General features: G+C 55.1%; 218 protein-coding genes, 4 tRNA genes, 3 pseudogenes and 1 other annotated feature (2 of these 226 only partly in view). Of the genes and pseudogenes, 121 read left to right on the forward strand and 104 right to left on the reverse strand.

Translation table 11 applies throughout. The annotated features are described in order from the left end of the window. The 3 genes in view from pyrI to DBR02_RS13090 are tightly spaced (at most 34 nt apart) and all read right to left on the reverse strand, a layout consistent with a single transcriptional unit that may run on beyond the window. Positions 1–343: the 5' portion of an aspartate carbamoyltransferase regulatory subunit gene (gene pyrI / locus DBR02_RS13080; RefSeq protein ID WP_010427352.1), read on the reverse strand. It extends 119 nt beyond the left edge of the window; the window shows 343 of its 462 coding nt (coding positions 1–343); its start codon is at positions 341–343; the stop codon falls past the left edge of the window. A gap of 12 nt (positions 344–355) precedes the next feature. After that, the gene (gene pyrB / locus DBR02_RS13085) at positions 356–1,288 is read right to left on the reverse strand and encodes an aspartate carbamoyltransferase (protein WP_063867237.1); all 933 of its coding nucleotides are present in this window, start codon (positions 1,286–1,288) and stop codon (positions 356–358) included. Positions 1,289–1,322: 34 nt separating this feature from the next. Then, a complete protein-coding gene (locus tag DBR02_RS13090; protein ID WP_173937195.1) occupies positions 1,323–1,427 on the reverse strand; it encodes a pyrBI operon leader peptide in 105 nt (34 codons plus the stop codon). Here DBR02_RS13090 and DBR02_RS13095 point away from each other — a divergent pair. After that, a pseudogene (locus tag DBR02_RS13095) lies at positions 1,407–1,524 on the forward strand (hypothetical protein). The gene DBR02_RS13090 and the pseudogene DBR02_RS13095 sit on opposite strands and share 21 nt — an antisense overlap. A gap of 3 nt (positions 1,525–1,527) precedes the next feature. Here DBR02_RS13095 and DBR02_RS13100 read toward each other — a convergent pair. The 5 genes from DBR02_RS13100 to arcA (DBR02_RS13120) form a co-directional block, all read right to left on the reverse strand. Then, positions 1,528–2,007 carry an arginine repressor gene (locus tag DBR02_RS13100; protein WP_028015317.1) on the reverse strand — a complete coding sequence of 160 codons (480 nt, stop codon included), beginning with the start codon at positions 2,005–2,007 and terminating at the stop codon, positions 1,528–1,530. Between the two features lie 80 nt (positions 2,008–2,087). Then, a complete protein-coding gene (locus tag DBR02_RS13105) occupies positions 2,088–3,491 on the reverse strand; it encodes a YfcC family protein (protein ID WP_107534549.1) in 1,404 nt (467 codons plus the stop codon). Between the two features lie 47 nt (positions 3,492–3,538). After that, positions 3,539–4,543 carry an ornithine carbamoyltransferase gene (argF, locus tag DBR02_RS13110; RefSeq protein ID WP_107534550.1) on the reverse strand — a complete coding sequence of 335 codons (1,005 nt, stop codon included), beginning with the start codon at positions 4,541–4,543 and terminating at the stop codon, positions 3,539–3,541. Between the two features lie 25 nt (positions 4,544–4,568). Beyond that, positions 4,569–5,480: a carbamate kinase gene (locus DBR02_RS13115; protein ID WP_107534551.1), complete on the reverse strand. Its 912-nt coding sequence runs from the start codon at positions 5,478–5,480 to the stop codon at positions 4,569–4,571. 9 nt (positions 5,481–5,489) lie between these two features. Further along, on the reverse strand, positions 5,490–6,710 hold the full coding sequence (gene arcA / locus DBR02_RS13120) for an arginine deiminase (RefSeq protein WP_107534552.1): 1,221 nt from the start codon (positions 6,708–6,710) through the stop codon (positions 5,490–5,492). 675 nt (positions 6,711–7,385) lie between these two features. Here arcA (DBR02_RS13120) and DBR02_RS13125 point away from each other — a divergent pair. From DBR02_RS13125 to DBR02_RS13145, 5 genes are all read left to right on the forward strand, one after another. Then, positions 7,386–7,838, forward strand: coding sequence for a YhcH/YjgK/YiaL family protein (locus DBR02_RS13125; protein WP_107534553.1), 453 nt, complete (start codon positions 7,386–7,388; stop codon positions 7,836–7,838). A 204-nt stretch (positions 7,839–8,042) separates the two neighbouring features. Further along, positions 8,043–8,951 carry a 2-keto-3-deoxygluconate aldolase gene (gene yagE, locus DBR02_RS13130; RefSeq protein WP_107534554.1) on the forward strand — a complete coding sequence of 303 codons (909 nt, stop codon included), beginning with the start codon at positions 8,043–8,045 and terminating at the stop codon, positions 8,949–8,951. Positions 8,952–8,965: 14 nt separating this feature from the next. Then, positions 8,966–10,933 (forward strand): xylonate dehydratase YagF, encoded by a 1,968-nt coding sequence (gene yagF, locus DBR02_RS13135; protein ID WP_107534555.1) that lies wholly within the window; start codon positions 8,966–8,968, stop codon positions 10,931–10,933. A 226-nt stretch (positions 10,934–11,159) separates the two neighbouring features. Then, on the forward strand, positions 11,160–12,542 hold the full coding sequence (locus DBR02_RS13140) for an MFS transporter (RefSeq protein WP_107534556.1): 1,383 nt from the start codon (positions 11,160–11,162) through the stop codon (positions 12,540–12,542). 11 nt (positions 12,543–12,553) lie between these two features. Then, the gene (locus DBR02_RS13145; protein ID WP_107534557.1) at positions 12,554–14,164 is read left to right on the forward strand and encodes a glycoside hydrolase family 43 protein; all 1,611 of its coding nucleotides are present in this window, start codon (positions 12,554–12,556) and stop codon (positions 14,162–14,164) included. Here the strand turns inward: DBR02_RS13145 and xynR are convergent. The 3 genes from xynR to argL form a co-directional block, all read right to left on the reverse strand. Then, positions 14,149–14,910, reverse strand: coding sequence for a DNA-binding transcriptional repressor XynR (gene xynR, locus DBR02_RS13150; protein WP_107534558.1), 762 nt, complete (start codon positions 14,908–14,910; stop codon positions 14,149–14,151). The two genes, DBR02_RS13145 and xynR, sit on opposite strands and share 16 nt — an antisense overlap. 186 nt (positions 14,911–15,096) lie before the next feature. Beyond that, positions 15,097–16,101, reverse strand: coding sequence for an ornithine carbamoyltransferase (gene argF / locus DBR02_RS13155; RefSeq protein WP_107534559.1), 1,005 nt, complete (start codon positions 16,099–16,101; stop codon positions 15,097–15,099). Then, positions 16,071–16,166 carry a putative translational regulatory protein ArgL gene (gene argL / locus DBR02_RS26895; RefSeq protein ID WP_216858841.1) on the reverse strand — a complete coding sequence of 32 codons (96 nt, stop codon included), beginning with the start codon at positions 16,164–16,166 and terminating at the stop codon, positions 16,071–16,073. Before argL ends, argF (DBR02_RS13155) begins: the two co-directional genes overlap by 31 nt. A 99-nt stretch (positions 16,167–16,265) precedes the next feature. Between argL and rraB the strand changes: the two genes are divergently transcribed. The 5 genes from rraB to DBR02_RS13180 all read left to right on the forward strand — a co-directional run bounded on the left by rraB (position 16,266) and on the right by DBR02_RS13180 (position 19,886). Next, on the forward strand, positions 16,266–16,691 hold the full coding sequence (gene rraB / locus DBR02_RS13160) for a ribonuclease E inhibitor RraB (protein WP_107534560.1): 426 nt from the start codon (positions 16,266–16,268) through the stop codon (positions 16,689–16,691). A gap of 46 nt (positions 16,692–16,737) precedes the next feature. Beyond that, the gene (gene miaE, locus DBR02_RS13165; protein ID WP_107534561.1) at positions 16,738–17,496 is read left to right on the forward strand and encodes a tRNA isopentenyl-2-thiomethyl-A-37 hydroxylase MiaE; all 759 of its coding nucleotides are present in this window, start codon (positions 16,738–16,740) and stop codon (positions 17,494–17,496) included. A 30-nt stretch (positions 17,497–17,526) separates the two neighbouring features. Further along, positions 17,527–18,249 carry a hypothetical protein gene (locus DBR02_RS13170; protein ID WP_063867263.1) on the forward strand — a complete coding sequence of 241 codons (723 nt, stop codon included), beginning with the start codon at positions 17,527–17,529 and terminating at the stop codon, positions 18,247–18,249. Positions 18,250–18,355: 106 nt separating this feature from the next. Next, a tRNA-Leu gene (locus DBR02_RS13175) sits at positions 18,356–18,440 on the forward strand. A 198-nt stretch (positions 18,441–18,638) separates the two neighbouring features. Continuing rightward, the gene (locus DBR02_RS13180) at positions 18,639–19,886 is read left to right on the forward strand and encodes a tyrosine-type recombinase/integrase (protein ID WP_107534562.1); all 1,248 of its coding nucleotides are present in this window, start codon (positions 18,639–18,641) and stop codon (positions 19,884–19,886) included. 288 nt (positions 19,887–20,174) lie between these two features. Here the strand turns inward: DBR02_RS13180 and DBR02_RS26985 are convergent, their stop codons facing one another. The 12 genes from DBR02_RS26985 to DBR02_RS26990 all read right to left on the reverse strand — a co-directional run bounded on the left by DBR02_RS26985 (position 20,175) and on the right by DBR02_RS26990 (position 39,058). Beyond that, complete coding sequence (locus tag DBR02_RS26985; protein ID WP_233157715.1) at positions 20,175–23,309, reverse strand: AAA family ATPase; 3,135 nt, start codon at positions 23,307–23,309, stop codon at positions 20,175–20,177. Continuing rightward, complete coding sequence (locus tag DBR02_RS13190; RefSeq protein WP_107534563.1) at positions 23,290–23,841, reverse strand: ABC-three component system middle component 1; 552 nt, start codon at positions 23,839–23,841, stop codon at positions 23,290–23,292. The genes DBR02_RS26985 and DBR02_RS13190 overlap by 20 nt, the downstream gene beginning before the upstream one ends. Further along, positions 23,825–25,135 carry an ABC-three component system protein gene (locus DBR02_RS13195; protein WP_107534564.1) on the reverse strand — a complete coding sequence of 437 codons (1,311 nt, stop codon included), beginning with the start codon at positions 25,133–25,135 and terminating at the stop codon, positions 23,825–23,827. Before DBR02_RS13195 ends, DBR02_RS13190 begins: the two co-directional genes overlap by 17 nt. Position 25,136: 1 nt before the next feature. After that, positions 25,137–26,189: a ComEC/Rec2 family competence protein gene (locus DBR02_RS13200; RefSeq protein ID WP_107534565.1), complete on the reverse strand. Its 1,053-nt coding sequence runs from the start codon at positions 26,187–26,189 to the stop codon at positions 25,137–25,139. Positions 26,190–26,381: 192 nt separating this feature from the next. Then, positions 26,382–27,095, reverse strand: a complete 714-nt coding sequence (locus DBR02_RS13205) for a M48 family metallopeptidase (protein WP_107534566.1) — start codon at positions 27,093–27,095, stop codon at positions 26,382–26,384. Further along, positions 27,095–30,190 (reverse strand): type I restriction endonuclease subunit R, encoded by a 3,096-nt coding sequence (locus DBR02_RS13210; RefSeq protein ID WP_107534567.1) that lies wholly within the window; start codon positions 30,188–30,190, stop codon positions 27,095–27,097. Before DBR02_RS13210 ends, DBR02_RS13205 begins: the two co-directional genes overlap by 1 nt. Further along, positions 30,187–32,211, reverse strand: coding sequence for a DUF262 domain-containing protein (locus tag DBR02_RS13215; RefSeq protein WP_107534568.1), 2,025 nt, complete (start codon positions 32,209–32,211; stop codon positions 30,187–30,189). The genes DBR02_RS13210 and DBR02_RS13215 overlap by 4 nt, the downstream gene beginning before the upstream one ends. Then, positions 32,204–33,637, reverse strand: a complete 1,434-nt coding sequence (locus DBR02_RS13220; protein WP_107534569.1) for a DUF262 domain-containing protein — start codon at positions 33,635–33,637, stop codon at positions 32,204–32,206. The genes DBR02_RS13215 and DBR02_RS13220 overlap by 8 nt, the downstream gene beginning before the upstream one ends. Further along, positions 33,634–34,953 (reverse strand): restriction endonuclease subunit S, encoded by a 1,320-nt coding sequence (locus DBR02_RS13225; protein ID WP_107535643.1) that lies wholly within the window; start codon positions 34,951–34,953, stop codon positions 33,634–33,636. Before DBR02_RS13225 ends, DBR02_RS13220 begins: the two co-directional genes overlap by 4 nt. Before the next feature lie 5 nt (positions 34,954–34,958). Further along, complete coding sequence (locus DBR02_RS13230) at positions 34,959–37,415, reverse strand: type I restriction-modification system subunit M (RefSeq protein WP_107534570.1); 2,457 nt, start codon at positions 37,413–37,415, stop codon at positions 34,959–34,961. Between the two features lie 723 nt (positions 37,416–38,138). Further along, positions 38,139–38,786, reverse strand: coding sequence for a COG2958 family protein (locus DBR02_RS13235; RefSeq protein ID WP_233157769.1), 648 nt, complete (start codon positions 38,784–38,786; stop codon positions 38,139–38,141). Next, positions 38,699–39,058: a hypothetical protein gene (locus tag DBR02_RS26990; RefSeq protein ID WP_233157770.1), complete on the reverse strand. Its 360-nt coding sequence runs from the start codon at positions 39,056–39,058 to the stop codon at positions 38,699–38,701. The genes DBR02_RS13235 and DBR02_RS26990 overlap by 88 nt, the downstream gene beginning before the upstream one ends. Before the next feature lie 198 nt (positions 39,059–39,256). Here DBR02_RS26990 and DBR02_RS13240 point away from each other — a divergent pair, with 198 nt between their 5' ends. Then, positions 39,257–39,958: a hypothetical protein gene (locus DBR02_RS13240; protein WP_107534571.1), complete on the forward strand. Its 702-nt coding sequence runs from the start codon at positions 39,257–39,259 to the stop codon at positions 39,956–39,958. After that, a complete protein-coding gene (locus DBR02_RS13245) occupies positions 39,955–40,389 on the forward strand; it encodes a hypothetical protein (RefSeq protein ID WP_107534572.1) in 435 nt (144 codons plus the stop codon). Before DBR02_RS13240 ends, DBR02_RS13245 begins: the two co-directional genes overlap by 4 nt. A gap of 37 nt (positions 40,390–40,426) precedes the next feature. Here DBR02_RS13245 and DBR02_RS13250 read toward each other — a convergent pair whose 3' ends face one another. Together DBR02_RS13250 and DBR02_RS13255 are read right to left on the reverse strand one after the other, a co-directional pair. Next, a complete protein-coding gene (locus tag DBR02_RS13250; RefSeq protein ID WP_107534573.1) occupies positions 40,427–41,011 on the reverse strand; it encodes a class I SAM-dependent methyltransferase in 585 nt (194 codons plus the stop codon). Next, positions 41,011–42,024: an HNH endonuclease domain-containing protein gene (locus DBR02_RS13255; RefSeq protein ID WP_107534574.1), complete on the reverse strand. Its 1,014-nt coding sequence runs from the start codon at positions 42,022–42,024 to the stop codon at positions 41,011–41,013. Before DBR02_RS13255 ends, DBR02_RS13250 begins: the two co-directional genes overlap by 1 nt. A gap of 459 nt (positions 42,025–42,483) precedes the next feature. On the opposite strand from DBR02_RS13255, the gene DBR02_RS13260 reads away from it, so the two are divergent. Further along, positions 42,484–42,939, forward strand: coding sequence for a SymE family type I addiction module toxin (locus tag DBR02_RS13260; protein ID WP_107534575.1), 456 nt, complete (start codon positions 42,484–42,486; stop codon positions 42,937–42,939). A gap of 43 nt (positions 42,940–42,982) precedes the next feature. Here DBR02_RS13260 and trpS read toward each other — a convergent pair whose 3' ends face one another. Continuing rightward, positions 42,983–43,984, reverse strand: a complete 1,002-nt coding sequence (trpS, locus tag DBR02_RS13265; protein WP_107534576.1) for a tryptophan--tRNA ligase — start codon at positions 43,982–43,984, stop codon at positions 42,983–42,985. A 198-nt stretch (positions 43,985–44,182) separates the two neighbouring features. On the opposite strand from trpS, the gene fosA reads away from it, so the two are divergent. Together fosA and DBR02_RS13275 are read left to right on the forward strand one after the other, a co-directional pair. Next, positions 44,183–44,614: a FosA/FosA2 family fosfomycin resistance glutathione transferase gene (gene fosA / locus DBR02_RS13270; protein WP_107534577.1), complete on the forward strand. Its 432-nt coding sequence runs from the start codon at positions 44,183–44,185 to the stop codon at positions 44,612–44,614. A gap of 270 nt (positions 44,615–44,884) precedes the next feature. After that, positions 44,885–45,829: a hypothetical protein gene (locus DBR02_RS13275; protein ID WP_233158379.1), complete on the forward strand. Its 945-nt coding sequence runs from the start codon at positions 44,885–44,887 to the stop codon at positions 45,827–45,829. A 35-nt stretch (positions 45,830–45,864) separates the two neighbouring features. Here DBR02_RS13275 and DBR02_RS13280 read toward each other — a convergent pair whose 3' ends face one another. The 7 genes from DBR02_RS13280 to DBR02_RS13310 are packed head-to-tail and all read right to left on the reverse strand — an operon-like array spanning position 45,865 to position 52,160. Continuing rightward, complete coding sequence (locus DBR02_RS13280; RefSeq protein WP_107534579.1) at positions 45,865–47,961, reverse strand: flagellar biosynthesis protein FlhA; 2,097 nt, start codon at positions 47,959–47,961, stop codon at positions 45,865–45,867. Beyond that, a complete protein-coding gene (gene flhB / locus DBR02_RS13285; RefSeq protein WP_107534580.1) occupies positions 47,948–49,084 on the reverse strand; it encodes a flagellar biosynthesis protein FlhB in 1,137 nt (378 codons plus the stop codon). Before flhB ends, DBR02_RS13280 begins: the two co-directional genes overlap by 14 nt. After that, positions 49,081–49,854 (reverse strand): flagellar biosynthetic protein FliR, encoded by a 774-nt coding sequence (fliR, locus tag DBR02_RS13290; protein WP_063450836.1) that lies wholly within the window; start codon positions 49,852–49,854, stop codon positions 49,081–49,083. The genes flhB and fliR overlap by 4 nt, the downstream gene beginning before the upstream one ends. A 6-nt stretch (positions 49,855–49,860) precedes the next feature. Continuing rightward, positions 49,861–50,133 carry a flagellar biosynthesis protein FliQ gene (gene fliQ, locus DBR02_RS13295; protein ID WP_063450835.1) on the reverse strand — a complete coding sequence of 91 codons (273 nt, stop codon included), beginning with the start codon at positions 50,131–50,133 and terminating at the stop codon, positions 49,861–49,863. A gap of 2 nt (positions 50,134–50,135) precedes the next feature. Further along, positions 50,136–50,861 carry a flagellar type III secretion system pore protein FliP gene (gene fliP / locus DBR02_RS13300; RefSeq protein WP_226848244.1) on the reverse strand — a complete coding sequence of 242 codons (726 nt, stop codon included), beginning with the start codon at positions 50,859–50,861 and terminating at the stop codon, positions 50,136–50,138. Positions 50,862–50,884: 23 nt separating this feature from the next. Next, positions 50,885–51,283, reverse strand: a complete 399-nt coding sequence (gene fliN, locus DBR02_RS13305; protein WP_063450833.1) for a flagellar motor switch protein FliN — start codon at positions 51,281–51,283, stop codon at positions 50,885–50,887. Continuing rightward, the gene (locus DBR02_RS13310) at positions 51,276–52,160 is read right to left on the reverse strand and encodes a FliM/FliN family flagellar motor switch protein (protein WP_063450832.1); all 885 of its coding nucleotides are present in this window, start codon (positions 52,158–52,160) and stop codon (positions 51,276–51,278) included. Before DBR02_RS13310 ends, fliN begins: the two co-directional genes overlap by 8 nt. Before the next feature lie 537 nt (positions 52,161–52,697). On the opposite strand from DBR02_RS13310, the gene DBR02_RS13315 reads away from it, so the two are divergent. The 11 genes from DBR02_RS13315 (at position 52,698) to DBR02_RS13365 (ending at position 65,224) form a co-directional block, all read left to right on the forward strand. After that, positions 52,698–53,729: a sigma-54 interaction domain-containing protein gene (locus tag DBR02_RS13315; RefSeq protein ID WP_107534582.1), complete on the forward strand. Its 1,032-nt coding sequence runs from the start codon at positions 52,698–52,700 to the stop codon at positions 53,727–53,729. Positions 53,730–53,747: 18 nt separating this feature from the next. Next, positions 53,748–54,116, forward strand: coding sequence for a flagellar hook-basal body complex protein FliE (gene fliE / locus DBR02_RS13320; RefSeq protein WP_107534583.1), 369 nt, complete (start codon positions 53,748–53,750; stop codon positions 54,114–54,116). Between the two features lie 10 nt (positions 54,117–54,126). Further along, complete coding sequence (gene fliF, locus DBR02_RS13325; RefSeq protein ID WP_107534584.1) at positions 54,127–55,818, forward strand: flagellar basal-body MS-ring/collar protein FliF; 1,692 nt, start codon at positions 54,127–54,129, stop codon at positions 55,816–55,818. After that, a complete protein-coding gene (locus tag DBR02_RS13330) occupies positions 55,787–56,812 on the forward strand; it encodes a flagellar motor switch protein FliG (protein WP_107534585.1) in 1,026 nt (341 codons plus the stop codon). The genes fliF and DBR02_RS13330 overlap by 32 nt, the downstream gene beginning before the upstream one ends. 3 nt (positions 56,813–56,815) lie before the next feature. Beyond that, positions 56,816–57,574 carry a flagellar assembly protein FliH gene (fliH, locus tag DBR02_RS13335; protein WP_063450827.1) on the forward strand — a complete coding sequence of 253 codons (759 nt, stop codon included), beginning with the start codon at positions 56,816–56,818 and terminating at the stop codon, positions 57,572–57,574. Then, the gene (gene fliI / locus DBR02_RS13340; protein ID WP_107534586.1) at positions 57,561–58,880 is read left to right on the forward strand and encodes a flagellar protein export ATPase FliI; all 1,320 of its coding nucleotides are present in this window, start codon (positions 57,561–57,563) and stop codon (positions 58,878–58,880) included. Before fliH ends, fliI begins: the two co-directional genes overlap by 14 nt. Positions 58,881–58,883: 3 nt before the next feature. Beyond that, the gene (gene fliJ / locus DBR02_RS13345; protein ID WP_226848238.1) at positions 58,884–59,333 is read left to right on the forward strand and encodes a flagellar export protein FliJ; all 450 of its coding nucleotides are present in this window, start codon (positions 58,884–58,886) and stop codon (positions 59,331–59,333) included. Between the two features lie 5 nt (positions 59,334–59,338). Then, positions 59,339–60,760 (forward strand): glycosyltransferase family 2 protein, encoded by a 1,422-nt coding sequence (locus tag DBR02_RS13350; RefSeq protein WP_107534587.1) that lies wholly within the window; start codon positions 59,339–59,341, stop codon positions 60,758–60,760. A gap of 26 nt (positions 60,761–60,786) precedes the next feature. Then, positions 60,787–61,725, forward strand: coding sequence for a hypothetical protein (locus DBR02_RS13355; protein WP_107534588.1), 939 nt, complete (start codon positions 60,787–60,789; stop codon positions 61,723–61,725). Between the two features lie 77 nt (positions 61,726–61,802). After that, positions 61,803–63,053, forward strand: a complete 1,251-nt coding sequence (locus DBR02_RS13360) for a methyltransferase domain-containing protein (RefSeq protein WP_107534589.1) — start codon at positions 61,803–61,805, stop codon at positions 63,051–63,053. A gap of 92 nt (positions 63,054–63,145) precedes the next feature. Beyond that, positions 63,146–65,224, forward strand: a complete 2,079-nt coding sequence (locus tag DBR02_RS13365) for a glycosyltransferase family 9 protein (RefSeq protein WP_254058671.1) — start codon at positions 63,146–63,148, stop codon at positions 65,222–65,224. 63 nt (positions 65,225–65,287) lie between these two features. On the opposite strand, the gene DBR02_RS13370 is transcribed toward DBR02_RS13365, so the two are convergent. From DBR02_RS13370 to DBR02_RS27000, 6 genes are all read right to left on the reverse strand, one after another. Further along, positions 65,288–65,944 (reverse strand): glycosyltransferase family 32 protein, encoded by a 657-nt coding sequence (locus tag DBR02_RS13370; protein ID WP_197711249.1) that lies wholly within the window; start codon positions 65,942–65,944, stop codon positions 65,288–65,290. Next, the gene (locus DBR02_RS13375; RefSeq protein ID WP_107534591.1) at positions 65,941–66,603 is read right to left on the reverse strand and encodes a glycosyl hydrolase family 25; all 663 of its coding nucleotides are present in this window, start codon (positions 66,601–66,603) and stop codon (positions 65,941–65,943) included. The genes DBR02_RS13370 and DBR02_RS13375 overlap by 4 nt, the downstream gene beginning before the upstream one ends. Before the next feature lie 115 nt (positions 66,604–66,718). After that, positions 66,719–67,156: a flagellar protein FlgN gene (locus tag DBR02_RS13380; protein ID WP_107534592.1), complete on the reverse strand. Its 438-nt coding sequence runs from the start codon at positions 67,154–67,156 to the stop codon at positions 66,719–66,721. Between the two features lie 2 nt (positions 67,157–67,158). Then, positions 67,159–67,431, reverse strand: coding sequence for a flagellar biosynthesis anti-sigma factor FlgM (flgM, locus tag DBR02_RS13385; protein WP_107534593.1), 273 nt, complete (start codon positions 67,429–67,431; stop codon positions 67,159–67,161). 131 nt (positions 67,432–67,562) lie between these two features. Continuing rightward, complete coding sequence (gene flgA, locus DBR02_RS26995) at positions 67,563–67,880, reverse strand: flagellar basal body P-ring formation chaperone FlgA (protein ID WP_320653578.1); 318 nt, start codon at positions 67,878–67,880, stop codon at positions 67,563–67,565. After that, the gene (locus DBR02_RS27000; protein ID WP_233157772.1) at positions 67,847–68,353 is read right to left on the reverse strand and encodes a hypothetical protein; all 507 of its coding nucleotides are present in this window, start codon (positions 68,351–68,353) and stop codon (positions 67,847–67,849) included. Before DBR02_RS27000 ends, flgA begins: the two co-directional genes overlap by 34 nt. A 75-nt stretch (positions 68,354–68,428) precedes the next feature. On the opposite strand from DBR02_RS27000, the gene flgB reads away from it, so the two are divergent. Genes flgB through DBR02_RS13450 form a run of 12 tightly spaced genes read left to right on the forward strand, consistent with a single transcriptional unit; the run spans position 68,429 to position 78,214 of the window. Then, a complete protein-coding gene (gene flgB, locus DBR02_RS13395; protein ID WP_063450817.1) occupies positions 68,429–68,779 on the forward strand; it encodes a flagellar basal body rod protein FlgB in 351 nt (116 codons plus the stop codon). A 23-nt stretch (positions 68,780–68,802) separates the two neighbouring features. Continuing rightward, positions 68,803–69,228: a flagellar basal body rod protein FlgC gene (flgC, locus tag DBR02_RS13400; RefSeq protein ID WP_107534594.1), complete on the forward strand. Its 426-nt coding sequence runs from the start codon at positions 68,803–68,805 to the stop codon at positions 69,226–69,228. A gap of 2 nt (positions 69,229–69,230) precedes the next feature. Continuing rightward, the gene (gene flgD / locus DBR02_RS13405) at positions 69,231–69,920 is read left to right on the forward strand and encodes a flagellar hook assembly protein FlgD (protein WP_107534595.1); all 690 of its coding nucleotides are present in this window, start codon (positions 69,231–69,233) and stop codon (positions 69,918–69,920) included. A 34-nt stretch (positions 69,921–69,954) separates the two neighbouring features. Continuing rightward, positions 69,955–71,160 carry a flagellar hook protein FlgE gene (flgE, locus tag DBR02_RS13410; RefSeq protein ID WP_107534596.1) on the forward strand — a complete coding sequence of 402 codons (1,206 nt, stop codon included), beginning with the start codon at positions 69,955–69,957 and terminating at the stop codon, positions 71,158–71,160. A 3-nt stretch (positions 71,161–71,163) separates the two neighbouring features. After that, positions 71,164–71,895 carry a flagellar basal body rod protein FlgF gene (locus DBR02_RS13415; protein ID WP_063450813.1) on the forward strand — a complete coding sequence of 244 codons (732 nt, stop codon included), beginning with the start codon at positions 71,164–71,166 and terminating at the stop codon, positions 71,893–71,895. 21 nt (positions 71,896–71,916) lie between these two features. Beyond that, the gene (flgG, locus tag DBR02_RS13420; protein ID WP_107534597.1) at positions 71,917–72,702 is read left to right on the forward strand and encodes a flagellar basal-body rod protein FlgG; all 786 of its coding nucleotides are present in this window, start codon (positions 71,917–71,919) and stop codon (positions 72,700–72,702) included. A 25-nt stretch (positions 72,703–72,727) separates the two neighbouring features. Next, positions 72,728–73,393: a flagellar basal body L-ring protein FlgH gene (gene flgH, locus DBR02_RS13425; protein WP_063450811.1), complete on the forward strand. Its 666-nt coding sequence runs from the start codon at positions 72,728–72,730 to the stop codon at positions 73,391–73,393. An 11-nt stretch (positions 73,394–73,404) separates the two neighbouring features. Continuing rightward, complete coding sequence (locus tag DBR02_RS13430; protein WP_063450810.1) at positions 73,405–74,496, forward strand: flagellar basal body P-ring protein FlgI; 1,092 nt, start codon at positions 73,405–73,407, stop codon at positions 74,494–74,496. Further along, positions 74,496–74,903 carry a rod-binding protein gene (locus DBR02_RS13435; RefSeq protein ID WP_063450809.1) on the forward strand — a complete coding sequence of 136 codons (408 nt, stop codon included), beginning with the start codon at positions 74,496–74,498 and terminating at the stop codon, positions 74,901–74,903. Before DBR02_RS13430 ends, DBR02_RS13435 begins: the two co-directional genes overlap by 1 nt. After that, positions 74,890–76,257 (forward strand): flagellar hook-associated protein FlgK, encoded by a 1,368-nt coding sequence (flgK, locus tag DBR02_RS13440; RefSeq protein WP_107534598.1) that lies wholly within the window; start codon positions 74,890–74,892, stop codon positions 76,255–76,257. Before DBR02_RS13435 ends, flgK begins: the two co-directional genes overlap by 14 nt. 22 nt (positions 76,258–76,279) lie before the next feature. Next, on the forward strand, positions 76,280–77,197 hold the full coding sequence (flgL, locus tag DBR02_RS13445; RefSeq protein WP_107534599.1) for a flagellar hook-associated protein FlgL: 918 nt from the start codon (positions 76,280–76,282) through the stop codon (positions 77,195–77,197). A gap of 6 nt (positions 77,198–77,203) precedes the next feature. Continuing rightward, positions 77,204–78,214, forward strand: coding sequence for a hypothetical protein (locus DBR02_RS13450; RefSeq protein ID WP_107534600.1), 1,011 nt, complete (start codon positions 77,204–77,206; stop codon positions 78,212–78,214). A 12-nt stretch (positions 78,215–78,226) separates the two neighbouring features. On the opposite strand, the gene DBR02_RS13455 is transcribed toward DBR02_RS13450, so the two are convergent. Together DBR02_RS13455 and DBR02_RS13460 are read right to left on the reverse strand one after the other, a co-directional pair. Next, a complete protein-coding gene (locus DBR02_RS13455; RefSeq protein ID WP_063450806.1) occupies positions 78,227–78,700 on the reverse strand; it encodes a hypothetical protein in 474 nt (157 codons plus the stop codon). Next, entirely contained in the window at positions 78,672–79,601 is a 930-nt protein-coding gene (locus DBR02_RS13460) for a transcriptional regulator (protein ID WP_107534601.1), read from the reverse strand. The genes DBR02_RS13455 and DBR02_RS13460 overlap by 29 nt, the downstream gene beginning before the upstream one ends. Positions 79,602–80,440: 839 nt before the next feature. On the opposite strand from DBR02_RS13460, the gene DBR02_RS13465 reads away from it, so the two are divergent. The 14 genes from DBR02_RS13465 (at position 80,441) to DBR02_RS13530 (ending at position 92,771) form a co-directional block, all read left to right on the forward strand. Next, on the forward strand, positions 80,441–81,379 hold the full coding sequence (locus DBR02_RS13465; protein WP_107534602.1) for a flagellin N-terminal helical domain-containing protein: 939 nt from the start codon (positions 80,441–80,443) through the stop codon (positions 81,377–81,379). 200 nt (positions 81,380–81,579) lie between these two features. After that, positions 81,580–82,902, forward strand: coding sequence for a flagellar filament capping protein FliD (fliD, locus tag DBR02_RS13470; protein ID WP_107534603.1), 1,323 nt, complete (start codon positions 81,580–81,582; stop codon positions 82,900–82,902). A gap of 21 nt (positions 82,903–82,923) precedes the next feature. Further along, entirely contained in the window at positions 82,924–83,316 is a 393-nt protein-coding gene (fliS, locus tag DBR02_RS13475) for a flagellar export chaperone FliS (RefSeq protein WP_063450802.1), read from the forward strand. Then, positions 83,313–83,615, forward strand: coding sequence for a hypothetical protein (locus DBR02_RS13480; RefSeq protein ID WP_107534604.1), 303 nt, complete (start codon positions 83,313–83,315; stop codon positions 83,613–83,615). Before fliS ends, DBR02_RS13480 begins: the two co-directional genes overlap by 4 nt. Continuing rightward, positions 83,615–84,724 (forward strand): flagellar hook-length control protein FliK, encoded by a 1,110-nt coding sequence (locus DBR02_RS13485; protein ID WP_107534605.1) that lies wholly within the window; start codon positions 83,615–83,617, stop codon positions 84,722–84,724. The genes DBR02_RS13480 and DBR02_RS13485 overlap by 1 nt, the downstream gene beginning before the upstream one ends. A 13-nt stretch (positions 84,725–84,737) precedes the next feature. Continuing rightward, positions 84,738–85,208 carry a flagellar basal body-associated FliL family protein gene (locus DBR02_RS13490; protein ID WP_107534606.1) on the forward strand — a complete coding sequence of 157 codons (471 nt, stop codon included), beginning with the start codon at positions 84,738–84,740 and terminating at the stop codon, positions 85,206–85,208. 13 nt (positions 85,209–85,221) lie between these two features. Then, complete coding sequence (locus tag DBR02_RS13495) at positions 85,222–85,923, forward strand: FliA/WhiG family RNA polymerase sigma factor (protein WP_173937196.1); 702 nt, start codon at positions 85,222–85,224, stop codon at positions 85,921–85,923. Positions 85,924–85,930: 7 nt separating this feature from the next. Then, on the forward strand, positions 85,931–86,794 hold the full coding sequence (gene motA, locus DBR02_RS13500) for a flagellar motor stator protein MotA (RefSeq protein WP_063450798.1): 864 nt from the start codon (positions 85,931–85,933) through the stop codon (positions 86,792–86,794). Next, entirely contained in the window at positions 86,794–87,762 is a 969-nt protein-coding gene (lafU, locus tag DBR02_RS13505; protein ID WP_107534607.1) for a putative lateral flagellar export/assembly protein LafU, read from the forward strand. The genes motA and lafU overlap by 1 nt, the downstream gene beginning before the upstream one ends. 16 nt (positions 87,763–87,778) lie before the next feature. Continuing rightward, a complete protein-coding gene (locus DBR02_RS13510) occupies positions 87,779–88,552 on the forward strand; it encodes a C40 family peptidase (protein WP_254058668.1) in 774 nt (257 codons plus the stop codon). Between the two features lie 46 nt (positions 88,553–88,598). Then, positions 88,599–89,648 carry a plasmid segregation protein ParM domain-containing protein gene (parM, locus tag DBR02_RS13515; protein ID WP_369750617.1) on the forward strand — a complete coding sequence of 350 codons (1,050 nt, stop codon included), beginning with the start codon at positions 88,599–88,601 and terminating at the stop codon, positions 89,646–89,648. A 70-nt stretch (positions 89,649–89,718) separates the two neighbouring features. Beyond that, entirely contained in the window at positions 89,719–90,297 is a 579-nt protein-coding gene (locus tag DBR02_RS13520; RefSeq protein ID WP_112792155.1) for a hypothetical protein, read from the forward strand. A gap of 112 nt (positions 90,298–90,409) precedes the next feature. Continuing rightward, complete coding sequence (locus tag DBR02_RS13525) at positions 90,410–91,195, forward strand: EAL domain-containing protein (RefSeq protein ID WP_107534609.1); 786 nt, start codon at positions 90,410–90,412, stop codon at positions 91,193–91,195. A 31-nt stretch (positions 91,196–91,226) separates the two neighbouring features. Further along, positions 91,227–92,771, forward strand: a complete 1,545-nt coding sequence (locus DBR02_RS13530) for an EAL domain-containing protein (protein ID WP_107534610.1) — start codon at positions 91,227–91,229, stop codon at positions 92,769–92,771. 73 nt (positions 92,772–92,844) lie between these two features. Here the strand turns inward: DBR02_RS13530 and DBR02_RS13535 are convergent, their stop codons facing one another. The 6 genes from DBR02_RS13535 to DBR02_RS13560 form a co-directional block, all read right to left on the reverse strand. Continuing rightward, a complete protein-coding gene (locus tag DBR02_RS13535; RefSeq protein WP_107534611.1) occupies positions 92,845–94,341 on the reverse strand; it encodes a sensor domain-containing diguanylate cyclase in 1,497 nt (498 codons plus the stop codon). Then, entirely contained in the window at positions 94,338–95,873 is a 1,536-nt protein-coding gene (locus DBR02_RS13540) for a GGDEF domain-containing protein (RefSeq protein WP_162301180.1), read from the reverse strand. Before DBR02_RS13540 ends, DBR02_RS13535 begins: the two co-directional genes overlap by 4 nt. 552 nt (positions 95,874–96,425) lie before the next feature. Beyond that, positions 96,426–97,247, reverse strand: coding sequence for an alpha/beta fold hydrolase (locus tag DBR02_RS13545; protein WP_107534613.1), 822 nt, complete (start codon positions 97,245–97,247; stop codon positions 96,426–96,428). A gap of 30 nt (positions 97,248–97,277) precedes the next feature. After that, positions 97,278–98,897 carry an MFS transporter gene (locus DBR02_RS13550; RefSeq protein ID WP_063867319.1) on the reverse strand — a complete coding sequence of 540 codons (1,620 nt, stop codon included), beginning with the start codon at positions 98,895–98,897 and terminating at the stop codon, positions 97,278–97,280. Next, positions 98,894–99,301, reverse strand: a complete 408-nt coding sequence (locus DBR02_RS13555) for a DoxX family protein (protein ID WP_063450788.1) — start codon at positions 99,299–99,301, stop codon at positions 98,894–98,896. The genes DBR02_RS13550 and DBR02_RS13555 overlap by 4 nt, the downstream gene beginning before the upstream one ends. After that, the gene (locus DBR02_RS13560) at positions 99,301–101,172 is read right to left on the reverse strand and encodes an amidohydrolase (protein WP_107534614.1); all 1,872 of its coding nucleotides are present in this window, start codon (positions 101,170–101,172) and stop codon (positions 99,301–99,303) included. Before DBR02_RS13560 ends, DBR02_RS13555 begins: the two co-directional genes overlap by 1 nt. A 220-nt stretch (positions 101,173–101,392) precedes the next feature. On the opposite strand from DBR02_RS13560, the gene DBR02_RS13565 reads away from it, so the two are divergent. Genes DBR02_RS13565 through DBR02_RS13585 form a run of 5 tightly spaced genes read left to right on the forward strand, consistent with a single transcriptional unit; the run spans position 101,393 to position 108,617 of the window. After that, on the forward strand, positions 101,393–102,079 hold the full coding sequence (locus DBR02_RS13565; protein WP_107534615.1) for a hydrolase: 687 nt from the start codon (positions 101,393–101,395) through the stop codon (positions 102,077–102,079). A 60-nt stretch (positions 102,080–102,139) separates the two neighbouring features. Then, a complete protein-coding gene (locus tag DBR02_RS13570; protein WP_003863054.1) occupies positions 102,140–102,361 on the forward strand; it encodes a DUF1427 family protein in 222 nt (73 codons plus the stop codon). Next, on the forward strand, positions 102,358–102,618 hold the full coding sequence (locus DBR02_RS13575) for a XapX domain-containing protein (protein WP_107534616.1): 261 nt from the start codon (positions 102,358–102,360) through the stop codon (positions 102,616–102,618). Before DBR02_RS13570 ends, DBR02_RS13575 begins: the two co-directional genes overlap by 4 nt. Positions 102,619–102,641: 23 nt before the next feature. Continuing rightward, on the forward strand, positions 102,642–103,022 hold the full coding sequence (locus DBR02_RS13580) for a response regulator transcription factor (protein WP_107534617.1): 381 nt from the start codon (positions 102,642–102,644) through the stop codon (positions 103,020–103,022). Between the two features lie 9 nt (positions 103,023–103,031). After that, a complete protein-coding gene (locus tag DBR02_RS13585; RefSeq protein ID WP_107534618.1) occupies positions 103,032–108,617 on the forward strand; it encodes a trifunctional serine/threonine-protein kinase/ATP-binding protein/sensor histidine kinase in 5,586 nt (1,861 codons plus the stop codon). 3 nt (positions 108,618–108,620) lie between these two features. Here DBR02_RS13585 and DBR02_RS13590 read toward each other — a convergent pair whose 3' ends face one another. After that, complete coding sequence (locus DBR02_RS13590) at positions 108,621–109,238, reverse strand: response regulator transcription factor (protein WP_063867328.1); 618 nt, start codon at positions 109,236–109,238, stop codon at positions 108,621–108,623. Positions 109,239–109,560: 322 nt separating this feature from the next. On the opposite strand from DBR02_RS13590, the gene DBR02_RS13595 reads away from it, so the two are divergent. Further along, positions 109,561–110,166 (forward strand): ATP-dependent Clp protease proteolytic subunit, encoded by a 606-nt coding sequence (locus tag DBR02_RS13595; RefSeq protein ID WP_063450782.1) that lies wholly within the window; start codon positions 109,561–109,563, stop codon positions 110,164–110,166. A 134-nt stretch (positions 110,167–110,300) separates the two neighbouring features. After that, complete coding sequence (locus DBR02_RS13600) at positions 110,301–111,422, forward strand: ribosomal protein uL16 3-hydroxylase (RefSeq protein ID WP_107534619.1); 1,122 nt, start codon at positions 110,301–110,303, stop codon at positions 111,420–111,422. Positions 111,423–111,460: 38 nt separating this feature from the next. Here the strand turns inward: DBR02_RS13600 and DBR02_RS13605 are convergent, their stop codons facing one another. Beyond that, positions 111,461–111,649, reverse strand: coding sequence for a hypothetical protein (locus DBR02_RS13605; RefSeq protein WP_047363975.1), 189 nt, complete (start codon positions 111,647–111,649; stop codon positions 111,461–111,463). Positions 111,650–111,868: 219 nt separating this feature from the next. Between DBR02_RS13605 and DBR02_RS13610 the strand changes: the two genes are divergently transcribed. The 3 genes from DBR02_RS13610 to foxA all read left to right on the forward strand — a co-directional run bounded on the left by DBR02_RS13610 (position 111,869) and on the right by foxA (position 115,425). After that, positions 111,869–112,102: a DUF2171 domain-containing protein gene (locus DBR02_RS13610; RefSeq protein WP_003863067.1), complete on the forward strand. Its 234-nt coding sequence runs from the start codon at positions 111,869–111,871 to the stop codon at positions 112,100–112,102. A gap of 139 nt (positions 112,103–112,241) precedes the next feature. Then, entirely contained in the window at positions 112,242–113,195 is a 954-nt protein-coding gene (locus tag DBR02_RS13615; RefSeq protein WP_107534620.1) for an AraC family transcriptional regulator, read from the forward strand. 121 nt (positions 113,196–113,316) lie between these two features. Beyond that, the gene (gene foxA, locus DBR02_RS13620) at positions 113,317–115,425 is read left to right on the forward strand and encodes a ferrioxamine B receptor FoxA (RefSeq protein WP_107534621.1); all 2,109 of its coding nucleotides are present in this window, start codon (positions 113,317–113,319) and stop codon (positions 115,423–115,425) included. A gap of 93 nt (positions 115,426–115,518) precedes the next feature. On the opposite strand, the gene DBR02_RS13625 is transcribed toward foxA, so the two are convergent. After that, on the reverse strand, positions 115,519–116,934 hold the full coding sequence (locus DBR02_RS13625) for an aminotransferase-like domain-containing protein (RefSeq protein ID WP_107534622.1): 1,416 nt from the start codon (positions 116,932–116,934) through the stop codon (positions 115,519–115,521). A gap of 176 nt (positions 116,935–117,110) precedes the next feature. Here DBR02_RS13625 and DBR02_RS13630 point away from each other — a divergent pair, with 176 nt between their 5' ends. Further along, positions 117,111–117,272, forward strand: a complete 162-nt coding sequence (locus tag DBR02_RS13630; protein ID WP_107534623.1) for a DUF1127 domain-containing protein — start codon at positions 117,111–117,113, stop codon at positions 117,270–117,272. A 45-nt stretch (positions 117,273–117,317) separates the two neighbouring features. Here DBR02_RS13630 and pdxR read toward each other — a convergent pair whose 3' ends face one another. Beyond that, complete coding sequence (gene pdxR / locus DBR02_RS13635; RefSeq protein WP_107534624.1) at positions 117,318–118,706, reverse strand: MocR-like pyridoxine biosynthesis transcription factor PdxR; 1,389 nt, start codon at positions 118,704–118,706, stop codon at positions 117,318–117,320. Positions 118,707–118,807: 101 nt separating this feature from the next. On the opposite strand from pdxR, the gene DBR02_RS13640 reads away from it, so the two are divergent. The 4 genes from DBR02_RS13640 (at position 118,808) to DBR02_RS13655 (ending at position 122,103) form a co-directional block, all read left to right on the forward strand. Further along, on the forward strand, positions 118,808–119,287 hold the full coding sequence (locus DBR02_RS13640; RefSeq protein ID WP_010427243.1) for a carboxymuconolactone decarboxylase family protein: 480 nt from the start codon (positions 118,808–118,810) through the stop codon (positions 119,285–119,287). A gap of 215 nt (positions 119,288–119,502) precedes the next feature. Further along, positions 119,503–119,973: a MarR family winged helix-turn-helix transcriptional regulator gene (locus DBR02_RS13645; RefSeq protein WP_063867344.1), complete on the forward strand. Its 471-nt coding sequence runs from the start codon at positions 119,503–119,505 to the stop codon at positions 119,971–119,973. Beyond that, complete coding sequence (locus tag DBR02_RS13650) at positions 119,970–121,037, forward strand: HlyD family secretion protein (RefSeq protein WP_107534625.1); 1,068 nt, start codon at positions 119,970–119,972, stop codon at positions 121,035–121,037. Before DBR02_RS13645 ends, DBR02_RS13650 begins: the two co-directional genes overlap by 4 nt. Continuing rightward, on the forward strand, positions 121,027–122,103 hold the full coding sequence (locus DBR02_RS13655; protein ID WP_063867348.1) for a DUF2955 domain-containing protein: 1,077 nt from the start codon (positions 121,027–121,029) through the stop codon (positions 122,101–122,103). The genes DBR02_RS13650 and DBR02_RS13655 overlap by 11 nt, the downstream gene beginning before the upstream one ends. Here DBR02_RS13655 and DBR02_RS13660 read toward each other — a convergent pair. The 3 genes from DBR02_RS13660 to DBR02_RS13670 are packed head-to-tail and all read right to left on the reverse strand — an operon-like array spanning position 122,100 to position 124,819. Beyond that, positions 122,100–123,371, reverse strand: coding sequence for a DUF445 domain-containing protein (locus tag DBR02_RS13660; protein ID WP_107534626.1), 1,272 nt, complete (start codon positions 123,369–123,371; stop codon positions 122,100–122,102). The two genes, DBR02_RS13655 and DBR02_RS13660, sit on opposite strands and share 4 nt — an antisense overlap. 3 nt (positions 123,372–123,374) lie before the next feature. Continuing rightward, entirely contained in the window at positions 123,375–124,028 is a 654-nt protein-coding gene (locus tag DBR02_RS13665; protein WP_063867352.1) for a LysE family translocator, read from the reverse strand. 47 nt (positions 124,029–124,075) lie between these two features. After that, positions 124,076–124,819 (reverse strand): helix-turn-helix transcriptional regulator, encoded by a 744-nt coding sequence (locus DBR02_RS13670; protein WP_107534627.1) that lies wholly within the window; start codon positions 124,817–124,819, stop codon positions 124,076–124,078. A 153-nt stretch (positions 124,820–124,972) separates the two neighbouring features. Between DBR02_RS13670 and DBR02_RS13675 the strand changes: the two genes are divergently transcribed. Continuing rightward, on the forward strand, positions 124,973–126,343 hold the full coding sequence (locus DBR02_RS13675; protein WP_107534628.1) for an NAD-dependent succinate-semialdehyde dehydrogenase: 1,371 nt from the start codon (positions 124,973–124,975) through the stop codon (positions 126,341–126,343). Between the two features lie 179 nt (positions 126,344–126,522). Here the strand turns inward: DBR02_RS13675 and DBR02_RS13680 are convergent, their stop codons facing one another. Beyond that, positions 126,523–127,068, reverse strand: coding sequence for a YfaZ family outer membrane protein (locus DBR02_RS13680; protein WP_063450766.1), 546 nt, complete (start codon positions 127,066–127,068; stop codon positions 126,523–126,525). 411 nt (positions 127,069–127,479) lie between these two features. Between DBR02_RS13680 and DBR02_RS13685 the strand changes: the two genes are divergently transcribed. From DBR02_RS13685 to DBR02_RS13695, 3 genes are all read left to right on the forward strand, one after another. Continuing rightward, positions 127,480–128,838: an esterase-like activity of phytase family protein gene (locus DBR02_RS13685; protein ID WP_129741577.1), complete on the forward strand. Its 1,359-nt coding sequence runs from the start codon at positions 127,480–127,482 to the stop codon at positions 128,836–128,838. A gap of 226 nt (positions 128,839–129,064) precedes the next feature. Then, complete coding sequence (locus tag DBR02_RS13690) at positions 129,065–130,087, forward strand: glycosyltransferase family 8 protein (RefSeq protein WP_107534630.1); 1,023 nt, start codon at positions 129,065–129,067, stop codon at positions 130,085–130,087. Then, entirely contained in the window at positions 130,074–131,342 is a 1,269-nt protein-coding gene (locus DBR02_RS13695; RefSeq protein ID WP_107534631.1) for an O-antigen ligase family protein, read from the forward strand. Before DBR02_RS13690 ends, DBR02_RS13695 begins: the two co-directional genes overlap by 14 nt. Before the next feature lie 36 nt (positions 131,343–131,378). On the opposite strand, the pseudogene yjiA reads toward DBR02_RS13695, so the two are convergent. The 13 genes and pseudogenes from yjiA to hpaG all read right to left on the reverse strand — a co-directional run bounded on the left by yjiA (position 131,379) and on the right by hpaG (position 145,288). Further along, positions 131,379–132,330, reverse strand: a pseudogene (gene yjiA, locus DBR02_RS13700) (GTPase). Positions 132,331–132,340: 10 nt separating this feature from the next. Continuing rightward, entirely contained in the window at positions 132,341–132,544 is a 204-nt protein-coding gene (locus DBR02_RS13705; RefSeq protein WP_003856610.1) for a YbdD/YjiX family protein, read from the reverse strand. A 96-nt stretch (positions 132,545–132,640) separates the two neighbouring features. Further along, positions 132,641–134,794, reverse strand: coding sequence for a carbon starvation CstA family protein (locus DBR02_RS13710; RefSeq protein ID WP_063867366.1), 2,154 nt, complete (start codon positions 134,792–134,794; stop codon positions 132,641–132,643). A 282-nt stretch (positions 134,795–135,076) separates the two neighbouring features. After that, the gene (locus DBR02_RS13715; protein ID WP_003856606.1) at positions 135,077–135,586 is read right to left on the reverse strand and encodes a 4-hydroxyphenylacetate 3-monooxygenase reductase subunit; all 510 of its coding nucleotides are present in this window, start codon (positions 135,584–135,586) and stop codon (positions 135,077–135,079) included. Positions 135,587–135,603: 17 nt separating this feature from the next. Then, positions 135,604–137,166: a 4-hydroxyphenylacetate 3-monooxygenase, oxygenase component gene (gene hpaB, locus DBR02_RS13720; RefSeq protein ID WP_102750121.1), complete on the reverse strand. Its 1,563-nt coding sequence runs from the start codon at positions 137,164–137,166 to the stop codon at positions 135,604–135,606. Between the two features lie 195 nt (positions 137,167–137,361). After that, positions 137,362–138,252: a 4-hydroxyphenylacetate catabolism regulatory protein HpaA gene (gene hpaA, locus DBR02_RS13725; protein WP_063867369.1), complete on the reverse strand. Its 891-nt coding sequence runs from the start codon at positions 138,250–138,252 to the stop codon at positions 137,362–137,364. Next, positions 138,224–139,567, reverse strand: coding sequence for a 4-hydroxyphenylacetate permease (gene hpaX / locus DBR02_RS13730; RefSeq protein WP_107534632.1), 1,344 nt, complete (start codon positions 139,565–139,567; stop codon positions 138,224–138,226). Before hpaX ends, hpaA begins: the two co-directional genes overlap by 29 nt. A 21-nt stretch (positions 139,568–139,588) precedes the next feature. Then, a complete protein-coding gene (gene hpaI, locus DBR02_RS13735; protein WP_107534633.1) occupies positions 139,589–140,383 on the reverse strand; it encodes a 4-hydroxy-2-oxoheptanedioate aldolase in 795 nt (264 codons plus the stop codon). Between the two features lie 10 nt (positions 140,384–140,393). Continuing rightward, positions 140,394–141,197, reverse strand: a complete 804-nt coding sequence (gene hpaH, locus DBR02_RS13740) for a 2-oxo-hept-4-ene-1,7-dioate hydratase (RefSeq protein ID WP_045259529.1) — start codon at positions 141,195–141,197, stop codon at positions 140,394–140,396. A 106-nt stretch (positions 141,198–141,303) separates the two neighbouring features. Beyond that, positions 141,304–141,684: a 5-carboxymethyl-2-hydroxymuconate Delta-isomerase gene (locus DBR02_RS13745; protein ID WP_107534634.1), complete on the reverse strand. Its 381-nt coding sequence runs from the start codon at positions 141,682–141,684 to the stop codon at positions 141,304–141,306. Positions 141,685–141,693: 9 nt separating this feature from the next. Further along, on the reverse strand, positions 141,694–142,545 hold the full coding sequence (gene hpaD / locus DBR02_RS13750) for a 3,4-dihydroxyphenylacetate 2,3-dioxygenase (RefSeq protein ID WP_107534635.1): 852 nt from the start codon (positions 142,543–142,545) through the stop codon (positions 141,694–141,696). 2 nt (positions 142,546–142,547) lie between these two features. Continuing rightward, the gene (gene hpaE / locus DBR02_RS13755) at positions 142,548–144,014 is read right to left on the reverse strand and encodes a 5-carboxymethyl-2-hydroxymuconate semialdehyde dehydrogenase (protein ID WP_107534636.1); all 1,467 of its coding nucleotides are present in this window, start codon (positions 144,012–144,014) and stop codon (positions 142,548–142,550) included. After that, positions 144,011–145,288 carry a 4-hydroxyphenylacetate degradation bifunctional isomerase/decarboxylase gene (hpaG, locus tag DBR02_RS13760; RefSeq protein ID WP_129741578.1) on the reverse strand — a complete coding sequence of 426 codons (1,278 nt, stop codon included), beginning with the start codon at positions 145,286–145,288 and terminating at the stop codon, positions 144,011–144,013. Before hpaG ends, hpaE begins: the two co-directional genes overlap by 4 nt. 268 nt (positions 145,289–145,556) lie before the next feature. Here hpaG and hpaR point away from each other — a divergent pair, with 268 nt between their 5' ends. The 3 genes from hpaR (at position 145,557) to DBR02_RS26590 (ending at position 147,872) form a co-directional block, all read left to right on the forward strand. Then, positions 145,557–145,997, forward strand: coding sequence for a homoprotocatechuate degradation operon regulator HpaR (gene hpaR, locus DBR02_RS13765; protein WP_063867379.1), 441 nt, complete (start codon positions 145,557–145,559; stop codon positions 145,995–145,997). An 83-nt stretch (positions 145,998–146,080) separates the two neighbouring features. Further along, on the forward strand, positions 146,081–147,745 hold the full coding sequence (gene tsr / locus DBR02_RS13770; protein WP_107534638.1) for a methyl-accepting chemotaxis protein: 1,665 nt from the start codon (positions 146,081–146,083) through the stop codon (positions 147,743–147,745). Further along, a complete protein-coding gene (locus DBR02_RS26590) occupies positions 147,717–147,872 on the forward strand; it encodes a hypothetical protein (RefSeq protein ID WP_157959555.1) in 156 nt (51 codons plus the stop codon). The genes tsr and DBR02_RS26590 overlap by 29 nt, the downstream gene beginning before the upstream one ends. Before the next feature lie 63 nt (positions 147,873–147,935). On the opposite strand, the gene DBR02_RS13775 is transcribed toward DBR02_RS26590, so the two are convergent. From DBR02_RS13775 to DBR02_RS13855, 17 genes are all read right to left on the reverse strand, one after another. Further along, a complete protein-coding gene (locus DBR02_RS13775; protein WP_107534639.1) occupies positions 147,936–148,442 on the reverse strand; it encodes a GNAT family N-acetyltransferase in 507 nt (168 codons plus the stop codon). Positions 148,443–148,471: 29 nt separating this feature from the next. Next, on the reverse strand, positions 148,472–148,945 hold the full coding sequence (locus DBR02_RS13780; protein WP_107534640.1) for a hypothetical protein: 474 nt from the start codon (positions 148,943–148,945) through the stop codon (positions 148,472–148,474). A 1-nt stretch (position 148,946) separates the two neighbouring features. Continuing rightward, complete coding sequence (locus DBR02_RS13785) at positions 148,947–149,687, reverse strand: transcriptional regulator (protein ID WP_107534641.1); 741 nt, start codon at positions 149,685–149,687, stop codon at positions 148,947–148,949. Positions 149,688–149,816: 129 nt separating this feature from the next. Continuing rightward, positions 149,817–150,773, reverse strand: coding sequence for a Csu type fimbrial protein (locus DBR02_RS13790; RefSeq protein ID WP_107534642.1), 957 nt, complete (start codon positions 150,771–150,773; stop codon positions 149,817–149,819). Beyond that, positions 150,764–153,058 carry a fimbria/pilus outer membrane usher protein gene (locus DBR02_RS13795; RefSeq protein ID WP_233157683.1) on the reverse strand — a complete coding sequence of 765 codons (2,295 nt, stop codon included), beginning with the start codon at positions 153,056–153,058 and terminating at the stop codon, positions 150,764–150,766. Before DBR02_RS13795 ends, DBR02_RS13790 begins: the two co-directional genes overlap by 10 nt. Then, positions 152,976–153,755: a fimbrial biogenesis chaperone gene (locus DBR02_RS13800; protein ID WP_107534643.1), complete on the reverse strand. Its 780-nt coding sequence runs from the start codon at positions 153,753–153,755 to the stop codon at positions 152,976–152,978. Before DBR02_RS13800 ends, DBR02_RS13795 begins: the two co-directional genes overlap by 83 nt. A gap of 2 nt (positions 153,756–153,757) precedes the next feature. Next, a complete protein-coding gene (locus tag DBR02_RS13805; RefSeq protein ID WP_063450747.1) occupies positions 153,758–154,258 on the reverse strand; it encodes a Csu type fimbrial protein in 501 nt (166 codons plus the stop codon). Positions 154,259–154,278: 20 nt separating this feature from the next. Continuing rightward, positions 154,279–154,833, reverse strand: a complete 555-nt coding sequence (locus tag DBR02_RS13810; RefSeq protein ID WP_107535650.1) for a helix-turn-helix transcriptional regulator — start codon at positions 154,831–154,833, stop codon at positions 154,279–154,281. Next, positions 154,830–155,468 carry an EAL domain-containing protein gene (locus tag DBR02_RS13815; RefSeq protein ID WP_107534644.1) on the reverse strand — a complete coding sequence of 213 codons (639 nt, stop codon included), beginning with the start codon at positions 155,466–155,468 and terminating at the stop codon, positions 154,830–154,832. The genes DBR02_RS13810 and DBR02_RS13815 overlap by 4 nt, the downstream gene beginning before the upstream one ends. 180 nt (positions 155,469–155,648) lie before the next feature. Further along, the gene (gene opgB, locus DBR02_RS13820) at positions 155,649–157,940 is read right to left on the reverse strand and encodes a phosphatidylglycerol--membrane-oligosaccharide glycerophosphotransferase (RefSeq protein ID WP_107534645.1); all 2,292 of its coding nucleotides are present in this window, start codon (positions 157,938–157,940) and stop codon (positions 155,649–155,651) included. A 268-nt stretch (positions 157,941–158,208) separates the two neighbouring features. Next, a complete protein-coding gene (locus tag DBR02_RS13825) occupies positions 158,209–158,691 on the reverse strand; it encodes a DUF2501 domain-containing protein (protein WP_107534646.1) in 483 nt (160 codons plus the stop codon). 73 nt (positions 158,692–158,764) lie between these two features. Next, positions 158,765–159,502, reverse strand: coding sequence for a DNA replication protein DnaC (dnaC, locus tag DBR02_RS13830; protein ID WP_063450743.1), 738 nt, complete (start codon positions 159,500–159,502; stop codon positions 158,765–158,767). Next, on the reverse strand, positions 159,499–160,044 hold the full coding sequence (gene dnaT / locus DBR02_RS13835; protein ID WP_063450742.1) for a primosomal protein DnaT: 546 nt from the start codon (positions 160,042–160,044) through the stop codon (positions 159,499–159,501). The genes dnaC and dnaT overlap by 4 nt, the downstream gene beginning before the upstream one ends. Positions 160,045–160,167: 123 nt before the next feature. Further along, positions 160,168–160,596 carry an organic hydroperoxide resistance protein gene (locus DBR02_RS13840; RefSeq protein ID WP_003856578.1) on the reverse strand — a complete coding sequence of 143 codons (429 nt, stop codon included), beginning with the start codon at positions 160,594–160,596 and terminating at the stop codon, positions 160,168–160,170. An 84-nt stretch (positions 160,597–160,680) separates the two neighbouring features. Next, the gene (locus DBR02_RS13845; protein WP_107534647.1) at positions 160,681–161,133 is read right to left on the reverse strand and encodes a MarR family winged helix-turn-helix transcriptional regulator; all 453 of its coding nucleotides are present in this window, start codon (positions 161,131–161,133) and stop codon (positions 160,681–160,683) included. A gap of 44 nt (positions 161,134–161,177) precedes the next feature. Beyond that, complete coding sequence (locus DBR02_RS13850) at positions 161,178–161,651, reverse strand: threonine/serine exporter (RefSeq protein WP_107534648.1); 474 nt, start codon at positions 161,649–161,651, stop codon at positions 161,178–161,180. After that, positions 161,642–162,418 carry a threonine/serine ThrE exporter family protein gene (locus DBR02_RS13855; protein WP_107534649.1) on the reverse strand — a complete coding sequence of 259 codons (777 nt, stop codon included), beginning with the start codon at positions 162,416–162,418 and terminating at the stop codon, positions 161,642–161,644. The genes DBR02_RS13850 and DBR02_RS13855 overlap by 10 nt, the downstream gene beginning before the upstream one ends. Before the next feature lie 392 nt (positions 162,419–162,810). Here DBR02_RS13855 and DBR02_RS13860 point away from each other — a divergent pair, with 392 nt between their 5' ends. Together DBR02_RS13860 and bglJ are read left to right on the forward strand one after the other, a co-directional pair. After that, a complete protein-coding gene (locus tag DBR02_RS13860) occupies positions 162,811–163,548 on the forward strand; it encodes a helix-turn-helix transcriptional regulator (protein ID WP_102750110.1) in 738 nt (245 codons plus the stop codon). Further along, a complete protein-coding gene (bglJ, locus tag DBR02_RS13865) occupies positions 163,545–164,180 on the forward strand; it encodes a DNA-binding transcriptional activator BglJ (protein ID WP_107534650.1) in 636 nt (211 codons plus the stop codon). The genes DBR02_RS13860 and bglJ overlap by 4 nt, the downstream gene beginning before the upstream one ends. A gap of 37 nt (positions 164,181–164,217) precedes the next feature. Here the strand turns inward: bglJ and DBR02_RS13870 are convergent, their stop codons facing one another. Further along, complete coding sequence (locus DBR02_RS13870; protein ID WP_003856572.1) at positions 164,218–164,676, reverse strand: YbaK/EbsC family protein; 459 nt, start codon at positions 164,674–164,676, stop codon at positions 164,218–164,220. 328 nt (positions 164,677–165,004) lie between these two features. Here DBR02_RS13870 and DBR02_RS13875 point away from each other — a divergent pair, with 328 nt between their 5' ends. Continuing rightward, positions 165,005–166,351 carry a PTS sugar transporter subunit IIC gene (locus DBR02_RS13875; protein WP_063450736.1) on the forward strand — a complete coding sequence of 449 codons (1,347 nt, stop codon included), beginning with the start codon at positions 165,005–165,007 and terminating at the stop codon, positions 166,349–166,351. Positions 166,352–166,435: 84 nt separating this feature from the next. Here the strand turns inward: DBR02_RS13875 and fhuF are convergent, their stop codons facing one another. Together fhuF and DBR02_RS13885 are read right to left on the reverse strand one after the other, a co-directional pair. Next, positions 166,436–167,224 carry a siderophore-iron reductase FhuF gene (gene fhuF / locus DBR02_RS13880; RefSeq protein ID WP_107534651.1) on the reverse strand — a complete coding sequence of 263 codons (789 nt, stop codon included), beginning with the start codon at positions 167,222–167,224 and terminating at the stop codon, positions 166,436–166,438. A 93-nt stretch (positions 167,225–167,317) separates the two neighbouring features. After that, the gene (locus DBR02_RS13885) at positions 167,318–168,382 is read right to left on the reverse strand and encodes a GGDEF domain-containing protein (protein WP_063867396.1); all 1,065 of its coding nucleotides are present in this window, start codon (positions 168,380–168,382) and stop codon (positions 167,318–167,320) included. A 255-nt stretch (positions 168,383–168,637) separates the two neighbouring features. Here DBR02_RS13885 and DBR02_RS13890 point away from each other — a divergent pair, with 255 nt between their 5' ends. Next, positions 168,638–168,868, forward strand: coding sequence for a DUF1435 domain-containing protein (locus DBR02_RS13890; protein WP_063867397.1), 231 nt, complete (start codon positions 168,638–168,640; stop codon positions 168,866–168,868). 41 nt (positions 168,869–168,909) lie between these two features. Here the strand turns inward: DBR02_RS13890 and DBR02_RS13895 are convergent. From DBR02_RS13895 to rsmC, 4 genes are all read right to left on the reverse strand, one after another. Then, positions 168,910–168,996, reverse strand: a tRNA-Leu gene (locus tag DBR02_RS13895). A 32-nt stretch (positions 168,997–169,028) separates the two neighbouring features. Then, a tRNA-Leu gene (locus DBR02_RS13900) sits at positions 169,029–169,114 on the reverse strand. Positions 169,115–169,142: 28 nt separating this feature from the next. After that, positions 169,143–169,229: transfer RNA gene (locus DBR02_RS13905), tRNA-Leu, on the reverse strand. Positions 169,230–169,377: 148 nt separating this feature from the next. Beyond that, complete coding sequence (rsmC, locus tag DBR02_RS13910) at positions 169,378–170,406, reverse strand: 16S rRNA (guanine(1207)-N(2))-methyltransferase RsmC (RefSeq protein ID WP_107534652.1); 1,029 nt, start codon at positions 170,404–170,406, stop codon at positions 169,378–169,380. 102 nt (positions 170,407–170,508) lie between these two features. Here rsmC and DBR02_RS13915 point away from each other — a divergent pair, with 102 nt between their 5' ends. The 8 genes from DBR02_RS13915 to DBR02_RS13950 all read left to right on the forward strand — a co-directional run bounded on the left by DBR02_RS13915 (position 170,509) and on the right by DBR02_RS13950 (position 176,878). Next, complete coding sequence (locus DBR02_RS13915) at positions 170,509–170,922, forward strand: DNA polymerase III subunit psi (RefSeq protein WP_063867399.1); 414 nt, start codon at positions 170,509–170,511, stop codon at positions 170,920–170,922. Continuing rightward, on the forward strand, positions 170,891–171,334 hold the full coding sequence (gene rimI / locus DBR02_RS13920) for a ribosomal protein S18-alanine N-acetyltransferase (RefSeq protein WP_063450730.1): 444 nt from the start codon (positions 170,891–170,893) through the stop codon (positions 171,332–171,334). Before DBR02_RS13915 ends, rimI begins: the two co-directional genes overlap by 32 nt. 19 nt (positions 171,335–171,353) lie before the next feature. Continuing rightward, the gene (gene yjjG, locus DBR02_RS13925) at positions 171,354–172,031 is read left to right on the forward strand and encodes a pyrimidine 5'-nucleotidase (protein WP_107534653.1); all 678 of its coding nucleotides are present in this window, start codon (positions 171,354–171,356) and stop codon (positions 172,029–172,031) included. A gap of 92 nt (positions 172,032–172,123) precedes the next feature. Next, entirely contained in the window at positions 172,124–173,713 is a 1,590-nt protein-coding gene (gene prfC, locus DBR02_RS13930; protein WP_063450728.1) for a peptide chain release factor 3, read from the forward strand. Positions 173,714–174,017: 304 nt separating this feature from the next. Beyond that, positions 174,018–174,635, forward strand: coding sequence for a molecular chaperone OsmY (gene osmY, locus DBR02_RS13935; protein ID WP_063450727.1), 618 nt, complete (start codon positions 174,018–174,020; stop codon positions 174,633–174,635). A gap of 127 nt (positions 174,636–174,762) precedes the next feature. Then, positions 174,763–174,924, forward strand: a complete 162-nt coding sequence (locus DBR02_RS13940) for a DUF1328 domain-containing protein (RefSeq protein ID WP_003856556.1) — start codon at positions 174,763–174,765, stop codon at positions 174,922–174,924. 122 nt (positions 174,925–175,046) lie between these two features. Continuing rightward, positions 175,047–176,099, forward strand: a complete 1,053-nt coding sequence (locus DBR02_RS13945; RefSeq protein WP_107534654.1) for a patatin-like phospholipase family protein — start codon at positions 175,047–175,049, stop codon at positions 176,097–176,099. Further along, entirely contained in the window at positions 176,096–176,878 is a 783-nt protein-coding gene (locus tag DBR02_RS13950) for a TatD family hydrolase (RefSeq protein ID WP_107534655.1), read from the forward strand. Before DBR02_RS13945 ends, DBR02_RS13950 begins: the two co-directional genes overlap by 4 nt. Here the strand turns inward: DBR02_RS13950 and DBR02_RS13955 are convergent. Continuing rightward, positions 176,873–177,733 (reverse strand): YjjW family glycine radical enzyme activase, encoded by an 861-nt coding sequence (locus tag DBR02_RS13955; protein ID WP_107534656.1) that lies wholly within the window; start codon positions 177,731–177,733, stop codon positions 176,873–176,875. The two genes, DBR02_RS13950 and DBR02_RS13955, sit on opposite strands and share 6 nt — an antisense overlap. Continuing rightward, positions 177,708–179,243 (reverse strand): YjjI family glycine radical enzyme, encoded by a 1,536-nt coding sequence (locus DBR02_RS13960; RefSeq protein ID WP_107534657.1) that lies wholly within the window; start codon positions 179,241–179,243, stop codon positions 177,708–177,710. The genes DBR02_RS13955 and DBR02_RS13960 overlap by 26 nt, the downstream gene beginning before the upstream one ends. Before the next feature lie 263 nt (positions 179,244–179,506). Here DBR02_RS13960 and deoC point away from each other — a divergent pair, with 263 nt between their 5' ends. The 4 genes from deoC (at position 179,507) to deoD (ending at position 183,811) form a co-directional block, all read left to right on the forward strand. After that, on the forward strand, positions 179,507–180,286 hold the full coding sequence (gene deoC, locus DBR02_RS13965; RefSeq protein ID WP_063867406.1) for a deoxyribose-phosphate aldolase: 780 nt from the start codon (positions 179,507–179,509) through the stop codon (positions 180,284–180,286). 103 nt (positions 180,287–180,389) lie between these two features. After that, the gene (gene deoA / locus DBR02_RS13970) at positions 180,390–181,712 is read left to right on the forward strand and encodes a thymidine phosphorylase (RefSeq protein ID WP_063867522.1); all 1,323 of its coding nucleotides are present in this window, start codon (positions 180,390–180,392) and stop codon (positions 181,710–181,712) included. A gap of 53 nt (positions 181,713–181,765) precedes the next feature. Further along, the gene (gene deoB, locus DBR02_RS13975) at positions 181,766–182,989 is read left to right on the forward strand and encodes a phosphopentomutase (RefSeq protein ID WP_063867407.1); all 1,224 of its coding nucleotides are present in this window, start codon (positions 181,766–181,768) and stop codon (positions 182,987–182,989) included. A 102-nt stretch (positions 182,990–183,091) separates the two neighbouring features. Further along, entirely contained in the window at positions 183,092–183,811 is a 720-nt protein-coding gene (gene deoD, locus DBR02_RS13980; protein ID WP_003856538.1) for a purine-nucleoside phosphorylase, read from the forward strand. 85 nt (positions 183,812–183,896) lie between these two features. Here deoD and lplA read toward each other — a convergent pair whose 3' ends face one another. Beyond that, positions 183,897–184,913 carry a lipoate--protein ligase LplA gene (gene lplA / locus DBR02_RS26595; RefSeq protein WP_139158015.1) on the reverse strand — a complete coding sequence of 339 codons (1,017 nt, stop codon included), beginning with the start codon at positions 184,911–184,913 and terminating at the stop codon, positions 183,897–183,899. Positions 184,914–184,952: 39 nt separating this feature from the next. After that, positions 184,953–185,597 carry a YtjB family periplasmic protein gene (locus DBR02_RS26600; RefSeq protein WP_064910148.1) on the reverse strand — a complete coding sequence of 215 codons (645 nt, stop codon included), beginning with the start codon at positions 185,595–185,597 and terminating at the stop codon, positions 184,953–184,955. 117 nt (positions 185,598–185,714) lie between these two features. On the opposite strand from DBR02_RS26600, the gene serB reads away from it, so the two are divergent. The 4 genes from serB to DBR02_RS14005 all read left to right on the forward strand — a co-directional run bounded on the left by serB (position 185,715) and on the right by DBR02_RS14005 (position 190,497). Beyond that, complete coding sequence (gene serB / locus DBR02_RS13990) at positions 185,715–186,683, forward strand: phosphoserine phosphatase (RefSeq protein WP_107534658.1); 969 nt, start codon at positions 185,715–185,717, stop codon at positions 186,681–186,683. Positions 186,684–186,757: 74 nt separating this feature from the next. Then, a complete protein-coding gene (gene radA / locus DBR02_RS13995) occupies positions 186,758–188,143 on the forward strand; it encodes a DNA repair protein RadA (protein ID WP_003856523.1) in 1,386 nt (461 codons plus the stop codon). 35 nt (positions 188,144–188,178) lie between these two features. Next, the gene (gene nadR / locus DBR02_RS14000) at positions 188,179–189,411 is read left to right on the forward strand and encodes a multifunctional transcriptional regulator/nicotinamide-nucleotide adenylyltransferase/ribosylnicotinamide kinase NadR (protein WP_063867411.1); all 1,233 of its coding nucleotides are present in this window, start codon (positions 188,179–188,181) and stop codon (positions 189,409–189,411) included. Positions 189,412–189,597: 186 nt separating this feature from the next. After that, a complete protein-coding gene (locus DBR02_RS14005; protein WP_063867412.1) occupies positions 189,598–190,497 on the forward strand; it encodes a LysR family transcriptional regulator in 900 nt (299 codons plus the stop codon). A 94-nt stretch (positions 190,498–190,591) separates the two neighbouring features. Here the strand turns inward: DBR02_RS14005 and ettA are convergent, their stop codons facing one another. Continuing rightward, positions 190,592–192,259 carry an energy-dependent translational throttle protein EttA gene (gene ettA / locus DBR02_RS14010; RefSeq protein WP_006810191.1) on the reverse strand — a complete coding sequence of 556 codons (1,668 nt, stop codon included), beginning with the start codon at positions 192,257–192,259 and terminating at the stop codon, positions 190,592–190,594. A 226-nt stretch (positions 192,260–192,485) separates the two neighbouring features. On the opposite strand from ettA, the gene sltY reads away from it, so the two are divergent. After that, the gene (gene sltY / locus DBR02_RS14020) at positions 192,486–194,423 is read left to right on the forward strand and encodes a murein transglycosylase (protein ID WP_107534659.1); all 1,938 of its coding nucleotides are present in this window, start codon (positions 192,486–192,488) and stop codon (positions 194,421–194,423) included. Positions 194,424–194,478: 55 nt separating this feature from the next. Continuing rightward, positions 194,479–194,808 (forward strand): trp operon repressor, encoded by a 330-nt coding sequence (gene trpR / locus DBR02_RS14025; RefSeq protein WP_010427104.1) that lies wholly within the window; start codon positions 194,479–194,481, stop codon positions 194,806–194,808. A 27-nt stretch (positions 194,809–194,835) separates the two neighbouring features. On the opposite strand, the gene yjjX is transcribed toward trpR, so the two are convergent. Continuing rightward, entirely contained in the window at positions 194,836–195,351 is a 516-nt protein-coding gene (gene yjjX / locus DBR02_RS14030) for an inosine/xanthosine triphosphatase (RefSeq protein ID WP_107534660.1), read from the reverse strand. Between the two features lie 47 nt (positions 195,352–195,398). On the opposite strand from yjjX, the gene gpmB reads away from it, so the two are divergent. Further along, positions 195,399–196,046: a 2,3-diphosphoglycerate-dependent phosphoglycerate mutase GpmB gene (gpmB, locus tag DBR02_RS14035; protein ID WP_063867415.1), complete on the forward strand. Its 648-nt coding sequence runs from the start codon at positions 195,399–195,401 to the stop codon at positions 196,044–196,046. On the opposite strand, the gene robA is transcribed toward gpmB, so the two are convergent. Next, positions 196,043–196,912 carry an MDR efflux pump AcrAB transcriptional activator RobA gene (robA, locus tag DBR02_RS14040; protein ID WP_063450712.1) on the reverse strand — a complete coding sequence of 290 codons (870 nt, stop codon included), beginning with the start codon at positions 196,910–196,912 and terminating at the stop codon, positions 196,043–196,045. The genes gpmB and robA overlap by 4 nt on opposite strands. A 215-nt stretch (positions 196,913–197,127) precedes the next feature. On the opposite strand from robA, the gene creA reads away from it, so the two are divergent. Next, positions 197,128–197,598 carry a protein CreA gene (creA, locus tag DBR02_RS14045; protein ID WP_063450711.1) on the forward strand — a complete coding sequence of 157 codons (471 nt, stop codon included), beginning with the start codon at positions 197,128–197,130 and terminating at the stop codon, positions 197,596–197,598. 49 nt (positions 197,599–197,647) lie between these two features. On the opposite strand, the gene arcA (DBR02_RS14050) is transcribed toward creA, so the two are convergent. After that, positions 197,648–198,364, reverse strand: a complete 717-nt coding sequence (gene arcA, locus DBR02_RS14050; protein WP_003856501.1) for a two-component system response regulator ArcA — start codon at positions 198,362–198,364, stop codon at positions 197,648–197,650. Positions 198,365–198,459: 95 nt separating this feature from the next. Here arcA (DBR02_RS14050) and yjjY point away from each other — a divergent pair, with 95 nt between their 5' ends. From yjjY to DBR02_RS14085, 7 genes are all read left to right on the forward strand, one after another. After that, the gene (gene yjjY / locus DBR02_RS14055) at positions 198,460–198,600 is read left to right on the forward strand and encodes a protein YjjY (protein ID WP_001541509.1); all 141 of its coding nucleotides are present in this window, start codon (positions 198,460–198,462) and stop codon (positions 198,598–198,600) included. Between the two features lie 399 nt (positions 198,601–198,999). Next, positions 199,000–199,686 carry a tRNA/rRNA methyltransferase gene (locus DBR02_RS14060; RefSeq protein WP_107534661.1) on the forward strand — a complete coding sequence of 229 codons (687 nt, stop codon included), beginning with the start codon at positions 199,000–199,002 and terminating at the stop codon, positions 199,684–199,686. A gap of 211 nt (positions 199,687–199,897) precedes the next feature. Beyond that, positions 199,898–199,966 carry a thr operon leader peptide gene (gene thrL / locus DBR02_RS14065; protein ID WP_072039575.1) on the forward strand — a complete coding sequence of 23 codons (69 nt, stop codon included), beginning with the start codon at positions 199,898–199,900 and terminating at the stop codon, positions 199,964–199,966. Next, positions 199,905–200,022, forward strand: a sequence feature (Thr leader region). It overlaps the preceding gene by 62 nt. A gap of 24 nt (positions 200,023–200,046) precedes the next feature. After that, complete coding sequence (gene thrA / locus DBR02_RS14070) at positions 200,047–202,509, forward strand: bifunctional aspartate kinase/homoserine dehydrogenase I (protein ID WP_107534662.1); 2,463 nt, start codon at positions 200,047–200,049, stop codon at positions 202,507–202,509. Position 202,510: 1 nt separating this feature from the next. Next, on the forward strand, positions 202,511–203,440 hold the full coding sequence (gene thrB / locus DBR02_RS14075) for a homoserine kinase (protein ID WP_023299286.1): 930 nt from the start codon (positions 202,511–202,513) through the stop codon (positions 203,438–203,440). Positions 203,441–203,443: 3 nt separating this feature from the next. Then, positions 203,444–204,730 (forward strand): threonine synthase, encoded by a 1,287-nt coding sequence (gene thrC, locus DBR02_RS14080; RefSeq protein ID WP_063450707.1) that lies wholly within the window; start codon positions 203,444–203,446, stop codon positions 204,728–204,730. A gap of 313 nt (positions 204,731–205,043) precedes the next feature. Then, positions 205,044–205,331, forward strand: coding sequence for a DUF2502 domain-containing protein (locus tag DBR02_RS14085; RefSeq protein ID WP_107534663.1), 288 nt, complete (start codon positions 205,044–205,046; stop codon positions 205,329–205,331). A 31-nt stretch (positions 205,332–205,362) separates the two neighbouring features. Here DBR02_RS14085 and yaaA read toward each other — a convergent pair whose 3' ends face one another. Next, positions 205,363–206,136, reverse strand: coding sequence for a peroxide stress protein YaaA (gene yaaA / locus DBR02_RS14090; protein WP_107534664.1), 774 nt, complete (start codon positions 206,134–206,136; stop codon positions 205,363–205,365). A gap of 66 nt (positions 206,137–206,202) precedes the next feature. Continuing rightward, positions 206,203–207,636: an alanine/glycine:cation symporter family protein gene (locus tag DBR02_RS14095; RefSeq protein ID WP_107534665.1), complete on the reverse strand. Its 1,434-nt coding sequence runs from the start codon at positions 207,634–207,636 to the stop codon at positions 206,203–206,205. 262 nt (positions 207,637–207,898) lie between these two features. Between DBR02_RS14095 and tal the strand changes: the two genes are divergently transcribed. The 3 genes from tal (at position 207,899) to DBR02_RS14110 (ending at position 210,995) form a co-directional block, all read left to right on the forward strand. Then, complete coding sequence (gene tal, locus DBR02_RS14100) at positions 207,899–208,852, forward strand: transaldolase (RefSeq protein WP_003856481.1); 954 nt, start codon at positions 207,899–207,901, stop codon at positions 208,850–208,852. A gap of 110 nt (positions 208,853–208,962) precedes the next feature. Further along, positions 208,963–209,550: a molybdopterin adenylyltransferase gene (gene mog, locus DBR02_RS14105; RefSeq protein WP_063867421.1), complete on the forward strand. Its 588-nt coding sequence runs from the start codon at positions 208,963–208,965 to the stop codon at positions 209,548–209,550. A 122-nt stretch (positions 209,551–209,672) separates the two neighbouring features. Next, on the forward strand, positions 209,673–210,995 hold the full coding sequence (locus DBR02_RS14110) for an MFS transporter (RefSeq protein WP_107534666.1): 1,323 nt from the start codon (positions 209,673–209,675) through the stop codon (positions 210,993–210,995). On the opposite strand, the gene satP is transcribed toward DBR02_RS14110, so the two are convergent. Further along, a complete protein-coding gene (gene satP / locus DBR02_RS14115; protein WP_063450701.1) occupies positions 210,972–211,538 on the reverse strand; it encodes an acetate uptake transporter in 567 nt (188 codons plus the stop codon). The genes DBR02_RS14110 and satP overlap by 24 nt on opposite strands. 296 nt (positions 211,539–211,834) lie before the next feature. Between satP and dnaK the strand changes: the two genes are divergently transcribed. The 4 genes from dnaK to nhaR all read left to right on the forward strand — a co-directional run bounded on the left by dnaK (position 211,835) and on the right by nhaR (position 217,287). Next, positions 211,835–213,748 (forward strand): molecular chaperone DnaK, encoded by a 1,914-nt coding sequence (gene dnaK, locus DBR02_RS14120; protein WP_063450699.1) that lies wholly within the window; start codon positions 211,835–211,837, stop codon positions 213,746–213,748. Positions 213,749–213,835: 87 nt separating this feature from the next. Next, positions 213,836–214,981, forward strand: coding sequence for a molecular chaperone DnaJ (gene dnaJ, locus DBR02_RS14125; protein ID WP_063450698.1), 1,146 nt, complete (start codon positions 213,836–213,838; stop codon positions 214,979–214,981). Between the two features lie 172 nt (positions 214,982–215,153). Then, entirely contained in the window at positions 215,154–216,329 is a 1,176-nt protein-coding gene (gene nhaA, locus DBR02_RS14130; RefSeq protein WP_107534667.1) for a Na+/H+ antiporter NhaA, read from the forward strand. Between the two features lie 58 nt (positions 216,330–216,387). Then, entirely contained in the window at positions 216,388–217,287 is a 900-nt protein-coding gene (gene nhaR / locus DBR02_RS14135) for a transcriptional activator NhaR (protein WP_063450696.1), read from the forward strand. A gap of 58 nt (positions 217,288–217,345) precedes the next feature. On the opposite strand, the gene rpsT is transcribed toward nhaR, so the two are convergent. Beyond that, on the reverse strand, positions 217,346–217,609 hold the full coding sequence (rpsT, locus tag DBR02_RS14140; RefSeq protein ID WP_003856458.1) for a 30S ribosomal protein S20: 264 nt from the start codon (positions 217,607–217,609) through the stop codon (positions 217,346–217,348). Between the two features lie 115 nt (positions 217,610–217,724). On the opposite strand from rpsT, the pseudogene DBR02_RS27155 reads away from it, so the two are divergent. The 8 genes and pseudogenes from DBR02_RS27155 to carA form a co-directional block, all read left to right on the forward strand. Further along, positions 217,725–217,930, forward strand: a pseudogene (locus DBR02_RS27155) (DUF2575 domain-containing protein); the annotation flags it as partial. A 7-nt stretch (positions 217,931–217,937) separates the two neighbouring features. Continuing rightward, on the forward strand, positions 217,938–218,864 hold the full coding sequence (ribF, locus tag DBR02_RS14155; protein ID WP_063450695.1) for a bifunctional riboflavin kinase/FAD synthetase: 927 nt from the start codon (positions 217,938–217,940) through the stop codon (positions 218,862–218,864). Between the two features lie 45 nt (positions 218,865–218,909). Then, a complete protein-coding gene (ileS, locus tag DBR02_RS14160) occupies positions 218,910–221,726 on the forward strand; it encodes an isoleucine--tRNA ligase (protein WP_107534669.1) in 2,817 nt (938 codons plus the stop codon). After that, positions 221,726–222,226 carry a signal peptidase II gene (lspA, locus tag DBR02_RS14165; protein WP_063867426.1) on the forward strand — a complete coding sequence of 167 codons (501 nt, stop codon included), beginning with the start codon at positions 221,726–221,728 and terminating at the stop codon, positions 222,224–222,226. Before ileS ends, lspA begins: the two co-directional genes overlap by 1 nt. 95 nt (positions 222,227–222,321) lie before the next feature. Further along, positions 222,322–222,771, forward strand: coding sequence for an FKBP-type peptidyl-prolyl cis-trans isomerase (gene fkpB / locus DBR02_RS14170; protein WP_063867427.1), 450 nt, complete (start codon positions 222,322–222,324; stop codon positions 222,769–222,771). A gap of 1 nt (position 222,772) precedes the next feature. Beyond that, the gene (gene ispH, locus DBR02_RS14175; protein ID WP_028015471.1) at positions 222,773–223,723 is read left to right on the forward strand and encodes a 4-hydroxy-3-methylbut-2-enyl diphosphate reductase; all 951 of its coding nucleotides are present in this window, start codon (positions 222,773–222,775) and stop codon (positions 223,721–223,723) included. 205 nt (positions 223,724–223,928) lie between these two features. Then, entirely contained in the window at positions 223,929–224,750 is an 822-nt protein-coding gene (gene dapB / locus DBR02_RS14180; protein ID WP_064910144.1) for a 4-hydroxy-tetrahydrodipicolinate reductase, read from the forward strand. 454 nt (positions 224,751–225,204) lie between these two features. Then, positions 225,205–226,248, forward strand: the 5' portion of a protein-coding gene (gene carA / locus DBR02_RS14185; protein ID WP_107534670.1) for a glutamine-hydrolyzing carbamoyl-phosphate synthase small subunit. The gene runs 105 nt beyond the window's last position; the window shows 1,044 of its 1,149 coding nt (coding positions 1–1,044); its start codon is at positions 225,205–225,207; the stop codon falls past the right edge of the window.

A 226,248-nucleotide genomic window follows, 5' to 3' on the forward strand; every position in this document is an offset into this window, starting at 1 on the left:
TGCAATTGCTGTTCGGGCAGACCAGCACGCTTTCGATACGCTCCGGCAGGCTCGGGCGGGATTTGCCCACCACGTCGTAATCGTCGATGCGGTTAACCGTGGCGTCCGGCGCGTACAGCGACAGCTGGTTGACCTGCTCGTCGGTCAGGAAGGTGTTTTCGATTTTGATCAGATCTTTACGGCCCATTTCGCCGGACGGCAGGTTCAGGCCGATGGTGATGCGCTGGTCGGTTTCGGTCAGTTTGAACAGCGTCAGCAGCTTAAAGCCCACCTGCGCAGGGATGTGGTCAATCACGGTGCCACGCTTGATGGCTTCAACCTGGAGTTTGTTATCGTGTGTCATGGTCGTCTCCCCTTACAGAGCTAATTCGCGATTCAGAACCAGTGCCAGTAACGCCTGGCGAGCGAAGATGCCGTTCCCGGCCTGCTGGAAGTACCAGGCGTGCGGCGTTTTATCCACGTCGGTGGCAATTTCATCGATGCGCGGCAGCGGGTGCAGCACCTTCATGTTGTCGCGCGCGCCGTCGAGGTCGCTGGCGCGCAGTACGAACTGCGCCTTCACGTTGGCGTATTCGGACGGATCCAGACGCTCTTTCTGCACGCGGGTCATATAGAGAATATCCACGTTGCCCACCACCTCTTCGATGCTGGCGTGCAGGCTCCACGCAATGCCTTTCTCGTCCAGCATGTCGAGGATGTACTGCGGCATCGCCAGCGCGTCCGGGGCGATGAAGAAGAAGCGGTTGCCGCTAAATTTCGCCAGCGCCTGGGTCAGGGAGTGGACGGTGCGACCGTACTTCAGGTCGCCGACCATGGCGATGTTCAGGTTCTCAAGCGTGCCCTGCGTCTCCTGAATGGTGAACAGGTCCAGCAGGGTCTGCGTCGGATGCTGGTTGGCGCCGTCACCGGCGTTCAGCACCGGAATGCCGCCGGAAAACTCGGTTGCCAGGCGCGCCGCACCCTCCTGCGGGTGGCGCATCACAATCGCGTCCACGTAGGTGCTGATCACTGAAATGGTATCCGCCAGGGTTTCGCCTTTTTTGCCCAGCGACGTGTTGCTGCTGTCCGAGAAGCCCACCACGCTCGCGCCCAGGCGGTGCATGGAGGTTTCAAAGGAAAGGCGGGTGCGCGTCGACGCTTCAAAGAAACAGCTCGCGATCACCTTGTGCTTCAGCAGCTCCGGCTGCGGATTGGCCTTCAGTTTTGCCGCGGTTTCCAGAACCAGTTCCAGCTCTTCGCGGCTGAGGTCGTTTATGGAAATGATGTGTTTTTGATAAAGCGGATTCATGTTTATCTCCTGACGCCGGGCAAAAAAAAGCCCCTCAAATGAGGGGCTCTGGGAATAGGTCTAGCAACGGGAAGAAAAACGGCAGGCCAGCGTCTGATTTCAGACGCGGTAAGACGTTATGTCGTACACGCTTGACCATGCTTCCTCCCGGCAAATTGTCGGGCATTATACGCAGCTCGTTTTTGGGATCAAGCGATTTAATGCACGCTTTACTCAATGCAAACGGTTCTTTATGAATATTAATGCATTCTGAGTAAATAATTAATTTGCTTATGCACTAGCGCGGTACGCTTCACCACCCGGGGCGCGACCCAGACGATACTGCTTCCCGCCACCACGCCTAAAATTTCCGGTAACTGGTGATAATCCAGAATACGCGCCACCGCGCGGCCATATCCGGCGACGGTATGAATAAGGATAAATTCGCTATTGTGCTCCACGCTGACCACCATTTCGGAGACGGTGCGCGCGGCGTCGGGGGCAGGGCGCAGCTGGGGATTCAGCGAATAAATCTTTAGCCCTTTGGCATTGCGAATTTTTATGACGCCGAGCAGCTTGAGCAGACGTGAAACGGTGGACTGGCTGATGGTCTCAAAACCCCGCTCCTGCAAGTCGCGGCGGATCTCTTCCTGAGAGAGATAGCTCTTTTCCGCGATCAGACGCTGGCAGACCGTTAGCTGTAGTTGCTCTTTGGGAGAGTACTCTTCGTAATCCATCATAGTTCCCATATCAGTTCCCGAAATAACCGGTGGCACCGCACCGATCCGTAGGCCGGATGAGCGCAGCGCCATCCGGCAAATCACAACAACGCGCCCAGGCTTAACGCCACCATAATCACCACCGTCAAAATCCCCAGCAGCGGCGCGACCCATTTCAGATAGCGCACGTAGGGCACGCGGGCGATAGCCAGCCCGCCCATCACGACGGCAGAGGTGGGGGTGACAAGGTTAACGAGGCCGGACGCCGACTGGTAAGCCGTAACCACCAGGTCGCGGTTGACGTTAGCGAAATCGGCAAGGGGTGCCATGATCGGCATCGTCAGAACGGCCAGGCCGGACGAAGAAGGCACAAGAAACGACAGCACCACCTCCAGCCAGTACATCACGTTAATGAACGCCACCGTCGATAATCCGGTAACCATCCCCTCGGCGCTGTGCAAAATGGTGTGTGTAATCATGCCCTTATCCATCATTACTACGATACCGCGCGCGATGCCGATAATCAGCGCGACGCCCAGCAAATCTCGCGCGCCGTTGATAAACGTCGACGTCAGCTCCTCTTCGCTCATGCGGGCGATAAGCCCAACGATAATGGCGCTGGCGAGGAACACCGCCGAGATCTCTGCCATCCACCAGCCCCGCACCGCCACGCCGTAGATCATCACCGCGAAGGCGAGGGCGAAGATCGCCAGGATGAGTTTGCGCACCGGGGTAAATTCCAGCGACTGCTCGCCCTTGTTGCCGAGAAAATGGGCGCGGTTCTCTTCCTGTTTATCCGCCACGATCGACAGCGACGGATCTTTGCGCACCTTGCGGGCATAACGCATCACCCACGCCACGCAGATGATCCAACCGATGACCAGCAGCGCGATGCGCAGCATGATCCCGTTGGTGAAGGGGATCCCGGCGGCGTTGGCGGCGATCACCGTGGCGAACGGGTTTATAGTAGAGCCGAGCGTGCCGATCCCGGCCCCGAGCAGCACGGTGGACGCGGCAACCACCGGATCGAACCGCGCCGCCAGCATCACCGGCACCAGTAAGGTATAGAAGGGCAGCGACTCTTCGGCCATGCCGTAAATGGTGCCGCCTGCGGCAAACAGCGCCATCAGGATCGGGATCATCCACTCTTCGCGCCCGCGCAGCTTAGTGGTGACGCGCTCGATCCCGGCGTCAATCGCTCCGGTTTTGGTGACGATCCCGAGAAATCCCCCGATGATCAGAATAAACAGCGCGACGTCGATCGCTCCGGCCTGGCCGGATTCCGGATCGTACAGCCCGGCTATCGGGGCCATCAGCACCGACACCAGCCCCTGCGGGTGCGATGCCACGTGCGCATAGGTGCCGGCAACCGGCACCTCTTTGCCGAGCGCCTCGTTCATCGCCATGTGGTACTGCCCGGCCGGAACAATCCACGTCAGCACGGCCACCACGGCAATCAGAAAAAAGAGAATGGTGTAAGCGGAGGGAAACTTGAACTTGCCCATGATGTTCTCCTGAAACCCGGCGCACCTCGCGGCGCGCCGGGCGGTGATTAGTCGCCGAGTGTCGCCACCATGACCGCCTTAATGGTGTGCATGCGGTTTTCTGCTTCGTCGAAGACGATGGAGTTCGGTGATTCAAAGACCTCTTCCGTCACTTCCAGCCCCTTCAGGCCGTACGCCACCTCGATTTCGCGCCCCACTTTGGTGTGCTCGTTGTGGAACGCGGGCAGGCAGTGCATGAACTTGACGTTCGGGTTGCCGGTGGCCTTCATCACGTCCGCGTTGATTTGATACGGCTTCATCAGGCTGACGCGCTCGGCCCAGGCCTCCTTCGGTTCGCCCATGGAGACCCACACGTCGGTGTAGAGGAAATCGGTGCCGTGCACGCCTTCTTCCACGTCGTCGGTGAGGGTGATGCGCGCGCCCGTCTCTTTGGCGATGGCGCGGCACTGCTCAACCAGCCCGGCTTCCGGCCAGAAGGATTTCGGCGCCACAAGACGGATATCCATCCCCATCTTGGCCGCGCCGACCATCAGGGAGTTGCCCATGTTATTCCGCGCGTCGCCCAGGTAGGCAAAGCTCAGCTCCGGCAGGGTTTTGCCCGGGGAGTGCTCCAGCATGGTCATCAGATCCGCCAGAATTTGCGTTGGGTGAAACTCGTCGGTCAGGCCGTTCCACACCGGCACGCCCGCGTACTCGCCCAGCTCCTCGACGATGGCCTGGCCGTAGCCGCGGTACTCGATGCCGTCATACATGCGGCCCAGCACGCGGGCGGTGTCTTTCATCGACTCTTTGTGACCGATCTGCGACCCGCTTGGGCCGAGGTAGGTGACCTGCGCGCCCTGGTCAAACGCGCCCACTTCGAAGGCGCAGCGGGTGCGGGTGGAGGTTTTTTCAAAGATCAGGGCGATGTTTTTTCCGACCAGCGTCTGCTTTTCGCGCCCGGCTTTTTTGGCCGCCTTCAGCTCGATGGCGAGGTCGATCAGGTACTGAATTTCCGCCGGGGTGTAGTCCAGCAGTTTAAGGAAGTTGCGGTTTTTCAGGTTGATGGTCATGGGTAAATCCTTTTTAAATGAGTGCTCAGTTACGAATCAGCGTGCCTTTCTCGCCCGCCAGGATCTCCGCGCCGTCGGCCAGCGCGCCGATCCCGGCAATCCCGCCGCAGGCCTCAACAAATTCGCGGCAGGCGGCGACCTTCGGCCCCATCGATCCGGCGTCGAACGTCATGTCTTTAAGCAGTTCCGGCGTCACCTGCGCCAGCGGGCGCTGGGTCGGCTTGCCCCAGTCGAGGTACACCGCGTCGGCATCGGTGAGGATCAGCAGGGCATCGGCCTCGATCTGGCGCGCCAGCAGGGCGGCGGAGAGGTCTTTGTCGATCACCGCCTCAACGCCGCGATAGCCGTTGGCGTTTTCCACTACCGGCACGCCACCGCCGCCGTTGCAGATGACCAGGTGGTCACGCTGGATCAGCGCCGTAATGGCGTCGCTCTCGACGATGCGCTTCGGCTGTGGAGAGGGCACAACGCGGCGGAAATAGGCGCCGTCGGCCCTGAACGTCCAGCCTTTTTCTGCGGCCAGCGCTTTCGCCTGGGCTTCGCTGTACACCGGGCCGATGTATTTGGTCGGGTTGCTGAAGGCCGGATCGGCGGCGTCCACCTCTACCTGGGTGAGCAGGACGCTCACCTCACGCTGCGGCAGATTGTTTTTCAGCGCCTGCTGGAGCATGTAGCCGATCATCCCCTGGCTTTCCGCGCCGAGAACGTCCAGCGGGTAGGGCGTCACTTTGTCGTAGGCGCTGTTCTGCAATGCCAGCAGCCCGACCTGCGGCCCGTTGCCGTGCACCAGCACCACGCGCCACTGTTCTGTTAATCCGGCGATGGTGCGGGCGGCCTGCTCGATGTTCTGACGCTGAATATCCGCTTCCAGCGGCTCGCCGCGCTTGAGCAGCGCGTTGCCGCCCAGGGCCACAACCAGAGTGGGTTTTCGTTCCATGATGGCTCCTTAAATTCCGTCGCGTTCCAGTGGGCAGCTCATGCAGCGCGCACCGCCGCGACCGCGTCCCAGCTCGTCGCCGGGGATCGGCAGCACGGTGATGCCCGCTTTGTCGTACTTCTCGTTGGTCCAGACGTTACGCTCGTAGCCGATCACCACGCCCGGGCGGATGGTCAGAACGTTGTTGGCGTCGTTCCACTGCTCGCGTTCGGCTTCAAAGGCGTCGCCGCCGGTAGTGATCAGGCGGACCTGGTTAATGCCGAGGGCTTTCTCGATGGCGTGCAGCAGGTCGGTTTCCTGCGTGCGCAGCAGGCCGCCGCGTCCGTCCGGGGTGAGCGTCCAGCACTGGGCGTCTTTACGCACCACTTCCGGATAGACGGAGAAAGTGTCCACGTCGATATGGGTCATCACCGTATCGAGGTGCATGCAGGAGCGGTGTTTTGGCAGCTCAACGGCAATCACGCGCTCGGCCTGGCGGTGTTTGAACAGGCTGTTGGCGAGGAACTCAACGCCCTGCGGCGTCGTGCGCTCGGACATGCCGATCAGCACCGCCCCGCGGCCAATCACCAGTACGTCGCCGCCTTCTAAGGTGGCGTGGTCGTAATTAATATTCTCGTCGCCGAAATACTTAATAAAATCGCCGTCGGCAAATGCCGGATGCCAGCGATATATCGCGCGCAGATTATTGGTTTCACGCTGGCGGGCGGGTTTCGCCATCGGGTTAATGGACACGCCGTTATAAATCCAGCAGGAGGTATCGCGGGTAAATAAGTGGTTCGGCAGCGGCTTCATAATAAAATCATTCGCCGTGTGGGTATCCACCACCATATTTTTAATGGCTGCCGGAATTTCGCCGTAGGTTAATCCCCCGCTTAATCGCCGCGCCAGTTCGCGGTGCGGCATATCCGCCAGCCAGCCGCGCACGTCGCCGGCAAAGGTTGGCCCGAGGCGATAGTCGGAAATTTGCGTTTCAAGAAGCCAGGCTTTCGCATCTGCAATATCAAGCGTTTGCGTGAGCAGGTCGGTCAACAGCAGGACTTCCACACCCTGCTCGCGCAGCGTGTTTGCGAAGATGTCATGCTCTTCACCCGCCCGTTCAACCGACAGTACATCATCAAACAACAGCTCCTGACAGTTTGAGGGGGTTAACCGCTTCAGGCTTAAATTAGGGCGGTGCAGCATAACGCTACGCAATTGACCAATTTCAGAACCGACGTAATGCTTTTCCATAATTATTCCTTTAACTGTTTTTCAGAATAAAAAGGGCATGCGCCATGTGATGTGTTTAATTACATGGCGGCTAAGCTCAATTGATTTCGTGATTTATAGTAGGCGCTTAAATAACGGTTATTGTGACATTGCTCACGCGAAAACCGATATTAAGGCGTTTGTTTTCATTTGCATGATTCGCATCAGATAATGATTAAATTGTTATTACTGGAGGATGAATAGCTAAGCGGAAACGGGTGGCATTATTTGAGGTTGTTATTATTTTGTAGAATTAAATATTTGGACATATTTATTTATACTGTTGATTTTAAACGATAAAATATCAAGGTGAGAATGGCTATGCAATTAATGCAATTAACTATTTTGGACTTAAGAAAAATCAATAAATAATTATGGTGTTATAAAGGAAATAACCAGAGTGGTAAAGTGTGACGTGGCCGCAGGTTTTGTGTTTTAGGCTGTAATTTCAATTGGTTATATTGATTCAGTGGCGCGAGCCGGGTGAGGTTATGCATAACCACTGCATAAATGCCTGACTGCTATTAACAGCAAATTAACACATTTCCCGATAAACATGCGCTTGCGCAAAAGTTGCCTAAAAAGGGCTGGCGGGGGGAGAACAATTTTCGTATAAAAGATGGAAATGAAACAGTGTTTTAATTTGAGGGCTATACCATGATCGTGGGCAACATTCATCATCTCCAGTCCTGGCTACCAGAAGAACTGCGCCAGGCCATTGAGCACGTTAAGGCGCACGTTACCGACGCGACGCCGACCGGCAAGCACGACATCAACGGCGTCCGCCTGTTTTATCTGGTGTCAGAAGACATGACCCAGCCTTTCGCCGAGCGCCGCGCCGAGTACCATGCGCGCTATCTGGATATCCAGATCGTGCTGAAGGGTCAGGAAGGGATGACGTTCAGCACCCTGCCGCACGGTACGCCGGACACCGACTGGCTGGCGGACAAAGACATCGCGTTCCTGCCGAAAGGCGAGCAGGAGAAAACCGTGGTGCTGAGCGAAGGGGATTTCGTGGTGTTTTACCCGGGCGAAGTGCATAAGCCGCTGTGCGCGGTGGGGGAGCCTGCTAAGGTCAGAAAAGTGGTTGTTAAAATGCTGGTGGAGTAATTCTTTACCCCTCACCCTAACCCTCGCCCCTTTGGGGAGAGGGCCGGATGAGGGGCGAGCGGGCAATATGTGATCCAGCTTAAACTTCCTACACTCCTTCTTCCCTTCTCATTTACCTCTCCTTTTTCTGCGTCATAGTATGATCGTTAAATTAATGAACACTGTTCTATAATGTAGAACAAAATGATTCAACAAGGAGATCTCATGCCGCAGTCCGCGTTGTTCACGGGAATCATTCCCCCTGTCTCCACCATATTTACCGCCGACGGCCAGCTTGATGAGCAGGGCACCGCCGCGCTGATCGACGACCTCATCGCTGCGGGCGTTGACGGCCTGTTCTTCCTGGGCAGCGGCGGCGAATTCTCCCAGCTCGGCGCCGAAGAGCGTAAAACCATTGCCCGCTTTGCTATCGATCATGTCGATCGCCGGGTGCCGGTGCTGATCGGCACCGGCGGCACCAACGCCCGGGAAACCATTGAACTCAGCCAGCACGCGCAGCAGGCGGGCGCGGACGGCATCGTGGTGATCAACCCCTACTACTGGAAGGTGTCGGAAGCGAACCTGATCCGCTACTTCGAGCAGGTGGCGGACAGCGTCACGCTGCCGGTGATGCTCTATAACTTCCCGGCGCTGACCGGGCAGGATCTGACTCCGGCGCTGGTCAAAACCCTCGCCGACTCGCGCAGCAATATTATTGGCATTAAAGACACCATCGACTCCGTCGCCCACCTGCGCAGCATGATCCTCACCGTTAAAGCCGCTCATCCGCACTTCACCGTGCTGTGCGGTTACGACGATCATCTGTTTAATACCCTGCTGCTCGGCGGCGACGGGGCGATTTCGGCCAGCGGCAACTTTGCCCCGCAGGTGTCGGTGAATCTTCTGAAAGCCTGGCGGGATAAAGACGTGGCGAAAGCGGCTGAGTATCATCAGACCCTGCTGCAAATACCGCAGATGTATCAGCTGGATACGCCGTTTGTGAACGTCATTAAAGAGGCGATTGTGCTCTGCGGCCGCCCGATTTCCACGCACGTGCTACCGCCCGCGTCAGCGCTGGACGAGCCGCGTAAGGCGCAGCTGAAAACCCTGTTACAACAGCTCAAGCTCTGCTGAGCCGGACGATACCGATGACCATTGAGAAAATTTTCACCCCACAGGACGATGCGTTTTATGCGGTGATCACCCACGCGGCGGGGCCGCAGGGCGCGCTGCCGCTGACCCCGCAGATGCTGATGGAATCCCCCAGCGGCAACCTGTTCGGCATGACGCAGAACGCCGGGATGGGCTGGGACGCCAATAAGCTGACCGGCAAAGAGGTGCTGATTATCGGTACCCAGGGCGGTATTCGTGCCGGGGACGGGCGCCCGGTTGCGCTGGGCTACCACACCGGACACTGGGAGATCGGCATGCAGATGCAGGCGGCGGCGAAGGAGATCACGCGCAACGGCGGGATCCCGTTTGCGGCCTTCGTCAGCGATCCGTGTGACGGGCGCTCGCAGGGCACGCATGGCATGTTTGATTCCCTACCGTACCGCAACGACGCGGCGATCGTCTTTCGCCGCCTGATCCGCTCCCTGCCGACGCGCCGGGCGGTGATCGGCGTGGCCACCTGCGATAAAGGGCTGCCCGCTACCATGATCGCCCTGGCTTCGATGCACGACCTGCCGACTATTCTGGTGCCGGGCGGGGCGACGCTGCCGCCGACCGTGGGGGAAGATGCGGGCAAGGTGCAGACCATCGGCGCGCGCTTTGCCAACCACGAGCTCTCCTTGCAGGAGGCCGCCGAGCTGGGCTGTCGCGCCTGCGCGTCGCCGGGCGGCGGGTGTCAGTTCCTCGGCACGGCGGGCACCTCGCAGGTGGTGGCGGAGGCGCTGGGACTGGCGCTGCCGCACTCCGCGCTGGCGCCGTCCGGGCAGGCGGTGTGGCTGGAGATCGCCCGCCAGTCGGCGCGTGCGGTGAGCGAGCTGGATAACCGCGGCATCACCACGCGCGATATCCTCACCGATAAAGCCATCGAAAATGCCATGGTGATCCACGCGGCATTCGGCGGTTCCACGAACTTACTGCTGCACATTCCGGCCATCGCCCACGCGGCGGGCTGTACGATCCCGGACGTAGAGCACTGGACGCGCGTCAACCGCAGGGTACCGCGTCTGGTGAGCGTGCTGCCCAACGGCCCGGACTACCACCCGACCGTGCGGGCGTATCTCGCGGGCGGCGTGCCGGAGGTGATGCTCCACCTGCGCGATCTCGGCCTGCTGCACCTGGATGCCATGACCGTCACCGGCCAGACGGTGGGCGAGAACCTCGACTGGTGGCAGACGTCCGAGCGCCGTAAGCGCTTCCGCCAGTGCCTGCGCGAGCAGGACGGCGTGGAGCCGGATAACGTGATCCTGCCGCCGGAGAAAGCTAAAGCGAAAGGGCTGACCTCGACGGTCTGCTTCCCGACGGGCAACATCGCGCCGGAAGGATCGGTGATCAAGGCCACGGCGATCGACCCGTCGGTGGTGGATGACGATGGCGTTTACCGCCACACCGGCCGGGTGCGGGTGTTCGTCTCGGAAGCGCAGGCGATCAAGGCCATCAAGCGGGAAGAGATTAAGCAGGGGGATATCATGGTGGTGATCGGCGGCGGGCCGTCCGGCACCGGCATGGAAGAGACCTACCAGCTCACCTCCGCGCTGAAGCATATCTCCTGGGGAAAAACGGTGTCGTTAATCACCGATGCGCGCTTCTCGGGCGTGTCGACGGGCGCCTGCTTCGGGCACGTGTCGCCAGAGGCGCTGGCGGGCGGGCCGATTGGCAAGCTGCGCGACAACGACATCATCGAGATTGCCGTTGACCGCCTGACATTATCAGGCAGCGTGAACTTTATCGGCACGGCGGATAACCCGCTGACGCCAGAGGAGGGCGCGCGCGAGCTGGCAGGGCGGCAGACGCACCCGGACCTGCACGCCCACGACTTTTTGCCGGACGATACCCGGCTGTGGGCGGCATTGCAGTCGGTGAGCGGCGGCACCTGGAAAGGCTGTATTTATGACACCGATAAAATCATCGAGGTAATTAACGCCGGTAAAAAAGCGCTCGGACTTTAATTATTTTGTGAGATAAAACCGTCTGCGGAAAATAATCCGCGGACGGCTTTTTCACATCTGTAATTTACCATTTAAAACAATGGTTTGAGATATATCGTTGGCGTCACAAAAGCAAAATAACGTAATTCAGAAATAAGATATGACCATTGCTGGTTAATTGAACAGCTCATTACACTCCATTAACACGATGTTGTAATTCAGCACACTACCAAAGGGTGTAATTCTGATGACGCAATTAACCATGAAAGACAAAATTGGCTACGGGCTGGGTGACACCGCCTGCGGCTTCGTCTGGCAGGCCACGATGTTCCTGCTGGCCTATTTCTACACCGACGTGTTTGGACTCTCCGCGGGCATAATGGGCACGCTGTTTTTAGTCTCCCGCGTGCTCGACGCCGTGACCGACCCGCTGATGGGGCTGCTGGTAGACCGCACCCGCACGCGGCACGGCCAGTTCCGCCCGTTCCTGCTGTGGGGCGCCATCCCGTTTGGCATCGTCTGCATGCTGACCTTCTACACGCCGGACTTCTCCGCGCAGGGCAAAATCATCTACGCCTGCGCGACCTACATTCTCCTGACTCTGGTTTACACCTTCGTTAACGTCCCGTATTGCGCCATGCCGGGGGTGATCACTGCCGACCCGAAAGAGCGCCACGCCCTTCAGTCCTGGCGTTTCTTCCTCGCCGCGGCGGGCTCGCTCGCCATCAGCGGCATCGCGCTGCCGCTGGTCAGCATCATCGGCAAGGGGGACGAGCAGGTGGGCTATTTTGGCGCCATGTGCGTGCTGGGGCTGACCGGCGTGGTGCTGCTCTACGTCTGCTTCTTCACTACCAAAGAGCGCTACACCTTTGAGGTGCAGCCGGGCTCGTCGGTGGCGAAAGATCTCAAGCTGCTGCTCGGCAACGGCCAGTGGCGCATCATGTGCGCGTTCAAGATGATGGCGACCTGCTCCAACGTGGTGCGCGGCGGGGCGACGCTCTACTTCGTGAAATACGTGATGGATCACCCGGAGATGGCGACCCAGTTTTTACTCTACGGCAGCCTCGCCACCATGTTCGGCTCGCTCTGCTCGTCCCGCCTGCTGGGCCGCTTTGACCGGGTCACCGCCTTCAGGTGGATCATCGTCGCCTACTCGCTCATCAGCCTGCTGATTTTCTTCACCCCGGCCGAGCACATCGCGCTGATTTTCGCCCTTAACATCCTGTTCCTGTTCGTCTTTAACACCACCACGCCGCTACAGTGGCTGATGGCCTCTGACGTGGTGGATTACGAGGAGAGCCGCAGCGGGCGTCGCCTCGACGGGCTGGTGTTCTCGACCTATCTGTTCAGCCTGAAGATTGGCCTGGCGATTGGCGGGGCGGTGGTGGGCTGGATCCTGGCCTGGGTGAACTACTCCGCCAGCAGCAGCGTGCAGCCGGTTGAGGTGCTCACCACCATCAAAATTCTGTTCTGCGTGGTGCCGGTGGTGCTCTACGCGGGCATGTTCATCATGCTGTCGTTCTACAAGCTCACCGACGACCGCGTGGAGGCCATCAGCCAGCAGCTGATCAAACACCGCGCGGCGCAGGGCGAGGCCGTACCCGACGCCGCGACAGCCGCATCCCATTAACCGGAGGCAACATGGAAATTACTAACCCGATCCTGACCGGCTTCAACCCGGACCCGTCCCTGTGCCGTCAGGGCGAGGACTACTACATCGCCACCTCGACCTTCGAGTGGTTCCCGGGCGTGCGCATCTACCACTCCCGCGACCTGAAAAACTGGTCGCTGGTCAGCACCCCGCTGGATCGCGTGTCGATGCTGGACATGAAGGGTAACCCGGACTCCGGCGGCATCTGGGCGCCGTGCCTGAGCTACGCCGACGGCAAATTCTGGCTGCTCTATACCGACGTGAAGATTGTCGACTCGCCGTGGAAAAATGGCCGCAACTTCCTCGTCACCGCGCCGTCCATCGAAGGGCCATGGAGCGAGCCGATCCCGATGGGCAACGGCGGGTTTGACCCGTCCCTGTTCCACGACGACGATGGCCGCAAGTACTACCTCTACCGTCCGTGGGGGCCGCGCCACCACAGCAACCCGCACAACACCATCGTGATGCAGGAGTTTGACCCGCAGACCGGCACGCTCTCGCCCGAGCGCAAAACCCTGTTTACCGGCACGCCACTCTGCTACACCGAAGGGGCGCATCTTTATCGCCACGCGGGCTGGTACTACCTGATGGTTGCCGAGGGCGGCACCAGCTACGAACACGCCGTCGTGGTGCTGCGTTCCAAAAATATCGACGGGCCCTACGAGCTGCACCCGGACGTGACGATGATGACCAGCTGGCACCTGCCGGAGAACCCGCTGCAAAAGAGCGGCCACGGCTCGCTGCTGCAAACCCATACGGGAGAATGGTATATGGCCTACCTCACCAGCCGCCCGCTGCGCCTGCCCGGCGTGCCGCTACTGTCCTCCGGCGGGCGCGGCTACTGCCCGCTGGGGCGCGAGACCGGCATCGCCCGCATTGCGTGGCGCGACGGCTGGCCGTATGTGGAAGGCGGCAAACACGCGCAGCCGACCGTGCCCGGCCCGCAGGTGGCGGAGCAGCCCACAGCCGATCAGGGTAACTGGCGGGATGACTTCGACGACAGCACGCTTGACCCGCAGCTACAGACCCTGCGCATTCCGTTCGACGACACCCTCGGCTCGCTCACCGCGCGCCCAGGCTACTTACGGCTCTACGGCAACGACTCGCTCAACTCGACCTTCACCCAGTCGACCGTGGCGCGCCGCTGGCAGCACTTCACCTTCCGGGCCGAGACGCGGATGCAGTTCTCGCCGGTTCACTTCCAGCAGAGCGCGGGGCTGACCTGCTACTACAACAGCAAAAACTGGAGCTACTGCTTTGTGGACTACGAGGAGGGGCAGGGGAGAACCATCAAGGTGATCCAGCTCGACCACAACGTACCGTCGTGGCCGCTGCACGAGCAGCCCATTCCGGTGCCGGAACATGCGGAGAGCGTCTGGCTGCGCGTGGACGTGGATACGCTGGTCTACCGCTACAGCTACTCGTTCGACGGCGAGACGTGGCACGCCGTGCCGGTGACGTATGAGGCGTGGAAGCTGTCGGACGACTACATCGGCGGGCGCGGCTTCTTTACCGGCGCGTTTGTGGGGCTGCACTGCGAGGACATCAGCGGCGACGGCTGTCACGCGGACTTCAACTACTTCACCTACGAGCCGGCATAGCCCAGCGCGCGTGAGAGCTCGAGCCCGGCCTGCTGAAGCTGCTCGCGGAAGCGGGCCAGCTCGGCGTCGTCCACGCGGGAGGTGAGCGTCGACAGGCTCAGGGCGGCAATCACGCGGGATTCGTGGTTCCACACCGGCACCGCCACGCAGCGCACGCCCTGCTCGTTCTCTTCGCTGTCCAGGGCATAGCCCCGCTCGCGGGTCTGCGCCAGGGCGGCCATTAAGGCTTCACGAGAGGCGAGGGTGGAAGGCGTAAAGGTGGTGTACTGATAGCCCTCCAGCAGGGCGTTCAGCTCGGCCTCGCCCAGCCAGGCAATCAACACCTTGCCGATGGCGGTGGCGTGAACCGGCAGGCGGCGGCCGATGCGCGAATAGGCGATGGCGGCCAGCTTGCCTTCAATTTTCTCGATATAGACCCCTTCACGCCCGTCCAGGATCCCCAGATGGGTGGTCTGCCCGGTCCGCTGTGACAGCTCCGTCAGCCAGCCTTTCGCCTTCTGGCGGATATCGATGGAGCCCACGACAAAATGACCGCGCTCGACCAGCTTCATGCCGAGGCGATATTTCCCGTTCTCCGGATTCTGATCGATATAGCCGTGAAGCTGGAGGGTTTTCAGCAGCGAGTGGAGGGTGCTCTTGCTCAGCCCCATCAGTTTGCTGATGTCGGTGATCTTAAGCTCGGTGGCCTGCTCGTTGAACAGGTCGAGGATCTGCAACGCACGTTCAACAGACTGAATAATCGGCATAATGCTGGCATGTCCACGCTGGAATGAAGGCGAAAACGTACCTTTTTCGGGGTGAAAAATCAATGAAGGGGAGCCGGTTTGCCCGGCGGCGCTTCGCTTGCACGGGCCTACGGGACTTGTAGGCCGGGTAAGCGCAGCGTCACCCGGCAAGAAGAGCGCACCGAATCAATAACGTGGGAGAGGGGATCACTCCCCAAGCGTCGCCACCATCACCGCCTTAATCGTATGCATCCGGTTTTCCGCCTGGTCAAACACGATGCTCGCCGCCGACTCAAACACCTCGTCCGTCACCTCCATCCCGCCGTGCAGGTCGAACTCCTTCGCCATCTGCTTGCCGAGCGTGGTCTGGTCGTCATGGAACGCGGGCAGACAGTGCAGGAACTTCACGTTCGGATTGCCGGTCAGCGCCATCATCTGCGCGTTCACCTGATACCCCCGCAGCAGCGCAATCCGCTCCGCCCACTTCTCTTTGGCTTCGCCCATCGACACCCAGACGTCGGTATAGATAAAGTCCGCGCCCTTCACGCCCGCCGCCACGTCTTCCGTCAGGGTGATTTTGCCGCCGTGCTTCTCCGCCAGCGCGCTGCACTCCGCCACCAGGCTCTCTTCCGGCCAGCAGGCCTTCGGGGCCACCAGGCGCAGATCCAGCCCGGTCAGCGCCGCCGCTTCCAGCATCGAGTTGCCCATGTTGTTGCGCGCGTCGCCCGCGTAGACCAGCGTCATCTCGTTAAACGCCTTGCCCGGCAGGTGCTCCTGCATGGTCAGCAGGTCCGCCAGCAGCTGCGTCGGGTGGAACTCGTTGGTCAGCCCGTTCCACACCGGCACGCCCGCATACTGCGCCAGCGTTTCGACGACGTCCTGGCCGTGACCACGATACTGAATGCCGTCGTACATCCGCCCGAGTACGCGCGCGGTGTCCTTAATTGACTCTTTATGCCCAATCTGGCTGCCGCTCGGCCCTAAATACGTAACGCGAGCGCCCTGGTCAAATGCGGCAACTTCGAAAGAGCATCGTGTACGGGTCGAGTCTTTTTCGAAGATGAGCGCGATGTTTTTACCGGTAAGCTTCTGTACTTCCTTGCCCTTTTTTTTATCGGCCTTGAGCTGTGCGGCAAGGGTCAGCAGAGAAGTGAACTGTGCAGGGGTAAAGTCGAGCAATTTCAGAAAGTGTTTCTTGTACAAATCGGCCATTTTATCCTCGCATGGCAAACGCCAATTATTGAATTAAAATTCACTTTATATGTGTAATTATTCATTTGCAACCCCGTTTCATAAATCTTTCCAACAAAGGTGGAGGCAAACCCGTCCGTGTGTGAAAATAGAAGTATCTGCCGCACTTTAAAGAGGATTGAGCCATGGCAAACCCGGAATTACTGGAAGAGCAACGCGAAGAGACGCGTCTGATTATTGAAGAACTGCTGGAAGACGGTAGCGATCCGGACGCGCTGTACACCATCGAACACCATTTCTCTGCGGACGACTTTGAAGCGCTGGAAAAAATGGCCGTGGAAGCCTTCAAGCTGGGTTACGAAGTGACCGAGCCTGAAGAGCTGGAAGTGGAAGAGGGCGACACCATCATCTGCTGCGACATCCTGAGCGAAGGCGCGCTGAAGGCGGAGCTGATCGACGCGCAGGTCGAACAGCTGATGAACCTGGCCGAGAAGTTTGAAGTGGAATACGACGGCTGGGGAACCTACTTCGAAGATCCGAACGGTGAAGACGGCGAAGAAGGCGACGACGAAGATTACGTCGACGAAGACGACGACGGTGTGCGTCACTAAGTGATTCAGGCGGTGGCGCGCGCCACCGCTTTTTCAAGGCAGAACCATGGATTACCCGCAGATACTCGCCCCCGTACTCAACTTCCTCCAGTGCCCGACCCCGCAAGCATGGATTGATAAAGCCCGAGACCCGGCGAACCTGCCGCTGCTGCTCACCGACCACATGGTGTGCGAGCTCAAGGCCGCCCAGACCGCGCTGCTGCTGGTGCGTAAATACGTCGCCGATGAAAGCGGTGCCGACGCGCTGCTCGACTGGCTCAAGCCCTACGAACAGTTCACCTTCCGCGACGGTCCGGAGCCGGACTTCATCGCCCTGCACAGGCAGATTGGCAAAAGCGTGATGCCCAAAACCGACGACCCGTGGGGCCAGGCGCTCATCGACAGCATGGTGCTGCTGATTAAAGAGGAGCTGCACCACTTCTGGCAGGTGCGCGAGGTGATGCTGGCGCGCGACATTCCGTACGTCAAAATCACTGCCAGCCGCTACGCCAAAGGGATGCTGAAGGAAGTGCGCACTCACGAACCGCTGACGCTGATCGACAAGCTCATCTGCGGCGCCTACATCGAAGCCCGCTCCTGCGAACGCTTCGCCGCGCTGGCCCCGTTCCTCGACGACGATTTGCAGAAGTTCTATCTCTCGCTGCTGCGCTCGGAAGCGCGCCACTATCAGGATTACCTGACGCTGGCCCGGCAGGTAAGCGACGACGATATCTCACCGCGCATACAGCATTTTGGCGAAATTGAAGCCACACTTATCTCGACACCGGACCACGAGTTTCGCTTCCACAGCGGCGTGCCGGTGTAAAACGGCATAACGCAAGGATAAGGATGCGAGATGAAAAAAACGTGGATCAGTACGGTCATTGTTGTTGTCGCGGCTGCCGCCGTGGCGTTCTGGGTCTTCTTCGACAGGCAGCGCGCTCCGGAAGCGCAAATTGATACCGCCCTTAACGCGATGCCCGCCTGGCAGGTGATTAAGGAGCAGGAGCCTGTGCTGCATCAGCGCATCCTCGACCAGATGGCCGCCCTGCAAAAGGCCGGCGAGCCGGAGCAGCACATTATCGACACCATCCAGCCGCAGATCCTGCATTTGCAGATGACGCGCCTGCAAAATGCCCCGGACGCCAACGTGGTGAACTACATGACCATCAACATGGAGCAGACCGCCGCCATCCAGAAGGTGAGCGACGACGCCTGCTTCCGCTTCCTCTACCCGATGGTGAAGGGCGGCATCAACCCGATGCGCATGCTGGATAAAGACCTGATGACCCGGCGCATGCAGGCCGATGCCGACATGATGCGCGCGGCCTACGGCAAAAACCGCCACACCGTGACCCAGGCCGAACGCGAGGCGGCTGTCGAGGATGTCCGACCGATTATGAAGGCGCTTGCCGATAAGTACGGCGAGGACATCCAGCTGTTGCAGATGCCGGAGAAGGCGGAAGGCAAGGAAAAGCTCTCCTGCGATATGGTGCAGGCGATGTGGGCAAAGGTGCTGGCGCTGCCGGAGCAGAAGGCGGCAGGGGTGATTCGGCTGGCAGTGTCTGAGCTGGAGTGACGAAGGTAGCTGGTTTTTTGGGCACTTAGCGCGGGTTTCGCGCGTCGTCGCTTGCATGGCGGCGCGCGACAGGTATAATCCACAACGTTTCCGCATCCCCTTCAGTGCCGAAGTGGCGAAATCGGTAGACGCAGTTGATTCAAAATCAACCGTAGAAATACGTGCCGGTTCGAGTCCGGCCTTCGGCACCATCGGAACATCAATAGACGTCAACGGACGTCTTTTTTTGTGCCTGAAATCCAGTATCCGCAAGGCTTTCCTCGCTTTTTCACTCAACCTAAGTCAACCTGATTCAATCTACATCAACTTACTGATGCGGGTACAACTGCGGGTATTTCCCGGTTCGATAATGTTTGTACCCACACAGAACCCTTGAAAGGATACTCATTATGGCTCTGAGTGATGTGAAGGTTCGTTCGGCAAAGCCTGAAGCAAAAGCCTACAAACTGACTGACGGTGATGGCATGGTTTTGCTGGTTCACCCTAACGGCTCCAAATACTGGCGGCTTCGTTATCGCTTCGGTGGTAAAGAGAAGATGCTGGCGCTTGGGAAATACCCTGAGGTTTCGCTGGCGGATGCCAGGGCACGCAGGGATGAGGCCCGTAAGCTGTTAGCTAATGGCGTTGATCCCAGTGAAAACAAGAAAGCCGTTAAGGTAGAGCAGGAGCAAGAGGCGATAACTTTTGAAGTGGTTGCCAGAGACTGGCACGCCAGTAATCAGAAGTGGTCGGCATCGCATAGTGCTCGTGTATTGAAAAGCCTCGAAGACAATTTATTTGCTTCAGTTGGGAAGCGAAATATCAAAGATATTGGTACTCGTGACTTACTGGTTCCAATTAAAGCAGTGGAAAAGTCAGGACGCCTTGAAGTGGCTGCGCGTCTTCAACAGCGAACAACGGCAATAATGCGCTTTGCGGTACAGAACGGCTTAATTGATTACAATCCTGCACAAGAGATTGCTGGTGCGATCGCAACAGCTAAACGAAAGCATCGCGCTGCGCTAGATCTCAACCGCATTCCTGAGTTACTCCATCGTATTGATAACTACACCGGCAGACCATTAACGCGGTTAGCTGTGGATTTGACGTTACTGGTTTTCATCCGTTCGAGCGAGCTACGTTTTGCTCGCTGGACAGAAGTGGATTTTGAAACGGCTATGTGGACGATTCCCGGAGAGCGTGAACAGCTGGAAGGTGTTAAACATTCTCAGCGTGGTTCAAAGATGCGGACACCTCATCTTGTTCCCTTATCGCGTCAGGCCTTAGCTATTCTGGAAAAGATCAAATGCATGAACGGGAATCGAGAGCTGATTTTCGTGGGCGATCACGACCCTCGTAAGCCTATGAGTGAGAACACGGTGAACAAGGCTCTTCGAGTGATGGGCTATGACACAAAAACGGAAGTCTGTGGGCATGGTTTCAGGACAATGGCCTGTAGCTCATTGATTGAATCGGGTCTATGGTCGAGGGATGCCGTAGAGCGGCAGATGAGCCATCAGGAGCGTAGCTCTGTTAGGGCTGCCTACATCCATAAAGCGGAACATCTGGGGGAGCGCAGATTGATGCTGCAGTGGTGGGCAGATTTTCTTGACGCTAATCGTGATAAGGGGATTAGTCCGTTTGATTTTGCGAAGTAGGGCAGCAGGGCTGGTCGATTAATGAAAACAGAAGACATGTTAAGAATATGCTTTCCGTTATTCCTAAATAAAAATCATGACCGATAGACACGGCTACTCACTATCAGTGAGCAGTAAATCATTAGTTTTTATAAAATAATCAATTTTATTGTGAACATAATAATTTCACAATCTTTACCCCCAAGAAGGGGGATGGTCTAAAGGGGCTACGTAGGATTAATTCAGACCATTTTGTCCCATATACTGGTCCGGGACGGGCCCAGTATATGGTCATATTTTTATTAGCTATTAATTACTCAATGATTCGACAGGAACTACAACACCAAATTTTTCCAGCTTAAGGAATTTTGAACCCATTACTTGTGAAGGGATCTTGCGCTGAAGCAATTTAAAGAAGTTATCATCATGTGTTGAGATTATAATCTGCTTATTAAAACGAACAGAAATGCTTCGTAGGAGATCAATTGTGGCTAAGACATTAATTGAGTCCATTGACTGTATCGGGTCATCAATCATAATGACATCTATTGGATCACCATTATCATCCTTGGCATGAAGTGCACTAGCCAAAAATACGCTTAAACTGAGAATATTCAGCTGAGCAGCGCTGAAAAAAAGAATTGGCGACACGGTTTTCCCTTCCTTATCGCTGAGAACAATATTTAATCCAGGACGATCTGATGTCTCAAAATCTGGGCGGAACTCAACTTTTTTGAGGGATGGATGTGGATCGATTTTTCTGTAAATAGAATCAATAAGATCTTCATAGAAGAACTCTCTTATGAGCTTTCTAAGTTCATCAATAACCTTTTCTCTCTCAGCCAGCAGCACTTTATCAACTTGATTTCTCTGAGTTAAGCGTTTCTCCACGGTGGTAAGGTTTTCACGGAGCACTTGATTTGTTAAATACAACTCTGTTGCTTTCAATAGTTCTGATAACAGTTCAAATTTTTTCAGTTTGCTATCAATTCTTCGATATTGCAGTATCTGGAGATTAATGGTTTCGGTTATAGTATTTCCTATCTCATCGGCAGTCTTGCCATCCTGCGGGCCAATCATTTGATTTAAAGACGCAACGAAAGACTGTATAAATGATTCATACTCAGCGATATGACTTTCTGCCTGCTTTTTCTCTGCGGATAATACCTCAATATCAGTCACAGTTTCGTTAGCAATCATAGTCTCTTTCAGGGATTTTGACTGCTCAGCAATTTTTTTTGCATTAGATAAATGTTCCTTTCTGCATTTTTCAATTGCCGTTCGCTTTTCGACATAATATGTTTTAAATTCATGTGGCTGCAAGCTATTTTCAGTAAGGTAAACATTTACCTTTTGATAAGCTGATTTAGAGGAAGTGGTTTGGATTTGTAAATTAAGCATTTTAATCGATGACTCAATCTGCGTTATGAGTAATTTTTTTTCATCAATATTTTGGCTTAACACTGTTTTACTATTAAGCAATTCTTCTTTCTTTAAAGTAAGATCTTTGAGTTCGGCTTCTGTCCGAGATATGAGTTCTTCTTTAGTAAGTTCCCAGACAGAAAGTTGAAGGGATTTGATTTGCAACTGTAGAGAGTTGACCTCTGCCTGAAGTAATGATTTTTGCTCTTCTAGCTTAGATACTTGCAAACCTAGGTCGTTAAGTTTAGTTCTTAGATCAGAAAGGCGATCCATCTGAATCCTAACGGCCTCTTGGACGATTGCATCCATCTTGGCTTTGAGTAAGCTTTGTCGTTTAGTGGAAGCATTGAGTTTTTCTGCATTCTCCTTACTTAGAATTGACAATAGTTCTGTATTCTTTACTTCTTTTTGGAGAGCCGACTCAGAATCATGCGGCTTGTTACATAAAGGGCAAATATTAGTGGGCCATATACTCAGATACTCTAGACCAGAGGTAACCAGACGTTCATGAAGCCCCATTTGTTCGGCTAAAGAAATTTGAGTTTTCTTAATAGATTGATCGTGCAGTAGTAACGCATTCAGTTCTTCAGAAATGTGCCCTAATTCATCTAGTTTAAGCTTATCAAAATTAATTGAGCTTAAATCAGAATTAAGCAATGATTCCGAATTAACCGTGAGGGAAGATATCGTTGTTAACTCAACCTGAATATTATCTCGAAGATTCTTATTTAGAGTTAATGACAAATTTGTATTTGCAACTTGAGCACTAAGTTTTTTTAGTCGTTCTTGTTGTACATTTATTTCAGAATAAATAGAGGAGCAATTATCTAACGCCGTACGTAGAAGCAATGAGCGATTATCAGCCTCGGTTAAGTCTGAATCAAGTTTGCTGAGTGAATGTTGAAGATCAACAAGTATGGTTGCTTCATAAGTATGTTGCCTAGAAAGCGAGGAGCGTTTTTCAGTGGCATTTGTTATTTCTGATTGAGTATCTAGAAAAACTTTTAAGTTTTCAGCTACTTCATTAAGAGTTAGCAATTGCTGGCTTGCGTACTGGTATTCGTTCTGAATAGTCGAGTATGAAGTTAACAATGACTGATATCGTTCAGCCTCCTGCAATCCTTTACTAAATTTAAGCAGCTTGTGTTGTTGCTCCTTGATTAGGCTAAGATTAAGTTTTAATTCTGGCAATTTAGAAAAATATTTAGTTAGTGATTCTCGCAAATTGATATTAGCAGAAGCTTGTTTTTTTAATTCTTGAGTACGGGTTATGATGGCTGAAACCATGTCATGTTGAGTATTTAATGAGAATTGATCATCCACCAAGATCAAATTTTCATCGTCTTTATTCAATTCAGACACAATTTTATTAAATTGTTCGAACATATATACATCAACTGGTTCATGTAGTTGATCTAGAAGTTTGTTTCTCTCTTTTTCCAGATCAGCTAGTACAACCTTGTTATCATTAATTAAAACTGTTAACTCCTGACGGGCAATCTCGGCATCACACCCAAAACTTTCCATGAAACGATTATATCGATCCTGCGGTTTAGCCTCCCTTAAAAATCGATCAATTTCATCTTGGCTTAGGATAATTTTTCTGAAGTATTCATTTTCTTTATTCTTATTTACACCGATTCTGATATCACTTGAATTTGAACGTGGCGCTCTAAGGTTTCGGTTGAACGGTTTTGGGAGGGTGGTGGTAACTGTAACGCGTGTTGGTATACTGCTATCAACATCCTTATTGCGTAGGATTTTTTGAGCTATGCCCTTTTCTTTAGTACTTTTAGCTGCGAGTTCATGATTTGAACGATTATAGTCACCACCAAGCCTTTCCAAATGATTCGTAATCGCCCATTCAACTGCATCATAAAAGGAGCTTTTTCCAAAACCATTAGGAGCATAAATTGCAACAAAGTTAGAAGGCATTTCATCATCGTTCGTAAAATCGAAAATTCCATCCTCCTTATATTTGTAGGCACGGAAACCTTCGATCTCAACTTTTTTTATTTTCATTTTTGCTCAGAAATTCAATTATGTTATCGATTCTTCGGGCTCGAGTCTCTCTTGATTCAAAAGTTGAATCTAAAGGAGTACCTCGAACATAATCACCCAAAGATAAGGAAAACTCATCCTCTGTACCCTTGTTTCGTTCGGTAAGCTCCAGATCAGCACCTAACAAGTGGTTGTTTAGAAGAGTCAGGGATTCAGCATTAGGAAGAATGGTTCCAGTTCCATCGAGTACCAACTTTCTGACAGCATACTTATCATTTTCAATTTTATATTTCTCCCATATTGGAAGCGTTTCTGTACAAAAAAATGCTAGGTAAATATTCCATAACGCTATATCCCCCGGGGGCTGATAATAAACAGATAAATAGTTCTGGATGGCACTCCAGTTGTCAACAACTTGGGAAGCACTTTCACACCAGCATGCCACACAAGAGATATATGAACCTTCATCATTTGAAACAAAAAGCTGAAAACTCATCTCTTTGAATTTTGTATGCAGGAAATTTAAGTCGTGTTCTTTATTTAATAAATGCATTGAAGTGCTCCTTAAACGCACGCAACTGAGCAACACCAGGTTCGGTATTTGCAAAAAGTCTTTCATTACGTACGACGCATTGTTTACGAAGTCCCTCGAGGTGTGTCAATACAAAACTTTTGTACATCGCCCGTTCAACCTGATCGATAGGGGCAAGAGGTCCGGCTCCCGGAACCAGTGCGATATTTTGTATAACTCTGTCCACTTCAAATCCATCTGGCAATAAATCAGCTCCCTGTTCTGGAGACGCAACAATCACAGTTCCGTCTTTATCAAGAAATTTTCTAGCGGCTTTTAGAATTATGTCTAGCTTACCAACCCAGTTAGAACCATCATTTGTATATAGGATTCTTCGGCGTCGCTCTAATTCTTTAATATAGCAATAGTCAGTGGTGCTTACATTATCCAGAATTGCGCAAATTATCAAAAATTCGAAATAAGCAATCCATAACCTTTTATCTTTTATATCAGCAGGCTGAAAAGGTCCGATTATTAAATCGTTTTTATATTTTGTCATGAGCTCGAACGGAGGCGGTATCCCTTGAGCGACAAGGCTATCAGCAAAGTTAAGTAACTCAGTCTTTAAATTAATAATAGTATTTTTATTAATAACATTAAAACTGAATATCTGTTCTCTCAGACGCGAAAAACATTCCAAATAGGCTGGTATAATGGGGGCTTTATTATTTGCCTCGATGATTTCTTCAAATCTCACTAGCCCTTGGCATTGAACACGACCATATTGTTGATGCTTGTTGATACTATCCATACCAAATTCAACCCCCACCAAATAGGGACGTTCATTGGCTACATGATAAATACCACCACCAGACATACCATCAATTGCATCTTTCCCTGGTGTGCCACTGACTGTGAAGACAATCAAATGGTCCCTTACGCTTGTCATATGTCCGTCTTGGACTTTCATTGGGTCTGTACTTCCTCTCTCTGTTCCCGGAAAACCGACAAGCTTAAGAGGTGCCATATCAGGCAATGATGAGGCTGGGAATGATTGTTGTGCAACTGTTGGAATATACTCAACCTGTATCACGGCACAGTCATATGTGTCTGAATGACTTTGATCGGTGTGATTCAGAACTGATAAAACCTTGAGCTCTCTACCTTGAACGTCTGTGACGACAGGTTTAGCGTTGGCCTCTGTTAACACATGCCTTGCCGTAAGAACGTAAGAATAATCCTGAGACATGGCATTGACCAGAACGCCGCTGCCCTTATTTACAACGACGCAATAGGAAGCCATTAATTCTGATGCGGTCATTTCTGATGCGGTCATTTTATAGCCTGATTTTTCCGTCAAGTGCTACGAGTCGTGAGGAATAGGTTTCGGTCTCATCTTCATGCAGTAATGGCGAAATAATTTCAGAGTAATTAAAATATATATTCCCACTACCAGAGGCCAAAATTCGGGCGATAGTTCTTTTATTAGGTAGTCCGTGCATAGCTCCATTGGTAGATATAATGAACCGGTGTGTATTTAGCAATGAAAGAAATTCTGAACTGGTATTGTACTGACTGCCATGATGAGAAATCTTTACAAAATCAAGCGGCAGTTTTCTCGTCTCACTATATCCAAGTGCCCGGAGACTACGCACAATAATTTTGTCATGAGCATCGCCGAGAAAAAGCATTCTTTTCCCCTCAGCTTCAAGAATGAAAGCAATAGAACTGCCATTGTAATCAGAAGGATCATTTTCAAATATATCATCAGCCCAAATGTCATCAAGGCTCAAGTCGTAATCAGTAGCATGCCCTGAGGTAGTAGTTGGATCAGGGTCATCAGGCCACTTATGAAGAAGTCTCCTGAGCTTGTCTTCATCGGGAGATAATATAGTAAATGTGAAAGGACCTTTTATGATTTTTTGAGAAGCCATTACGACAGGTTGCCGCGTGCAACTGATTTCATTCAACAGTGTTTCCAGGTTTTTACCTTGCCTGACGCTCGTCAGGGGCGAATCGTCCCGGAGATGAATATCGTTGTCTGAAATTTCGGCAACATTGAAGTAGTCAGTAATGAACCGCGATGAATTGAACCAGATTGACGACACCATTTCACTCAGATAGCCCGGTGTCTCAAATGCTCTTAACAGGCCGCCAATGTGGTCATCATCGATGTGAGTTAAAATCGCTAAATCAATTTTTTGCCCTTTCTCCTTGAGTTCATCAAGCACACAGCGAAGAGCACCGCTATAACGACCTCTTTGGCCGAACTGAAAGGTAGCAGCGTTGCCTCCATCAATTAGTAGGTTCCATACGCCATTCAGACTTTCATGTGTTACCAGGATGCAGTCACCATGATTGGCTTGTAGAACTTGTACACTGATACCCATTTGAACTCCTTGTGTAATATCCAGATATCCCCGAATGACCACATTTTCACAATGACTTTAACATACCAGTTGTGCTGTTTATATTCCAAACTCTTGATTGTTAGACTATAGAGAAATTTACGGAGCCAATAGTAAATAATTCATCTGGATCTTACATTTAGAGAGCTCTGTCACTGCTCTGCTCCCCGTTGATCAATACCCCCAATGATTATAAGCCAAGGGCATCTTATTCAACTTTGCTCTGTGTTCGCGCCAGTTCGGGAGGTACATGTTCATCAGGCCGATAAAACGCTCATTGTGCTTGCGTTCGTGTAGATGAACTAGCTCGTGAACCACAATGAATTCAAGGCATTCAGGAGGTTTTTTCACCAGTTCGAGATTGATCCAGATACGTGCGGTTTGGGGGTTACAGCTACCCCATTTAGTCTTCATTCGCTTGATGCCAACAAAACTGGCTTCAGCCTTTACCTCTTGCTGCCATTTTGCCATTAACTTAGGCAGTCTTTGTTTTAAAATACCGCGATACCACTGGTTGAGAACTGCTTCCCGCTGGGCCGTATCATAATGTGGAGGTACTTTCATTCGTATCCAGCCACCCTGTAGTTTCACTTCAGCGGGCTTATCCACTAAAACTACATCCAGGCGATATCCTCTTCCCCAAAGATAGTGTGTTTCGCCACTACACATTTCTCGTTCACTCTGGCGCGGCTGAGCCTGAAATTGTGCTTGCTGCTGTCGGATCCATACCAGCCTTCTGACAACAGCCATCCTGATAGCTGTGTCTGACAGTGAGACGGGGGCCGATACTCTCACTCGGCCATCCGGAGGCAGTACGCTGATATGCAGGTTTTTGATTGGCTTACGTTGCAAATCGAGAGTGAGCTCACCAAAGGTAACCAATGACATCAGCGGTACTCCTTCTGAGCCTTCACCAGGGCCATTACATCAGCGACCGTCACTGAATAACCTATGAGTTCTTCCGCAATAGCGAAACTAATCTCGCGTTCTTTAAAACGATCCCCATACCAGTCAGCCTTTTTGGTGTGACGCACTGCAGTATCTATCTTTATTACCAAGACTTCATCCTGCCCCAGGTTGTCATACAACGCTTTCTTAGCGAGAGTATCAATGCTTACTGGATAAGAACTTTTACTTCCAGATTGCGGATGTTTTACCTGCTTTGCAAGTTCGCGTACCTGTTCCAGGTACTCCTGATAGGAGATAGCCTGTTGGCGACGAAGGGCGATCAGTTCATCAAGCAATACCGACATTTTTTCGTAGTATTTCGGGTTGACGGGGTTTTCATCAACAATAGTTCTGCGAACGTTATTTTCAATCGCTTCAGCCATGGCCTCCTGGTTGTCACGCATGTCGGCTGGAAGTCCATCCAGTGCTTTTTCTCCACGTTCAATAATTAACTCAAGCAGTCCTAGTTCCTCAAAATCCATAAGGGTTTCACTAGGATCGGCATCCACCCAAAGATCCAGCATCTGCCGCATACCTGGCTCAAATTGCTTCATGTCCACGAAATCGCCACTGGCTATTTTGATTTCATCGCGGACTTTTGTATAAAACTCAACATCGATGCGGATATGATTTGCCTGCTGCTCGCTATAACCAGCATCTGTTAGCTCACCTGCCAGATTGGTAAAAGCACGGATAAGCTTCGCCACGGATTGATACAATGTCAGACGTAAAGCTTCTTTCTCAGATAACTGCTCTATCGATGCTCCTGTATCCCCACAGAAATAATGCTGATAATCAAGTTGATTGCGTGGCATTTTTACTGGTTCGCAGAGGGTGCGAACGGCATCCAGAGCACCATCAAGATCGATTTTTGCCTGTTGCAATCGATCCTTCAGTAAACCGGCTACATCTTCTTTGTCGTAGCCGTCAAAGGCTTCTGCGGTGTAGTCCTGTACGGTTTTTTCCAATGAGCGGAAAAGGTCTTTATAGTCGACAATATAGCCGTATTCTTTATCTTCACCATCCAACCGGTTAACGCGACATATCGCCTGGAAAAGGTTGTGATCGGCCATTTTCTTGTCGATATAGAGGTATGTGGCTGACGGAGCATCAAAGCCAGTCAATAGCTTATCAACGACTATCAGAAGCCGCATCTGGCCTGGTTCTTTGATGAAGCGTTGTTTGACCTCTTTTTCGAAATCACTCACACGTTTGGCTGCTTCAGCCTCAGGCTGTTCAAAATACTCCGCAAGCATTTTGCGATAGATGTTGTACTTGGCCAGTTTCTCAGTCAGTCCTTCACCGCTCTCCTCGCCTTTAATCTCACTGGCATTTGGCTGGTAGCTCGTCACAATCGCACATTTACCGGCAAAACCAGCTTCACTAAACATCTCATAGCATTTGCAGGCCTGATAGACGCTGGAACAAACCAGCATAGCGTTACCGCGGCCGTCGGCGAGTCGTGGCTTTTGTTCAAAATCGAGAAGGATGTCCGCGACAATCTGTTCTAGTCGCGAGCGGCTCGACAATAGCTTCTGCATTGATGCCCATTTCTGCTTGAGCTGCTGCTGGCCAAGGCGAGAAAGTTTAGATGTCTTAGCATCAAACCACTGGTCGACTTTTTTCTGAGATTTGACCCGCTGATCGATGTCACGAGCTTCGTAGCGCAGGTCCAGTACAACCCCATCATTGACTGCTTCATCAAATTTATAAGTGTGGATATAAGGCCCGAAGACCTCCACTGACTTCTTCTTATCTTTCTTCATCAGCGGGGTACCGGTGAAACCGATAAATTGTGCATCTGGCAAAATGCTTGTCATTGCCGAATGCAATTTGCCGGATTGGGTTCGGTGGCACTCATCCACAAACACGAATAATTTTCCCTTCGGGCTAAAATCGGCAGGGATATTTCGTTTTATTTGTTCGATGAAATCGTCAGTGTCGGCCTCTATGTCATCCTCTTCGTGGCGGCCGAATTTATGCACTAGCGAACATATAAGCCAGGGTTTGGTTTGATTAAGGCGAGTTACCAAATCTGCTCCGCTTCGGGTGCGAAGGATTTCCTCTTCCACGCCGTTGAAGACTTTTTCGATTTGTTCATCTAGCTCTGTGCGGTCGGTTATGATCAGCACTCTACTATCGGTGATATTTTCTCTGATCCATTTTGCCAGCCAAACCATAGTCAGACTTTTACCGCTGCCCTGGGTATGCCAGATGATGCCGCCTTCATTGCGCTGAATAAAAGGTTTCGTTGCAGCGACGCCAAAATACTGGTTATGGCGGCAGGTTTTTTTCACCCCAGCATCAAAGACGATAAAGTCATGGATCAATTCCAGCAGGCGCTGTTTATTACATATCTGGGCCAGATGGCGATCGAGCATGTTGGAATGGGGGGACTCAGCGGCTTCTTTCCATTGGAGATAATATTTCTCCGGTGTTTCGATTACACCATAGCGAAGCCCTTCTAAATCATTACCGGCCATCACCAATTGGATGGTAGTGAAGAAGTTGCGGATGAAGGCTTTTTGCTGATTATCGAGGTTTTGGCGGATACCCTCTGAGACTGACACTGTAGAACGTTTAAGCTCAATGACGCCAAGCGCAATACCGTTAACATATAACACCAAATCCGGGCGCTTTTTATTTTCGCCGTTGTAGGTCACTTCTTCAGCTATAGCAAAATCATTGGCGTCAGGATTTTTCCAGTCGACCAACCACACGGTTTGATTCTGCTCACCTGCACCTTCTTTATCCTTTACGCCGTAGCGTAGCAGGCGATACACCTCTTTGTTTGCATCATAGAGGATACGACCTTCACCGAGGCTTGCGGCTCGATCCAGCTGCCGTAATGCTCGGGCGATTAGGACTTCTGAAACACCGCGTTTTGTTAGCCAGGCCGAAACTAAGGCAGGCTCGATGTTCCGGTTGTCTTCTCTTTTGTGCCAGTTACCAAGATAGTGATAACCGAGATGATCGGTGAATAACTGGATAACACGTTTTTGTGTCATGCGTTCACGTTGACCAACACTGTTCATAACACCTCCCTAAATACGCTATCACTACCACTGGTTAACACTGCCAGCATTTCTGCTTCGTGAGTGGCGATTTCATCTTCCCCCCACTTATTGTTCTTTTTCATCAGCTCGATCATGGCGAGCAGTTTCAGACTATCAATTTCATTCCGTTCGAGACTCGCTTCGAAGTGCTCCTGCTTTTGTTTTGGCTGGAAATTACTCAGTCGCGAATTTTTGCTGTGGCTAATCAGACAGAGGTTGCCGAAGGAGTGCAACGATGTATCTGGTAATGTCCTAGAGCTATCTATGGGATGTTGAGGGTAGAAATGCTCTACTGAACTTCGGAAGGTAAATTCAAAACGTTTCACTACCTCAGCTTTATTTCTGTCACGACACCACAGTAAGTAGTCCAGGTAATTGAATACCAGGTTGTTTGCTATCATACCAAAGCGCATCTTCTTCTGAGTCTTGTCCGACAGTACCACTGGTTGGAGAGGTGCCTCTTTACCGTAGATAATCTCAAAATATGATTTTGGTTTTTGCTCTGCCAGGAAGTTTTGAAAGATAAACGCGGAGGCGAGATGCTCCAGATAACCGAGGTACTTCCTTACATCTATCTGGTTTTCAGCGGAATGGGCATTAAACAGATAATACAAAGCTCCATTCAACCAGTGTTTATAAACCAGAGTAGGGGTTGAAACATGGAATGCGGAAAGTAGCATCAGAATCTGTCGGTTGATGTCTACATAGCTACCATCATCTTCATTAAACGTATTGGTATAGCTGGTGCTCTTTTCCGAATACCAACGCAGGCGCTTCAAACTCCAGCCATCGCTACCTTTGGCGAACTCTCGTTTTATCACGAACTGATCAAAAAGATATTTGCATTTGAGAAGTGCAAAGACGAAATCCTGTACCGCTTTAACCGGTTCATTCTGCTTTAACAGCCGAAGTTCGAACTGTTCGATTAATTGTTTGTCGTCAAGCGGAACATCTACTCTGTTCTTGCCTATGTTGCTGCAGACACGCAACACTTGGAGCAGGAAGTTGGAGAAGTTGATAACACTATTAAAACGCTCTGAGCTACCTTCATCTTCTTCACCTCTATCACCACTGAAGTTTGAAGATGACTTGATAATGTCAGCCAGTGTGCGGTTTGTTTGGTTTTCTCTTGTGCCAAGCTCCGAAGCCGGTGGGATAAGCATGTCAGCTAGGGAATTAAAATCAGCAGGCACAAATTGCCCCCAATTTTCCTGCCCAAATAATTGATGACGTTCGGCTGGTGTAAAACCGTACTGGACATAACGTTCCATGTTAGAGCAAGCATCCCAAACTCGTGAGAGGGTGTTCAGGCTGCTCTGCCGAGCTTGCTGGTCCGTTATCTCGTTGAGCACAGCCATCAGTCGCGCTTTCACCACTTCATGTTTTTCAAGTTGCTCGCCTCGGTTGTTCATCACCTCAAAAAAATGATTGAGGTCGGTATCAGCAGGCACTTCTATTCGGGCAATTTGTACATGGTCGAACAGATAGGTACAAAAATGAGTTAATGACTCACCAACTAATTTCAAGTCGCGTAGAACCTTGCCAATAAGTTCGTAGCCTTTGATCAGCCCTTCATTAAATTCCTTGCTTCGAAGCTTATGTGGTTCCACGCCTTGCCAGAGGCGGGCAAAGGTCTCACTGGATTTTGGTCTACTCTCGAACCCTAGGTTAATGCCTTGGTACCAGTTCATATCGAGCGAGGATTTAGTGTGTTTTTTTAACCAGTTAGCAAGAAGTGATAGGGTCGTAAAACGTTGCTGTCCGTCGATTATCTCTGACTGCCCATCAGGGCGAGTGAACACGACCAAGGTACCTATGTAGTAAGTTTGAGGGAGAGGGCTATGCAGGCTTTTTTGCTGGTAGTCGAGTATGTCCTGCACAAGTTGAGTGATCTCACCTTCTCCCCAGGCATAGTTACGCTGGTACATGGGGATAAGATAACGAGATGCATCACCCAGTAATGATCTGACCGTAAAGGATGTTACCTTTGCATCACTCATAGTAGTTCATCTCCTTGAACAGCCTCACCAGCTCGTCTTGCTCATGGTTACCGGTACGGCGGTTATTATTATTTTCTGAAGCCCGAATTGTGAGTAATGGTATAGATAGCACATCACCAGGTACTCTGGCTTCTTTGATTACCCGGAACAGATTATTTTCCAGCACGTGCTTATCCATAGTTGCTAGCTGTACCACCTGCTGTCGGATTCGGCATCTGTAGGCCCAGATAAAGCTTTTTTCAATCGCTGCAGATAACGACTGCCCACCAAATTTGTCGATATAAAAGATCAGAGCACAATCAAACATAGTGCGTATATATTGATCCCCTGTTCGATAGCGATTTCGATAGCTATTTAATGTTCTTAGTATCTGAGTTGCCATTTCACCAAGGATTATGCCCTGAATCATTAACGGCTTTTGAGTATGAGTGCTGGCATGCTCACTGGAGATAATTGCCGATACCTGTTGCTGGTAGTGTTCTGCCATTTCGAAAAAACGTCTTCCATTGATAACCATTTGATCCAGATGGAAAGGGAAACGCATTTTCTGGCCATCAATCTTGCGCTGATACTGATTGTTATAGTCATCTACAAAATGGTGAGCTATGCGCAAAGATTCCACATAAGGGAACTGACCAATCTGATCAAGGTTGATCCCTTTGAATAGGCCGACTTCATCCTTACCAAAGAAACGAGCTGAATTTCCCTGCGACCACTGACGTACCCTGTAGAGATAGGATGCGAAAAGATTAGCCAGGTCATCGCTGGGTAATCCTTCCCAATGGGCAACGGAAGCAGCTTTCAGTTCTACCTCATGGCTGGCGAATTCACGTAGATGGAAGGCCTTAAGCAGATCGTGTGGATCCAGATCCCGTCCTCGGGCATTTTGTGAGTCGAAGAACTGAAAGGCTTCAGACAGGTCAGTCAGCACAAAGACCACCAACTGGCAGCGATTGAGGAGAAAATCAATATGTTGCTCGCTGAATTCTCGATGGCTAACCCTACGTTTTAGCTCCTGATAATTCTGGTACAGATTGTATTCCGATACCTGACTGGCAAAGCGTTGCCGTACCATAAAACTTTCAACGGAGGGCTTTAGCTGGGTTAGCGCTTCCTGCAAATCCTGACGTTCCAACTCAGCAAGTCGGGTTTCGATAATGGCCCATACTGCCAGCATTAATGTCAAAGTTCGTTGCTGACCGTCGACGATATCCAGTCTATGTTCTTCATTGCTCTCAGGCTGATGAAACACTACTGAGCCCAAGCGGTAGGCCGATTTATCGAGATGACTGTTTATGTCCGCAAACAGTTCGCTGATATTTTTTACCGTCCATTTATAAGGACGCTGATAGGCCGGAATTGTTACGTCAGTCAGACTAAGCAAACCCTTGACCGACAGAACTGTCTTATCAAGGGTATGTTTCATGGCTGGTGATCCAACGGTAAACGTATGCGTCCGGTCAGCAGCTGTTGCATCATTCCTTGTTTTAAATCGCGGACCTTGGCCAGTTTTTGCTCGAGAATCGATAGTTCAGCATCCATATCTGAAAGGATGGTGGCGATGGCTGTTTGTTCTTCAATACTAGGGCAATTAACTAAGTATTTTGCAACCTGAGGAGCAGTAAGCTGAGGAACTCCAGTGCTTTCATTCGCAAACGATAAGTACTGATTTATATACTCTTCAAAAAATTTTACGTTGGAAGTTCCTTTTGGGTTTAGGACCAATAAGCGGCCTATTGCGCAGAAACTGCCTTTTCGTGCTACAGCGTGGCCAATTCCTCCTCGCGCTGTGATTGTCAGGTATTCCCCTATGTAATCGTAACTTTGACAATATCCATATAGGCCAAAATTGCTAATAGCATTTGAATAAATAGGATGTGGGTGTAGTTCAGATTTAATATCTGAAAACTCATCGACCCTCAAGTCTCCTCCTGCAGAAATAGAGAATAAATCCCCAATGCTAGTGATCTTCCAATCTTTCGGGATCTTCCCTAGTTCGCTGGTCTTATAGTCTTTGATAGCCCCATCATGATATTTAGAAAATTGTGGCAAGCGGGTTCGACCAGTCAGTAGCTGCTGCATGGTGGCTGTTTTGATGGCCTGCTTTTTGGCAATCAACTGCTCAAGTGCGGTAATTAGAGCATCGGCATCGGAGAGAACTGTACCGATAATATTCTGTTCTTTTAATGTTGGCCAAGGAAGTTTCAAAGATAAAAAAGCACTCTTCGAGATGTTTTTCATGCTTCCACTTGTGCCAGTGGCAGTGTCTTTTATTTTTTTTGAAAAAGGAGGGAAGCTAAGCAATGTAGCCAGCCACTTAGGGTTGTGAGCAACATCCTTTTTGAATTTCATTTGCCACAATCGGTCTGGCAAAAAACTATCTAGATTGCTTTCCGCAACATACCCAACCTCCCCAACCAAGGCAGGTGTATTCATCCGACTGACAATTATCCCTCCCTTAACAGGGGAGCATTTAGCCCGCTTTACATCAGTTGGCAGGATAGATTTTTTTTCATATCCATCAAAATGTCCATTGGATACACATGATGTTTTAAGTATGTGCTTTCCATGCGAGTAGGCATCAACCTGATCGATAGAGTTAACGCTTACTCCAGCTTCTAATCCAGAAACGATTGAATTCAGGTCTATTTCAACCCAATCATTGGGAATTACCCCTACTTCCGTCCGCTTATAGCCAGCTGGAATCACATTTTCGCCATGTAGTTTGTTTTGATTATTCATCTTGCTCACTCCAAACCCATCATCTTCAGATGAGCTGAAACTTTGCCATCTAACTCAGCCACACTTTGAGTAAGATTGGGTAGAGTAATGCTATATCGCTCCTCAAGTTCTTTCACTCGATTCGAAAGCCGCTGTATAACACGCTCGATCTCCGCTTCCAAAGCATCAGCTAGGCTGGCCTTCCATTTATCCTGTACTAGCAGAATTTTTATCTCGTTATCAGCGAGCTTTGGATAATGGGCAAATACAGCAAGATCCAGTTTTTCCTGTGCTTCTTTATGCGCTTTTTTGGCTTTGGTTTCAGCATCGAACAACGTCTGAGTGGCTTTCAGCATCGCCTTTTCTTCTTTATCCGTGGCGACCTTAAGTCGTGCTTTAATGCTGGCAGCGGTCACTTTTTCTTTGTCGTTCATTGCATCAGCAAGTAACCCATCTTCGCCGCTGTTCTCTTCAAGGAAGCTTTCCAGTGCTTGAACAGCTTCGTCATAAGCGACTTGTAGTTGATCGAGCTCCTGCTGCTCGGTAGTAAAATAGCGAGCCACTATAAGTGCTGGCGGCAACAGTTCAGCCTTATACTTTTTCTTACCTATCACTAGGTCCGGCGTTTCTTTGAGTTTTTCGCCTTTTTCGACAATAAGTTCACGAAGTACTTTGCCCGCCTGCCAGCCATCCTGACTCAGGACATAAACATCGTCCTGCATCACCTCCATCCAGTAATCCATCAGTAACTGATAAATCGCGTAGTTCTCCAGCAGCGGCACGTCAGTTGTGTTTTCAGAAGCATAAGCAGAGAGTAGTCGCTCACCAATCTCTTCAATCAGCTGTTTCGGTGAGTCACCGCGAGCAATTTCATCAAGCTGACAACCTGCAAACCACTTTTCAAAGGGGATCAGTGCCCCGGCTCTGAAAGCGGCAAATTCCGGGTGTGCCAGGATAGTGGTCTTTACTTCACTTGCTTCGACTCGTGCATTGTTGTAACCAGGCCTCGCAGGTTCGAACAGTTCCTGACGTAAAGTCGGTAAAATTTTCCAGTAAGCACTGAGAGCATCGATATCGTGATCGGGAATGCCACCAGCCAAATGCCCCGAAAGGTCATGTAGATCTTCCGGATCGCTACTGTCGATATAGCGAGGGATATTGAGGTTGAAGTCGTTGGCCGCAATTTCTGACAGCGGTACCATGCGACTGAAGCGGGGAATTTCCTGCTCATGATTAAATGCATCGACAATTTTATGGATATCCTGGGCGCGTAGGCGATTTTTATTGCCGTCTTTAATAAAGCCCTTACTGGCATCGATCATAAAGATGCCTTGCTGACTCTCATCATTAGGATTGAACGCTCGGAGTCGAGCATCTTCTTTATCGATGACGATGATGCAGGCTGGGATTCCTGTGCCATAGAACAAGTTAGCAGGTAGGCCAATAATACCTTTGATATAACCTTGTTTTAGCAGGTTTTCACGAATACGAGCTTCGGCATTGCCCCGGAAAAGAACGCCGTGAGGCAGGATAACTGCGCCTTTACCGGTGCTCTTGAGACTCTTGATGATGTGCAGCAGGAAAGCGTAGTCGCCGTTCTTTTCAGGTGGAGTCCCCCAGACAAAACGGTCAAAAGTATCATTCGCAGCATCTAGCCCGCTGGTCCAGTTTTTGTTGGAGAAAGGGGGGTTAGCTACAGCAAAGTCGAAGGTTTTCAGGTTATCGTTGCCATCCTTCCAGTGTGGATCGGCCAGAGTGTTACCTTTCCAGATTTTAGCGGTGGCGTTGTCATGTAGGATCATGTTCATGCGGGCCAGTGCGCTGGTCGCATAATCCATCTCTTGTCCATAGATGGTTAGCCCTTTCGGACCGGCTTCGTCACTGGCTTTCAACAATAGTGAGCCTGAACCACAGGTAGGATCATAAACGGTAGCATCCTGTGGTGTCTGCTTGCTGATGCCAATCACTTTCGCCAGAATACGTGACACCTCTGCAGGAGTGTAAAACTGCCCTTTGGATTTACCTGACTCTGTAGCAAAGTGACGCATCAAATATTCATAGGCATCACCCAGCAGATCGTCTCCGTCAACGCGGTTGGCTGAGAGATCCAACCCTTCGAAGATTGCTACCAGCTTGGAAAGGCGGTCGATCATTTCCTTGCCTTTACCTAGCTTGTCTTCATCATTGAAGTCGGCAATGTCAATAACACCTTTCAGGTCATTAGCTTCAGCCAGTAATCTGATGGTTTTGTTAATTTTTTCGCCAATTTCTTTGTTGCCCTTGAGAGCAACCATATCGTCGAAACTTGCACCTTCCGGCACTTCAATCATCGCGTAAGGGTTGCCCTTAGCTTTGTCAGAGACGTACTTCATAAACAGTAGGGTCAACACATAGTCTTTGTACTGTGAAGCATCCATTCCGCCACGCAACTCGTCGCAGCTCGCCCAAAGGGAGGAGTAAAGTTCGTTCTTCTTGATAGCCATATGGTGTCCGGTGAAAACAATGCATGTAACGCGGCAAAGAGGTGACGACACAATCGTCCAAATAGTTTCTGCCCCGTAAGAATTTACGAGAGAGTTTATCAAGTTGGTGGGGTTTCGACCATGGTCCTATACCTGTCGTAAAGACGAAGATCGTGTTGTTTTACTCTGTTACCTCGAATGAAGGGCAACTTTTAGATTTCATACCATCTCCTTCAGCAGCAGTACCACCATCAGGAAATCGGTATCAGCATGAAGCCGCAGTGGTATCAACGGTAGTAATTACTGACGTAATACAGTGTGGGACTTTGGCAGAAACAGTTTTCCACCCAGTTTGAGAACAGCGCATGTCTCTACTCAGCAACCTCTCGGGAAAGGCTTTTTGTCTGGCGGTAAACTGATAGTAGTATTTAACATGTCGACCCGGCGAAATTAACGGTCTTTACAAACCGGAGATGAGATACCCTAAAAGCTCGAAAACACTCGCAAAACTGGAACTGGTTTCAATGAGTGCTATTGGCTTATCTTAATATCCCTCGAAGACGCTCCAGATAGTTTGGCGTATCGTTGCAGGAAACTAGCGTTATGTACTCAGGGCAGGGCCGCTCAGTTTGTTTGCAATGTCCAGATAAACCCAACAAGCATTCTAATGCTCACTGTTTTGCATGAATAATTCCTGAATGCTTATGCTCACCCCGTAAAAGACTTACAGGGAAAATTTATGATTTATTTGTTCCACAATGATTTGTGGACTTTTCCGGTTTGATGGTATTCCCCCACCAGCTCAATAAAATCTTTAAAATCCCGATTCTCTTCCACCAAACGGTCAACTGACTGCCAGTCCACACTGGTACGTTCACGCGCCGGAATCAACGTCTGGCTATTAGAGAAATCATGCGGATCCAAGAGGATCACACCAATACCGTGCAACGCACAGAGCATCTGAAGTTCACGCTCCACACTACGCTGCTTATCTTCGTTAATTTCAGTCGCTACCAGATAACCGAAATGCGCCCAACTGGAATTGCTGACTGCCTGAAAGAAACATTCACGCACATTGCTACGGTTTAGCTGCTTTTTCACCTCAAAAGACCACAGTCTTGTCAAACGCCCTTCACTATGATGAACACAGATTTGAACTACATCATCCCACTCTTTATCCAGGGGCTCCAGCGCAACAATATCGGGGTATAACCAATGGTTTCCTCCCAGTCCCTTATTGTTGCTAGAACGCTTTTCGTCAATACGGCGGCACAACAGACCTTCTTCCTGAGAGAGATAATCAATCAGGATCGGATACAACGAATGCTCGGTAAAGCTAACCGTTTCAACCGTTGGTTCGGGGGCAATATTGGCATCCACCTGTTCAACCACAGTTTCCCCCCATAAAACAATCGTGGTCTTGGCTTATCACGCGTCATCACTTGCGGACACATGGCTTTCGCTTTAACAGTCCGACTGCCACCAACCTCAGCGGTAATTTGGCTTAAAAAAGCCTCATCGCTGGCAAAACGTGGATTTTTACGTTTTTCAGCCAGTTCTGCGCTGTAGTGATCAATGATTTTCTGCGCCAGTTGCCGGGCAGTGAACTGCTGGCCGGGATTAGCCTGTAACACGTTGATTATCATCTGGGGACGACTTGTCATATGCCTTCCTGCGTTTGTACGCACGGCTTTGCGTATCAGCTTTTAAGCGATGCGTGATTTACAGCTCTTGTAAATGAACCCGGTTTACCTTTCAGAATTACAGACATACAGCATCGATTTCCCTTTCTACCAGTTGGCTGGACTGAATTAAAAATCGTCTATAACATAGCCCATTAGACTACATATGGAGATGTAAACATGAGCACCAGAAGAGAGATTAAGGATGGGGCACTCTTTGACGTTCTCGACAGAGGGATCGTCTACACCGAGGTGTTAGGCTGGCTTGATATGGGACATGCCCGTGGCAATGACGTGGTGGCGCTCAAACGTCAATTCGTTGAGGGAGAGCGTAGCGGTAAGCCATCTTATTCCATCATGTATCGGCAAGATATGGGCGTCTTAAAATTCAAATCGCGGTTCGGCGTCGGGAAGTTCTCCCATTGGGAAATCAAGCGTGGCAGGAGTACTGACGACATTAATAGAATCATGCTGGCGATGATGATGAACACCGCATCCAGATTCGAAGGCCTACAAAGCCTGCGATCGTTCTCCTGGTATACGGACAGCGGCTTTAGCGGCGAGGATTTGGTATCTGATCTGTTCGGGTTCTATCGCGCAATTCTTCCTGGCCGGTACGGCTATCGTCTCAAGCCCGTGAGCTATGCATCAGCCGTTCGCCGCTGGGATTACTACGGCGCTATCGGTTCCCATAAAAATCGTGGCTTCCGTCCGATTCTTTTTCCTGATCCGCAGGACCAATGTGTGCGGCATCAGCCGTATAAGGTCAATCTTCCGCATTTTATGACATGGCTTCGACCGTGGGATGATTTCACATCCGGAGTGGTTAAGGTCATTACAAACGATGGGACATCGCTCTCATTCATGGGGACTAAGCCATGAAAATCCTTTTAAAAGTTCTGAAGTGGTGTGCACTCTCGGTTACCACCGTCTTTATCCTTGGATGGTTGTTTGTCTGGCTCGTGGCATCGGGTTCGGATGAAACGACGGTTTACACAGAAAATGACTTTTTCCACTACCACACGCTGACAGATAAGGACATTGAAAACGCTCCGCGTGTAACGGACGACTATTATTTTGAGGCGCATCCCGGCGATGGTTATGCCCCTTCAAATAGCATCTTTTTTAAAGGGGCCACTGGTGCAGCACCGTTGCGCGCATATCTCGAAACGCTGGGATACACAAAGGAAAAGCGTCGCCTTGGGGAGAAGGAGATCTGGTCAAAACCCGATCAGATAAAAGGGGACATTTTCTATCTGTACTTCAATGCCACCACGGGTGAAGTTGAGCTGACCAAGGTGATGAATGACTGAGTTAATTTACTCCGTATCGATTAGCACCGCCTGATAATCAAGCGGCGTTTTTTCGTAATATACCATTCAGCCATGTCTCATCTCTGTCCGGGCGGTTATCCTGAGTCGCCCACAGCGAAGTTAACTCCATCTCCGGAACCGCCTTCACCAACGCCCGCAATCCCTCTTCATCCAGATCCGTAAACCGTCTTTCACCCTGCACGCGTTCACCGTTCCCATACTTAAAAGACACGTACCATACGCCGCCAGGCTTAAGCGCATCCGCAAGCTTTTGCATCACCGCAGGCAGCTCAGAAGAGGGGACATGCAGCAAAGAGGCACAGCACCAGATCCCATCGTACTGCGCCTTACCGTCGATTTCTGAAAACGTCATCAGCTTCACAGGTAGCCCGGTATGTTGCTTTGCCAGCTCCACCATCGCGGAAGAGGCATCAAAAGCATCCAACACATAACCCATCTCATGAAAGGCTTTTGCGTCCCGGCCTGAACCGCAGCCAGCATCCAGAACCCGAGCACCGTGAGGCAGATGTTGGGTAAAGGCCGCGTAAAGCGGGGTCATATCGACATTGACCGTGCCATCGAAGAATTCCTGTGCGTGGTTCTGGTAGTAGTGAAGTGTCATTAAAACGTTACCTCGCCTTCCGCGTTGGGTTTCCAGGTATGGATAAGTTTTTCCAGCGCGGCCTGCCAGTTGCGCTGAAGAAAGCTTTTCCGTGCTTCAGGACGTTGCCCTGTCTGTAGAACAATCGTCTCATGTAACGGCAGTTTGCTCTGAATAAAATACTCATTGCGGGTGTGCAACCGCTGCAGGAGCCTGAGCTCGGGAATGCGTGCCGACTTGCCTTCGACGCCACGGTTACAGCACCGACAGGCCAGCACTAAGTTCCATACGCCGTTAATATTGCTCACTTCATGGCGGGCAGCCCAGGGAATAAAGTGGTCGACGTCCGCCAGTTCTGCGTCTCCCGGTACCAGACTGATGGGCTTGAAGCAGTAAAAACACCGTCCTTTCTGGTAACCATTCAGGCTATCGCGACAGCTGGTGATGTCTACGCGACGCGCATTTACCCTCGTGAACAACAGCTGATTATCTTCGTCGAACTCCACGCCCACAAGGTTACGTGAAATCCCCATCGACCAGGCCTGTTCCACCAGGTTCCAGCGGGCATTGGTTTCAAAGGCGAGGTTTTTATACTGCAGGCGTTCGCCCAGTTTAAAGAAGTTATCCGTCAGGCGGATCCCGTTGTGGGTTTTGCGCTCATCAAGGAAAAAACGTTTATCGATCTCGCCCTGGTTCACGTAATGAAAGGCATCGATCACGTTGTTAAAGCCAAGGCGCACCGTCGCTTCAATGAGCTGGGCGTGGGTGATTTCGCCTCTGTTGAACTTCAGGCAGGTTTCCAGAAATTGGCTGCTGCGGGAGGTGATCTGTTTTGGCGCATGCTTCAGGTGCTCGCAAAGATAGCGGCTGAACAGAACGGCAAGCTGGTCGAGCGTTATCAAATCGCTGCCCGTCTTATCCACTTCATACAACGCAGACGCCAGCGCGAACTTGTAAGATGCGACGTTCCTTCCAAAAAGGATCACACCACGCCAGTAGTTCTCAAGCGTCGGATCGGCCTGATAAAATTCCATCGATGAAGTCCTGTTACGGTTGGCTGGGCAGGGCGTTACTAAAGCCTGTAACAGGATCACATAACAAAATCAGGGTGATGTAAATCGTTAATCTATAGGTTTGATGAATTTTTGTGAGGTCTGAGAGGAGGGTGTTGAGGCAACCGATGCGGCATTAGCGCCAGGTTTGAGAACGAACAGATATCTGAAAGAGGCGAGTTGAAGTGATTTTCAGGCAAAAGTGTTGTTATTTCGCGAATTAAAAAAATACCTACCGTAATTTCCTGAATCCTCCTCGCAAATTCCAAATTTACCCCACCCAAAACCGCTGTATTTATATTCAGCCCTGTATAATGAGCACCAGAAATTACGCCGAACGGCAAAGGAAGTATCAAAGAATATTTAACGAGGAATTCGCGATATGAAGGTGCTGCAACACCCCCATACCGCTAACCACCAACAACTACGGAGAAGTTGAAAATGGCTGCGACGAATTTTAAGCCAGAGTTTACTGTTTGCAAAACAGAATCAGACGCTTTCACCGGCATGATTGAAAACCGCGAGCTGGTACGCAAAAACAGCGCCCGGCGTCTGCACGGCAACCCGCCTAACGCGGCGCCCGTCCATCCCCGCGCCGAAACGCCGCAGGACAGCGCCGCCTGCTGCGAACTGTATGCGCGCATAGACATGAAATATCTTCTGCTGGGCGGCGACTGGTTAAAGCGCGCTGGCTTTATCAACGGTATGCCCGTAAAAATCCGCGCCATGAAAGACTGCATTGTGATTACGCCACAGCATACAAGAGAATTATGGGGATGCCTGGAAGGTATGAGCGTGGTGAATATAAATAAGCAGAAAGTCGCGCAGTGGTTAAAAACATTTCCAGGCGCATTAAATGACACCGGCGATATTCCGGTGATTAAGCGCAACGCCTGATAAATATCCCGGCCCTGAGCCGGGATTCTTTATTATACCGCCTTCAAAACACCGGCACCCCCAGCCCAACCTTCACCTCCTTCAACGTCGCCTGCGTCACCCCCTGCGCCCGCTCGGTCCCGCGCTTCAGCATCGCCATCAGCTCGCCTTTATCCTGCATATACATCGCCCTCCGCTCCCGCATCGGCGCAATCAGCTCCTGCAAACACCCCTCCAGCTCGTTCTTGCACGCTCGATCACCCAGCCCGCCCGCCTGATAGTGCGCCTTCATCGCCGCCACTTTCTCCTTGTCCGGATGAAACGCGTCGAGATACGTAAAGACCACGTTCCCCTCAATCTGCCCCGGGTCGCTCACCTTCAGGTGGTTCGGGTCGGTGTACATGGCGCTCACCGCACGATGAATGGTCTCTTCGCTGGCCGAAAGGTGCAGCGTATTGCCAAGCGATTTCGACATCTTGGCGCTGCCGTCGATGCCGGGCAGGCGGCTGGTGTCGCTCAGCATCGCTTTGCAGTGGCGCAGCACCGGGGCGGGCAGCAGGCTGTTCATCTTGTGCACAATCTCGTTGGTCTGCTCAATCATCGGCAGCTGGTCGTCGCCGACGGGCACGCACTCGGCCTTAAACGCGGTGATGTCCGCCGCCTGGCTGATGGGGTAGGCCATAAACCCGACCGGCAGCGAGCGGGCGAAGCCCTTCTGCGCAATCTCGTTTTTCACCGTCGGGTTACGCTCCACGCGGGCGACGGTGACGATGTTCATATACAGCATCGTCAGCTCGGCGAGGGCGGGCAGGGCGGATTGCAGGCAGATCGTGGTCAGGTTCGGGTCGATACCGGCGGCGAGGTAGTCGGCCAGCACTTCGGGGATGTTGTCGCGAATTTTTTGCGGGTTGCTGCCGTTGTCGGTCAGCCCCTGGAGGTCGGCAATCAGCACAAACTGGTTGTGCGTGTGCTGGAGCGCCACGCGCTGTCGCAGCGATCCGACGAAGTGGCCGAGGTGCAGCGGGCCGGTTGGGCGGTCGCCGGTGAGGATGGTGGGTGCGTTCATAAAGACTCCTTAACGTTGCAATGCCGAAAGGGGTCTTCTGTGTGCGATAGCCGCCTTTCGGCGGCTATCTGAAAATGGGAAAACAACTCCGTGCCGCCTTTAAGAAGGCAGCCACCAGCGGTTTACGGTGAGGACGGCGTGGTTTATGTTCATCTCTTTACCGTATCACGTCCGGCGCGAAAAACAAAAGGGCACGTCATGCTGCAATCTCTCAACCACCTGACCCTCGCGGTCAGCGACCTGCAAAAAAGCGTCACCTTCTGGCACGGGCTGCTGGGCCTGACGCTGCACGCCCGCTGGAATACCGGGGCCTATCTTACCTGCGGCGATCTGTGGGTTTGCCTGTCGTACGACGAGGCGCGCCGGTACGTGCCGCCGCAGGAGAGCGACTACACGCATTACGCATTTACCGTGGCGGAAGAGGATTTTGAACCGTTCTCGCAAAGGCTTGAGCAGGCGGGCGTCACCGTCTGGAAGCAGAACAAAAGCGAGGGGGCGTCGTTCTATTTTCTCGACCCGGACGGGCACAAGCTGGAGCTGCACGTGGGCAGCCTCGCCGCGCGGCTGGCGGCGTGTCGCGAGAAGCCCTACGCGGGCATGGTGTTTACCGCATCATCTCAACGTTCATGAAACACCGGCACAAAAATACCTGTTCCCGGTATTCACGTTACCGGGTTTCTTTATTTTTAACGTAAGTAGGAGATAATTTTTACATTGCTGAAAATTATTATTGTAAAAATCTACATTAGCCGTTTTTCTATATATTTAGTTCGTCAATAATTTAATTTGATTTATTGCAACGTGAGCGCGATTTAGCCAAAATACCCGCCCTTTTTCGGTTAAAAAGTACCCGCTATGATAAAGTTCATGAATGTTTTAGGCATACTTATCGCGTCATTAATGGCAACCAGTGCGTTTGCCGTTAACTGCCAGCGTGCGGCGACCCCTCTTGAGAACACGATTTGTAGCAGTGAGAATCTCAGCTGGCTTAATAACATTATGACAACTTACTATCGCGATATGCTGGTGCGCCGCGACGGACACGTTGTTCATCAGGAATATCTGGCATGGCAGACGTCACTCAAAAAGTGCACGTCAGAAAGCTGTATAGAGCACGCCTACTTCGCGGGAATCGGCAAGCTGGCCGAAGCCCCTCCGCACTTTCTCTGGCAGGGGCGCTGGTGGAATACCCAGGCGGCAAATATGAACGGCGGGGTGATTGAATTCAGTCACAACGCCGACTGGACGGTCAATGTTGATATTCGCATCTGGTCTGGGTTGAATAAAGAGACCTATACCGCCGAAGCGCGCAAGGTCGACGGCATGCTGCTCATCGACAATATGGCGGAAAGTAAACGCTGCAAAGTGCTGCTGATCCCCGAAAGCAGCGGTGTGCTTCAGGCTTTTAGTAGCGGCAAAAGAGGATGTAGTCTCTCCGTGCCCAACGGGGCCTTTATTGACGGTATTTACGCCCGGTCAGAAAAGGACCCGCGCCCAAAAGCAACGCTGCTCTCGCTGCAAATCCTGCCCGATGCGAAAACGGAAGAACGATTTCGTGCGCTGGTGGGGGATGATTATCAGAAATTTATTCAGACGGCTAATGCGTATATATACCGCAAAGATATCGACAATATTGGCGCCACGGTCATTTCGTCCTGGCTGCGCGGGGCGGCCAATACCCGCACCGCACTTATTATGTATAACGCCAGCCATATTTGGGCTGCCCGCATTGCTCCTGATGAAAAAGGCAAACTGACCTTCTATTACTACAGCACGCAGCATAATGACCTCAGCAAAATGCCGCGCACCATAGCGGAATGGCGCATGCGCTACATGGAGCATTAAGCGTCACGTCCTGTTTCCAGGACGCGTGTTGAGCTTTACGCCAGCGTGCCAACGACGTTTAAATCCGCATCGTCAGGCACTTCATTGTAGGAAAGTACGTGTAGCCCTTTAGCGAACAGGCGGGCATAACGCGAGATCAGCGGCCGCAGCTGCGGCGTGACCAGCAGCAGCGGAGGCATATTTTTCGCTTTCATCTGCTCGTAGATCATTGGCATCGTATTTTGAAGCTGCGTCAGGATGTTGGGATCGACCGGGAAGTTATCCAGAGCAACTTTACCCGCCTGCTGGGCCTGGTTCAGTGCGCTGAGCAGCAGGTTTTCCAGCTGATTATCGATCGTATAAGCAGCCAGCTGAGGGCGATCGCCGTTAATGTTATGCACCAGCGCGCGGCGAAGCGCGTAGCGCACGTCGGCGGTAAGCAGCAGAGGGTCTTTCGTGATGGCCGAGCTTTCCAACAGCGTTGAGGCGATGGTCACAATGTCCTTCAGCGAAACCTGCTCAAGCAGAAGCTGGCGATAAACGCGCAGCAGCTGGCTATAGTTGAGCGCGGCGTTTAAGTCTTCGGCAAGCTTGGGAGCCTGCTGGGCCAGGCGCGCGTGCAGATGCGTGATGTCGTCATAGTTAAACAGCTCCGGTAAATATTCACGCGCGACCTTGTTGACGTGGGTGGCGACCACGCTTGAGCAATCCACGACCTGATACCCCAGATTGAGCGCCTTCGCCTTCTGGTCGGGATCGATCCAGACGATCGCCATACCGTAGGCCGGATCGGTGTCCAGCACGCCATCAATCTCACCGTACAGCTCGGTTCCGGGGATCGCCATCAGCTTTTCGGCCTGAACTTCAGCCACTGCCGTGCGTATGCCGTTGACGTGAATCGCATACTGCGAAGGTTTTAGCCGGAAGTTTTCGCGTATGCGGATCTCCGGCAGCAGCACCCCACACAGTTCGGAAATGACCTGCCTTACCCCCCTGACGCGCAGCGAAAGCGGGCTACCTCTGGACTCGTCAACCAGGGTGACAAGCTTGTAGCCGAGGCTCAGACCGATCGGCTCAACCAGCGGGATATTGTCCCACGTGATGGCCGTGGAGGTGTCGGGGGCCAGCGCCTCGTTGATCGCCTCCATGTCCATTTCCGGTGCGGCGGGCTGAACCACCTTGCTCTGACGCCAGGCGGCAAACAGCAGCAGCGCGGTAAAGCTCAGGAAGGCAACGTGCGGCATGCCGGGCACAATCGCCAGAATAAACATCACAAACGCGGCGGTGTAGAGCACTTTCGGTTTCGAAAGAAGCTGCGTCTTGATCTCATCGCTGATGTCATTGCCTTCGCTGACGCGCGTCACGATGATGGCGGCGGAGGTGGCGAGCAGCAGGGACGGAATTTGGGCGACCAGACCGTCACCAATGGTGAGCAGGACGTACTGACGGAAAGCGACGCTGGCCTCTAAATCGTATTTGAAAATACCGATGCAGATCCCGCCAATCACGTTAATGATCAGAACCATGATCCCGGCAATGGCATCGCCGCGGACGAATTTGGATGCCCCGTCCATCGCGCCGTAGAAGTCCGCCTCTTTGGCGACCTCCTGACGGCGGCTGCGGGCCTGCTGCTGGTTGATCAACCCGGCATTCAGGTCGGCATCAATCGCCATCTGTTTGCCGGGAAGGGCGTCCAGCGTAAAGCGAGCCGAGACTTCCGAGATACGCTCTGCACCCTTGGTCACGACGACGAAGTTAATTATCATCAGGATGATAAACACCACAAAACCCACGACGAAGTCGCCGCCGATGACCACCTGTCCGAAGGCTTCGATGACTTTACCCGCCGCGCCTTCCCCTTCATGCCCCTTAAGGAGAACCACGCGCGTGGAGGCCACGTTCAGCGTCAGGCGCATCAGGGTCGTGATCAGCAGCAGCGTTGGGAAGATGGCAAAATCCAGCGGGCGCTGCATATTGACCGAGGCCAGCAGCACAATGACGGCCAGCACGATGTTAAACGTAAACAGAATATCCAGCATCAGCGGCGACAGCGGCAGGATCACCATCGCCAGAACGCAGAGAAGCAGGATAGGCACAGCAATCTGCCCCTTACGGAGCATGCCAAACACGTTGGATAACTTACCGTTCGCCATGGTGTTTAAATACCTCTTGAGGAATGTCTATTTGCCTGTTCAGGCGGGGTTTTTGCTCAATGCGGCCTTCACGCCAGGACTTCAGCTGCATCACAAAGGTCAGCACGTGCGCAATGGCGCGAAAGAGTTGAGCCGGTATCTGCTGGTTAACGCGGGTGGTGTAGTAAACCGCTCTCGCCAGCGGTGGAAACTCCACGACCTCAATGCGGTGGCTGGCACCGACTTCTCGTATCCACAGCGCGACATCGTCAATCCCTTTTGCGACGATGTAGGGAGCTTCCGCCTGCTGCGGATCGTATTTCAGCGCTACCGCATAATGGGTCGGGTTGGTGATGATCACATCGGCGGTCGGTACGGTGCGGGTAATCTGCCCCATCGCCATCTGTCGCTGTAGCTGACGGATTCGACCCTTGATCTGCGGGTTACCGTCGTTGTTTTTATGCTCTTCCTTCACTTCCTGCTTGGTCATGCGCATTTTTTTGGTAAACATAAATTTGCTGAGCGGCACATCGAGCAGGGAGAAAAAGACGATAACAGCGATGAAATAGCTGACAACGTGATGGAAAATCGCAAATCCCCGGAGAATGGCCTCGTTCAGGTACAGGCGTTGCAGATTCAGCAGTGCCGCCATGTTATCGCCCACCATCATGTACAGCACCGCCAGTATCGCCGAACACTTCAGCAGCATTTTGCCCACTTCCGTATAGTGGCTGGCGGAAAACAGTCGCTTTGTACCGGCTATCGGGCTGATTTTTTTAAAATCGGGCTTTAATTTGGCAGGCGTAAACAGCCATCCCCCGGGGATCAGGCTGGCGATGATGCAGGCTACCGGGATAGGAACAAGCGTTGCGATAAAGCGCAGCATCACGCTCAGGTTAAGCATAAGAAACTGACTCAGCACGCCAGGGTTATCGATATCCCTCGCCATGTGTGCGGCGGCGGTAAACGACTCCCCGATAAGCTGGCGATAGTAAGGCAGGAATGTCGCCAAAATAATAAAGGAAGCGACAAGCCCCACCGCCATGGTGAGATCTTTTGAACGGGGAATATCCCCTTTCTCCCGCGCCTTTCGCAGTTTCCCGGGGGTGGGTTTTTCACTTTTATCGCCGCTGGAGGACACTATTGCACCCTTATGGCGTCAAGCTTCGCCAGTATGTCGTTAGTCATGTTGAGATAGTGGTCAGGAATGTTCGTGACCAGCATCGAGATGCACAGAAGCCCAAAAAGCATGCTGATTGGGAAACCGAGCGAGAACAGGTTTAACGTCGGTGAAATGCGGTTCAGCAGGCCAAACCCTCCCTGAACGATCAGCATGACAAAAGTTGTCGGGAGCGCAATCAGCACGGCGGCAGCGATAATCCATCCCAGGCCCTGGGCAACCAGCATCAGCGTCGGCTGGTTAATCGCCTGCCCGATGGGCCAGTAGGTGAACCCTTTGTACAGGATGGTGACCAGCAGAAGATGGCCGTCGGTGATGAAAAACAGCAGGGCGCAAAAGACGTAGATAATCTGTGAAATCACCGTTGTCGAGCTGCCGTTAACCGGATCGTTCATCATGGCCATCGCCAGCCCCATGTTCATGGAAAGCATATGCCCGGCCGTCTGTAGCGCGACAAAGACCAGATGCAGGATCGTCGCGAAGAGCATGCCCCACAGCAGCTGTTCGCCAATCAGTAACACCGAGCGCAGCGAGAGCAGTTCCGTGAGCACGACCCGCTCCGGCAGCATGGGGGCAATTACAATAGCCAGCGCCAGCGCGGTACCGATTTTTACGCGGCGCGAGAAGACGCGGTTGTCGAGAACCGGCGCGAACTGGATAAAGGCGAGGATACGGAAAAAAGGGAGCACCAGTGCCATTAGCGGCGCGATCAGCGCGTGAATATCAATAGCCATCGTGTTTTAACCAACCAGCGCGGCCGCTTGGGTGAAGAGCTGGACGGTAAAATCCACCAGCTGCGTCAATATCCATTTTCCGGCGAAAACGAGCACGCCCAGCGTTACCACCAGTCGTGGCAAAAAGCTGAGCGTCTGCTCGTTGATCTGGGTCGTGGCCTGGAAAATGCTGACGCACAGGCCGATGAGCAGGCTGGGAACAATCGCAACGGCAGAGATCATCAGCACGAGGTGAAGGCCCGTCGCCATGATGTCGCCGGCGGTGTCCATATTCATCATGGCTATAATCCCCGCACGCTGGCGGTGAGCGTGCCGACGATCAGCGTCCAGCCGTCGCAAAGCACGAAGAGCATCAGCTTAAAGGGGAGTGAAACGATGAGAGGCGACAACATCATCATCCCCATTGCCATCAGAATACTGGCGACAATAAGATCGATCACCAGGAAAGGAATGTAGATCATGAAGCCAATCTGGAAGGCGGTTTTCAGCTCGCTCAGCAGATAAGCGGGCGTCACGATCGTCAAATCCTGTTCGCGAGCATCCCCCTCCACGCCCGCAATCGTCATGATTTGGGCCATGGCCTTTTCATTGGTTTGGGCAAGCATATACCGCTTCAGCGGTGCTTCAGCATTGACCAGCGCCTGCTTCAGGGTAATGCGATCGCTCTGAAAGGGTTCAACCGCATCGGTATAAATAGTGGTCCACACCGGTCTCATCACCAGCAGCGTTAAGGCCAGGGCGATACCGGTCAGGATTTTATTCGGCGGGCTGGATTGCAGGCCCAGCGCCTGGCGCAGAATGGCCAGCACGATAATAAAACGCGTAAAGCAGGTCATCATCAGGACCATAATCGGCAGCAGGCCGAGTAAGGTCATGAGGATCAGGATCTCAATCTTTACGTTGTAATCCTGGCCATCGCCGTTGGCTGCGGTGCTGAGCAGCGTGATATCGCCGTTCGCCGCCATCGCCTGCTGATTAAACAGCACGCCGAAAAGCAGCAGCGTCATGCCCCACAGAATAAGCTCGCGGTTCATCGGGTCAGCTCGCCCAGCTCTTTGGTGTTGAAATCGATGATCCGCAGGCCATATTTATCATTCAGTACGACCACTTCCGCCTTCCCAAACGGGATGCCGTTGACCTTGATGTCTAACGGCTCGCCGGCCATTTTGTCCAGCTCGATCACCGAGTCGCTGCTGATATTCATCAGCTCCGACAACGGAATATCCACGGAGGAGACCTCCAGCGTCAGGGTAACCGGGATACGGCTAAACAACGCCATACGGCGCATATCGGTCATCGACGCGTGTGAAGGCTCAGGCTGTAAATCGTTGCGGATAGTGCCTTCCGCCGGCGCGTCCTGCGGCATATCACTGAGGTTGAGATCGTCCAAATCCAGAGACTGGCTCAGCTCATGTTGCAAATCACTCATATTGTTTCTCGGGCGTCTTTTCATGGATGTCGCAGAAGAAAAGCTTGCCGTAATCTTCGGCTATTGTGGCTTCGAAAATCTGCTCTTTACCGATAAAAACGGGCATCGGTTCGTTGATGGTGATGGGGATAATATCCCCGGGTTTAATGTCGGCAATTTGCGCCACGGTGAGGTTCAGGCTGGCTAACCGACCGTTCAGCTTGATGGGTAAACTATCAAACAGGCGCTCCAGCTGAGCGGGACTCAACGAGTCCGTTTTTCGCTGCCGGTGTTCTTTTGATACGGGCGAGCGCAAATTTGCCAGCATCTGATCAATGTGGTGGCTATCCAGCAGTATGCTGAAACTACCGTGCTTATACCCTTCCAGATTAAACGTAATACACCACGGCCACTGATTAATGACGGTGGAATAATCCACTTTAATCTCGAGATCTTCACCCAGCGTCTCTTTACAGATGATCAGCGACGTGAGCTCCTGGCCCAGCTTGCTTTGTAAACGCTCTTCCGTTTTCGTTACCGGCATCGATTCATCTGGCTCAATATGCACGCTGTCTTTATTAAGACCGTAGTAGTCGTGCAGGATATTTAGCAGCAGCAGGCGATCGATAACGAACCCGAGATTTCCATAGGGAGTGGAAAAAATCTGTGCATTTTTAAAATGACGGTCGACAGTAAATGTCATTGATTCCAGCGTGGCGTTTACCCGAAGTTTTTTCAGGAAGTAAATGCCAAGGCGTGCATCAAGGATGTCAAAGCTGTCGTTCATGGACTTAGGAAGTTTATGCCATGGACGACCAAGTTTGCTGATATCAAGTATTTCCAGCTCAGGAAGACTATCCTGCTGATGGATTCTGATGCGCTGGGTAGCAGGGTACATAATCATTCCGCTTTAATAACAATGCATGATGAAACCGTTGTGCGTTTTTACGACGCGCTGATGGGCTCTTCGACCATACGTAAAAATTTTTTCTGAAAAAAAACGATTTCAGGTGGTTTTGTGTCGCTATAGATAAATAGAGGCTCACACACCGCAAGACACATTCACACGCTTTTTTTCAGAGTGAGAATTAGACATCTGTAGTCATTTTATTTCAAGACTATTCCGGTTATTAATCCATAATTAATTAGGATTAATTCAGTTTAATAACATCTATAACTCTTTGTTTTATATTGATTAATCCTTTAATACACATTAAAAATAAGACAATTCTCAACGGAAACGTATACTAGGCAACACATTTTCAGGGAAGGTTTGCTTCCTGTGAAGAGTACGCAGATATTTGTTTTCTTTCATTGTTAATAGCTTATTAGTTTCTCCTTGTAGCGCAAGTGTGGAAAATAAGTTTGTTATCATTTTATTAATAAATTTCTAACGTGCTGTTGGTTACATTGTTTTATTACTTGGGCTCAAAATATGAACATTATCATTGGGCGTGAAAACCGTAATGTAGATGGCGTTGTCGCTGTTTCACCTGCCAGCGTTGGCGTAATTTCATTGGCGCGGCGCGTTGCAAAATATAATGTTTCGGTATTGATTACCGGCGAAACAGGAACTGGAAAAGAGTGCATCGCCAAATATATCCATAAGCACGCTTGCGGTGACGATGCCCCCTACGTAGGTGTTAACTGCGCGGCAATTCCGGAAAGCATGCTGGAAGCCATTTTATTTGGCTATGAAAAGGGCGCCTTTACCGGGGCTGTCGCCAGCGTGGCGGGTAAATTCGAGCAGGCTAATGGCGGTACGCTGCTGCTGGATGAAATTGGCGATATGCCGCTCTCCTTGCAGGCGAAATTATTGCGCGTTTTGCAGGAGCAGGAGGTTGAGCGTCTGGGAAGCCATAAGCGTATCCCTCTGGATATTCGCCTGATTGCGTCCACTAATAAGGATTTGCAGCAGGAAATCGCCGAAGGTCGTTTCCGCCAGGATTTATTCTACCGTATTTCTGTTGTGCCTATTCATATTCAACCGCTGCGCGAGCGCAAGCAGGATATTTTGCCGCTGGTGCAGCGTTTTATTGATAAATATCGCGCTTTCCACAAGGGCAATATCCGCCTGAGCGAAGAGGCCCGTAAAGCACTCCTGGGCTATGACTGGCCGGGTAACGTCCGCGAACTGGAGAATGTGATTCAGCGGGGCATGATCCTGAGTAACGGGGAAGAGATAACCGCAGAAGATTTTGGTCTCGAACCCCGCGTCCCGCTTCCTGAAACGCCAGCGGTCGATCTTATGCCTGCCTATCGCGAGCAGGAGAGCGGCAGCTCCGCCATTAAGGACGTTAAGCTTCACGGTCGTCTGGCGGAGTATCAATACATCATCGACCTGCTTAAACGCCATAAAGGCAACAAATCGAAAACGGCTGAGTTTTTAGGGATTACGCCGAGAGCGCTGCGCTACCGCCTTGCCTCGATGCGCGATGAAGGCATTGATATTGAATGCTATTCCTGAAGTTTGTAAGGAAAAATGATGGACAAGATAGGCGCTGTAGGTATGCAAACCACGCAGCAGATGTTGCTGAACCAGATGCGGCAAACGGCCAGACTGGCCTCTGCCGGTCAGGTCAGCACGTTTCCAACCATTGCGCCGGCTCAAAACGCCTCTGCCGGTACGCATAGCGTCTCGTTTTCTCGCGTGCTGGATAACGCCATCAATCAGGTGGATGCATTACAGCACAGCGCGGGCGCAAAGCAGACCGCCATTGATATGGGTCAGAGCGACGACCTGGCTGGCGCGATGATTGAGAGCCAAAAAGCCAGCGTGGCCTTTTCGGCGATGATGCAGGTGCGCAACAAGCTTAACAGCGCGCTCGACGAAGTGATGAATACTCCGCTGTAAGGTTTGTACCGTGTTAAACAAAATCAAAGATCGTCTTTCCGCGCTCTCCCTGCCTGCCGGCCTGATGAGTACCCGACTGTGGGTGATTGCCGGGGGGGCGGCGTTAGCGATCGCTATTGTTGCCTCCCTGTGGAACCGCAACCAGGGCTATGTTGCGCTGTATGGCGCGCAGGAAAACATTCCTGTCTCACAGGTGGTTGAGGTGCTGGGGGGGGAAAATATTCCCTACCGTATCGACCCCAACAGCGGGCAGGTGCTGATCGCAGAGAGCAAACTTCCTCAGGCGCGTATGGCGCTGGCCGCTAAGGGTATCAGTGCGATCATGCCGGACGGCTATGAGCTCATGGATAAAGAGGAGATGCTGGGAAGCAGCCAGTTTGTCCAGAACGTGCGCTACAAGCGCAGCCTGGAAGGCGAGCTTGCAAAGAGCATTATGGCGCTCCAGCCGGTCGAGCATGCGCGCGTCCATCTTGGCCTAAGCGAATCCAGCTCGTTTGTCCTGACGAACAAACCCAATAGCAGCGCGTCGGTCTTGGTTCAGCTGCGCTATGGCAAAACGCTTGATGATCAGCAGGTTGCGTCGATCGTCCAGCTGGTATCTGGCTCGGTGCCCGGTATGGCACCGGGCAGCGTGCGTGTGGTCGATCAGGCGGGCAACCTGCTGTCGAGCGGTATTGAGGGCCAGGATGGCACCCTCGGCGAAAAGCGTCTTGCTAACGATGTGACGCAGCGTATTCGCGAAGATACCAGCAAAAATGTCTCCAGCCTGCTGACGTCGCTGGTGGGCAGCGACAATTTCCGCATTAGCGTTGCACCCACCGTCGATTTAAGCCGCGTAGAGGAGACGCAGGAGCGTCTGGGCAAAGAACCGAAGGTGAGCGACGAGCAGCTGAGCCAGGAGAACATCACCAATGAGATGGCGTTTGGTATCCCGGGGTCGCTGAGCAACCGTCCGGTTAACCAGAATCCTCAGGCTGCTGCGGCACAGGCCGCGGGCGGCGAGGCGACCGCTGGTAATACCGCGACCGCCAGCCCGTCCTCCGATCCGCGCAAGCTTTCCGCGCGCAGTCAGGAACAGCGTAAATACGTATTCGATCGCGATATTCGCCATATCCGCCATCCCGGTTACAAGCTGCAAAAGCTGAGCGTGGCCGTTGCGCTGAATAAATCAGCCCCGGCGCTGGCCGCCGCGACCCCGGAACAGCTGGCTTCGATCACCCGTCTGGTGGAGAGCGCGGCGGGCATCGACAAAACGCGTGGCGATGTGCTGACGCTGGATGTGCTGGCCTTCAACGTACAGAAACCGGTAGAAACCGAGGTGCTGGCGTGGTGGCAGGATCCTGATATGCAGTTCTGGGGACAAAATCTGGGGATTGGCCTGCTGGCATTGTTGACGCTGCTGTTCGGCGTGCGCCCACTCGTTAAGCGCCTGGGACGACGCGAACGTATTGAACACGAGGCTGATGTGCAGGAACTACCTGTCATAACAACGGAAACACCGCCGCAGGAAGATGAACTTTCTGTGCTGCCAAAAGCGGCATTCAATATCAATGACGACAAACTGCCGCCGCAGAGCTCCGGTCTGGAAACCAAAGTCGAGTATCTACAGGTTCTCGCCCAGAACGAAACGGAGCGTGTAGCGGAGGTTCTGAAACAATGGATTAACAGCAATGACCGAAGCAACGCGAAATCAAATGAATAGTTCTGCTGGCCGTAGCCCCCTTGAACAGGCCGCTATCCTGCTGATGAGCGTGGGCGAAGAGGCCGCAGCGCAGGTAATGCAGAAGTTTAACCGGGAAGAGGTGATGCTCCTGAGCGACACCATGGCGCGGCTCCACGATGTCAAAATGAGCCAGGTGCGGCAGGCCATGAATAATTTCTTCTCTGATTACAGTGAGCAGAGCGGGATTAACGGCGCCTCGCGTTCCTATCTGCGCAGCATTCTGGAGAAGGCGCTGGGCAGCGAGATCTCCCGCAGCGTGATCAACGGCATCTATGGCGAAGAGATCCGCTACCGCATGGCTCGCCTACAGTGGGTTGATACCCCACAGCTGGCGGCGCTGATCGAGCATGAGCATTTGCAGATGCAGGCCGTGTTTCTTGCCTTCCTGCCGCCGGATATCGCCGCGGGCGTGCTCGGCGTGCTGCCGCGCGAGCGACAGGATGAAATTATCTACCGTATTGCCCGGCTGGACGACATCAACCGCGACGTGATTGATGAACTCGATCGGCTGATCGATCGCGGCATTGCCGTTCTCTCTGAACATGGTTCGAAGCTGAGAGGGATCAAGCACGCAGCGGATATCGTCAACCGCATTCCTGAGAATCAGCAGGAGCTGTTGGACCAGCTGCGTGAACGCGATGAGAGCGTCGTTGAAGAGCTTCAGGACGAAATGTACGAATTCTTTATCCTCAGCCGTCAGTCTCCGGTCACGCTACAGCGTCTGATAGACGAAGTGCCTATTGAAGACTGGGCCGTGGCGCTCAAGGGAACCGAGCAGGTCCTGCGCGAAGCGATCTTCAACGTTATGCCGAAGCGTCAGGTAACGCTGCTGCAAAGCACCGTTACGCGCCTTGGTCCGGTGCCGATCAGCCGCATTGAGCAGGTGCGTAAAGAGATCATGCAAACGCTGCGTCAGCTGGTGGATGAGGGTGAAATCCAGGTACAGCTCTTCGCAGAGCAAACGGTGGAATAAGCCATGTTTACAAAACGGCGTATTTCGCCGCAGCCCGTGTTTACCGCCCGGCCAACCGACGTAAAGCCGCGGCCGTATAAGTTCCCTCCGTTAAGAAAGGGAGTGAACGTGCCCGACGTGCCGGGAGCCGGAAACGAGCCGGTCTCTCTGAACCCCGCTGAATATCAGCAGCGGCTTGAGGAGGGATTTCGGGAGGGAATGAACCAGGGCTTTGCGCAGGGCGTGGAAGAGGGTAAGCAGGCGGGATACCAGGAAGGCATGCGGCTTGGTTTTGAAGAGGGCATGACGAAAGGGCAGGCTGAAGGGGCGCTTCAGGCCCGCCAGCTGTTTCTTGAGGCGGCAACGCCCTTCGAGCAGATGACCGCCAACGTTCAGCGCTTTCTGGACAATTACGAGCAGCGCCGTCGCGAAGAGCTGCTACAGCTGGTCGAAAAGGTCACCCGGCAGGTTATTCGCTGCGAGCTGTCGCTCCATCCAACCCAGCTTTTAGCGCTGGTTGAGGAAGCGTTGACCAGCCTGCCGCAGCCGCCCGAACAGATTCGCGTCCTGCTTAACGCTGAAGAGTTCCGCCGCATTAGCGAAGCGGAGCCCGAAAAAGCCCGTGAGTGGGGCCTGGCTGCGGACCCGGGGCTGGCGCTCGGGGAGTGCCGCGTAGTGACCGAGTCTACCGAGATGGACATTGGTTGCCAGCACCGTCTCGACCAGTGTGTCTCCGTATTAAAAGAAAAACTACTGCCAGAAGAGAGCCATGAGCAATCTTGATTTTGAACACGCGCTGCGCTCTATCGAACAGATTGATCTGGCACGCGTTGCGGGTCGTCTGGTACGGGTTAACGGTATCCTCCTCGAATGCGTGGGCTGCCGGCTGGCGATAGGCCAGCTCTGCCACGTGGAGAGCGTTGAGCTCGACATGATTGACGCTCAGGTTGTCGGTTTCGATCGGGACGTCACCTTCCTGATGCCCTTTAAGCAGCCGTCCGGGCTGATTGCTGGCGCGCGCGTTTTTCCTGCCGGAAAGAGCGAAGGCATCATGATTGGCGACGCGTGGTTGGGCAGGGTGGTGAACGGCCTCGGCGAACCTCTGGATGAAAAAGGCAGGCTCGGCGGGGATACATTACTGTCTTCCCAGCTTCCCCAGGTACACCCCCTTAAGCGCCAGCCGGTGGAGTCGCCGCTGGACGTGGGCGTGCGGGCCATCAACGGACTGCTGACCATCGGTAAAGGCCAGCGCGTCGGACTCATGGCGGGTAGCGGGGTGGGAAAAAGCGTTCTGCTGGGGATGATCACCCGCTATACGCAGGCCGAGGTGGTCGTGGTGGGCCTGATTGGCGAGCGTGGCCGCGAGGTGAAGGAGTTTATTGAAAATTCCCTCCAGGCCGAAGGACTGGCGAAATCGGTGATTGTTGCCGCGCCGGCGGATGAATCGCCGCTGATGCGCATTAAGGCGACCGAACTGTGCCACACCATTGCCAGTTACTACCGCGACAAAGGGAAAGACGTTCTGCTGCTGGTGGATTCCTTAACCCGCTACGCGATGGCGCAGCGCGAGATTGCGCTTTCGCTGGGTGAGCCCCCCGCAACCAAGGGCTACCCGCCCTCGGCGTTCAGCATGATCCCCCGGCTGGTGGAGAGCGCGGGTAACAGCGAGAGCACAGGATCGATGACGGCGATCTATACCGTGCTGGCGGAAGGGGACGATCAGCAGGATCCGATCGTCGACTGTGCCCGAGCGGTACTCGATGGTCACATCGTGCTATCACGCCACCTGGCGGAGGCGGGGCATTACCCGGCCATCGACATAGGCCAGTCAATCAGCCGCTGCATGAGCCAGGTGACGGCGCGCGAGCACCAGCTGGCCGCCCGCACCGTTAAGCAGCTTTACGCGGAATATCAAAATATCAAACCGCTGATCCCGCTGGGCGGCTATGTTGCCGGCGCGGATGCGCTGGCGGACAAAGCCGTTCGACTCTCTCCGGCCATCGTCGGCTTCCTACAGCAGGAGGTTCAGGATGCGGCATTGCTGGCGCCCACTATCAGCGATCTCTGTGCGCTGGCAAACGCAGGATAAGGAATGATGAGCAAACTTATTTCAACGCTAGAACAGCTGCATCTTATGCGCTCCCGCGCCGTCGATGATTTAAGCCTCAAGCTGGCTACGCAAAAACAGCTTTGCCAGCGGTTCGAGAAAAATATCGACTCACTCTCTTCCCTCGCGTCCGGCATGGCGAATTCGAACCTCAACAGCCCGGTGATGATGAGTAACCAGTCGACGTACAAGCACGTTATCCAGCGGGTTATCGACTGGCAGAAGCAAGAACATGCGTTGGCAAATCTGGAAGCGCAAAAGATGCAGGGGACGCTTGTGGCCGAAGCCAGGCGCGAGAAGAGCCTTGAGCTCGTGCTGGAGGCGAAACGCCGCGATCGCCAGCAGGAGCACAATCGCCGCGAACAAAAAATGACCGACTCTATTTCTGCTCAATGCTGGCTGCGCCAGCAGCAGATCACCACACGTCAACGATAAGTGTTATGAAGACTGTAAAACAGCCCGCCCACTCCTCTTTGATTAACGCGCTTATGGCGCGCAATAAGCGCACTCAGCCGTTGCCGACGCCGTTTGTGAGCGTTATTTGCCCAACCTATAACCGCCGCGAGTTTCTGCCCTACCTGCTCTATATCTGGCAGTATCAGGACTACCCTGCCGAAAAGCGCGAGCTGATCATTCTTGACGACTCGCCCGTCAGCAATGCCGATCTCGTGGAGATGATGGTCGATCCGGCTCAGGCTAACGTGCGCTATATTCACAGCCCCGAGCGGTTGGTGCTGGGTAACAAGCGTAACCGCCTCAACGACCTGGCGAAAGGGGAATACATCATCTGCTTTGATGATGATGACTATTATCCGCCAAATAAAATTTCCCATCAGGTTGCGGAGATGCAGGTAAATAAGGCCCTGTTCTCCGGCAGCGATCGGATTTACATCTGGTACAGCCATCTCGACAAAATCTATATGACCCACGGGTTTGGCCCGCGTCATGCGCTCAACGGTACCTTTGGCTACCACCGTAACTTCCTCAAAAAGCATCGCTACCTTGACGATGCCTCGTTGGCGGAAGAGGTGGGATTCCTGAAGGACTTTACCGCGCCGGTTCTTCAGATTGACCCAAAACAGGCGATCCTGTGTATCTCACATAGCAGTAATACGTACGATAAAGACTTTGTGCTCAGCTCCTCCACGCCGGTGGACCTGACGCTGGAAGACTTCGTCAGCGATCCCAACCTTCTGGCTCATTATCGTCGCCTGAGCACCGCGCCGCTCAACACCCAGGTGAACTGGAGCGCGTTTGAGAAAATTGCCGTGCTTTACGATCCCCTCGAGGAAGCCGAGCTGCCAGCCTGCTGCGAAAACCTGAAATCCCTGGGGATTAAAGAAGAACAGCTCTGGACCGTTGCCAACGCGCAGGGAAGCTCGCCTGAGGATAGCGAGCTGCAAACGCATTATCAGGTGATTGCAAAGGCGCAGCAGCAGGGCTGGAAAAATGTGCTGCTGCTTGATGCAAAGCTGCGCTTTGTCAGAAAAGAAAACGTGGTTACCAACATCAATAAACTGCTCAACGGTTTGGATCAGATCAACTGGCAGATGCTGTTGCTGGGAGGGCGCTATGACAACTTCACTCCGACCCAGTCGCTGCAAGGGGTGGCCCGTATTTACAGTGCCGGCTGCGCCTGCGCTTACGCAGTAAATGCGAACTATTACACCGTACTGCTGGATGCCTATGAACAGACCATAGCGCTGAAGGCGAGCCTGGACCGCTGCTGGAAGGTGCTTATGCGTTATGACGCACTATGGCTCGGCTTTAGCCCGAGCTTCGCCTTCCTACAGCACTGGACCGATCCACAAAACGGAAAGGTGATCGACTGCACCCACTGGTTTTTCCGTAAACAATCTTAAGACGCTATCGCTGGAAGAGAACAGACATGGAACTGATTGAACAATACCAACCCGAATTCGTATTGCGCTTTGACGCGCGTGAGACCCGCTGCGACTGTCCAACCTGTAAGGATGCCGATGACGCGTGGCCGCACAGCAGCGTGAAGTTTAAAAATCAGCAGCGCGATAGCCTGGATATTCGCTGCGAGACGGCGGCGCATGAAATGCTGCTGAGTCCTGACGCGTTTGTTCTGCACGAGGCAAAGATTGCCGCGAGCGCAGAAGAAGCCTTGTCAGGCTGGAGCGAAACGTTAAATCAGCAGTGCATTAATCTGGCCATTCATCCGGCGCTGTCGCTCGAAGTAAGCCTGTATGGGATAGGCGTGCTCCTCAGCAAAGCGCAACATTATCGCGATAACGGCGAGCTTTCTCCGGCGCTGCTTGAAGAGATGGGCGCGCAGCTGAGCCTGTTAGCAGAGCAGGGTGTTCTGACCCAGCAGTTCACGATGCTGCCGCCGATTAATGAGCATCGCATTGCCACGTTAAAAGAGATGGGCACGATGCGCCTGGATCTGAATTTACCCATGGTGGATAAAATAGGCGTAGCGCTGAAGCTGAGCGAGCTGTCAGTAATGCAGCCATCCCGCTTGACCGACCGATTGCATGAGCTGGAAGCGGCCTGGGGAGAAGCGACGATCCTCCACGATAACCCATACATCATGCGCAATTTAATTATCTATTCACTCTATCATGACGTGTTTCCCGGCGTTGACTGCGCCAGTTACGGTCAGGCCTTTTTAGATCTGGCACGTCAGGTATTCCAGTTCAAGATGCTGTGTGCCTTCCGCGCAGAGCAGAAGGCCCTGGCGCAGGAGGATATCGCGCCGCTTGTTAGCGCCCTGCGCGACTGGCACCTGAAGAATGCGGCAGGGGAAACACAAAATACCCCCGACTACAGCCTGTTGTATGGATTATCGCTTCTATAGTGGCGCCTGCGCTGCCGTTTACGCGAAATACACCCGAACGGCACGAAACAAATAACAACATTAAAGGATACTCGCGAATGGGTAATATTGTACGTTTTCCGGTAAATACGTTGGTCTCTGATTATGGCGTCACCCATTTTATTGAGACGGGGTATGGTAAAGGGGTCTCGTGTCGAGCCGCTATCGCCTATGGCTTTTCTAAAGCGCTATCGTGTGAAATCTATCCCGATCTGCACAGCCAGGCGATACAGAATGAGAAGATTTCCGTCGCGCTCTCCGACAGTACGGATTTTATCCAGTCCGACATCGTTAACCAGACGCTGGAACAGAACCGCTGTTTAATTTTCCTTGATGCCCATTACCCCGGCGCGGATTTTGGTTATGAGGACTATAAAACTGACAAATGGGACAAGGAGACGAAACTCCCCTTGCTCAATGAACTGCTCGCGCTACAGGGTAAGTGCAACAACAGCGTAGTTATTATTGACGATTATCGTATTTATCTTAAGGAACGAGAGGTCTATCAGGGGCCGATTGGCGACATCGCGGAGAATGATTTTGAGAGCCGCGAGCTTTTCATCAAGCTCTTAAATGGTTTCAGCGCTACGCACGAAATACACTTATTGCCGCATGACACGGGATACGTGATTTTGTGGCCGAAAGCCTGGGGTGAAAATGTGCTTGTCCCTTATATTTTCCCGGGCGATCCGACCGCGACGTTCAGCGTAACGCCAGGCGTGCCGGGCACCACGTCGATGTCGATTAACCGCCGTCTGCACGATTCACGCTTTTCGACTCGCTGGTTGGTTGGCTATGGGCTGGATATTGGCGGAGGCAACGACAGTATCGGTATTTATCAATCGCTTTTCCCGTTAATTAAAGCGGTTACGCTTTATGATATGCCACAGGGTGATGCGCAGTTCCTGTATAATGTGCCGGATAATGCTTTTGATTTCGTCTATTCTGCACACTGTCTGGAGCATATGGTTGATCCAACCATCGCGATAAATAACTGGTTCCGCGTTTTAAAGCCAAACGGCCATATGATCCTCACCATTCCTGACGAAGATATGTATGAGCAAGGCGTTTGGCCTTCAACCTATAACTTCGATCACAAACATACGTTTACTTTAGCGAAAAAGAAAAGCTGGTCTCCCGTGTCGATTAATGTTCTGGACCTGCTCAACACGTTAAATGGAACGTATGAAATTCAAAAGATTGAGCTGTTGAATCAGAGCTATTTAACAAATGTTGCGCGCATAGATCAGACCAGAACGCCGTTTGCAGAGAGTGGTATCGAAATTGTCATTAAAAAAATTGGCGACTAACACGTCGCGATAATTGTTTTATAAACGCCATGTGAAATGGCGTTTATCACCCTGCGCGCACGCTTTGGTATTGAATGGAGTCGAATTTCTTGGTGAAGTTGAATATATATATTCAGGATGAAGATGCCTGGCATCTTTTCCCGATTATAGATTATGCAAAAAACGTCAGTCAGAATGATTATTACCTTTTCTTTTTGAAAAAAAAGTATCCTGGGTTACATAATGACAAAAATGTCATGGTATGTGATTTCCCGGCCGCCGTTACGGATGAGTGGTGTAATACTCTTTCTCAATTTGCCTGCAAAATCAACGCAGACGCCGTCACGATCCATGCGCCTGTCCACTGTGGTAAGTCGATCAACTTTCCGCTACTCCAGGCTTTCAGTCAGAAGGCGCACGCGTTCCGGCTCGCCTTCTGCCTCTATGAGACGCGCATCGTTGACGCCGTTTTTCGACAAGAGCTTAATAAACTCCTCTATGAAGGGCTGGACGTGCGCGGCTTTTCGCAGCAGTTAAAGCGCAATGTTACGCATCATAGCGCAGAGTGGAGCCCGGTCTATAATTATCTGTTTAACGCTCTGGTAAACACAACCTATTACCTGTCTGATTTCCACCGGAATACGTATAAAAAGTTTTTTGCAGCGCCGCAGTTTCGCTACTGGAGTCATCTGCTTAACAGCATTAACGCTGATGCAGCCGCAGGCGCACTCAGGTTGCTGGGCGTGGATAATGTTATTCTGGATTCATTGCGTGAAATGAACGAAAAGAAAAAAACATTATTTTTCGTTGATGATGGTGAAACGCATCTCCTGGGGCAGGAAGGAAAGGGCGCCTGTTTACAACAGGAAATTGATGCCGATAGCGTTGATTATATCGTTATCCTGAATAGTAAAGGACCGATTCCGCTAAACGTAAGTGGCGCGAATGTCATTGCGCTGCCTGATAATATCACTTTTGCATCTTTATTGTTGGCAGGCGTTGCGCCACGCAACGTTTACGGATTCCCGGTCTTTGAGCTTTTTCTCGCGCCGGCAAAAAGCATCCAAAAAATATTTTTCCATGAGCACGAGAATTTTTCAGAAAATGCAACGCTGGGCCGCTATCTTACCCTAAATGGTTTCGCTAAAAAAACCTTCCGTTATGTTAATGAAACGCAGAGAAAAATAGCTGGTAACTATTCTACAAAGCATATCTTTCTTTTGGCTGAGTCCATGGGGGATGTCCTGTTTGCTGCTGGAGCGCTCAACGCGCTTCGCGACAGGCTGGAAGGCCCATTTATCTGTATCGTGCCCAAAATTTATCACGATCTATTATCGCTCTGCCCCTGGGTGGATGAGCTCTGGGAACCTCAGTACTTTACTCAACAGCAGGCGGCAGACATTTATATTGCGCAGCAGCTGGGGCAATACCACTTACCAAGCCACGTAAAACATATTCTCGACAAAAAGCATCAGATTGATTCTTTTGTGGACGCCTTTGGGGGCGAGCCGGTCGACGATAGCAGGAAATCGATTGTCCTGTTGCTTGACGCGCTTGATAAGCGGCATGTTGACGCGTTTATGAACGACCACGGCTTAACGGGGGCGGATAAAATCGTTTTGGTTCACCCTAACGTAGGCGTGCCAAACCGAACCTGGCCACAGCAATACTGGGAAGCGCTTATCGCGCGTTTCGTCGACGACGGATGGTCCGTGGTGCTGATCGGCAGTAATACCAACTTTTACTCCCATAAAAAAGCGCTGGAGATTGAAAATGCTGCCGTGGTGAATGCCATCGATCGGTTTACGATACTGGAAACGGCCTATTTAATGACCCAGGCTACACTGCTTGTCGCCTGTGATTCCGGACCCGTGGCGTTAGCGGGGGCAACCGATATTGCTATTTGCGCCCTCTATTCGGTTGTGCCCGGAGAGTATCGTTTGCCCTGGCGTCACGGTGAGCAGGGCTGGAATTCACTGGCGGTGGATATCCCCTGTAGCTATTACCATTGCGCCAGCTCCTATCGTCTGGGCTCGAATGAGAAGTTTGATGAATGGTGCCCCAATAACAGGTCCTATGCCTGCATGAGTGGATTCATGCCCGATGATTTTTATTCGCGCATCCAGCGCTTTATCGCGTCAGATAAGTTCTTCGATCGACGTGTCCAGAAGAAGAGGAGCCCGGCGGAATAACGGGCGAATCTGTTCAGACGTGCGGCCCGATGCTTGTCGGGCCGTCTTGCCTGTTATTGATGATTACGCAGACTCGGGAACGTCTATCTCGAAGAGCGTTTCATTCAGACCATTGGTCGTCCCCCACAGCTGATGTGCAAAGGCACGCCCCGGTCCGAGATATCGTTGTCCGGTAAAATGTTGGGGTAAAAAGTAGTGGCTTGGCCAGTAGGTAATATTCGCGTATCCCAGTTCCCGGACGGTATCCGTCAGGAATTTCGGCCCCGTTACAATCCACGGCAAATCGTAAATGACGCTTTTTTTCTGCTCAAGCCGCATGATTAATTCAGCCATCAGTGCCGACCGTGGCTCTGATGCCACAAAGCAGTTCGCGATAAGGCCAGGACGGACGATCTCATTTTCCATGCTGGCGCAGACCTGGCTGTCAAAAAGCCAGTCCTCAAGGGGACGCAGGCATATCGAATCTGCATCCACCGCAAATCCGCCGTGATTAAAAAGAATTTCGTAACGCATAATATCTGCCGCCCCGCACATCCTCCCTGATTTAATCATCGCGTCGATATGCTTTTTATTAATCCATTTAGTCTGGCGTAGCGCGGCATTATTCCAGACTTTTACCGTCCATGAGGGATTGTTTTTTTTCCAGGTATCAATCATCTTTCGCGGCGTTTTGGTTTCGTCGCCGATCCAAACAACATGAATGATCTTAGGTATTCTCATAATGCTATTACCGAAAGCTCTTTGTAATAATGTTCAGTATGGTCAACGACACACCCCTCCGTGTCGGACATTCCCGGCGCGGGATGCCCTGCGACAGGGTACATACCGATCCATCGGTGCTGCTGCATTAACGGCAGCCATGTATTTTCAAGCGCATATTCATGGGGGCTGCCTCCCTTGAGCAAATATCCCGTCGCCGTGGCAAAGCAAGCACGCATGGTGTCACGATAATCGCGGTGAACGGCATAGGCACAGGCGGAGCCCGCGTCGACAGGCTTCACTATCCGGTCCGTGCTTTTAAGTGTGATGACCTTTCTGTAACGGGTGCTTAAGAGGGCGCAGTGCCAGTCAATCTTCTTCAGCGTTTGCAGGAACGCGTTGAGGCGCTCTTTTGCCTCAGCGGTGGTGTCGAAGATCATATTGTCTTCGAGAATAAGAATATTTCCCCACCCTTCTGAGATTGCCGTTTCAACCGCCGCCAGATGGGAGCGTGCGCGTCCAATTTGCCCGACAAGATGGCGGGTTGCCTCAACGCGGTGAATCAGATGGGGCGGAATACCGAGCGACCGAAGCTCTTTTTTGATCGTGTTTTTGCGATCGTGACGCTCTTTTAAGTTGATATAAATGACTTTGTCAAAAACTGACCAGTCGATATCCATGTGCAACGTTTCCTTAGAATCTAAACCAGTAAGAAAATGACAGCGTTTTTATAACTGCTGCCCTGTACTGAGCGATGAACATTCATCAGACGTTCTTGCGTAGCGGTTATCAGAACTATATTTGCTGATACAGCCAGTTTTCCGGTTCGCTGCTGTTCAGCAAATTTTGCAGAATATCGTGCTGCATGTTCATCAGGGTGCCGTTGTATTCATTGCGATGCTGGCAGTCTTCAACCTGTTTTTGAAGCGTCTGCCACAGGGCCGCGACGGGGGCCTGATGAGAGGAGGGCAGGCGGGCAATGAGGGTTTTCATGCCTTCGCCACTGGCAGTGATGCCGAGCTGTTCAAGAAGGCGTCGACGTTGCTGGCTATTGTGTGAAATTTGCTGGTATAGCGCCATAATTTGCGCGTTGACGCTATCCAGCGATGCAGCATTGCGGGCGATGATATGATGACGCTGCTCCATAAGCATTTCGCCTAGCGTCTGGTAGTGTTTTCTGTCTTCGGTCATACCCTGAATCAGGGCTTTAACGCGCTGTGCGGCGTTAGTCATAGTTACCTCTGGTAATACTTCTGCATAGCCGTCGCCAGCGAATCAACGTCGATGCTGATTTTGCCGCTGCTGATGGCATCTTTCATTTCGGCGACGCGCGCCATGTCAACTTCCGGCAGTGCGCTAAGCTGGGTCTGCGCTTCGCCAAGGACCGGGTCGATAGCGGCGCTGCGAACCACAGCTGAACCTTCCTGTGCCACGGTAGGCGTTTGTTCTGCGCTGCTGGCCTTATTAATCGCGGTGGCCAGGTTGAATTGTGTTGTTGAAATTTTCATCGCTTTGCCCTCATTTTCTTCTTTCGTTGTGGTTGCGCATGAATCTTGCTCTGCGGAAGCCTGATTTCCTCTGCCATTGCAGGAAATAAGCGGCCTGCGAAAGCGAAAACTTAAACGCGGCGGAAAGATTTTTATAGGGTGGAATCGTTAACCGTTTGCACAACGCCTCTCTCCGTCACAACGGCGGTCACGACCTTTCCGCTGCTCTGGTTTTTGACCTTAATGGTCTCGCCTTTACGTCCTTTCTTCATGGCCTCGCCAACCGTGCGCGCTTCCACGCCATTTTGTACCGCCACCATCATCACGCGCTGGCCGCGCTCGACGAGCAACGGCATGTCTAACTGATGTTTTGTGATGGGCTGGCGATCGCGGATGCGGCGTTTCACCGTCATGCCGACAACATCATCTACCTGCGTCAGATACTCCCCGCGGGTGCTGTTGATGTTGATTTTTTTTTTGTCGTGACGTCTTCCTCGCTGAGCACCTGATCTCGTTCAAGGGCGGTTTTAGCAATGATTACCGGCAGGTAGATATCCGGCTTCACCGTCACGGCGGTCTCCCACCCCTGACGATCGTTGCAGCTCACGTTGAGACGCAGACGGTAGAAGTCAGGGTTTTCACCGCCGTAATGGGATACCGCGAGTTTCTGACTGCATGAGCGATATTGCGATGCTTCGGCGGGAATAAAGATGTTCATCTTTGCCTGATAGTCGGGCCAGTGTTTCCGCCGGGCCTCCTGACGAATCAGCGATGCCGTATGGCTCTGAGCGGCTGCATAGATTTGCTTACGGGCGCTGAGGGGCGCCGTATCGTTAGCCGAGGCAGTTGAAAGGTTAGTGATAAGCAGCGGCAGTGCAGCGAATAAGCGGAAATGCCGCTTCATACTTTGGGTGAAAAAATCTTTAAATATTATATAAATCATGGAATTGCAACCTTGGCACGATTATTGCTTTCATTGTTGTGCATCGTGCAGGTTTAGCATCAGAGGGAGTGAATTGTGAGTATAACTTTTGACAAAGCCCTGGGCGTTCATCCACAGGCTGTAGCGCTTCGACTTTCCCGAGCAGAGTTGCTATCAGCCAATCTGGCAAACGTCGATACCCCCAACTTCCAGGCTAAAGATATTGACTTTGCCGCAGAGATGCAACGGTCGCGGTCAAGTTTTTCCCTGCCGTCTTCGCCGCAGGAGATGTATCGCGTGCCGTATCAGCCCTCGTCAGACGGAAACACCGTGTCACTGAATGTCGAGCAGGCTGAATTTGCCAAAAACACGCAGGACTATCAGATGAGCCTGGCTTTTTTAAACATGAAATTCACGGGCCTGAAAAAGGCCATTGAAGGCAAGTAATCCAGAACAGGTAACGACGAAATATGTCTTTTTCGGATATCTATCGCGTTTCGGGGTCGGCGATGACGGCGCAAACGGTGCGTCTTAACACTATTGCCAGCAACCTCGCGAATGCGGAAACCGCCTCGGCTACGGAAGCCGACACCTATAAGGCAAGGCGCCCGGTCTTCGCAGCGGTTTATCAGAACGATGAATTAATGCGTGACAAGGCGCTAAGCGGAGCCCGCGTTCAGGTCATGGATGTCGTTGAAACCGGCAATGCGGTCCAGCGCTACGAGCCCAATAATCCCATGGCAAACACCGAAGGTTACGTCTACTACCCGGATGTCAACGTCGTGGAAGAGATGGCGGACATGATGTCTGCTTCGCGCGGGTTCGAAACCAACGTTGAAGTTTTAAACAGCATCAAAAGCATGCAGCAAAGCCTGCTGCGGCTTGGAGAAGCGTAATCATGAATGTTGAAAGCACCTACAGCAGCAGCCAGGCCACCAGCTCCGCGCCAAATGTGGCCAGCAACAGCACCGTCTCAGGGATGTCGGGCATGTTTATGCAGCTGCTTGTGGCCCAGATTCAAAATCAGGATCCGCTCAACCCGACCGACGGAACGGAATACGTCAGCCAGCTTGCCCAGCTGACGCAGGTGCAGTCCATGGAGACGGTATCACAGCTGATGGCGAACAACGCCGTCTTGATGGATAACCTACAGACCCTGGCCACCGGCAATTTGGTGGGCCAGCACGTCATGGTGCAGACCAACACGATCGAGAGCGATGGTGAAACGGCGCTTAATGGACGCCTGACGCTGGAACATTCAGCCAACGTTGTGACGGTAATTGTGAAAGATGCTGCCGGCGTTGAGCAAAAAATCGAACTGGGCAAGCAGGAAGCCGGCCTCGTGGACTTCACTATCGATCCGCAGGAGCTTGGGCTGAGCGAAGGAAAATACACCCTGAGCGTGGTGACCGATACGGGGGAAGAAACCGTGCAGATCGAGGTGGGCGGCATCGTCAAAAATGTGCGTATCCCGCTTGACGGTAGCGCAACGGTGCTGAACGTCGGCGGTATGGGCGAGATTGCCTACAACAACATTAGCCAGTTTGGTAAGACTTCCACAGACGAAGCCTCAAAAGATAAAGCCTGAAGTGAATCAGGCCGTTAATTAAACAGGAACGATTATGAGTTTTAGTATTGCAACTTCTGGACTGAACGCGGTTACTGAGCAGCTTAATGCTATCTCAAATAATATTGCCAACTCCGGCACCGTAGGCTTTAAGTCGGGCCGCGCAGAGTTTTCCGCGCTGTATGCTGAAAGCCAGCCGCTGGGCGTTGGGGTAACAGCCGTCACGCAAAGCATTACCAAAGGAGGAAGCATCACTTCCACCGGTAGCGCGCTCGATCTCGCGATTAACGGTAATGGCTTTTTCATGGTCCAGGACAGCGCTGGAACGACCGCCTTCACCCGTGCCGGTTATTTTAATACCGACAGTAACGGAAACCTGGTGAACAACCAGGGAATGTATTTACAGGGGTATCCGGTTGATGCCAACGGCAAGCTACAGGTGGGCACGATCGGTAATCTGAATATCAGCAGCGGTTCGATTCCGGCAAAAGCGAGCGGCAGCATTGATTTTACGGCAAACATGGATGCACGTGCGGAGGTTCCGGCGACCACCCCGTTCGATCCGAAAAACAACACGACCTACAACAACTCTTATACCACTCAGGTCTATGATTCACTGGGCCGCGAACATACGTTGAACCAATATTTTGTCAAAACCGGCACCAATACCTGGGAAGTCCACTATTACATGGACGACGTGGCGGTAACCGACAGCAGCGGTGCTGCCGTCACGCAGGCCCTGACCTTCAACAGCCAGGGTGTGCTGACCTCTCCAACCAGCGCCGTTAAGCTGGATGCGGCTATCGCCGGCGCGGACGATATCAGCGTTTCGCTTAACTATTCTGGCTCGACTCAGTTTGGTTCCGATTTCTCCGTGAGCAAAAACAAAAGCGATGGCTATGCGTCGGGTGAGCGTACCGGGCAGGCGATCGACGAGGATGGCTGTGTCTATGCCACCTTCTCCAACGGCGAGCGCCTGCTTCAGGGGCAGCTTGTACTGGCCAACTTTACCAATCCGAACGGCCTTCAGTCGCAGGATGGTACCACCTGGGCTCAGACCGCCAGCTCCGGCGCGCCGCTGACCGGTGCACCGAGTACGGGACTGCTGGGCTCAATCGTCTCCGGGGCACTCGAATCCTCAAACGTCGACCTGACCTCTGAGCTGGTTGGGCTTATGACCGCGCAGCGCAATTACCAGGCGAACACGAAGGTCATCAGCACCAACGACACCATGATGAACTCGCTATTCCAGGCCGTGTAATTTATGGATCGCTTACTTTTTACCGCCGTGAGCGGGGCTTCGCGGAGCCTCAATCAGCAGCAGATCCACGCGAATAACCTGTCCAACGTGAATACGCAGGGATTTCGCAGCGATTTAGATAATGCGGTGGCGAAGCAGATTGCCGGGGAAGGGTACGCTTCCCGCTATCTGGCGCAGCCCACGCAGGGTGGCGTAGATATGTCACCCGGCGCGGTGCGTGAAACCGGGCGTGAGCTGGATATTGCCATCAAGGGCGATGGATTGATCGCGCTGCGGAGCGGCAACCGGGAAGTGTATACCCGCAATGGACAAATCAACGTGAACGCCGACGGCGAACTTTCCATCAACGGTCTGCCGCTGGAAGGCGACAATGGCCCGATTGTTCTACCGCCTTTCGCCTCACTGAGCATCAGCGAGGATGGCGTAATCAGCATCGTGCCGGAGGAGGCCGATATTGCGACGCCGTTAGACGTTGACCGCATCAAGCTGGTGAACATTCCCGCTGAGGCGCTGAGTAAAAACGACGCCGGTTTTCTTATCACCAACGCGACGGAAAATCCGCGCGATGAGGAGGTGACCGTTGCGGCCAGACACCTGGAGTCGTCCAACGTGTCGGCCATCAGCGAAATGGTCTCGAGCATTGCGCTAGGACGACAGTTTGAAGCGCAGATCAAAATGATGAAAGCGGCGGAAGATCTTGCTAACGCAGGTAACCGCCTGCTTCGCGTCTCTTAATGACTTCATGAAGGAATAAAGATGAATCCCGCTTTATGGATCAGTAAAACCGGGTTAGCGGCGCAGGACGCCAGAATGACCACCATCTCTAACAACCTGGCGAACGTGAACACCCCTGGCTTTAAACGCGAACGCGCCATGTTTGCCGATCTGTTTTACCAAAACCAGCGCAACCCGGGCGGCCAGCTGGACCAAAACAATATTGCCCCCACGGGCATCCAGTTCGGGACCGGCGTCAAAATCGTCGGCACTCAGAAAGAGTTTACCGTGGGAAGTATTCAGAACACGGGCCAGAAGCTGGACGTCGCGATCTCCGGTCAGGGCTTTTTCCAGGTAGAAACCGCCAATGGGGATATCGCCTACACGCGTGCGGGCAACCTGCAAAAAACGCCGGACGGCATTCTGACGAATGCTCAGGGGCTGCCGTTAATCCCGCAGATTGAAGTTCCTGAAAATGCCAGCGACATCCAGATTGCGAAGGACGGCACGATTACCGCAACGGTTGCGGGGGAAGATGAACCGGTCGAGCTCGGCCAACTGACGCTGGTGAACTTTGTTAATCCAGCCGGACTGGAAGCGATTGGCGGCAACCTCTATCGCGAAACTGCCGCCAGCGGTGAGGCGGTTGAGGGGGTGCCGGGAGAGGATGCGCTCGGTCTACTGGAGCAGGGCTCGCTCGAAGGCTCAAACGTGCAGGTTGTAGAGGAAATGGTGGACATGATCACCGTCCAGCGTGCCTATGAAATGAACGCCAAAATGGTTTCTGCCGCAGACGACATGCTGAAGTTTGTCACCCAGTCCATGTAACGGCAGAGCAAGTAAAGTGAGAGAGATGAAAAAGCAGGTAGCAGTGGGTTTGCTGATGATGGCACTGTCGGGGTGTGAAAGCCCCGCGCTGCTGGTCCAGAAAGACGATGCGGCGTACGCGCCGCCGGAAGACTTTGCCATGCCTGATACCCGGGTACGCGGTGGAGGGGTATATAACAGCAACTATAACTGGTCGCTTATTCAGGACCGCCGCGCCTACCGCATCGGTGACATTCTGACCGTTAAGCTGGACGAGTCCACGCAGGCTAGCAAGCAGGCGCGTACCAATTACGGCAAGAAAAACGATGTCTCCCTCGGCATTCCGGAAGCGTTCGGCCATTCCGCCGATACGCTTTCCGGGACAGTAGACGGTGAGCGTAACTTTAACGGTAACGCGACGTCACAGCAGCAGAATAGTCTGCGGGGTGCCATCACCGTTGCGGTGTATAAGGTGCTGCCAAACGGGGTCCTCGCCGTGCGTGGCGAGAAGTGGTTAACCCTTAACCAGGGCGATGAGTATATCCGCGTTACCGGCCTGGTGCGCGCCGATGATATCGAACGCGATAACACCATTTCGTCGCAGCGTATTGCCAATGCGCGCATTTCCTACGCGGGACGCGGCGCGCTCAGCGATGCCAATGCGGCGGGCTGGCTGGTTCGCTTCTTTAATCATCCGCTGTTCCCAATTTGATGGAGGCCATGATGTTACAGCGCATTTTGGTACTTCTCTGTCTTATCTGTGGTGCCGCCGTCGCGCAGCCTCTGCGCGACGTGGTGGATATTCAGGGCGTGCGCGGAAACCAGCTGATCGGGTACAGCCTCGTGGTAGGGCTAGACGGCACGGGTGATAAAAACCAGGTGAAGTTTACCAGTCAGTCGGTAACCAACATGCTGCGTCAGTTCGGCGTACAGCTACCGACAAAGATCGATCCTAAAGTCAAAAACGTCGCGGCGGTGGCGATCAGCGCGACGCTGCCGCCGGGATATTCGCCCGGGCAGACCATCGACGTTACCGTTTCCTCTATTGGTGATGCGAAAAGCCTGCGCGGCGGTACGCTGTTGTTAACCCAGTTGCGCGGTGCTGACGGCGAAGTCTATGCGCTGGCGCAGGGGAACGTCGTGGTCGGCGGGGTTAAAGCCGAGGGAAATAGCGGCTCCAGCGTCACGATTAATACCCCGACCGTGGGTCGCGTACCAAACGGGGGGTCCGTAGAGCGAGAGATCCCCACCGACTTCCATCAGGAACCGATGGTGATGCTCAACCTTAAGCGCCCGAGTTTTAAAACCGCCAATGCCGTTGCGGTCGCCCTGAACAATGCGTTCGGGCCCGGAACCGCGACGGCGCAAAGTGCCACCAATGTGGCGGTACGCGCGCCGATGGGCGCCGGAGAGCGGGTCGCGTTTATGTCTTCCCTCGAAGATGTACAGATTAATGCGGGCAAACAGCGTCCGCGCGTTGTGTTCAATGCCCGTACCGGTACGGTGGTGATCGGCGATGGGGTTATCGTGCGTGCGGCGGCTGTGGCTCACGGCAACCTGACCGTAACCATTCGGGAATCGACGAATGTCAGTCAGCCAAATGCGTTCGGCCAGGGGCAGACGGTTGCGTCACCGCAAAGCGACGTGAGCGTGAATCGTGGCCACGGCCAGATGGTTACCGTTCCCGCCGGGACGAGCTTACGCAGCATCGTTAATACCCTCAACAGTCTGGGCGCAGCGCCGGATGATACGATGGCCATTCTCCAGGCGCTTCATGAAGCAGGTGCCCTGGAAGCAGAACTGGTGGTGATGTGATGTTAAGCGCAATCAACCGGCAGCAGACTATTTTGCCCGGTGATTTTACCGGGCAGATGAAACCTCAAAACCTTGAACAGGCTGCCGAGCAATTCGAAGCCATTATGCTGCGTTCGATGCTCTCGCAGATGCGTAAGGCCTCGGACGTGCTGGGCGAAGATAATCCCTTCACCAGCAAACAGCAACGGATGATGCGGGATTTTCATGACGACAGGCTTGCGGCAGAGCTGGCGTCAATGCGCAGTACCGGCATGACACAAATGATCGTTAACCAGCTCTCTCCGCAGACGGTTTCCCCGCTTAAGAATGCGGTCGACATGGCCGCTTTACAGGAGCAAACGCCAGCATTTAATACGCCCGTCACACTACCGACGCAGCGGGCAGGAGTAAGCCATGAGCATGATTAATATTGCCTTCAGCGGGTTGCAGGCTGCCCAGTTGGGCATGACCGTGACATCTAACAATACCGCCAACTATCTTACGCCCGGCTACAGTCGACAAGGGATTATGCAGAGCGCCATAGGCCCGATGGGACAGACGGGGCTTTCGGCGGGAAGCGGCGTCCAGGTGGACAGTATTCGTCGTATCTCCAACCAGTATCTGGTGAATCAGGTCTGGCAAACCAACAGTAAGGCCAATTTCTACAGCACGGGTAATCAGTACATTAGCGCGCTGGAGCAGGTATTGGGTACGGACTCAACCAGCCTGGGCAATGGCCTGGACGATCTCGTTAGCGCCCTGAGCGCCTTGACGCAGGAGCCGGAGTCGCAGGCGTTACGCCAGCAGCTATTGAACCAGGCGAACAGCCTCGCGACCCGCTTCAACAGCGTGAATGACTTCATTAACAGCCAGAAAAGCTCCATCAATACCCAGCGCGATGCGGTCGTGCAGGAGATAAACACGCTCAGTAGCAGCATTGCGGATTACAACCAGAAAATCATTGAGATGGATTCTACTGGCGGTAACAGCAGCGTGCTGCGTGACCAGCGAGACGAACTGGTTAAGCAGCTCAGCTCCATGACGGACGTTAAGGTCACTGAAGATAGCGGCGGCTACACGGTTTCGTTGAGCAACGGTCAGCCGCTGGTCAGCGGGAAGACTGCCGGCCAGCTGAGCGCGGGGACTGACAGTCAGGGTAATCATACGCTGACCCTGACGTTTTCAAGCAGCGAGTTTTCCCTTGACCCGTCCACGGGCGGCCAGCTGGGCGCGCTTTATGAATACGAAGTCGGCACCCTGAAGCAGATGAACGATGCGGTGCTGGGGATGGCGGAGTCGCTGGCGGATCTGTTCAACAATCAGCTGGCTCAGGGTTACGATCTCAACGGCGATCCGGGTAAGCCCCTGTTTACCTTCGACCCGACCAATCCGGCGGGCATTCTGCAAGTCAACGATCTGGAGCCGGAAGAGCTGGCGCTTTCGGGCAAAGCGGATGAGCCGGGTAATGGCGATAACCTTAATGAACTCATCAAGCTGAAAAACCAAAAAACCACTATTCCGGGCCTGGGCAATATGAGCCTGAGCGAGGGAGCGGCGGCGATTATTTCGAGCATCGGTATCGCCAGTAAGCAGAACCAGACGGAAATGGAGGCGGCGGTTGCGGTCAATACCGAGGCGCAAACTCAGCGTGACAACGTCAGTGCGGTAAACCTCGATGAGGAAGCTATCAACCTTCAGATATATATGCAGGCCTATACCTCCAACATGAAAGTTATCTCCGCTGGAAATGAAATTTTCAACGATCTGTTGAGCATTTTTTAAACGCAATCAGGAGCACTAACCTATGCGTATAAGCAGTCTTTACCACTCTAACGCCATGCTGGCTCAGTTGGGAACAACGGGGGTTAAAGTGGGTAAGCTGATGGAACAGCTGGCCACTCAAAAACGCGTCAATGTTCCCTCTGACGATCCGGTTGCTGCCAGCCGTCTGGTACAGCTGAACCGGGAGCAGTCCGCCATTAAACAGTATCAGAGCAACATCGCGAGCCTGAGCGGCGCACTCTCCGTGCAGGAGTCACACATTACGGCGCTCAGTAACGAAGTGCTGGCGATTGGCGACAGGCTTAAGCTGGCTAACAACAGTACACTCAGCCAGAAAGACATCGCCGGGTATGGCATCGAGCTGGAGTCCATGCTCGATTCGCTGGTGGCCACGTTAAACAGCAAAAATGAGAGTGGAAGCTATCTCTTTTCCGGGACGAAGACCGATCAGCAAGCTGTAACCTGGGACGAAACGCTGGGCGAGTATGTGTATGGAGGAAACGACGGCACGCGGGAAACGCAGGTTGCTAACGGCGTAAGCATCACTGAAAACACGAACGTTGCTGGTGCATTCTCCAGCAGCGGTAACGACCTTGAGATGCTTAACAATCTGAAAGCGCTGAGCCAAAAGATGCAGGATCCTAACGCCAGTTATGCCGACTACCAGGACGAGGTGACAGCCATGATAGACATGGTGCAGTCGACCAGCGATAACCTTGGATCGCTGTTGACCGATCTTGGGGGCCGCCAGAACCGCCTGACGTTAATTGACGACGCGCATACCGACGTCAGCCTCTCCAATGAGCTGGTACAGAATGAGTTGGGCAGCGCAGATCCTGCGACGGCCACCATTAACTTGCAGCTGTATACCATATCAATGCAGATCTCCAGTCAGGCTTATAGCAAGGTGAGCCAGCTTAACCTCTTCAGTTTGTTGTAAATTATTATGCAGGTAAGTTTAAAAAACGCCTCCATTACGACCTCCTCCCCGGCGACGGCCGGGCGAGGTAATATTGATGCACCGCAGACGGTTAGCCGCGTTCTGCCCGCTACCGTGGCGCCGTCCCGAAGCACATTTCCTGAATCTGCGCTGCTCTCGCGTCGGCCTATGCGCTATAACGTACAGCTTAACCAGCAGATCACTTCCGTTCAGCAGGCCGATAGCTATCTGGCCCAGACCGAGGCGCAGCTGCTTAAGCTTCGCCAGTCGGTCGCCCGTGGCGGTGATAGCGGCGCGCAGGCTGCGGCGCTGCAAAAACATCTTTCGCGGCGAACGCAGCTCTCTGGCGGAACGGTCGATCGCCAGCTACGGGCTTCGCTTGAGCAAAAAAGCACGGTGGAATTCACGCTGCCGGGGAGCGAAAAACTCCTGAGCGATCCGGCTGGCGAAACGCTTGTCTTTTCGCTCGGGGGTCGCCAAAGGGAGATGGTTGCAATAGCGCTGCCGGAAGAGGCGACGCCGCGTCAGACGCTGACGAAACTGAACGTCGGGCTGGGGCGTCTGGGGATCCATGCCTCTCAAACGCAAGGTGGGCAACTGTTATTTAGCGTGGATGAAAGCCGCTGGGAGCGGGTGAGTCAGCAGCTTAGCGTTCGCGGCGAAAATCACCACTATCCGGCGGATGCCTTCACGCTGCTGGCGCCCCAGGCGGAAAGCGCAAGCAGTGACGAACTTCTTGATATTGCCGCGCGACGCGAGCGAGAAGGGCAAATGAAGCTCCAGCACAGCCTGGATCACGTCACGACCCAGCGCAGCAAGCTGCGGCACCATCAGGAGCGCGTCAGCTCGCGAATCGGTGAAATGGCGACGGCGTACGATACCCGACAGGCGCTTGAGGCATCGCGTCATCTGGGAGAGGTGCTGGCCCGCAACAGCTATGGCGTGCTGTCGCAGGCTTTGGGCGCACAGGCTAACGTGCATTTGGCAACGGTAAAAAATTTGCTGGGACAACGGTAAGCGGGGGCCCGCTTACCGGGGGAGCGGATGAAGGAATATCGCTCCGTTTTGTCCCACCACGATGGGGCGCTCTTTGGCTGATACCGACTCCATCCAGTAGTAACCTGAATTCATTAACTGATCGGCAAGGCCATCAATCATCAGCTTGCTCTGGCGTGCGCCATAGAAGATGGGCGTCATTGTGAAGTAGATTCGGCCATGAATCTCCTTCGTCGGCGTCAGCTTACCTTTCATCATGATACGGTTATCGTCCGGGCTGGTGATGCTCATCAGCAGCACATTACGGGTCGTCTGCAAATTGACGTTGTAGACCTCCTTACTCTGAGACATCAAATCATACATGCCCAGGTCAAAGTTAGCCGACACGTCACGGTTCCCGGCGGGCGAATTGGGCATAAGCAGCTTGAATGCCAACACGATCAGCACCAACAGAGACGTTATTGAGATAATCAGATAGTTAATTCGTTTTGCATGTTGCCATTTCATTCAACTTTCTCCTGGTTTCGCGCAGGATCAGATCGTTCAGCCTTACGGGATCGACACGCCAGTGGTAAATGACCATCGCCAGCTGTTTTTGATCGCACCCGTTCGTGAGCACGAAGCTGTAATTTAGCGTGGGGGTGTTGCCGTAAAAAAAGACCTCCATCGTGGCTGATTTCATTTTTATCTGCTGATTGAGGGTATACAGCGAATCCTTAAGCTTGTTGTAGAGGTTGGCCGCCATATAGGCTGGCTCAACCCTGGACTCCACGGAATAGATCCGAATGTTGCTATAGATGCCCTGGTGAAGTTCACGTGCATTCAGACGCTCGCCAAAGCTGCCAGCAAAATACCCGCTAACCAAAAGCGTGATACAGGCTGTGAACAGAATGACCAGCATAAATGAGAACAGACGGCGATGACCCTTTTTAGGTTCAATGACCCGCAGCAGCGTCTCATTCGGTACCTTATCCTCATTGGCTTCCTGCGCCACAGGGAGCAGAGCACGCTGCCCGGCCGCACTTTCCTCCTGCCCGTCGAGGAGCTCTTCCGGTTGGCTTACCTCCTCTTCATCTTTCTCAACCGTGCAACAATATTCTGCTTCAAGCAGGTAGCCTCGCCGTGGGATGGTTTTGATGATGCGTTGATTTTTACCATCATCTTCCAGCGCGGTGCGCAGCGCGTGAATGGCATTCGGCAAACTGTTATTACCGATCACGCGCCTTTCCCATACGAGCGTGGTCAGCTCCTCACGAGTAAATATTTTCCCCGCGTTCTGCGACAGTATATCCAGTAGCTTGAGTTGATATTCACCCAGGCGTTTACGTTCTCCGCTAGCTAAATGGAGAATCGAGCCTGAAGCAACATCAATCAGCCAGTTGTTTACGGAACAATAGCGTTTATTCATGTATGCGTAATGGATTCCACCATTCCAGGAATAAGAGTAACAAATCGGCAAATAGCCGGTCGCAATCCGTTATGAACAGATTGTTCTATCAACTCCATTTAGGATTCTTAATGAATGCCGCGTACCTGCGGTGAACCACGTCAGAGGATGTTATGCGCTTCCATATGATCTGTAAAAATTATGCTAACAGAAGATTTTCTCTTCCAATATACAGGGCACAAGGAAGGAATAATTTTTTCCGCGCCTATTTTTACGTGATCCAACTGCTTCACGCAACTCAAATTTAGGAAAAGTCTACCTGGTTATTAGGATTAGTAACCACAACGTTAACAGAAATTATTAAATATTCCTAATGTTAATAATATGGTTATAGAGTGAATACATGGTATTAATATTGTGGTGTGTTTGTTCTGGCTCAAAGTTGAATAATTATTGTTTAAAAAATAAAATTCAGCGTTTAATTTTAGGCGCGGTTGTGTCGCTTTATTTGCGCCTTCTTATAATTTCGCTAAAGAATAATGCGAAAAAGAACTATATAAATTAAGGTTTTTTATAGAATTATCATTATGTAAAAGCCGCTAAAAATAGATAAAGAAAATTAAAGCAGTTTAACGCGTGAGTCAGAGCGGCATGGACAGGCGATTCCTGCCATTTTTCCCTCCCCATGCGGTATTTTATGCGCCGGCATTCGTAAAATAATATAGATAAAACAATCGCTTAATTTTCATCGTGTTTAATTTTTGTTCGAACGAACGTCAGCGATTTAATGTTCATTTCACCTGTGTCGTCTTTAGTCAATACAACATCTGAACCACCTGAACGACAAAGGGAATATACATATGTCAATGTCTATCTTTACCAACGCCGCCTCCATGGCATCCACCAATGCAATGAACAATGCGAACAAGCTGTTGACCACCTCTATGGAGCGTCTGGGCACCGGTAAACGCATTAACTCCGCGGCGGACGATGCGGCAGGTCTGCAAATTGCTACCCGCTTGCAGGGCCAGTCCAACGGTATGACCGTTGCTCAGCGTAACATTGCTGACTCCACTGCGATGATGCAGACCGCGGAAGGGGCTTTTGATGAAGTAAGCAACATCATGTACCGCATGAAGGACCTCGCAACCCAGGCGGCGAACGACACGAATACCCAGAAAGACCGTGATGCCATCAACACCGAGCTGAACGACCTGAACGCCGAGCTGGGCAACATTATGAAAAATACCTCTTATGCGGGTGAGAAGCTGTTCGGCGCCTCCGGTAAGTTCGGTAAAGAGTTAAGCTTCCAGATCGGTTCTTCCGCCGATGAAACCATGAAGGTCGATCTGAGCGCTGAGCTGGGCGGTGCAGGCGGTGCGAGTGGTGCGAGCGGTGCGAGCACCGGTCTGATTGACGGCAGCGGCAATTTCAATGGCCTCAACGGGTCTGGATACACGATCTCCGCGAGCGGTGCGAGCGGTGCATCTACCAGCTCAATTGAAATTAAAGATGCTGCGGGCGCGAAAGCGTTGATGGAAGACCTGGAGAAAACCCTTGATGATGTGGGCAGCGTCCGCTCCAAAATGGGTGCAAGTATCAACCGTCTTAGCTATGCGGCTTCGAACCTCGCAAACATGCAGGACAATACGGATTTGGCATTAAGTAACGTCCGTGATGCGAACTACGCAACGGAAGCCTCCTCCATGACGCGTAACCAGCTGCTGTCGCAGACCAGTATGTCCATGCTGAAACAGTCCAACAGCATGTCCAGCATGGTGGTCTCTCTGCTGGGCTAATTCATCCCACATTAACGCAGTTAAAACACCGCTGTATGGCGGTGTTTTTGTATCCGCTTACCAGCCGGCTTCGTCTTTAAAGCGGAAAAGCGTATTCCTGGTTTTTTATAATTAATTGATTTTAAACGATTAAAAAGTTGGCACGCTAATTGCTAATTATTGGCAAGTCAATCACGGTTTGCGTGCCAGGAGAATGAAACATGTCTGATTTTGATCCCACTTATCTCGCTTCGCAGCTGGCAAGCCTTGATATTCTTCCGCTCCAGAACTCAATAACGACCAAGACCAAAACGCTGGAGGCGCAGAAAGAAGCGCTCTCATCACTACGCTCGGCGATGACGACCTTCCGCAGTGCGATTACCGCCCTGAACTCCAGTAGCGCCAGCGTGCTCAAAAATTCCGCCACGCTGAACCAGGAAGGGATTGCGACCGTCACCGCCGACGCCAGCGCGCGTAAAGGGACATACAGTATCAACGTTAACCAGTTAGCGACCGCCCAGCAGAAAAGCTACGGTGGGCTGGACGATGAGGCCGTCAAGAACGCGACCGGTACGCTGAAAATCAATCTTAATGGCGAAAGCATTGAGATTGAGATGGACGATCTCGAAAACCTCGGCGATCTCGCCGATGCGATTAACGGCACGGATTTTCCAAGCGCGTCTAACTCAACGACCAGCGCCGAAGGGCAAAACGGCGTCACCGCCTCGCTGATGCGCATCGATGGCAAGGTCTCACTGATTCTCAATAGCGATCAGAGCGGTTCCAAATACGATATCCAGCTGGATACCAGCGGCATGACCAGCGGGCAGGACATTTTTGATAACGAAGAGATCATCACCAGTGGCCGGGACGCCAAATTCACTCTGGGCGATTCGCCTACGGAATACACCAGCAGCTCCAACACGCTGGACGATCTGGTTGACGGGGTCTCCATCAAGCTCACCAGTACAACCGAAAACAATAAGCCACTGATTATCACCATCGATACGGATACCGCTGAGACCAAAACGCAGGTCCAGACCTTTATCGATGCCTTTAACACGCTACAAAGCACCATTTCCGAACTGACGTCTACCAGCGGCAGTTCGCGCGGCGCCTTTGCGGGCGACGCCAGCATCACGTCTCTGACCAGCGAGCTGAGCGGGCTGCTGCGCGGCACATACGGCATGCAAAACATGACCAAATTCGGTATTTCCGCCGACAAAGACGGCAAGCTCACGCTCGATTCTGACGTCTTTGAAGAACAGCTCAAACGCGATCCGCAAACGCTCACCCAGTTCTTCAACGGCAACGACGGCTTAATCAAGACGATGGATAAAGCGCTGGATAAATATCTCAGCAGCTCCAGCGGCCTGCTTAAAGGGCGACAGGAGACACTCGATCGCGAACAGACCGAGATTGATACCAAAACCGAAAAGATGGAATCGCGCTATGAGTCTGCCTACAACCGCTATCTGAAGCAGTTTACGCAGTTGCAGTCATTGATGACGCAGATGAACAACACCATGGGTCTGTTTAGTTAATTCTGAGGGAATTTCGCTGCTATGTACGGTAACGAACAGGAAGGATACGGCCTTTATCAACAATCGGATCTGGCGCTCCAGGCCGCCGCCGCGAATCCGCATCAGCTGGTATTGATGCTGTTCAACGGCCTGATGGACGAGCTTGTGCGCGCCAAAAGCCATATTGCGGCCCGCCGTTTTGAGCGTAAGGCGCAAAGCATCAATAAGTGCATCGATATTCTGAATGCGCTGACCAGTTCGCTGGATTACGAAAAAGGGGGCGAGCTGGCGCTGAGCCTGGCGAATCTATACGACTTCTGCGTGTATCGCCTGTATGACGCCAGCCACAAGCTCTCAATAGAAATCATTGAGGAGGTAGAAGTGATTCTGGGCAATATCCAGGAGGGCTGGGAAAAAATGGGCCAGGGAAAATGAGCACGCTTCACACCCTCCAGACGCTGGCAAAAGCGCTGCGTGACGCAACGGAAAACCATAACTGGCCCGCCGTCATGAACGTGGATGCCAGCATCGCTGAGTTCCTGACCGGGCTCGGGGATCGCCCCCTCTCGTCTCACGAGCGTCAGGCGCTGGATCACCTGAAAAAACTGCACCGGCAGGCGCGCGACTACTGCCAGGGGCAAAGCGACATCCTGGCGGAAAAAATGGACCTTGCGTTACGTAACCGCGAGGGCGCGACGGCGTATGCGCTGTTTAGCGACGTGGAGGGGGGCTAATGGATATTCTCAATCTTTTTCAGGGCACCTTCATCGGGTCTGGCCTGCTTATGCAGGCCGAATCTACACCTCTGGCGGTCCTGGATCCTGAGGCGGGGCAGCCGACGGCGGACTTTAATGACGCGTTATCCAACGTGATCGGTACCTTACTGGCGGGACAGGGCGCGCCTGCCCCGATGCTGCCGGGCGAAGAGCGACCCCTCTTGTCCGAGGAGGATGCTCCGCCCTCTGCCGAGTCACTGCTAAAGGATGATGCGCGTCAGCAGTTGCTTGAGACGCTGCTCATGTCGGGGCGAGCCGCTTCGCCGACCTTCACCGATAGCCCTGTTGGGCTGGCGGTAAGCGCGACGCCACCTGCGTTGACGCTGGAAGTAAAGCCAAAGAGTGACGCCGCGCGCGCGCTGTCGGTCCAGCATACGTCACTGGCTTCACAAAGCGTTCCGCTTGCCTCAGCACCGACGCAGCAACCGCTAACACCGCTAACGCAGCCCGCACCGCAGTCGGCAGGCGTGGACGCTGTGCCAGCCGCCACTGTTGCACACGTCGTTTCGCAACCGGCAGCTGCTGACCTGACGCAGGTGATGCCGGTAGCAACGTCAACGCCAGCGTCAGCATCACCCTCTCCGGCACCGTCCGTCGGCGCGGCTGTGACCTCCACGCCATCCCTGCCCGCGACGACGCTGAAGATGGATCCTGAACCTTCACGCTGGAGCGAGCAACTTCAAAGCGCGCTGGGAGAGCGCCTTCAGGTACAGGTTAAGCAGCAAATTCAGCATGCCACTATCCGTCTCGATCCCCCGGATATGGGCAAAATCGACATCGCGATGCAAATCGATAGCGGACGTGTACAGGTACAAATCAACGCAAGTCATGCCGAGGTTTATCGTGCCTTACAGCAGACAAGCAACGAACTTCGGCAGAGCCTGACGGAGCAAAACTTTGTCCAGGTTAACGTCCAGGTCTCTTCCCAGTCCGGAGGACAACAGCAGGGAAGAGGACATCCATTTAACGGGCAGCAGGACGCCATTCTGGCAGGTGCAGAGATTGCTGCTCATTCCCCGAACGGCGACGACGCTCGCCACGATAACTCGGTCCTTCTGACGGTATAAGGCACAGAACACTATGAATGCAAAAACGCTTTCTTTCGGCATTATCATCGCCCTCGTGACCGCCATGCTGGCCGCCGGTATGACGGTGGTCGGCACGCATCTGCTTCGTCTGGATGAAACCACGGGTAAGAGCTTCCTGTCCGGGATGTTTTCCAGCCCTGAGAAAGGCGCCGTTGAGTTTGTGGAGATCAAAAATGTGGTCATCACGCTAAGAGGGACCGGGCATAAAGAACGCTATCTGTTGCTTGAGCTCAATCTGGCGACCAGCGATGCGGAAAGTACGCGTAAAGCGCAGGAGATGATCCCTGCCGTTCGCGGCGCCACGGTAAGCCTGCTCTCAGACCTGGATTACGACGTGGTGCGCGCAATGAGCGTCGAACAACTGCATAAAAAACTACAGGACGCCTACGCAGCCCGTTTCAAGAGCCTGAAGATGAGCGTTCCTTTCGAGGACGTCATCATCAGCAAAATGGTCTTCCAGTGAAAGCGGCACCGCAATGCAAATGATGGATTTTGTCGCGAACGAAACGCTGACCCCCGCGGATGAAGGGCGCTATCTCAGCGCCTATTTGCCGCTGGTCAAAAAGATTGTGAAACAGCTGTCGTACCAGACCAGCAGCGTGATGGGTCAAGAAGATATGGAGCAGATCGCGCTCATGGGCCTGTTAACCGCCCTGCGTCGCTATGGTCATCCGGACGAGCAATTTGCTGCCTATGCGGCACAGCGTATTCGCGGCGCGATACTGGATGAACTCCGCTCGCTTGACTGGCGTCCGCGGCGCCTGCGGCAAAAGACGCACAAACTCAATGACGATATCCGCGACGTGACGCGTCAACTCGGGCGTACGCCCACGTTTGAGGATATCAAACGTCATCTCTCCATTTCTGCGGAAGAGTACCAGGAGTACCTGTTGCTGGATTGCGCCAAAACCATAGAGAGCCTGGATGAGCTGTTAGGCGATGATGTTCACACCAGCGCGCTGGATAGCCGCAAGCTGGAGGATGAAATCGTCGTTAGCCGGACGCTGCGCAGTGCGCTGGCGGCGCTGGATGAACGCGAACAGCTGATCCTGACGCTTTATTACCAGCATGAAATGAGCCTTAAAGAGATCGCTTTGGTCCTTGATTTAACGGAAGCCAGGGTCTGTCAGCTCAATAAAAAAATCGCCCAAAAAATTCAGTCTTTTTTCCAGAAGTGAAAGGTGTATGCAGAAACTCTTAGGTATTTTAATCATTATGGCCTGCGTTGTTGGCGGTTTTCTTATGTCTGGCGGCAAACTCACGGCGTTCTGGCAACCGGGTGAAATCATTATCATTCTTGGCGCGGGGCTGGGGGCGATGGTGCTGGCGAACCCGCCTGCGGTGATGGGGGAAATGTATCGCCAGTTCCGCGGCATCATGCGTAAGAATGAATATACCAATGAGTACCAGCGCCAGCTGCTCATGCTCTTATATGAACTGCTGGAGCTGGTGCAGGATGGTGGCCTGAAGGTACTGGACGAACATATTGAGTCGCCCGAGAACAGCCCGCTGTTTCAGAAGTACCCGCTCATGCTTCACGACAACGCGCTGGTGACGTTCATCTCTGACAACTTCCGCCTGATGGCGATGGGCAAGATCAACGAGCACGAGCTGGAAGGCATCCTTGAGCAAGAGTTGGTCGCGATGGAGGAAAACTTGCTTCAGCCGTCCCGGTCGCTACAGCGTACGGCAGAAGCGATGCCCGGCTTCGGCATCTGTGCCGCGGTGCTTGGCATTATCATCACCATGCAGTCTATCGACGGCTCCATTGCGGTCATCGGCGTGAAGGTTGCCGCCGCGCTGGTCGGCACCTTCCTGGGCGTGTTTTTCTGCTACTGCCTGATGGATCCTGTCGCAAACGCCATGGAGCAGCGCACCAAAAAGCAGATTGCGGTGCTGGAGTGCGTCCGCACCGTGCTGGTCAACCATGTTGCCGGTAAACCGACGCTGCTGGCGGTGGATGCGGGCCGCAAAATGCTACCGATGGACACCAAACCCACCTTTGCCACACTTGACGGCTGGGTAAACCAGATGACTGGTGATGCTTGATGCGCGGTCGTAATAAAGAACATACCACCATCATCAAACGCTCGTCGCGCAAAAGCCATGATGCTTTTCATGGCGGGGCGTGGAAGGTGGCCTTTGCCGATTTTACCCTGGCGATGATGGCGCTATTCATGGTGCTTTGGATTATGGGGGCGGTAACAGAAGAAGAACGTAAAGAGATCGTCTCGCGGCTGAACGGCGAGTCGATATTTGAAGGCAGCTCCATCATTCAGATTTCCCAGGAAGAGTTCAACAGAGGCAGCCAGATCCCCCTCGTTCACCAGCATAACGGCAGCAGCGATGAGGATGAGGATGAGGATGACGAGGATAAGGATGAGGGCGCGGCCGCGGCCGTCGCGGAGGAACGCAAGGAACTCGAGGCGCTGGCGAAAAATGCGGATACGCTTGAAGACGTCAGCGTGCGCTCTCAAAACGAAATTGAGGAGTTGGCGCGCGTTATCATGAAGATCACCTCCGCCTATAACGCGCAGGCGAACCTCAAGATGGAAGTGGTGCCTCAGGGGTTACGTATCCTGATAACCGACGATCGTAAACGCGAAATGTTCCAGCGCAGCAGCGCCATTCTGACGCCTTTTTTCAAACGTCTGCTGACCGAGTTTGCGCCTGAGCTTAACAAAATTGAAAACAAGATTGTGATCACAGGCCATACCGATGCAACCCGTTTTCGCGATCAGGAGCTGTACAACAACTGGGCGCTCTCTGGCGAACGTGCGATGCAGGCCCGTGCCGTGCTGACGCGCGGCGGCCTTGATCCGGAAAAAGTATTGCAGGTAAGCGGCATGGCTGACCAGGTGCTGCTGGACCCGGACAACCCCCTGAGTTCCGAGAACCGACGAATTGAGATCATGGTGCTGACCCATTCGGCCAGCGATTCGCTGTATCAGTTCTTCGGACACCAGGGCGAGAAAGTCATTAAGCCATTGGCAGATAAGCTTAACCATCGTCAGTAACGTCCAGACTATCGCTGTGAAACGTTTTCCTCGCTTCCTCACTTTCGTACCTGAACGGACTGATTACGTCCGTCTGGTGCGCTTTTTCTTCCTGATGGTCACGCTGGTCGGTTCGATAACCCCGGTTGAGGCGCAGCCGCTGACGTTATCCGCATCACCAGTTTCCGCCGAGGCTCAGAAGCGTAAGGCAAACCGTGACCGGCTTTTTGCGGAAGCGAAAAAGCGCGAAAACCGGCTGCCGCCCACGCCCGGACAGATAGCCCGCGAGCGTGAGAGGAAACGGGCGGAGCGGGCGAGCAACCGAAAGACGTTGGCTATGCACGTACGCTGGTCGCCCGGTGCGCTCGGTAGCTCAGAAAAAATAATGAAAAAGGCGCGGGATCCGCGCCGCATGAGAGAGAGCCAGACGAAGTTACGCACCGTTATTCACCGTCTGGAAAGCCAGCTTGGAAAACCCTATCAGTGGGGCGGGGCAAGCCCGCACGAAGGTTTCGACTGTAGTGGCCTGGTATTTTACGCCTTCAACCATGTTCTGGAGCAAAAGCTGCCGCGTACGGCGAACAGCATGTACAAGGACAACCGCTTAAAGCCGGTGCGACAGCCGCACCTGAAGAAGGGCGATCTGGTCTTTTTCAATATCAACCAGCGGCCGGGAGCCGATCACGTTGGCGTTTATCTCGGCGAGGGGCAGTTTATCGAAGCCCCGCGAACCGGGCTCACTATCCGTATTAGTCAACTCACCGATGACTTCTGGCAAAAACGTTATTTAGGTGCACGACGCGTCCTGTAAGGCCGTGCAGAAAGCCTTCTTACATACCTGAAATGAGACTTTAATAATGACTGCAAAACGTATGAAATTCGCCATTGATGATGGCTCCACTAACGTCAAAATCAGCTGGATCCAGGACGGCATTCTGAAAACGGTGGTATCACCAAATTCCTTCCGCAAAGACTGGAAAAGCGCTGCGCTACTGCGTGGACAGTCGGTGTACAACTACACCATTGGAACGACGAAATATACGTACGACGCGACCTCCGACAAGGCGCTTTCGACCACGCACATCGACTATCAGTATGACGATCTCAACCTGTTGGCCGTTCACCACGCCCTGCTGCAAACGGGAATTGCCCCATGCGAGGTTGAAATCATCGTGACTTTGCCGATCACGCAGTACTACAACCCAGATGACTGCCAGCGCAACGAAAGCCGCATTGACGCAAAACGGCGCAATCTGATGCGGGATATCTCGCTGAATAAAGGCGAATTATTCCGCATCGTCGATGTTCAGGTGATGCCGGAAAGTTTACCTGCGGCGCTTTCTCACCTGCTTAACTCACGGGTCAATGAATTCACCAAATCACTGGTGATTGACTGCGGCGGCACCACGCTGGATATGGGCGTTATTGTTGGTGAGTTTGATGATGTTTCTGCGATCTACGGTAACAACGAAATTGGCGTGGCCATGGTGACTGACGCGACGCGTAAGCTGTTAGCCGCTGCCGATAGCGACTCCAGCTACCTTGTTGCTAACGAGCTCATCAAACGTCGCCATGATATGGATTTCGTGAAAAGCGTCATTAACGATGAATCTCGCATTACAGATATCCTGGAACGAATTGAAATCAAAATTCAGGAGCTGGGGGATCAGGTGGCTTACGAAGCGAAGAAGTTCTCCAAAAACCCGAATCGCGTTTATCTGGTTGGCGGGGGCGCACATCTGGTTGAAAAGGCCGTTCGTGAAACCTATGCCACGCTGGGGGATCGCGTGATCGCCATCGATAATCCTCAGAGCGCACTGTCGCGGGAAATTTGCCTCTATCATGCCGATTCGGAGGTAGAGGAGGTCGCCCTGCCGCATATGGCAGAGGTGGGTGACGATGAGTAACGGGCCAATTCGGCGGGTAAATTTTACCCTTCATTTGTCGCCTGAGCATTCGCGCGCGGACATGCGCGCAATGCTACAGCTTAAAAAATGGCACGAGGCCATTAAGCTTCAGGGAAGCAATTCTGAAGATACCCAGATGGAGATGCGTCGTTTCCACCGCAACGTTTACCTGGCCGGCCTTCAGTTGCAGCTCCTGAACCCGCTACTTTGCAGCCATATCGCGGAATCCCTTGGCCGCGAAGGGCTCACCCTGGATGCCCTGTTTCAGGAGCTTTCCAGCGCCGATCTGCTTCCTGCCCACGGGTCTGCTCCCGTGGAGACAGACCCGGCAAAAGCAAACGCGGATTTCAGCAAACAGCAGTTGCGTCAGCTGCGCGCGCTCATGTCCGACGCGCTGCAACGGCAACCGCCAGCCGCGCTGGATGAGGCGTCGCGTGAAGAGTTGACGCAGCTTCGCAGCGAGGTCGTTCACCTGAAAACACTGCTGGACCAGCAAACACGGCTGTTGCGGAAGCTAAGCTCGGGGGGCGCTGGCAGCGTCCAACCCGCTGAAAGCGTAAAAAACGGACAGACGGAAGAGATTGCGCTGAGCAGCCTGAACGCACCGGCGCAGAAGATGAAGGCCATTCGGCAAAAAGGCGTTTTCTGACCGGTTTGCGCCCGTACCCTCTTTTCGTACGCCCGCGATCGAATCTTACGGCATTTAAGTTCTTACCTTCTGCGGCCGCTTTGATTAAAAAATTTATTTCTGCGAGGTCGATATGGAAAAAAGTACCGATTACGTCGTGCGCTGTGTAGAAGATGCAAAATTTGATGTCGGCATTGATTTTGTTATTCAGCCCATTTTTGATTTATCTCGCTTTATTTGTATTGGTGGCGAAGTGCTGGTGCGTGGCACCCATCGTCGCAACGTTGTCCCGCCGGCTGAATTTATCCAGCTTCTGGAACAAAACGGCACTATCGTGGAGATGGGGTATTACGTTCTGGAAAAGGCCCTGTCGTTTATGGCCAAAAAGCACGGGGAGACGGACACCTCTTATCTTTATACTTTTAATATCTCATCCGTTCAGATCAATACGCCCGACTTTGGCCGTAAGACAATGAGCATTGTTGAAAAACAGGCGATTTCAGCACTTCAGCTCGTCTGTGAAATTACGCATGGCGAAGGGCCTCTATCGGATATTGCCAGACAGAATCTTGAAACGCTAAAGACAGGGGGCCTCCATATTGCCTGGGATGGAATAGGCACGCTGGATGCGCTTAATACACGTCTGGCAGAATGGAGCCCCGACTATATTAAGCTCGATCGCGCCTGCCTGGCACGGGGCAACGAGGCGTCCACTAAAGAGATTTTGCAGGTAATAAGCCAGCACGATACCGACGTTATTCTTGAAGGTGTCGAGAATTACACTCAGTTATCCAGCATGTTAAGGCTGGGCGTAAAATACGGGCAGGGGTATCTGTTCTCACGACCGCTGAGTAAAGAGCGTTTTATTAACGAATATATGCAAAAACAAAAAGAGCGTGTAACAGGCGCTTCACGTTAAACGGATCGTTTCCCCGGACAGACGGAACAACATGAACACAATTAACGCGGGCAAAGCCCAACGCAGAAGATATTTTCTTCTTGCGTTATTTTCTTTGTCGTCGATGGCTCTGGCGACCTTGTTAACTTTCTTCGTTGCGCAGCGCCAGCTTGAGGCGCAAATTATCCAGCAGACGGTACCGATTCAAAATGCTGTTGAAAGTTTACTCGCCGAAGCGCAGGACGTTGCCCGAAAGGCCGATCAGTGGATAAATAAGAAGTGCGATGCGCGGCTTCAGAACCAGCTCAATACGCTAACGGCCCACGAAATGCGAATGCTGGTGGTTAACCTGCTGAATAAAGACCGAATATATTGCTCCTCGCTTCTTGATAACATTGGTCATCGGGTGAACCTCAGCAGCTTTGGTACGGACGGCATCAAAATTGATAATACAATGGCTTCGGTGGGTATTCCCGTTTTGTCGTTATACCAGCGTTTGCCGGGAGGGGGAGTGATCGTCTCCGCCGATCTTCGTTATCTGTGGGGGATCATGGGAAATGCCAATCTCGATCGGCGATTCGTCTTACAGATTAACGATAATCTTCTGACCAAACAGGGCATTTTAAAAGGGCAAGAGGCGGAGAGGATCCTGTCGGACTATACCCGGCACGAGGCCTCCGATTTTTATACCCTCTCCTGGCGTTTACCTGACAGGCTCGAGGTCTGGCAGGAGATCGGCCAGTCCTGGATATATCTCTTTCTGATTATTGCTCCGTCTTTCTTGCTTACGCTGTTGGCCTGGATGGTCATGTCACGCCGTCGTTCACTTGAACAGCATCTGGCTACCGCAATCATTAACGATCATATTAAACCGCACTATCAGCCTATTATTTCCGCCAGCGATAATCGCGTCATCGGCGCGGAGATCCTGGCGCGCTGGGAACACCATGACCTCGGGTTTGTCAGGCCAGATATTTTTATTCCCCTGGCGGAGAAAAATCATCTTATTGGCATGATGACCGAAAATTTGCTTAATCGGGTGCTGGCTGACTGTCGTCAGGCGGGAAATATCTGGCCGCAAGGCTTCATTTTTAATGTCAATATCAGCCATTCTCATCTGTCGCTTGACAGCTTTGGCGCATTTACCACCTGTTTTGCACAACGTTTTCGTGAGATGGGATTACGGCTGGTTTTTGAATTTACGGAAAATGAACGAATTGAGATGAATGACGATCTTTTGAATAAGATTAAGTTTATTCGTGAAAAGGGCGTATCGATTTCTCTGGACGACTTTGGCACCGGTTTTTCGAATCTGTCATGGATAAGCACGCTTAACCCGGACAGCATCAAGATAGACCGTATGTTTATCAATCAAATTTCACCCGCCGCTTCAACGCCGTTAATCAACTGCGTGATTGCCATGGCGAAGCAAATGGGCATTAAAACGGTGGCCGAAGGGGTGGAATACGATTATCAGGTTAGCTGGCTGCTGGAGAACAATATCGACTTTTTCCAGGGGTATTATTATTCAAAGCCGCTTCCCTTCAGTGCCTTCGTGGAGTATTGCTGCGATCGTGACGCGGCCTCTCCTGCCTGAATGAGGCGAGGAAAATACGCGTAAAAAAATGCCCGCGTGAAACCACGCGGGCATTTTTATTCTCTCGGACAGGTTACCAGGTAAGGTTCGGTTCCAACCCGGCCTCGCAGATGATTCTGTTTTTACCGCTACGCTTTGCCTGGTAAAGCAGCGCATCTGCGGTAGCCAGCATCAGCTGAACATCTTCTTCCCTGCACTGGCAGAACCCGGCGCTGAATGTGACCTGCTCAGGGCCATTGTCCCATTTATAGTGCTCGACCGCTTTACGCAGTGTTTCCAGAGCATGCAGGGCGACGGCGGGCGCAACGTCCCGGAATACTACCGCCAGCTCCTCGCCGCCGTAGCGGAAGAGAAACATTCCCTGATGGTGAAACGCCAGCATTGCCATGGAGGCCATCCGCTTTAGCACCTCGTCGCCGATCGGGTGTCCCCAGATATCGTTTATCGCTTTGAAATTATCAATATCAATTATCGCCAGATAGAGATGTTTATCCTGGCTGCTTTCCTGTAGCAGCTTGTCAAACGCCCGCCTGTTGTACAGGCCGGTTAAACCGTCCTGGATCGATTCCTTCCTGAGTTTATTACGTCTCTCAGAGAGATGATTCAGGGCCGATGGCAGGCTGACATGCCTTGTGTCGTCGCCGTTTTGCACCAGCTGGCCGGTAAAATGTTTTTCAATACGATTGGCATTTGCACGCATGCGGATCCAGCACAGCTGGAGCATGAGCAGCGAGAATACCGCCGCGTACAGTACCGCGCTGCTTTCGTCGTTGATCATCCCATTGAGAATGCTTTTCGGAACTTCATAAACAATGTACCAGTTGGGATGCGTCAGGGAGACGTAGTAATAGGCTGCCTCAACGTTTTCATAGGATCCCACTTCGCCGTTGAGATCGGTTTGGCTGGGCATGACCGCAGGCGGCGTGCCGGCAATAAACGTCCCGTCATGCGCCACCAGTGACAGTTTACCCCTGGAAGGGCCCACTGAAACTTTCAGCAGGTCCGTCAATACCTGAGGGTTTATTGAGAGGGATACGACTCCTTCCTGTTTAGTATTTTTATAAAAGATCGGTAAAGAGATACTAATCCACGGCTGATTATTAAAAATATCACGATAGGGGAGGGTAAATTCCGGCCGTAAACCGTAGGTTGCCCTGCGGATGAACCAGGGGCGCTCGCGTGGATCAAAGCTAACATCGAGCTTTCTGGAAAACGTTTGGGGCAGCAGAAGATAGTGTCCCTCCATGTCGCTCACGGTCAATGCGCCGATGTGTGGGAGCATCTGAAAGGTATTGAGCATTTTAGTCTCATTCTTCCCACTAATGATGGTCGCTAAGGATTCATTCGCACCGATGGTTTCCGCGATAAATTTTGTCTCTTCTTGATATCCGGTTAGCCGCTGGAGTACATAGTTGCGCATGTTGCTAATATAATCATCGTTCATCTGATGGTATGAATTAGCAATAATGACCCGTTGACTCAAATAAAAAAGGGCGAATAAGAATATTGAGCAGATGGCCAGACCTAAAAACAGGCGGTTAAGCGTTGCATAAATACTCAAGTTTTTCATTGATTATCGTCCTTCTTGCCGCCGTCACCGTTGATATTATTTTTCCCTGATTCCTTTGCCCGATAGAGCAGTTTATCCACCGCCGCGACAAAGGGAGCCAGCTTTTCTCCCTCCCATTGCTTTATCCCGGCGCTGAACGACACGGATGAGAGATTATCTCGCCATTTACGTGCGGCAAATGCATGCCTGAAGGTTTCCAGCGCGCGTTTAGCCTCTGCAAAAGGGAGCCCCTGGAAGAGGATTGCAAACTCTTCTCCGCCATAGCGATACACGCGTATGGCTTCGCTCTCGAGAGACTGGATCGCCATGGATGCGAAGACACGAAGCACATCATCCCCAATGAGATGACCATACGTATCGTTGATGAGCTTGAAGTTATCGATATCCACCATCGCCAGGGAAACAGGCAAATCAGGGCGCTTCAGTGCGTCATGGAGATCGCGGTCGAAGACGCGACGATTTAATAAGCCCGTCAGGCCATCCGTTTTCGCGCAGGTTTCCATCATCCCAAGCTCGTTGCTGCTCTTACGGATCTGTTCTTCAAGAAGATTATCCACGCTGCTGCTGTGGCCCTTGAGCTTGTTCAGGAGGTTGAAGTAGAAAATCTGTAGGATTTCGAGCGACCGCCACCAGCAAAACAGCAGAAACAGCAGCATCGTCAGAAGCGTGATCGCCGGCAAAACGCTTTCCCGGTAAAGCGTTTCCGCGAGGACTTTATCATCAACCGCCATGAGCACGGTCCAGTGCGGTTCGCGCATTTTGCTATAGTAGAAACGTTTTCCGTTGAGGGTTTGGCTTAGCACTCCGCTGTTCCCCTCCAGGGCCGTGAATGATTGCTGCGGCAACGTCTGCCAGCGTTTTTCGTCACCAATCACCAGGTTGCCGCGCTCGTCGAGAATATAGAGATCGGCCGGCATGGTATGGCGCATTTTTTCATAGAGAACGCCGAGCCTGAGCAGGTTGACGTCCATACCAATCACGGCGTAATAGCCGTTTTCGATAAAAAGCGCCCTGGACACGGAGAAAACGCGCTGGCCCGTTTGCAGATCGCGATATCCTCCCGAATATTTCACGCTGGAGAGATCGTCGGTGGGGCGTACAAACCACGGCCTCCCGCCTGGCTTCAGGCCGGTTTCCAGCTCTAACGACGGTACGGCTAAAAAGCGGCCCTTTGTATCCCCGATGTAGACTGACGAAACCGCAGGAATAAGCCCAAAGGCACCCATGAGATTTTCTCGCAGATGGATTTTCTCGTTAAAGAGACTATCAGGGCTCTTGCTTTTTTCGAGAAGCCTCGTCAGGTTATTAAATTTCCTCTCAACGTACCGAATAATATACTCAATCTCATTTTTCTTATCTTCGGTTATCTGTAGTGAAATATTGTCATAAACTCTTTCTTGATTCTTCCACTGAAGAACGTTTGCAATTATGCCGCCCAGCGCAGTCGTTAGGATTACAATAAAGAACGTAATGTGAATCTCTTTGCGGAAATTATTTTTCCGCCTCGGGAATATGTTTTTCACTTCAACCACACTAGTTAACATTAAAATTACAAGTAAAAAACAGGTAACTCTTTAAAATAGGATTTATAAAGTAAGTCGGCGATTTTATATGTCTTTAAGGCATTTTTAAAGCAAAAATGATCGCCAATTCCGATCGATTTTAAGGTATTGATAAGTCCTATCAATGATCCACAATCGATCGGCCTGCTCGATCTTAGCCGGAAGGAATAATTAAAGTTATTCAGTCAAACAGTAAATTTAAGTCTTTTATATTAAAGCACTTTGTAAAATTTACGGCGGGTTGAGGGAAACGGAATTATATTGCGCGCGGGGAGATAAAAAACGCTTTTATGACTCGGGGAGAGAATTAAAATCCAGACGTAGGTTTCGCTTCATGGCGTTGCAGAATATGCCATGCAGTCAATTGATTATTTGTAAATTCATCATTTCTTTTCCGGCAGGAAATTATTCTGTTCAATCGTTGCGAGCGTCGCTATTTCGGGGCGCGTATGTAGCTGGACAAAGTCTGAACAGAAACACAACGCGCCCACGAGCGTTAACGCGGTGGGAAGCGGTAACCGCTTACAGCGACTTCACAAACGCCAGCAGATCTTCGTTGAGCTGGTCCTGGTGGGTCAGCGCGAAGCCGTGCGGGGCGTTGTCGTACACCTTCAGCGTGGCGTTGTTGATCATCTCCGCCGCCAGCTTGCCGGTGCTTTCAAACGGCACGATCTGGTCGTTGCTGCCGTGGATCACCAGCGTCGGCACGTCGATTTTCGCCATATCCGGGCGGAAGTCGGTCTCGGCGAAGGCGGTCACGCAGTCGATGGTGCCCTTCAGCGACGCCAGCAGGGCGATGTTCAGCGTCTGCGTCAGGGCACCCGCGGAAACGGTCTGCCCGGCGTTGGTGCCGTAGAACGGCGTGGCGAAATCGCTGATGAACTGGGCGCGGTCTTTGCGCAGTCCGTCGCGAATACCGTCGAACACGCTCTGATCCACGCCTTCCGGGTAGCTATCGGATTTGCCGAAAATCGGCGTTACCGCGCCCAGCAGCGCAAGCCCGGCTACGCGTTCGCTGCCGTAGTTGTTAATGTAGCGCGTCACGTCGCCGCCGCCCATGGAGAAGCCCACCAGCGTCACGTCGCGCAGGTCCAGGGTGGTAATCAGGTCGTTGATGTCGGACGCAAAGGTATCGTAGTCGTAGCCGGTCCACGGCTGATCCGAGCGGCCAAAGCCGCGACGGTCAAAGGCGATGGCGCGGAAGCCGCGCTCCGCCAGGTAGTTCAGCTGGCTGTCCCACATATCGCCGTCCAGCGGCCAGCCGTGGCTGAAGAGGATCGGTTTGCCCGCGCCGCAGTCTTTGTAGTAAATCTGCGTGCCGTCTTTTGCCTTAAACAGTGCCATAGTGTGTTCCTGTGCAGGTGATTGTTATGGTTATACCGGCGCGACCAGATAGCGAATTGCCGGTGATGTTGTGCCCTGATGAAAAGCCAGAACGCGGCTTTGCAACAGGAGGTCATTCATGGTGTGGCGTTCCTGCTGGCGCAAATGCTCGATCCAGGAACCCATCAGGAAAGTCTCGATAAACAGCCCCGGACGTTCGATATCCTCGTACACCGCCCAGCTCATCGCCCCGGCGCGGCGGCGCACCCGGCGTAGCTCGTGCACGGCCTGCAAAAACGCTTTCGCGTTCTGTGGGTCGATGATGTACTCGTGCGACACCAGCACCGGGCCGCGCTCGTTCGGGAGTTCAATCTCCACGCCGTCCAGCGGCTGGCCGCTCAAGTCGAGATTTAAATCCGGATCTTTCTCCAGCTTCCAGCGGAACACCGTTGCGCTCGCCAGCACCATCCCCAGCGTGGCGACCACCAGCGAGGTCGGGGTGCCAAACTGCGAGGCGAGCTGGCCCCAGACGGCGCTGCCTGCGGTCATCGAGCCGAAGAACACCGTCAGATAAACCGCCAGCGCCCGGGCTTTTACCCAGCGGGCGGCGCTGCGCTGCGCGCCGAGGTTGAGGGTGGAAAGCACCGCAATCCACGCGAAGCCGGTAAAGAACTCAAACAGGTTCAGCAGCCAGAAGTGGCGCACGAACGCCAGCGCCAGCATGGTGATCGCAAACGTCAGGCTGGCGGCCACCATCAGGCGGTCGGCGTTCAGCCGCTGGCGCAGGCGCGGCAGCAGGATGGCTCCGGCAATCGCCCCCAGGCCGATACACGCCAGCATCACGCCGTACCCCGCCGGGCCTAAGCCCAGCTCGCGGCGCGCCACCAGCGGCAGTAACGCCCAGCCCGCGCTGCCGAAGACAAAAAAGGCCACGGTCCGCACCAGCACGTTACGCAGCACCGGGGCGGCGTGCACGTAGCGGATGCCGGACCGCACCGCAGAGAAGAAGTGCTCCGGTGGCAGGCGCTGCACGGACGGCGCCGGACGCCAGCGCCACAGTACCCACGCCACGCCCATTACGGAGAGCGCGTTCAGGGCAAATACCATCCACGGCCCGGCCAGCGACAGCAGAAAACCGCCCAGCGCGGGGCCAATCGCCCGGCTGATGTTGACCCCGAGCGAGTTAAGCGCCACGGCGGAACCCAGCTCGGGCTTGCTCACCAGATCAGGCACAATCGCCTGGAACGGCGGCGAGCTCATGGCCGCGCCCACGCTCAGCAGAAACGTTGCCGCCAGCAGAACGGTGGGGGTGACGTGTCCGGTAAAAGAGAGCACCGTCAGCCCGGCGGCGGCGATGAACACCCACAGCTGGGAGAAGAGCAGGTATTTACGCCGGTCGACGATGTCCGCCATCACCCCGGACGGCAGGGCGAAGAGGAACATCGGCAGGCTGCTGGCCGCCTGCACCAGCGCGATATCCAGCGGATCGGCGCTGAGCGTCAGCATGCTCCAGTTGATGCCGACGTCACTCATCCATGAGCCGACGTTAGAGACCACCGTGGCGATCCACAGCATGCGGAACACCGGCTGGCTCAGCGGCTGCCATGGCGAAGCCGCCGGTGCGGGCGTCGTCTCGACGTGTGCGTCGCGAACGTCGTTAACCTGGGTCATGCGAACCTCTCCGTCGCCTTACGCTGCAACCGCCACTGGCCTGGCCCGGTGAGGGCGAGGGTGGTGAAGATAATCAGCAGCAGCCAGCCAAACTGCCCCTCGGCAATCGACCAGCCCGGGTGGACCACCAGCATCGCCACCAGCAGCACGGCGATAATCGGCAGGCACGCCAGGCGGGTATAGACGCCTGCAATGATAAACAGCGGACAGATGACCTCGGCGACGATCGCCGGGATCAGGCTGGCATACGGCCCGAAGCCAAACGGATCTTCGATGCGCGTCAGCTCTTCGCTAAAGTGGAGCACCTTCGGCAGGCCGTGCACGTAAAGCAACAGCAGGCTGCCGGTCAGGCGCAGGAAAAACAGCCCCGGATCGATCCGGGGCGAAGCGTCATAATGTTTCATCAGAATGCAAAGCAGCTGCAACCCAGCGCCCCCCAGAAAGCGTTATCGTCGGATACCGGCATCTCTGATGTGCGGGCAAAATCATGCTGGTGGCTGTGAACCCCGCACGGGCCGCTACAGTGGTGAGCCACACTCATACCCACGCGTGCGGCCTGCGGCGGCGCGCTGCGGTAGTGGCCGGGCACTTTCACCACCGGGGACCACTCGGGCAGGACCGGAATGGCCGGCGGCGCGAGCGGGCCAAAGGTGCCAGCGGCATAGACGATATCGCCGTTCACCACGGTGAGGACGGACTCAATGCCCTTGATCTCCTCTTCCGGCACGCGGAAGTAGTCTTTGCTGAGCACCGCCAGATCCGCGAGCTGGCCTGCTTTTATCTGCCCCTTCTGATTCTGCTCGCTGGAGAACCACGCGCTGCCCTGGGTCCAGAGCATCAGGGCGGTATCGCGGTCCAGACGGGCGCTGTGATCGTACATCTGCATCCCGCCAACGGTACGACCGGAGACCAGCCAGTAGAGCGCGGTCCACGGGTTGTAGCTCGCCACGCGGGTGGCGTCGGTGCCTAAGCCCACCGGCACGCCGGTCTCAAGCATTTTGGCCACCGGCGGCGTGTGGCGGGTGGCTTCAATGCCATAGCGCTCGGCAAAGTACTCGCCCTGGAAGGCCATGCGGTGCTGCACGGCAATGCCGCCGCCCAGTTCTTTGATGCGGTCGATATTGGCCTGCGATACGGTTTCGGCGTGGTCGAAGAACCAGTGCAGCCCGTTGAACGGAATGTCGCGGTTCACTTTCTCGAACACGTCCAGCATGCGGCTGATGGATTCGTTGTAGGTGGCGTGCAGGCGGAACGGCCAGCGGTGCTCCACCAGATGGCGCACCACGCGCTCCAGCTCGTCCTCCATGCCCGGCGCGAGATCCGGGCGTGGCTCGAGGAAATCTTCAAAGTCGGCGGCGGAGAAGACCAGCATCTCGCCCGCGCCGTTGTGGCGGAAGAAGTCGCTGCCCTGGCCCGGCGTGAGCATGTCGGTCCATTTTTCAAAGTCTTCCAGCTCGTGGCCCGGACGCTGGGTAAACAGGTTATAGGCGATGCGGATGGTCATCTGCTTTTTCTCGTGCAGCTCGGCAATCACCTCGTAATCTTCCGGGTAGTTCTGGAAGCCGCCGCCCGCGTCGATGGCGCTGGTCAGCCCCAGGCGGTTCAGCTCGCGCATAAACTGGCGCGTGGAGTTGACCTGCTGCTCCAGCGGCAGCTTCGGCCCTTTGGCGAGGGTTGAATAGAGGATCATGGCGTTCGGGCGGGCGATCAGCATCCCGGTCGGGTTGCCGTTGGCGTCGCGCTGGATCTCGCCGCCCGGCGGGTTTGGCGTATCCCTGGTATAGCCAACCACCTTCAGCGCGGCGCGGTTGAGCAGGGCGCGGTCGTACAGGTGCAGAATGAAGACCGGGGTATCCGGCGCGGCGTCGTTAATCTCATCCAGCGTCGGCATGCGGCGCTCGGCAAACTGGAACTCGCTCCAGCCGCCCACCACGCGTACCCACTGCGGCGACGGTGTGCGCAGGGCCTGCTCTTTCAGCATGCGCAGGGCATCAGCCAGCGACGGCACGCCTTCCCAGCGCAGCTCGAGGTTGTAGTTCAGCCCGCCGCGGATCAGGTGCAGGTGCGAATCGTTCAGGCCGGGGATGGCGGTGTGGCCTTTCAAATCAACCACCTTAGTGCCGTCGCAGTGGTGTTGCATCACCTCGGCGACGGTACCCACTTCCAGAAATTTCCCGTCGCGCACGGCAACGGCTTCCGCGAGGGGATTCTCGCGATCGACGGTGTGAAACTGGCCGTTAACCAGAATGAGATCGGCTTTACCGAGGGTAACCATAATAGCTCCAGACTAAGAGGGGAATGGTCAGGATTATGGGAACCGGTTTCGGGAAAGATCCAGTTATACAATAGGATAGGTATACCAAAGTATAACTATACCTAAGGTTAACTATACGAAGAGATAATTACGCCCCGGCGGCGTGGGTCATAGGATGAATGCGATTTTATCGGCGTGCTTTTCGCGACGATTTTAACCTTTAACCTCACTGGATAATCTTATGACCACTTCAAAGCTCGAAGTCTTAACCCCTGCCAACTGTCAGATCATCTTCATCGACCACCAGCCGCAGATGGCGTTTGGCGTGCAGTCTATTGACCGCCAGGTGCTGAAAAACAACACCGTGGCGCTGGCGAAAGCGGCAAAAGTGTTCAATATCCCGACCATCATCACCACCGTTGAAACCGAAAGCTTCTCCGGCAACACCTATCCGGAGCTGCTGGACGTGTTCCCGGGCCAGGACATTCTGGAGCGTACCTCCATGAACTCCTGGGACGATCAGAAAGTGCGTGACGCGCTGAAGGCCAACGGCAAGAAGAAAGTGGTTGTCGCCGGTCTGTGGACCGAAGTGTGCAACAACAGCTTTGCCCTGTGCGCGATGCTGGAAGGCGACTACGAAATTTATATGGTGGCGGACGCGTCCGGCGGCACCTCCAAAGAGGCCCACGACTTCGCGATGCAGCGCATGATCCAGACGGGCGTGATCCCGGTGACCTGGCAGCAGGTCATGCTGGAGTGGCAGCGTGACTGGGCGCACAAAGAGACCTACACCGCGGTGATGGATATCGTGCGCGAGCACTCCGGCGCCTACGGCATGGGCGTGGACTACGCCTACACCATGGTGCACAAAGCGCCGTCTCGCCAGAAGAGCGAGCACCGCACCTTAGCGCCGGTCCCGGCACGCTAAGCCTCGTCGGCGGGCTGGTCCCTCATCCGGCTCGCCGCGCCTTTTTCTCTGGAGTTCTCAATGAGTACAGGGTTGATATCCCTCGCGGCAGGCGTATTGATTGGCCTGATGTACGCCGTGCTGAAGGTGCGGTCCCCCGCGCCGCCCGCGCTGGCGCTGATTGGCCTGCTGGGCATGCTGGCAGGCGAACAGGCGATGCGTCATCTTTTATCCCGCGATAATCCGGCTGCCGTGCAGGTGACGGTTCCCCACGTTCAACACCCGACCGGAGCGTCATCATGAAGGCCTGGATTATTTCGCTGGTGTGCGGGGTCGTGGCTGGGGTACTTTACGCCCTGCTTGACGTGCATTCTCCGGCGCCGCCGGTCGTCGCGCTGCTAGGCCTGTTCGGCATGCTGGTGGGTGAACAGCTGCTCCCCATTGGGCGTCGTCTGGTGAGCCGCGAACCGCTGACCCTGGCCTGGTTTCGTCATGAATGCGTACCGAAAATCAGCGGTACTGCGCCCCCCGCGCCCGCGAAGGAAAGCCGCGACGCGTAACGATTTGTTTGAGGAAAGACAGCATGACGCTGCCGTGGCGCATTGCCATCATCGATGACGAACGCTCTGTTCGCAGCGGGCTCAGTAATCTGCTGCAATCGGAAGGGTATGCTACCGATACCTTCGATTCGGCAGAGGTGTTTTTAAGCCACCCTCTCGCCCTGACCGGCGCGTCGCTGGTGATCGCCGACATCAAGCTGCGCGGCATGAACGGCATCGAGTTGTTTGAGAAGCTGCGGTTGCTGGCCGCGCCGCCGCCGCCAATACTGTTTATCTCCGGCCATGCTGATGAAAATATGCAGCGGTATGCACTCAGTCTGGGCGCCGCTGCATTTTTGCGTAAGCCGATTAACATCGATATTCTGCTGGATCATATTCAGCGGGAGCTGACCCGCCGACAATAAGGATCGCGGATGAACGAACATACGTCGCCTGCATTTTGGCCCGCCCGGGGAAGTCTCCATGAAGGGCGGGCTTTTGTTCTGAAAGAGGATGTTATTTTTACCGTGCTGGCGCAGGAGGGCGGCATCTCCTGGATGAACGCGCGGCATCCCCAGTCCGGCGGTTCGTTTATTATTGCCACCGCGGTCAGCGATGAAGAAGAGGAGCGGGCAACCCGCCTGCTGAAGAACGAGTTTGCCCTGCGCGATCGGCTTCATGACGGCTGGGCCATCCGGCCCGTCGCTTCTACCCAGTACCGCGGACGTTTTGCGCTGGTCTACGCGCCGTTCTGCTTTGAACTGCTGGCGTGCCGGGCAGGTAAGGCGATTTCCGGGATCGCCCGCTTTATTGAGATGGCAATCCGCATCTGCGGTCCCCTGCGCCAGATGCATCTGCACAACCTGATCCACGGCGATATCAAACCCGGGTCGATCTTCATTCACCATGACGCCACCTGCCGTCTGTGCAGCTTTGGCCTCGCCTGCGGCACCTCCGACGCGTTCTCCCAGACCCGGCTTGCCGCGTCTGGCGGCACGCCCGCCTACATGTCACCGGAACACACCACCCGTACCCGGCGCGCCGTCGACAGCCGGAGCGATCTCTACAGCCTGGGTATCGTGCTGTATGAACTTCTGACCGGGCGATTACCGTTTGAACTGAGCGCGGATGACCAGACCAGCTGGGCGCATTACCACATTGCCTCTGAGCCGCTTGCGCCGGACCGGGTGCGCCCGGATGTCCCCGGCATGCTGTCGACCATCATCCTTAAGCTGCTGGAGAAGAATCCGGAGAACCGCTATCAGACCGTCGACGGGCTGATTGCCGACCTCAGGCGCTGCCAGGCGACGCTGACCGTTGAAGGCGAAATTGTCGACTTTATTCCCGGCCAGCAGGATCGCTCTCCGGCGATCCATCTGGCCGATTCGCTTTTTTCCGCTCATCCGCAGGCCAGCGACGTCATCGCCGCGTTTGAGCGGGTGAGCCAGAGCGGTGCGCCGGAACTGGTTACGATTGGCGGACCGTCGGGGATCGGCAAATCTTCCGTGATCGCCACCACGCTGAAATCGCTGCAACAGCGCAAGGTGCTGCTGGCGGTGGGCAAGGTCGATCAATATTCCCCCACGCTGCCCTACGGCGTGCTGAGTTCGGCGTTTCGGACGCTCACGCTGCACCTGCTCGGGCTGCCAGCCGGGGAGGTGGCGACGTGGAAGATCCGCCTGACGCGCGCGCTGGAAGGCTACGAGGAGCTGGCCGTCAGCCTGGTGCCGGAGCTGAATTTACTCCTGGAGAACAAACCGCGTTTCTCAGCGGATACGTTTTCCATCGACGCGCGGGCGCGCTTCAGCCATATGGTGCTGGCGCTGGTGAAAACCTTCACCACCCAGGGCACGCCGCTGGTGCTGCTGCTGGATGATGTGCAGTGGATCGACGTCGCCAGCCTGCAAACGCTCGATCACCTGCTGCGTACCTGCGGCGCCATTCCGCTGCTGGTGGTGGTGGCGCACCGCGACCTCAGTTCGCTTTCTGACCCCAGCTTGCAGACCGCGCTGGCGAGTCTGCCGGAAGCGGCGCAGCACGCCACGACGATCGTTCCGCAGCCGCTGTCGGTGAAGGCCGTGGCGCGCTGGCTCGGAGGAATTTTTCATGCCCGCAGCGCCGGCACCACCGATCTTGCCAAGCTGATCCATGAAAAAACCGGCGGCAACCCGCTGTTCGTGCAGGAATTTTTCCGCCGCATCGTCGATGACGGGCTGATAGTGCACAACAAATATCAGGGTAAATGGCATTACGATCTTCAGGCGATCCGCGCCCGGCACTACACCGAAAACGTGGTGACGCTGGTGCTGGAACAGCTCAAGGAGATGCCTGACGAAACGCGCCGTCTGCTGGGCAGCATCGCCTGCCTCGGCTGTACGGGCGAGCTGGAGATGCTGTGCCGCGTGGTGGGGCTGTCGGCGGCGGAAATCCGCTACGCGCTTCACCCGGCGGTGACCGCTCAGCTGATTGTGCTGACGGAAAAAGAGTACGCCTTTACCCACGATCGGGTGCAGGAAGCCGCCTTTGCCCTGCTGGATGAGGGCGAGAAAAGTCATCTGCACCTGACCACCGCCAGCCTGCTGGCGGACGCCGCGCGCCAGGCGGCAGGCAATGAGCTGCTGTTCCGCGCGGTTCACCACGTCAGCGCCGCGCTGGACTGCATCCAGCCTGCGCCGCAGCGCCAGAAATTCCGTGAGCTGAGCCTCCAGGCCGCGCGGCGTGCGAAGCGTACCGGGGATTACCTCTCCGCCCTGAGCTATATCCAGACCGCCAGAGCGCTGGGGAATGCGGGTCCGGTCTCGGACTTTATGCTGGATATCGAAGAGGCGGGCTGCGAGTTTGCGCTCGGGCACCTGGAGCGTACGCGCGCGCTGTGCGATACGATCCTCGGCTCACCGGGCGGGCTGACGGAGAAAGCGCTGGCGGCCAACCTGCTGGCGGAAGTCTATATGCGCCAGTCGGAGATCCGCCTGGCGCTGGAGGCCTCGTTGTGCTGGCTGGGCGTGTTCGGGATCCAGGTCAGCCGCTATCCGGAAAATGCCGATTGTGACGAGGCCTGGCAGCAGTTCTGCGAACGCATCGCCGACGCGCCGCAGAACCCGTTTTCTCAGCTGACGCTGATGAAGAATGCAGAGACTGAAGCGGTAATGAACCTGCTTTACAGCGCCAGTATGTTCGCCAGCTTTACCTGCCCGCGGCTGCACTTTTTACTCCTGTGCCGGATGATGCACCTCACGCTCGACCACGGCATTACCGGGGCATCCACCACGGCGATGGCCTGGTTTGGCGTGCTGATTGGCCACCGCTACGCCGAATACCGTCTCGGGTTTGAGTACGGCACGCTGGCTCGCGAGCTGGTAAACCGCCACGGCTATGATGCTTATGAAGCCAAAACCCTGCTGCCGCTCGACCAGCTCAGCGTCTGGACCCAGCCGCTGTCGTACACTATCGAGTGCGCGAAAGCCTGTTTTACCTCAGCGGTGACGCACGGCGACACGACGATGGCCTGCTTCGCAGCCTGTCATCAAATCATTAACTTCCTCTCCCGGGGCGATCATCTGGACGGCGTGCTTACCAGCATCGATCGCGGTCTGGCCTTCGTGCGTAAAACGGATTTCCAGGACATTGAAACCGTTCTGCACATTCAGCGCCGCTACGTGGAGTTTTTACGCACGCCGGTGACGGGCACCTGGAGCGCCGCCCAGGCGCTGCCTGACGATCTGCTGCCCGCACCGCCGGAGCAGGCGCCCGAGCAAACGTCGACCATGCTGTTCTGGTACTGGCTCTATCGCGGGATGGCGCACTTTACCTGCGGCGAATATGCCGACGCGCAGGCGGATTTAGAGATGGCGGGCTGGTATGCGTGGTCCGCGCCGGGCCATATCCATCTGCTGGATTACCATCTTTACAGCGCGCTGGCCCTCTCGCGCCAGCTCACGCCGGAGACCTTTTCGGCGGATTATCGCCGCAGCATTCATCACCACTACGACAAAATTGCCCTCTGGGCGCGGATCAATCCGGGCACGTTTGCCGATAAAGAGGCGCTGATTTACGCCGAAATCGTCCGTCTGGACGGCATGAACAGCATCGCGCTGGAGCAGTATGAAAAGGCGGTGCGCCTCTCGCGGGAGGGCGGGTTTAACCCGATCAATGCCCTGGCGCACGAGCTGGCGGGGCGTTTCTCGCTGGCCTGCGGCTACCCGACCGCCTCCGACGCCCATTTCCGCGGGTCGATTGCCGCCTGGGGCCGCGCCGGGGCGCAGGCCAAGGTGCGCCAGCTGGAGCAGGATTTCCCGCACCTGCTGGCCTCCGGGCAGAGCCGGGCGTATGAGTCGGTGGCGTTCGCCCAGGACGAGGTGATCCGCGATTTACAGAGCGTCATCAAAGCCTCGCGCGCCCTGTCCGAAGAGATTAACCTCGAACGCTTAATCGAAAACCTGATGACGCTGCTGCTCGAACGGGCCGGGGCGCAGCGCGGCCTGCTGCTGCGCGTCAGCGATAATCATATACCGGAAATTGAAGCCAGCGCCTGGACCAGCACCGACGGCGTGCGGGTGCGCATCGTGAAAGAGTCACCGATGGCGACGGACATGCCGCTGTCGGTGCTGGCTGCGGTGATCCGCACCGGGCAGGAGATCCGCACCGGCAAGCCGGAGGCGTTCCACCCGTTCAGCCAGGATCCGTATCTGGTGACGTCCGGCGCTGCGGTGATGTGCGTGCCGATGTTCAAGCAGGCGCGGCTGGTGGGCGTGCTGTATCTGGAAAACCGCCTGATGCCGGAGGTGTTTACCGCCGAGCACTCGCGCGTGGTCAGCCTGCTGGGCGCGCAGGCGGCGGTTTCGCTGGAGACGGCGCGGCTTTACGCCGAGCTGCTGGCGGAAAACATCCACCGTCGGCGCGTAGAGAAAGAGCTGCGCGCCAGCCAGACGTCCCTCATGCTGGGGGAACAGATCAGCCACACCGGCAGCTGGCGCTGGGAGCTGGCGCAGGATCTGATGTTTATCTCCGAAGAGTACGCCCGCATTCTCGGCCTGCCGGAACAGCAAAAAATGCTGTCAATGGCGGAGTTTTTGACCTACGTCCATGAGGACGACTATGGCCGGATTGGCGCCCTCGTTAACCAGAGCGTGCGCGACGGGCTGTCCATGCGCGCGGAGTTTCGCATTATCCGCACCGACGGCTCCGTGCGCTACATTCTGGGGATTGGCGATCCGGTGGGCGTGGGCAGCGAGGTGAACGAGTATTACGGCATCATCACCGACATCACCAGCCAGCGGGCGGCGGAGGATGCGATGCGGGTGGCGCAGGCGGATCTGGCGCGGGTGTCCCGGGCCACCACCGTCGGGCAGCTGACCTCCTCGATCGCCCACGAGATCAACCAGCCGCTGATGTCGATTGTCTCGAACGCCGGGGCGAGCCTGCGCTGGCTTGGCCGCGATCCGGCACGGCTCGACAAGGTGCGCGAGGGGCTGGAGGAAATCGCCGCCGAGGGCGAGCGGGCGGGGGAGATCATCCGCAGCATTCAGTCCCTGACCCGCAAGCAGGATCCCACGCTTACGCGCATCGATCTGCACTTCCTGATCCACCATATTATTATGCTTTCCCGCAGCGAGCTTGAGCTGCGACACATTAGCGTTGATTACCTTTTGAACGCTCATGACAGTTTTATTATTGGCGACAGCGTGCAGATCCAGCAGGTGCTGCTTAACCTGGTGATGAACGCGGTGGAAGCGATGGCGGAGATAAAAGATCGCCCGTGCAGCATCACGATCTCCACCGCGAACGGCATTGAAGGAAAGGTGATCTTCGAGATTGCCGATACCGGCAGCGGCATTGAGCCGGAGCTTACCGAGCGGATCTTCGACTCGTTCTACTCCACCAAGGCGCAGGGAATGGGGATGGGGCTGACCATCAGCGCCAGCATCATTGAGCGGCACCGGGGAAAACTGAGCGCGCGCCGCAGGGAGCCGCACGGCACGGTGTTTGCTTTCGCGCTGCCGCTTGCCGGCCCGGAGGCGTAAGGGTTATTCCACGGTTTGGCTTTGGGTCAGGCGCTCGACGGCCCTGACCAGCTCGGCCACGGAACGAACCTGCATTTTCTCCATCACCCGGCGGCGGTGCACTTTTACCGTTATCTCGCTGACGCCCAGCTCGGCGGCGATCTGCTTGTTGAGCTTGCCGATGATGGCAAGCTCAAGCACCTCACGCTCGCGCGGGGTGAGGGACATATGGCGCTGCTTCAGGGCGTAGTGCTCTTTGTTGCGCACGGCGTTGTTTTCCGCCAGCTGAAGGGCGGATTCAATGGCGTCGAGCAGCGCGCTGGATTCGACGGGCTTGGTGAGAAATTCATAAGCCCCGCCTTTAATGGCGCGCACCGACATGGGAATAGTGCCGTGGCCGGTGAGAAAGATAATCGGGATCTCGCGTCCGCTGTCTTTCAGCGCGTCCGCCACTTCAAAACCCGAGATGGCGGGCATTTGCATGTCGAGGATCACGCAGGAGGGCAAATCGTCAAAGGGGTGCTGAAGAAAGGCTTCTGCCGAGGAAAAGCCAAGGGCGTGTAAATCCGCGGATTCCAGCAGCCTGATAACGGACTGCCTGACTGCATCATCGTCATCAACCACATAAACTATGTGTTCCATTCACCGCCCCGGTGTGCGCTCAGTAAATCATTGAGAATAAAAACGGCCCCGAAATGAACGTAAGGGACTGTTTGCTATGCTCATTCATACTAACACATTAATTATCATTATCATTTATCAATATGAAGATGATATGAAAGTGTAATAAAAATGTGGCGATTTAGTTAGTATCGAAACGCTGTTTTTAGAGACTTTCCGGTTGCGGAACCCGAACGCCCGCAAGGCGATATGCATCTTAACCCGCGATGTTTTTGAGTGAGGACGGAGACGGGTAAAACAGGCTACACTCTGGTTTTGAGCGCGACAAGCTGAGGACATAACAATGCACTACACACTGAAAAGCAGTGACGATAAAGAAAAAGCGGAAGGAACGACCGGCGCGGGCGCTCTACAGCAAAAACTGCTGGAATCCCGTTCGATTGTCATCTCCGGCGAGATTAACCAGGAGCTGGCCCAGAAGGTCATCACCCAGCTGATCCTGCTGCAAAGCGTCAGTAACGATCCGATCAAGCTGTACATCAACAGCCAGGGCGGCCACGTGGAAGCGGGCGACACCATCCACGACTTCATTAAGTTCATCCGTCCGGAAGTGCACGTGATCGGCACCGGCTGGGTGGCGAGCGCCGGGATCACCATCTTCCTGGCAGCGAAAAAAGAGCACCGCTACTCGCTGCCGAATACTCGCTTTATGATCCACCAGCCGCTGGGCGGCGTGCGAGGTCAGGCGACGGATATCGAGATCGAAGCGCGCGAGATCATCCGCATGCTGGAACGCGTGAACAAGCTGATTGCTGACGCCACCGGCCAGCCGCTGGAGAAAGTGAAGAAAGACACTGACCGCAACTTCTGGATGTCGCCGGCGGAAGCGCTGGACTACGGGATTGTGGGCAAGCTGATTACCCATTATGACGAGCTGAACCTGGATTAAGTTTTAGCCCGCGCGTGCGTCGGGTGACGGCTTCGCCATACCCGACCTACGCGCGCTCGTTTGACCCATGACAAGTTCCCCCCCAGCCGTCTCCCCTATAATCGCGCCTGTTTACCCTCTCACTGGTGCTAACCATGGCGTATCAACTGAACCTGAACTGGCCGGAATTTCTTGAAAAATACTGGCAAAAACAACCCGTTGTGCTGAAAAATGCCTTCCCGAATTTTGTCGATCCGATTACGCCGGACGAGCTGGCGGGTCTGGCGATGGAGCCGGAAGTCGATAGCCGCCTGGTAAGCCATGCCAACGGCAAGTGGCAGGCGAGCAACGGTCCGTTTGAGCATTTCGATAACCTCGGTGAAACCGGCTGGTCCCTGCTGGCGCAGGCGGTGAACCACTGGCATATGCCCGCCGCCGAACTGGTGCGTCCGTTCCGCGTGCTGCCGGACTGGCGTCTTGATGACCTGATGATCTCCTTCTCCGTTCCGGGGGGCGGCGTGGGGCCGCATATCGATCAGTACGATGTGTTTATCATCCAGGGGATGGGCAGCCGTCGCTGGCGCGTGGGTGACAAGCTGCCGATGCGTCAGTTCTGCCCGCATCCGGCGCTGTTGCATGTCGATCCGTTTGAGCCGATCATCGACGAAGATCTTGAGCCGGGCGATATCCTCTATATTCCGCCTGGATTCCCGCATGACGGCTTCACCCATGAAACCGCGCTCAACTACTCCGTCGGCTTCCGCGGGCCGAACGGCCGCGATCTGATCAGCAGCTTTGCTGATTACGCGCTGGAAAACGATCTGGGCGGCGAGCACTACAGCGATCCGGATCTGACCTGCCGCGAACACCCGGGCCGCGTCGAGCAGTATGAACTCGATCGTATCCGCCAGATGATGATCGACATGATTAGCAAACCGGACGATTTCACGAAATGGTTTGGCAGCTTCGTCTCCACGCCGCGTCACGAGCTGGATATTGCCGCCGCCGAGCCGCCGTATTCAGCGGAAGAGGTGCTCGACGCGCTGCAAGGGGGCGAAACGCTCTCCCGCCTGAGCGGGCTGCGCGTGCTGAACGTCAACGGCAGCGTCTTTATTAACAGTGAACAGCTGGAAACGGCGGATATGAACGGGGCTGACGCGCTGTGCCGCTACACCGAGCTCGGCCAGGCCGAGCTGGGCGACGCGCTGAATAATCCGGCGTTTGTGGACGAGCTGACAGGATTGATTAACCAGGGCTACTGGTTCTTCGACGAGTAACAGCAGGCGGCGTTTAGTCAGCCTAAACGCCGCTACGTTCAAACCAGCATGTTACACGCCTTCCAGTAGTTCAAAAGTCGCTCGTCGTCGCGCTCTTTCTCCGCTTTGATTTTCATCGCCTGGGCCAGATTCTCTCGCGATACCTCATGGCCTTTTTGCACGATGTCTAAGACCGCTTCACCAAGAGCCAGCGAAATTTCTGCCCGATTATTGTTGCGAATCGTCATAAATACCTCCTCGTTGGTTGCGATAATTTAATTATGAACGGGAAATAATCAGTCGGTAATAATTCATCTCATTCTTATTTTTTCAATTCGGCGTTAAATAGACATAATATTTCATTCTGTCAATGATGTTTCAAAATGCTAATAAGCCTTTTAAGCCTGAATTTATGCGCTACAGTTAATTTCGTGCAACAGGCAAATAACCGAAACAGGAGAATGATTATGGTAGATAAAAGCGCAATTAAGGATCACACTCAGGTTGTCGCCAGCTGCGGAACGCACGTCGGGGTTGTGGACCATTTAGACGGTGAGCGTATCAAGCTTGCGAAGAGCGACCCGGAATCGGGCGGCAAGCACCACTTTATTCCTCTCGGCTGGGTCGATAAGGTCGAAGATAATAAAGTTGTCCTGACCAAAAACCATAAAGAGGTTTTTGCTGAGTGGCAAGAAGCATAAAATATATTTCTCGTTAAGAAATATATACCTTCGCTCCGGCTTTGTCCGGAGCGTAATAGTGTCTGCGCCCGGTGATTGCTGACATGGCAAAGGGATGGTACTGTTTTGCCTGACCTTTCCCCGATGCAGGCCCCGAATTATGCTCCAGAGTGAAAATAGATCAGCGAAACGCCTATTTTTTGTTGAAGATTTTCAGATATTCGGCGAGCGCTACGGCATCGACTACCGTTTCCCGCTGTTAAAAGGGGAGCAGGTCAGCGGCAGCCCGGTGTTGCAGGGGAATGTGGAAGAGATGACGCTCTCGTCCGGCATTTCGCTGACCCACTCCGACGTGCATGTATTACAACCCTACGAAACCACATCCCGCCACAGCAGCCCGCTCTATATGCTGGTCGTCCTGGAAGGGTGCGTTACGATCGCGCTCAATGGTATCGACTATCACGTGCGTCCCGGCATGGCGTTCAGCGCCCGTCTGAGTGAGGAACAGGTGATGAGCGCGCGTCACGACGCCGACAGCTCGCTGAAAACGCTCTCGTTTGGCGTGTACCCGCATGAAGCCGGGCGTGAAGCCCTGCTTGAGTCGCTGCTGCTGGAATGGCAAAACCTGAATACACCCACGTTTGTCTGGCACGTTCCCGAGTTTGTTATGTCAGGCATTCAGCATGCGCAGCAGCAGAGGGGAAGCGTGCTCGCGCGGAAGCTATTGCTGGAGGGGCTGATGTACCAGCTGCTCGGCTACGGCCTGAATCAGCGCCAGCAGCCTTGCCCGAGCCGCCCTGATCATGCGCGTCTGGAACGCGTGCGGAGCATGCTGGAACAATCTCCTGAACGGGATCATACTCTCGCGCAGCTGGCAGCCCTGGCTGCAATGAGCCCAAGCAGCCTGCGCAGCAAGTTCCGTCAGCGCTACGGCTGTACGCTTTTCGATTATCTCCGCGACTGTCGCCTTGCGCTGGCGCGCCGCTATCTGCTGGAGGGCCACAGCGTGCAGCAGGCGGCCTGGATGTGCGGGTATCAGCATGCCACCAACTTCGCCACCGCGTTTCGTCGTCATTACGGGATTTCTCCGGGCGACGTGCGCAAACTCCGCTAACGTAATTTCGCCCATCGCGCGAACGCATCCCGTGCGGTTTAGCATCGCGCATACGTAACCTGGCGGCGCGCATAGCCGTTTGCACTCTCAAAAAGGTAATAATTCTTATTAACAATAAGAAATATCTCTGGAGAGGGTTATGTTTGCTAAATCGCGTCTGGCACTGCTGGTGGGATGGGTTACCGGTAGCGTCGCTTTTCCTTTACTGGCGCAGGATGCGCAAAAAACTGACACCGTGGTGGTGACCTCGCAGATGCAGTCTGCGGCCACCAAGCTTGAAACGCCGGATATTGAAACTCCGCAGTCGGTCTCTATCGTCACGCGCGAGCAGTTCGAAGAGCAGGGCGCAACCAGCGTGCGTCAGGCCGTGAGCTACACGCCGGGGGTCTACAGCAACCAGATTGGGGCGTCTAACCGCTTTGACTACATGGTGCTGCGCGGCTTCTCTGACGGCAGCCTGGACAACGTCTACCTGGACGGCCTGAAGATGATGGGCGACACCAACTCCCACAGCTCGCTGGTGGTTGATCCGTGGTTCCTGGACAGTATCGAAGTCGTACGCGGCCCGGCCTCCGTGCTCTATGGCCGTTCATCGCCGGGCGGGATTGTGGCGCTTACCTCCCGTAAGCCATCGTTCGATCCGGGCGGGGAGATCAAGCTCTTTGCCGGAAACAATAGCCAGCGTGGGGCGATGTTCGACGTCACCGGCCCGGTTGATGATAACGACCGCGTGGCGGTGCGCCTCAGCGGGATGACCCGCTATGCCGATTCCCAGTTCGATCCGCTGAAGGAAGAGCGTTACGCGCTGATGCCGAGCCTGACCTGGCGTATCACCGATAACACCCGTCTGGATCTGATGGCCTACCTGCACCGCGATCCGGAAGGCGGCAGCCACTCCGGCCTGCCGTATGAGGGCACCGTTGTGCCGCACAGCGGGAAGAAAATCTCCAACACGTTCTTTGAAGGTGAAGACGATTACGACAAGTACGATCGTCGGGAAAACATGGTCGGCTATAACCTTGAGCACCTGTTTGACAGCGGCTGGTCCGTGCGCCAGAAGCTGCGCTACCTGCACACCAAAGTGGAGCTGAACCAGGTGTATGCCGCAGGCTGGCTGAATGACACCGAGCTGAACCGCGGCTATTCCGGCTCCGACGAGAAGATGAATGCTATCACCCTGGATAACCAGGTCGACGGCAGCTTCGACACCGGGGCGGTAAACCACCGCGTGCTGATCGGCATGGACTACCAGGACCGCACCAACAACGTGACCGGCTACTACGGCGGCTTCCCGCCGATTGACGCCTTCCACCCGGTTTACGGCGCAAAGCCGGACTACATCACCCAGTACAGCAGGGAAAAGCATAAGCTTCGCCAGACCGGTTACTACCTACAGGATCAGATGTCCGTTGACCGCTGGCGCCTGACGCTCGGCGGGCGTTACGACCAGGTGAGCGTGTCGAACGTCGACAACTTCAACCACACCCGCAGCGATCTGGATAAAAACAACTTCAGCAGCCGCGCGGCGCTGCTGTATCTGTTTGATAACGGCGTTGCCCCGTACGTCAGCTACTCCACCGCCTTTACGCCGACCAGCTTTGCCGACGAGCAGGGCAATATCCTGGATCCGATGAAGGGCAAGCAGTGGGAAGCGGGTGTGAAGTATGAGCCGGAGGGGATGAATAGCCAGTTCAGCGCCTCGGTGTTCCGCATCAACCAGAAGAACATTGCCACCAAAGAGGAGCCGACCGATCCGTACCGTTCCATCGGTGAAATCGAATCTGAAGGCGTTGAGCTGGAGGCGATTGGTCAGCTGACCGACAGCCTGCGCATGCAGGCGGCGTATACCTACACGGATATTCGCTATAAGAAGAGTAGCCCGGAAGAGGAGGGCAAGCGCGCCGTCTATGCCCCGCGTAACATGGCCAGCGCCTGGCTGAGCTACGACGTCAAAACCGGCCCGCTGGACGGCCTGACCATCGGCTCCGGCGTGCGCTATGTCAACGGGATCGCCAGCGATCGCCAGAACACCCATACGCTTCCGTCGTACACGCTGGTGGACATGGTCGTGGGGTATGACCTGTCGAAAGTGGGGCTCACGGGCGTGAGTGCGCAGCTGAACGTCAATAACCTGACGGACAAAAGCTACGTTGCGGCGTGTAACTCACTCTCTTACTGTTATTTCGGCGCAGAACGCAGCATTGTGGGCAGCGTTTCGTGGAAGTTCTGAGTCGTTGATTTTGCCGGGTGGCGGCTTCGCCTTACCCGGCCTACTCTATCCCGTAGGCCCGGTAAGCGTAGCGCCACCGGGCAAAAAAACGTACTACTCCTCCATAGCAATCACAATCGCTTCACCCATCTTTTTCAACGCCTCGCGATGTTTATCCGTCGGCGGCAGCGCCACGTTGATCCGCAGGCAGTTGCGGTACTTCCCTGATGCGGAAAACAGCGACCCGGCCGCCGCCTGGATCTTCAGCCGACACAGCTGCTTGCTGACGCACACCATATCCACCGTCTCCGGCAGCTCGACCCACAGCAGAAAGCTTCCCTGCGGGCGCGTGACGCAAATTTCTGCCGGGAAATATTGCCGCACCCAGCAGGTGTAGGTTTCCATATTGTGCTGATAAATCTGGCGCATACGGCGCACGTGGCGATGGTAATGGCCGTCGCGAATAAACGCCGCCACCGCCATCTGGGTGCCCGGCACGTTAAACCCGCCCGCGGCGTACTTCATGTGCATCACCCGGTCGTAATAGCGCCCCGGGACAATCCAGCCGACGCGCAGGCCCGGCGCCACGGTCTTAGTAAACGAGCTGCACAAGATCACGCGGCCATCAATGTCCATCGAGTGAATAGTGCGCGGGCGCGGGTACTCCGCCGCCAGCTCGCCGTAAATGTCATCCTCCACAATCACGATATCGTGCCGCTGGGCGAGCGCCAGCACCTGCTTCTTGCGCGCTTCCGGCATGATAAACCCGAGCGGGTTGTTGCAGTTGGGCACCAGGATCACCGCCTTGATCGGCCACTGCTCCAGCGCCAGCTCGAGCGCCTCAATGCTGATCCCGGTCTCGGGATCGGTAGGTATTTCAATCGCCTTGATGTCAAACCCGCGCAGCATCTGCATGGTGCCGTGAAACGACGGGGACTCCACCGCCACGATGTCCCCCGGTTTACACACCGAGAGCAGGGCGATCGACAGCGCGCCGTGGCAGCCGTTGGTGATGACAATCTCGTTTGCCGCGACGGTAGAGCCGCCGTCCAGCATCAGGCGGGCGATCTGTTCGCGCAGCTCAAGGCGGCCATCGAGCACGTCATAGCTCAGCATCTCGCTCGGGTTATGCTGCGCAAGGCGGCTCATCTCGCGCCACAGGGGCTTCAGGCTTGGCTGGTTAATATCCGGAGAGCCGCCGCCAAACGAAATCATCTCTTTGTCGGCGCGGGCGTCCAGCAGCATCATCACCTCATCCCACTGGGTGACGTCCACCGGGCGCTGCACCGGGCGCGTCATCGCCGGAACGGGCGGCTGGGCTTTGCGTTTCGAGACAAAATAGCCGGAGCGCGGCTGGGGGGTGATCAGCTGAAGGTTTTCGAGGATCTGGTAGGCCTGCTGTATGGTGCTGATGCTCACGCCGTGCTCCTGGCTCAGGGCGCGCACCGACGGCAGACGCTCGCCGCTGCGATACAGCCCTTGTTCAATGCGTTCTGCCAGAAGGTTGGCGAGGTGTTGATAGCGCGTCATGCTGTATCCTTTATTTTCACCATACAGATTGTTAAACCAGTACAGATTGCCGCAAAAAACGGCATGCAGATACCGTTTTAGCGGATCTGTATGTTAAACAAAAGTTGTTTTTGCATCTGTATTGCGCAGGCCGATTTCCAGGATGATAACCCCACTGGCACAGTGAGGAGAGCATCATGGAATTCTACGAGAACCGTTCAAAACGTCCGTTCGTCGTGTTTGTCTGGATCGGCAAAACGATCCGCAACTGGTATCGCATCAACCGGACCCGCCGCATCCTGAGCCAGATGAGCGACGAGCAGCTCAGGGACGTAGGGTTATCGCGACATGATGTATAACGCGGATCGTAGGCCGGGTAAGGCGCAGCCGCCACCCGGCGATGTTCAGCTCAACAGTTCAAGCGTCTGCCGTTTCGGCCTTTCCAGTAAATCCACCGCCTCCTGATACGTCCGCACGTTGTTATAGCCCATTACCAGCCCGTAGCGTTTGCCCGAGCCGCGATACCACGCCGAGAGGGCATTTACCTGGAGCTGGTGTTCCTGCCAGCAGCGGGCGATCTCCCGGTCCGCGCTTCCCTTTGCGAGGAACGCGACAATATGCATCCCGCCGTCGTTTTGTTCGGTGAAGAACAGGTCACCATAGACCTCACGCAGGGCGGCTATCATCCAGTCGCGGCGGGTCTGATAGAGGGCACGCATCTTCTTGAGGTGGCGAAAAAAATGCCCCTCGTTGAGAAACGCGGTGAGGATCTTTTGCGTCAGCACCGGCTGGCCGCTGGTGAGGATGTCCGCGCAGTCGGTAAACGCGTCGACAGTGCTGGCGGGCATCACCACGTAGCCCATGCGCAGCGACGGCATGATGGTTTTACTGAAGGTGCCCATAAAGATCACCCGGTCGTGCTGGTCGAGGCTTTTCAGCGACGGCAGCACCTTGCGGGTGTAGTGAAACTCTCCGTCGTAATCGTCTTCAACGATCCACGCCTCGTTCTGGCTGGCCCAGTCGAGCAGCTGCTGCTTGCGCGGCAGGGAGAGCGTTACCGCCAGCGGGCTCTGGTGCGACGGGGTGACAATGGCGAAGCGGGCATCGGGGTGATTGCGCAGCAGGTAGTCCGTATCCATCCCTGCGCGATCGACCGGCACGGTGTGCAGGCGGGGCACAATCCGCTTGAGCAGTTGCTGGCCCATAAAATAGCCCGGATCTTCAAACACCACCTTGTCGCTGCGGCTGGCGAGCGTGTCGAGGATCAGGCGCAGGCTGCCGCTGTAGCCGCTGGTAATCAGCACCTGTTCCGCAGTGCAGGATAACCCGCGCGAGATATTCAGGTAGCGGGCAATCGCCTCGCGCAGCGGATACCAGCCCAGCACCGGCGGATTGAGCATTTCATCCTGACGCATGGCGCGCGTCGCCTGGCCCGCCAGCAGAAGCCATTTTTTGTAGGGGAAGCTGTCGAGCGCGGGAATGCCGGGACGCAAAAAACCGGCCCGTTCGAGCTGGCTAATCAACGACGGTGGCAGCGTGCCGGTCGCTTGTTCTGCGGGGGCGTTTTGCGCGGGCAGCAGAAGATCCGGGTTCACCCGCGTCCCGCGCGCGCCCTGGCTTACCAGATACCCTTCCCCCGTCAGAATGGCATAGGCCGTTTCAACGGTTTTTCGCGCGACCTTCAGCTCTTCCGCCAGCACGCGGATGGCAGGCACCTTGTCGCCGGGCTTCAGCACGCCGCGCGTGATGTTATCGCGGTAGCGGGTATAAATCTCGTGATAGCCCGGCTTCATGTCCTACCTCATTTCATGTTTTTTGTGTCTTTTTACTATGTCATTAACGGCGTAGATTTGCCTCATCGCATGACAAAAACGGCAAAAAAAGAGGAAAGACAATGAGCACTCGCGTAAACCACCACAAAGCCACACCTGCACTCGCCAACGCGCTTTCCGCCCTGAGCATGGAAGTGGCGAAAACCTCCATTGACCCGGCGCTGAAGCACCTGATCGACATCCGCGTGTCGCAGCTGAACGGCTGTACCTTCTGCCTGGATATGCATTCGAAAGAGGCCAAAATTGCCGGCGAGCGCGAGCTGCGCCTGTACCATCTGGCGGCGTGGCGCGAATCCCCGCTGTTCAGCGCCCGCGAAAAAGCCGCGCTGGCTTTCACCGAAGCGCTGACCCAGATTGGCGTACACGGGGTGAGCGACGCGCTGTACCGCAGCGTGGCGGAGCACTTCTCGGACGTGGAGATTTCAGAGCTGAACTTCGCCATTGTCGCGATCAACGCCTGGAACCGCCTGGGCATTACCTCCCGCATGGAGCCGGGCTCGCTGGATGCGGCATATGGGCTGAATAAGGCTAATCTGGAATAATCCCGATAACGTTGCGCTTACCGGGCCTACAGTGCGGCCTGATCCCCTCACCCTAACCCTCTCCCCAAAGGGGCGAGGGGATTGATCCGTGCATATCATTCAGCCCACCCTGAGAGGGCGAACTCTCTTTCGCAATTCCTGCGCTTTAACTTCTCGTTTCTTGATACTTACCCTGATAACTATTATCGTAATGGCGTATTACGAGAGGATTTCCCATGCGTGAAGAAGATCTGTTTAGCCGCAGGCCGATGGGCATGCGGATGGCGATGATCGTGCGTCAGTGGCGCGCCGTCATCGACGACGCCATTCTCGACACCGGGCTAACCCAGTCGAGCTGGACGGTGATGATGCAGCTTCATCAGCTCGGGGATAACGTCTCGGTCAGCGAGCTGGCGGAAGTGCAGGGTATCGAACTGCCCCCGCTGATGCGCACGCTGACGCAGCTGGAAAAGCAGGGTTATCTGCTGCGCACCGTCTCGCCATACGACAAGCGTATCCGGCTGCTGACGCTGACGCCCGAGGGCAAAGCCATCCTTGAAAGGCTTACTCAGGTGATCGAGACGTTTCAGGCGCGCGTATCGCAAAACATTGCGCCGGAACATATCGACATTTTCAGCGCCACACTCAATCAAATCGCCTGCAATTTGCGGACAATCCGCGAAGAAGATAATAAGACCGAAAAATAATGACTCCTGAACAAAAGTTTGCCCGCTGGGTAAGGGTGAGTATTGCCTCTTTCCTGCTGATGTTTGTCTACTTTATCGTCGCGGATATCTGGATCCCGCTGACGCCGGACTCCACCGTGATGCGCGTGGTGACCCCGGTGTCCGCGCGCGTCTCAGGCTATGTGGCGGCGGTACATGTCCACAATAACAGCCAGGTCAAGAAAGGCGATCTGCTGTTTGAGCTCGACCCCACGCCGTTTCGCAATAAGGTCGAAGCGGCGCAAATCGCGCTGGAGCAGGCGCGTCTGTCTAACGATCAGCTGGATGCGCAGATTGCCGCGGCGCAGGCCAGCCTGAAAACCGCCGTGCTGACGGCGCGTAACGACAAGGTGACCTTCGACCGCTACCAGAAACTGAGCACCTTGCAGAACGTGTCGCAGGCGGATCTGGATAAAGTTCGCACCACCTGGCAGAGCAGCGAGCAGTCCGTTAGCTCGATTCAGGCGAATATTCATAACCTGCGCATTCAGCGCGGCGAGCGGGACGAGCACCGTAACGTGACGCTGCAAAAATACCGTAACGCGCTGGATGACGCGGAGCTGAACCTTGGCTGGACGAAGGTCTACGCCGAGGCGGACGGTACGGTCAGTAATTTGCAATTAAGCCCCGGTTTTTACGCCTCGTCCGGTTCGGCCGCGCTGGCGCTGGTGAACACCCAGACCGATATCGTGGCGGATTTCCGCGAGAAGAGCCTGCGTCATACCCACCAGGGGACGGACGCTGCCGTGGTGTTTGACGCCTTCCCGGGGCAGGTCTTCCGCGCCCACGTGACCAGCAGCGACGCGGGGATCCTCGCAGGCCAGGAGGCGGTGAACGGCCAACTCTCTGAACCGGAAACGTCCAACCGCTGGGTGCGTGATGCCCAGCGTATGCGCATTCACGTGGCGCTGGATGAAGCCTTACCGAAGCCGCTGCCGACCGGCGCACGCGCCACCGTGCAGCTCTATAATAGCGAAGGGCCGTTTGCGCGATTCTTCTCCGGGATGCAAATCCATCTGGTGAGCCTGCTTCACTATGTCTATTAGCACCCTGGCGCGGGTCTTCACCCCGCACGGCAACATTGTCTACACGGCAAACGACTTTCGCCAGACCCTGCGCATCGTCTTCGCTGGGATGATTGCGCTGAGCATTTCGAGCTTCTACAACACCAGCTACGGCGTGTTCTTCGTGGTCTACCCGATCATGCTCCTCTCGCTGGTGCCGGTATTTAACCGTCACGTGGCGAAGCAGTTTATCTTCAGCGCGTCGCTGAACTGCGTCGAAATGGTGATTATCATCGGCTATTTATCGCAATGGCCGGTCATTATGACGCTGGTGGTGTTCGCCCTGTACGTGATGCGTTTTCGCTTTATGAGCAAGGGGCCGCTGTTCCTGTTCGGTTCAATGGGCGTGGTATGCCAGAGCGTGATGCTCAACTTTATGAGCTACCCCACCACTAACTGGCACACGCTTTTGTTCTCTAACATCGAAGCGAGCGTGATGGCGGTGTGTCTGAGCGCGCTGATGAATTACCTGCTGCCGGACGTTGAGCCGCGTAAGCCGCCGCCGCTGATCGAGAAAAACGATGCCCGCGTGCGCCATGAGTCGCTGCTCTCCGGCACCGTGGCGACGCTGATTTTCGTGGTTTTCCAGATAAGCGATCTCAGCGATTCCCTGTCGGCGCTGATGGCGGGCATTCTGATCCTGTTCCCGATGCACTATCGCGGCTCGGTGATCAGCTCTATCTGGCGCGTGGTCGGCGTGGTGCTGGGGTGTCTCTATATCCTTGTCGTTCAGCTTATTCTGTACGATCACAGCAGCCATATGCTGCTGATGATGCCGCTGATCGGCCTTGGGCTGGCGTTTGGGGCACGTCTGCACGTGATGGAGAAGGTTGGCGCCGGGGTAGGCTTCGCCAGTATTACCACCATCGGCATCATGTTCGGACAGAACATGCACCCGGACAGCGACCTGGTGTTCAGCGATCTGTACCGCATCACCTCCGTCACCTTCGCGCTGGTGGTCACCCTGACGATGGTCTTTCTGGTGCACCTGATCCTGAACCGCTTTGAAGCGACGCGCTACGTTATCGCGCCGCCAAAAGCGGATTAGTGCGCCAGCACGGCGGGCAGTTGCGAGAGTAAAAACAGGATCAGGCCAATCGTCCCGCCCACTAATGTGCCGTTGACGCGGATAAACTGTAGGTCTTTGCCTATGTTAAGCTCGATCTGACGTGACATATCTTTGGCGTCCCAGCTTTTCACCGTGTCGCTGATATGGCGCGTCAGGAACGCCGCAAAATCCGGCGCGACGCGGTGCGCCGCCTGTTCCAGATGCTCGTTCAGCGACGCGCGCAGGCTGGCATCATTCGACAGCGTCTCACCAAACCACAGCCCGGCGTTGGCAATGCGCTGCTTCACGCGCGAGTCCTCGCTTTGCATATCCGCCTTTAGCCACTGGCGAAGGTCGGCCCACATTTCACCCAGATAACGGTTAAACGCTTCATCATTCTTCAGATAGTGCTTAATGTTGTCGGCTTTGGCCGCCATCTCCGGGTCGTTTTTCAGGTTGTCGATAAGCTTCAGCGTGGCACGGTCAAATGCCCGGCGGATCTGGTGCGTACGGTCGTGGCTGATATCGTCCAGCAGCGTGTTAACCGCGTTCGACACCATCTCTGCGCTCTGATCGCCCAGCCACTCGGTGGGCAGCACCATCGCTTTGCGGGGGTGCTCGGTCTTCAGCCAGTGGACAATCTGGTCAGAGATAAACTCCCGCGTGCTTTCCCGCTGAATCAGCGTAATCAGGCGGTTGATGATGGCGTCCAGCAGCACCTGATGGCGGTTGTTTTTAGTCATGCTTTCCAGCATCACGGCGCTGGTTTCGGTGAAATCGACCTTGTCGATAGCCTTATGCACCGCGCGTTTGAGCAGGCGCTGAATGCGCCCGTCGTCGGTCAGCTCAAGAAAACCGCTCATCACCTGCATCAGATGCAGCCCGACGCGCTGGGCGTTGTCGGGCTTGCTGAACCAGGCACCAATCATCTGCGCCGGCTCGTAGCGGCGAATTAACGCGACCAGCGACTGGGTATCCAGAAACTTCTCCTGCACGAACTGACCGAGATTGTCGCCAATCCGATCCTTATTGCGCGGGATGATTGCCGTATGGCGTGAAATGAACGGAATGGGCACCCTGCGAAACAGCGCGACGACGGCAAACCAGTCCGCCAGCGCGCCGACCATTGCCGCCTCGGCAATGGCCTTCACGCCGCGTACCCAGAAGGTCTGCGGCAGGAACAGGGTGGTGATAAAGGCCGCAGCGGCAATCAGCAGCAGCGACAGCGCCAGAAGCTTGGCGCGTTTGAGTTCAGCTATTTTTTCCATGGGTTAAGGATAGAGGGAGACGGGGGGAATGTGCAAAAACCGCCACAGCACCCACCCACCAAACCCCATTAGCACCACGCCCGCCGTGCGCTCAATCCACCACAGCGAACGGCTAAGCTTCTGTTGCACCGCCGATAGCCCCATCATCGACACCAGTGCCAGATCCCACACCAGCACCACCGTCACCATCCAGACGCCGCACGTTGTCTGCTGAAGCAGCGTGACGTCCGGACCGAGTAACGCCGTCATCAGCGCCAGGTAGAACAGCGCGTTCTTCGGATTTAACAGCGCCGACCCCAGCCCCAGCAGGATCTGCTTCATCAAAGAAGGGCACCGCTGTCGGGTTTCTGCAAGCGCCAGCGCCTGCGGTTGGCTGCGCACCAGATGCGAGCCGATCCACAGCAGATACAGCGCCCCGCAGAGCTCTATCAGCGTAAACAGCCAGGCAAACTGGCGCAGTGCGCTCCAGCCGATAATCACCAGTAAGATATACAGCCCGTTACCCGCGGCGATACCGAAGCACAACCCGGCGCTGCCGCGCAGTCGGTAGCGCGCGGCGTAGCCCACCAGCAGGAAGAAGTCCGGGCCCGGGCTTAACAGGGCGACAAAATGCGCCAGCGCCAGGGCGAGAAAAGCGGAAGGGAAGAACAGTTCCATAGCAACCTCGGTTAACAATCTGAGGTCAGCCTACGGTGATGCAAACGCTATTTATTGTCAGATATTGATCGGCCTGTCGCATACTGACGCGGCGTGGCCGCGGTATAGCTGACAAAGGTCTTATGAAAATGGCTCTGGTCGGCAAACCCGCTCTGGTAGCCGACGTCGGCAATGTCGTCTCCGGCACGCAGCCGCGCTTTGGCGAACTCCACGCGGGAGACGTTGAGAAAGCTGACCGGCGTCAGGCCGGTGTCCTGCCGGAAGGTGCGGATCAGCGTCTCTTTGCGCAGCGAGAATCGTTGCGCAAGTTCGTCAAGCGAAGGTGGTGCGGCCAGGTCGGCAAGAAATGCCTGCTGAAGGTGCTGACTGGTAGAGCGAAGCGCGTCTGCGTTTTCCACGCAGCGGGGAAGAGCAGAAAGTAGCGTGTCCACGGATGCAGGTGACATCGTCTCAACAACATCAAGGTAGCGCTTGAAGAGCGCAGGGTCGCGAATCACCTGGAACGCCACGGGAAGATCGGTGTCGATATAGAGCATATGGTAGCTGCGCGGTTGCCCGTTGACGGGGTTGCAGCTGTGCGGCGCGTAAGCCGGGATGACAATGAGATCGCCGGGGTTCAGGATAGACTCTCTGCCATGACTGACGCAGCAGGTCTGGCCTTCCATAATCGCGCCGATGGAGAGCTGCGGATGACAATGACGTTTGTACGCCCGGGTGCTCTGCCACGTACTGCGCAGCTCAAGACCTGCGGCGCGATGAAAGGTCTGGCGGATGTGGCGGGTATCGGTCATAAGAGCTCCAGTGATGAGCTTTTTTTATACCATGTATGCGTCTGCCCTGGCAGCGTCTTACTAAGAACCTTCCGTATATACCCAACTTTACCTTCATAGCCAGTCACATTGACTACCCTTAATACCCTAAGCGGTAAAACAAGGAGATTCGATATGGCTTACCAGACAGTAAATCCTGCCACCAACCAGCTCATCAAAGAATACCCCTCACATACCGACGCGGATGTAGAAGCGGCGCTGAAGGCGGCCGATGCGCTCTATCATTCTGACTGGGCCAAAGGCGACATCAGTCAGCGCCTGCCGGTACTGCATAAGCTTGCCGACCTGATCGACGAGCGCACCGAGGAGCTGGCGAAAATTGCCAGTCAGGAGATGGGTAAGCTCATCGAACAAAGCCGCGGCGAAGTGAAGCTGTGCGCGCAAATTGCCCGCTACTATGCGGACAATGCGAAGCAGTTCCTGGCCCCGGTGAAATATCCGTCTGAACTCGGGGAAGCGTGGGTGGAACATCACCCCATCGGCGTGCTGATGGCCGTAGAGCCGTGGAACTTCCCGTACTATCAGCTGATGCGCGTTCTGGCGCCAAACCTGGCGGCAGGTAACCCGGTGATCGCCAAGCACGCCAGCATCGTGCCGCACTGTGCCGAGACCTTTGCCCATCTGGTACGTGAAGCGGGCGCGCCGGAAGGGGCGTGGACCAACCTGTTTATCTCGTCCGATCAGGTAGCAAACGTCATCGCCGACGATCGCGTACAGGGGGCGGCGCTGACCGGTTCTGAAAAAGCGGGTAGCGTGGTTGCGGCGCAGGCAGCGAAGCACATCAAAAAATCGACCCTTGAACTGGGCGGGAACGACGTATTCGTGGTGCTGGACGATGCGGACCTGGAGAAGGCCGTGAAGATCGGCGTTAACGCGCGGCTTAATAACGCCGGGCAGGTCTGTACCGCAGCGAAGCGCTTTATCCTGCACGAGAGCATCGCAGACGCGTTCCTCGAGAAATTCACCGAGGCGTTTAAGCAGGTGAAGATTGGCGATCCGCTGGACGAAAGCACCACGCTGGGGCCGCTGTCGTCGAAAGACGCGCTTGAAACATTGACCAAACAGGTCAACGAGGCGGTGAAAAACGGCGCAACGCTGCACTATGGCGGTAAACCAGTACAGCGTGACGGGAGCTTCTTCGAACCGACGATCCTGACGAATATATCGCGTGAGAACCCGGCGTACTTCGAAGAGTTCTTTGGCCCGGTGGCGCAGATCTACGTAGTGAAAAATGATGACGAGGCGGTCGCTCTGGCCAACGACTCGCACTACGGTCTGGGCGGCGCGGTGTTCAGCCAGGATATCGAGCGCGCGAAAAAAATGGCGTCGCGTATTGAGACCGGGATGGTGTACATCAACTGGCTCACCGATACGGCGGCAGAACTGCCGTTCGGCGGCGTAAAACGTTCGGGTTACGGACGCGAGCTGTCGGACCTGGGGATCAAAGAGTTTGTGAACCAGAAGCTGGTGGTTGTTCGCAAGTAATGTCGGAAATAAAAAAAAACCTGCCATCCGGCAGGTTTTTTATTAACAGTTTCATCGCCTTTCTTGCCGGGTGGCGCTGCGCTTACCCGGCCTACAATGTGCAATAATTTTACTCTATTGCACCCTTCATTGTAGGCCCGTGCAAGCGTAGCGCCGCCGGGCGAAACGGGCAATCAGTCTTAGAAGGACACGCCGCCGCCAACATATGCGCCGTCAATCAGCGTGTGGTTTGGACGACCGTCTTTGCCATCAACGCTCACGTGGCGGTAGCCCACTTTCAGCGTAACCGGTTTGACCGGGGTCCAGCTTACGCCGCCGTTAGCTTCAACGTAGTTCTTCACGCTGTTGTTCAGGCCGTCTGGCGCAACGTAACCTTCACCGAATACCCTGATGCTGTCGGTCAGGGCAACGTTCACACCGCCGCCTACCGGGAACGCCACGCCGTTATCGCCTTTCTTCGGGCCAACGTAGAGGGCCTTAGCGCCTGCGTTCAGCATCACCGGGCCGACCTCGAAGTTGTAGCCTGCACCCACGCCACCGGTCGTGGTGCCGTCGTCGGTGTTTTTCAGCCAGTTACCTTCGGTGTACAGACCAGAGGTAGATTTGCCCATTTCCACATTCAGGTTGGTAAAGTTTTTACCCTGCTCAATGCTGCCGCCCATTGCCAGTGCGGAGCCCGATACGGCGGTGAGAGCAGAAAGGATGAGAACGTTAAGCTTTTTCATGAGTGTTTCCTCGTCATCAAATTAATCTGAGGGCACCTTAACAAGGGATGTTTATGACTGCAAATGTGATGGGTATCGCAGTTTTATGCTGTTTTTGTTGGGTTTTTTAATCTTAAATGTTGATGAGATGTTTGTAAGGCAAATCGTCAATCCCCAATCCATTCGCGTTTAGGGAAAGTTTATATTTTTGGCTAAACGTTTAATGAACGAGGCGAAGAAAGCCGTTTGAGGTGAATTAATTAAGTTTCTAATAATTTCCAAAAATATTTCAGCTGTCACAGATAAAGACAGAGGTTTACATTTCTGGTGATTGCTATACGTATTTCTTTGCCGATCCGCTGTCGTTACATGTCATTTTTCTGACACGTTTCTTCATTACGTTGTTGGCTTCACTTACTGGGTGCTAACAATATGAAAAGAAAAATCATTCCTGTGCTAATCGGTTGTGCGCTCTCTTTCTCTGCTCTGGCGGCACAGCCATCCGCGGAGCGCTACGTCGTCAGCTTCCCCGAAGGCTCGCATGTTAAATACAGCGGTGCGTTTGCCAGCGCGTTTCCGAACGGGCTTCCTGTGGGGGTGGGTTCTGGTTTGCTGTTCACCGGCAAGCAGGGCGATACCCTGACCTTCGCGACCGTGACCGATCGCGGTCCAAACGCCGACGCGCCAAAGAAGGGCAAAAACGAAGCCAAAATTTTTGTTACGCCGGATTTCGCTCCGCTCTTAATGACCATCCGCGTCCAGAACGGCAAAGCGGAGGCCGTGGATGCCCGCCCGCTGCATGATGATAAAGGCGAGATTAACGGCCTGCCGCTGGAAAGCGGCGTGATTGGCTCGACCAATGAAGTGGCGTTCAGCGACACCTTAAACGTGCTCAAAGGCGATAACCGTGGGCTGGATACGGAAGGCATCACGCCGGACGGGAAGGGCGGTTACTGGCTGTGCGATGAGTATGGTCCGTTCCTGATCAATATCGACAGCAAAGGGAAAATCCTCGCGATCCACGGCCCGCAGGCGGCGGAAGGGGAGAAATCCATTGCGGGCGGTCTGCCAAACATCATCAAATGGCGCCAGGCAAACCGTGGTTTTGAGGGCCTCACCCGGATGCCGGACGGGCGCATTATCGCCGCCGTGCAAAGCACGCTGGATATCGACGGTAAGAGCAAAAAGCAGGCGCTGTTTACGCGTCTGGTTAGCTTCGACCCGGTGACCGGGAAAACCGCGATGTACGGTTACCCCGTTGACAGCGCGGCCTACAGCAAAAACAGCGACGCTAAAATCGGCGATATCGTGGCGCTGGATAACCACACTGTCCTGCTGATTGAACAGGGTGAGGATAAAAACGACGCGATGCGTAACCTCATCTACAAGGTGGATCTGAGCAAGGCGAGCGATCTGACCGCCTTCGACAAGCCGGGCGACTACCCGGAGTTTGACGATGAGAAAACGCTGGCGCAGCGCGGCATTACCCTTGCCGCAAAAACGCAGGTGGTCGATCTGCGTGCCCTGGGCTGGCAGCAGGAAAAGGCCGAAGGACTGGCGCTGATAGACGGCAAAACGCTTGCGGTGGCGAACGATAACGACTTTGGCGTGAAGGTCGCGATGCAGAACCCGGTCGACGGCAAGAAGCTGAAGGATTATCGGGTAAACGCGGAAGGCAAGCTGACGCTGGATGACAAACCGGTGGAGACCACGCTCAGCGTGAAGCCGCTGAAGACGCCAGAATCTGACAGCGAATTGTGGATTGTGACGCTGCCGGAGGCGTTGAAATGAGAGCGAGTAGCTAACGCTTAACAGCCATTTCTTAAGTAAAGAAGCGCTATGGTCAAATGACTATGATCATAGTGCTTTTTTATTGATTTTTCAGTGGGTTACCCTCTGTGATTTTCTAGGGTTATCATGTTTAGTATGATTGCTAAACAAATTATAAAAAGTACTGGGGAAGGGAGTTAATATTTGTTATCTTATGTATTATAAGTGTTTTTGAGCTCGATAAATAATGATGAATCCAACTATCTTTAATTTAAACGAAAATGTATTGAGCGCGCATGTAACGGATTTTAATTTAGATATTGAAGTTCAATATTCAGCAGTCGTGTATGGTATCGACGAAAATTTTTTAACACACTGTGGGATCTCGTTGTTATCAATTGTTAAAAATACATCGGAAATACCTCTGCATTTTTTTATTATTACGGATAAAAGCAATGAAGTAGAGTTTTCCAGATTACAGTCTGTCATTAAAGGTACTCAGCATGCACTTACAATAATTATTGTGTCTGCTGACGCTCTGGATGTTTTTCCTAAAACTTCAATTTTCCCGGTCTCAATTTACTTCCGCCTTTTAGCGCCGTATTTAATTAAAGAGTATCGTTATTTTTTATATGTTGATGCTGATATTGTAGCATTAAACAGTATTTATGAGTTATTAGAGCATGTTAAACCGAGAAATGATATTTGCTGTGCTGTCAGGGAGCCTGAGCATCAGGTTACTCTTTCAAAATCTATTAATATATCTGGTTGCGATTATTTTAACTCTGGAGTTCTCTATGTCGATTCAGAAACGTGGAATGAAAATAAAATATCGCAAAAAGTCTTTGAGTGTTTATTGGAACGAGGGGAGGGCTTTAAGTATTTTGATCAGGACGCCCTTAACGTTGTCCTGTACAAAAAAGTTAAGTTAATAGATGAAAAATATAACTGTCAAATAAAGGCCGGGCACAAAAAAGGGGATTTCATGCGTGAGCCTCCCAAGGAAACAGTTTTGTTACATTATGTTGGTAGTGATAAACCATGGCAGCTATGGAATCAACAGAAAATTAGTGCTCACTATCGCAAATATAAAAAAATGTCACCCTGGTGTGATGTTGAAGATGTAAAACCACGTTGTGCGCAAGAACTTAAGAAATGCTATAAAACGCTTAATAATAAGAAACAGTTTATAGAAGCTTTCTGCATGTTCGTTCGGTATCATTTAGTACGTTTCCTGGAAAAAAGGCAAGCAAGTCATGTTAAGTCGTGAATATATTAAAAAGTTTAATGTTAACCTTATTTTCATTCTTATTGTGTTTTCAATTGGTAGCGATCTTTTTATGGAGGCCTATCCAAGAAAGTTGTTTTACATAGGTTGTTACCTTTCGATTTTTGGCCTTATTTTTTTGGAACGCTGGAAGGATTTTCGTCAGTGGCTATTGGGCAATAAAATCGCGATAGCTTTTTTATTGAGCATTGTGCTTCTGGGGGCCAGTAAGCTAATTTGGTCTGTGAAATTTCCCTCAGTGCACTTACAGGACATTAAAGATAACTATTATGCTGGTGGGAAATTGTTGATTCTGTCCGGAGTGATGGCATTTTATTTGCTTAAGTCAGTAAGTAATATCTCACTTCAAAGCTGGAAATTTGCTGCTTCCATCAGTCTTGCGCTAAGTTTACTCACGGTTTGGTTTGGTTATCAGGAACAAGCTGCTGGTGTTACCAGAATTAAACTTCTTGCCGATGCTGCCACGACTGCTGCTTATATTATGGTTATTCAGTCAGTTCTATGTTTATCTCTAATTAAAAAAGCAGTTTCAAATCAACTTTACCGTACCGTATTTTACCTTTTAATATTTTTTGTATTCTCTTATTTATTACTGATGACAGAAACCCGTGGTGCTATAGGTACTTTTTTCATCGTCTGCTTTGCTCTGGCCTGTTTTGAACTGAGAAATGTAAAGCCTCGTTATTGGTTTTTAGCATTGCTGGCATTATCGGTGATTGGATGTGGCATCGGCTATAAGATGCAAAAAAGAATTGTTGAGGCCTATGATAATATTCAGCAATTACAACAAAATAACGCCAATACATCTTTGGGTGCACGTTATGTTATGCTTGATGCAGGACTGCATGCAGCGAGGTTTTCTCTTTTCGGTCAGGATGCAGAACAGCGTTATAATAATGCAAGACAATATATTGAAAACAACTATAAAAGTGCAGAGGCAGTCAGGGCTATTAAATATCACTTCCACAATGATATAATTGAAAGCTTTAGTTTGCAGGGATTGTTAGGCGTTATTGCTATTATACTGTTTTATATTATTGGTTTTTTAGTTTCATGTGAAAAAAAGAATAAGATCAACGTTGGGTTGTTGCTTTATATGTCAGCGCTACTTCTAATGGGGATGACAGATGTTCTCTTTATTCAACGAAATACAGCTATGGTCATCGGCGCTTGTGCCGTGATCTTGCTTCTCTGCCAGAGTGAAGAGAACAAAAGGATTGAAAGTTCGAAACAATAATTTATCAGGGCCATTAAATATTGGCCCTGATTTATTTTATTTCTTCAGCCCCGCAAATGCTGCCCGAATCTCCTCTTCCGGCAGCTGTATTCCAATAAACACCATCACGCTGTGCGGCGCTTCATCGCCCCACGGGCGGTCCCAGTCGGCGCTGTACAGGCGCTGTACGCCCTGAAACAGCAGGCGGTTTGGCTCGCCGTCGATCCACAGCATCCCTTTGTAACGCAGCAGCTTGTCGGCAAACGACAGCAACAGGTTTTCCATCACGCGGGAGACTTCGCTGATGTCCACCGGGTAGTCCAGCTCCACCACAATCGACGCCACGTCGTTTTGCCTGTCTCCCATAAAGTGGAAGCGCGGTTTCGTGGTGACGTTCTCTTCCAGCATAAAGCCGTTGGTGTTGAACAGCTGTAACAGGTCGATATTGCCGTGCGTTACCGTGTAAATCGGCGCGTGAGTTAATGCGCGTCAGGCGCTCGCGGAGTTTTTCGCTGTCGCCCGCCACGTCGGTTTTGGTCAGCAGAATGCGGTCGGCGTAGCCAACCTGAGACTGGGCGATGGTGAACTGGTTCATCTGCTCGTCGGCGTGGACCGCATCCACCAGAGCGATGACGCCGTCCAGCAGGTAGCGCTGGCACAAAACGTCATGAGAGAAGAAGGTCTGGATAATCGGGCCCGGGTCCGCCATGCCGGTGCATTCGATCACCAGACGGTCAAAGTCGATGTCGCCGCGATCGCGGCTGTCGAGCAGATCCAGCAGGGCGTCTTCCAGCTCGTTAGAGCGGGTGCAGCAGATGCAGCCGTTGGTCAGGGTTTTGATTTGCGTGGCGCGATCGCCAATCAGCTGATCGTCCACCGAGACTTCACCGAACTCGTTTTCGATCACGGCGATGTTGAAGCCGTGCTGCTCGTTCAGGATGTGGCGCAGCAGGGTGGTTTTGCCTGCGCCGAGAAAACCGGTCAGCAGGGTAACGGCAATCGGGGTCATGGTCTCTCCTTTAGCAGCAGCGGACGCCGCCTTCTCCACTTCCGCCATAGCGCGCTTCCTGACGCTCGCGGAAGAATTCGGTGTAGGTCATGTACGGCTTATCCGGATGGTTGGTCTTCATATGCTCAACGTAGTTGTCATAGTCCGGAATGCCAATCAGCATCTTCGCCGCCTGACCGAGGTATTTTTTCGCTTCGCCTAAGTTACCAAACATAATGCATCCTGATAAGACAAAGCCCGGTGGCGCTACGCTTACCGGGTCTACAGTACCGTTGTAGGGCGGGTCAGCGTAGCGCCACCCGCCATTTTTTTAATGGTGTGAAGAGGTCTTCACGCCGCCTTCCGGCACTGGCACGTACGGGGTCTCTTTATCCGTACGGCCATCGGCGTTGCGCACTTTCATCCAGGTTTTAATCCCGTAGAAGATAATGCTGTACACCACCACCAGGAACAGAATGCTCAGACCCGCGTTGGTGTAGTTGTTCACCACGATATGGTTCATGTTGGCAATCTGCTGCGCGGTCAGATCCGCGCCGCCTGCGGCAATCTTCTCTTTGTACTGGTTAGCCATGAAGAAGAAGCCTTCCAGCTGCGGGTTGGTGCTGAACAGCTTCAGACCCAGCGCCCAGGTGGTGCAGAGCAGCAGCCACAGCGCAGGAACCACGGTCACCCAGATGTATTTGGTGCGTTTCATCTTCACGAGAACAACGGTGCCCAGCACCAGAGCTACGGCTGCGAGCATCTGGTTAGAGATGCCGAACAGCGGCCACAGGCTCTTCACGCCGCCCAGCGGGTCGACAACGCCCTGATACAGCAGGTAACCCCACAGGCCTACGCAGCCCGCCGTACCCAGAACACCCGCCACCAGAGAGTCGGTTTTCTTCAGGAATGGCACGAAGTTGCCCAGCAGATCCTGCAACATAAAGCGGCCTGCACGGGTACCGGCATCCAGCGCGGTGAGGATGAACAGCGCTTCGAACAGAATACCGAAGTGGTACCAGAAGCCCATGTCCGCCCACGGCAGCACTTTGTGGAACACGTGTGCGATACCCACGGCCAGCGTCGGCGCGCCACCGGCACGGTTCAGCACGGACGGTTCGCCGATGTCTTTCGCGGTCTGCATGATCTGCTCAGGCGAGATCACGAAGCCCCAGGAGCTGACGGTTGCCGCCGCGTGTGCGCTGGCCTCTTTCAGCTGGGCCATGATCAGCGCGGTATTTTCGCCGCCCATCTCATGCAGGTTTGGCATGGTGATGCCAAGACCCGCCGGTGGAGTGTTCATCGCGAAGTACAGGCCTGGCTCGATAATCGACGCCGCCACCAGCGCCATGATCGCCACGAAGGACTCCATCAGCATCGCGCCGTAACCGATAAAGCGCGCGTCGGTTTCGTTGGCCATCAGCTTCGGCGTGGTGCCGGAAGCGATCAGCGCATGGAAGCCCGAAACGGCGCCGCAGGCGATGGTGATAAACAGGAACGGGAACAGGGCGCCTTTCCACAGCGGACCGGTACCGTCAATGTACTGGGTCACCGCCGGCATTTTCAGCTCCGGGTTGATGATCACAATCCCGATCGCCAGCCCGACGATCACGCCGATTTTCAGAAAGGTTGCCAGGTAGTCACGCGGAGCCAGAATCAGCCACACCGGCAGCAGGGCGGAGATAAACGCGTACCCGATCAGCGCGAAGGTGATGGTGGTGTCCTTGAAGGTCAGCGCCGGGCCCCAGTACGGGTCGTGCGCAATCACGCCGCCGAAGTAGATCGAGGCGACCAGCAGCACGATACCAATGACCGACACTTCACCCACGCGGCCCGGGCGCAGGAAGCGCATGTAGATGCCCATGAACAGCGCAATCGGCACGGTCGAGCAGACGGTGAAGACGCCCCACGGACTTTCGGCCAGCGCTTTCACCACGATCAGCGCCAGCACCGCCAGGATGATGATCATGATCAGGAAGCAGCCGAAGAGGGCGATAGTGCCCGGCACGCGGCCCATCTCTTCTTTGATCATCTCGCCCAGCGACGAACCGTTACGGCGCGAGGAGATAAACAGCACCATAAAGTCCTGCACCGCCCCCGCCAGCACCACGCCCGCCAGCAGCCAGAGCGTGCCCGGCAGGTAGCCCATCTGCGCGGCCAGCACCGGGCCGACCAGCGGACCCGCGCCTGCAATGGCGGCAAAGTGGTGACCAAACAGCACGTAGCGGTTGGTTGGCACGTAGTTCAGGCCGTCATTGTTAATGACCGCCGGGGTGGCGCGCGTCGGGTCGAGCTTCATGACCTTTTGCGCGATGTATAAGCTGTAGTAGCGATAAGCCACAAGGTAGACGGAAACCGACGCGACCACGATCCACAGGGCGCTGACGTGCTCGCCCCGGCGTAATGCGACAACCGCCAGACAGAAAGCACCGAGGATCCCGAGTAAGGCCCAGGGCACGTGCTTGAGTAGTTTTTTAGTATCCATAGTAAGACCTGGTTTTTTATGTAAAGAAAAAAGGGTCAGGGTTCGTTGTGAGGAGGTATTGATTAATGCTGGAGCGATCGTGCCAGATCCCCGCACGCGTAAAGCACGGTAAATGGGTGAGTGGTTGAAAGCGATGCGTGAGCGGTCAAAAGCGGGGGCGAGTGGTTAAGGCTCACCCCCGGCGGAAAGAAATATGTGATTGAGATCACTAAGGATAATCTGGCGCTTCGGGCGTGGCCGTTCACGCCTGTGCGGAAACGCAGCGCTTTTTGTGCAATGGGATCAAACCGCGGCTTCCATCTCCATCATCACCGGGTGGAAACGGCGTTTGAAGTAGATCAGGCCGTGCCCCTCGCTGCTGAGAATGATGTTTTTTATTTCCACGAGATAGACCAGATGGGTGCCGATGGTTTGCACCTGGGTTATCTCCCCTTCCAGACTTGCCAGCGCGCCTTTCAGCACCGGCTGCGCCAGCGGGCCTTTCTGCCAGCAGGAGAGCGCGAAGCGCTCCTCCATGGCCATGCCCGTCATTCCGGCAAAGTGGCGGGCCATGATCTCCTGCTCGTGGTTCAGCACGTTGACGCACAGTTTGCCGTTGCCCTGAAAGACCGGGTTCATGGCGCTGTTGGCGTTGATGCAGACCATGACCGAGGGCGGGGTATCCGTTACTGAACAGACCGCAGTGGCGGTAATACCGCAGCGACCGGCGTCGCCCTCGGTGGTGACCACATTGACCGCCGCCGAAAGGCTGGCCATCGCGTCGCGAAAACGCAGGCGTTCTTCAGATTGCATTGAAACCTCCCGCTGCGCTATTTCAGCAGCTTATCCAGCATGTTGATATCAGTGTTGTTGTGCAGGTGCGGCACGGTCCAGCCGTGCTGGTCGTACTCGGACATGCAGCGGTCAACCATCGCCATCATCTTGTCCATGTTGCCGGAGCTTTGCGCCTGACGCAGGCATTGCAGGCGGATCTCGTCCTGGCTTCCGGAGTAGTTAATCTCGTACAGCTCGTGGCGACCGCCAAACTCGCTGCCGATGGCGTCCCACATCAGTTTCAGAATCTTGATGCGCTCGACGTGATCCATCCCGTTGGAGCCGCGCACGTACTTCGCCAGATACTGGTCGATCTGCGGGTTGTTCAGGTCCCGCGCGCTGGACGGCAGGTAGATCAGCCCGGAGGTCACGTTGCGTTCGATGATGTTCTTGATCTTCGCGTAGGCCATTGGCGCCATCACGCGGTAGGTCTGCAACGCCGCGTGGTCAGGCAGGTACGCGCCGTTCACCCACGGCGTCGCTTCGGAGCACATGGAGTCGCTCAACGCCCAGAACATGTTGCGCCACGCCACCACTTCGCCGAGATCCGCCTGCACGCCGCGAAACTCCAGGGTACCGGTGCACTCCAGGGATTTCTTCAGCAGGGCGGTGATGAAGTCGAGCTTCACCGCCAGGCGCACGCAGGCCTGAAGCGGGTACATACGGGCGAAGCCGCCCTCCATCGTCCAGCGACGGCAGCGGTCGAAGTCGCGGTAGATCAGCACGTTTTCCCACGGGATCAGCACGTGATCCATCACCAAAATCGCGTCGTTCTCGTCGAAGCGGCTGGAGAGCGGATAGTCATACGGGGAGCCGGTTGCGCCTGCCACCATCTCGTACGAGGCGCGGGAGATCAGCTTCACCCCTTCGGCGTCCATGGGAGCGACGAACATCAGCGCGAAGTCCGGGTTTTCGCCCATCACCTGCGCGGAGCCAAAACCGATCATGTTGTAGTGGGTCAACGCCGAGTTGGTCGCCACCACCTTCGCGCCGCTGACAACGATCCCGGCGTCGGTCTCTTTCTCCAGCTTGATGTAAACGTCCTTCACCTCGTCCGCCGGCTTATGGCGATCGATCGGCGGGTTGACGATGGCGTGGTTAAAGTACAGGCCGGTTTCCTGAATGCGGGTGTACCAGTTGCGGGCGTTCTGCTCGAACTGACCGTAGAAGGCAGGGTTCGCTCCCAGCGCGCAGCCGAACGCCGCTTTATAGTCCGGCGTGCGCCCCATCCAGCCGTAGCTCAGGCGCGACCACTCGGCGATGGCGTCGCGCTGCTGGCGCAGGTCGTCGGCGCTTTTCGCCACGCGGAAAAATTTGTGGGTGTAGCCGCCGCTGCCGGTGTCGGTGCCCCAGCACAGCGTATCCTGCATGTCTGGCTTGTGCAGGGCGTCGTACATCTGGGCGATGGACGCCGCCGCATTGCGAAATGCCGGGTGGGTAGTGACGTCCTTAACGCGCTCGCCGTAGATATAAATCTCACGGCCATCTTGCAGGCTTTTTAAATACTCTTCGCCGGTTAACGGACGTTTGGCATCAGCGCGGAAATCTTCAGGCTTCATAGGGACCTCGTATCGGAAGATGGTTGTTAAATTTATGTTTTGTTTTTGTTGTTTAATTGAAGCGTGAGAGGGGCGGAACGTGAAGGGACGATTGGGACAACGGCGGGTACTTTTCGGGCGGGATTGGGATTTGTGATCTGTGCGGGTTTTTGGCGGGTGGCGCTGCGCTTACCCGCCCTACATACCGCGATGCGCTCAGGAAACCGGTACTTTCTGCGCCCGATACGCGCTGGGCGAGCAGCCCGTCAGGCGATTGAAAAACCGGGCGAAATAGGCCGGATCTTTAAATCCCAGCTGCCAGGCAATCTCGCTGACCGCGCTGTCGGAAAACAGCAGCAGGCGCCTGGCCTCGCGCAGCTGCCGGTCGAAGATCAGCCGTTTCGGCGAGCGGTTGGCGAAGCGGCGGCAGATGTCCGTCAGGCGGGATTCGGTGAGGTGCAGTTCGCTGGCGTATTCCGGTACCGTCCAGTGCTGGTGATAGTGGGTGTCGATCAGCTGGGTAAAGCGCTGAAACAGCTTCAGCTCGCCGCGCATGCCGCTGGCCGCGTGGTCGTCGAGCTTCGCGTTGCGCAGCAGCAGGGTAAAGACCGCCTGCGCCAGAAGGACCAGCGTATGCTCACGGCCCGGCAGCTGTGCCGTGGATTCCCGGGCAATGAGCTGCCAGTAGTGCTTTAGCGCCGCCAGCTCGTCAGGCTTGTCGGCAAGCGACAGGCAGATCCCCGGCAGGCCGAACGCTTCCCGCGTGCCGGGGTAGAGCACTTCTAACAGCGGCCAGATGAGATCCTCGCGCACCGTCAGCACGTGGCCGTCGCTGTCGGATTCGGTGATAAACGCGTGCGGCACCGACGGCGGCGTCAGCACAAACAGCGGCGCCTGCACCGAATAGCGGTGGTCGTCGAGCTGGAGCTCAATCTGCCCGGTGTCGAGAAAGTGCATCTGAAAATACTGGTCGTGACGGTGCGCCTGCATGTCGCGGCCAAAAAAGGCCGCCATGCGCGCGAACGACTGGTAGTGCACATCGTCGGAGCCCAGACTTTCGTCGTACTCCTTGCTGATATCAATGTTGGCGATAGGGCTCTGGCACATGCTCGTTCCTCTGTTGAACCCGCTGCGTCATCGGGATGCGCGTCAGCACCAGCGCGCCGACCACCAGCAGACCCGCCACGAACCACAGCCCGGAGCTGAAGCTGCCGGTCGCGTCGCGCAGAATACCAATCAGCAGCGGGCTGACGGCAGATCCGACGTTGCCGATGGCGTTGATCACCGCCAGCGCCACCGCGCGGGATTGCAGGCTAATAACCTGGTCCGGCGTGGTCCAGAATATCGCCATGGCGGTAAACGATCCGGTTGAGGCCATGATGATGCCAAGCAGCTGGATCAGGCTGTGATCGGTCGCGGAGGCCAGCATCCATCCCGCCGCTGCAAACAGGTACGGCAGGATGGTGTGCTTTTTTCGCTCTTTCAGCCTGTCGGAGCGGCGACTCCACCAGATCATCCCGAGAATGGTACAAAACTGCGGGATCGCCGCCAGCAGGCCAATCACGATATTGCTGCTGCCGGTGTTGAAGCTTTGCAGGATCTGCGGCGTCCAGATGTTGATCGCACTCAGCGTATTGGTCAGACAGAAGTAGGCCAGCGTGTAGAGCAGCACGGCGGGCGTAAGCACCTCGCGAAGCGTCGATCGCGGCGTGACGGATTGGGCGATGGCGACCTCCTGCTCGCGGGCGATCATCGTTTTCAGCGCCTGCTTTTCGTCTTCATCCAGCCAGGTGGCCTGATCCGGCGTGTCGTTGAGGTAAAACCAGGTCACCACGCCGAGCACCACCGACGGCAATCCCTCCAGCAGAAACAGCCACTGCCAGCCCTTCAGGTTCCACATCCCGTCCATCGCCAGAATGTACCCGGAGAGGATCGAGCCAAGCATCATGGTCACCGGCATGGCGATCATAAACAGCGCGTTGGCGCGGGCGCGGTGATAGGCCGGAAACCACCAGGTAAGATAGACCAGAATCCCCGGCAGGAAACCGGCTTCCGCAATGCCCACCAGCATGCGCAAGACGTAAAGCGTTTCAGGGCTGGTGGCGAACATGGTGCAGGTGGAGGCGATGCCCCACACCACCATGATCCCGGCGATCCAGCGGCGCGCGCCGACCTTCGCCAGCATGATGTTGCTGGGGATCCCGCACAGCACGTAGGTGACGTAAAACAGCGTCGCGGCCAGGCCAAACATGGTCGACGTGAGGCCCAGATCTTTGCCCATCGTCAGCCCGGCAAAGCCGATGTTGATGCGATCGAGAAACGAGAAAACAAACAGGATAAAGAGAAACACGATCAAACGACGGAACAGCTTATTGATTGCGCGATGTTCTACATCTTTATTATGCAGGGTTGAGGTCGTCATGTTGCGCTCCACATCGTACGTTTAGTAGACGGATTTATTGTTATCAACTGCTGTGGTGACGTCGGTAAAGCGGGCCGCCAGCGCTTCGGCGCTGCGGGCGAGCAGGGTGGTATCCACGCCAACCGCCACAAACAGTGCGCCGAGGCCGAGATAGCGTTTCGCCAGCTGTTCATTCGCCATCAGAATGCCGGGCGCTTTGCCCGCGCTGAGGATCTGCGCGATCGCCTGCTCAATGGCGGCCTGCACCTCCGGGTGCTGTGGGTTGCCGGCAAAGCCCATATCGGCGCTCAGATCCGCCGGGCCGATAAACACACCGTCGACGCCTTCCACGTCCAGGATCTGCGGCAGGTTTTTCAGCGCCTCGCGGGTTTCGATTTGCACCAGCACGCACATGGTGTCGTTAGCCTGATGAAGATAGTCCGGGATGCGGTTCCAGCGCGACGCGCGTGCCAGGGCGCTGCCGACGCCGCGAATGCCCGCAGGCGGATAGCGGGTGGCGCTTACCGCCAGCCGCGCCTCGTCAGCGTTTTGCACCATCGGCACCAGCAGGGTTTGCGCCCCCACGTCCAGCAGCTGCTTGATCTGCACAGGATCGTTCCACGACGGACGCACTACCGGCTGGCTGGGATAAGGGGCGATGGCCTGTAATTGAGTTAACACGGTCTGCACGCTGTTCGGCGCGTGTTCGCCGTCGATCAGCAGCCAGTCAAAACCGGCCCCGGCCAGCAGCTCGGCGCTGTAGCTGCTGGTCAGCCCCAGCCATAAGCCGATTTGCGGACGGCCCGCCTTCAACGCCGCTTTGAATGCGTTTTGCATGGTCGCCTCCTTACACAAAGCGACAGCTGATGGAGCCCATGTTGCCGTAGTCAACATGGAAGGTATCGCCTCTGCTGGCGGCAACCGGACGGGTAAACGAGCCGCCGAGGATGATTTGTCCGGGCTCAAGCTGCACGTCGTACGGCGCGAGCTTGTTCGCCAGCCACGCCACGCCGTTCGCCGGGTGGTTAAGCACGCCTGCCGCAACGCCGGTCTCTTCAATCACGCCGTTGCGATAGAGCAGGGCGGAGATCCAGCGCAGATCCAGCGCGTCGGGCTTAATCGGACGACCGCCGAGGATCACCCCGGCGTTGGCAGCGTTGTCGGAGATGGTGTCGAACACCTTGCGCGGGCGCTGGGTCTCCGGGTCAACGTTGTGGCAGCGGGCGTCGATCAGCTCCAGCGCGGGGATGACGTAGTCCGTGGCGTTGTAAACGTCGAAGATCGTGCAGTTCGGGCCGCGCAGCGGTTTTGCCAGCACGAAGGCCAGCTCCACTTCAATGCGCGGGACGATAAAGCGGTCAACGGGGATGTCGCTGCCGTCGTGGAAGAACATGTCGTCCAGCAGCGCGCCGTAGTCCGGCTCGCTGATCTGCGAGCTGGCCTGCATCGCCTTCGAAGTGAGGCCAATCTTGTGGCCTTTCAGCACGCGGCCTTCGGCAATTTTCAGGCTCACCCATTCGCGCTGGACTGCGTAGGCGTCTTCAATCGTGATCTCCGGGTACTCCAGCGAGATCGCGCGGATCTGCTCCCGGGACTGTTCCGCCTGATGCAGGCGGTGGGCGATCAGGGTATGGGTGTGTTTGTCGAGCATGGCGTATCCTTTGTGCGGCTGTTGCCGGGTGGCGCGTAGCGATCCCGGCCTACGTTCGAGCCGTTGTAGGCCCGGTAAGCGAAGCGCCACCGGGCGAAAAAGATGTCTACTTAAACAACGCGTGTACGTTGTTTTGTTTGTAATTGAGCGTCGGGTGCAGCTCGTCGAGCTCGAAGGACAGCGCCAGATAGCGCTCCGCCATCAGCGCCGCGAAATGGGTTTTGATCAGCGTAAACAGCATCTCCCCCACGGCTTCACGGCTCTCCAGGCTCCGGCCCGCGCCAATCTTCAGCGTCATATGCACAAAGGCGTAATCATGCTTACCGTCCGCCATCTGCCAGGTGTCCAGCCAGTGGGCGCGGCTGCGGATGCCGCCGAGCGGGAAGATCCCCGTGGCGGCCAGCGCCTCGTTCACTTTGGCGAACAGCCCCGGCAGGTCGGCCTGCGCGCGGAGGTTGTCGGTACATTCAGCAATAAAGTGCGGCATAACGACTCCTTACGCGGGCAGCGGGAAAACGGCGTTAACCTGGCCGGTGCCGGAGCTGGCGAACAGCTCGGTGAGAAACTCCACCTTGCCGTTGTAGTTGTCCCAGCCGAGCATCCCCAACAGCATCACCGTGTCGTGCATGTTGCCCTCGCCGTAGCAGTAGTCGGCGTACTCCGGCAGCATGCTGCAAAACTCTTTAAACTGGCCTTCACGCCACAGCTTGACCACGCGCTCGTCCATCTGGCGGTCGAACTCGCGGGTGTAGCTGTTCATCCCTTCCTCGGCGCGCTGATCGTCGATAAACCTGTGCGACAGCGAGCCGCTGGCGAGCACCGCCACGGTGCCGTCGTACTTTTCGATGGCGCTGACGATGGCCTCGCCCAGCCTGCGGCTGTCGGCGAAGTCGTGAACCGTGCAGAACGCCGAGATGGAAATCACTTTGAAGTGCTTATCCGCATTCATATAGCGCATCGGTACCAGGGTGCCGTACTCCAGCTTGAGGCTCGGGATGTTGTGCGCCTTGGCGCGCACGCCGAGCTTCACCGCTTCGTCGGCGATCAGCTGCCCGAGCGCCGGATTGCCGTCATAGTCATACGTCATGTCGCGGATAAAGTGCGGCAGCTCGTTGCTGGTGTAGACGCCTGAAAAATGATCCGCACAGTTGATGTGGTACGCGCTGTTTACCAGCCAGTGGGTGTCGAACACGATGATGGTGTCCACGCCCAGCTCGCGGCAGCGCTTGCTGATCTCTTTATGCCCGTCGATGGCCGACTGGCGGCAGCCGTGGTTTTTCCCCGGCAGCTCGGAAAGGTACATCGACGGCACGTGGGTGATTTTTGCCGCTAACGCTAGCTTGCCCATTGTCAGATCCCCCATTTTGGAATCGGATGGTCGCCCATGGAGATGCAGACGTTCTTCATCTCCGCGAACACCTCAAAGCTGTACTCGCCGCCTTCGCGCCCGGTGCCGGAGGCCTTCACGCCGCCAAACGGCTGGCGCAGGTCGCGCACGTTCTGGGTGTTCACGAACACCATGCCCGCTTCAATGTTGCGCGCCAGACGGAGCACCTTGCTGACATCCTGGGTCCAGATGTACGACGCCAGGCCGTACTCCACGTCGTTCGCCAGGCGCAGGCCTTCCGCTTCGTCCTTAAACGGCAGCAGGCAGGCCACCGGCCCGAAGATCTCCTCCTGCGCCACGCGCATGCGGTTGTCGACGTCCGCCAGCACCGTCGGGCGCAGGAAGTTGCCGCCTTTCAGGTGCGCGGGCAGATCGGTCGGTTTGTCCGGGCCGCCCGCCAGCAATGTGGCACCTTCCTCGATGCCGAGGCGGATATAGCCGGAGACTTTTTCCCAGTGTTGTTGGCTGATGAGCGCGCCAACCTGGATGTTCGGATCGGTTGGATCGCCCACGCGCAGGCGGTTGGCGCGTTCGGCGAAGCGCCTGACGAATTCCGGGTAGATGCTCTGCTGGATGAAAATGCGCGAGCCGGCGGTGCAGCGCTCGCCGTTGATGGAGAAGATGGTGAACAGCGCGGCGTCCAGGGCGCGCTCGATATCCGCATCCTCAAATATCAGCACCGGGGATTTGCCGCCCAGCTCCATGGAGTATTTCTTCAGCCCGGCGTTTTTCATGATGTTGCGCCCGGTGGCGGTGCCGCCGGTGAAGGAGACGGCGCGCACGTCGTGATGACGCACCAGCGCGTCGCCCGCCGTGGCGCCGTAGCCCTGCACCACGTTCAGCACGCCCGCCGGAATGCCCGCCTCCAGCGCCAGCTCTCCCAGTCGGTCGGCGGTCAGCGGCGAAAGTTCGGACATCTTCAGCACCGCGGTGTTGCCCAGCGCGAGACAGGGCGCGACCTTCCAGGTGGCGGTCATAAACGGCACGTTCCACGGCGACACCAGCGCGCAGACACCCACCGGCTGCACCAGCGTGTAGTTGAGCATCTTGTCGTCGACCGGGTAGGTTTTACCGTTCATCTGCTGGCACACCTCAGCGAAAAACTCGAAGTTGTGCGAGGCGCGCGGAATGAGCACGTTTTTGGTCTGATGGATCGGCAGGCCGGTGTCGGCGGTTTCCATTGCGGCAATGTCCGGCACGTTCTGGTCAATCAGTTCGCCCAGGCGACGCATCAGGCGCGCGCGCTCCTTCATCGGCAGGTTGGCCCATTTCGGGAACGCCTCTTTAGCGGCGGCAACGGCCTGATGAATTTCCGCTTCACCGCCGGAGGCGACTTCCGCTAATACCTCGCCGGAGGCCGGGTTAGTGGTGTGGAAGTACTCACTTCCGGCGACGTTTTTACCGTTGATCCAGTGGTTAATCTTTTTCATTTTGCAGTCTCCTCACTGACAATTCGGTTTACCAGGCGGCCCACGCCTTCCACTTCCACCACCACTTCATCGCCCGGCACCACGTCGGACAGCCCCTTCGGCGTGCCGGTGGCAATCATGTCGCCGGGTTGCAGGGTCATAAAATCGCTCAGATACGCAATCAGGTAGGGGATGCTGAAAATGAGATCGGCGGTGCAGCCTTCCTGACGCAGTTCGCCGTTGACGTAGGTGCGAAGACGAAGGTTGTGCGGATCGGGAATCGCTGATTTCGGCACGACGTGCGGGCTGATGGGGGTCAGCCCGTCGCGGCTTTTTACCCGCAGGTTCGGGCGGTAGTAGTTTTCCAGGTAGTCGCGGATGGCGTAGTCGTTGCAGACCGTATAGCCCGCGACATACTCCATCGCCTCGGCTTCGCTCACCTTATGCGCGGTTTTACCGATAACCACCACCAACTCCGCCTCGTAGTGCATGTATTCGATATTGTTTGGACGCACCGAGGTCTGGTTGTCGCCGTTAAAGGTGTTCGGCGCTTTGATAAACACCAGCGGTTCGGTGGGCGGCTTGAAGTCCAGCTCGCTGGCGTGATCGGCGTAGTTAAGGCCGAGGGCAAACAGCGTGGCGTGCGGCGGCGCGGTACGGGTAAGGGCGACGTCGCGCTCATCCACCACCGGGTTTTCCAGCGGCGGAAATCCTTCTGCCAGAATGCGTACCCGATCGCCCGGGCGGATCTCGACGCGGCTTTGCGGCGTGCCGAGCAATATGGCATCGCCGGGATTCAGGGTGGCAAATTCGCTCAGGGCGCTCAGCAGTTCGGCGGCGTTGCGGTGCAGATCGGCGGTATTCCAGTGGTCCGCTTCGCGGCCGTTGATCTCGGTGATGATGGTCAGGTTGTCCACGCTATCAACGGCGACAGGCTCTCCGAGCGGGCAAAATCCATCCCGACATTTGGCCTTAATGGGCGGGCGATAAAAGCTCTCCTCCGGCAGGCTGATTTCGTTGGCCAGCGCATACCCGGCGATGTACGCCGCCGCCTCTTCAGCGCGTACTTTGCTGGCGGTTTTTCCCACCACCAGCGCCACCGTCGCACCGCTTAACACCGTTTCCCCCTGCGGAAAAGGAATCGGTTCGCCTGCGCGGATAACGGTGTTGTGTGGCTTGATAAACCATACCGCCGTTTTTGGCGGCGCGTTATAGGGGGCTTTTTCAAACGCCTCTGCCCAGGCAGCACGCTGGCTCTGGTGGTTTAGCGCCACGGCAAAAACAGTACCTTTCATTCCCATACTCCTCAGACCGGATATCCGGTTTGGATTTCATTAATATGTTAATGATTTGGTTTTATGCTTTTGCTGAACGTTTCGCAATCAGAAGTGAATAATTTGTGATATGAGTAACAATAAATTTACATAAACAGATAAATGTATCATTGAATCAATGCATTAAAAAAAGCGCGTTGTTTCTGTTAGACTTTTTAGGTAAAAACGTGCTGTTGATAAAAGCATCTGTTTTGAATTGTTTACTTGTTAATGATGTAAGGGGAAGGCTATGCATGATTCATTAACCATCGCGCTGTTGCAGGCGCGTGAAGCGGCGATGGGCTACTTCCGCCCGATAGTGAAGCAGCATAATCTGACCGAGCAGCAGTGGCGTATCGTCCGCGTGCTGGCCGAGCATCCCTCCATGGATTTTCACGATCTGGCGTTTCGCACCTGCATTTTGCGCCCGAGCCTGACCGGCATTCTGACGCGCATGGAGCGCGACGGTCTGGTGCTGCGCTTAAAGCCGGTGAACGACCAGCGCAAGCTGTACGTGTCGCTGACGAAAGAAGGTAACGCGCTGTACCAGCGTGCTCAGGCGCAGGTGGAAGAGGCGTACCAGCAGATTGAGGCGGAATATACGCCAGAGAAGATGAAGCAGCTCACGGCGCTGCTGGAAGAGTTTATTGAACTCGGAAACCGACATATCGCCGCGCGGGACGAAGCGTAAAAACCCTAAATTCCAGGATGATTTTCGTAAAGTTTTCTCATGCCAGGCCGAATATTCTGTATCTGCCTGAGGAAAGAGAAAACATGTTAAACCGAATCAAGATTGTCACCAGCTTACTGCTGGTTTTAGCGATATTTGGCCTTTTACAACTCACGTCCGGTGGTCTTTTCTTCAATGCCCTGAAGCATGACAAAGAGAATTTCACCGTCCTGCAAACCATTCGACAGCAACAATCCACCCTGAACGGTAGCTGGGTGGCGCTGCTGCAAACCCGTAATACCCTGAACCGCGCGGGTATCCGCTACATGATGGATCAGAACAATATCGGCAGCGGCTCTACCGTCGCCGAGCTGATGCAAATTGCGTCTGCGTCCCTGAAGCAGGCGGAAAAAAACTGGGCGGATTACGAAGCGCTGCCGCGCGACCCGCGTCAGAGCGACGCTGCGGCGCTGGAAATTAAACGTAATTACGATATCTACCACGGCGCGCTGGCCGAGCTGATCCAGCTGTTGGGGGCAGGCAAGATCAATGCGTTCTTCGACCAGCCGACCCAGAGCTATCAGGACGGCTTTGAGAAGCAGTACGTCTCCTACCTGCAACAGAACGACGCGCTGTACCAGACCGCGGTTGAAGACAGCAACAGCTCTTACCGCCAGGCTATCTGGGTGCTGATTAGCGTGCTGGTTGCCGTGCTGGTGGTGATTGTCGCCGTCTGGCTGGGCATTAAGCAGGCGCTGATATCGCCGCTGAACCGTCTGATCGACAGCATTCGTCATATCGCCAGCGGCGACCTGGTGAAGCGCATCGACGTGGAAGGCTCCAACGAGATGGGCGAGCTGGCCGACTCCCTGCGCCATATGCAGGGTGAACTGGTGCGTACCGTGGGTGACGTGCGTAACGGCGCAAACGCCATTTACAGCGGCGCGAGCGAGATCTCGATGGGCAATAACGATCTCTCATCCCGTACCGAGCAGCAGGCTGCCTCTCTGGAAGAGACGGCGGCCAGCATGGAACAGCTGACTGCCACCGTGAAGCAGAACGCCGAGAACGCCCGTCAGGCGAGCAACCTGGCGCTGAGCGCCTCTGAGACGGCGCAAAAAGGCGGTAAAGTGGTGGATAATGTGGTGCAGACGATGCGCGACATCGCCGGTAGTTCGCAGAAGATTGCCGACATTATCAGCGTAATCGATGGCATTGCCTTCCAGACCAACATTCTGGCGCTGAACGCGGCGGTAGAAGCGGCGCGTGCGGGCGAGCAGGGCCGTGGTTTTGCGGTAGTTGCAGGTGAAGTGCGAAATCTGGCGCAGCGTAGCGCCCAGGCGGCGCGCGAGATCAAGAGCCTGATTGAGGACTCCGTTGGCCGGGTGGAAGTGGGTTCAACGCTGGTGGAAAGCGCCGGTGAAACCATGGGTGAAATCGTGAATGCGGTTACCCGCGTGACGGACATCATGGGCGAGATTGCCTCTGCGTCTGACGAGCAGAGCCGCGGTATCGACCAGGTCGGCCTGGCGGTGGCGGAGATGGACCGCGTGACCCAGCAGAACGCCTCGCTGGTGGAAGAGTCAGCAGCTGCGGCGGCGGCACTGGAAGAGCAGGCGAGCCGTCTGACGCAGGCCGTTGCGGTGTTCCGTATCCAGCAGGAGCAGATGAAGGCGCGCGAGTTCGCCTCCGCGAAAAGCGTTGCCGCACCGGTGATAGCGCGTAAACCGGCGACCGCAGATGCGGGCGATAACTGGGAAACGTTCTGATCGCGTGCGTTTTGCCGGGTGGCGGCTACGCCTGACCCGGCCTACGGATCGTGCGTTTTGCCGGGTGGCGGCTGCGCCTGACCCGGCCTACGGGATGTGCGTGTTGCCGGGTGGCGGCTACGCCTGACCCGGCCTACGGTGTGGGATCGCTTTTTTGTAGGCCCGGTAAGCGCAGCGCCACCGGGCGATTTTACAGAGGCAGACGCATGGCGCAGCGGGAACCATACGCTAAACCGTGCGCCGCCTCTTCTTCACGTTTCTGACGCAGCGCCGGCGTCAGCGTTGCCATCATGTCAAACCCCAGCCGCGCATAGAACGGCGCGTTCCACGGGACATCACGAAACGTCGTTAACGTCAGCGAGGCGAGCCCCAACGCGCGGGCACACTCTGCAACACGGTTAATCAACCGGCGTCCAATCCCCTGTCCCTGCCAGTCCAGATCAACCGACAGTTCCACGATAAACAGCGATGATGGATGGGCTTCGGCGAGAATAAAGCCCACCGGGCACCCGTCAGCCAGCGCCAGCCAGCTTAATCCCCGCGCGGCATAGCCGAGGTGATCCTCAACCGAAATTACGTCGCCGTCGGCAAGCCAGGCCAGCTCAGGAACGTCGCGAAACCGCTGCCCTGCCGCGCGTTCGATCGCGGGCAGGGCGGTTGCGTCATCGCAGGTTGTGGGGCGGATTTCAATATTCATGGCGGGAAGTATAGCCTGAGCGACCGCTATTACTCCGAGCAAACCAGCACCGGCGAGTAAAAATTGCTGATCACCAGCGCGCTCTGCGGCGTGCGCTCTATCGTCAGAAGCCTTTTTTTCCCCAGCGTCAGGCCCGCGACGTACTTTTCAAACACCCCCGGCGGCATAGCGTCATGGCTGAAGCGCTCCACTTTTTGAATAATAATTTCATACAGCTCTCCCTCCACGTGCCGCCATTTAAACATCTCCTGACGAGAAATCTCCCAGCTGTTCGGGGCATTCTCGACGTTGCCGTTTAGCGTGATGTAGCCCGTTTTATCCGGGTGAAAACGCATTATGATCTCCCCGTCGAACGTGAATTCATGGTTGTCGCGCCTGTCGGAGAAGGTCAGGTTGCCATCGCAGGCCACCGACAGCGGGGGCGTGTAGTAATACCACGCCAGCGCAGCGCCCAGAAGCAGCAGGTTGAGGACCAGTATTAGCCACACTTTTTTGTGTTTCATATCACCACTCGTAATAGTAAAGCGTACGACAGGCGCTGGCTTTATCGTGCGTGAGCGAGCACTGGGATAGCACCAGCCGCCCTTCGTGACCGTAGAAAAGCGTTCTCTGAATGTGCATGTAAAAGATCGAATTTTTCAGGCACGGGAGATGACCGTCCTGCTGAAGCTTTTGCGCCAGGGCAATTGCCCTGTCGTGGAACACATCCGCCAGCGGCGTAAAGGTGTAAACCGGACACGTGTCGATATGGGTAAGCAGGTGAATTTCACTCTGCGGGGCATCTGGCTTAATGGCCGTTATCCAGACACACAGCGCAACAATCGCCAGCGTGAGCGCGCCGCAGAACAGCAGTTCCGGACGAACGCGCCATGTCGGTTTCGTCGTTTCGCCCGCCGGCGCCTCTTCCTCCAGCGCTGTGACCGTGACGTCCGCGCAGAGCATAAAGCCCGTTTTCGGCACCGTGACGATAAACAGCACGTCGGGAAGCAGGCTGGCCAGCATTTTGCGCAAGATGCTGATGTACTGGTTTAACGAGTTGTTGGATCCCTGAAGCCCGCGCCGATCCCAGACCTCATTAAGGAACGTTTCCCGTTCAACGACGTTCCCGTGATGCTTCACCAGCAGCTTCAGGATGGTATTGGCCGTACAGGTGAGGATCTGCGCATCCTCGTCCGGCGCATTAACAGGAGCAATGGTACCGTCCTCGTCGTTGTAAACGAGGGCGTCAGCAAGCAGGTATTTCATAAGTTGTTGTAATACAAACAGAGATATTCAATTAAAAAAAACAGGCATTACGCCTGAGTAAACAGCGTTGTTGGTTATTTTAGCGCCACTGTTACCGATAACATTGATCCAGACGGTTTTTTGGTGAGTTTAATAAGTCAGCGTGACTATCACGTCGTCAATGAACTCCCCCGTCCCGCTCAGGGGCTGGGCCGGAACCTCCCCGTAAACGGTAAAGTCCTGCGTGCCGCCGGCGGGGTTGGTGACGTTCAGCGTATCGCCGCTGCTTTGATCGCCCCAGCGCTGCGTCGCCCCCGCATCCTGCCAGAGCCCATAGCGCAGGCACTGCCCCTCATCGTTGCAAAGCTGCCGCCAGTCGCCGCTGGCATGATTGCCTTTCCCCATGGCAAGCGTGAATGCGGTTCCGGCCGGGCAGCGCGTGGTGAGGGTTGCCGTCGAGCGCGTGGGGCGCAGCGCGGTGGTGCTGGTCAGGGTGCCGAAGTTCAGCGGGGTGACACGCTCTATGTAGCATCCCTCGCTGATTTCGGCCTGCGCATTGCTCCCGCCCTGCACCTGTTCCCCCTCCGCGGAGCCGTCTGCACAGCTTTGCAGGGCATCCTGGCGGGTGGCGCTGTGCCAGGCGATGCGCAGGTTCATGTTGTAGTTGTAATAGTGGGTCGCGGGGAGCTGGCTTTGCCCCGCCGGCAGGGTGGCGATAAGCGGAAAGCTGCCGCTGACGCTGGCGTTGCTTCGCGCCGTGATGGACTGCTGGATGAGATCCCCGCGGCTGGCGGGGCCCAGCTCCTGCGATCGCGCGAGGCCGTTAAGCAGGCGAAACAGCAGGGTGTACTGCTTTCCCTCCTGGTCGCCCGTCGAAAGCATCTGAAAGGGCGGGGCGTCGATGCTGCTCAGACAGACGTTGATGTACTCTGCCGTGCCGAAGTTGTCGGCCTGACAGCTAAACTTTACCTCGGTGTTGGTCGAGGCGGCGTTACCCGGCACGACGTTGCCGAAGTTAATCACCGCGGGGGAGGTAATCCAGCACGCTGCCGCCATCGCCTTCATGGACAGCACAAGCAACAATGTTAACGGCGTTTTTATTGACACAGCTGTTCTCCAATATTGATTACGGTTGACGCGGTGCGCGGGGCCGGAAGCGTGACCCGGCACTCGCCTTCACCGGTTTTCACCACCAGCTCGCCCGGCAGGGGCGGATCTTCAAGCCAGATAAACCCGTCGCGACCCACGATAGTGGCGCCGTGTGGCGTTGAAACGACGCTGCCCAGCGGCAGCGGCTGGCGGCGCCTGTCGACCAGCCGGGCCTGAACCGTCACGGCGCGATGGACGTTAAAATCGACTTTTACCGCGCTGCCGTTGCCCGGTCTGGCATACATGTCGGTGACGGGGGCGATGACGTCGGGCGGCAGATCCAGCGGATCGATGGTGACTTTGCTGTTGTGGTAGCGCGGCAGGTCGGTCAGCAGAAGGTATCCCTTCTCATCGGTCTCGCCCGCCCGGCGGTTTTCCAGCATCACCGGCACGTGCCCGATACCGCGCGTGGAGACCAGCGCCAGCCTCTGCTGGCTGTAGCGTAAAGCGTGCAGGCTGTTGTCCAGCAGCGTCAGGCTGCCTTCGGCCGAGGCGTACTGGTTGACCGCGTTAGTACTCTGCTCCAGCCCGACGTGCCACTCTCCGGCGCGGCCAAGGTAGCCCACGTCTGCATACCTTTCCCGGTTTTGGCCAAAGCCCTGCCCCAACTGCCAGGACCAGCCGCCCGCCTGATTGTCTGGCTGGTGGCGATAGTCCACGCGCGGCCTTTCCCGGCTGGCCTGAACCGAGAGGGTATTCTGGCGGCCCAGCGGGACGGAGAGCATAAGCTGGATGTTGCTCGACCCGTCCGTAAACGAGCGGGTATAGCTCAGCGTGGTAGAGAGATGGGCCGGGAGCGAAACGGACCAGGAGGCATTGAGATAGCGCTGCCGGTTGCCCTGTATATTTTGCTGCACCCAGCCCGCACCCAGCGTGCCGAAGTGGGGAAATGCGTGGCTGACCCATACGCTGTCGCTGCGCTGGACGGGCTCGGCCCCGCTCATGCGGGCGTTATCGGCGAAGGCGGCATCGGTACGAACGGTGCTGGCGGAAAATCCTGTTCCGCTACCGTTCCACTGCCAGCCGATGCCCCACTGCATCCCCTTACCGTAGGTGCTGTCGCTCAGGGCAACGTGCGGGCTGAGAATGCCCGCACTGGGGGATATTAGCCAGTCTGCGCCTGTTCCCAGGTTGCGCAGCTTTCGCTGCTGTTCCGTATGCAGCGCCAGCGTTAGCTGGTTATTCACGCCATAGCGCCAGCCGGCGTCGAGCATCGGCGAGGCGGCATAATCATCGGAGCGCAGCGAATAGTTTTGCCGCATCCAGCCGATGTCCAGCGAGCCGCTGCTGAGCCCCTCCGCCAGCATTCCCGGCGCGCCGTATAAATCGAGCTGAACGGTGCGCCGCTGGCCGTTGATGTCGGTAATCACCACCTGCGCCTGCCCGCTGCCGGTAAAGGCGGGCAGGGTATCGAGCAGAAAATCTCCCGGCGTTACCTGCTGGCTGCTCTGCTTAAGGCCGTCAATGTAAAGATCGACCGTTGAAGGCAACACGGCCGTGTCGCTGTAGCGGCTGCGCGGTTCGGTGTTGAGCTGCGGATTGAGCTCAAAGTTGCGCGCCCAGTGCAGCCCGCCGAAGCGAACCTGGCGGCTCCAGCGGGTGCCGGTGGTGATGCTGTCCCCCAGCGCCAGGCTGGTCAGCGAGTCTGTGTTATCCCGCTGCCAGCGGGTTTCAAGGCGCGTATGGGTGGGGCGACCCGCGCTGTTTTCCTCCCCGGCATGGCTGGAAAAGCTGCTGCTGAACAGGCCGGGCAGCGGCCCGGAGGCGGACAGCATGGTTTGCGCGTTAAGCTGGCGTTTTCCCTCGGACTCGCTGGCATAGAGCGCGTACCCGAGCGTAAAGGCGCTGACGGGCTGCGCTTCAGGATAGCGGTACTGCGAGGGAGGCCTCCCGAACGTCACGTGCTGCTGCCCCTCAAGCGCCTTCGCCTCGGCGCTGATGGACACCTGCTGCGAAAGCACGTCGAGGCTGACCTTCAGGCCCGGCAGGGACGTCAGTTCAACCCACTCGCTGCGGCCTTCCGGGGCGCGAAGCCCCAGCTTTGCGATGTCGCTGCGGCCAATCCACAACGCATCGCCCTCTACGCGGCAGGCCCACAGCTCGCCGCGCGGGGCGTGGTTTACGGTAATGGCCAGCCACTGAACGGCGTCAACCGGAGGTTCAGCCCGGGCTGCTGGCAGCATGAGCGGTAGCCAAAGCAGGAGCGCGAGCAGCGAGCGGGCGCAGTGGGATCTGGCTGGCATGGCGATCGTCATTGATGTAGGCGCGTAACGCGCTGAGCGCGTGGTGGGGAGTCTGCTTAAGCGGCACAAGCGCGGTCTGTCCCGGCAGCACATAGCCCGCCAGTCCTTTGACTGCGGCAGCAACCTGCCCGTCGGCCGTCAGCACCTGAAGGTGGCTGAGGCGAATATGGCGGTTTCCGGCGTTATAGCAGCGCAGCGTGGCCGGAATGTCGGCCTGTTCGCAGCTCAGGACAGCCTGGCTGACGGGCGTTGTCTGGCCTCCGGCGATGAAGACCGGAATCGAATAGCGCAGCAGGAAGTGGACCGCGCTGGGGTTGGCCGCACGGGACGCGGCGTCTGGCAGCTCATCGATGATCAGCCGGTAGCTTTGTTCCTGTTCATGAGCACCCGGCTGCATCACGATAATACGCACCAGCTGCTGCTGGCCCGGCGCCAGCGAGGTCATCGCCGGGCTGCTGACGACTTCCTCGGTCGCTTCCAGCACATCCTTGCCGTTTTTCTGGGACCATTCGTACACCCGTATCTGAGCGTGGATGGCCGTTTTCCCGCTGTTCGTGAGGTAAACGGCCGTTGCGCGTTGACCGCTCTGCATGTCGAGCGTCACGGGCGCGACCTGAAGCGTGGCGGCCAGCGCGTAGCGTGACAGCAGCGCCAGCATCATGAGCCAGATAATGAAGCAGGGAAGAAAGCGACGCACGATCAGTACTCCAGGTTTAAGGTAACATCGTCGCTGTAGGTACCCGCCTGGGCAGTCGTCAGGGCGCCCGCATCAATCACGCCATACAGCGTCTCTTCCTGTTTCATCCCGTTGCCGGTATCGGTGAGTCCCCCGGTGCCGGTGATTTGCGTCTGTTTGCCTTCGTCAGCAAACAGCTTCCACGCAATCTTTTGCGCGCCCGTTTCGCCGTTTTCCGGCTTCAGCCAGAAGGTCCCGTTCTCGCTGCTGTCGCTGCTGGTCGCGGAAAGGGTGAACGGGGTACCGTTGGTGCAGACGATATCGACCTGCGTCCTGGCCTCAATTTCACCGGCTTCATCCGTACCGTGGCGCGAGAAGTTGAGATCGTTGGCGTTGAGGGTGCAGGACTTTACCACCTCCAGTGAGACGTGCATCGTCGCGCTCGCGGTGCTGTTGTCTGCGGCGATTGCAGCGGCAGGAAGCAGGAGAACTGAACAACATACAGCGGTGGAGATAATTCTCATGATTGTATTTCCTAACGTGATTAACGGTGCATTGACAAAGAAGAGGACTGAGCGTCCAGCAGGCAGAGCTTCCGATGAAACTCCGCCAGGGTATGGCAGCAAAATTTGTTCATCGCGTTACGCTTGTGGGTGTAGATCGTTTTTGGTGATTTATTGAGGATTTGCGCGATACGTGCCGGGCTAAATCCTTTATGAAACAGCATGCAAACCCGCATCTCCTGATACGTCAGCGTGGCGGTGTTTTCGAAGGTGAAGGTCGTGTCGCTAAAACAGCGGCTCAGCTGGGCAAGTGATACATTGTCCGCCACCGCTCTCGCCCGCTCGCCGCGCAGGAAGGCGTTGACATCGCTGACCCGGTCCGCATCGGTAAATACCAGCCAGTCCACGCCGGCATGGGTATCCAGCAGGCGCTCCTGTAGGCGCACAAGCCCTTCCGGACTCGCGTTTTTGATCCAGTACATATCAGGGCGAGGGGTGACCGCCGTCGAGATGAGCCACTCGAGGCCAAGCCATAAATAGGCGTTTTCGCTCAGGACGATGACCTGATAGCCAGCGTTAACGATACAAGACGTCACGATCTGCCCCACAGATAACCCTGGCCGTAATCGGCCACGCTGGCGCGGGCCAGTGCGAAATCCCCCGCGGTTTCGATGCCTTCTATCAACACCTTGCCGGCGAGACGTTTGCACTGGCGGGTGAGCTGTAAAAACTTTTCCCGCTCGGTGCGTCCGCTCCAGAAGGTGTGCTTGTCAATTTTTACGCCGCAGAAGCGGATCTGGCTGGCAAGCAGGTCGGGAAGAATGTCTTCGCACACATCGTCGGCCCACACTTCTATTCCCCACTGGTGCAGCGTGGCGATGCACGTCCGCAGGGCCCGGCTTTGCGTATCGTCAAGGTGTACCAGCCTGTGAAGATCGGTGACTTCGATAGCAAGCCTCTCCGGGCTGGGCGTCTCTTCTTTCAGCCTGACCAGGAAGTCCGTTTCCAGCAGCAGATCCGTCGTCGCGTTGAGATAATATTTGTCGCCCGCTTCGCAGAACATGGCATGACGAAGCTGCGCAAAGAAATGCGCTTTACGCTGCGTCGCGGACATTGAGCAAAAATAGTCTTCGAGATCGACGTGAGGCATCGCCGTGGACAATACCTCCCAGGCAATGACGTTTTCGCTGCGCAGTGCCCGGATGGATTCGAACTTGTAGCCGGTTAGCATGATAAAAGTGCGTAACGCTCCGTGGTAAATTCAGAAGCTGCACATTTTATAAATTGTGAATTTGGCGGGATATTTATAAATAAAAATTGCTTATATATAGCGTTTTTATCTAATTTATAAACATTATAAAGGATTATATAATTTCAAAAATGCCCGGCTGGAAGCCGGGCTTTGTGCGCGTTAGCCGCTGTTTTTGACGATTTTGATTTCCACCATGCCGATCCCAAGCTGGCGCGGGGCATGGCCGAGGATATTTCCTTCGTTAGTGGACTGCGGGTCTGGCGGCACGATCACCAGCGTATTGCTGCGCGAGGGGTTATCGAAATGCAGCGTGCTGGTGGAGACATCATTGCTCAGCGTCAGTATCTGTTCTTTATCACCGACGCGCACCGGAATAGGGCGGTTTGCATTGGGACCAAATGCCCTGGCGGTGATCACCAGATCGAATTTCTCCGGCAGCGGATGGGTATACTCAATTTTCACCTCATCCCCCAGCTGTGCGTTAGACCAGCGCCCCCAGGATTCGGGACGTGATATTCCGCTGAACTGCTTCACCTCTTCCGGCGCGCCGGCAACATTGAAGATGAAGCTGTCTGCTTTGTAGCGAATGTCGTTGTCGACGATTTTCAGCAGGTCAACGTTGCGCTGATAGCGTGCGGTATCAATGACCGTATCGTTAAACGCGGTTTTTCCCTGCCACTGCGGTTTGTCAACGTGTTGCACGGTCTGCTCACCGCCGAGTTGCCCCTTAGAAACGCACCAGTCGGTGGACAGCGACAGCTGTTGCGACCAGAGCTGGCCCATTTTGTAGCACCTGTCGACCCAGACGAAATTATCGCGCGGGGCGAATTCCGCCAGCTGGAAGCGCAGCGGCGCGGAGTATTCGCTTTCCGGCAGCGGCTCGACGCGCTTATCCGACACGCGCAGCAGCAGAGGCAGGCGGAAGTGGCTGCCGGAGAAGGCGATCGTTTTTTTATCCCGATCGATGGTGAAATCGTTTATCTCTTTCGGGAAGTTCCACAGGCGAATGATATCCGGCTTCCAGGCGAGGATTTTTTCCTTCATGTTGAGGAAGATTTCCGACAGGGACTGTCCCGACAGCGTGCTGCGGCCCAGGCCGATAAAGTTATCGCCGCCCAGAATGTCGAGCACGGTAGCGCCGTTATCCATCGAGTTACGCTTAGCGGCAATGACCTCCTGCTGCGGTTTATCGCCGCGCAGTACAAAGAACAGGTTGCTGCGATCGTGCTTGTTCAGCTCATCCCAGGCGCTGTTTTTCATCGCCAGATGGTCAGACGACACGACGATGACCGTATTTTTGAAATAGGGCGACGCTTTAATTTTCTCGATTAACGCCGCGATATGCTCCTGGCTACAGGTTACGGCGCTGAATGACTTATTGTTTTTGCCGTCAATGTCGTAGCCCTTACGCTTACAGGTGCGCGAGACGAAACCATCCGGGTGGTGCGTGTCAACGGTCAGCGCAAACAGCGAGAAGCGTTTACCGGCGCGAGAAAGCTCCTCGAATTTCTTCCAGGTTTCATCCAGAACGGTATCGTCGTAAAAGCCCCAGTCGTTACGGTAAGCCGGATCGGCCACGGTAGTTTTCAGCTCTTCAGAACCGTACAGGTGATCGAAACCGTGGGATTTCAGGAACACGTCCTTCCCGGCGAAGCGCAGGTTAGCGCCCTGCATAAAGTAGTTTTCATAGCCCGAGTTTTTCAGGATATCGCCGAGGCATACGTTCTGCGGGAAGAAGCTCGACATTGAGGCGGAGGCGTTACCCTCAAACGGGGCGAACAGGGGGATGCCGCACTGGGAGGCCACCATCCCGGCAATGGTGTAATCCGTGCCGGGCAGCTGCGCGGTGTGGCTGAAGTCGAGGCCCTGATTTTTCAGCGCGCCGAGCTCCGGCGTCAGGTTCGGAAACGCCTCGTTGTCAAACCAGGTGCGCTCCAGACTCTCCCCGTAGATGTAGACCAGGTTGAGTTTGGGGTTGTCGATTTTTTTCGCCGGCTCTTTGTAATAGGCCACGAAGTCCGGATCGCCATCGCGCGACTGGGATTTTACCAGCTCGGTAATCTGATGGAAGGCCGGGCTGGCATCCACGGAGGCCAGCGCCAGGCACAGCGCCAGCAGGCTGTAGCCATGGTGATGCGGGCGGTGACGGCGACGGCGCAGCACCCAGGCCAGCGCAGCGAAAATACCCACCAGCGCGACCACCAGCCCCAGGCAGGGGAGAATGTATTTGCCCACGCCTGCGCCGGTGAGGCTGTTCGTCAGGGTGTAGAGCACCGCGTCGTTAATACCGTCGCCGGTAAAGTAGTCGCTGGCATATAAGGTAATGTTTAAAACAATAAAAATGCCGAGCACGACCAGGGTGGCAACAAACCACCAGGTGTGACGACCGGCTTTCCAGGCATAAACGCCGATGGATGCCAGAAAAAGGACAAGGGATAGTAACTCTGACAACAGCAGATCCTCATCATGCCGGACGCTTAGCCGGCTAATAGCTTATTTTTTTGGGTAATACACTGTAATTGCGATGTCGCTTAGCTGCAATTTTAGTGTCACGAAAGTGTGCTGTGGTTAGGATTTGGTTTATAAAACCGGTTTTTTGAGGACGGTCGCATCCTGACAGACGGACGCTGAGGCGGTAGAGAAAGAGAAAAATGCACGCTTCACGCCGCGCTGAAGGAGTAACGTCATAAACGCGGCGTGTTGTGGCAGAAAACGGGGGTCAGGAAAGGAAATTAACGCCCTGTTTCAGCACCAGATCGCAGGCTTTTGTTTTCACCTGTTTTGCCAGAGAGGAGTTTCCAAGGGTGCTCAGGTTCAGCTGCTGGCCATTTTGCGCGTTCAGCAGGCCCTGAATACCGTCCATATAGTTGGTATCCGCTTTCTGCTCCTGGGTGTCCAGGCCCAGCTTGCCCAGCACCTGATTCTTAATGTTTTCGGTATCGGTCACGGACGCCAGCTTCTGCTTCGCACAGTATTCCAGGATGCCCGCCGCGTTGTTCATCGTGCCGGCGCTCAGGCTTTGGGAACTGTTGCCCAGCAGACCGGTGAGGGATGAGGCGGACAGCCCGCCCTGAGACGTGCCGCTCTCTTTGGTTAACTCATTCGCCGCGCTGGAAAGCGACTCCTGCCATGAAGCGGCCTGCGCTGCGCCAGCCACCAGCAGGGCGCCAGAAAGAATGCTGATAAGAAACTGTTTTTTCATAATGACTTACTCAATAGGGCCGGAAGGGGCTCCAGTATATACCTCTGCTCCTCCGGCGCTCCCTGGAAATGTCTTAATACTCTTTGCCGGTGACGCGGCTGCGGTAGCTGTCCCAGTCGAAGATGACGTACAGGCTGTTGCCCAGCTTCATGCGGTCCATCACCCGCTCGCCCAGCAGGCGGGTCATCTCGTCGATATTGTGGTTCGTCAGCATACCGGTGGGGCGTTTTGACGACGAACGGCGATCGACAATCTGGTTAATGATCACTTTTTCGTAGCGGGATTCGGTCTGGACGCCGATCTCGTCGATCACCAGCAGATCCACGTTACTTAAATCATTCAGCAACTGCTCTTCGCTGGTTTCGCGGTTGCTGAAGGTGTCCTTCATGGCGGACATGATGTCGGCCACGGTGATAATCAGCACTGATTTCCCGCGCAGCAGCAGCTCGTTGCAGATAGCGGCCGCCAGGTGATTTTTCCCGGTGCCGGGCTTACCGCTAAAGATGAAGCTGGCGATGTTGCCGTCAAATTCATCCACGTACTGGCGCGCCTGATTAAGGGCGTTCATCTGCCCCTGCGATTCGACCTTATAATTGTCGAAGGAGCAGTTCTGGTGCAGGGGGCGGATGCCCGAGCGGTTAAAGGTGCGTTGCATTTTCATCGCGCGGTTTTCGCGGGCGAGGGCAGCCGCACGGATTTCACCCTGCTCTTTTTGCCACGCCAGCAGCTCTTCACCGGTGGTGAAGGCGGGCTTCACGTTGGCTGGCATCATCTTCTGCAAACGTTTCATCAGGTCGCCGACGTTTTTCATTTCGCACCTCGGAATCCATCAGGAATTTTTTTGTCCGGTTCTGAAAAGGCATTGATATCACGTTTTGGCTGGCCGTTGGTGCTGGCGCGGTTGATTTGCAGGCTGCGCGCAAGCTTTTGCTGCCACTGAACATGGTGGAATACTTTTCCTTCAGCCTGCCAGTAAGCGGTAAAGGCCGCCAGCTCTTCCGGCGTCGCGGGCTGCGAGAGGGCTATTCCCCATAAGGCCGCCTGGCGCTGAAAATCGGCATCCGGCTGCCAGCCGGCGTACATGGGAAATTTCCCCATCGGCACGGTCACCGGGGCGCTGGTGGGTTCGTCAAAAAACTGATTATCCAGCATGACGTCACTCGCCGGGCGCGAGAGCCTCGCTTCAATGTCCAGAAGCTGCGCCAGACGTTCCGGCGTGACCGCATAAAACGCCGGGGCGTTGTCGGCAAATACCGCGAGCGTGCCGCCTTCGGCGCGCGTCAACGCACCGCGAGGGTCGCGCATAAAGGCATCAATGCCAGCAATGCTGGTGGTCAGGATTCTGGAGGACATAACACTTTCTCAACTGATTACTACGGGCGTGATTGAGGGTTATGGTAGCACAGAGAGAGGGGAGGAAAGGAGAGGATTTCCCCGGTAGCGCTGCGCTACCGGGGCAACAATCACAGGCGCTGTTTACGCGATGATGTTGAGCGTCACGTCGATATTGCCGCGCGTTGCGTTAGAGTACGGGCATACGATGTGGGCGGCATCCACCAGCTTTTTGGCTTCCGCGGCGTCCATCCCTTCAACGTGGATGTTCAGTTTCGCTTCGATACCAAAACCGGTTGGCAGCGGCCCGATCCCCACTTCGCCTTCAATAAAAGCGTCTTTTGGCAGGGCGAATTTATCGCGGGCTGCAACGAACTTCATCGCGCCCAGGAAGCAGGCAGAGTAGCCCGCCGCGAACAGCTGCTCAGGGTTAGTGACTTCTCCCCCCATGCCACCCATCTCTTTTGGCACGCCCAGCTTGACGTCCAGGACACCATCGGAAGAGGTTGCGCGACCGTCACGGCCTCCGGTTGCTTTGGCTTTGGCAGTGTAGACAACTTTTTCTAAAGACATGGCAGGTTCCTCATCTTGTGTTTAAGTGCGCTATTAAATAGCGCGCGATGTATATGGTTACAATTAGACGCGTAAAGTATAGCCTTACGCGCGATGCAGCTGTTGACGCAGCAGTTCGAGCTGTTGTTTAAGTGCCAGCATGGTGTCGGTATCACACTGCGCGGCGCAGCCCACGGCATGCGGGATCGTCACGGCCTGCTGTTGCAGATCCCGACCCGCGTCGCTCAGGGTGACGGCAACCTGACGTTCGTCCTGACGGGAGCGCTGGCGGGAGATCAGTCCTGCGCTTTCCAGGCGTTTCAGCAGGGGCGTCAGCGTGGCGGAATCCAGAAACAGCCGCTCGCCAATGTCCGACACCGTAATATCATCCTGCTCCCACAGCACCAGCATCACCAGGTATTGCGGGTAGGTCAGGTTAAGCGGTGCCAGCAGTTGCCGGTACAGCTTGTTAAGCGCCAGGTTTGCCGAATAGAGGGCAAAACAGAGCTGGTTATCCAGCAGAAGCGCATCGGTGGTGTCGTTCGTTTTTGCGTCCATGAAATGAATATAGATAGCGCGCGATACAATTGCAAGCGATTTTATTAAACACGCGGACGTTTACGGTAAAGCCATAATCCGGGTATAGACAGACCGATTGAGAGCGCGCCCACAATCGACGAAGCCTTGAGGAAGTTGCTCAGGAGCAGGATCATTTGGGGTTCGCTATAGCCAAAGTGGCTGATTTTTACGGCGGAAATCATGGCCGTATAGGCCGAAATGCCCGGGAACATAGGAATGACTGCCGCCACGGTGAACACCTTCGGGTGTGCCAGATACCAGCGTGACCACTGGATACCGATGCTGCCGACCAGCATGGCGGCAATAAACGTCGACCATTCGATATTAAAGCCCGCGGTCATCATCACCATACGCGAGCCGTGGCCAATGGCGCCGAGCAGCGCGCACCAGGGTAACGCACGCTGTGGGACGTTAAACACCATCGCAAATCCAACGGCGGGAAGGGCTGCCAGGAGCATGTCCTGCGACAGTGCGAGCAGAAAATCTATCACGCCCATCCGCGTAACCCCCACATCGTCATTGCCATGACCACTCCGATACAGGTTGCCAGCGTCAGCAGGCTGGCTATCGCCCAGCGCGCCAGACCGGTATTGATATGGCCTTTAAACATATCGGCGACGGCGTTGATTAAGGGAAAACCCGGCACCAGCAGCAATACGCTGGCGGCCATCGCAACCGTAGGCGTGCTGGCGAAGACGGGCTGGCGCAGCAGCAGGCCGGAGACGGTTGTCGCCACAAAGGCCGTAATACAGAAGTTAATCTGCGGATGCAGCTGCCTGTGGGTCAGAAGCTGGCGGACGTACATCGCGATACTGCTGGCAAAGAAGGTCACTACCGCGCCGTCCCACCCGCCGTTGTTGAGCTTACAGAAGCAGGCGCAGGACAGCCCCACCATCAAAACAACCAGCCAGCGCGGATAGCGCAGGGGTTTGATTTGGTTGAAACGTTTTTCTATCTCCCGGAGATCGAGCAGCTTGTGTTCGGCGAGGATCACGATGTGCTGCACTTCCGTTACCACGTGCATGTTAATGCCGCGATCGTGATTTTTACGCGTGGAGGTCAGGCACTGTCCGTCCTTAATGGTGGTCAGCACAATGGCATTTGACGAGATGGAACTCTCCACGCTGTCCATCCCCAGCGCCAGCCCGAGGCGCGTGGAAAGTTCTTCGACGAGGGCGCTTTCGGCCCCGTGCTGTAAGAGGAAAAGCCCGCACTGAATACATAGCCGCGTTGCGGCACGCTGCGTAGACCGATCTGCCTGCATGAAACGCCCTGAAAAGAAGAGAGATTGCTTACTTTTAACACAAAGTGCGGTGACCGTTGTGCTGGGCCAGATCAAGATTTGTGCGATTGGCTGCGCGTCTGAAGTCTGGAAGAGAAAACGTATTTTATTTATTTAATGAATATAAACGAAGAACATATATAAACAATATATTAAGTATTTCTAATTTCATATTGTCGATATTTTCAGGTGTTTTTAATTAAATATTTATGGTCTTTATGCGATATTAAGCCTGTATTGGGCGTTTCATAACCCAAGCGACATATCTTAGCGAGTGCGAGTATTAAGCCGTTTTGTACTTAGGGAGACAGGCGTGTTTAACCTCGTAGGGTTTTCACGTTATTAAATTAATGTATTAAAGACATGGAGGGTCTATGTTGCCATTGAATGGTAAACACGGAGTTGTGATCAGTAGAGTACCCGTAATGCAAAATGGGTTAGGGGGCGTCATGACGCGCCATTTTCCCGATTTTGAGATAACGTATTGCCGTTCGATGCAGGAGTTGACGCTACTCCAGCTGCGTCGCGCTGGGGTCGTTATTGCCGATATTTCGGGTGAATATCGTAATCCGCGTGGCACGCTTGAGCAGTATTATGGATTAATGAATCAGTACCGGGATATTCACTGGATTTTTCTCGTCTCGCGTCCTCTTTATCCGCTTGCGGTAGAGCTGCTTATGCGCCCGGAAAGCACGCTGCTTTCGGATATGGAACCGATTGAAGGCGTTATTAACGCTATTCGCGCGGGCAGTGAACGTGCCGAGCGAATAAGCCAGACGTTATTAATACCAGAAAATCCTGATATTGAAGAGGAGAGTGAGCAAACGATCGCGCTCACCCACTCTGAACGTAAGGTGTTGCGTTTATTAGGTAAAGGTTGGGGAATCAACCAAATAGCCACGCTGCTGAATAAAAGTAATAAGACGATCAGTGCACAGAAAAACAGTGCAATGCGCCGCTTATCACTGCGCAGCAATGCCGATATGTACGCGTGGATAAGCAGTACTCAGGGTATGCGAGAACTCAGTTTAATGTCGGCTTATGGAGAGTTTGAGGAATGGAAAAGACCACTGCAACAAAACATATCGCCGTCATCGAAAGTTGCTCAATGAGCGCTGTGGGGCTGAGGCATCTCTTTGCGATGCCTGCCCTGAGCCATTACCAGGTGCATCTGTTTAGCAGATTCGACAGCTTCAAAGCGGCGCTCTCGGAAATCTCATTCTTTGCGGTAATTTATTCATTGTCTGATGAGCGTGAAGAGCGGCGAAACTGTCTGGCCTGTTTGCGGGATCTCACCTTCACCCACAGCGACGTCCAGCGTATCGTGCTGGCTTCTGATGAAATGGAGGCGAGGCTGGTCAGCCATCTTTCGCCTTCTCGCTTACATGGGATCATCAGTAAATCGGTTCCGCTAAAGCAGTTATTGGAGGGGCTGGAGACACTGCTCAGCGAAACACATCAGGTGAATGACAACGTGTTTAGTCACTGGTGTGTGAGCCAGAATCGCATGCTAAGCCCAACCGAAAGGGCCATACTGCGCTATATGTCATCGGGTTTTTCGATCCCTGAAATAGCGGCACAGCTTGAACGCAATATTAAAACCATTCGGGCGCATAAGTTTAACGCAATGGTAAAGCTGGGCGTCAATTCTGACGTGGGGTTACTGGATGCGGCGGATATCCTGGCGCATCTCCCCGTCAGGGAAGTGCGTCGTTCCGCTCTCACCGTTCCTTCCTTCTCTTAGCGTTAAGAGGTGCGCCAGAGTGCTTCTGGCGCAACGTTCAAATACAGACATCGACCCATTTTGCTGCGGTCAGTTCCGCCATTCTGTCGGGCGAGATACGCACCGCGCTGTGGATGGCACCCGCTGCGGGTAACACTTCCGCGTACTGTTTTAATGTGATGTCACAGTAAACAGAGAGGGGGTTTTCCAGCCCGAAAGGGCAGACGCCGCCCACAGGATGACCCGTCAGGGTGACGACCTCATCGCTGCTGAGCATGCGGGCTTTTGCACCGAATGTCTCTTTGAGCTTTTTGTTATCAAGACGCGCATCGCCTTTTGCGACCACCAGAATCACGTCATTTTTAATCTTCAGTGATAGCGTTTTGGCAATCTGGCCGGGTTCAACGTTGTGCGCGGCAGCAGCAAGTGCAACAGTCGCTGTGCTTTGATTAAGCTCAATGATCTCTATATCCGGAGCGTGTTCGGCGAAAAACTGCTGTACAGACTGCAAACTCATTGATTCCTCCTGACAAATATCCTGCGTAATCTGTCATAAGAATTTAGTCGCTGTAAATATCCCTTAAGTAACAAATATTCGTCAGGGTCGATTTCTGGATCGTCTTCACATTCACAGAAACCGGTTACAGTAACCGGTTGCAGAGCGTGATGCAGAGATTAATACTGAGGGTGTAACTTCCCCTGTATCTAATAATAAGAGCTAATTATGAAACCATTCCGTTTGAGCAGTACCGCGGGTACACGATCCGGCAAGGTTGTGACGCTGAATTATGGAACAACGTGTGACGTGAGAACGTCCGAAACGAACGTCTGACAGGAGATCTGCTATGTCTGCCAACCATGCTGCATTTAATCTGATTTTCCGCTTCGTTGAGAATTACGTCAGCCCCGTTGCCGGGCGGATCTCTTCTCAGCGTCATGTGATGGCGATTCGCGACGGGTTCATCTCGGCGATGCCGTTTATGATCGTGGGTTCGTTTTTATTAGTGTTCGCTTATCCTCCTTTTTCGCCTGATACCACCTGGGGTTTTGCCCGCGCCTGGCTGGATATGGCGAAGCAGTTTGAAGGACAAATTCTGACGCCGTTTGATATGACGATGGGCGTGATGTCCCTTTATATCTGTGCGGCTATCGCCTACAACCTGGGCAAACATTACGTTAAAACCCATCAGCTGGATCCGTTCATGTGCGCCATGCTGTCGCTAATGGCGTTTCTGCTGGTGGCGGCCCCTAAAACCAAAGGCGCTTTGCCAGTCGATAGCCTGGGAGGGACCGGGATTTTCACCGCGATTCTGGTGGCGATTTATTGCGTTGAGATGATGCGTTTTCTGAAGGCACACAACATCGGGATCCGCCTGCCGGACCAGGTTCCGCCGATGATCAAAAACTCGTTTGACCTGCTGATCCCGGTACTGGTTGTGGTGTTGACGCTTTATCCGCTGAGCCTGCTGATCCAGTCGCAGTTCGGCATGCTGATCCCGCAGGCCATTATGTCGATCTTTAAGCCGCTGGTCTCTGCGGCTGACTCGCTGCCTGCCATCCTGCTGGCGGTGCTGATTGGCCACCTGCTGTGGTTTGCCGGGATCCACGGCGCAGCGATTGTCTCCGGGATGCTGCAAATGTTCTGGCTGACCAACCTGGGGGCGAACCAGACCGCACTGGCGGCGAGCCTGCCTTTGCCACACATCTTTATGGAGGCCTTCTGGACGTTCTTTATCGTTATCGGTGGGTCCGGCGCGACGATGGGGCTGGTGTTCTGCTACCTGCGCAGCCGCTCCGCGCACCTGCGTTCGATTGGCCGCCTCAGCGTGGTGCCGAGCATATTCAACATCAATGAACCGGTGATTTTTGGCACGCCGATTGTGATGAACCCGGTGTTCTTTATTCCTTTCCTGCTGGCGCCAATGGTCAACGCCGTGCTGGCATGGGCAGCGATGAAGTTTGATCTGATTGGCCGCGTGATTTCCGTGGTGCCGTGGACGGCGCCGGCTCCGGTTGGTGCGGCCTGGGCGCTGGGTTGGGATTTCCGCGCCGCCATTCTGGTGCTGGTCCTGGCCTGCGTTTCCGCCATTATCTATTTCCCGTTCTTCAAGGTGTACGAGAAGCAGCTGCTTCAGCAGGAAGCGGAAGAAGCACAGCGTAACGGGGAAGAGGAAAATCAGCAGATAGCGTAGGTAAAAGCAAAACGGCAACGCAGGTTGCCGTTTTTAGTGTTTGTTGCTTCTCCCCCGTGGGTGAGGGCAACAGGCCGGGCCAAACTACTTAAGCGTACAATCGCCGCACTGTTGCACGTCCGGCAGACGGTAGCGCTGGCAGCAGGTACGACGCACCAGAAGTCCTTCACGCGGTACGACGGTGCGGTAAAGAGGGTTATCCCGTCCATCTGAAAGCTGTTTGGCAAAGAAACAGCTCTGACGCAGCGCATCCACTTTTTCGTCGCCGAGCAGCGGCTTCATCTCCGTCAAATACCAGTGGATAAGATATCCGGTATTACTCCAGATCAGTTTGCCGTTAATCTCTCCCGTCGCTTCCAGGGCATCCACCACCGGAACCAGCGCGCGCGTAATCAGCGATTCCATACGCGCCTGCGCAGACAGGTGCATCGCGCTGCGATCCTCATGCACGTCAATCCAGAAACAGGCGGCACGCCCGGTCTCATGAAATTCGACGTGGAAATGCTCCGAAGAGAGATCGAGCATGGTTTCCTGGGTCAACAACGCCAGCATGATCGGCGGCACCATCAGCCCGATGTACCACTGAGCCCAGAGGGAAAGCAGCGGTTTGTTTTCCCGCGCAAGCGTAGGCTGATTACGGTAGATATGATCGGAATAGGCCGCCAGCAGAGAGCGCAGCTCGGCAGGACGCTGCCACTGGGACAGCGTCAGAGCGTGATGCGGGGGGGCTTCATCCAGCTTGATGAAATCCAGCAGATGGGCGCGCGTTACGGCGATTTTTTCCCGAATGGCGTCGGCAAGCGTCGTCTCCCCGGCGGAGAGTGGAGCGCGCCAGAGCAGGGGCTCAACGATGTGTGCAGTACGAGTCGCCATAGTGTGGATTACAAATCTAAATGATAATGATTGCCAATCCTAACTATAGATAAAACCGAGCGCAAGAGATTTATCCTGGCTCTGTGAGGGGGGTCAGGCGGTATGCAGCTCTTCGCTCATCAGAATGCTGTTGCGTCCCATGTGTTTGGCTTCATAGAGGGCTTTATCGGCTTTCGCCAGCGCACCCTCAACGTCTTCACCTTCGTACATGGCAATGCCAATGCTGATGGTCACGTTAGTGGCGACGCTTTCGTTGAACATATGGGGGATTTTAAGATCGTAAACTTTCTGGCGTATGCGTTCTGCCGTCTGGCGTGCTTGCTCCAGCGGAATGTTACTCAACAGAACCATAAATTCTTCCCCGCCAAACCGGGCGACCACGTCGCGTGAACGCACGGCATCGCGGATCGCTGCCGAGACGCGGATCAACGCCTGATCGCCCATCATATGGCCGTAATGGTCGTTATAGGCTTTGAAATGGTCGATATCCATCAGCAGCACGAAGTGCTCGCCGCCGTCGGGCGTGGGGAGATTCTCCAGCCGGCTTTGCAGCCCACGACGGTTATACAAGCCGGTCAGCGGGTCCATCATGCTGAGATCGGTCAGGGTTTCACGCTCCTCCAGCAGCTCGGAGAGCAGCTCCTGAGCGAAACGGTCGTTGCGCCGCTGGATCACGTGATGAATGCCAATGGCGACCATAGGCAGCGCGAAGAAATAGGTCATTCTCAGCCAGTTTTCGGCAGGGCTTAACCACAGGCAGATAATAAACGCGGGTAATGAATGTAGCGTAAATGCTTTGATATTACTGGCAAACGCCAGAGCCCCTATAAAAAGCACCGTTAAAAGCGCCATCATTAAAAACGGCGCGCGATCGTGCGTGATAACTAAAAATTTAGACACGATCTGCCAGGCCCATAAAAAGCCGAAAATCGCGGAAACCGCAGGAATATTTATTTTCCGCGCGCTGTTTTTCCAGTGCCAGATGAGTAAGCCGGTGCTGATAGTCAATACGGCAACCAGGGGCACCGATAACACGCGCACGGAATAGAGCGGGTTTGTTATCGAGAACAGCGCTGAGGCGGCATTCAGAAATAAAAATAAACGTAAAGATAACTGATATTTCTTGTTGACCAAAGACAGCCAGGATTGTGATGTCATATGCGTGCGTTTTTATTAAAACTCAATTAAAACAATGCGCCAGGCGTTATTTATTCGTTATGGATGCAAGGAAATTGAATTCTTATTATCAGAAAAACTTTATAGAAAGTTAACAGGTGTGCAATTTATCACCTTACACATTCTCTGTCATTATTGGAAAGCGAATGTAGAAGCAATTTGTGCCCGCGCATGCTGACAGGTGATAATTATTATCATATGATATTGGTTATCATTATCAGTGTGAGAGGATAAACCATGTTGAGCAAAGCGCTGGGAAGTGGGTGGGGGATTTTACTGCCTGGTGTCATCCTTGGCGGCCTGACGTTTGCCGATCTCTCCATTGACGTCTGGAAGGCGATCATTGTTTCAGGGCTGCTGGTGACGTCGGCGATGATCTGGCATAAACAGCTTCGGCATTACGTGCTGCTGCCGTCTTGCGTTGCGCTGGTCAGTGGAATACTGGTGATTTTGATGAGTCTGAAATAGCCGGGAAAACGAGAGGTACTGCCGGGAAGATGTAAGATAATTGGTGCGAGGGGGGGGACTTGAACCCCCACGTCCGTAAGGACACTAACACCTGAAGCTAGCGCGTCTACCAATTCCGCCACCTTCGCACAGTCATCTTACTGGTTTGATATCGCCTCGTTGGTGCGAGGGGGGGGACTCGAACCCCCACATCCTAAGGACACTAACACCTGAAGCTAGCGCGTCTACCAATTCCGCCACCTTCGCCCAGTGCGAGCAATATCAACGTGATTTATGGTGCGAGGGGGGGGACTTGAACCCCCACGTCCGTAAGGACACTAACACCTGAAGCTAGCGCGTCTACCAATTCCGCCACCTTCGCATACCATCGACACTGTAAAAGTATCGTAACCACGGAGGCGCATTCTAGATGTTTTCAGCTTTACGTCAACAGAAAATTGCGCACGTTGTTTTGATTGCTGCAAAAATGGGCGATGGCAGCGTCAGCCATCGCCGGACAAAGGCGGGGATTACTTTTTCGCCTGGCGCGTCATTACGGTGCGATACACCTTAAAGCGGCCCGTCTGGGCGATCACCTCGTGGAAGCCGAAGGTTTCATCCAGCACTTTCGGATAGGCCAGGAAGGCGTTCGCCACGATACGCAGCTCGCCGCCGCTGTTAAGGTGACGGGTTGCGCCACGGATCAGCGTTTGCGCCGCTTCAAGGCTGGTTTCCATACCGTCGTGGAACGGCGGGTTAGAGATGATCATATCAAAGCGACCGGTCACGTCGGAGAAGACGTTGCTGGCAATAACGTCGCCTTCAATACCGTTCGCCGCAAGCGTGGCGCGGCTGGCTTCCACCGCCGGAGCGCTCACGTCACACAGGGTTAAACGCACCTTCGGCGAGTGGCTGGCGAGAACCGTTGACAGCACGCCCGCGCCACAGCCAACGTCCAGCACCTTGCCTTTGGTGTGCGGCGTCAGGGTGGACAGCAGCAGCTTGCTGCCCGTATCAAGCGCGTCACGGCTGAATACACCCGGCAGCGTTTTGATGGTGAGGCCGTCGAGCTGATACTCGTCCCAGAAGGCGTTGGCATCAAAGGTTGTCTGTTTGTCCAGACGGCCATGATACAGGCCGCAGCGACGGGCGCTGTCGATTTTCGTCAGCGGCGCGTAGGCTTCGAGCATTTGCTCTGCGCTACGCACTCCGCTGCGGTTCTCACCGACGACGAAAATATCGCAGCCGACCGGCAGCAGAGAAAGCAGGTTCATCAGCTGGAACTGGGCTTCCGGTTTGTTCTTCGGCCAGTAGTAAATGAACGTATCGCAGTCAGCAATATCGCTCTGCTCCGCCACCAGGCTAAAGCGCGCGCGCTCGCCCATCTGGCGGCTCAGCACCTGCCAGTGGTGGTAGTACTGGGTGTGGGCACGGCTTTCAGCACAGTCGAAACGCGCGGGCAGGTCATCCTGCATATCTCCGGCAAACAGAATACGGCTTTCTTCGAAATCATCACTGTGACGCAGCAAGACTTCACTTGCCGGGGTAAATGCAGACATGAATTGTTCCTCAATAAACTCAGGCGGGGATTATAGTAGGTAGATGGCGCAGTTTCGACACATTTGCTATATTTGCGCGCCTGAGAGACAGGAGTTTTCGCTATGACATCCCGACGAGACTGGCAGTTGCAGCAGCTGGGCATCACCCAGTGGGCTTTGCGTCGCCCGACGGCGTTGCGGGGCGAAATAGCCATCTCCATCCCTGCGCATGTCCGCCTGGTGATGGTGGCAGACGCGCCGCCTGCCCTGAATGAACCCCTGATTGAAGATGTCCTTCGCAGCCTGAAGGTGACAAACGATCAGGTATTACAGCTGGCGCCCGAAAGCGTCGCGATGCTTCCCCCTGACAGCCGCTGTAACAGCTGGCGAATCGGGGCGGTGGATGAGCTACCCCTTGAAGGCAGCCAGATCAGCTCGCCAGCGCTGGACGAACTGAAAGCCAACCCAAAGGCGCGTAGCGCGCTATGGCAACAAATTTGTGAATATGAACACGATTTCTTCCCTCACGACGGCTGACCTGACCACCGCGTTCGCGATTGAAACCCGCGCCCATGCCTTTCCGTGGAGCGAAAAGACGTTTGCCAGCAATCAGGGCGAACGCTATTTAAATCTGCGCCTGGACGTGGACGGCACCCTGGCCGCGTTTGCCATTACGCAGGTTGTTCTGGACGAAGCGACGCTGTTTAATATCGCGGTCGATCCCGCTTTCCAGCGCCGCGGGCTGGGCAGAGAACTGCTTGAGCACCTCATTCGTGAGCTGGAAACCCGTGACGTTTTCACTCTGTGGCTGGAGGTGCGCGCGTCTAATGTCGCCGCCATCGCACTTTATGAAAGCTTAGGCTTTAACGAGGCGACCATCCGCCGTAACTACTACCCCACCGCAGAGGGACGTGAAGACGCCATTATCATGGCTCTGCCGATTGGATAACGAAAATAAGGTTGTAACGATGAAATGGGACTGGATTTTCTTTGATGCCGACGAAACGCTGTTTACGTTTGACTCGTTCGGCGGCCTACAGCGGATGTTTCTCGATTATAGCGTGACCTTCACCGCTGAAGATTTTCAGGACTATCAGGCGGTGAATAAACCGCTGTGGGTGGACTACCAGAACGGAGCCATCACCGCGTTACAGCTTCAGCATCAGCGTTTTGACGCGTGGGCGGAGCGGTTAAAAGTCAGTCCAGGGGCGCTGAACGAGGCGTTCCTGAATGCGATGGCGGATATCTGCGCGCCGCTGCCCGGCGCCGTTTCCCTTTTGAATTCGCTGAAAGGAAAGGTGAAGCTTGGGATCATCACCAACGGTTTTACCGCGCTTCAGCAGATCCGCCTTGAGCGTACCGGCCTGCGCGATCATTTCGACGCGCTGGTGATCTCCGAGCAGGTGGGCGTACCGAAGCCGGATCCGCGTATTTTCGATTATGCGCTGGCGCAGGCTGGCAATCCTGACCGCGATCGCGTGCTAATGGTGGGCGATACCGCAGAATCTGATATTCTTGGGGGTATGAGATCGGGTCTGTCGACCGTCTGGCTGAACGCGCATTGTCGCGAGCTGCCGGAAGGCATCAAGCCGACCTGGACCGTCACGTCATTGAACGAACTGGAGCAGCTCCTGTGTAAACAATGATTGCCTGCCCCCTGTTGATGGGTAAAATAGCCGCATTTTTCGTATTCCATGATGCGCGGCCTGCTGCCGCGCCTACCTAAGAAGAATTGATTATGACGTTGTCTCCTTATCTGCAAGAGGTGGCCAAACGCCGCACTTTTGCCATTATCTCGCACCCGGATGCCGGTAAAACGACCATCACCGAGAAGGTGTTGCTGTTCGGACAGGCGATCCAGACCGCGGGTACCGTTAAAGGCCGTGGCTCCAGCCAGCATGCAAAATCTGACTGGATGGAGATGGAAAAGCAGCGTGGTATTTCGATTACCACCTCCGTGATGCAGTTCCCGTATCACGACTGCCTGGTGAACCTGCTGGACACCCCGGGGCACGAAGACTTCTCCGAAGATACCTACCGTACCCTGACGGCGGTGGACTGCTGCCTGATGGTGATCGACGCCGCGAAAGGTGTTGAAGATCGTACCCGCAAGCTGATGGAAGTGACCCGTCTGCGCGATACGCCGATCCTCACCTTTATGAACAAACTTGACCGTGACATCCGTGACCCGATGGAGCTGATGGATGAAGTGGAAAACGAGCTGAAGATCGCCTGCGCGCCCATCACCTGGCCGATTGGCTGCGGCAAGCTGTTCAAAGGGGTTTATCACCTCTATAAAGACGAAACCTACCTGTACCAGACCGGTAAGGGCCACACCATTCAGGAAGTCCGCATCGTAAAAGGTCTGGACAACCCGGAGCTGGACGCCGCCGTCGGTGAAGAGCTGGCCGCCCAGCTGCGCGATGAGCTGGAGCTGGTGCAAGGCGCCTCTCACGAGTTCGACAGAGAGCTGTTCCTGAGCGGCGAAATTACCCCGGTCTTCTTCGGTACCGCCCTCGGCAACTTCGGCGTTGACCATATGCTCGACGGTCTGGTTGAGTGGGCCCCGCAGCCGATGCCGCGTAAAACCGATACCCGTGAAGTCGAAGCGAAGGAAGAGAAGTTCTCCGGCTTCGTCTTTAAAATTCAGGCCAACATGGACCCGAAACACCGCGACCGCGTCGCCTTTATGCGCGTAGTGTCCGGTAAATACGAGAAGGGCATGAAGCTGCGTCAGGTGCGTATCGGCAAAGACGTAGTGATCTCCGACGCGCTGACCTTCATGGCGGGCGACCGTTCGCACGTGGAAGAAGCCTATCCGGGCGATATTATTGGTTTGCACAACCACGGTACCATTCAGATTGGCGATACCTTCACGCAGGGCGAAATGATGAAGTTCACCGGTATCCCGAACTTCGCGCCGGAACTGTTCCGCCGCATTCGCCTGCGCGATCCGCTGAAGCAGAAGCAGCTGCTGAAAGGGCTGGTTCAGCTTTCCGAAGAGGGGGCTGTACAGGTGTTCCGCCCAATCGCCAACAACGATCTGATCGTGGGCGCGGTGGGTGTGCTTCAGTTTGACGTGGTGGTTGCCCGTCTTAAGAGCGAGTACAACGTGGAAGCGATTTACGAATCGGTGAACGTGGCGACCGCGCGCTGGGTTGAGTGTTCAGACGTGAAGAAATTTGAAGAATTTAAGCGTAAAAACGAAGTTCAGCTGGCGCTGGATGGCGGCGATAATTTGACCTATATCGCCCCGACCATGGTGAACCTGAACCTGACGCAGGAACGTTATCCTGACGTTCAGTTCCGCAAAACGCGCGAGCATTAATTCCCTCTCAGAGCACGGCAGCCGCCGTGCTCTTCTTTAATTCCTGTGTTATTAAACCCTTGCGGAATGTTCTTAATTCAACGCAATTTTTCGCTATTCGTTCGTTTTTTCCCCAATTCTGAATGCACCCCCGTAATTGTGATCTATATTTAACTGAGTGTTTAGCACCGGGCATGGATGAATTAACTGTTCAATGCATGTCCACTGGTTCTCCATTTCGCCCGTGTGTTAATTCGCAATATATAAAACCAAGATTTAGGGAAGTATGTCGCCCGAATAACGGGCAAAACACAGGAATAAATCGATGAATATGACAAGACTGAAGATTTCTAAAACTCTGCTGGCTGTAACGTTGGGTAGTGTCCTGGTAAGCGGTTCTGCACTGGCGGAAACCAGCACCATGGATAAAGCGCAAAATACCGCTAATACCGCAGGGGAAAAAATCGATAGCTCTATGAATAAAGTCGGTAATTTCATGGATGACAGCTCTATCACAGCAAAAGTGAAAGCCGCACTGGTGGATCATGAATCCATTAAGAGCACCGATATTTCTGTTAAAACCGACAACAAGGTTGTCACCCTGAGCGGTTTCGTTGAAAGCCAGACCCAGGCCGAAGAGGCCGTTAAAGTGGCCAAAGGCGTTGAGGGCGTAAGCTCCGTCAGCGACAAACTGCACGTACGTGACAGCAAAGAGTCTTCGGTGAAGGGTTATGCCGGAGATGCAGCAACTACCAGCGAAATCAAAGCTAAACTGTTAGCTGACGACATCGTGCCATCCCGTATGGTGAAAGTTGAAACCACCGATGGTGTGGTTCAGCTGTCCGGTACGGTTGAGAACCAGGCACAAAGCGATCGTGCTGAATCAATTGCGAAAGCGATTGATGGTGTGAAAAGCGTTAAAAACGATCTGAAAACGAAGTAAAGCAGCACCACTCGCCCGTCTGGCTTAACGCCGCGGGCGAAATAAAAACGACTCTGGAAAAACGCCGGTGAGTGGCCTGAGCGCTCACGTTTAGCGGCCGACATTAACTATGGTAAAGGAGAGGCTTATGTTTCGTTGGGGCATTATATTTCTGGTTATCGCGTTAATTGCCGCCGCATTGGGCTTTGGTGGACTGGCGGGTACCGCGGCATGGGCAGCGAAAATTGTCTTCGTCGTCGGTATTATTCTGTTCCTGGTGAGCCTGTTTACGGGTCGACGTCGCCCGTAGCAAACGCAATATTCATTAAACAAACTCAAGCCAGTCCTCGTGACTGGCTTTTTCTCGTTTGAGAACCGGCAGGGATCTGCGTTACTGTGTCTGAACATAATAATGAAAACAGGAAGGCAGAGGTGGGGCAGCGAATTCCCGTGACGATCGGCAATATTGCGCCGCTGACGTTAAAACCATTCCATGCAGGCCAGCTTGCGCTGGTCTGTGAAGGGGGCGGACAGCGCGGTATTTTCACAGCAGGCGTGCTGGACGAATTTATGCGCGCTGAGTTTAACCCGTTCGATCTCTATTTCGGCACTTCTGCCGGGGCGCAGAACCTCTCTGCCTACGTCTGTAACCAGCCCGGCTATGCGCGCAAAGTGATTATGCGCTACACCACCTCCAAAGCGTTCTTCAACCCGGTACGCTTCGTGCGCGGCGGGAACCTGATCGATCTCGACTGGCTGCTGGATGCCACCTCCAGCCAGATGCCGCTGGCCATGGATACCGCGTCACGACTGTTCGATACCGGAAAAGAGTTCTGGATGTGCGCCAGCCGCGGCGATGACTATTCACCGGGTTACTTTTCGCCGCAGAAAGATAACTGGCTGGATATCATCCGCGCCTCCAGCGCGATCCCCGGTTTCTACCGCACCGGCGCGCTGCTGGAGGGGATCAGCTATCTTGATGGCGGTATCAGCGACGCGGTACCGGTACAGGAGGCGGCGCGGCGCGGGGCGAACACCATTGTGGTGATCCGCACGGTGCCTTCGCAGATGTATTACACCCCACAGTGGTTTAAGCGTATGGAACGCTGGCTGGGCGACAGCAGCCTGCAACCGCTGGTAAATATCGCAAAGCAGCATGAAACGACCTACGGCGCGATGCAGCGCTTTATTGAAAAACCCCCGGGCAAGCTGCGCATCTTTGAAATTTATCCGCCTAAGCCGCTGCTGAGCATGGCGCTGGGCAGCCGGCTGCCTGCGTTGCGTATGGACTACAAAACGGGGCGGCTGTGCGGGCGTTACTTCCTGGCGACCGTCGGGAAAATGCTGGCCGAGCAACCGCCTCTTCATCGGCATAAAAGCATCATATTGCCGCCCGCCGTTGTGGCCAATGACGCGGTGGCGATGCCGCTGGTGGACGCGCCACAGGCCAACGATGGTTTACTCGATAACGAGGATCTGGCGTGACGCACTGCTTTATCGATACCCATTGCCACTTTGATTTCCCCCCGTTTAGCGGTGAGGAAGCCGCAAGTATCGCGCGCGCGGCTCAGGCCGGCGTGAGGGCCATTATTGTCCCGGCTATTGAGGCGGCGAGGTTTGAGAACGTCCTGGAACTTGCCCGCGTTCACGATGCGCTGTACGCCGCGCTGGGTCTGCATCCGATCGTGATTGAGCACCACCTTGACGAACATATCGACAGGCTGGATGCCACGCTGCAAAACGCGGATAAGAAGCTGGTTGCCATCGGGGAGATCGGCCTCGATCTCTATCGTGAAGATCCGCAGTTTGAACGCCAGCAGACGATCCTGGATGCGCAGCTCCGGCTGGCAAAGCGCCACGATCTGCCGGTGATCCTCCACTCCAGACGTACCCATGACAAACTGGCGATGCACCTGAAGCGCATCGATTTGCCGCGCACGGGCGTGGTCCACGGTTTCGCCGGCAGCCTTCAGCAGGCGCAGCGTTTTATCGGGCTGGGCTATAAGATTGGCGTCGGCGGCACCATCACCTATCCGCGAGCCAGCAAAACCCGCGACGTGATGGCGCAACTCCCCCTGTCTTCGCTCCTGCTGGAAACGGATGCGCCTGACATGCCGCTGAATGGTTTTCAGGGCCAGCCCAACCGCCCGGAGCAGGCGGCGCGCGTTTTTGACGTGCTGTGTGAACTGCGTCAGGAGCCTGAAGAGGTGATTGCCGGCGCGCTGCTGGAAAATACCCGCGCGGTCTTTGGCATCACGCTATAGATAAAGAGCCGGGCGGATCACCGTAATGTGCTGCTGTTCCAGCGCCCGCGCCAGCGGCTCGACGTCCTCCGGCGTGGCGCTCCGCCATTGCGCCGCCTCCCCGTAAACCCCATGGGCATGAAACGCGTTGATCCGCACCGGAACGTTCCCCAGCGCGTGGATAAAAGCGGTCAGCGATGGCAGATGTTGCAGATAATCACACCGATCGGGGATCGCCAGCAGGCGCAGCTCCGTCAGGCGATGACGCTCGGCCAGCCAGCGGATGCTCTGCTTGATCAGCGAATTTTCGCGCCCGGTCAGAAAACGGTGATGCTCATTGCCCCAGGCTTTCAGATCCACCATCGCGCCGTCAAACACCGGTAACAGCTTTTGCCAGCCGGTTTCACTTAACAGGCCGTTGCTGTCTACCAGGCACGTCAGATGGCGCAGGGATGGATCGGCTTTGATCGCGGTGAACAGCGCCACCACAAACGGCAGCTGTGTGGTGGCTTCACCCCCGCTGACGGTCACGCCCTCGATAAAAGGCGCAGACGTGCGGACCTGGGCGAGGATCTCCTCGACGCTGTAGCGCTGCGCCATCGGCGTCGCCTGCTGCGGACACAGGTGCAGACAGGTGTCGCACTGCTGACAGTGGCTTTCCTGCCACCAGACGCGCCCGGCCTGAAGAGTCAGCGCGTCATGAGGGCAGTGAGGAACGCACTCGCCGCAGTCGTTGCAGCGCCCTATCGTCCACGGATTGTGGCAGGTTTTGCAGCGCAGGTTACAGCCCTGAAGGAACAGCGCCAGGCGGCTGCCCGGTCCGTCCACGCAGGAGAAGGGGATAACCTGACTAACTAAAGCGCATCTGTTGTTCATGGCTAATCACGCGCGGCTGACGTTCCAGAATACGGGTATTGCGCGCGGCCTCTTCGCCCAGCCACGTGGTGTTCGTTCTCGAACCCGCTTCCCGGTATTTCTCCAGATCCGACAAGCGAACCATATACCCGGTAACGCGCACCAGGTCGTTTCCCGCCACATTCGCGGTGAACTCACGCATACCGGCATTGAACGCCCCCAGGCACAGTTGCACCACCGCCTGAGGATTGCGTTTGACCGTCTCATCCAGGGTAAGAATATCGCTGATCCCCGAGTGATAGTGTTTATGGTGCGGCGCTACGGCGAGCAGGTGGCTGATGGGATCCGGCTCGTCACCGTACGGCAGACGCGCCCCCGGCGTGGTGCCCGAATCAGAACTGATCCCTGACTGCGCATGCAGCATTGCGCGATGCTGCCAGCCGTGTTTCACCGGCGTGTTTTCAACAAACGCCGCAAGCTGTTCACTGATGCGGTAGCCCAGCGCATTGGCCTGCTCGCTTTTACCGTACCGTCCCGCTATGCCTGCTTTCTCGCACAGTACGTTCACCGCTTCGGCCAGGCCGTACATGCCAAACATCGGCACAAAACGATCGGCGTCAATCAGCCCCTCTTTCACCAGGAAGCTATTCTCAAAGAAGCCGGACTGCTCATATAAAAAATCGCAGCGCGCGTCGATTATTGCGATTTGCTGCTGACAGTAGTGCGGCAGGGTACGGGTGAAAAAGTCTTCCGGGGAGTGGCTGTGCTCCGCAATCGCTTTCAGGTTAAGGCGCACCAGCGTGCTGCCGCCGCCCGCGAGCGGCAGGGAGTTGTAACAGCTCACCACGCCATAGCGACCTTTTGTGAAAATTTTATCATTTACCGGACCGTTGGAAATATGCGGCTTGCTGCACTCACAAATGTTTTTCGCCACGCTCAGCAGCAAATCGTCGGGGGTAACGTCCGGGTCGTAGATAAAGGTCAGATTCGGCGCAACCTGCTTCAGTTCAGCATCTGCGCGCAGAATGGCGCGGGTGACGGGCGTATCCGCCGGGCCGATATTGGCATGCATAAAGGCGTCTGGCAGGGTGCGGTCCAGATAGCGCCAGAAACGTTTTATTCGGCTATCGATTTCATCCTGTGTTAGAATTTTAACATAAGGACTGAGGATTTCATCGAGCTGGCCCAGATAGACCGGCATGGACGTGACGGACGGAACGTGGTGGTAAAGGATAGTGAGCAGCGAGAGGGCATCATCCAGATCGTTCGCCCCTTCCAGCTCCAGCCATTCTGAACCGTTAGCCAGGAATTTAGCGTAGTCCGGCAGCACGTAGCGCGGTTTGTAAGGCGCATGGCCTTCGAACATGTCGCAGATAAATCCCTCATCCAGCGCGGCGCGTGCCGCCTCTGGCAGAGCGGGATAGGGCAGATTGTTTTCCGCTTCCAGCGCCAGAAAATGACGTTTTTGTTCCGGGGTTAACACCGGGCTTGTCACAATGTGCTGGCATCGTTGTTGCAGGGCGTCGGGCATGTTCAACTTCCTTGAGGGTTCTGCGGATGGTGAACGAATTGTAGAAAGCCAGCCCGGTGGCGCCTTTGATCCGACAGGGGGTATCGCTGCTTTAGTCGGCGGTTGGCGCATGAAAGTTTGAAGAAGATCTCATTACAGTAATGCAAATTTGCACACAGTTTTCATTAACTGTGATGAATGTCGAAGTGTAGAGGCGGGTGAATGTTAGAATACTCACAGACCCGCAAGGTAAAATTGATACGGCACTGCCGTTGGAGAATGTTATGACCGATTTAACTGCAAGCAGCCTGCGCGCGTTGAAGCTGATGGACCTGACCACCCTGAACGATGACGACACCAATGAAAAAGTCATCGCCCTGTGCCATCAGGCGAAAACGCCAGTGGGTAACACCGCCGCCGTTTGTATCTACCCGCGCTTTATCCCGATTGCCCGCAAAACGCTGAAAGAGCAGGGCACGCCGGACGTGCGCATTGCAACCGTGACTAACTTCCCGCACGGCAATGACGACATTGAGATTGCGCTGGCGGAAACCCGCGCGGCGATTGCATACGGCGCAGACGAAGTTGACGTGGTGTTCCCGTACCGCGCGCTGATTGCCGGCAATGAGCAGGTTGGCTTTGACCTGGTGAAAGCCTGTAAAGACGCCTGTGCGGCGGCAAACGTGCTGCTGAAAGTGATCATCGAAACCGGCGAGCTGAAAGAAGAAGCGCTGATTCGTAAAGCATCTGAAATTTCCATCAACGCTGGCGCAGATTTCATCAAAACCTCTACCGGTAAAGTGCCCGTCAACGCCACGCCGGAAAGCGCGCGCATCATGATGGAAGTCATTCGCGATATGGGCGTATCCAAAACCGTTGGCTTCAAACCTGCGGGCGGCGTACGTACCGCCGAAGACGCGCAGCAGTTCCTGGCGATTGCCGACGAGCTGTTTGGTGCCGACTGGGCGGATTCCCGTCACTACCGTTTCGGCGCGTCCAGCCTGCTGGCCAGCCTGCTGAAAGCGCTGGGTCACGGCGACGGTAAGAGCGCAAGCAGCTACTGATTGCCAGACAATGCCGGATGACGCTTCGCTTATCCGGCCCACAGGATCGTAGGGCGGGTAAGTGTACCCGCCACAACTCCCCCGATTCCGCATGGAGGTTACCGTGTTTCTCGCACAAGAAATTATTCGTAAAAAACGTGATGGTCTTGCTTTAAGCGACGAAGAGATCCGCTTCTTCATCAACGGCATTCGTGACAACACCGTCTCAGAAGGGCAGATTGCTGCTCTGGCGATGACCATTTTCTTCCACGATATGTCGATGCCTGAGCGCGTGTCGCTGACCATGGCGATGCGAGATTCAGGAACCGTTCTGGACTGGAAAAGCCTTAACCTCAACGGCCCGATTGTGGACAAACACTCCACCGGCGGCGTGGGGGATGTGACTTCGCTGATGCTCGGCCCTATGGTGGCAGCCTGCGGCGGTTACGTTCCCATGATCTCCGGGCGCGGCCTGGGCCACACCGGCGGTACGCTCGACAAACTGGAAGCCATTCCGGGCTTCGATATCTTCCCGGATGACAATCGCTTCCGCGAGATTATTAAAGACGTTGGCGTGGCGATTATCGGCCAGACCAGCTCTCTTGCGCCGGCAGACAAGCGTTTTTACGCGACGCGCGATATTACCGCCACCGTAGACTCCATTCCGCTGATCACCGCCTCTATCCTCGCCAAAAAGCTGGCGGAAGGGCTGGACGCGCTGGTGATGGACGTGAAGGTGGGCAGCGGCGCGTTTATGCCGACCTATGAACTCTCTGCTCAGCTTGCCGAAGCGATCGTTGGCGTCTCCAACGGCGCAGGCGTGCGCACCACCGCGCTGCTGACCGACATGAACCAGGTGCTGGCCTCCAGCGCCGGTAACGCGGTTGAAGTGCGCGAGGCCGTGCAGTTCCTGACGGGTGAATACCGCAACCCGCGCCTGTTCGACGTCACCATGGCGCTGTGCGTGGAGATGCTGATTTCCGGCAAGCTGGCCAAAGACGATGCGGAAGCCCGTGCGAAGCTTCAGGCGGTGCTGGACAACGGCAAAGCGGCGGAGATCTTTGGCCGTATGGTGGCGGCGCAGAAAGGCCCGACCGACTTCGTGGAAAATTATGCGAAATACCTGCCAACCGCGATGCTCAGCAAGGCGGTCTACGCGGACAGCGAAGGCTTTGTCTCCGCCATGGACACCCGCGCGCTCGGCATGGCTGTTGTGTCTATGGGCGGCGGTCGTCGTCAGGCATCGGACACCATTGATTACAGCGTCGGCTTTACCGATATGGCCCGTCTGGGCGACAGCGTTGACGGTCAACGTCCGCTGGCGGTGATCCACGCGAAGGACGAAGCCAGCTGGCAGGACGCGGCGAAAGCGGTGAAAGCGGCAATATCTCTTGACGATAAAGCACCGGAAACCACACCGACGGTCTATCGTCGTATCACTGAATAGCGGTATACTGATCTGATCGCATTTTTATGAAGCACTAAGTACGGAGAACAATTATGAAACGTGCATTTATTATGGTGCTGGACTCATTCGGCATCGGCGCAACCGAAGATGCAGAACGTTTTGGTGACGTGGGTTCCGATACCCTGGGTCACATCGCGGAAGCCTGTGCAAAAGGCGAAGCGGATAACGGTCGTAAAGGCCCTCTGAACCTGCCAAATCTGACCCGCCTCGGGCTGGTAAAAGCGCATGAAGGCTCTACCGGTAAAATCGCAGCCGGTATGGACGGTAACGCGGAAGTAGTTGGCGCCTACGCCTGGGCGCACGAGCTCTCTTCCGGGAAAGATACCCCGTCCGGCCACTGGGAAATCGCCGGTGTGCCGGTGCTGTTCGACTGGGGTTACTTCTCCGATCACGAGAACAGCTTCCCGCAGGAGCTGCTCGATAAGCTGGTGAAGCGCGCCAACCTGCCGGGCTACCTCGGTAACTGCCACTCTTCCGGTACCGTGATTCTGGATCAGCTCGGCGAAGAGCACATGAAAACCGGCAAGCCGATTTTCTACACCTCTGCTGACTCCGTGTTCCAGATTGCCTGCCACGAAGAGACGTTTGGCCTGGATAAACTCTATGAACTGTGCGAAATCGCCCGTGAAGAGCTGACCGAAGGCGGCTACAACATTGGCCGCGTGATCGCACGTCCGTTTATCGGAGACAAAGCGGGTAACTTCCAGCGTACCGGTAACCGTCACGACCTGGCCGTTGAGCCACCGGCACCTACCGTGCTGCAAAAGCTCGTCGACGAGAAAGGCGGTCAGGTCGTTTCCGTCGGTAAAATCGCGGACATTTACGCCAACTGCGGCATTACCAAAAAGGTCAAAGCGACCGGTCTGGATGCGCTGTTCGACGCTACCATCAAAGAGATGAAAGAGGCGGGTGATAAGACCATTGTCTTCACCAACTTCGTGGACTTCGACTCCTCCTGGGGCCACCGTCGCGATGTAGCAGGTTACGCGGCAGGGCTGGAGCTGTTCGACCGCCGTCTGCCAGAGCTGATGGAGCTGGTGGGGGAAGATGACATTCTGATCCTGACCGCCGACCACGGCTGTGACCCAACCTGGACCGGTACCGACCACACCCGCGAGCACATTCCGGTGCTGGTGTACGGCCCGAAAGTAAAACCGGGTTCGCTGGGGCACCGTGAAACCTTCGCGGACATCGGCCAGACGATTGCGAAATACTTTGGTACGTCTGACATGGAATATGGCAAGGCTATGTTCTGATGTCATTGCCGGGTGGCGGCTGCGCCTTACCCGGCCTACAAAACCGTAGGCCCGGTAAGCGAAGCGCCACCGGGCAAAAAAACAAATGAAAAGGAACTGAAGATGGCAACTCCTCACATTAATGCAGAAATGGGTGATTTCGCTGACGTCGTATTGATGCCTGGCGACCCGCTGCGCGCGAAGCACATTGCAGAAACTTTCCTCGAAGACGTGCGTGAAGTGAACAACGTGCGCGGTATGCTGGGCTTCACCGGTACCTATAAAGGCCGCAAGATCTCCGTTATGGGCCACGGTATGGGTATCCCGTCCTGCTCCATCTACACCAAAGAGCTGATCACCGATTTCGGCGTGAAGAAAATCATCCGCGTTGGCTCCTGCGGTGCGGTGCGTATGGACGTTAAGCTGCGTGACGTGGTGATCGGCATGGGCGCGTGTACCGACTCTAAAGTTAACCGCATCCGCTTTAAGGATCACGATTTTGCGGCAATCGCCGACTTCGACATGGTGCGTAACGCGGTTGACGCGGCAAAAGCACTGGGCGTCGATGCGCGCGTGGGTAACCTGTTCTCTGCCGATCTGTTCTACTCGCCAGAAGGCGACATGTTCGACGTGATGGAAAAATACGGCATCCTGGGCGTAGAAATGGAAGCGGCCGGTATCTACGGCGTGGCGGCTGAGTTTGGTGCGAAAGCGCTGACCATCTGCACCGTGTCTGACCACATCCGTACCCACGAGCAGACCACCGCTGCCGAGCGTCAGACCACCTTCAACGACATGATCAAAATCGCGCTGGAATCCGTTCTGCTGGGCGATAAAGAGTAAAAGCTGTTGTGCCGGGTGGCGGCTTCGCCTGACCCGGCCTACGGTTTTCAAGACCCGCTAAGCGCAGCGCCAGCGGGCCTTTTTACTAGCGTACTGCCTGCGCAATCCACGCCGATAAGTCCCGCAACTCTTGTTCCTGTTCCGGAAAATCAACAAGTAACGCGTCACACTCCTGTTGCAGCATATCCGCCCGATACAAACAGCCCTGCAAACGTGCCGCCAGTGCCTCCAGCGGTGCCGGGTTCAGGCTATCGGTAAACACCTGCGTACGGGTGATATGGCCTTTTTCCACGTCAAAGTGCAGCTCGACGCCGCCCCAGGTGAAGCGCTCGTCCAGCAGGTGTGAAAACGCCGGTGCCTGGCCGAAGTTCCACTCCCAGCTGCTCTGGCGGGCAAAGGTTTCAGCGAAGTTGGGCAGGTCGGGGGTCTTATCGGGGGAGATCACTTCCGCCTCCACGCGCTCGCCGTAATGCTCAAAGAAGGCTTCACGGATCGCATCGCAAATTTGCTCGTGGGTAATGCCCGGCAGCAGTTCCACCAGATTCGTCACGCGACCGCGTACGGAGGTGATCCCTTTCGCCTGGAGCTTTTTCTTGTCCGGGTTGAGGTAGTTCGCCAGACGGCTCAGGTCGGCGTTCAGCAGGAGGGTACCGTGGTGGAATCCGCGATCCAGGGTCTCGCGGTAGGCGGAGCCTGACACTTTCCGGTCGCCCTCGGGCGTTTTCACGACCAGATCGTTACGTCCGGAGGCTTCGGCCTTCACGCCGAGCGAATTGAGCGCGTTGAGGACAATGGAGGTCGAGATGGTTTTATCGTATTCCGGCTTGCCCGCCATAAAGGTAAAGCAGGTATTGCCCAGATCGTGAAACACCGCGCCGCCGCCGCTGCTGCGGCGCGCCAGGCGGACGTTGTCCTCTTCCATACGGCGGGTGTTACACTCTTTCCACGGGTTTTGCGCGCGGCCAATGACGACCGTATCGGCGTTGCGCCAGAGAAACAGCACGCGCTGAGTGGCGGGCATCTGGCGGAAGATGCACTCTTCCACCGCCAGGTTAAACCAGGGATCGTAAGAGTCAGAGATAAGCAGGCGTAACGTCGTCATGGCAGAGTTCCTTTTCCGAATCATCTGCCTACTTTATCACTATTCTTTCTTCTCGCTCTCTTCCTCTTCGGGAACCGGCTTGCTGGCGGTTAGCAGGAACGGCGACTGCTGCCAGCGGGTACGTTTGCCTTGCAGCAGCGTACGCGCCAGTACCACGCCAATCGCCAGCGAGAGGAGCAGCATCAAGCGCAAAATATTGGTGGTGTTATCCACCTGTTTGGCTTCGGTTGGCAGGGTGTGGGTATCGAGCGTCAGGCGTAAATAGCCGAGCGGACCATTTTTGCCCTCAATAGGTTCGACGATTTGCTGATTGAAATAACCGCCGGCTTTTTTGCCGTCCAGCGCCAGCCTGTCGCGCACGTCGACATGCTCACCCGCGCGGGCAATCAGGTCGCCCTGTTCATCGTACACGCCTGCGTCCAGAATACGGCTGTTTTCCGTGAGCTGGCGCAATACCTGGGCTATCCGCTTGTCGTCCGGCGTTTCGGTGCGCATAGACGGCGCGACGTTAAGCGTCACCTGGCGCGCCAGCGTGCGGGCCAGCTCTTCAAACTGCGGATTACGTTGCCGTTGGTGATTCTGGCTAAACCAGGATGCCCCCTGCATCAGCGCCACTAACAGGGCGAGACAGATCAGGACAATCACGGCGCGATGAAGCCGGAATTTCAGTTTTGCGCGAGCCATATTCCACCTGCTGAAAATTTACGGCTTAATGTTGCCAGAAGTGATGGTTACAGGGTAGCCTCATGCGTTATTTTCCCTCTGGAACCTTCCGGCGCGAACGAAATTACAGGAGCTTCAATGCCGAACATTACCTGGTGCGACCTGCCAACGGATGTCTCTTTATGGCCAGGATTGCCGCTCTCGTTAAGTGGCGATGAGGTGATGCCCCTCGATTACCACGCTGGCCGTAGCGGCTGGCTGCTGTACGGACGCGGCCTGGATAAGCAACGCCTGACCCAGTATCAAACCAAACTGGGCGCAGCGATGGTCATCGTTGCGGCCTGGTGCGTGGAAGATTATCAGGTCATTCGCCTCGCGGGTTCCCTGACGCAGCGCGCCACGCGCCTGGCGCACGATGCCGGGCTGGACGTTGCCCCGCTCGGCAAGATCCCGCACCTGAAAACGCCGGGCCTGCTGGTGATGGACATGGACTCTACCGCCATTCAGATCGAATGTATCGACGAGATCGCTAAACTGGCGGGCAGCGGCGAGCTGGTGGCGGACGTCACCGAGCGCGCGATGCGCGGCGAGCTGGATTTCACCGCCAGCCTGAGACAACGCGTGGCGACCCTGAAGGGAGCCGATGCGAACATTTTGCGTCAGGTGCGCGATGAACTGCCCCTGATGCCGGGGCTGACGCAGCTGGTGCTCAAGCTGGAGACGCTCGGCTGGAAAGTGGCGATTGCCTCCGGTGGGTTCACCTTCTTTGCCGATTACCTGCGTGACAAGCTGCGTCTGACCACCGTGGTGGCAAACGAGCTGGAGATCATGGACGGCAAGCTGACCGGTCAGGTCATCGGCGACATCGTGGATGCGCAGTACAAAGCCAGTACGCTGACGCGTCTGGCTGAAAAATATGACGTTCCGGTCGAGCAGACCGTCGCCATCGGCGATGGCGCGAACGATCTGCCGATGATCAAAGCTGCCGGTCTGGGTATTGCCTACCACGCCAAGCCAAAAGTGAATGAAAAGACGGAAGTCACTATTCGTCACGCTGACCTGATGGGGGTGTTCTGCATTCTCTCCGGCAGCATCAACCAGAAATAACGGTCTGCGCTGTAGGCCGGGTAAGCGTTAGCGCCACCCGGCACGCAGGCCGCACAGAAATAACGAGGTAAACCGTGGCGAAAGCTCCAAAACGCGCATTTGTCTGTAATGAATGTGGTGCGGATTATCCGCGCTGGCAGGGGCAATGCAGCGCCTGTCATGCCTGGAACACCATCACCGAAGTGCGTGGTGTGGCGGCTTCGCCGAGCGTGGCCCGCAATGAACGGCTGAGCGGCTATGCGGGCAATGCAGGCGTGTCGAAGGTACAAAAACTTTCGGATATCAGCCTTGAGGCGCTGCCGCGCTTCTCAACCGGATTCAAAGAATTTGACCGCGTGCTCGGCGGCGGCGTGGTGCCGGGCAGCGCGATTCTGATCGGCGGTAACCCGGGCGCGGGCAAATCGACCCTGCTGCTGCAAACGCTCTGCAAGCTCGCCGAACAGATGAAAACCCTGTACGTGACGGGTGAAGAATCCCTCCAGCAGGTGGCGATGCGCGCTCACCGTCTCGGCCTGCCGACCGGTAACCTGAATATGCTGTCGGAAACTAGCATCGAGCAGATCTGCATGATCGCCGAAGAAGAGCAGCCGAAGCTGATGGTGATCGACTCCATCCAGGTGATGCACATGGCGGACATTCAGTCCTCGCCGGGCAGCGTGGCGCAGGTGCGTGAAACGGCTGCGTATTTAACGCGCTTTGCCAAAACGCGCGGCGTGGCGATTGTGATGGTCGGCCACGTCACCAAAGACGGCTCGCTGGCGGGTCCGAAGGTGCTGGAGCACTGTATCGACTGCTCGGTGATGCTCGACGGCGATGCGGACTCCCGCTTCCGTACCCTGCGCAGCCACAAAAACCGCTTCGGCGCGGTGAATGAGCTGGGCGTTTTTGCCATGACCGAGCAGGGGCTTCGCGAAGTCAGCAACCCGTCGGCCATCTTCCTGAGCCGTGGCGACGAGATTACGTCCGGGAGTTCGGTGATGGTGCTGTGGGAGGGGACGCGTCCGCTGCTCGTCGAAATTCAGGCGCTGGTGGATCACTCGATGATGGGCAACCCACGGCGCGTGGCGGTCGGTCTGGAACAGAACCGCCTGGCGATCCTGCTGGCGGTGCTGCACCGTCACGGCGGCCTGCAAATGGCGGATCAGGATGTGTTCGTCAACGTGGTGGGTGGCGTGAAGGTGACCGAAACCAGCGCGGACCTGGCGCTGCTGCTGGCGATGGTCTCCAGCCTGCGCGACAGGCCACTGCCGCAGGATCTGGTGGTGTTTGGCGAAGTGGGGCTGGCGGGCGAAATTCGCCCGGTGCCGAGCGGACAGGAGCGTATCTCCGAAGCGGCAAAACACGGCTTCCGCCGCGCGATTGTTCCGGCCGCCAACGTGCCGAAAAAAATCCCGGAAGGGATGCAGGTTTTTGGCGTTAAAAAACTCGCAGATGCGTTAAATGTCTTTGACGACTTATAATTACGTATTCGATTTTGCAGGAGGCACCGTAATTTATGTCATCATTTGACTACATCAAGACCGCGATCCGCCAGAAGGGCTGCACGTTGCAGCAGGTGGCGGACGCCAGCGGCATGACCAAGGGCTACCTGAGCCAACTGCTGAACGCCAAAATCAAAAGCCCCAGCGCGCAGAAGCTTGAAGCGCTGCACCGTTTTCTGGGGCTTGAATTTCCGCGGATGCAAAAGAATATAGGCGTGGTGTTCGGCAAGTTCTACCCGCTGCATACCGGGCATATCTATCTGATCCAGCGCGCCTGTAGCCAGGTCGACGAGCTGCATATCATCATGGGTTACGACGAAACCCGCGATCGCCAGCTGTTTGAAGACAGCGCCATGTCGCAGCAGCCCACGGTGCCGGACCGCCTGCGCTGGCTGCTTCAGACGTTTAAGTATCAGAAAAATATCCGCATTCATGCCTTTAATGAAGAGGGCATGGAGCCGTATCCGCACGGTTGGGACGTGTGGAGCAACGGCGTCAAAGCGTTTATGGAAGAGAAGGGCATTACGCCTAACTGGATCTACACCTCTGAAGAGTCCGACGCGCCGCAGTTCCGCGAGCATCTGGGCATCGAGACGGTGCTGATCGATCCTAAACGCACCTTTATGAACATCAGCGGGGCGCAGATCCGCGAGAACCCGTTCCGTTACTGGGACTACATCCCGACCGAGGTGAAGCCGTTCTTCGTGCGTACGGTGGCGATCCTTGGCGGCGAGTCGAGCGGCAAATCGACGCTGGTCAATAAGCTGGCGAATATCTTCAACACCACCAGCGCGTGGGAGTATGGCCGCGATTATGTCTTCTCACACCTCGGCGGTGACGAGATGGCATTGCAGTATTCCGACTACGATAAAATTGCGCTGGGGCACGCCCAGTACATTGATTTTGCGGTGAAATACGCCAACAAAGTCGCGTTTATTGATACTGATTTCGTCACCACACAGGCGTTCTGTAAAAAGTACGAAGGACGCGAGCACCCGTTTGTGCAGGCGCTGATTGACGAATATCGCTTTGACCTGGTGATCCTGCTGGAAAACAACACGCCGTGGGTGGCCGACGGCATGCGCAGCCTGGGCAGCTCGGTAGACAGGCGCGAGTTCCAGACCATGCTGGTTGAGATGCTTAACGAAAACAACGTTGAGTTTGTGCATGTGGAAGAGTCGGATTATGACACCCGCTTCCTGCGCTGCGTCGAGCTGGTGAAGGAGATGATGGGGGAGCAGGGTTAGGGTGAGGAGAATTATCCACTCAGAACTCAACCACTACCTCCCCACGCATATACCCCTGCGGCGCAATCATTTTACTGACCTGTGCTCCTCGATGAAATGCGTCTTGTTGAGGCTAGTCTGGTAAGGGGTCAGCTGCGTGATAAGATGGACAATCCAGAGCTCACCGTTCGCACGGGGTGAACAATCATGTTTAAACAGCTTCAGGATATGGCGCTGTTTGCGCTGGTGGCAGAAATGGGCAGCTTTACCGCGGCGGCGCTGAAAGCTGAGCTGCCGAAATCCAGCGTCAGCCAGCGCATCAGCCAGCTTGAACAACAGGTGGGGATCCGTCTGCTGAATCGCACCACGCGCAGGATCAGCCTGACGTTCGCGGGCGAGCACTATCTGGTGCACTGTCGCGAGATGCTGGCGGCCAGCGAGCGGGCGGAGTATGCCATTCAGCGCCTGCGCGAAAACCCCAGCGGACGGCTGCGTATTACGTGTCCGGCGGGGATTGGCGCGACCCTGCTGGCGCATATGAATGCCGAGTTCCAGCTTCGCTATCCTGACGTTTCGCTCGATGTCTCAATTTCAGATGATGTCCTCGATCTGGTGGAGTCGGGTTTCGACGTTGCCCTGCGAACCGGGAAACCTCAGGACTCTTCCCTGATCGGCCGCATGATAGGGCACTGTCCACGCTACATGCTGGCATCGCCCGACTATCTGGCGCGCCGGGAGCCGTTAACCCATCCCCGACAGCTGGTGGATCACCGTTGTATTACCCATAAATCCTGGGCTGAGTGGTTGTTGCAGAGCGAGAGCGAGGATTATCGCTTTCTGCCGGATAACGCCCATCTGACGGATAACCTGGTGTACGCCCGCGAATGCGCGATTGCCGGAGCGGGGATCACGCTGTTACCCGCATTCCTGCTGGAAGACAAAATCGAAAGGGGCGCGCTGGTGAAAGTGCTGCCGGAGTGGAGCGTTGAGGGAAACGATCTGTGGCTGGCCTATCCGAGCCGTAAGCTCAATTCGCCCGCGCTGATGAGCTATATCGAGTTTGCGATGCAGTTTGACGAGGTGAAGCGGTATTACGTGGGCAAATAAAAAAGCCGGGTGGCGGCTTCGCCTTACCCGGCCTACAAACAGAGCAGAACCGTAGGCCGGGTAAGCGTGAGCGCCACTCGGCTTTTTTTGGCACTTACTTAGCAATACGCTTGTACTTAATACGCTTCGGCTCCAGCGCGTCAGCGCCCAGCGTGCGTTTCTTGTACTCTTCGTATTCGGTGAAGTTACCTTCAAAGAACTCCACTTTACCTTCGTCCTGGTAGTCCAGGATGTGGGTCGCGATACGGTCAAGGAACCAGCGGTCGTGCGAGATAACCATGGCGCAGCCCGGGAACTCCAGCAGGGCGTTTTCCAGCGCGCGCAGGGTTTCGATGTCCAGGTCGTTGGTCGGTTCATCGAGCAGCAGAACGTTGCCGCCAACCTGAAGCAGTTTCGCCAGGTGCAGACGACCACGCTCACCGCCGGACAGCTCGCCCACGCGCTTGCCCTGGTCGGTGCCCTTGAAGTTAAAGCGGCCAACATAGGCGCGGCTTGGCATCTCGGTATTGCCGATACGCATGATATCCAGCCCGCCGGAGACTTCTTCCCACACGGTTTTGCTGTTGTCCATCGCGTCGCGGAACTGGTCCACGGAGGCCAGCTTAACGGTCTCACCCAGGGTGATAGAGCCGCTGTCAGGCTGCTCCTGACCGGACATCATACGGAACAGGGTCGATTTACCCGCGCCGTTCGGACCGATAATGCCCACAATCGCACCTTTCGGTACGGAGAAGGTCAGATCGTCGATCAGCAGGCGGTCGCCGTATGACTTACGCAGGTTGGTCACTTCAACCACTTTATCCCCCAGACGTGCTCCAGGCGGGATAAACAGTTCGTTGGTTTCGTTACGCTTCTGGTATTCGGTGTTGTTCAGCTCTTCGAAGCGCGCCAGACGGGCTTTGCCCTTGGACTGACGGCCTTTCGCGCCCTGACGAACCCACTCCAGTTCTTTCTCAATAGACTTACGGCGCGCCGCTTCCTGAGAAGCTTCCTGCGCCAGACGCTGATCTTTCTGCTCCAGCCAGGAGGAGTAGTTGCCTTCCCACGGAATCCCTTCACCGCGGTCCAGCTCCAGGATCCAGCCGGCGACATTGTCGAGGAAGTAACGGTCGTGGGTAATGGCCACTACGGTACCTTCGAAGTCGTGCAGGAAGCGCTCCAGCCAGGCCACGGATTCCGCATCCAGGTGGTTGGTTGGTTCGTCGAGCAGCAGCATGTCTGGTTTTTCCAGCAGCAGGCGGCACAGCGCCACGCGGCGGCGCTCACCACCGGAGAGATTCGCGATTTTTGCATCCCAGTCCGGCAGACGCAGGGCATCCGCCGCGCGCTCCAGCTGCACGTTCAGGTTGTGACCGTCGTGCGCCTGGATAATTTCCTCATATTTGCCCTGCTGAGCGGCCAGTTTGTCGAAGTCCGCATCCGGCTCGGCGTATTTGGCATACACTTCATCCAGACCTTTCAGCGCGTTAACCACCTCGGACACCGCTTCTTCAACGGATTCACGCACGGTGTGCTCCGGGTTCAGCTGAGGTTCCTGTGGCAGGTAGCCGATCTTGATGCCAGGCTGCGGACGGGCTTCACCTTCGATGTCTGTATCGATGCCGGCCATGATGCGCAGCAGGGTGGACTTACCGGCACCGTTGAGACCCAGAACACCAATTTTTGCGCCCGGGAAGAAGCTCAGCGAGATATTTTTAAGAATATGACGTTTCGGCGGGACAACTTTGCCGACACGATGCATGGTATAAACGAATTGAGCCACGTTGGACTTCGCCTCTTTTATCGTGATGAGAATGAATTTCAGCCTCGAAGTGTAGCCTTTTTCACGCCCTAATCCCAGCCAGGAACGTCGGGAGTGTTAAAACGCGCAAGAAAGGTAAAAAAGTGTCCACGACGTGGCGCGTTGTGGGATGCCTGGTTAGCATAAGTTGAGGTAACTTTGACGTGGCAAGACGCTGCAACTAACGAAAAACAATGAGGAAGAGCTTGTGGAAAAAGCCAAACGGGTGGTCTGGCGTCTGCTGGCTGCCAGCGTATGCGTAATGGCGGTAAGCCAGGCGGTGCATGCCGATTCACTGGATGAACAACGTAACCGCTATGCCCAGATTAAACAGGCATGGGACAACAAGCAGATGGATACCGTGCAGGCGCTGATGCCGACGCTGAAGGATTATCCGCTGTATCCGTACCTTGAGTATCGCCAGATCACGGACGATCTCATGAATCAACCGACCGTCACCGTGAATAACTTCATTCAGGCGAACCCGACCCTGCCGCCTGCGCGCACCCTGAAATCCCGGTTCGTGAACGAGCTGGCCCGTCGTGAAGACTGGCGCGGCCTGCTGGCCTTCAGCCCGGATAAACCGGGTGCGACGGAAGCGCAGTGTAATTACTATTATGCGAAATGGGCGACCGGTCAGCAGGAGGAAGCCTGGGCCGGGGCGAAAGATCTGTGGTTGACGGGCAAAAGCCAGCCAAACGCCTGTGACCCGCTTTTCAGCGCCTGGCGCGCCTCGGGCAAGCAGGATCCGCTCGCTTACCTGGAACGTATTCGCCTGGCAATGAAGGCCGGAAACACCCGACTGGTCAACGTGCTGGCGGGCCAGATGCCAGCGGATTATCAGACCATTGCGTCTGCCGTTATCGGTCTGGCAAACGATCCCAACACCGTGCTGACGTTTGCGCGTACCACCGGCGCGACCGATTTTACCCGTCAAATGGCGGCGGTGGCCTTTGCCAGCGTGGCGCGTGACGATGTGGAAAACGCGCGGCTGATGATCCCGCAGCTGGTGCAGGCTCAGCAGCTTAATGACGATCAAACCCAGGAGCTGCGCGACATTGTGGCGTGGCGACTGATGGGCACGGATGTCACCGACGAACAGGCGCGCTGGCGTGACGATGCGGTGATGCGTTCAAACTCCGTTTCGCTAGTGGAGCGCCGCGTGCGCATGGCGCTGGGCACGGGCGACCGCCGCGGCCTCAATACCTGGCTGGCGCGTCTGCCGATGGATGCCAAAGAGAAAGATGAGTGGCGTTACTGGCAGGCGGACCTGCTGCTGGAGCGTGGCCGTGAAGACGAAGCCAAAGATATTCTTCACTCGCTGATGCAGCAGCGTGGCTTCTACCCGATGGCGGCGGCACAGCGTCTGGGTGAGGAGTACACGCTTAAAATCGACAAAGCGCCCGCCAACGCGAACCCGGCGCTGACCCAGGGGCCAGAAATGGCCCGCGTGCGCGAGCTGATGTACTGGAATCTGGATAATACCGCGCGCAGCGAGTGGGCCAATCTGGTTACCAGCCGTACCGTCGATGAGAAGGCGCAGCTTGCCCGCTACGCGTTTGATAATCGCTGGTGGGATCTGAGCGTACAGGCGACGATCGCCGGCAAGCTGTGGGATCATCTTGAGGAGCGTTTCCCGCTGGCGTACAACGATCTCTTTGAGCGCTACACCCGCGACAAAGATATCCCGCAGAGCTACGCGATGGCGATCGCACGCCAGGAGAGCGCCTGGAACCCGAAAGTGCGTTCTCCGGTGGGGGCCAGCGGCCTGATGCAGATTATGCCGGGCACCGCGACGCACACGGTGAAGATGTTTAATATCCCGGGATACAGCAGCCCGTCCCAGCTGCTGGATCCGGATACCAACATCAACATCGGTACCAGCTACTTGCAGTATGTCTATCAGCAGTTCGGTAATAACCGCATCTTCGCGTCAGCGGCGTACAACGCAGGGCCTGGGCGCGTGCGGACGTGGCTCGGCAACAGCGCAGGGCGACTCGACGCCGTGGCGTTCGTTGAAAGCATTCCGTTCTCGGAAACGCGCGGATACGTGAAGAACGTGCTGGCGTATGACGCCTACTATCGGCACTTCATGGGGGAGAAAGATGCCCTGATGAGCGATGCCGAGTGGCAGAGACGTTACTGATCGGCGTGGGTTGTGTTATGCTGTACTCGTTAATGAGTACAAGAGGCAGCATAACATGACCCAGCATTCCCCGTATTCCTCGGCCATGGCCGAACAGCGTCATCAGGAGTGGCTTCGTTTTGTGGAGCTGCTTCGACAGTCTTACGAGCAGGATTTGCACCTACCCCTCATGCAGCTGATGCTTACGCCGGACGAGCGTGAGGCGCTGGGCACGCGCGTGCGGATTATTGAAGAGCTATTACGCGGTGAGATGAGCCAGCGCGAGCTGAAAAACGAGCTGGGCGCGGGCATCGCGACGATCACCCGTGGATCGAACAGCCTGAAGTCTGCGCCGGTTGAGCTGCGCCAGTGGCTGGAAGCGGTATTGCTGAAAAACGCCGGATGACGGCTTCGCCTTATCCGGCCAACAAACTTAACGATAAATCGCGTTATGAAACGGGCTCAGCGCCAGGATCACCGCCTGGTGATAAACGCTCGAACGGGTGAGCTTGCCGGCGGTAAAGACGCCAATCGCCCCTTCTTTACGTCCAATCTCATCAATACCGGTGTACTGTGACATCACCGGCCCGAGCGCTTCACCTGCGCGGACTTTTTCCAGAATGATCTCCGGCAGCGGCAGGGTGGCTGAACGCGCTTCGCCGCGCTGCTCGCGGCTTTCGATGACAACCCAGCTAAAGGTTGCCCCTTCGTCGATGCCCGCTTCAATCGCGACCCAGAAGTCAGCGTCGGGTGCGGCGGCTTTTGCATTCGCCACGCGATTTCGTGCGCCAGCGCGCGTTTCCTCGCTGCCAAACGGCTGTTCCGGCACGCCACTCTCGACGCCGACGGCGTCCATATGGCAGGATCCTTCGCCGAAGATCTCTTCAAATGCCCTTAGAATTGCCTGAATTTTGGCAGGATTGGTGGTAGCAGAGACAACATGGTGCATAATTAAGCTCGATTAAAAAATTCATCGCAGTATAACGGAAAAAAAGCATGTTACAGGTATACCTTGTTCGCCACGGTGAAACGCAGTGGAACGCCGAGCGACGTATTCAAGGGCAGTCAGACAGTCCTCTCACCGACAAGGGTGTGCAACAAGCGTGGCAGGTGGCGGAGCGCGCCAGAACGCTGGGCATCACTCACGTTATCTCCAGTGATTTAGGCCGCACGCAGCAGACGGCACGCATCATCGCCGATGCCTGTGGCTGTGACGTCACCCTCGAACCGCGCCTGCGCGAGCTGGATATGGGCGTGCTGGAAAAACGTCCCATCGATACGCTGACGGAAACCGAAGAGGGCTGGCGTCGCATGCTGGTGAACGGTACCGAAGATGGTCGCATCCCGGAGGGGGAATCCATGCAGGAGCTGAGCGTGCGTATGCATGCCGCGCTGGCCGAGTGCCTGAAGCTTCCGGCAGGTAGCCGTCCGCTGCTGGTGAGCCACGGTATCGCGCTGGGTTGCCTGGTGAGCACCATTCTCGGTCTGCCGGCTTACGCCGAGCGCCGTTTACGTCTGCGCAACTGTTCCATTTCCCGTATCGACTATCAGGAAAGCGCCTGGCTGGCATCGGGGTGGGTGGTTGAAACGGCAGGGGACATTTCGCATCTTGATGCCCCTGCACTGGACGAATTACAGCGTTAACGACGTACCGGAATCAGGAATTCCATACGCAGATTGATAGGGCCTTCTTCCGGTTTAGCATCCTGTGCCGGATAGTAGCGCTCAATGTCCTGACCTTTACGGCGATTCAGATTCAGCATCGGCATGCAGGTCCCGTAAACGGTCAGGATGAACTCCTGAACGCCCGTTCCTAACCCTTCGTATGAGAACATTACATATTCGCCGCCTTCCAGCACGACAGGCTGCGAGCCATGAATGTACCCGTTCGCCATGTCAGGCGTGAGCGCCGTGGTATAAAACACCTCCTGCTCGTCGTCTTTTTCCTGGCTTGGATGCGTTTCGTTCAGGCCATACAGAATCGGCGGGATCGCCGGCGCGTGGCTTAAAAATTCGCGCCAGAACTGAACGCGCATCTGATGGCGGAACTCGGAGATCTGCTCCAGGGAGCAGGAGTAGCTCTGGGTGGTGCCGACCAGGTGCGTTTCCGGCAGGGTGATGATTTCATATTTTGGCATCGCAAATTCGCCCAGACGCAGCGGCGGACGCATACCAAAGGAGCTCCAGTCAGGCGAGCGGCGATAAAGCGCTGGCGTTAACGAGAACTGTTTCTTAAAGGCGCGGGTAAAGGTTTGCTGTGAATCGAAGCGATATTGCAGGGCAATATCGAGGATGGGCCGCGCGGTCAGGCGCAACGCAACAGCAGACTTTGATAACCGACGTGCACGAATATAGGCACCGATAGCATGACCGGTGACATCCTTGAACATCCTTTGCAGATGCCACTTGGAATAGCCTGCTTTTGCCGCCACATTATCCAGTGACAATGGCTGGTCGAGATGACCTTCCAGCCAGGTGAGCAGGTCGCGAATAATTCCAGCCTGATCCATATACTATCCTCATCCTTAAAACTGCCGCAGGTGCCTGTTTACAGGTTAGCGGATAATAGCATTTTTTGACGTTTTAGCATTCAGTGTTTTTTTTGCGCATAAATGCTTTTTGTAGGGGTTTATGTGCGGATATATTCTAATCCTGTGATCTTGCTACATTTTTAGCTAACGTGTTGAATAATCGCTCAGCGTAATTTTTTATGAATGGTAACAATATGAAATACAAGGCTTTACTCTTTACGGCGTTGGTACTCATGGCGGGAAGCGCAGCGCAGGCTGAACAGGTGGGCTCTGTGGATACCGTGTTCAAAATGTTTGGGCCGGACCACAAAATTGTGGTGGAGGCCTTTGACGATCCGGATGTTAAAAACGTCACCTGCTATGTCAGCCGGGCAAAGACGGGCGGGATTAAAGGCGGACTGGGGCTGGCTGAGGATACGTCTGACGCGGCCATTTCCTGCCAGCAGGTCGGCCCGGTTGAATTGAGCGACAAAATCAAAAACGGCAAAGCGCAGGGCGACGTCGTATTCCAGAAACGGACCTCGCTGGTGTTCAAAAAGCTACAGGTGGTGCGTTTCTACGATGCGAAACGCAACACGTTAGCTTATCTGGCTTATTCCGACAAAGTCGTGGAAGGTTCACCGAAAAACGCGATCAGCGCGGTGCCCATTATGCCGTGGCATTGATAAAAAAAACGGCGCAAATGCGCCGTTTTTTACTGCGTGACGTGACGGATTATTCCTGTAGGTCACCGCAGAAACGATAGCCTTCACCATGGATCGTGGCGATGATTTCCGGCGTATCAGGCGTAGATTCGAAATGTTTACGAATACGACGGATGGTAACGTCAACGGTACGATCGTGTGGCTTCAACTCACGACCGGTCATTTTCTTCAGCAGTTCTGCACGGGACTGGATCTTGCCCGGGTTTTCGCAGAAGTGCAGCATCGCGCGGAATTCACTGCGCGGCAGTTTATACTGCTCACCGTTCGGGCTAATCAGCGAACGGCTATTGATATCAAGTTCCCAGCCGTTGAATTTGTAGCTGTCGACGCTACGACGCTCTTCACTGACCGTACCCAGATTCATGGTGCGGGACAGCAGGTTGCGTGCACGAATGGTTAACTCGCGTGGATTAAACGGCTTGGTGATGTAGTCGTCCGCGCCGATTTCCAGACCAAGAATTTTATCAACCTCGTTGTCACGGCCTGTCAGGAACATCAACGCGACGTTCGCCTGTTCACGCAACTCGCGCGCCAGAAGAAGGCCGTTTTTGCCCGGCAGGTTGATATCCATAATCACCAGGTTGATATCATTTTCAGAAAGGATCTGATGCATCTCTGCGCCATCGGTCGCTTCAAAGACATCGTAGCCTTCTGCTTCGAAAATGCTCTTTAACGTGTTGCGTGTTACCAACTCGTCTTCAACGATAAGAATGTGCGGGGTCTGCATGTTTGCTACCTAAATTGCCAACTAAATCGAAACAGGAAGTACAAAAGTCCCTGACCTGCCTGATGCATGTCGCAAATTAACATGATCGGCCTAACGTGACTAAAGTACGTAATTGCGTTCTTGATGCACTTTCCATCAACGTCAACAACATCATTAGCTTGGTCGTGGGTACTTTCCCTCTGGACCCGACAGTGTCAAAAACGGCTGTCATCCTAACCATTTTAACAGCAACATAACAGGCTAAGTGACACCGGACACCCAATAAAACTACGCTTCGTTGACATATATCAAGTTCAATTGTAGCACGTTAACAGTTTGATGAAATCATCGTAGCTGAATGCTAGCCTTTGTCACAATTTTTCAATAAACCAACTAGTTGCGGACATTGATTGATAAACGATACGAATCCAATCAGAAAAGAGTATTCATATAGTCATTATCATTACAAAACATAAGGATAATAGACTTCTGTTAACATTCTAACTGATTGTTCAGTCACAAAATAGTTTAGCTTTTTTTAATTGTTATGAAACGCTATTTCGGTGATTTGTGTTGCAAAATTGTAAATTCGTGCTGCGTAATATGTTGAAGTGAATCACATTTTTACCTGCTAACTGATTAAAAAGAGAGCATAAATGCATCTGTCGATTGTGCTGGTGGCACCAGCAAGAGCTGAAAATATTGGCGCTGCGGCGCGTGCCATGAAGACCATGGGTTTTACCGATTTGCGTATCGTGGACAGCAAGGCGCATCTGGAACCTGCCGCACGGTGGGTGGCGCACGGTTCGGGTGATATTCTCGATAATATAAACACTTACGCGACGCTCGCTGACGCCCTGCACGATATTTCGTTTACCGTCGCGACCACCGCGCGCAGCCGGGCGAAGTTTCACTATTACGCCACGCCTGCTGAACTGGTGCCCATGCTGGAAGAAAAAAGCCAGTGGCTGGAGAAAGCCGCGCTGGTGTTTGGGCGCGAAGATTCGGGGCTGACGAATGAAGAGCTGGAGCTGGCTGACGTGCTGACGGGCGCGCCGATGGTGGCGGATTATCCGTCACTTAATCTGGGCCAGGCGGTGATGGTTTACTGCTATCAATTAGCATCCTTAATACAAATTTCTCAGCCACCGGTGACGGCAACGGATGAAAACCAGCTGGCGGCCCTGCGCGTTCGCGCTGACAAACTGCTTATGCAGCTGGGCGTGGCTGACGATCGGAAAATGGTGGACTGGTTGCAGCAGCGCCTGGGACGTCTTGAACAGCGCGACACGGCAATGCTGCACCGATTGCTCCATGATATTGAAAAAAAATTAGCCGAGTAAAATGCTGTCATAAGTTTTTAATATGGCCGATCTCGCTGATAACTGGGGTTGCATATGGGGTATTCGGATGAAAATAAATCTGCTCGCAGCGGGACGTGAGAATGTCCCGAATTGTGATCAAAGTAAAAATTCATTGACTTAAGGTGCCCGATCCTTTAACCCTAAAAGAATAGAGCACAGACAGATAATAATGACAGAGTACACAACATCCATGAAACGCATCAGCATCACCACCATTACTACAACCACCATCATTACCACAGGTAACGATGCGGGCTGACGCGTACAGGAAAAACAGAAAAAAGCCCGCACCTGAACAGTGCGGGCTTTTTTTTCGGCTAAAGGAAATGAGGTAGAACCATGCGAGTGTTGAAGTTCGGCGGTACGTCAGTGGCAAATGCGGAGCGTTTTCTGCGCGTTGCCGATATCCTGGAAAGCAACGCCAGGCAGGGGCAGGTTGCCACCGTGCTCTCTGCCCCGGCCAAAATCACGAACCACCTGGTGGCGATGATTGAAAAAACCATTGGTGGTCAGGATGCACTTCCGAACATCAGCGACGCTGAGCGTATCTTCACCGAGCTGCTTCAGGGGCTGGCAGATGCCCAGCCGGGCTTCCCGCTGGCGCAGCTGAAAACCACCGTTGAACTCGAATTTGCCCAGATTAAACATGTCCTTCACGGTATCAGCCTGCTGGGTCAGTGCCCGGACAGCATCAACGCGGCGCTGATTTGCCGGGGTGAAAAACTCTCCATCGCCATCATGGCGGGCGTGCTGGAAGCGCGCGGTCACCGCGTGACGGTCATCGACCCGGTTGAAAAACTGCTGGCGGTGGGCCACTACCTCGAATCCACCGTGGATATTGCCGAATCAACCCGCCGTATCGCCGCGAGCAAAATCCCCTCTGACCATATGATCCTGATGGCGGGCTTTACCGCCGGGAACGAGAAGGGCGAATTAGTCGTGCTGGGCCGTAACGGCTCTGATTACTCCGCCGCCGTGCTGGCCGCGTGCCTGCGCGCAGACTGCTGTGAGATTTGGACTGACGTCGACGGCGTTTATACCTGCGATCCGCGCCAGGTGCCGGACGCCAGGCTGCTGAAGTCCATGTCGTATCAGGAAGCGATGGAGCTTTCCTACTTCGGCGCCAAAGTACTTCACCCGCGCACCATCTCCCCGATTGCTCAGTTCCAGATCCCATGCCTGATTAAAAACACCGGTAACCCGCAAGCGCCGGGCACGCTGATTGGCGCCAGCGCGAATGAAGATGACCTGCCGGTGAAAGGCATTTCAAACCTGAATAACATGGCGATGTTCAGCGTCTCCGGCCCGGGTATGAAGGGGATGGTCGGCATGGCTGCACGCGTGTTTGCCGCCATGTCCCGCAACGGGATCTCGGTGGTGCTGATCACCCAGTCCTCTTCCGAATACAGCATCAGCTTCTGCGTACCGCAGGGCGATTGCCTGCGCGCCCGGCGTGCGCTGGAAGAAGAGTTCTATCTGGAGCTTAAAGAGGAGCTGCTGGAGCCGCTCTCTATTCAGGAGCGTCTGGCGGTGATCTCCGTCGTTGGCGACGGCATGCGCACCCTGCGCGGTATCTCTGCTAAATTCTTTGCCGCGCTGGCGCGTGCCAATATCAACATCGTGGCGATTGCGCAGGGCTCTTCCGAGCGTTCAATTTCAGTTGTAGTCGATAACGACGATGCGACCACCGGCGTGCGCGTGGTTCACCAGATGCTGTTCAACACCGATCAGGTCATCGAGCTGTTCCTGATTGGCGTCGGCGGCGTCGGCGGTGCGCTGCTGGAGCAGGTGAAGCGCCAGCAGGAGTGGCTTAAGAAAAAGCACATCGATCTGCGCGTCTGCGGAATTGCGAATTCGAAAGCGCTGCTCACTAACGTCCACGGTCTGAACCTGGAAAACTGGCAGGCGGAGCTGGAAGAGGCGAAAGAGCCGTTCAACCTGGGCCGCCTGATCCGCCTGGTGAAAGAGTATCATCTGCTCAACCCGGTGATCGTCGACTGTACCTCGAACCAGGCCGTGGCCGACCAGTACGCCGACTTCCTGCGCGAAGGTTTCCACGTGGTGACGCCGAACAAAAAGGCCAACACCTCGTCGATGGATTACTATCACCAGCTGCGTCTGGCGGCGAGCAAGTCGCGCCGCAAGTTCCTGTACGACACCAACGTGGGCGCGGGCCTGCCGGTCATTGAGAACCTGCAAAACCTGCTGAACGCGGGCGACGAATTGCAGCGCTTCTCCGGCATCCTCTCCGGCTCACTGTCGTTTATCTTCGGCAAGCTGGATGAAGGCATGAGCCTGTCGGAAGCCACCCGTGCCGCGCGCGAGCTGGGCTACACCGAGCCGGATCCGCGCGACGATCTCTCCGGGATGGACGTGGCGCGCAAGCTGCTGATCCTGGTGCGCGAAACGGGCCGCGAGCTGGAGCTTTCGGATATCGTGATTGAGCCGGTGCTGCCAGCAGAATTTGATGACAGCGGCGACGTCAGCGCCTTTATGGCGAATTTACCTCAGCTTGACGATGCCTTTGCCGCACGCGTGGCGAAAGCCCGTGATGAAGGTAAGGTATTGCGCTATGTTGGCAACATTGAAGAGGATGGCGTCTGCCGGGTGAAGATTGCCGAAGTGGATGGCAACGATCCGCTGTACAAGGTGAAAAACGGCGAGAATGCCCTGGCGTTCTACAGCCACTATTATCAGCCACTGCCGCTGGTGCTTCGCGGCTATGGCGCAGGGAATGATGTGACGGCGGCGGGCGTGTTTGCCGATCTGCTGCGTACCCTGTCATGGAAGTTAGGAGTTTAAGATGGTTAAAGTATATGCCCCGGCTTCCAGCGCCAATATGAGCGTCGGATTTGACGTGCTGGGCGCGGCGGTGACGCCGGTGGACGGTTCGCTGCTGGGTGATACGGTAACGGTTGAGGCGGCAGAGCGCTTCAGCCTGAATAACGTTGGCCGTTTCGCCAGCAAGCTGCCGCCTGAACCACGCGAGAATATTGTTTATCAGTGCTGGGAACGCTTCTGTCAGGAGATCGGCAAAAACGTGCCGGTCGCCATGACGCTGGAAAAAAGCATGCCGATTGGCTCGGGACTGGGCTCCAGCGCGTGTTCGGTAGTCGCCGCGCTGGTGGCGATGAACGAGCACTGCGGCAAGCCGCTGAACAACAGCCGTCTGCTGGCGCTGATGGGTGAGCTGGAAGGGCGCATCTCCGGCAGTATTCACTATGATAACGTGGCACCGTGCTTCCTCGGCGGCATGCAGCTGATGATTGAAGAAAATGGCATCATCAGCCAGCAGGTGCCCGGGTTTGACGAGTGGCTGTGGGTGCTGGCCTATCCGGGCATTAAGGTCTCGACCGCTGAAGCGCGCGCGATCCTGCCGGCGCAGTATCGTCGTCAGGACTGTATTGCTCACGGGCGTCACCTGGCGGGCTTTATTCACGCCTGCTACACCCGCCAGCCGCAGCTGGCGGCGAAACTCATGAAAGACGTGATTGCCGAGCCGTACCGCACGAAGCTGCTGCCCGGCTTTAACGAGGCGCGACAGGCTTCAATGGATATCGGCGCGCAGGCATGCGGCATCTCCGGCTCCGGCCCGACGCTGTTCGCCCTGTGCGACAAACCAGACACCGCGCAGCGCGTGGCGGACTGGCTCTCTAAACACTACCTGCAAAATCAGGAAGGCTTTGTTCATATTTGCCGTCTGGACACGGCTGGCGCACGAGTACTGGGATAACGAATGAAACTCTACAACCTTAAAGATCATAACGAGCAGGTCAGCTTCGCGCAGGCGGTCACGCAGGGGCTGGGCAAAAATCAGGGGCTGTTCTTCCCGCACGACCTGCCGGAATTCCAGCTGACCGAAATCGATGAGCTGCTGAAGCAGGACTTTGTCACCCGCAGCACCAAAATTCTGTCTGCGTTTATCGGCGATGAAATCCCGCAGGAGCTGCTGGAAGAGCGCGTGCGTGCGGCGTTTGCTTTCCCGGCTCCGGTTCAGCAGGTTGAGCCGGACGTTGGCTGTCTGGAGCTGTTCCACGGCCCGACGCTGGCGTTTAAAGACTTCGGCGGCCGCTTTATGGCGCAGATGCTGACCCACATCAGCGGCGACAAACCGGTGACGATTCTGACCGCGACCTCCGGCGATACCGGTGCGGCGGTGGCCCATGCGTTCTACGGCCTGAAAAACGTCCGCGTGGTGATCCTCTATCCGAAGGGCAAAATCAGTCCGCTTCAGGAAAAACTGTTCTGCACCCTTGGGGGCAACATTGAAACCGTGGCGATCGACGGCGATTTCGATGCCTGTCAGGCGCTGGTGAAGCAGGCCTTCGACGACGAAGAGCTGAAGGTGGCGCTGGGTCTGAACTCCGCCAACTCGATCAACATCAGCCGTCTGCTGGCGCAGATCTGCTACTACTTCGAAGCGGTGGCGCAGCTGCCGCAGGACGCGCGCAATCAGCTGGTGGTTTCCGTGCCAAGCGGCAACTTCGGCGACCTGACGGCGGGCCTACTGGCGAAATCACTCGGTCTGCCGGTGAAGCGCTTTATTGCCGCCACTAACGCCAACGACACCGTACCACGCTACCTGAAAGACGGGAAATGGGCGCCGAACGCGACGCAGGCCACGCTCTCCAATGCGATGGATGTGTCACAGCCTAACAACTGGCCGCGTGTAGAAGAGCTGTTCCGCCGTAAGGTCTGGCGTCTGGGCGACCTCGGCTATGCTGCGGTGACGGATGAAACCACCAAAGCGACCATGCGTGAGCTGAAAGCCGTGGGCTATACCTCTGAGCCGCACGCGGCGATTGCTTACCGTGCGCTGCGCGACGCGCTTCAGCCGGGCGAGTATGGCCTGTTCCTCGGAACCGCTCATCCGGCGAAGTTTAAGGAGAGCGTGGAAGCGATCCTGGGTGAAACGCTGCCGCTGCCAAAAGAGCTGGCCGAGCGCGCCGATCTGCCGCTGCTGTCCCATGAGCTGCCGGCAGATTTTGCGGCACTGCGTAAGCTGATGATGACCCGAGCGTGATTCTCTTGCCCGGTGGCGGCTACGCCTTACCGGGCCTACAAGATCCACAACGACCCCAACGAACCCAATCGTAGGCCGGGTAAGCGCAGCGCCACCCGGCAACGACAGCTCCGGTCCGTAGGCCGGGTAAGGCGCAGCCGCCACCCGGCTTTTTTATGGAGAAATTAAGGAGAAAAACAGCAGGAAAAAAGCAGAAATTCCCAATAAATGCGGCCACTTAGCGTTTAGGATTGCAGAGAATAACATCCGCCGTTTCCATCACGTACTCTCCTTACATCGGCCCACGCTGGGCAAGAAGAATAAGGAGTCACCTATGTCTACACTGAAACCTGCACTCATCGCGCTCTCACTGATGCTGGTCGCTCCCATGGCGGTGCAGGCCGCTGAGATCACCCTCGTGCCTGCGGTAAAGCTGCAAATTGGCGATCGGGATAATAACGGACACTACTGGGATGGCGGCCGCTGGCGCGACCATGACTGGTGGAAAGCGCACTATGACTGGCGCGACAACCACTGGCGTCCGCACGATGAACATCGCGATCGTCACGATCGCCACCGTCATGACGATCATCGTCCGGGCCCGGACAGGAAACACCATTAAAACAAACCCCGCCAGCTGGCGGGGTTGTCTTTTATTGCTCGTGACGCTTAAACACCAGCTCGTTTTTGCCTGACGATGCCTCGTCGAAGAAATACCCTTCGCTGTTAAAAGCGGTGAGCTGCTCCGGCTTTGTCAGGCGGTTTTGAATGATGAAGCGGCTCATCAGACCGCGCGCTTTTTTGGCGTAGAAGCTGATCACTTTAAATTTGCCGTTCTTCTCGTCGAGGAACACCGGCTTGATAATGTCCGCATTCAGCTTTTTCGGCTTCACCGATTTGAAGTACTCATCGGAGGCCAGGTTGATCACCACGTTATCTCCCTGGGCTTGCAGCGCCGCGTTAAGCTTGTCGGTGATCACATCGCCCCAGAAGTGGTACAGATCTTTGCCTTTGGCGTTTTCCAGGCGAATACCCATCTCCAGACGATACGGCTGCATCAGATCCAGCGGGCGCAGTACGCCATACAGGCCGGACAGCATGCGCAGATGCTGCTGGGCAAAATCGAAATCGGCTTCGCTAAACGTTTCTGCTTGCAGGCCAGTGTAGACGTCACCTTTAAAGGCCAGCAGCGCCTGGCGCGCGTTGTCGGGCGTGAAGTCAGGCTGCCACTCGTGAAAACGGATGGCGTTCAGGTCGGCGAGTTTATCGCTGATGCTCATCAGCGAGGCGATCTGCGGAGCCGACAGTTTACGCGCCTCGTGGATTAGCTGTTGCGAGTAGTCCAGCAGTTCCGGCTGGGTATAACGCTCAGTGGCGAGCGGGCTCTGGTAGTCGAGCGTTTTTGCAGGTGAAATCAGAATCAGCATATCCAGTCCTTGCAGGAAATTTAGAGCGACTTTAACAAAAAATCGCCCTGATTTGATCGATAGCTGTTATTGCCGCGGCAAATCATCCCAGGTGCCAGGGGCAATTTGTGACTCGATTTCGGGATAGCGTGTGGCGTCAAAGACGGGCGGCACGCCGAGCTTGCGCTGACGCAGATAATCCCGCGCGATCAGCGCTACAACCGGCGAAAGCAGCAAAATGGCCGTCAGGTTAGTGATGGCCATCAGCGCCATAATGACGTCCGCTATTTGCCAGACCATCGGCATGCTGAGCAGGGAGCCGACGAACACCATCCCCAGCACAGCCGCGCGAAGGACGTTGCGGGCCAGACGCGAATCGACGTTCAGGAAGACAAGGTTGTTTTCGGCATAGATATAGTTCACCGCAATGGAGCTGAAGGCAAAAAGCCCCACGACAAGGGCGACAAGACCGGCGCCCCAGCCGCCAACGAGTGAGACCAGCGCCTGTTGTACCCAATGAATGCCTGCCGTACTGCCGGATGGATGTTCAACGGCGCCGGCCAGCAGCATTATCATCGCACTGGCGGAGCAGATAACAATGGTGTCCGTGAAGACGCCAATCATCTGCACAATGCCCTGCGCGGCGGGATGCGGGGGCCAGGATGCGGCCGCGGCGGCGGCATTTGGCGTGGAGCCCATTCCCGCTTCGTTGGAGAACATCCCCCGCTGAAACCCGGCAGTGAGGGCCTGGCTAACGGTGTAACCCAGCGCGCCGGACGCCGCTTCGCGCCAGCCAAACGCGCTTTTGAAAATGGTGGCGATGAGGTTCGGCACCTCGTCTATGTGTATCGCGCATACCAACAGGCTGGTGGACACCCACAGCAGCGCCATCAGGGGAACCAGCCACTGCATCAGGCGGGCAACCCCTTTAAGCCCGGTCACAATGGTCAGCAGGGTGAGAAGGGCAAGCGCGCCCCCCGTCAGCCACTCCGGACAATTGAAGGCAAAGCGCAGCGCGTGGGCGACGGAATTTGCCTGAACGGTGTTGAAAATCAGGCCATACGCCACCAGCAAAAAGATCGAGAACAGAACGCCCATCCAGCGCATTCCCAGCCCGCGAGCCATATACCAGGCAGGTCCGCCGCGAAACTGGCATTTGCTGTCTTTTTCTTTGTAGAGCTGGGCCAACGAGCACTCGGCAAAGGCGGTGGCCATGCCGATAATCGCCGTCACCCACATCCAGAACACGGCGCCCGGACCGCCCGCGCCGATCGCCAGCGCTACACCGGCCAGGTTACCGCTGCCGATGCGTGCGGCGAGGCTGGTACAGAGCGCCTGAAACGAGGTCAAACCCCCCGGCTGCGGGGTGACGCTGTTTTTCAGACTTCTGCCAAATTTGCGGATATAGCGAAACTGAATCAGCCCGCTGCGCCACGTAAACCAGATACCTGCCCCTGAAAGCAGGTAAATCATGATCGAACCCCAGAGGACTTCGTTGATAAAGGAAAAGAAATCAGGCACTAACGTCCCTCTTGTTGATGCCAACGTGAATATGTAAGCGCTACCACTGATTGTGCATGCTGTTACTTAGCAGCCTGTTAATATTGTGAGTTTATCATACTCTGCCTAAGCGCACTGTCTGCGGTTGCGCTGCCTCTCACTCGTGTTATCATCAGGGCAGACCGGTTACATCCCCCTAACAAGTAAACCTGTCATTTTTCCGCTGCTGGCAGGCTGTCGGTAGTGTGAATTATCCAGGGAACGTTAAAAGAGAAACACTATCATGACGGATAAATTGACCTCCCTTCGTCAGTTCACCACTGTCGTCGCTGACACCGGAGATATTGCGGCAATGAAGCTGTACCAGCCGCAGGATGCTACAACCAACCCTTCTCTGATCCTTAACGCTGCGCAGATCCCTGAGTATCGCAAACTGATCGACGAAGCGGTGACCTGGGCGAAAGCGCAGAGCAATGACCGCGCGCAGCAGGTTGTGGATGCTACCGACAAACTGGCGGTGAACATCGGTCTGGAAATTCTGAAACTGGTTCCTGGCCGTATCTCAACTGAAGTTGATGCTCGCCTGTCCTACGACACCGAAGCCTCTATCGCCAAAGCAAAACGCCTGATCAAACTGTACAACGATGCGGGCATCAGCAACGACCGTATCCTGATCAAACTGGCCTCTACCTGGCAGGGCATTCGCGCCGCCGAGCAGCTGGAAAAAGAAGGGATCAACTGTAACCTGACTCTGCTGTTCTCCTTCGCGCAGGCGCGTGCCTGTGCCGAAGCTGGCGTATACCTGATTTCTCCGTTTGTGGGCCGTATTCTGGACTGGTATAAAGCCAACACCGACAAGAAAGAGTACGCGGCGTCTGAAGATCCAGGCGTGATTTCCGTGACGGAAATCTACGAATACTACAAACAGCACGGCTATGAGACCGTTGTGATGGGCGCAAGCTTCCGTAACGTCGGTGAAATTATCGAGCTGGCCGGCTGTGACCGCCTGACCATCGCCCCTGCGCTGCTGAAAGAGCTGGCAGAAAGCGAAGGCGCTATCGAGCGTAAACTGTCTTACACCGGTGAAGTGAAAGCGCGCCCGGAGCGCATCACGGAATCCGAGTTCCTGTGGCAGCATAACCAGGATCCAATGGCAGTAGACAAGCTGGCGGACGGTATCCGTAAGTTTGCTATTGACCAGGAAAAACTGGAAAAAATGATCGGCGACCTGCTGTAATCATTCTGCGTGACCGGGCTCCCGGTCACGCGTCTTTCCCCCGCCTCTGTCTGAATTTTCTCTCTGCGTGTATCATTCCCATTAATCAGTACTTTTTGAATGGAATGGATATGAATACCTTACGCATCGGCCTAGTGTCGATTTCTGACCGCGCCTCCAGCGGTGTTTATCAGGATAAAGGCATCCCTGCTCTGGAAGAATGGCTGGGCAGCGCGCTGACTACCCCGTTTGAGATCCAGACTCGCCTGATCCCGGACGAGCAGCCGATCATCGAGCAGACCCTGTGCGAGCTGGTGGATGAGATGAGCTGCCACCTGGTGCTGACGACGGGCGGAACCGGCCCCGCGCGCCGCGACGTGACGCCTGACGCGACGCTCGCTATCGCCGATCGGGAAATGCCGGGCTTCGGTGAACAGATGCGCCAGATCAGTCTACACTTTGTTCCGACGGCCATTCTTTCCCGTCAGGTCGGGGTGATCCGCAAACAGGCGCTGATCCTGAACCTGCCGGGGCAGCCGAAGTCGATCAAAGAGACGCTGGAAGGCTTAAAGGCCGAGGATGGCAGCGTCATCGTCCACGGCATCTTTGCAAGTGTACCGTATTGTATACAGCTGCTTGACGGGCCGTACGTTGAAACTGACGACAACGTGGTAGCAGCATTTCGTCCGAAAAGCGCCCGCCGCGAGACAATCTCCTGAAGTTGATTAAAATGTGACATTCGCGCCAGCGGCAGTAGCGTGTAAATGGATTTACTATATAGTAATTTTTTCTTTACGATTGCTGTAAAAATAAATCCACAACACACGCACAATGGTTCGCTATGTCACATAACGCCCGACCTCTGAATCGACAGGACTACAAAACCCTCACGCTCGCTGCCTTAGGCGGCGCGCTGGAGTTTTACGACTTCATCATCTTCGTCTTCTTCGCCGCCGTCGTGGGTGCGCTGTTCTTCCCGGCGGATATTCCGGAATGGCTGCGCCAGGTGCAAACCTTCGGCATTTTTGCTGCCGGTTATCTGGCGCGTCCGCTGGGCGGCATCGTCATGGCGCACTTTGGCGATCTGGTCGGGCGCAAGAAGATGTTTACCCTGAGTATTCTGCTGATGGCCGTGCCGACGCTGGCCATTGGCCTCTTGCCGACCTATGCGTCGATGGGCATTATCGCTCCGTTATTGCTGCTGCTGATGCGCGTGCTCCAGGGCGCGGCCATTGGTGGAGAAGTGCCGGGCGCGTGGGTGTTTGTCGCCGAGCACGTCCCGGCGCGGCGCATCGGCATTGCGTGCGGAACGCTGACGGCCGGGCTAACGGTTGGCATTCTGCTTGGCTCCGTGGTGGCAACCCTCATCAATACCAGCATGACGCAGCAGTCCGTTCACGACTGGGGCTGGCGTATTCCTTTCCTGCTGGGTGGAGCGTTCGGGCTGGTGGCGATGTACCTGCGTCGCTGGTTGCAGGAGACGCCAATATTTCTGGAAATGCAGCAGCGGAAGACGCTGGCACAAGAACTGCCGGTGAAAACGGTGGTTGTGCGGCATAAAAAAGCGGTGGTGGTGTCGATGCTGCTCACCTGGCTGCTGTCTGCGGGTATCGTGGTGGTCATTTTGATGTCGCCGGTCTGGCTGCAAAAGCAGTACGGTTTTGCGCCTGCGGTAACGTTGCAGGCGAACAGCATCGCGACGATTATGCTCTGCTTTGGTTGTCTGGCCGCCGGGCTGGCGGCGGATCGTTTTGGCGCCAGCGTGACCTTTATCGTCGGCAGCCTGCTGCTGGCCGCGTCGAGCTGGGCTTTTTATCATCTGGCGGGCACCCATCCTGAACAGCTGTTCCTGCTGTACGGCATCGTTGGGCTGTGCGTGGGGGTCGTTGGCGCCGTACCGTACGTGATGGTCCGTGCCTTCCCGCCGGAGGTACGCTTCACCGGGATCTCGTTCTCTTATAACGTCTCGTATGCCATTTTCGGTGGGCTGACGCCAATAGTGGTTACGGTGTTGATGGGCGTGTCGCCGCTCGCACCAGCGTGGTACGTGCTGGCGTTATCGCTGATGGGGCTGGTATTGGGGATATGGCTTCGTCAGTCTGGGGGTTATCGTGCCCGCGATGCGGGCACGACAGAGGGATCAGTGTTTTTCACCAATCGGTAATACGGTGCGGCCGAACTGTTCGTTCAGCACTTCACCCATTGCCAGGTAGATAGCGCTTGCGCCGCACACCAGACCGACCCAGCCGGCAACGTGAACGATGCCTTCGTTATCCGCCAGGTGACCCATTGCCAGCAGGGCGAACAGCACGGTCAGGCTCAGGAAGACGAATTGCAGTGCGCGGTTCGCCTTCAGGGTGCCGAAGAACATGAACAGGGTGAAGACGCCCCACAGTCCCAGGTACACACCCAGGAAGTGGGCGTTTGCCGCATCCGCCAGGCCCATTTTAGGCATCAGCAGAATCGCGACCAGCGTCAGCCAGAACGAACCGTAAGAGGTAAAGGCGGTTAAGCCGAAGGTATTGCCTTTCTTATATTCCAGCAGGCCCGCGAAGATTTGCGCGATACCGCCGTAAAAAATGCCCATCGCCAGGATTACGCCGTCCATCGGGAACATCCCGATATTGTGCAGGTTCAGCAGAATGGTGGTCATGCCAAAACCCATCAGGCCCAGCGGAGCCGGATTAGCCAACTTAGTGTTGCCCATAAGTCCTCAAAAAAATCATCATTAAAATGGTGAAATGGTTAAACCCGCGTCAGTTCTACCTGACAGGGCGCGGCATCATAATGGGCGGCATCGGTGCCGTCTATGATCTCATCAGGGTGAAATTAAAAATTTTTTTATGTCTCCCCCTTGATGGATGACGTTGCGACCCCATCTTGTAAGCAACCGCAGTGTGTGGACCTGAAAAAAATCAAATCTGGGCAGTTGAAAAAGCACGTTCTGCCCTTATTACAGGTACACAACCACATGTTGACTGAATTTTTAGTGGAGACGTTTAGATGGGTAAAATTATTGGTATCGACCTGGGTACTACCAACTCTTGTGTAGCGATTATGGATGGCACTACTGCACGCGTGCTGGAGAACGCCGAGGGCGATCGCACCACGCCTTCTATCATTGCTTATACCCAGGATGGTGAAACTCTGGTTGGTCAGCCGGCTAAACGTCAGGCAGTGACAAACCCGCAAAACACCCTGTTTGCGATCAAACGCCTGATTGGCCGCCGCTTCCAGGACGAAGAAGTTCAGCGTGACGTTTCCATCATGCCTTACAAAATCATCGCAGCCGATAACGGCGATGCATGGCTTGATGTGAAAGGCACCAAAACTGCACCTCCGCAGATCTCTGCTGAAGTGCTGAAGAAAATGAAGAAAACCGCAGAAGATTACCTGGGCGAACCGGTAACTGAAGCTGTTATCACCGTACCTGCTTACTTCAACGATGCTCAGCGTCAGGCAACCAAAGATGCTGGCCGTATCGCAGGTCTGGAAGTAAAACGTATCATCAACGAACCAACCGCAGCGGCGCTGGCTTACGGTCTGGATAAAGAAGTCGGCAACCGTACTATCGCGGTGTACGACCTGGGTGGTGGTACTTTCGATATCTCTATTATCGAAATCGACGACGTTGACGGCGAAAAAACCTTCGAAGTTCTGGCAACCAACGGTGATACCCACCTGGGTGGTGAAGACTTCGATACCCGTCTGATCAACTACCTCGTTGACGAGTTCAAGAAAGATCAGGGCATTGACCTGCGTAACGACCCGCTGGCGATGCAGCGCCTGAAAGAAGCCGCTGAGAAAGCGAAGATCGAACTGTCTTCCGCTCAGCAGACCGACGTGAACCTGCCGTACATCACCGCAGACGCGACCGGTCCTAAACACATGAACATCAAAGTGACCCGTGCGAAACTGGAAAGCCTGGTAGAAGACCTGGTGAACCGTTCTATCGAGCCACTGAAAGTTGCATTGCAGGACGCTGGCCTGTCCGTGTCTGACATTCAGGACGTTATCCTGGTAGGTGGTCAGACCCGTATGCCAATGGTTCAGAAGAAAGTGGCTGAATTCTTTGGTAAAGAGCCACGTAAAGACGTGAACCCGGACGAAGCGGTAGCTATCGGTGCTGCGGTTCAGGGTGGTGTATTGACCGGTGAAGTGAAAGACGTACTGCTGCTGGACGTTACCCCGCTGTCTCTGGGTATCGAAACCATGGGTGGCGTGATGACTCCGCTCATCAACAAAAACACCACTATCCCGACGAAACACAGCCAGGTGTTCTCTACCGCTGAAGACAACCAGTCTGCGGTAACCATCCATGTGATTCAGGGTGAGCGTAAGCGTGCGGCAGATAACAAATCTCTGGGTCAGTTCAACCTGGACGGTATCAGCCCGGCGCCACGCGGTATGCCACAGATCGAAGTCACCTTCGACATCGATGCTGACGGTATCCTGCACGTGTCTGCGAAAGACAAAAACAGCGGTAAAGAGCAGAAGATCACTATCAAGGCATCTTCTGGCCTGAACGAAGCGGAAATTGAAAAAATGGTTCGTGATGCCGAAGCTAACGCGGAATCCGACCGTAAGTTCGAAGAGCTGGTTCAGACCCGTAACCAGGGTGACCATCTGCTGCACAGCACCCGTAAGCAGGTTGAAGAAGCGGGCGATAAACTGCCAGCGGAAGACAAAACTGCGATCGAAACTGCACTGAGCGCGCTGGAAACGTCTCTGAAAGGCGAAGACAAAGCGGACATCGAAGCGAAGATGCAGGAGCTGGCACAGGTTTCTCAGAAACTGATGGAAATCGCTCAGCAGCAGCACGCACAGCAGCAGGCGGGCGCTGATGCTTCGGCGAACAACGCGAAAGACGACGACGTTGTCGACGCTGAGTTCGAAGAAGTGAAAGATAAAAAATAATCGCCCTGATGCAGGGTAATTAATCGGCACGGGCGTAGGAGAATTCTCCACGCCCGTGCTCGCATGTTAAGGGGCTTAAAAAAACCAATGGCAAAGCAAGACTATTACGAGATTTTAGGCGTTCCGAAAACTGCGGAAGAGCGTGAAATCAAAAAGGCGTATAAGCGCCTGGCCATGAAATATCATCCGGACCGCAATCAGGGTGATAAAGAGGCTGAAGCCAAATTTAAAGAGATTAAAGAAGCCTACGAAGTCCTGACCGACGCGCAAAAACGCGCGGCTTATGACCAGTATGGTCACGCGGCCTTTGAACAGGGCGGCATGGGCGGCGGTGGATTTGGTGGCGGCGGCTTCGGCGGCGGCGCTGATTTCAGCGATATCTTTGGTGATGTATTCGGCGATATCTTCGGCGGCGGTCGTGGTCGTCAGCGCGCGGCACGCGGCGCAGACCTGCGCTACAACATGGAGCTGACGCTGGAGGAAGCGGTTCGCGGCGTCACCAAAGAGATCCGTATTCCGACGCTGGAAGAGTGTGACGTTTGCCACGGCAGCGGCGCGAAAGCGGGGACTCAGCCACAAACCTGTCCAACCTGTCACGGTTCCGGTCAGGTGCAGATGCGCCAGGGCTTCTTCGCGGTGCAGCAGGCGTGTCCGCACTGTCACGGTCGCGGTACGCTGATCAAAGATCCGTGCAACAAGTGTCACGGCCACGGTCGCGTTGAGAAAACCAAAACCCTGTCCGTTAAGATCCCGGCAGGCGTTGATACGGGCGACCGCATCCGTCTGGCAGGCGAAGGCGAAGCGGGCGAGCACGGCGCACCGGCAGGCGATCTGTACGTTCAGGTTCAGGTGAAGCAGCACGCCATTTTCGAGCGTGAAGGCAACAACCTGTACTGCGAAGTGCCGATCAACTTCGCGATGGCGGCGCTGGGCGGCGAAATCGAAGTGCCGACGCTGGACGGTCGCGTGAACCTGAAGGTGCCGGGCGAAACGCAGACCGGCAAGCTGTTCCGTATGCGCGGCAAAGGCGTTAAATCCGTTCGCGGTGGCGCGCAGGGCGACCTGCTATGCCGCGTGGTAGTCGAAACGCCAGTTGGCCTGAACGACAAGCAGAAACAGCTGCTGAAAGAGCTTCAGGAAAGTTTTGGCGGCCCGACGGGTGAGAAAAACAGCCCGCGCTCCAAAAGCTTCTTCGATGGCGTCAAAAAATTCTTCGATGATTTAACCCGCTAACCCGTCAGCTGGTTACTATCCTTTAAAGCCCGGAAGCGATTTCGGGCTTTTTCTTTACAGCGTTATTGCTCGGTTAAACTGAATCCATACCCAATATTAATCTGTTTTTACCGATCTGTTTGCGCTGATATTATGGTTTTACCGAGGTATTGTTGTAAAAGAGAGAATTAACGTGAAATTACTACACCGTTTCTTTAGCAGTGAGGCATCCGGCGGCGTCATCCTGATTATTGCTGCTGCGGCCGCCATGCTGCTCGCCAATATGGGTATGACGCGCGATCTCTATCACGCATTTCTGGAAACGCCCGTCGAGCTGAAGGTCGGGGCGCTGGAAATCAACAAAAACATGCTGCTGTGGATCAACGATGCGCTGATGGCGGTATTTTTCCTGCTGGTGGGCCTGGAGGTCAAACGTGAGCTGGTGAGCGGCTCGCTTGCCAGCCGTCAGCGCGCGGCGTTCCCTGCGATCGCGGCGATTGGCGGGATGATCGTGCCGGCGCTGCTCTTCCTCGCGTTCACGTGGCAGGATCCGGTTGCGCGCGACGGCTGGGCGATCCCGGCCGCAACGGATATCGCGTTTGCGCTCGGAGTATTAGCCTTGCTCGGTAGCCGCGTCCCGGTAGCACTGAAAATTTTCCTGATGGCGCTGGCGATTATCGATGACCTGGGCGCTATCGTGATTATCGCGCTGTTCTACACCAGCGATCTGTCCGTTCTGTCGCTGAGCGTGGCGGCCGTGGCTATCGCGGTGCTGGCGTTGCTGAACGTCTTCAACGTCCGACGCACGGGCATTTATATCCTGGTGGGAATGGTGCTGTGGACGGCGGTGCTGAAATCCGGCGTGCACGCCACGCTGGCGGGCGTCATCGTTGGTTTCTTCATCCCACTGAAGGAGCAGGACGGCAAATCGCCTGCCAGACAGTTAGAGCACGTGCTTCACCCGTGGGTAGGCTTTATGATCCTGCCGCTGTTTGCGTTTGCCAATGCGGGCGTTTCCCTGTCAGGGGTGACTTTGGACGGCCTCACCTCCGTGCTGCCGCTGGGTATTATCGCCGGTCTGTTTATCGGTAAGCCGCTGGGCATCAGCCTGTTCTGCTGGCTGGCGCTGAAGCTTAAGCTGGCGTCATTGCCAAACGGGACCACCTTTAGTCAGATTATGGCCGTCGGGGTGCTGTGCGGTATTGGATTCACCATGTCGATCTTCATCTCGACGCTGGCGTTTGGCGCAAGCGCGCCTGAGCTTATCGTCTGGGCGAAACTCGGCATTCTTATCGGGTCGCTGCTGGCCGCGGTTATCGGCTATACCTTGTTGAAGGTGAAGTTGTCCGGACAGGCTGTCCAGGCATAACGGGAAACCGGGAGGAGGGAAGCCTCCTCCCGATAAACTATCAGGGAGTGAAAACGTGATGTCTCATTTGAACTACAACCATCTCTATTACTTCTGGCATGTCTACAAGCAGGGCTCGGTCGTGGGAGCCGCTGAGGCGCTCTACCTGACGCCACAGACCATTACCGGACAAATCAAAGCCCTGGAAGAGCGCTTGCAGGGCAAGCTTTTTAAGCGGAAAGGGCGTGGCATTGAGCCGAGCGAGCTGGGTGAGCTGGTGTTCCGTTACGCGGACAAGATGTTCACCCTGAGCCAGGAGATGCTGGATATCGTTAACTATCGCAAAGAGTCTAACCTGCTCTTTGACGTGGGCGTGGCGGATGCGCTATCCAAACGGCTGGTAAGCGGCGTGCTGGATGCGGCGGTGGTGGAAGATGAACAGATTCATTTACGCTGCTTTGAGTCCACCCACGAGATGCTGCTGGAACAGCTGAGCCAGCATAAGCTGGATATGATTATCTCGGATTGCCCCATCGACTCCACCCAGCAGGAAGGCTTGTTCTCGGTGAAAATTGGCGAATGCGGCGTCAGCTTCTGGTGCATCAATCCGCCCCCGGAAAAACCGTTTCCGGCCTGCCTGGAAGAGCGCCGTTTGCTGGTGCCGGGAAGACGGTCAATGCTCGGACGTAAGCTGCTGAACTGGTTTAACTCCCAGGGGCTGAACGTGGAAATCCTCGGTGAGTTTGACGATGCCGCGCTGATGAAAGCCTTTGGCGAGGCGCACAACGCGATCTTCGTTGCCCCGACGCTGTACGCGCACGATCTCTATTCAGACGACAAGATTACGGAGATTGGCAGGGTGGAAAACGTGATGGAAGAGTATCACGCCATATTCGCCGAAAGGATGATTCAGCACCCCGCGGTGCAGCGTATCTGCAACCGGGACTACTCGGCGCTGTTTACGCCACCGGCAATCTGAAGACATAAAAAAACCCGCGTTAAGCGGGTTCTTTCAAACAAGCAACAACAAGTGGCGATTAAGCCAGTTTGTTGATCTGCGCGGTCAGGTTTGCTTTATGACGCGCTGCTTTGTTTTTGTGGATCAGACCCTTAGCAGCCTGACGATCCACGATTGGTTGCATTTCGTTAAATGCGTTCTGCGCTGCAGCTTTGTCGCCAGCTTCGATTGCTGCGTATACTTTCTTGATGAAAGTACGCATCATAGAGCGACGGCTTGCATTGTGCTTACGAGCCTTTTCAGACTGAACGGCACGTTTCTTAGCTGATTTGATATTAGCCAAGGTCCAACTCCCAAATATGATCTATGTGGACAATTCAAAGGCCGAGGAATATGCCCTCTATACCTTCTTTTGTCAATGGATTTGTGCAAATAAGCGCCGTTAATGTGGCGACGCTACGTTACGTAGTGATGGCGCAGGATTCTACCAGCTTGTCGTCCGTGAATACAGCTTTTCGGCGTAAAAAACGCTGTTCGCGGGCAGATTTTTTTGCTGTGAAAGGTCAGCGTGATGAAATCATACGGCTTTCTGTTTCGCGTGAACAATCGCCGGTTAACCTTAACCGCTGTACAAGGTATACTTTGGCGATTTTCACTGTTTTGAGCCAGTCATGAAGCTGATACGCGGCATACATAATCTCAGTCAAGCCCCGCGCGGGTGCGTGCTGACCATTGGTAATTTCGACGGCGTGCATCGTGGGCATCAGGCGCTGTTGCAGGGATTGCGTAAAGAAGGCGAGGCGCGAGGCCTGCCCGTCGTGGTGATGATTTTCGAGCCTCAGCCGCTGGAGCTGTTTGCGGGCGAGAAATCCCCCGCACGGCTGACCCGCCTGCGCGAGAAGTTACGCTATCTGGCGGAGTCCGGCGTGGACTACGTCCTGTGCGTACGTTTCGACCGTCGATTTGCCGCGCTGACCGCACAAAACTTTGTCAGCGATCTGCTGGTCAGGCAGCTTGGCGTGCAGTTCCTCGCGGTAGGGGATGATTTCCGCTTTGGCGCTGGTCGTCAGGGCGATTTCTTGTTATTACAGAAGGCTGGTCTGGAGTACGGGTTTGACGTCACCAGTACGATGACCTTCTGCGAGGGCGGCGTACGCGTCAGCAGCACGGCGGTACGCCAGGCGCTGGCGAACGATGATCTGGACACGGCAGAAACGCTGCTGGGCCACCCGTTCACGATTTCAGGTCGCGTGGTCCATGGCGATGCGCTGGGCCGCACGATAGGTTTCCCGACGGCGAACATACCGCTGCGTCGTCAGGTCTCCCCGGTTAAAGGGGTATATGCGGTGGAAGTGGCAGGACTGGGCGAGAAGCCTTTCTACGGCGTCGCCAACATTGGCACGCGTCCAACGGTTGCCGGTGTGCGTCAACAGTTAGAAGTACACCTGCTGGACGTTGTAATGGACCTCTACGGTCGCCATATAGATGTGATACTGCGTAAAAAAATACGCAATGAACAGCGATTCGCTTCGCTGGATGAACTTAAGGCGCAAATCGCGCGAGATGAATTGACGGCCCGCGAGTTTTTTGGGCTTTAGAACCGGCTTAACTGCCTACGTGATAAATACGGAACCGAGAATCTGATGAGTGACTATAAATCAACCCTGAATTTGCCGGAAACAGGGTTCCCGATGCGCGGCGATCTCGCCAAGCGCGAACCGGGAATGCTGGCGCGTTGGACCGATGATGACCTGTACGGCATCATTCGTGCAGCCAAAAAAGGCAAAAAAACCTTCATTCTGCACGATGGCCCTCCATATGCGAATGGCAGCATTCATATTGGTCACTCTGTAAACAAGATTCTGAAAGACATTATCGTGAAGTCCAAAGGACTCGCGGGATATGACTCGCCTTACGTTCCGGGTTGGGACTGCCACGGCCTGCCAATCGAGCTGAAAGTTGAGCAAGAGTACGGCAAGCCAGGCGAGAAGTTCACCGCCGCTGAGTTCCGCGCGAAATGCCGCGAATATGCCGCCACCCAGGTTGACGGCCAGCGCGCAGACTTTATCCGTCTGGGCGTGCTGGGCGACTGGTCGCACCCGTACCTGACCATGGACTTCAAAACCGAAGCCAACATCATCCGGGCGCTGGGCAAAATCATCGGTAACGGTCACCTGCACAAAGGCGCTAAGCCGGTGCACTGGTGCGTGGACTGCCGCTCTGCGCTGGCAGAAGCCGAAGTGGAGTATTACGACAAAACGTCTCCTTCTATCGACGTGGCTTTCGAAGCGGTCGATCAGGACGCGATCAAAGCTAAATTCGGTCTGCCTGGCGTAAGCGGCCCGATCTCGCTGGTTATCTGGACCACTACCCCGTGGACGCTGCCAGCCAACCGCGCAATCTCTCTCTCTGGCGAGTTTGAGTACGCGCTGGTGCAGGTTGACGGCCGCGCGGTTATCCTGGCGAAAGATTTGGTTGAAAGCGTGCTGAAGCGCGCGAACATCACCAACTACACCGTGCTGGGCACCGTGAAAGGCGACGCGCTGGAGCTGATGCGCTTCAAACACCCGTTCCTGGACTTCGACGTTCCGGCGATCCTGGGCGACCACGTCACGCTGGACGCGGGTACCGGTGCGGTGCATACCGCTGGCGGTCACGGTCCTGACGATTACAACATCAGCCTGAAATACGGTCTGGAAATCGCCAACCCGGTTGGCCCGGACGGGTCTTACCTGCCTGGCACCTATCCGGCGCTGGACGGTATCAACGTCTTTAAAGCCAACGACATCATCGTTGAGATGCTGCGTGAACGCGGTGCGCTGCTGCACGTTGAAAAAATGCAGCACAGCTATCCGTGCTGCTGGCGTCACAAGACGCCGATCATCTTCCGTGCGACGCCGCAGTGGTTCGTCAGCATGGATCAGAAAGGACTGCGCGAGCAGTCCCTGAAAGAGATCAAGGGCGTGCAGTGGATCCCGGACTGGGGCCAGGCGCGTATCGAATCCATGGTGGCTAACCGTCCTGACTGGTGTATCTCCCGCCAGCGTACCTGGGGCGTGCCGATGTCGCTGTTCGTGCACAAAGAGACGCAGGAACTGCATCCGAACACCCTGGAACTGATGGAAGAAGTGGCGAAGCGCGTTGAAGTTGACGGCATTCAGGCGTGGTGGGATCTCGACGCCCGCGACATCCTGGGCGCGGACGCGGATAACTACGAGAAAGTGCCGGATACTCTGGACGTGTGGTTCGACTCCGGTTCAACCCACGCCTCCGTGGTTGACGTGCGCCCTGAGTTCGCCGGTCACGCTGCCGACATGTATCTGGAAGGGTCTGACCAACACCGCGGCTGGTTCATGTCATCGCTGATGATCTCCACCGCCATGAAGGGCAAAGCACCTTACCGTCAGGTACTGACCCACGGCTTCACCGTGGATGGCCAGGGCCGTAAGATGTCCAAGTCCATCGGTAACACCGTTTCACCGCAGGACGTAATGAACAAGCTGGGCGCGGACATCCTGCGTCTGTGGGTAGCCTCTACCGACTACACCGGCGAAATGGCGGTGTCCGACGAGATCCTGAAACGTGCTGCCGACAGCTATCGTCGTATCCGTAACACCGCGCGTTTCCTGCTGGCGAACCTCAATGGGTTCGATCCGGTAAAAGATATGGTGAAGCCGGAAGAGATGGTCGTGCTCGATCGCTGGGCGGTAGGCTGCGCGAAAGCGGCGCAGGAAGACATCCTGAAAGCGTACGAGTCTTACGATTTCCACGAAGTGGTGCAGCGCCTGATGCGCTTCTGCTCCATCGAGATGGGCTCGTTCTACCTCGACATCATCAAAGACCGTCAGTACACCGCGAAAGCGGACAGCGTGGCGCGCCGCAGCTGTCAGTCTGCGCTGTACCATATCGCAGAAGCGCTGGTGCGCTGGATGGCGCCGATCATGTCCTTCACCGCCGATGAAATCTGGGGTTACCTGCCGGGCGAGCGTGAGAAGTATGTCTTCACCGGCGAGTGGTACGAAGGTCTGTTCGATCTCTCCAGCACCGAAGCGATGAACGATGCCTTCTGGGACGAGCTGCTGAAAGTGCGTGGCGAAGTGAACAAGGTTATCGAGCAGGCGCGTGCTGACAAGAAAGTCGGCGGCTCTCTGGAAGCGGCAGTAACCCTGTACGCCGAACCGGAGCTGGCGGCGAAGCTGACGGCGCTGGGCGATGAATTGCGATTTGTCCTGTTGACCTCCGGTGCGAAAGTTGCGGATTATGCTGACGCGTCTGCTGAGGCTCAGCAGAGCGAACTGCTCAAAGGACTGAAGGTCGCACTGAGCAAAGCCGACGGTGAGAAATGCCCGCGTTGCTGGCATTACACTACCGATGTCGGTCAGGTGGCGGAACACGCAGACATCTGCGGACGCTGTGTAAGCAACGTCGCCGGTGACGGCGAAAAACGTAAGTTTGCCTGATGAGTAAAACTCTCTGTTCAACAGGACTGCGCTGGCTGTGGCTGGTGGTGGTGGTGCTGATTATCGATCTGGGCAGCAAGTTCCTGATCCTCCAGAACTTTGCTCTGGGGGATACGGTCCCGCTGTTCCCGTCGCTTAACCTGCACTACGCCCGCAACTACGGCGCGGCGTTTAGTTTCCTGGCCGACAGCGGTGGCTGGCAGCGCTGGTTCTTCGCAGGTATCGCAATGGGTATCTGCGTTGTGCTGGCGGTGCTGATGTACCGCTCGAAAGCAACGCAAAAGCTGAATAACATCGCCTACGCGCTGATCATTGGCGGCGCGCTGGGCAACCTGTTTGACCGCCTGTGGCACGGCTTTGTGGTCGATATGATCGACTTCTACGTCGGCAACTGGCACTTCGCGACCTTTAACCTCGCCGATAGCGCAATTTGCATCGGTGCGGCGTTAATCGTGCTGGAAGGCTTCTTGCCTAAACCGGCGGCGAAAGAGCAGGCGTAACCAAACCAGCCGGGTGACGCGTAGCGATCCCGGTCTACGGTTAATGTAGGCCCGGTAAGCGCAGCGCCACCGGGCAAAACAAGCGAGCAATTTGCATGTCTAAATCCGTACAGAGCAACAGCGCGGTACTCGTTCACTTCACGCTGAAGCTGGATGACGGCTCCACGGCTGAATCCACCCGCAATAACGGCAAACCGGCGCTGTTTCGTCTGGGCGACACCTCCCTGTCTGAAGGCCTTGAGCAGCAGCTTCTGGGTCTGAAAGAGGGCGAGACAAAGGCGTTTTCGCTTGAGCCGGACGCGGCATTTGGCGTGCCAAGCCCGGATCTGATCCAGTACTTCTCGCGCCGTGAGTTTATGGATGCGGGCGAGCCGGAAATCGGAGCGATTATGCTCTTTACCGCTATGGACGGCAGCGAAATGCCTGGCGTGATCCGCGAAATCAACGGGGACTCCATCACCGTTGACTTCAACCATCCGCTAGCCGGGCGTACCGTTCATTTTGATGTAGAAGTGCTGGAGATCGATCCGGCACTGGAGGCCTGAAATGCAGATCCTGTTGGCTAACCCGCGCGGTTTTTGCGCCGGTGTAGACCGCGCTATCAGCATTGTTGAAAACGCGCTGGAAATTTACGGCGCGCCGATTTACGTGCGTCATGAAGTGGTACATAACCGCTACGTGGTCGACAGCCTGCGCGAGCGCGGGGCGATTTTCATCGAGCAAATCAGCGAAGTGCCGGACGGCGCTATCCTGATCTTCTCCGCGCACGGCGTATCGCAGGCCGTGCGTAACGAAGCCAAAAGCCGCGATCTGACCGTCTTCGACGCCACCTGTCCGCTGGTCACCAAAGTGCATATGGAAGTGGCGCGCGCCAGCCGTCGCGGTGAAGAGTCGATCCTGATTGGTCACGCCGGTCACCCGGAAGTCGAGGGTACCATGGGCCAGTACAGCAACCCGGAAGGGGGGATGTATCTGGTTGAGTCGCCGGAAGATGTCCTGACGCTGAACGTGAAAAACGAAGCGCGTCTGTCGTTTATGACCCAGACCACGCTCTCCGTAGACGACACCTCAGACGTGATTGACGCCCTGCGCCAGCGCTTTCCGAAAATCGTCGGGCCGCGTAAGGATGATATCTGCTACGCCACCACTAACCGTCAGGAAGCGGTGCGCGCGCTGGCGGAACAGGCGGACGTGGTGCTGGTGGTCGGTTCAAAAAACTCCTCTAACTCTAACCGTCTGGCCGAACTGGCACAGCGAATGGGCAAGGCGGCGTTTTTAATCGACGACGCAACGGACATCCAGGAAGCGTGGGTTAAAAACGCGGCCTGCGTCGGCGTCACCGCAGGGGCTTCTGCGCCGGATATCCTCGTGCAAAACGTCATTGCCCGCCTGCAAGAGCTGGGCGGTGGTGAAGCCGTTCCGCTCGAAGGCCGCGAAGAGAATATCGTCTTCGAAGTGCCGAAAGAGCTGCGAATCGACGCCCGCGAAGTGGAATAACTTCTTTTCTGATGAAAGGCCAGCACCTCCTGTGCTGGCCTTTTTTTTGCCCCGGACTTTATCGTGACGACAAAATCATGTCTTTTACTGATATCTGAGTCGGTTTCACGTTAAATTCTAATTATAGGTGTTTTCAGTTGGCAGCCATTACGAAGGCTGGTTAATCTGAAAACGGTTTACATCATTTTAACGTAAGAGAATAACTATGCATGATGCACAGATCCGTGTCGCCATTGCGGGCGCGGGTGGACGTATGGGTCGCCAGTTGATTCAGGCGGCAATACAAATGGAAGGCGTGGCACTCGGCGCGGCGCTGGAACGTGAAGGTTCATCCCTGCTGGGATCCGATGCGGGTGAACTGGCCGGCGCGGGTAAGACAGGCGTTACCGTTCAGAGCAGCCTTGATGCGGTGAAAGATGACTTTGACGTGTTCATCGACTTTACCCGTCCGGAAGGTACGCTGACTCACCTGGCGTTTTGCCGCCAGCACGGTAAAGGGATGGTGATTGGCACCACCGGCTTCGATGATGCGGGTAAACAGGCCATTCAGGATGCAGCCACCGACATTGCGATTGTCTTTGCCGCGAACTTTAGCGTAGGCGTTAACGTCATGCTGAAGCTGCTGGAAAAGGCGGCGAAGGTGATGGGCGACTACACCGACATTGAGATTATTGAAGCGCACCACCGTCATAAGGTTGATGCCCCATCAGGCACGGCGCTGGCGATGGGCGAAGCGATTGCTTATGCAATGGATAAAGATTTAAAAGACATCGCAGTCTATTCCCGTGAAGGGCATACCGGAGAACGCGTGCCGGGCACCATTGGTTTCGCAACCGTCCGGGCAGGCGATATCGTCGGCGAACATACGGCGATGTTCGCCGATATTGGTGAACGTGTTGAGATTACACACAAAGCGTCAAGCCGCATGACGTTCGCCAATGGCGCAGTACGTTCCGCGTTGTGGCTGAAATCGAAAGAAAAGGGCCTTTTTGATATGCGAGATGTGCTTGATCTCACTAATTTGTAAGCATTATTACCCATCGTGATGTGGTTATTGCAGTCGTAATGTATTGATTGCATAGGGCAATAATTTATTGCCCTCTTATTTTATCTGTTTTAGATGAAATTTGGTTGTTAATGGTTATAAAGCTAAGTTTTATGCCATTATTCTGTGAATTGAATGTAAATTTTGACCATTTGGTCCACTTTTTATCACTCCCGCCTCTCAAATTCCATAAAACCTACCGCGCAAGCGTTTCCCAGGATGATTTACCTGATCTTTTTGCCCTTTAAATCCCATTCAAGCCGCCAGTCATGCAAAAGAATAAACAAAATACCCGTTTTAAGTTGACTTTTACATGCCAAATCCCCAGAATGCCGCCGTTTGCCAAAAATCCGCTGGCAACACATTTGCATTGATTCGTGACGTGGTTATGAATTAATATGCAAATAAAGTGAGTGAATATTCTCTGGAGGGTGTTTTGATTAAGTCAGCGCTATTGGTTCTGGAAGACGGAACCCAGTTTATCGGTCGGGCCATAGGGGCAACGGGTTCGGCGGTTGGGGAAGTCGTTTTCAATACTTCAATGACCGGTTATCAAGAAATCCTCACTGATCCTTCCTATTCTCGCCAAATCGTTACTCTTACTTATCCTCATATCGGCAATGTCGGCACCAATGCGGCTGACGAAGAATCCTCTCAGGTACATGCGCAAGGCCTGGTCATTCGTGACCTGCCGCTGATTGCCAGCAACTTCCGCAACACCGAAGACCTCTCTTCTTACCTGAAGCGCCATAACATTGTGGCGATTGCCGATATCGATACCCGCAAGCTGACGCGTCTGCTGCGCGAGAAGGGTGCACAGAACGGCTGCATCATCGCAGGGGATAACCTCGACGCGACGCTGGCGCTGGAAAAAGCGAAAGCCTTCCCGGGCCTGAACGGTATGGACCTGGCGAAAGAAGTGACTACCGCCGAAGCCTACAGCTGGACGCAGGGGAGCTGGACGCTGGAAGGCGACCTGCCGGAAGCGAAAAAAGAGAACGAACTGCCGGTCCACGTGGTGGCCTACGATTTTGGTGCCAAGCGCAACATCCTGCGTATGCTGGTTGACCGTGGCTGCCGCCTGACGGTGGTTCCGGCGCAAACGTCCGCTGAAGACGTGCTGAAGATGAACCCGGACGGCATCTTCCTTTCTAACGGCCCAGGCGACCCGGCGCCGTGCGATTACGCTATCGACGCCATCAAGTCCTTCCTCGAAACCGATATTCCGGTATTCGGCATCTGCCTCGGCCATCAGCTGCTGGCGCTGGCGAGCGGAGCCAACACCGTGAAGATGAAGTTTGGCCACCACGGTGGGAACCACCCGGTGAAAGACATCGACAACAACACGGTGATGATTACCGCGCAGAACCACGGCTTTGCCGTCGATGAAGCCTCGATGCCCGCTAATCTGCGCGTGACGCACAAATCCCTGTTCGATGGCACCTTGCAGGGCATCCATCGCACCGATAAGCCTGCGTTC

This window comes from Enterobacter cloacae complex sp. (assembly GCF_900322725.1).
Lineage (GTDB): Bacteria > Pseudomonadota > Gammaproteobacteria > Enterobacterales > Enterobacteriaceae > Enterobacter > Enterobacter quasihormaechei.

What these genes read in the sequence shown, in the direction of transcription:
- DBR02_RS13360 (WP_107534589.1), top strand. Translation starts at nt 61,803, where the DNA reads ATGGGTAATATTGTACGTTTTCCGGTAAATACGTTGGTCTCTGATTAT.
- DBR02_RS14060 (WP_107534661.1), top strand. Translation starts at nt 199,000, where the DNA reads ATGCATCTGTCGATTGTGCTGGTGGCACCAGCAAGAGCTGAAAATATT.
- hpaD (WP_107534635.1), bottom strand. Translation starts at nt 142,545, where the DNA reads ATGGGCAAGCTAGCGTTAGCGGCAAAAATCACCCACGTGCCGTCGATG.
- dnaC (WP_063450743.1), bottom strand. Translation starts at nt 159,502, where the DNA reads ATGAAAAACGTCGGCGACCTGATGAAACGTTTGCAGAAGATGATGCCA.
- flgH (WP_063450811.1), top strand. Translation starts at nt 72,728, where the DNA reads ATGAAAAAGCAGGTAGCAGTGGGTTTGCTGATGATGGCACTGTCGGGG.
- DBR02_RS13195 (WP_107534564.1), bottom strand. Translation starts at nt 25,135, where the DNA reads ATGACCGCATCAGAAATGACCGCATCAGAATTAATGGCTTCCTATTGC.
- yagF (WP_107534555.1), top strand. Translation starts at nt 8,966, where the DNA reads ATGACCATTGAGAAAATTTTCACCCCACAGGACGATGCGTTTTATGCG.
- flgL (WP_107534599.1), top strand. Translation starts at nt 76,280, where the DNA reads ATGCGTATAAGCAGTCTTTACCACTCTAACGCCATGCTGGCTCAGTTG.
- DBR02_RS13840 (WP_003856578.1), bottom strand. Translation starts at nt 160,596, where the DNA reads ATGTCTTTAGAAAAAGTTGTCTACACTGCCAAAGCCAAAGCAACCGGA.
- DBR02_RS13355 (WP_107534588.1), top strand. Translation starts at nt 60,787, where the DNA reads ATGGAACTGATTGAACAATACCAACCCGAATTCGTATTGCGCTTTGAC.
- DBR02_RS13640 (WP_010427243.1), top strand. Translation starts at nt 118,808, where the DNA reads ATGAGCACTCGCGTAAACCACCACAAAGCCACACCTGCACTCGCCAAC.
- hpaR (WP_063867379.1), top strand. Translation starts at nt 145,557, where the DNA reads ATGCATGATTCATTAACCATCGCGCTGTTGCAGGCGCGTGAAGCGGCG.
- DBR02_RS13315 (WP_107534582.1), top strand. Translation starts at nt 52,698, where the DNA reads ATGAACATTATCATTGGGCGTGAAAACCGTAATGTAGATGGCGTTGTC.
- DBR02_RS13580 (WP_107534617.1), top strand. Translation starts at nt 102,642, where the DNA reads ATGACGCTGCCGTGGCGCATTGCCATCATCGATGACGAACGCTCTGTT.
- hpaX (WP_107534632.1), bottom strand. Translation starts at nt 139,567, where the DNA reads ATGACGACCTCAACCCTGCATAATAAAGATGTAGAACATCGCGCAATC.
- DBR02_RS13225 (WP_107535643.1), bottom strand. Translation starts at nt 34,953, where the DNA reads ATGAATAATCAAAACAAACTACATGGCGAAAATGTGATTCCAGCTGGC.
- DBR02_RS13860 (WP_102750110.1), top strand. Translation starts at nt 162,811, where the DNA reads ATGTTGCCATTGAATGGTAAACACGGAGTTGTGATCAGTAGAGTACCC.
- DBR02_RS14085 (WP_107534663.1), top strand. Translation starts at nt 205,044, where the DNA reads ATGTCTACACTGAAACCTGCACTCATCGCGCTCTCACTGATGCTGGTC.
- DBR02_RS13705 (WP_003856610.1), bottom strand. Translation starts at nt 132,544, where the DNA reads ATGTTTGGTAACTTAGGCGAAGCGAAAAAATACCTCGGTCAGGCGGCG.
- serB (WP_107534658.1), top strand. Translation starts at nt 185,715, where the DNA reads ATGCCGAACATTACCTGGTGCGACCTGCCAACGGATGTCTCTTTATGG.
- thrA (WP_107534662.1), top strand. Translation starts at nt 200,047, where the DNA reads ATGCGAGTGTTGAAGTTCGGCGGTACGTCAGTGGCAAATGCGGAGCGT.
- DBR02_RS13645 (WP_063867344.1), top strand. Translation starts at nt 119,503, where the DNA reads ATGCGTGAAGAAGATCTGTTTAGCCGCAGGCCGATGGGCATGCGGATG.
- hpaH (WP_045259529.1), bottom strand. Translation starts at nt 141,197, where the DNA reads ATGCTCGACAAACACACCCATACCCTGATCGCCCACCGCCTGCATCAG.
- fkpB (WP_063867427.1), top strand. Translation starts at nt 222,322, where the DNA reads ATGTCTAAATCCGTACAGAGCAACAGCGCGGTACTCGTTCACTTCACG.
- fliS (WP_063450802.1), top strand. Translation starts at nt 82,924, where the DNA reads ATGTACGGTAACGAACAGGAAGGATACGGCCTTTATCAACAATCGGAT.
- DBR02_RS13100 (WP_028015317.1), bottom strand. Translation starts at nt 2,007, where the DNA reads ATGATGGATTACGAAGAGTACTCTCCCAAAGAGCAACTACAGCTAACG.
- DBR02_RS13875 (WP_063450736.1), top strand. Translation starts at nt 165,005, where the DNA reads ATGTCTGCCAACCATGCTGCATTTAATCTGATTTTCCGCTTCGTTGAG.
- fliJ (WP_226848238.1), top strand. Translation starts at nt 58,884, where the DNA reads ATGATGAGCAAACTTATTTCAACGCTAGAACAGCTGCATCTTATGCGC.
- DBR02_RS13465 (WP_107534602.1), top strand. Translation starts at nt 80,441, where the DNA reads ATGTCAATGTCTATCTTTACCAACGCCGCCTCCATGGCATCCACCAAT.
- rimI (WP_063450730.1), top strand. Translation starts at nt 170,891, where the DNA reads ATGAACACGATTTCTTCCCTCACGACGGCTGACCTGACCACCGCGTTC.
- dnaT (WP_063450742.1), bottom strand. Translation starts at nt 160,044, where the DNA reads ATGTCCTCCAGAATCCTGACCACCAGCATTGCTGGCATTGATGCCTTT.
- DBR02_RS13145 (WP_107534557.1), top strand. Translation starts at nt 12,554, where the DNA reads ATGGAAATTACTAACCCGATCCTGACCGGCTTCAACCCGGACCCGTCC.
- DBR02_RS13565 (WP_107534615.1), top strand. Translation starts at nt 101,393, where the DNA reads ATGACCACTTCAAAGCTCGAAGTCTTAACCCCTGCCAACTGTCAGATC.
- hpaB (WP_102750121.1), bottom strand. Translation starts at nt 137,166, where the DNA reads ATGAAGCCTGAAGATTTCCGCGCTGATGCCAAACGTCCGTTAACCGGC.
- DBR02_RS13745 (WP_107534634.1), bottom strand. Translation starts at nt 141,684, where the DNA reads ATGCCGCACTTTATTGCTGAATGTACCGACAACCTCCGCGCGCAGGCC.
- DBR02_RS14005 (WP_063867412.1), top strand. Translation starts at nt 189,598, where the DNA reads ATGTTTAAACAGCTTCAGGATATGGCGCTGTTTGCGCTGGTGGCAGAA.
- satP (WP_063450701.1), bottom strand. Translation starts at nt 211,538, where the DNA reads ATGGGCAACACTAAGTTGGCTAATCCGGCTCCGCTGGGCCTGATGGGT.
- DBR02_RS13535 (WP_107534611.1), bottom strand. Translation starts at nt 94,341, where the DNA reads ATGAAAAACTTGAGTATTTATGCAACGCTTAACCGCCTGTTTTTAGGT.
- DBR02_RS13230 (WP_107534570.1), bottom strand. Translation starts at nt 37,415, where the DNA reads ATGGCTATCAAGAAGAACGAACTTTACTCCTCCCTTTGGGCGAGCTGC.
- DBR02_RS13815 (WP_107534644.1), bottom strand. Translation starts at nt 155,468, where the DNA reads ATGCTAACCGGCTACAAGTTCGAATCCATCCGGGCACTGCGCAGCGAA.
- DBR02_RS13605 (WP_047363975.1), bottom strand. Translation starts at nt 111,649, where the DNA reads ATGACGATTCGCAACAATAATCGGGCAGAAATTTCGCTGGCTCTTGGT.
- DBR02_RS13560 (WP_107534614.1), bottom strand. Translation starts at nt 101,172, where the DNA reads ATGGTTACCCTCGGTAAAGCCGATCTCATTCTGGTTAACGGCCAGTTT.
- DBR02_RS13665 (WP_063867352.1), bottom strand. Translation starts at nt 124,028, where the DNA reads ATGGAACTGTTCTTCCCTTCCGCTTTTCTCGCCCTGGCGCTGGCGCAT.
- arcA (WP_107534552.1), bottom strand. Translation starts at nt 6,710, where the DNA reads ATGGAAAAGCATTACGTCGGTTCTGAAATTGGTCAATTGCGTAGCGTT.
- miaE (WP_107534561.1), top strand. Translation starts at nt 16,738, where the DNA reads ATGGATTACCCGCAGATACTCGCCCCCGTACTCAACTTCCTCCAGTGC.
- DBR02_RS13495 (WP_173937196.1), top strand. Translation starts at nt 85,222, where the DNA reads ATGCAAATGATGGATTTTGTCGCGAACGAAACGCTGACCCCCGCGGAT.
- tal (WP_003856481.1), top strand. Translation starts at nt 207,899, where the DNA reads ATGACGGATAAATTGACCTCCCTTCGTCAGTTCACCACTGTCGTCGCT.
- DBR02_RS13280 (WP_107534579.1), bottom strand. Translation starts at nt 47,961, where the DNA reads ATGGCGAACGGTAAGTTATCCAACGTGTTTGGCATGCTCCGTAAGGGG.
- ispH (WP_028015471.1), top strand. Translation starts at nt 222,773, where the DNA reads ATGCAGATCCTGTTGGCTAACCCGCGCGGTTTTTGCGCCGGTGTAGAC.
- argF (WP_107534559.1), bottom strand. Translation starts at nt 16,101, where the DNA reads ATGGCCGATTTGTACAAGAAACACTTTCTGAAATTGCTCGACTTTACC.
- DBR02_RS13960 (WP_107534657.1), bottom strand. Translation starts at nt 179,243, where the DNA reads ATGCCCGACGCCCTGCAACAACGATGCCAGCACATTGTGACAAGCCCG.
- yagE (WP_107534554.1), top strand. Translation starts at nt 8,043, where the DNA reads ATGCCGCAGTCCGCGTTGTTCACGGGAATCATTCCCCCTGTCTCCACC.
- deoC (WP_063867406.1), top strand. Translation starts at nt 179,507, where the DNA reads ATGACCGATTTAACTGCAAGCAGCCTGCGCGCGTTGAAGCTGATGGAC.
- lplA (WP_139158015.1), bottom strand. Translation starts at nt 184,913, where the DNA reads ATGACGACGTTACGCCTGCTTATCTCTGACTCTTACGATCCCTGGTTT.
- DBR02_RS13610 (WP_003863067.1), top strand. Translation starts at nt 111,869, where the DNA reads ATGGTAGATAAAAGCGCAATTAAGGATCACACTCAGGTTGTCGCCAGC.
- flgD (WP_107534595.1), top strand. Translation starts at nt 69,231, where the DNA reads ATGAATGTTGAAAGCACCTACAGCAGCAGCCAGGCCACCAGCTCCGCG.
- DBR02_RS14110 (WP_107534666.1), top strand. Translation starts at nt 209,673, where the DNA reads ATGTCACATAACGCCCGACCTCTGAATCGACAGGACTACAAAACCCTC.
- DBR02_RS13210 (WP_107534567.1), bottom strand. Translation starts at nt 30,190, where the DNA reads ATGAACAGTGTTGGTCAACGTGAACGCATGACACAAAAACGTGTTATC.
- fliE (WP_107534583.1), top strand. Translation starts at nt 53,748, where the DNA reads ATGGACAAGATAGGCGCTGTAGGTATGCAAACCACGCAGCAGATGTTG.
- DBR02_RS13570 (WP_003863054.1), top strand. Translation starts at nt 102,140, where the DNA reads ATGAGTACAGGGTTGATATCCCTCGCGGCAGGCGTATTGATTGGCCTG.
- bglJ (WP_107534650.1), top strand. Translation starts at nt 163,545, where the DNA reads ATGAGCGCTGTGGGGCTGAGGCATCTCTTTGCGATGCCTGCCCTGAGC.
- prfC (WP_063450728.1), top strand. Translation starts at nt 172,124, where the DNA reads ATGACGTTGTCTCCTTATCTGCAAGAGGTGGCCAAACGCCGCACTTTT.
- DBR02_RS13090 (WP_173937195.1), bottom strand. Translation starts at nt 1,427, where the DNA reads ATGGTCAAGCGTGTACGACATAACGTCTTACCGCGTCTGAAATCAGAC.
- DBR02_RS13575 (WP_107534616.1), top strand. Translation starts at nt 102,358, where the DNA reads ATGAAGGCCTGGATTATTTCGCTGGTGTGCGGGGTCGTGGCTGGGGTA.
- DBR02_RS13525 (WP_107534609.1), top strand. Translation starts at nt 90,410, where the DNA reads ATGGAAAAAAGTACCGATTACGTCGTGCGCTGTGTAGAAGATGCAAAA.
- fliD (WP_107534603.1), top strand. Translation starts at nt 81,580, where the DNA reads ATGTCTGATTTTGATCCCACTTATCTCGCTTCGCAGCTGGCAAGCCTT.
- creA (WP_063450711.1), top strand. Translation starts at nt 197,128, where the DNA reads ATGAAATACAAGGCTTTACTCTTTACGGCGTTGGTACTCATGGCGGGA.
- DBR02_RS13630 (WP_107534623.1), top strand. Translation starts at nt 117,111, where the DNA reads ATGGAATTCTACGAGAACCGTTCAAAACGTCCGTTCGTCGTGTTTGTC.
- fliQ (WP_063450835.1), bottom strand. Translation starts at nt 50,133, where the DNA reads ATGATGAATATGGACACCGCCGGCGACATCATGGCGACGGGCCTTCAC.
- DBR02_RS13805 (WP_063450747.1), bottom strand. Translation starts at nt 154,258, where the DNA reads ATGAGAATTATCTCCACCGCTGTATGTTGTTCAGTTCTCCTGCTTCCT.
- hpaE (WP_107534636.1), bottom strand. Translation starts at nt 144,014, where the DNA reads ATGAAAAAGATTAACCACTGGATCAACGGTAAAAACGTCGCCGGAAGT.
- flgM (WP_107534593.1), bottom strand. Translation starts at nt 67,431, where the DNA reads ATGAAAATTTCAACAACACAATTCAACCTGGCCACCGCGATTAATAAG.
- DBR02_RS13215 (WP_107534568.1), bottom strand. Translation starts at nt 32,211, where the DNA reads ATGAGTGATGCAAAGGTAACATCCTTTACGGTCAGATCATTACTGGGT.
- DBR02_RS13795 (WP_233157683.1), bottom strand. Translation starts at nt 153,058, where the DNA reads ATGCCAGCCAGATCCCACTGCGCCCGCTCGCTGCTCGCGCTCCTGCTT.
- DBR02_RS13485 (WP_107534605.1), top strand. Translation starts at nt 83,615, where the DNA reads ATGGATATTCTCAATCTTTTTCAGGGCACCTTCATCGGGTCTGGCCTG.
- DBR02_RS13240 (WP_107534571.1), top strand. Translation starts at nt 39,257, where the DNA reads ATGAGCACCAGAAGAGAGATTAAGGATGGGGCACTCTTTGACGTTCTC.
- DBR02_RS13530 (WP_107534610.1), top strand. Translation starts at nt 91,227, where the DNA reads ATGAACACAATTAACGCGGGCAAAGCCCAACGCAGAAGATATTTTCTT.
- DBR02_RS13885 (WP_063867396.1), bottom strand. Translation starts at nt 168,382, where the DNA reads ATGACATCACAATCCTGGCTGTCTTTGGTCAACAAGAAATATCAGTTA.
- DBR02_RS13375 (WP_107534591.1), bottom strand. Translation starts at nt 66,603, where the DNA reads ATGGATATCGACTGGTCAGTTTTTGACAAAGTCATTTATATCAACTTA.
- deoB (WP_063867407.1), top strand. Translation starts at nt 181,766, where the DNA reads ATGAAACGTGCATTTATTATGGTGCTGGACTCATTCGGCATCGGCGCA.
- hpaG (WP_129741578.1), bottom strand. Translation starts at nt 145,288, where the DNA reads ATGAAAGGTACTGTTTTTGCCGTGGCGCTAAACCACCAGAGCCAGCGT.
- DBR02_RS13190 (WP_107534563.1), bottom strand. Translation starts at nt 23,841, where the DNA reads ATGCATTTATTAAATAAAGAACACGACTTAAATTTCCTGCATACAAAA.
- argF (WP_107534550.1), bottom strand. Translation starts at nt 4,543, where the DNA reads ATGACCATCAACCTGAAAAACCGCAACTTCCTTAAACTGCTGGACTAC.
- DBR02_RS13275 (WP_233158379.1), top strand. Translation starts at nt 44,885, where the DNA reads ATGGCAACCAGTGCGTTTGCCGTTAACTGCCAGCGTGCGGCGACCCCT.
- DBR02_RS13600 (WP_107534619.1), top strand. Translation starts at nt 110,301, where the DNA reads ATGGCGTATCAACTGAACCTGAACTGGCCGGAATTTCTTGAAAAATAC.
- yaaA (WP_107534664.1), bottom strand. Translation starts at nt 206,136, where the DNA reads ATGCTGATTCTGATTTCACCTGCAAAAACGCTCGACTACCAGAGCCCG.
- motA (WP_063450798.1), top strand. Translation starts at nt 85,931, where the DNA reads ATGCAGAAACTCTTAGGTATTTTAATCATTATGGCCTGCGTTGTTGGC.
- DBR02_RS13490 (WP_107534606.1), top strand. Translation starts at nt 84,738, where the DNA reads ATGAATGCAAAAACGCTTTCTTTCGGCATTATCATCGCCCTCGTGACC.
- DBR02_RS13430 (WP_063450810.1), top strand. Translation starts at nt 73,405, where the DNA reads ATGTTACAGCGCATTTTGGTACTTCTCTGTCTTATCTGTGGTGCCGCC.
- yjjG (WP_107534653.1), top strand. Translation starts at nt 171,354, where the DNA reads ATGAAATGGGACTGGATTTTCTTTGATGCCGACGAAACGCTGTTTACG.
- lafU (WP_107534607.1), top strand. Translation starts at nt 86,794, where the DNA reads ATGCGCGGTCGTAATAAAGAACATACCACCATCATCAAACGCTCGTCG.
- DBR02_RS13915 (WP_063867399.1), top strand. Translation starts at nt 170,509, where the DNA reads ATGACATCCCGACGAGACTGGCAGTTGCAGCAGCTGGGCATCACCCAG.
- DBR02_RS13520 (WP_112792155.1), top strand. Translation starts at nt 89,719, where the DNA reads ATGCTACAGCTTAAAAAATGGCACGAGGCCATTAAGCTTCAGGGAAGC.
- DBR02_RS13260 (WP_107534575.1), top strand. Translation starts at nt 42,484, where the DNA reads ATGGCTGCGACGAATTTTAAGCCAGAGTTTACTGTTTGCAAAACAGAA.
- DBR02_RS26590 (WP_157959555.1), top strand. Translation starts at nt 147,717, where the DNA reads ATGCGGGCGATAACTGGGAAACGTTCTGATCGCGTGCGTTTTGCCGGG.
- DBR02_RS13590 (WP_063867328.1), bottom strand. Translation starts at nt 109,238, where the DNA reads ATGGAACACATAGTTTATGTGGTTGATGACGATGATGCAGTCAGGCAG.
- dnaK (WP_063450699.1), top strand. Translation starts at nt 211,835, where the DNA reads ATGGGTAAAATTATTGGTATCGACCTGGGTACTACCAACTCTTGTGTA.
- rsmC (WP_107534652.1), bottom strand. Translation starts at nt 170,406, where the DNA reads ATGTCTGCATTTACCCCGGCAAGTGAAGTCTTGCTGCGTCACAGTGAT.
- hpaA (WP_063867369.1), bottom strand. Translation starts at nt 138,252, where the DNA reads ATGTGCCAGAGCCCTATCGCCAACATTGATATCAGCAAGGAGTACGAC.
- fliH (WP_063450827.1), top strand. Translation starts at nt 56,816, where the DNA reads ATGTTTACAAAACGGCGTATTTCGCCGCAGCCCGTGTTTACCGCCCGG.
- DBR02_RS13715 (WP_003856606.1), bottom strand. Translation starts at nt 135,586, where the DNA reads ATGCAATCTGAAGAACGCCTGCGTTTTCGCGACGCGATGGCCAGCCTT.
- argL (WP_216858841.1), bottom strand. Translation starts at nt 16,166, where the DNA reads ATGAATAATTACACATATAAAGTGAATTTTAATTCAATAATTGGCGTT.
- DBR02_RS13680 (WP_063450766.1), bottom strand. Translation starts at nt 127,068, where the DNA reads ATGAAAAAGCTTAACGTTCTCATCCTTTCTGCTCTCACCGCCGTATCG.
- DBR02_RS13845 (WP_107534647.1), bottom strand. Translation starts at nt 161,133, where the DNA reads ATGGACGCAAAAACGAACGACACCACCGATGCGCTTCTGCTGGATAAC.
- lspA (WP_063867426.1), top strand. Translation starts at nt 221,726, where the DNA reads ATGAGTAAAACTCTCTGTTCAACAGGACTGCGCTGGCTGTGGCTGGTG.
- fliI (WP_107534586.1), top strand. Translation starts at nt 57,561, where the DNA reads ATGAGCAATCTTGATTTTGAACACGCGCTGCGCTCTATCGAACAGATT.
- DBR02_RS13170 (WP_063867263.1), top strand. Translation starts at nt 17,527, where the DNA reads ATGAAAAAAACGTGGATCAGTACGGTCATTGTTGTTGTCGCGGCTGCC.
- DBR02_RS13205 (WP_107534566.1), bottom strand. Translation starts at nt 27,095, where the DNA reads ATGTCATTGGTTACCTTTGGTGAGCTCACTCTCGATTTGCAACGTAAG.
- DBR02_RS13655 (WP_063867348.1), top strand. Translation starts at nt 121,027, where the DNA reads ATGTCTATTAGCACCCTGGCGCGGGTCTTCACCCCGCACGGCAACATT.
- DBR02_RS13450 (WP_107534600.1), top strand. Translation starts at nt 77,204, where the DNA reads ATGCAGGTAAGTTTAAAAAACGCCTCCATTACGACCTCCTCCCCGGCG.
- DBR02_RS13710 (WP_063867366.1), bottom strand. Translation starts at nt 134,794, where the DNA reads ATGGATACTAAAAAACTACTCAAGCACGTGCCCTGGGCCTTACTCGGG.
- fliR (WP_063450836.1), bottom strand. Translation starts at nt 49,854, where the DNA reads ATGGCTATTGATATTCACGCGCTGATCGCGCCGCTAATGGCACTGGTG.
- DBR02_RS13480 (WP_107534604.1), top strand. Translation starts at nt 83,313, where the DNA reads ATGAGCACGCTTCACACCCTCCAGACGCTGGCAAAAGCGCTGCGTGAC.
- DBR02_RS26985 (WP_233157715.1), bottom strand. Translation starts at nt 23,309, where the DNA reads ATGAAAATAAAAAAAGTTGAGATCGAAGGTTTCCGTGCCTACAAATAT.
- fliP (WP_226848244.1), bottom strand. Translation starts at nt 50,861, where the DNA reads ATGACGCTGCTGCTTTTCGGCGTGCTGTTTAATCAGCAGGCGATGGCG.
- DBR02_RS13435 (WP_063450809.1), top strand. Translation starts at nt 74,496, where the DNA reads ATGTTAAGCGCAATCAACCGGCAGCAGACTATTTTGCCCGGTGATTTT.
- DBR02_RS13675 (WP_107534628.1), top strand. Translation starts at nt 124,973, where the DNA reads ATGGCTTACCAGACAGTAAATCCTGCCACCAACCAGCTCATCAAAGAA.
- DBR02_RS13455 (WP_063450806.1), bottom strand. Translation starts at nt 78,700, where the DNA reads ATGAAATGGCAACATGCAAAACGAATTAACTATCTGATTATCTCAATA.
- thrB (WP_023299286.1), top strand. Translation starts at nt 202,511, where the DNA reads ATGGTTAAAGTATATGCCCCGGCTTCCAGCGCCAATATGAGCGTCGGA.
- pyrB (WP_063867237.1), bottom strand. Translation starts at nt 1,288, where the DNA reads ATGAATCCGCTTTATCAAAAACACATCATTTCCATAAACGACCTCAGC.
- yjjX (WP_107534660.1), bottom strand. Translation starts at nt 195,351, where the DNA reads ATGCACCATGTTGTCTCTGCTACCACCAATCCTGCCAAAATTCAGGCA.
- DBR02_RS13105 (WP_107534549.1), bottom strand. Translation starts at nt 3,491, where the DNA reads ATGGGCAAGTTCAAGTTTCCCTCCGCTTACACCATTCTCTTTTTTCTG.
- DBR02_RS13250 (WP_107534573.1), bottom strand. Translation starts at nt 41,011, where the DNA reads ATGACACTTCACTACTACCAGAACCACGCACAGGAATTCTTCGATGGC.
- gpmB (WP_063867415.1), top strand. Translation starts at nt 195,399, where the DNA reads ATGTTACAGGTATACCTTGTTCGCCACGGTGAAACGCAGTGGAACGCC.
- DBR02_RS13255 (WP_107534574.1), bottom strand. Translation starts at nt 42,024, where the DNA reads ATGGAATTTTATCAGGCCGATCCGACGCTTGAGAACTACTGGCGTGGT.
- DBR02_RS13350 (WP_107534587.1), top strand. Translation starts at nt 59,339, where the DNA reads ATGAAGACTGTAAAACAGCCCGCCCACTCCTCTTTGATTAACGCGCTT.
- DBR02_RS26990 (WP_233157770.1), bottom strand. Translation starts at nt 39,058, where the DNA reads ATGACAAGTCGTCCCCAGATGATAATCAACGTGTTACAGGCTAATCCC.
- DBR02_RS13855 (WP_107534649.1), bottom strand. Translation starts at nt 162,418, where the DNA reads ATGCAGGCAGATCGGTCTACGCAGCGTGCCGCAACGCGGCTATGTATT.
- trpS (WP_107534576.1), bottom strand. Translation starts at nt 43,984, where the DNA reads ATGAACGCACCCACCATCCTCACCGGCGACCGCCCAACCGGCCCGCTG.
- nadR (WP_063867411.1), top strand. Translation starts at nt 188,179, where the DNA reads ATGTCATCATTTGACTACATCAAGACCGCGATCCGCCAGAAGGGCTGC.
- DBR02_RS13220 (WP_107534569.1), bottom strand. Translation starts at nt 33,637, where the DNA reads ATGAAACATACCCTTGATAAGACAGTTCTGTCGGTCAAGGGTTTGCTT.
- DBR02_RS13370 (WP_197711249.1), bottom strand. Translation starts at nt 65,944, where the DNA reads ATGAGAATACCTAAGATCATTCATGTTGTTTGGATCGGCGACGAAACC.
- DBR02_RS13125 (WP_107534553.1), top strand. Translation starts at nt 7,386, where the DNA reads ATGATCGTGGGCAACATTCATCATCTCCAGTCCTGGCTACCAGAAGAA.
- DBR02_RS13890 (WP_063867397.1), top strand. Translation starts at nt 168,638, where the DNA reads ATGTTGAGCAAAGCGCTGGGAAGTGGGTGGGGGATTTTACTGCCTGGT.
- DBR02_RS13785 (WP_107534641.1), bottom strand. Translation starts at nt 149,687, where the DNA reads ATGAAATACCTGCTTGCTGACGCCCTCGTTTACAACGACGAGGACGGT.
- arcA (WP_003856501.1), bottom strand. Translation starts at nt 198,364, where the DNA reads ATGCAGACCCCGCACATTCTTATCGTTGAAGACGAGTTGGTAACACGC.
- DBR02_RS13180 (WP_107534562.1), top strand. Translation starts at nt 18,639, where the DNA reads ATGGCTCTGAGTGATGTGAAGGTTCGTTCGGCAAAGCCTGAAGCAAAA.
- DBR02_RS13825 (WP_107534646.1), bottom strand. Translation starts at nt 158,691, where the DNA reads ATGAAAAAACAGTTTCTTATCAGCATTCTTTCTGGCGCCCTGCTGGTG.
- DBR02_RS13245 (WP_107534572.1), top strand. Translation starts at nt 39,955, where the DNA reads ATGAAAATCCTTTTAAAAGTTCTGAAGTGGTGTGCACTCTCGGTTACC.
- DBR02_RS13140 (WP_107534556.1), top strand. Translation starts at nt 11,160, where the DNA reads ATGACGCAATTAACCATGAAAGACAAAATTGGCTACGGGCTGGGTGAC.
- DBR02_RS13685 (WP_129741577.1), top strand. Translation starts at nt 127,480, where the DNA reads ATGAAAAGAAAAATCATTCCTGTGCTAATCGGTTGTGCGCTCTCTTTC.
- DBR02_RS13940 (WP_003856556.1), top strand. Translation starts at nt 174,763, where the DNA reads ATGTTTCGTTGGGGCATTATATTTCTGGTTATCGCGTTAATTGCCGCC.
- DBR02_RS13660 (WP_107534626.1), bottom strand. Translation starts at nt 123,371, where the DNA reads ATGGAAAAAATAGCTGAACTCAAACGCGCCAAGCTTCTGGCGCTGTCG.
- DBR02_RS26600 (WP_064910148.1), bottom strand. Translation starts at nt 185,597, where the DNA reads ATGGCTCGCGCAAAACTGAAATTCCGGCTTCATCGCGCCGTGATTGTC.
- DBR02_RS27000 (WP_233157772.1), bottom strand. Translation starts at nt 68,353, where the DNA reads ATGATTTATATAATATTTAAAGATTTTTTCACCCAAAGTATGAAGCGG.
- DBR02_RS13585 (WP_107534618.1), top strand. Translation starts at nt 103,032, where the DNA reads ATGAACGAACATACGTCGCCTGCATTTTGGCCCGCCCGGGGAAGTCTC.
- pdxR (WP_107534624.1), bottom strand. Translation starts at nt 118,706, where the DNA reads ATGAAGCCGGGCTATCACGAGATTTATACCCGCTACCGCGATAACATC.
- ribF (WP_063450695.1), top strand. Translation starts at nt 217,938, where the DNA reads ATGAAGCTGATACGCGGCATACATAATCTCAGTCAAGCCCCGCGCGGG.
- fhuF (WP_107534651.1), bottom strand. Translation starts at nt 167,224, where the DNA reads ATGGCGACTCGTACTGCACACATCGTTGAGCCCCTGCTCTGGCGCGCT.
- flgK (WP_107534598.1), top strand. Translation starts at nt 74,890, where the DNA reads ATGAGCATGATTAATATTGCCTTCAGCGGGTTGCAGGCTGCCCAGTTG.
- dnaJ (WP_063450698.1), top strand. Translation starts at nt 213,836, where the DNA reads ATGGCAAAGCAAGACTATTACGAGATTTTAGGCGTTCCGAAAACTGCG.
- DBR02_RS13200 (WP_107534565.1), bottom strand. Translation starts at nt 26,189, where the DNA reads ATGGGTATCAGTGTACAAGTTCTACAAGCCAATCATGGTGACTGCATC.
- flgG (WP_107534597.1), top strand. Translation starts at nt 71,917, where the DNA reads ATGAATCCCGCTTTATGGATCAGTAAAACCGGGTTAGCGGCGCAGGAC.
- DBR02_RS13695 (WP_107534631.1), top strand. Translation starts at nt 130,074, where the DNA reads ATGTTAAGTCGTGAATATATTAAAAAGTTTAATGTTAACCTTATTTTC.
- parM (WP_369750617.1), top strand. Translation starts at nt 88,599, where the DNA reads ATGACTGCAAAACGTATGAAATTCGCCATTGATGATGGCTCCACTAAC.
- DBR02_RS13625 (WP_107534622.1), bottom strand. Translation starts at nt 116,934, where the DNA reads ATGACGCGCTATCAACACCTCGCCAACCTTCTGGCAGAACGCATTGAA.
- fosA (WP_107534577.1), top strand. Translation starts at nt 44,183, where the DNA reads ATGCTGCAATCTCTCAACCACCTGACCCTCGCGGTCAGCGACCTGCAA.
- robA (WP_063450712.1), bottom strand. Translation starts at nt 196,912, where the DNA reads ATGGATCAGGCTGGAATTATTCGCGACCTGCTCACCTGGCTGGAAGGT.
- DBR02_RS13595 (WP_063450782.1), top strand. Translation starts at nt 109,561, where the DNA reads ATGCACTACACACTGAAAAGCAGTGACGATAAAGAAAAAGCGGAAGGA.
- flgE (WP_107534596.1), top strand. Translation starts at nt 69,955, where the DNA reads ATGAGTTTTAGTATTGCAACTTCTGGACTGAACGCGGTTACTGAGCAG.
- rraB (WP_107534560.1), top strand. Translation starts at nt 16,266, where the DNA reads ATGGCAAACCCGGAATTACTGGAAGAGCAACGCGAAGAGACGCGTCTG.
- thrC (WP_063450707.1), top strand. Translation starts at nt 203,444, where the DNA reads ATGAAACTCTACAACCTTAAAGATCATAACGAGCAGGTCAGCTTCGCG.
- fliN (WP_063450833.1), bottom strand. Translation starts at nt 51,283, where the DNA reads ATGAGTGATTTGCAACATGAGCTGAGCCAGTCTCTGGATTTGGACGAT.
- xynR (WP_107534558.1), bottom strand. Translation starts at nt 14,910, where the DNA reads ATGCCGATTATTCAGTCTGTTGAACGTGCGTTGCAGATCCTCGACCTG.
- trpR (WP_010427104.1), top strand. Translation starts at nt 194,479, where the DNA reads ATGACCCAGCATTCCCCGTATTCCTCGGCCATGGCCGAACAGCGTCAT.
- DBR02_RS13775 (WP_107534639.1), bottom strand. Translation starts at nt 148,442, where the DNA reads ATGAATATTGAAATCCGCCCCACAACCTGCGATGACGCAACCGCCCTG.
- flgC (WP_107534594.1), top strand. Translation starts at nt 68,803, where the DNA reads ATGTCTTTTTCGGATATCTATCGCGTTTCGGGGTCGGCGATGACGGCG.
- DBR02_RS13870 (WP_003856572.1), bottom strand. Translation starts at nt 164,676, where the DNA reads ATGAGTTTGCAGTCTGTACAGCAGTTTTTCGCCGAACACGCTCCGGAT.
- tsr (WP_107534638.1), top strand. Translation starts at nt 146,081, where the DNA reads ATGTTAAACCGAATCAAGATTGTCACCAGCTTACTGCTGGTTTTAGCG.
- DBR02_RS13555 (WP_063450788.1), bottom strand. Translation starts at nt 99,301, where the DNA reads ATGAAACATTATGACGCTTCGCCCCGGATCGATCCGGGGCTGTTTTTC.
- nhaR (WP_063450696.1), top strand. Translation starts at nt 216,388, where the DNA reads ATGTCTCATTTGAACTACAACCATCTCTATTACTTCTGGCATGTCTAC.
- DBR02_RS13670 (WP_107534627.1), bottom strand. Translation starts at nt 124,819, where the DNA reads ATGACCGATACCCGCCACATCCGCCAGACCTTTCATCGCGCCGCAGGT.
- DBR02_RS13380 (WP_107534592.1), bottom strand. Translation starts at nt 67,156, where the DNA reads ATGACTAACGCCGCACAGCGCGTTAAAGCCCTGATTCAGGGTATGACC.
- DBR02_RS13460 (WP_107534601.1), bottom strand. Translation starts at nt 79,601, where the DNA reads ATGAATAAACGCTATTGTTCCGTAAACAACTGGCTGATTGATGTTGCT.
- DBR02_RS13690 (WP_107534630.1), top strand. Translation starts at nt 129,065, where the DNA reads ATGATGAATCCAACTATCTTTAATTTAAACGAAAATGTATTGAGCGCG.
- DBR02_RS13780 (WP_107534640.1), bottom strand. Translation starts at nt 148,945, where the DNA reads ATGAAACACAAAAAAGTGTGGCTAATACTGGTCCTCAACCTGCTGCTT.
- DBR02_RS13550 (WP_063867319.1), bottom strand. Translation starts at nt 98,897, where the DNA reads ATGACCCAGGTTAACGACGTTCGCGACGCACACGTCGAGACGACGCCC.
- DBR02_RS13115 (WP_107534551.1), bottom strand. Translation starts at nt 5,480, where the DNA reads ATGGAACGAAAACCCACTCTGGTTGTGGCCCTGGGCGGCAACGCGCTG.
- ileS (WP_107534669.1), top strand. Translation starts at nt 218,910, where the DNA reads ATGAGTGACTATAAATCAACCCTGAATTTGCCGGAAACAGGGTTCCCG.
- deoD (WP_003856538.1), top strand. Translation starts at nt 183,092, where the DNA reads ATGGCAACTCCTCACATTAATGCAGAAATGGGTGATTTCGCTGACGTC.
- DBR02_RS13615 (WP_107534620.1), top strand. Translation starts at nt 112,242, where the DNA reads ATGCTCCAGAGTGAAAATAGATCAGCGAAACGCCTATTTTTTGTTGAA.
- DBR02_RS13955 (WP_107534656.1), bottom strand. Translation starts at nt 177,733, where the DNA reads ATGAACAACAGATGCGCTTTAGTTAGTCAGGTTATCCCCTTCTCCTGC.
- DBR02_RS13545 (WP_107534613.1), bottom strand. Translation starts at nt 97,247, where the DNA reads ATGGCACTGTTTAAGGCAAAAGACGGCACGCAGATTTACTACAAAGAC.
- DBR02_RS13415 (WP_063450813.1), top strand. Translation starts at nt 71,164, where the DNA reads ATGGATCGCTTACTTTTTACCGCCGTGAGCGGGGCTTCGCGGAGCCTC.
- hpaI (WP_107534633.1), bottom strand. Translation starts at nt 140,383, where the DNA reads ATGCAAAACGCATTCAAAGCGGCGTTGAAGGCGGGCCGTCCGCAAATC.
- DBR02_RS13330 (WP_107534585.1), top strand. Translation starts at nt 55,787, where the DNA reads ATGACCGAAGCAACGCGAAATCAAATGAATAGTTCTGCTGGCCGTAGC.
- mog (WP_063867421.1), top strand. Translation starts at nt 208,963, where the DNA reads ATGAATACCTTACGCATCGGCCTAGTGTCGATTTCTGACCGCGCCTCC.
- DBR02_RS13850 (WP_107534648.1), bottom strand. Translation starts at nt 161,651, where the DNA reads ATGGGCGTGATAGATTTTCTGCTCGCACTGTCGCAGGACATGCTCCTG.
- DBR02_RS13310 (WP_063450832.1), bottom strand. Translation starts at nt 52,160, where the DNA reads ATGTACCCTGCTACCCAGCGCATCAGAATCCATCAGCAGGATAGTCTT.
- dapB (WP_064910144.1), top strand. Translation starts at nt 223,929, where the DNA reads ATGCATGATGCACAGATCCGTGTCGCCATTGCGGGCGCGGGTGGACGT.
- osmY (WP_063450727.1), top strand. Translation starts at nt 174,018, where the DNA reads ATGAATATGACAAGACTGAAGATTTCTAAAACTCTGCTGGCTGTAACG.